This window comes from Microbacterium sp. Cr-K20 (genome assembly GCF_000708325.1).
Classification (GTDB): Bacteria; Actinomycetota; Actinomycetes; order Actinomycetales; family Microbacteriaceae; genus Microbacterium.
In genome coordinates this window covers 1-227,060 of the sequence record NZ_JARE01000050.1, presented here as the reverse complement: position 1 = coordinate 227,060, position 227,060 = coordinate 1, and the positions used below count along the sequence as shown (strand labels likewise).

The 227,060-nt window shown below is 68.4% G+C and carries 213 protein-coding genes and 3 tRNA genes (1 of these 216 running past the window's edge); 64 read left to right on the top strand and 152 right to left on the bottom strand.

Annotated elements, in window-relative coordinates; all coding sequences use genetic code 11:
• The 5 genes from GZ67_RS0111900 to hrcA form a co-directional block, all read right to left on the bottom strand.
• On the bottom strand, positions 1–901 hold the 5' portion of the coding sequence (locus GZ67_RS0111900; protein WP_231481794.1) for a PhoH family protein. Its footprint begins 125 nt before the window's first position; 901 of the gene's 1,026 nt are visible here — the first part of the coding sequence; the start codon lies at positions 899–901; the stop codon falls past the left edge of the window.
• Positions 902–980: 79 nt separating this feature from the next.
• Entirely contained in the window at positions 981–1,331 is a 351-nt protein-coding gene (locus tag GZ67_RS0111895; RefSeq protein ID WP_029261715.1) for an HIT domain-containing protein, read from the bottom strand.
• Positions 1,332–1,395: 64 nt separating this feature from the next.
• Positions 1,396–2,124: a 16S rRNA (uracil(1498)-N(3))-methyltransferase gene (locus tag GZ67_RS0111890; protein ID WP_029261714.1), complete on the bottom strand. Its 729-nt coding sequence runs from the start codon at positions 2,122–2,124 to the stop codon at positions 1,396–1,398.
• A gap of 2 nt (positions 2,125–2,126) precedes the next feature.
• On the bottom strand, positions 2,127–3,242 hold the full coding sequence (gene dnaJ, locus GZ67_RS0111885; RefSeq protein ID WP_029261713.1) for a molecular chaperone DnaJ: 1,116 nt from the start codon (positions 3,240–3,242) through the stop codon (positions 2,127–2,129).
• Between the two features lie 38 nt (positions 3,243–3,280).
• A complete protein-coding gene (gene hrcA, locus GZ67_RS0111880; RefSeq protein ID WP_029261712.1) occupies positions 3,281–4,312 on the bottom strand; it encodes a heat-inducible transcriptional repressor HrcA in 1,032 nt (343 codons plus the stop codon).
• Positions 4,313–4,415: 103 nt separating this feature from the next.
• Between hrcA and GZ67_RS0111875 the strand changes: the two genes are divergently transcribed.
• Positions 4,416–5,834: a carboxylesterase/lipase family protein gene (locus GZ67_RS0111875; RefSeq protein WP_036303290.1), complete on the top strand. Its 1,419-nt coding sequence runs from the start codon at positions 4,416–4,418 to the stop codon at positions 5,832–5,834.
• Between the two features lie 19 nt (positions 5,835–5,853).
• On the opposite strand, the gene hemW is transcribed toward GZ67_RS0111875, so the two are convergent.
• The 5 genes from hemW to GZ67_RS0111850 form a co-directional block, all read right to left on the bottom strand.
• Positions 5,854–7,071 carry a radical SAM family heme chaperone HemW gene (gene hemW / locus GZ67_RS0111870; protein WP_029261709.1) on the bottom strand — a complete coding sequence of 406 codons (1,218 nt, stop codon included), beginning with the start codon at positions 7,069–7,071 and terminating at the stop codon, positions 5,854–5,856.
• Positions 7,071–7,724 carry a DUF1990 family protein gene (locus tag GZ67_RS0111865; protein ID WP_029261708.1) on the bottom strand — a complete coding sequence of 218 codons (654 nt, stop codon included), beginning with the start codon at positions 7,722–7,724 and terminating at the stop codon, positions 7,071–7,073. The genes hemW and GZ67_RS0111865 overlap by 1 nt, the downstream gene beginning before the upstream one ends.
• 91 nt (positions 7,725–7,815) lie before the next feature.
• Positions 7,816–8,301, bottom strand: coding sequence for a DUF1990 family protein (locus tag GZ67_RS20185; RefSeq protein ID WP_136025769.1), 486 nt, complete (start codon positions 8,299–8,301; stop codon positions 7,816–7,818).
• A gap of 3 nt (positions 8,302–8,304) precedes the next feature.
• Positions 8,305–10,158: a translation elongation factor 4 gene (gene lepA, locus GZ67_RS0111855; protein WP_029261706.1), complete on the bottom strand. Its 1,854-nt coding sequence runs from the start codon at positions 10,156–10,158 to the stop codon at positions 8,305–8,307.
• Between the two features lie 115 nt (positions 10,159–10,273).
• Positions 10,274–12,004, bottom strand: a complete 1,731-nt coding sequence (locus GZ67_RS0111850; RefSeq protein ID WP_051662504.1) for an ABC transporter family substrate-binding protein — start codon at positions 12,002–12,004, stop codon at positions 10,274–10,276.
• A gap of 365 nt (positions 12,005–12,369) precedes the next feature.
• Here GZ67_RS0111850 and GZ67_RS0111845 point away from each other — a divergent pair, with 365 nt between their 5' ends.
• The 5 genes from GZ67_RS0111845 to GZ67_RS0111825 are packed head-to-tail and all read left to right on the top strand — an operon-like array spanning position 12,370 to position 17,671.
• Complete coding sequence (locus GZ67_RS0111845; protein WP_029261704.1) at positions 12,370–13,350, top strand: ABC transporter permease; 981 nt, start codon at positions 12,370–12,372, stop codon at positions 13,348–13,350.
• A gap of 1 nt (position 13,351) precedes the next feature.
• Positions 13,352–14,269, top strand: coding sequence for an ABC transporter permease (locus tag GZ67_RS0111840; protein ID WP_051662503.1), 918 nt, complete (start codon positions 13,352–13,354; stop codon positions 14,267–14,269).
• The gene (locus GZ67_RS0111835; RefSeq protein ID WP_029261702.1) at positions 14,220–16,322 is read left to right on the top strand and encodes an ABC transporter ATP-binding protein; all 2,103 of its coding nucleotides are present in this window, start codon (positions 14,220–14,222) and stop codon (positions 16,320–16,322) included. Before GZ67_RS0111840 ends, GZ67_RS0111835 begins: the two co-directional genes overlap by 50 nt.
• On the top strand, positions 16,319–16,897 hold the full coding sequence (locus tag GZ67_RS0111830) for a PH domain-containing protein (protein WP_029261701.1): 579 nt from the start codon (positions 16,319–16,321) through the stop codon (positions 16,895–16,897). The genes GZ67_RS0111835 and GZ67_RS0111830 overlap by 4 nt, the downstream gene beginning before the upstream one ends.
• Before the next feature lie 42 nt (positions 16,898–16,939).
• The gene (locus GZ67_RS0111825; RefSeq protein WP_029261700.1) at positions 16,940–17,671 is read left to right on the top strand and encodes an alpha/beta fold hydrolase; all 732 of its coding nucleotides are present in this window, start codon (positions 16,940–16,942) and stop codon (positions 17,669–17,671) included.
• On the opposite strand, the gene GZ67_RS0111820 is transcribed toward GZ67_RS0111825, so the two are convergent.
• Both GZ67_RS0111820 and GZ67_RS0111815 read right to left on the bottom strand, forming a co-directional pair.
• Positions 17,666–18,901, bottom strand: coding sequence for an MFS transporter (locus GZ67_RS0111820; protein WP_029261699.1), 1,236 nt, complete (start codon positions 18,899–18,901; stop codon positions 17,666–17,668). The genes GZ67_RS0111825 and GZ67_RS0111820 overlap by 6 nt on opposite strands.
• Positions 18,898–20,268, bottom strand: coding sequence for a glycoside hydrolase family 1 protein (locus GZ67_RS0111815; RefSeq protein WP_029261698.1), 1,371 nt, complete (start codon positions 20,266–20,268; stop codon positions 18,898–18,900). The genes GZ67_RS0111820 and GZ67_RS0111815 overlap by 4 nt, the downstream gene beginning before the upstream one ends.
• Before the next feature lie 222 nt (positions 20,269–20,490).
• Between GZ67_RS0111815 and rpsT the strand changes: the two genes are divergently transcribed.
• Complete coding sequence (gene rpsT, locus GZ67_RS0111810; RefSeq protein ID WP_029261697.1) at positions 20,491–20,751, top strand: 30S ribosomal protein S20; 261 nt, start codon at positions 20,491–20,493, stop codon at positions 20,749–20,751.
• Between the two features lie 97 nt (positions 20,752–20,848).
• Here the strand turns inward: rpsT and holA are convergent, their stop codons facing one another.
• The 3 genes from holA to GZ67_RS0111795 are packed head-to-tail and all read right to left on the bottom strand — an operon-like array spanning position 20,849 to position 24,856.
• A complete protein-coding gene (gene holA / locus GZ67_RS0111805) occupies positions 20,849–21,889 on the bottom strand; it encodes a DNA polymerase III subunit delta (protein WP_029261696.1) in 1,041 nt (346 codons plus the stop codon).
• Positions 21,890–21,932: 43 nt separating this feature from the next.
• The gene (locus GZ67_RS0111800; protein ID WP_036303287.1) at positions 21,933–24,263 is read right to left on the bottom strand and encodes a ComEC/Rec2 family competence protein; all 2,331 of its coding nucleotides are present in this window, start codon (positions 24,261–24,263) and stop codon (positions 21,933–21,935) included.
• Positions 24,260–24,856 carry a ComEA family DNA-binding protein gene (locus tag GZ67_RS0111795; RefSeq protein WP_029261694.1) on the bottom strand — a complete coding sequence of 199 codons (597 nt, stop codon included), beginning with the start codon at positions 24,854–24,856 and terminating at the stop codon, positions 24,260–24,262. Before GZ67_RS0111795 ends, GZ67_RS0111800 begins: the two co-directional genes overlap by 4 nt.
• 181 nt (positions 24,857–25,037) lie before the next feature.
• On the opposite strand from GZ67_RS0111795, the gene GZ67_RS0111790 reads away from it, so the two are divergent.
• Positions 25,038–25,676 (top strand): phosphatase PAP2 family protein, encoded by a 639-nt coding sequence (locus GZ67_RS0111790; protein ID WP_051662502.1) that lies wholly within the window; start codon positions 25,038–25,040, stop codon positions 25,674–25,676.
• Between the two features lie 70 nt (positions 25,677–25,746).
• Here the strand turns inward: GZ67_RS0111790 and leuS are convergent, their stop codons facing one another.
• Both leuS and GZ67_RS0111780 read right to left on the bottom strand, forming a co-directional pair.
• Entirely contained in the window at positions 25,747–28,323 is a 2,577-nt protein-coding gene (gene leuS, locus GZ67_RS0111785; protein WP_036303338.1) for a leucine--tRNA ligase, read from the bottom strand.
• Between the two features lie 34 nt (positions 28,324–28,357).
• A complete protein-coding gene (locus GZ67_RS0111780; protein ID WP_029261691.1) occupies positions 28,358–29,680 on the bottom strand; it encodes an anthranilate synthase component I family protein in 1,323 nt (440 codons plus the stop codon).
• A gap of 41 nt (positions 29,681–29,721) precedes the next feature.
• Here GZ67_RS0111780 and GZ67_RS0111775 point away from each other — a divergent pair, with 41 nt between their 5' ends.
• Genes GZ67_RS0111775 through GZ67_RS0111765 form a run of 3 tightly spaced genes read left to right on the top strand, consistent with a single transcriptional unit; the run spans position 29,722 to position 32,321 of the window.
• Positions 29,722–30,393 (top strand): DedA family protein, encoded by a 672-nt coding sequence (locus GZ67_RS0111775; protein WP_029261690.1) that lies wholly within the window; start codon positions 29,722–29,724, stop codon positions 30,391–30,393.
• 4 nt (positions 30,394–30,397) lie between these two features.
• Complete coding sequence (locus GZ67_RS0111770; RefSeq protein ID WP_029261689.1) at positions 30,398–31,423, top strand: App1 family protein; 1,026 nt, start codon at positions 30,398–30,400, stop codon at positions 31,421–31,423.
• Between the two features lie 16 nt (positions 31,424–31,439).
• Positions 31,440–32,321, top strand: coding sequence for a hypothetical protein (locus GZ67_RS0111765; protein ID WP_036303286.1), 882 nt, complete (start codon positions 31,440–31,442; stop codon positions 32,319–32,321).
• A 3-nt stretch (positions 32,322–32,324) separates the two neighbouring features.
• On the opposite strand, the gene GZ67_RS0111760 is transcribed toward GZ67_RS0111765, so the two are convergent.
• Genes GZ67_RS0111760 through GZ67_RS0111745 form a run of 4 tightly spaced genes read right to left on the bottom strand, consistent with a single transcriptional unit; the run spans position 32,325 to position 35,557 of the window.
• Positions 32,325–33,530, bottom strand: a complete 1,206-nt coding sequence (locus GZ67_RS0111760; protein ID WP_029261687.1) for a glycoside hydrolase family 3 N-terminal domain-containing protein — start codon at positions 33,528–33,530, stop codon at positions 32,325–32,327.
• 26 nt (positions 33,531–33,556) lie between these two features.
• Entirely contained in the window at positions 33,557–34,213 is a 657-nt protein-coding gene (locus GZ67_RS0111755) for an SDR family oxidoreductase (protein WP_029261686.1), read from the bottom strand.
• A gap of 28 nt (positions 34,214–34,241) precedes the next feature.
• A complete protein-coding gene (locus GZ67_RS0111750; protein ID WP_029261685.1) occupies positions 34,242–34,769 on the bottom strand; it encodes a hypothetical protein in 528 nt (175 codons plus the stop codon).
• A complete protein-coding gene (locus tag GZ67_RS0111745) occupies positions 34,766–35,557 on the bottom strand; it encodes a hypothetical protein (protein ID WP_029261684.1) in 792 nt (263 codons plus the stop codon). Before GZ67_RS0111745 ends, GZ67_RS0111750 begins: the two co-directional genes overlap by 4 nt.
• 140 nt (positions 35,558–35,697) lie before the next feature.
• Here GZ67_RS0111745 and GZ67_RS0111740 point away from each other — a divergent pair, with 140 nt between their 5' ends.
• The gene (locus GZ67_RS0111740) at positions 35,698–36,720 is read left to right on the top strand and encodes a DUF2804 domain-containing protein (protein ID WP_029261683.1); all 1,023 of its coding nucleotides are present in this window, start codon (positions 35,698–35,700) and stop codon (positions 36,718–36,720) included.
• Here GZ67_RS0111740 and GZ67_RS0111735 read toward each other — a convergent pair.
• The gene (locus GZ67_RS0111735; RefSeq protein ID WP_029261682.1) at positions 36,707–37,777 is read right to left on the bottom strand and encodes an NAD(P)-binding domain-containing protein; all 1,071 of its coding nucleotides are present in this window, start codon (positions 37,775–37,777) and stop codon (positions 36,707–36,709) included. The genes GZ67_RS0111740 and GZ67_RS0111735 overlap by 14 nt on opposite strands.
• A 137-nt stretch (positions 37,778–37,914) precedes the next feature.
• On the opposite strand from GZ67_RS0111735, the gene GZ67_RS0111730 reads away from it, so the two are divergent.
• From GZ67_RS0111730 to GZ67_RS0111705, 6 genes are all read left to right on the top strand, one after another.
• Positions 37,915–37,987 (top strand) — tRNA-Ala (locus GZ67_RS0111730).
• Positions 37,988–38,093: 106 nt separating this feature from the next.
• Positions 38,094–38,555 carry an SRPBCC domain-containing protein gene (locus GZ67_RS0111725; protein ID WP_029261681.1) on the top strand — a complete coding sequence of 154 codons (462 nt, stop codon included), beginning with the start codon at positions 38,094–38,096 and terminating at the stop codon, positions 38,553–38,555.
• 103 nt (positions 38,556–38,658) lie between these two features.
• Positions 38,659–38,847, top strand: coding sequence for a hypothetical protein (locus GZ67_RS0111720; protein ID WP_029261680.1), 189 nt, complete (start codon positions 38,659–38,661; stop codon positions 38,845–38,847).
• Between the two features lie 38 nt (positions 38,848–38,885).
• Complete coding sequence (locus GZ67_RS0111715; RefSeq protein WP_231481786.1) at positions 38,886–39,344, top strand: DUF6153 family protein; 459 nt, start codon at positions 38,886–38,888, stop codon at positions 39,342–39,344.
• Between the two features lie 104 nt (positions 39,345–39,448).
• Positions 39,449–40,036: a DUF305 domain-containing protein gene (locus GZ67_RS0111710; RefSeq protein ID WP_029261678.1), complete on the top strand. Its 588-nt coding sequence runs from the start codon at positions 39,449–39,451 to the stop codon at positions 40,034–40,036.
• Positions 40,037–40,099: 63 nt separating this feature from the next.
• Positions 40,100–40,717: a CueP family metal-binding protein gene (locus tag GZ67_RS0111705; RefSeq protein WP_029261677.1), complete on the top strand. Its 618-nt coding sequence runs from the start codon at positions 40,100–40,102 to the stop codon at positions 40,715–40,717.
• Positions 40,718–40,843: 126 nt separating this feature from the next.
• On the opposite strand, the gene GZ67_RS0111700 is transcribed toward GZ67_RS0111705, so the two are convergent.
• The 11 genes from GZ67_RS0111700 to rplU all read right to left on the bottom strand — a co-directional run bounded on the left by GZ67_RS0111700 (position 40,844) and on the right by rplU (position 48,636).
• Positions 40,844–41,128: a hypothetical protein gene (locus GZ67_RS0111700; RefSeq protein WP_029261676.1), complete on the bottom strand. Its 285-nt coding sequence runs from the start codon at positions 41,126–41,128 to the stop codon at positions 40,844–40,846.
• A gap of 95 nt (positions 41,129–41,223) precedes the next feature.
• Positions 41,224–41,913: an SDR family oxidoreductase gene (locus GZ67_RS0111695; protein WP_029261675.1), complete on the bottom strand. Its 690-nt coding sequence runs from the start codon at positions 41,911–41,913 to the stop codon at positions 41,224–41,226.
• Position 41,914: 1 nt separating this feature from the next.
• On the bottom strand, positions 41,915–42,295 hold the full coding sequence (gene rsfS / locus GZ67_RS0111690; RefSeq protein WP_029261674.1) for a ribosome silencing factor: 381 nt from the start codon (positions 42,293–42,295) through the stop codon (positions 41,915–41,917).
• Positions 42,295–43,506, bottom strand: coding sequence for a hypothetical protein (locus GZ67_RS0111685; RefSeq protein WP_029261673.1), 1,212 nt, complete (start codon positions 43,504–43,506; stop codon positions 42,295–42,297). Before GZ67_RS0111685 ends, rsfS begins: the two co-directional genes overlap by 1 nt.
• Positions 43,503–44,108: a nicotinate-nucleotide adenylyltransferase gene (nadD, locus tag GZ67_RS0111680; RefSeq protein ID WP_029261672.1), complete on the bottom strand. Its 606-nt coding sequence runs from the start codon at positions 44,106–44,108 to the stop codon at positions 43,503–43,505. The genes GZ67_RS0111685 and nadD overlap by 4 nt, the downstream gene beginning before the upstream one ends.
• 6 nt (positions 44,109–44,114) lie before the next feature.
• Positions 44,115–44,339, bottom strand: a complete 225-nt coding sequence (locus GZ67_RS0111675; RefSeq protein ID WP_029261671.1) for a hypothetical protein — start codon at positions 44,337–44,339, stop codon at positions 44,115–44,117.
• A gap of 67 nt (positions 44,340–44,406) precedes the next feature.
• Positions 44,407–45,660 (bottom strand): glutamate-5-semialdehyde dehydrogenase, encoded by a 1,254-nt coding sequence (locus tag GZ67_RS0111670; protein WP_029261670.1) that lies wholly within the window; start codon positions 45,658–45,660, stop codon positions 44,407–44,409.
• 9 nt (positions 45,661–45,669) lie between these two features.
• Complete coding sequence (proB, locus tag GZ67_RS0111665) at positions 45,670–46,455, bottom strand: glutamate 5-kinase (protein WP_029261669.1); 786 nt, start codon at positions 46,453–46,455, stop codon at positions 45,670–45,672.
• Positions 46,452–47,951, bottom strand: coding sequence for a GTPase ObgE (gene obgE / locus GZ67_RS0111660; protein ID WP_029261668.1), 1,500 nt, complete (start codon positions 47,949–47,951; stop codon positions 46,452–46,454). Before obgE ends, proB begins: the two co-directional genes overlap by 4 nt.
• 100 nt (positions 47,952–48,051) lie before the next feature.
• Positions 48,052–48,309 (bottom strand): 50S ribosomal protein L27, encoded by a 258-nt coding sequence (gene rpmA, locus GZ67_RS0111655; protein ID WP_028501603.1) that lies wholly within the window; start codon positions 48,307–48,309, stop codon positions 48,052–48,054.
• A gap of 18 nt (positions 48,310–48,327) precedes the next feature.
• Positions 48,328–48,636 carry a 50S ribosomal protein L21 gene (gene rplU, locus GZ67_RS0111650; RefSeq protein WP_028501602.1) on the bottom strand — a complete coding sequence of 103 codons (309 nt, stop codon included), beginning with the start codon at positions 48,634–48,636 and terminating at the stop codon, positions 48,328–48,330.
• A gap of 246 nt (positions 48,637–48,882) precedes the next feature.
• On the opposite strand from rplU, the gene GZ67_RS0111645 reads away from it, so the two are divergent.
• Positions 48,883–49,149, top strand: coding sequence for a DUF4031 domain-containing protein (locus GZ67_RS0111645; RefSeq protein WP_029261667.1), 267 nt, complete (start codon positions 48,883–48,885; stop codon positions 49,147–49,149).
• On the opposite strand, the gene GZ67_RS0111640 is transcribed toward GZ67_RS0111645, so the two are convergent.
• The gene (locus GZ67_RS0111640) at positions 49,114–51,747 is read right to left on the bottom strand and encodes an Rne/Rng family ribonuclease (protein ID WP_029261666.1); all 2,634 of its coding nucleotides are present in this window, start codon (positions 51,745–51,747) and stop codon (positions 49,114–49,116) included. The genes GZ67_RS0111645 and GZ67_RS0111640 overlap by 36 nt on opposite strands.
• Before the next feature lie 283 nt (positions 51,748–52,030).
• On the opposite strand from GZ67_RS0111640, the gene GZ67_RS0111635 reads away from it, so the two are divergent.
• Positions 52,031–52,648: a vitamin K epoxide reductase family protein gene (locus GZ67_RS0111635; protein ID WP_029261665.1), complete on the top strand. Its 618-nt coding sequence runs from the start codon at positions 52,031–52,033 to the stop codon at positions 52,646–52,648.
• A 69-nt stretch (positions 52,649–52,717) separates the two neighbouring features.
• Here the strand turns inward: GZ67_RS0111635 and ndk are convergent, their stop codons facing one another.
• From ndk to GZ67_RS0111610, 5 genes are all read right to left on the bottom strand, one after another.
• Positions 52,718–53,134, bottom strand: a complete 417-nt coding sequence (gene ndk, locus GZ67_RS0111630) for a nucleoside-diphosphate kinase (RefSeq protein ID WP_029261664.1) — start codon at positions 53,132–53,134, stop codon at positions 52,718–52,720.
• A gap of 1 nt (position 53,135) precedes the next feature.
• On the bottom strand, positions 53,136–53,558 hold the full coding sequence (locus GZ67_RS0111625; RefSeq protein ID WP_029261663.1) for a DUF4233 domain-containing protein: 423 nt from the start codon (positions 53,556–53,558) through the stop codon (positions 53,136–53,138).
• Entirely contained in the window at positions 53,546–54,898 is a 1,353-nt protein-coding gene (locus GZ67_RS0111620; RefSeq protein WP_029261662.1) for a bifunctional folylpolyglutamate synthase/dihydrofolate synthase, read from the bottom strand. Before GZ67_RS0111620 ends, GZ67_RS0111625 begins: the two co-directional genes overlap by 13 nt.
• On the bottom strand, positions 54,895–58,275 hold the full coding sequence (gene ileS, locus GZ67_RS0111615) for an isoleucine--tRNA ligase (protein ID WP_029261661.1): 3,381 nt from the start codon (positions 58,273–58,275) through the stop codon (positions 54,895–54,897). Before ileS ends, GZ67_RS0111620 begins: the two co-directional genes overlap by 4 nt.
• 417 nt (positions 58,276–58,692) lie before the next feature.
• Positions 58,693–59,433, bottom strand: coding sequence for an endonuclease domain-containing protein (locus GZ67_RS0111610; protein ID WP_231481785.1), 741 nt, complete (start codon positions 59,431–59,433; stop codon positions 58,693–58,695).
• Between the two features lie 178 nt (positions 59,434–59,611).
• Between GZ67_RS0111610 and GZ67_RS0111605 the strand changes: the two genes are divergently transcribed.
• Positions 59,612–60,262 carry a pentapeptide repeat-containing protein gene (locus GZ67_RS0111605; RefSeq protein WP_029261659.1) on the top strand — a complete coding sequence of 217 codons (651 nt, stop codon included), beginning with the start codon at positions 59,612–59,614 and terminating at the stop codon, positions 60,260–60,262.
• Here the strand turns inward: GZ67_RS0111605 and GZ67_RS0111600 are convergent.
• From GZ67_RS0111600 to GZ67_RS20180, 11 genes are all read right to left on the bottom strand, one after another.
• On the bottom strand, positions 60,252–61,757 hold the full coding sequence (locus GZ67_RS0111600; protein WP_029261658.1) for an ATP-binding cassette domain-containing protein: 1,506 nt from the start codon (positions 61,755–61,757) through the stop codon (positions 60,252–60,254). The two genes, GZ67_RS0111605 and GZ67_RS0111600, sit on opposite strands and share 11 nt — an antisense overlap.
• A complete protein-coding gene (locus GZ67_RS0111595; RefSeq protein ID WP_029261657.1) occupies positions 61,754–62,566 on the bottom strand; it encodes an ABC transporter permease in 813 nt (270 codons plus the stop codon). The genes GZ67_RS0111600 and GZ67_RS0111595 overlap by 4 nt, the downstream gene beginning before the upstream one ends.
• Positions 62,563–63,507: an ABC transporter permease gene (locus GZ67_RS0111590; RefSeq protein WP_231481784.1), complete on the bottom strand. Its 945-nt coding sequence runs from the start codon at positions 63,505–63,507 to the stop codon at positions 62,563–62,565. The genes GZ67_RS0111595 and GZ67_RS0111590 overlap by 4 nt, the downstream gene beginning before the upstream one ends.
• 28 nt (positions 63,508–63,535) lie before the next feature.
• Positions 63,536–65,149: an ABC transporter substrate-binding protein gene (locus GZ67_RS0111585; RefSeq protein ID WP_029261655.1), complete on the bottom strand. Its 1,614-nt coding sequence runs from the start codon at positions 65,147–65,149 to the stop codon at positions 63,536–63,538.
• 94 nt (positions 65,150–65,243) lie between these two features.
• The gene (locus GZ67_RS0111580) at positions 65,244–66,764 is read right to left on the bottom strand and encodes a serine hydrolase domain-containing protein (protein ID WP_051662501.1); all 1,521 of its coding nucleotides are present in this window, start codon (positions 66,762–66,764) and stop codon (positions 65,244–65,246) included.
• A complete protein-coding gene (locus GZ67_RS0111575) occupies positions 66,761–67,474 on the bottom strand; it encodes a type 1 glutamine amidotransferase (RefSeq protein WP_029261653.1) in 714 nt (237 codons plus the stop codon). Before GZ67_RS0111575 ends, GZ67_RS0111580 begins: the two co-directional genes overlap by 4 nt.
• Positions 67,471–68,565 (bottom strand): dipeptidase, encoded by a 1,095-nt coding sequence (locus tag GZ67_RS0111570; protein WP_029261652.1) that lies wholly within the window; start codon positions 68,563–68,565, stop codon positions 67,471–67,473. The genes GZ67_RS0111575 and GZ67_RS0111570 overlap by 4 nt, the downstream gene beginning before the upstream one ends.
• 16 nt (positions 68,566–68,581) lie before the next feature.
• The gene (locus GZ67_RS0111565) at positions 68,582–69,472 is read right to left on the bottom strand and encodes an aminotransferase class IV (protein WP_029261651.1); all 891 of its coding nucleotides are present in this window, start codon (positions 69,470–69,472) and stop codon (positions 68,582–68,584) included.
• A 25-nt stretch (positions 69,473–69,497) separates the two neighbouring features.
• Entirely contained in the window at positions 69,498–70,646 is a 1,149-nt protein-coding gene (gene menC / locus GZ67_RS0111560) for an o-succinylbenzoate synthase (RefSeq protein WP_029261650.1), read from the bottom strand.
• Entirely contained in the window at positions 70,643–71,332 is a 690-nt protein-coding gene (locus GZ67_RS0111555) for a MurR/RpiR family transcriptional regulator (RefSeq protein ID WP_029261649.1), read from the bottom strand. Before GZ67_RS0111555 ends, menC begins: the two co-directional genes overlap by 4 nt.
• On the bottom strand, positions 71,329–72,114 hold the full coding sequence (locus GZ67_RS20180; RefSeq protein WP_136025765.1) for a GNAT family N-acetyltransferase: 786 nt from the start codon (positions 72,112–72,114) through the stop codon (positions 71,329–71,331). The genes GZ67_RS0111555 and GZ67_RS20180 overlap by 4 nt, the downstream gene beginning before the upstream one ends.
• 93 nt (positions 72,115–72,207) lie before the next feature.
• Here GZ67_RS20180 and GZ67_RS0111545 point away from each other — a divergent pair, with 93 nt between their 5' ends.
• The 8 genes from GZ67_RS0111545 to GZ67_RS0111510 all read left to right on the top strand — a co-directional run bounded on the left by GZ67_RS0111545 (position 72,208) and on the right by GZ67_RS0111510 (position 81,747).
• On the top strand, positions 72,208–73,356 hold the full coding sequence (locus GZ67_RS0111545) for a M20/M25/M40 family metallo-hydrolase (RefSeq protein ID WP_036303285.1): 1,149 nt from the start codon (positions 72,208–72,210) through the stop codon (positions 73,354–73,356).
• A 289-nt stretch (positions 73,357–73,645) separates the two neighbouring features.
• Positions 73,646–75,478 carry an ABC transporter substrate-binding protein gene (locus GZ67_RS0111540; RefSeq protein WP_029261646.1) on the top strand — a complete coding sequence of 611 codons (1,833 nt, stop codon included), beginning with the start codon at positions 73,646–73,648 and terminating at the stop codon, positions 75,476–75,478.
• Between the two features lie 71 nt (positions 75,479–75,549).
• The gene (locus GZ67_RS0111535; protein ID WP_029261645.1) at positions 75,550–76,593 is read left to right on the top strand and encodes an ABC transporter permease; all 1,044 of its coding nucleotides are present in this window, start codon (positions 75,550–75,552) and stop codon (positions 76,591–76,593) included.
• Positions 76,590–77,504 carry an ABC transporter permease gene (locus tag GZ67_RS0111530; protein ID WP_029261644.1) on the top strand — a complete coding sequence of 305 codons (915 nt, stop codon included), beginning with the start codon at positions 76,590–76,592 and terminating at the stop codon, positions 77,502–77,504. The genes GZ67_RS0111535 and GZ67_RS0111530 overlap by 4 nt, the downstream gene beginning before the upstream one ends.
• A gap of 1 nt (position 77,505) precedes the next feature.
• Positions 77,506–79,155 (top strand): ATP-binding cassette domain-containing protein, encoded by a 1,650-nt coding sequence (locus GZ67_RS0111525; RefSeq protein ID WP_029261643.1) that lies wholly within the window; start codon positions 77,506–77,508, stop codon positions 79,153–79,155.
• A complete protein-coding gene (locus tag GZ67_RS0111520) occupies positions 79,152–80,105 on the top strand; it encodes a S66 peptidase family protein (RefSeq protein WP_029261642.1) in 954 nt (317 codons plus the stop codon). Before GZ67_RS0111525 ends, GZ67_RS0111520 begins: the two co-directional genes overlap by 4 nt.
• Positions 80,102–80,938, top strand: a complete 837-nt coding sequence (locus tag GZ67_RS0111515) for a serine hydrolase (RefSeq protein WP_029261641.1) — start codon at positions 80,102–80,104, stop codon at positions 80,936–80,938. The genes GZ67_RS0111520 and GZ67_RS0111515 overlap by 4 nt, the downstream gene beginning before the upstream one ends.
• On the top strand, positions 80,935–81,747 hold the full coding sequence (locus GZ67_RS0111510) for a serine hydrolase (protein ID WP_051662499.1): 813 nt from the start codon (positions 80,935–80,937) through the stop codon (positions 81,745–81,747). Before GZ67_RS0111515 ends, GZ67_RS0111510 begins: the two co-directional genes overlap by 4 nt.
• Before the next feature lie 21 nt (positions 81,748–81,768).
• Here GZ67_RS0111510 and GZ67_RS0111505 read toward each other — a convergent pair whose 3' ends face one another.
• Positions 81,769–82,818, bottom strand: a complete 1,050-nt coding sequence (locus GZ67_RS0111505; RefSeq protein WP_029261639.1) for a P1 family peptidase — start codon at positions 82,816–82,818, stop codon at positions 81,769–81,771.
• A gap of 157 nt (positions 82,819–82,975) precedes the next feature.
• On the opposite strand from GZ67_RS0111505, the gene valS reads away from it, so the two are divergent.
• Positions 82,976–85,591 (top strand): valine--tRNA ligase, encoded by a 2,616-nt coding sequence (valS, locus tag GZ67_RS0111500; RefSeq protein ID WP_029261638.1) that lies wholly within the window; start codon positions 82,976–82,978, stop codon positions 85,589–85,591.
• The gene (locus tag GZ67_RS0111495; RefSeq protein ID WP_029261637.1) at positions 85,591–85,806 is read left to right on the top strand and encodes a hypothetical protein; all 216 of its coding nucleotides are present in this window, start codon (positions 85,591–85,593) and stop codon (positions 85,804–85,806) included. Before valS ends, GZ67_RS0111495 begins: the two co-directional genes overlap by 1 nt.
• 31 nt (positions 85,807–85,837) lie before the next feature.
• Here the strand turns inward: GZ67_RS0111495 and GZ67_RS0111490 are convergent, their stop codons facing one another.
• Both GZ67_RS0111490 and GZ67_RS0111485 read right to left on the bottom strand, forming a co-directional pair.
• Positions 85,838–86,056 carry a hypothetical protein gene (locus GZ67_RS0111490; protein WP_029261636.1) on the bottom strand — a complete coding sequence of 73 codons (219 nt, stop codon included), beginning with the start codon at positions 86,054–86,056 and terminating at the stop codon, positions 85,838–85,840.
• Positions 86,053–86,676 carry an ArsR/SmtB family transcription factor gene (locus tag GZ67_RS0111485; RefSeq protein ID WP_029261635.1) on the bottom strand — a complete coding sequence of 208 codons (624 nt, stop codon included), beginning with the start codon at positions 86,674–86,676 and terminating at the stop codon, positions 86,053–86,055. The genes GZ67_RS0111490 and GZ67_RS0111485 overlap by 4 nt, the downstream gene beginning before the upstream one ends.
• A gap of 103 nt (positions 86,677–86,779) precedes the next feature.
• Here GZ67_RS0111485 and GZ67_RS0111480 point away from each other — a divergent pair, with 103 nt between their 5' ends.
• Complete coding sequence (locus tag GZ67_RS0111480; protein ID WP_029261634.1) at positions 86,780–88,831, top strand: M3 family metallopeptidase; 2,052 nt, start codon at positions 86,780–86,782, stop codon at positions 88,829–88,831.
• Between the two features lie 19 nt (positions 88,832–88,850).
• Positions 88,851–89,348, top strand: a complete 498-nt coding sequence (locus tag GZ67_RS0111475) for a GyrI-like domain-containing protein (protein WP_029261633.1) — start codon at positions 88,851–88,853, stop codon at positions 89,346–89,348.
• Between the two features lie 6 nt (positions 89,349–89,354).
• Here GZ67_RS0111475 and clpX read toward each other — a convergent pair whose 3' ends face one another.
• From clpX to GZ67_RS0111425, 10 genes are all read right to left on the bottom strand, one after another.
• Complete coding sequence (gene clpX, locus GZ67_RS0111470) at positions 89,355–90,623, bottom strand: ATP-dependent Clp protease ATP-binding subunit ClpX (RefSeq protein WP_029261632.1); 1,269 nt, start codon at positions 90,621–90,623, stop codon at positions 89,355–89,357.
• A 179-nt stretch (positions 90,624–90,802) separates the two neighbouring features.
• Positions 90,803–91,654: an aldehyde dehydrogenase family protein gene (locus tag GZ67_RS0111465; protein WP_029261631.1), complete on the bottom strand. Its 852-nt coding sequence runs from the start codon at positions 91,652–91,654 to the stop codon at positions 90,803–90,805.
• Positions 91,651–93,093, bottom strand: coding sequence for an aldehyde dehydrogenase family protein (locus GZ67_RS0111460; RefSeq protein ID WP_029261630.1), 1,443 nt, complete (start codon positions 93,091–93,093; stop codon positions 91,651–91,653). The genes GZ67_RS0111465 and GZ67_RS0111460 overlap by 4 nt, the downstream gene beginning before the upstream one ends.
• A gap of 13 nt (positions 93,094–93,106) precedes the next feature.
• Positions 93,107–94,108 carry a deoxyribose-phosphate aldolase gene (deoC, locus tag GZ67_RS0111455; RefSeq protein WP_029261629.1) on the bottom strand — a complete coding sequence of 334 codons (1,002 nt, stop codon included), beginning with the start codon at positions 94,106–94,108 and terminating at the stop codon, positions 93,107–93,109.
• Positions 94,105–95,040 (bottom strand): sugar-binding transcriptional regulator, encoded by a 936-nt coding sequence (locus tag GZ67_RS0111450; RefSeq protein ID WP_029261628.1) that lies wholly within the window; start codon positions 95,038–95,040, stop codon positions 94,105–94,107. Before GZ67_RS0111450 ends, deoC begins: the two co-directional genes overlap by 4 nt.
• A gap of 154 nt (positions 95,041–95,194) precedes the next feature.
• Complete coding sequence (locus GZ67_RS0111445; RefSeq protein WP_029261627.1) at positions 95,195–95,836, bottom strand: ATP-dependent Clp protease proteolytic subunit; 642 nt, start codon at positions 95,834–95,836, stop codon at positions 95,195–95,197.
• A gap of 20 nt (positions 95,837–95,856) precedes the next feature.
• On the bottom strand, positions 95,857–96,453 hold the full coding sequence (locus GZ67_RS0111440) for an ATP-dependent Clp protease proteolytic subunit (protein ID WP_017830295.1): 597 nt from the start codon (positions 96,451–96,453) through the stop codon (positions 95,857–95,859).
• Between the two features lie 81 nt (positions 96,454–96,534).
• The gene (locus GZ67_RS0111435) at positions 96,535–97,029 is read right to left on the bottom strand and encodes a tetratricopeptide repeat protein (RefSeq protein WP_029261626.1); all 495 of its coding nucleotides are present in this window, start codon (positions 97,027–97,029) and stop codon (positions 96,535–96,537) included.
• A gap of 70 nt (positions 97,030–97,099) precedes the next feature.
• Positions 97,100–98,578: a trigger factor gene (gene tig, locus GZ67_RS0111430; RefSeq protein WP_029261625.1), complete on the bottom strand. Its 1,479-nt coding sequence runs from the start codon at positions 98,576–98,578 to the stop codon at positions 97,100–97,102.
• A 62-nt stretch (positions 98,579–98,640) separates the two neighbouring features.
• Positions 98,641–98,714, bottom strand: a tRNA-Pro gene (locus GZ67_RS0111425).
• A 123-nt stretch (positions 98,715–98,837) separates the two neighbouring features.
• On the opposite strand from GZ67_RS0111425, the gene GZ67_RS0111420 reads away from it, so the two are divergent.
• Positions 98,838–98,911: transfer RNA gene (locus tag GZ67_RS0111420), tRNA-Gly, on the top strand.
• A 122-nt stretch (positions 98,912–99,033) separates the two neighbouring features.
• On the top strand, positions 99,034–100,266 hold the full coding sequence (locus GZ67_RS0111415) for a hypothetical protein (RefSeq protein WP_029261624.1): 1,233 nt from the start codon (positions 99,034–99,036) through the stop codon (positions 100,264–100,266).
• Positions 100,267–100,340: 74 nt separating this feature from the next.
• Here the strand turns inward: GZ67_RS0111415 and GZ67_RS0111410 are convergent, their stop codons facing one another.
• The 17 genes from GZ67_RS0111410 to GZ67_RS0111330 all read right to left on the bottom strand — a co-directional run bounded on the left by GZ67_RS0111410 (position 100,341) and on the right by GZ67_RS0111330 (position 117,125).
• Positions 100,341–100,694 carry an RNA polymerase-binding protein RbpA gene (locus GZ67_RS0111410; protein ID WP_017830291.1) on the bottom strand — a complete coding sequence of 118 codons (354 nt, stop codon included), beginning with the start codon at positions 100,692–100,694 and terminating at the stop codon, positions 100,341–100,343.
• Positions 100,694–100,942, bottom strand: a complete 249-nt coding sequence (gene secG / locus GZ67_RS0111405; protein WP_029261623.1) for a preprotein translocase subunit SecG — start codon at positions 100,940–100,942, stop codon at positions 100,694–100,696. Before secG ends, GZ67_RS0111410 begins: the two co-directional genes overlap by 1 nt.
• 81 nt (positions 100,943–101,023) lie before the next feature.
• The gene (gene tpiA / locus GZ67_RS0111400; protein WP_029261622.1) at positions 101,024–101,815 is read right to left on the bottom strand and encodes a triose-phosphate isomerase; all 792 of its coding nucleotides are present in this window, start codon (positions 101,813–101,815) and stop codon (positions 101,024–101,026) included.
• Positions 101,806–103,020, bottom strand: coding sequence for a phosphoglycerate kinase (locus tag GZ67_RS0111395; RefSeq protein ID WP_029261621.1), 1,215 nt, complete (start codon positions 103,018–103,020; stop codon positions 101,806–101,808). Before GZ67_RS0111395 ends, tpiA begins: the two co-directional genes overlap by 10 nt.
• A 10-nt stretch (positions 103,021–103,030) precedes the next feature.
• On the bottom strand, positions 103,031–104,041 hold the full coding sequence (gene gap, locus GZ67_RS0111390) for a type I glyceraldehyde-3-phosphate dehydrogenase (protein ID WP_029261620.1): 1,011 nt from the start codon (positions 104,039–104,041) through the stop codon (positions 103,031–103,033).
• 115 nt (positions 104,042–104,156) lie between these two features.
• Positions 104,157–104,783 (bottom strand): superoxide dismutase, encoded by a 627-nt coding sequence (locus GZ67_RS0111385; RefSeq protein ID WP_029261619.1) that lies wholly within the window; start codon positions 104,781–104,783, stop codon positions 104,157–104,159.
• 156 nt (positions 104,784–104,939) lie between these two features.
• The gene (locus GZ67_RS0111380) at positions 104,940–105,710 is read right to left on the bottom strand and encodes a hypothetical protein (RefSeq protein WP_029261618.1); all 771 of its coding nucleotides are present in this window, start codon (positions 105,708–105,710) and stop codon (positions 104,940–104,942) included.
• Between the two features lie 12 nt (positions 105,711–105,722).
• A complete protein-coding gene (gene whiA / locus GZ67_RS0111375; RefSeq protein ID WP_017202788.1) occupies positions 105,723–106,700 on the bottom strand; it encodes a DNA-binding protein WhiA in 978 nt (325 codons plus the stop codon).
• Positions 106,701–106,767: 67 nt separating this feature from the next.
• Positions 106,768–107,640 (bottom strand): RNase adapter RapZ, encoded by an 873-nt coding sequence (gene rapZ, locus GZ67_RS0111370; RefSeq protein WP_029261617.1) that lies wholly within the window; start codon positions 107,638–107,640, stop codon positions 106,768–106,770.
• A 34-nt stretch (positions 107,641–107,674) separates the two neighbouring features.
• On the bottom strand, positions 107,675–109,579 hold the full coding sequence (gene uvrC / locus GZ67_RS0111365; RefSeq protein ID WP_029261616.1) for an excinuclease ABC subunit UvrC: 1,905 nt from the start codon (positions 109,577–109,579) through the stop codon (positions 107,675–107,677).
• Complete coding sequence (gene uvrA / locus GZ67_RS0111360; protein ID WP_029261615.1) at positions 109,579–112,467, bottom strand: excinuclease ABC subunit UvrA; 2,889 nt, start codon at positions 112,465–112,467, stop codon at positions 109,579–109,581. Before uvrA ends, uvrC begins: the two co-directional genes overlap by 1 nt.
• Before the next feature lie 9 nt (positions 112,468–112,476).
• Positions 112,477–113,073 carry a hypothetical protein gene (locus GZ67_RS0111355; RefSeq protein WP_029261614.1) on the bottom strand — a complete coding sequence of 199 codons (597 nt, stop codon included), beginning with the start codon at positions 113,071–113,073 and terminating at the stop codon, positions 112,477–112,479.
• Positions 113,070–114,383 (bottom strand): DUF58 domain-containing protein, encoded by a 1,314-nt coding sequence (locus GZ67_RS0111350; RefSeq protein ID WP_029261613.1) that lies wholly within the window; start codon positions 114,381–114,383, stop codon positions 113,070–113,072. Before GZ67_RS0111350 ends, GZ67_RS0111355 begins: the two co-directional genes overlap by 4 nt.
• Positions 114,380–115,351, bottom strand: coding sequence for an AAA family ATPase (locus GZ67_RS0111345; RefSeq protein WP_029261612.1), 972 nt, complete (start codon positions 115,349–115,351; stop codon positions 114,380–114,382). Before GZ67_RS0111345 ends, GZ67_RS0111350 begins: the two co-directional genes overlap by 4 nt.
• Positions 115,348–115,863 (bottom strand): hypothetical protein, encoded by a 516-nt coding sequence (locus GZ67_RS0111340; protein WP_231481782.1) that lies wholly within the window; start codon positions 115,861–115,863, stop codon positions 115,348–115,350. Before GZ67_RS0111340 ends, GZ67_RS0111345 begins: the two co-directional genes overlap by 4 nt.
• Positions 115,860–116,606, bottom strand: a complete 747-nt coding sequence (locus GZ67_RS0111335; protein ID WP_029261610.1) for a DUF4129 domain-containing protein — start codon at positions 116,604–116,606, stop codon at positions 115,860–115,862. The genes GZ67_RS0111340 and GZ67_RS0111335 overlap by 4 nt, the downstream gene beginning before the upstream one ends.
• 75 nt (positions 116,607–116,681) lie before the next feature.
• Entirely contained in the window at positions 116,682–117,125 is a 444-nt protein-coding gene (locus GZ67_RS0111330; protein ID WP_029261609.1) for a MarR family winged helix-turn-helix transcriptional regulator, read from the bottom strand.
• Positions 117,126–117,170: 45 nt separating this feature from the next.
• Between GZ67_RS0111330 and GZ67_RS20435 the strand changes: the two genes are divergently transcribed.
• A complete protein-coding gene (locus tag GZ67_RS20435) occupies positions 117,171–117,413 on the top strand; it encodes a hypothetical protein (RefSeq protein ID WP_081859978.1) in 243 nt (80 codons plus the stop codon).
• Positions 117,414–117,415: 2 nt separating this feature from the next.
• On the opposite strand, the gene GZ67_RS0111325 is transcribed toward GZ67_RS20435, so the two are convergent.
• The 10 genes from GZ67_RS0111325 to rpsA all read right to left on the bottom strand — a co-directional run bounded on the left by GZ67_RS0111325 (position 117,416) and on the right by rpsA (position 128,795).
• Positions 117,416–117,766, bottom strand: a complete 351-nt coding sequence (locus tag GZ67_RS0111325; protein WP_029261608.1) for a TfoX/Sxy family protein — start codon at positions 117,764–117,766, stop codon at positions 117,416–117,418.
• 15 nt (positions 117,767–117,781) lie between these two features.
• Positions 117,782–119,854 (bottom strand): excinuclease ABC subunit UvrB, encoded by a 2,073-nt coding sequence (gene uvrB / locus GZ67_RS0111320; RefSeq protein ID WP_029261607.1) that lies wholly within the window; start codon positions 119,852–119,854, stop codon positions 117,782–117,784.
• A gap of 78 nt (positions 119,855–119,932) precedes the next feature.
• On the bottom strand, positions 119,933–120,532 hold the full coding sequence (gene coaE / locus GZ67_RS0111315; protein WP_029261606.1) for a dephospho-CoA kinase: 600 nt from the start codon (positions 120,530–120,532) through the stop codon (positions 119,933–119,935).
• Between the two features lie 32 nt (positions 120,533–120,564).
• Positions 120,565–121,149, bottom strand: coding sequence for a CoA-binding protein (locus GZ67_RS0111310; protein ID WP_081859977.1), 585 nt, complete (start codon positions 121,147–121,149; stop codon positions 120,565–120,567).
• On the bottom strand, positions 121,146–122,450 hold the full coding sequence (locus GZ67_RS0111305) for an O-acetylhomoserine aminocarboxypropyltransferase/cysteine synthase family protein (RefSeq protein WP_029261604.1): 1,305 nt from the start codon (positions 122,448–122,450) through the stop codon (positions 121,146–121,148). The genes GZ67_RS0111310 and GZ67_RS0111305 overlap by 4 nt, the downstream gene beginning before the upstream one ends.
• Positions 122,447–124,414, bottom strand: a complete 1,968-nt coding sequence (gene acs, locus GZ67_RS0111300) for an acetate--CoA ligase (protein WP_051662497.1) — start codon at positions 124,412–124,414, stop codon at positions 122,447–122,449. The genes GZ67_RS0111305 and acs overlap by 4 nt, the downstream gene beginning before the upstream one ends.
• 32 nt (positions 124,415–124,446) lie before the next feature.
• Positions 124,447–125,304: an ABC transporter permease gene (locus GZ67_RS0111295; RefSeq protein WP_029261602.1), complete on the bottom strand. Its 858-nt coding sequence runs from the start codon at positions 125,302–125,304 to the stop codon at positions 124,447–124,449.
• On the bottom strand, positions 125,301–126,341 hold the full coding sequence (locus GZ67_RS0111290) for an aliphatic sulfonate ABC transporter substrate-binding protein (protein WP_029261601.1): 1,041 nt from the start codon (positions 126,339–126,341) through the stop codon (positions 125,301–125,303). Before GZ67_RS0111290 ends, GZ67_RS0111295 begins: the two co-directional genes overlap by 4 nt.
• Entirely contained in the window at positions 126,338–127,195 is an 858-nt protein-coding gene (locus GZ67_RS0111285) for an ABC transporter ATP-binding protein (RefSeq protein WP_029261600.1), read from the bottom strand. The genes GZ67_RS0111290 and GZ67_RS0111285 overlap by 4 nt, the downstream gene beginning before the upstream one ends.
• Positions 127,196–127,337: 142 nt before the next feature.
• A complete protein-coding gene (gene rpsA / locus GZ67_RS0111280; RefSeq protein WP_029261599.1) occupies positions 127,338–128,795 on the bottom strand; it encodes a 30S ribosomal protein S1 in 1,458 nt (485 codons plus the stop codon).
• Positions 128,796–129,033: 238 nt separating this feature from the next.
• On the opposite strand from rpsA, the gene GZ67_RS0111275 reads away from it, so the two are divergent.
• From GZ67_RS0111275 to GZ67_RS0111265, 3 genes are read left to right on the top strand one after another with little or no spacing between them, the layout of a single operon-like run.
• On the top strand, positions 129,034–129,573 hold the full coding sequence (locus GZ67_RS0111275; protein WP_051662496.1) for a hypothetical protein: 540 nt from the start codon (positions 129,034–129,036) through the stop codon (positions 129,571–129,573).
• On the top strand, positions 129,567–130,358 hold the full coding sequence (locus GZ67_RS0111270) for a PKD domain-containing protein (protein WP_136025762.1): 792 nt from the start codon (positions 129,567–129,569) through the stop codon (positions 130,356–130,358). The genes GZ67_RS0111275 and GZ67_RS0111270 overlap by 7 nt, the downstream gene beginning before the upstream one ends.
• 31 nt (positions 130,359–130,389) lie before the next feature.
• Positions 130,390–131,334 carry a 5'-3' exonuclease gene (locus tag GZ67_RS0111265; protein WP_036303280.1) on the top strand — a complete coding sequence of 315 codons (945 nt, stop codon included), beginning with the start codon at positions 130,390–130,392 and terminating at the stop codon, positions 131,332–131,334.
• 18 nt (positions 131,335–131,352) lie between these two features.
• Here GZ67_RS0111265 and GZ67_RS0111260 read toward each other — a convergent pair whose 3' ends face one another.
• Together GZ67_RS0111260 and trpD are read right to left on the bottom strand one after the other, a co-directional pair.
• Complete coding sequence (locus tag GZ67_RS0111260) at positions 131,353–132,339, bottom strand: PHP domain-containing protein (RefSeq protein ID WP_029261595.1); 987 nt, start codon at positions 132,337–132,339, stop codon at positions 131,353–131,355.
• A 2-nt stretch (positions 132,340–132,341) separates the two neighbouring features.
• Positions 132,342–133,412: an anthranilate phosphoribosyltransferase gene (gene trpD / locus GZ67_RS0111255; RefSeq protein ID WP_029261594.1), complete on the bottom strand. Its 1,071-nt coding sequence runs from the start codon at positions 133,410–133,412 to the stop codon at positions 132,342–132,344.
• A 192-nt stretch (positions 133,413–133,604) separates the two neighbouring features.
• Here trpD and ctaE point away from each other — a divergent pair, with 192 nt between their 5' ends.
• The 7 genes from ctaE to GZ67_RS0111220 all read left to right on the top strand — a co-directional run bounded on the left by ctaE (position 133,605) and on the right by GZ67_RS0111220 (position 139,504).
• The gene (gene ctaE / locus GZ67_RS0111250) at positions 133,605–134,258 is read left to right on the top strand and encodes an aa3-type cytochrome oxidase subunit III (RefSeq protein ID WP_029261593.1); all 654 of its coding nucleotides are present in this window, start codon (positions 133,605–133,607) and stop codon (positions 134,256–134,258) included.
• A 20-nt stretch (positions 134,259–134,278) separates the two neighbouring features.
• Entirely contained in the window at positions 134,279–135,079 is an 801-nt protein-coding gene (qcrC, locus tag GZ67_RS0111245) for a cytochrome bc1 complex diheme cytochrome c subunit (protein WP_029261592.1), read from the top strand.
• A 36-nt stretch (positions 135,080–135,115) separates the two neighbouring features.
• Positions 135,116–136,192, top strand: a complete 1,077-nt coding sequence (gene qcrA, locus GZ67_RS0111240) for a cytochrome bc1 complex Rieske iron-sulfur subunit (RefSeq protein ID WP_029261591.1) — start codon at positions 135,116–135,118, stop codon at positions 136,190–136,192.
• Entirely contained in the window at positions 136,189–137,997 is a 1,809-nt protein-coding gene (gene qcrB / locus GZ67_RS0111235; protein ID WP_029261590.1) for a cytochrome bc1 complex cytochrome b subunit, read from the top strand. The genes qcrA and qcrB overlap by 4 nt, the downstream gene beginning before the upstream one ends.
• A 79-nt stretch (positions 137,998–138,076) precedes the next feature.
• The gene (locus GZ67_RS0111230) at positions 138,077–138,484 is read left to right on the top strand and encodes a RidA family protein (protein WP_029261589.1); all 408 of its coding nucleotides are present in this window, start codon (positions 138,077–138,079) and stop codon (positions 138,482–138,484) included.
• A gap of 2 nt (positions 138,485–138,486) precedes the next feature.
• Complete coding sequence (locus GZ67_RS0111225) at positions 138,487–139,002, top strand: GNAT family N-acetyltransferase (RefSeq protein WP_029261588.1); 516 nt, start codon at positions 138,487–138,489, stop codon at positions 139,000–139,002.
• A gap of 82 nt (positions 139,003–139,084) precedes the next feature.
• Positions 139,085–139,504, top strand: coding sequence for a rhodanese-like domain-containing protein (locus tag GZ67_RS0111220; protein ID WP_029261587.1), 420 nt, complete (start codon positions 139,085–139,087; stop codon positions 139,502–139,504).
• A 68-nt stretch (positions 139,505–139,572) separates the two neighbouring features.
• Here the strand turns inward: GZ67_RS0111220 and ctaF are convergent, their stop codons facing one another.
• From ctaF to GZ67_RS0111195, 5 genes are all read right to left on the bottom strand, one after another.
• Complete coding sequence (ctaF, locus tag GZ67_RS0111215) at positions 139,573–140,007, bottom strand: aa3-type cytochrome oxidase subunit IV (protein WP_029261586.1); 435 nt, start codon at positions 140,005–140,007, stop codon at positions 139,573–139,575.
• Between the two features lie 3 nt (positions 140,008–140,010).
• On the bottom strand, positions 140,011–141,744 hold the full coding sequence (ctaD, locus tag GZ67_RS0111210; RefSeq protein ID WP_029261585.1) for an aa3-type cytochrome oxidase subunit I: 1,734 nt from the start codon (positions 141,742–141,744) through the stop codon (positions 140,011–140,013).
• 3 nt (positions 141,745–141,747) lie between these two features.
• The gene (gene ctaC, locus GZ67_RS0111205; protein ID WP_029261584.1) at positions 141,748–142,650 is read right to left on the bottom strand and encodes an aa3-type cytochrome oxidase subunit II; all 903 of its coding nucleotides are present in this window, start codon (positions 142,648–142,650) and stop codon (positions 141,748–141,750) included.
• A 139-nt stretch (positions 142,651–142,789) separates the two neighbouring features.
• Positions 142,790–143,152: an iron-sulfur cluster insertion protein ErpA gene (gene erpA, locus GZ67_RS0111200; protein ID WP_029261583.1), complete on the bottom strand. Its 363-nt coding sequence runs from the start codon at positions 143,150–143,152 to the stop codon at positions 142,790–142,792.
• Positions 143,153–143,222: 70 nt separating this feature from the next.
• A complete protein-coding gene (locus GZ67_RS0111195) occupies positions 143,223–144,626 on the bottom strand; it encodes a dipeptidase (protein WP_029261582.1) in 1,404 nt (467 codons plus the stop codon).
• 45 nt (positions 144,627–144,671) lie between these two features.
• Between GZ67_RS0111195 and GZ67_RS0111190 the strand changes: the two genes are divergently transcribed.
• A complete protein-coding gene (locus GZ67_RS0111190) occupies positions 144,672–145,244 on the top strand; it encodes a DUF3043 domain-containing protein (RefSeq protein ID WP_029261581.1) in 573 nt (190 codons plus the stop codon).
• Here GZ67_RS0111190 and GZ67_RS0111185 read toward each other — a convergent pair.
• The 29 genes from GZ67_RS0111185 to GZ67_RS0111045 form a co-directional block, all read right to left on the bottom strand.
• Complete coding sequence (locus tag GZ67_RS0111185; protein WP_029261580.1) at positions 145,219–146,256, bottom strand: quinone-dependent dihydroorotate dehydrogenase; 1,038 nt, start codon at positions 146,254–146,256, stop codon at positions 145,219–145,221. The two genes, GZ67_RS0111190 and GZ67_RS0111185, sit on opposite strands and share 26 nt — an antisense overlap.
• 10 nt (positions 146,257–146,266) lie before the next feature.
• Complete coding sequence (gene nrdR, locus GZ67_RS0111180) at positions 146,267–146,737, bottom strand: transcriptional regulator NrdR (RefSeq protein ID WP_029261579.1); 471 nt, start codon at positions 146,735–146,737, stop codon at positions 146,267–146,269.
• A gap of 10 nt (positions 146,738–146,747) precedes the next feature.
• Positions 146,748–148,052 (bottom strand): histidinol dehydrogenase, encoded by a 1,305-nt coding sequence (gene hisD / locus GZ67_RS0111175; RefSeq protein ID WP_029261578.1) that lies wholly within the window; start codon positions 148,050–148,052, stop codon positions 146,748–146,750.
• A gap of 1 nt (position 148,053) precedes the next feature.
• On the bottom strand, positions 148,054–149,262 hold the full coding sequence (locus tag GZ67_RS0111170) for a hypothetical protein (protein ID WP_029261577.1): 1,209 nt from the start codon (positions 149,260–149,262) through the stop codon (positions 148,054–148,056).
• A 71-nt stretch (positions 149,263–149,333) separates the two neighbouring features.
• On the bottom strand, positions 149,334–152,852 hold the full coding sequence (gene dnaE / locus GZ67_RS0111165; protein ID WP_029261576.1) for a DNA polymerase III subunit alpha: 3,519 nt from the start codon (positions 152,850–152,852) through the stop codon (positions 149,334–149,336).
• 72 nt (positions 152,853–152,924) lie between these two features.
• Positions 152,925–154,037: a hypothetical protein gene (locus tag GZ67_RS0111160; RefSeq protein WP_029261575.1), complete on the bottom strand. Its 1,113-nt coding sequence runs from the start codon at positions 154,035–154,037 to the stop codon at positions 152,925–152,927.
• Entirely contained in the window at positions 154,012–154,617 is a 606-nt protein-coding gene (locus GZ67_RS0111155; protein WP_036303274.1) for an RNA polymerase sigma factor, read from the bottom strand. The genes GZ67_RS0111160 and GZ67_RS0111155 overlap by 26 nt, the downstream gene beginning before the upstream one ends.
• Positions 154,618–154,730: 113 nt before the next feature.
• Positions 154,731–155,759, bottom strand: a complete 1,029-nt coding sequence (locus GZ67_RS20175; protein WP_136025760.1) for a hypothetical protein — start codon at positions 155,757–155,759, stop codon at positions 154,731–154,733.
• A gap of 22 nt (positions 155,760–155,781) precedes the next feature.
• A complete protein-coding gene (locus GZ67_RS0111145) occupies positions 155,782–156,387 on the bottom strand; it encodes an RNA polymerase sigma factor (protein ID WP_051662494.1) in 606 nt (201 codons plus the stop codon).
• Between the two features lie 43 nt (positions 156,388–156,430).
• Positions 156,431–157,018, bottom strand: a complete 588-nt coding sequence (locus GZ67_RS0111140) for a GNAT family N-acetyltransferase (protein ID WP_029261571.1) — start codon at positions 157,016–157,018, stop codon at positions 156,431–156,433.
• Positions 157,019–157,066: 48 nt separating this feature from the next.
• Positions 157,067–157,987: an RluA family pseudouridine synthase gene (locus GZ67_RS0111135; protein ID WP_029261570.1), complete on the bottom strand. Its 921-nt coding sequence runs from the start codon at positions 157,985–157,987 to the stop codon at positions 157,067–157,069.
• Between the two features lie 2 nt (positions 157,988–157,989).
• On the bottom strand, positions 157,990–158,619 hold the full coding sequence (gene lspA / locus GZ67_RS0111130) for a signal peptidase II (protein ID WP_442921940.1): 630 nt from the start codon (positions 158,617–158,619) through the stop codon (positions 157,990–157,992).
• Between the two features lie 74 nt (positions 158,620–158,693).
• A complete protein-coding gene (locus tag GZ67_RS0111125) occupies positions 158,694–159,293 on the bottom strand; it encodes a DivIVA domain-containing protein (RefSeq protein ID WP_029261568.1) in 600 nt (199 codons plus the stop codon).
• Between the two features lie 181 nt (positions 159,294–159,474).
• A complete protein-coding gene (locus tag GZ67_RS0111120) occupies positions 159,475–159,774 on the bottom strand; it encodes a YggT family protein (protein ID WP_029261567.1) in 300 nt (99 codons plus the stop codon).
• Between the two features lie 3 nt (positions 159,775–159,777).
• The gene (locus tag GZ67_RS0111115; RefSeq protein ID WP_029261566.1) at positions 159,778–160,251 is read right to left on the bottom strand and encodes a cell division protein SepF; all 474 of its coding nucleotides are present in this window, start codon (positions 160,249–160,251) and stop codon (positions 159,778–159,780) included.
• A gap of 43 nt (positions 160,252–160,294) precedes the next feature.
• On the bottom strand, positions 160,295–161,002 hold the full coding sequence (locus GZ67_RS0111110) for a YggS family pyridoxal phosphate-dependent enzyme (RefSeq protein WP_029261565.1): 708 nt from the start codon (positions 161,000–161,002) through the stop codon (positions 160,295–160,297).
• Positions 160,999–162,141, bottom strand: a complete 1,143-nt coding sequence (gene ftsZ / locus GZ67_RS0111105; RefSeq protein WP_029261564.1) for a cell division protein FtsZ — start codon at positions 162,139–162,141, stop codon at positions 160,999–161,001. The genes GZ67_RS0111110 and ftsZ overlap by 4 nt, the downstream gene beginning before the upstream one ends.
• Positions 162,142–162,327: 186 nt before the next feature.
• Positions 162,328–163,272 carry an FtsQ-type POTRA domain-containing protein gene (locus tag GZ67_RS0111100; RefSeq protein ID WP_029261563.1) on the bottom strand — a complete coding sequence of 315 codons (945 nt, stop codon included), beginning with the start codon at positions 163,270–163,272 and terminating at the stop codon, positions 162,328–162,330.
• Positions 163,273–163,274: 2 nt separating this feature from the next.
• The gene (murC, locus tag GZ67_RS0111095) at positions 163,275–164,675 is read right to left on the bottom strand and encodes a UDP-N-acetylmuramate--L-alanine ligase (protein ID WP_029261562.1); all 1,401 of its coding nucleotides are present in this window, start codon (positions 164,673–164,675) and stop codon (positions 163,275–163,277) included.
• 40 nt (positions 164,676–164,715) lie between these two features.
• Entirely contained in the window at positions 164,716–165,792 is a 1,077-nt protein-coding gene (locus GZ67_RS0111090) for a UDP-N-acetylglucosamine--N-acetylmuramyl-(pentapeptide) pyrophosphoryl-undecaprenol N-acetylglucosamine transferase (RefSeq protein ID WP_029261561.1), read from the bottom strand.
• Positions 165,789–166,994 (bottom strand): putative lipid II flippase FtsW, encoded by a 1,206-nt coding sequence (gene ftsW / locus GZ67_RS0111085; protein ID WP_029261560.1) that lies wholly within the window; start codon positions 166,992–166,994, stop codon positions 165,789–165,791. The genes GZ67_RS0111090 and ftsW overlap by 4 nt, the downstream gene beginning before the upstream one ends.
• On the bottom strand, positions 166,963–168,498 hold the full coding sequence (gene murD / locus GZ67_RS0111080) for a UDP-N-acetylmuramoyl-L-alanine--D-glutamate ligase (protein WP_029261559.1): 1,536 nt from the start codon (positions 168,496–168,498) through the stop codon (positions 166,963–166,965). The genes ftsW and murD overlap by 32 nt, the downstream gene beginning before the upstream one ends.
• A complete protein-coding gene (gene mraY, locus GZ67_RS0111075) occupies positions 168,488–169,594 on the bottom strand; it encodes a phospho-N-acetylmuramoyl-pentapeptide-transferase (RefSeq protein WP_029261558.1) in 1,107 nt (368 codons plus the stop codon). The genes murD and mraY overlap by 11 nt, the downstream gene beginning before the upstream one ends.
• Positions 169,591–171,003: a UDP-N-acetylmuramoyl-tripeptide--D-alanyl-D-alanine ligase gene (locus GZ67_RS0111070; RefSeq protein ID WP_029261557.1), complete on the bottom strand. Its 1,413-nt coding sequence runs from the start codon at positions 171,001–171,003 to the stop codon at positions 169,591–169,593. Before GZ67_RS0111070 ends, mraY begins: the two co-directional genes overlap by 4 nt.
• Before the next feature lie 27 nt (positions 171,004–171,030).
• Positions 171,031–172,812, bottom strand: a complete 1,782-nt coding sequence (locus tag GZ67_RS0111065) for a peptidoglycan D,D-transpeptidase FtsI family protein (protein ID WP_029261556.1) — start codon at positions 172,810–172,812, stop codon at positions 171,031–171,033.
• Between the two features lie 25 nt (positions 172,813–172,837).
• The gene (locus GZ67_RS0111060) at positions 172,838–173,404 is read right to left on the bottom strand and encodes a hypothetical protein (protein ID WP_029261555.1); all 567 of its coding nucleotides are present in this window, start codon (positions 173,402–173,404) and stop codon (positions 172,838–172,840) included.
• Positions 173,401–174,339, bottom strand: a complete 939-nt coding sequence (gene rsmH / locus GZ67_RS0111055; RefSeq protein ID WP_029261554.1) for a 16S rRNA (cytosine(1402)-N(4))-methyltransferase RsmH — start codon at positions 174,337–174,339, stop codon at positions 173,401–173,403. The genes GZ67_RS0111060 and rsmH overlap by 4 nt, the downstream gene beginning before the upstream one ends.
• Positions 174,340–174,441: 102 nt before the next feature.
• Positions 174,442–174,873 (bottom strand): division/cell wall cluster transcriptional repressor MraZ, encoded by a 432-nt coding sequence (gene mraZ / locus GZ67_RS0111050; protein WP_029261553.1) that lies wholly within the window; start codon positions 174,871–174,873, stop codon positions 174,442–174,444.
• 243 nt (positions 174,874–175,116) lie between these two features.
• The gene (locus tag GZ67_RS0111045; protein ID WP_029261552.1) at positions 175,117–175,491 is read right to left on the bottom strand and encodes a DUF3040 domain-containing protein; all 375 of its coding nucleotides are present in this window, start codon (positions 175,489–175,491) and stop codon (positions 175,117–175,119) included.
• Positions 175,492–175,588: 97 nt separating this feature from the next.
• On the opposite strand from GZ67_RS0111045, the gene GZ67_RS0111040 reads away from it, so the two are divergent.
• A complete protein-coding gene (locus tag GZ67_RS0111040; protein WP_029261551.1) occupies positions 175,589–176,677 on the top strand; it encodes a polyprenyl synthetase family protein in 1,089 nt (362 codons plus the stop codon).
• A gap of 13 nt (positions 176,678–176,690) precedes the next feature.
• On the opposite strand, the gene GZ67_RS0111035 is transcribed toward GZ67_RS0111040, so the two are convergent.
• On the bottom strand, positions 176,691–177,059 hold the full coding sequence (locus tag GZ67_RS0111035) for an Rv2175c family DNA-binding protein (RefSeq protein WP_331280457.1): 369 nt from the start codon (positions 177,057–177,059) through the stop codon (positions 176,691–176,693).
• Between the two features lie 121 nt (positions 177,060–177,180).
• Between GZ67_RS0111035 and GZ67_RS0111030 the strand changes: the two genes are divergently transcribed.
• Positions 177,181–178,371, top strand: a complete 1,191-nt coding sequence (locus tag GZ67_RS0111030; protein ID WP_051662492.1) for a LysM peptidoglycan-binding domain-containing protein — start codon at positions 177,181–177,183, stop codon at positions 178,369–178,371.
• 77 nt (positions 178,372–178,448) lie between these two features.
• Positions 178,449–180,404, top strand: a complete 1,956-nt coding sequence (gene pknB, locus GZ67_RS0111025; RefSeq protein ID WP_029261548.1) for a Stk1 family PASTA domain-containing Ser/Thr kinase — start codon at positions 178,449–178,451, stop codon at positions 180,402–180,404.
• Positions 180,405–180,463: 59 nt separating this feature from the next.
• On the opposite strand, the gene GZ67_RS0111020 is transcribed toward pknB, so the two are convergent.
• A complete protein-coding gene (locus GZ67_RS0111020; RefSeq protein WP_029261547.1) occupies positions 180,464–181,804 on the bottom strand; it encodes a class II 3-deoxy-7-phosphoheptulonate synthase in 1,341 nt (446 codons plus the stop codon).
• Positions 181,805–181,852: 48 nt separating this feature from the next.
• On the bottom strand, positions 181,853–182,542 hold the full coding sequence (locus GZ67_RS0111015) for a lysophospholipid acyltransferase family protein (protein ID WP_029261546.1): 690 nt from the start codon (positions 182,540–182,542) through the stop codon (positions 181,853–181,855).
• A 150-nt stretch (positions 182,543–182,692) separates the two neighbouring features.
• On the opposite strand from GZ67_RS0111015, the gene GZ67_RS0111010 reads away from it, so the two are divergent.
• Positions 182,693–184,525, top strand: a complete 1,833-nt coding sequence (locus tag GZ67_RS0111010) for an AMP-dependent synthetase/ligase (protein ID WP_029261545.1) — start codon at positions 182,693–182,695, stop codon at positions 184,523–184,525.
• Positions 184,526–184,587: 62 nt separating this feature from the next.
• Here GZ67_RS0111010 and def read toward each other — a convergent pair whose 3' ends face one another.
• The 3 genes from def to GZ67_RS0110995 form a co-directional block, all read right to left on the bottom strand.
• Entirely contained in the window at positions 184,588–185,079 is a 492-nt protein-coding gene (def, locus tag GZ67_RS0111005) for a peptide deformylase (protein ID WP_029261544.1), read from the bottom strand.
• Complete coding sequence (locus tag GZ67_RS0111000; protein ID WP_029261543.1) at positions 185,079–186,890, bottom strand: MinD/ParA family ATP-binding protein; 1,812 nt, start codon at positions 186,888–186,890, stop codon at positions 185,079–185,081. Before GZ67_RS0111000 ends, def begins: the two co-directional genes overlap by 1 nt.
• Positions 186,891–186,957: 67 nt before the next feature.
• The gene (locus tag GZ67_RS0110995; protein ID WP_029261542.1) at positions 186,958–190,365 is read right to left on the bottom strand and encodes a pyruvate carboxylase; all 3,408 of its coding nucleotides are present in this window, start codon (positions 190,363–190,365) and stop codon (positions 186,958–186,960) included.
• A gap of 93 nt (positions 190,366–190,458) precedes the next feature.
• On the opposite strand from GZ67_RS0110995, the gene GZ67_RS0110990 reads away from it, so the two are divergent.
• Positions 190,459–191,271 carry a ParA family protein gene (locus GZ67_RS0110990; RefSeq protein WP_029261541.1) on the top strand — a complete coding sequence of 271 codons (813 nt, stop codon included), beginning with the start codon at positions 190,459–190,461 and terminating at the stop codon, positions 191,269–191,271.
• A 74-nt stretch (positions 191,272–191,345) separates the two neighbouring features.
• Here the strand turns inward: GZ67_RS0110990 and GZ67_RS0110985 are convergent, their stop codons facing one another.
• The 3 genes from GZ67_RS0110985 to GZ67_RS0110975 form a co-directional block, all read right to left on the bottom strand.
• Positions 191,346–191,891 carry a MerR family transcriptional regulator gene (locus GZ67_RS0110985; protein ID WP_029261540.1) on the bottom strand — a complete coding sequence of 182 codons (546 nt, stop codon included), beginning with the start codon at positions 191,889–191,891 and terminating at the stop codon, positions 191,346–191,348.
• 100 nt (positions 191,892–191,991) lie between these two features.
• Positions 191,992–192,678 carry a transcriptional regulator FtsR gene (gene ftsR / locus GZ67_RS0110980; RefSeq protein ID WP_029261539.1) on the bottom strand — a complete coding sequence of 229 codons (687 nt, stop codon included), beginning with the start codon at positions 192,676–192,678 and terminating at the stop codon, positions 191,992–191,994.
• Positions 192,678–193,163 carry an FHA domain-containing protein gene (locus GZ67_RS0110975; RefSeq protein WP_029261538.1) on the bottom strand — a complete coding sequence of 162 codons (486 nt, stop codon included), beginning with the start codon at positions 193,161–193,163 and terminating at the stop codon, positions 192,678–192,680. The genes ftsR and GZ67_RS0110975 overlap by 1 nt, the downstream gene beginning before the upstream one ends.
• Before the next feature lie 101 nt (positions 193,164–193,264).
• On the opposite strand from GZ67_RS0110975, the gene GZ67_RS0110970 reads away from it, so the two are divergent.
• Positions 193,265–193,915, top strand: coding sequence for a copper resistance CopC family protein (locus tag GZ67_RS0110970; RefSeq protein ID WP_029261537.1), 651 nt, complete (start codon positions 193,265–193,267; stop codon positions 193,913–193,915).
• A gap of 9 nt (positions 193,916–193,924) precedes the next feature.
• Complete coding sequence (gene lpdA, locus GZ67_RS0110965) at positions 193,925–195,322, top strand: dihydrolipoyl dehydrogenase (RefSeq protein ID WP_029261536.1); 1,398 nt, start codon at positions 193,925–193,927, stop codon at positions 195,320–195,322.
• A gap of 66 nt (positions 195,323–195,388) precedes the next feature.
• Here the strand turns inward: lpdA and GZ67_RS0110960 are convergent, their stop codons facing one another.
• From GZ67_RS0110960 to GZ67_RS0110935, 6 genes are all read right to left on the bottom strand, one after another.
• A complete protein-coding gene (locus GZ67_RS0110960) occupies positions 195,389–196,510 on the bottom strand; it encodes an FAD-dependent oxidoreductase (protein ID WP_081859975.1) in 1,122 nt (373 codons plus the stop codon).
• Positions 196,497–197,222 carry a methyltransferase domain-containing protein gene (locus GZ67_RS0110955; RefSeq protein ID WP_036303265.1) on the bottom strand — a complete coding sequence of 242 codons (726 nt, stop codon included), beginning with the start codon at positions 197,220–197,222 and terminating at the stop codon, positions 196,497–196,499. The genes GZ67_RS0110960 and GZ67_RS0110955 overlap by 14 nt, the downstream gene beginning before the upstream one ends.
• Positions 197,219–198,379: a type III polyketide synthase gene (locus tag GZ67_RS0110950; RefSeq protein WP_029261533.1), complete on the bottom strand. Its 1,161-nt coding sequence runs from the start codon at positions 198,377–198,379 to the stop codon at positions 197,219–197,221. The genes GZ67_RS0110955 and GZ67_RS0110950 overlap by 4 nt, the downstream gene beginning before the upstream one ends.
• A gap of 63 nt (positions 198,380–198,442) precedes the next feature.
• A complete protein-coding gene (locus GZ67_RS0110945) occupies positions 198,443–199,057 on the bottom strand; it encodes a CYTH domain-containing protein (RefSeq protein WP_029261532.1) in 615 nt (204 codons plus the stop codon).
• Positions 199,050–199,265 carry a hypothetical protein gene (locus GZ67_RS0110940; protein WP_029261531.1) on the bottom strand — a complete coding sequence of 72 codons (216 nt, stop codon included), beginning with the start codon at positions 199,263–199,265 and terminating at the stop codon, positions 199,050–199,052. Before GZ67_RS0110940 ends, GZ67_RS0110945 begins: the two co-directional genes overlap by 8 nt.
• Positions 199,266–199,316: 51 nt before the next feature.
• The gene (locus GZ67_RS0110935) at positions 199,317–199,787 is read right to left on the bottom strand and encodes a prepilin peptidase (RefSeq protein WP_029261530.1); all 471 of its coding nucleotides are present in this window, start codon (positions 199,785–199,787) and stop codon (positions 199,317–199,319) included.
• Between the two features lie 131 nt (positions 199,788–199,918).
• Here GZ67_RS0110935 and GZ67_RS0110930 point away from each other — a divergent pair, with 131 nt between their 5' ends.
• From GZ67_RS0110930 to GZ67_RS0110920, 3 genes are read left to right on the top strand one after another with little or no spacing between them, the layout of a single operon-like run.
• Complete coding sequence (locus GZ67_RS0110930; RefSeq protein ID WP_051662490.1) at positions 199,919–200,701, top strand: hypothetical protein; 783 nt, start codon at positions 199,919–199,921, stop codon at positions 200,699–200,701.
• On the top strand, positions 200,698–202,236 hold the full coding sequence (locus GZ67_RS0110925; RefSeq protein ID WP_029261528.1) for a DNA polymerase Y family protein: 1,539 nt from the start codon (positions 200,698–200,700) through the stop codon (positions 202,234–202,236). Before GZ67_RS0110930 ends, GZ67_RS0110925 begins: the two co-directional genes overlap by 4 nt.
• Positions 202,236–205,703, top strand: a complete 3,468-nt coding sequence (locus tag GZ67_RS0110920) for an error-prone DNA polymerase (RefSeq protein WP_029261527.1) — start codon at positions 202,236–202,238, stop codon at positions 205,701–205,703. Before GZ67_RS0110925 ends, GZ67_RS0110920 begins: the two co-directional genes overlap by 1 nt.
• Before the next feature lie 31 nt (positions 205,704–205,734).
• On the opposite strand, the gene GZ67_RS0110915 is transcribed toward GZ67_RS0110920, so the two are convergent.
• Together GZ67_RS0110915 and GZ67_RS0110910 are read right to left on the bottom strand one after the other, a co-directional pair.
• Positions 205,735–206,118 carry a hypothetical protein gene (locus GZ67_RS0110915; protein WP_029261526.1) on the bottom strand — a complete coding sequence of 128 codons (384 nt, stop codon included), beginning with the start codon at positions 206,116–206,118 and terminating at the stop codon, positions 205,735–205,737.
• Between the two features lie 266 nt (positions 206,119–206,384).
• The gene (locus GZ67_RS0110910) at positions 206,385–206,969 is read right to left on the bottom strand and encodes an NADPH-dependent FMN reductase (protein ID WP_029261525.1); all 585 of its coding nucleotides are present in this window, start codon (positions 206,967–206,969) and stop codon (positions 206,385–206,387) included.
• A 164-nt stretch (positions 206,970–207,133) separates the two neighbouring features.
• Between GZ67_RS0110910 and helR the strand changes: the two genes are divergently transcribed.
• Positions 207,134–209,266 (top strand): RNA polymerase recycling motor ATPase HelR, encoded by a 2,133-nt coding sequence (helR, locus tag GZ67_RS0110905; protein ID WP_029261524.1) that lies wholly within the window; start codon positions 207,134–207,136, stop codon positions 209,264–209,266.
• Positions 209,267–209,284: 18 nt separating this feature from the next.
• On the opposite strand, the gene GZ67_RS0110900 is transcribed toward helR, so the two are convergent.
• A complete protein-coding gene (locus tag GZ67_RS0110900) occupies positions 209,285–209,953 on the bottom strand; it encodes a FadR/GntR family transcriptional regulator (protein ID WP_029261523.1) in 669 nt (222 codons plus the stop codon).
• A 185-nt stretch (positions 209,954–210,138) separates the two neighbouring features.
• On the opposite strand from GZ67_RS0110900, the gene GZ67_RS0110895 reads away from it, so the two are divergent.
• Positions 210,139–211,938, top strand: a complete 1,800-nt coding sequence (locus GZ67_RS0110895) for a 2-isopropylmalate synthase (protein WP_029261522.1) — start codon at positions 210,139–210,141, stop codon at positions 211,936–211,938.
• A 70-nt stretch (positions 211,939–212,008) separates the two neighbouring features.
• Here the strand turns inward: GZ67_RS0110895 and GZ67_RS0110890 are convergent, their stop codons facing one another.
• The 6 genes from GZ67_RS0110890 to GZ67_RS0110860 all read right to left on the bottom strand — a co-directional run bounded on the left by GZ67_RS0110890 (position 212,009) and on the right by GZ67_RS0110860 (position 219,888).
• Positions 212,009–214,375 carry an arylsulfatase gene (locus tag GZ67_RS0110890; RefSeq protein ID WP_029261521.1) on the bottom strand — a complete coding sequence of 789 codons (2,367 nt, stop codon included), beginning with the start codon at positions 214,373–214,375 and terminating at the stop codon, positions 212,009–212,011.
• A gap of 130 nt (positions 214,376–214,505) precedes the next feature.
• Positions 214,506–215,099: a hypothetical protein gene (locus GZ67_RS0110885; RefSeq protein WP_051662489.1), complete on the bottom strand. Its 594-nt coding sequence runs from the start codon at positions 215,097–215,099 to the stop codon at positions 214,506–214,508.
• Entirely contained in the window at positions 215,096–216,193 is a 1,098-nt protein-coding gene (locus GZ67_RS0110880; protein ID WP_029261519.1) for an ATP-binding protein, read from the bottom strand. The genes GZ67_RS0110885 and GZ67_RS0110880 overlap by 4 nt, the downstream gene beginning before the upstream one ends.
• Positions 216,194–216,390: 197 nt before the next feature.
• On the bottom strand, positions 216,391–217,770 hold the full coding sequence (locus GZ67_RS0110870; RefSeq protein WP_442921936.1) for an FAD-binding oxidoreductase: 1,380 nt from the start codon (positions 217,768–217,770) through the stop codon (positions 216,391–216,393).
• Complete coding sequence (locus GZ67_RS0110865; protein WP_231481792.1) at positions 217,763–218,656, bottom strand: alpha/beta hydrolase; 894 nt, start codon at positions 218,654–218,656, stop codon at positions 217,763–217,765. The genes GZ67_RS0110870 and GZ67_RS0110865 overlap by 8 nt, the downstream gene beginning before the upstream one ends.
• Before the next feature lie 5 nt (positions 218,657–218,661).
• Positions 218,662–219,888 (bottom strand): metal-dependent hydrolase family protein, encoded by a 1,227-nt coding sequence (locus GZ67_RS0110860; protein ID WP_029261517.1) that lies wholly within the window; start codon positions 219,886–219,888, stop codon positions 218,662–218,664.
• A gap of 94 nt (positions 219,889–219,982) precedes the next feature.
• On the opposite strand from GZ67_RS0110860, the gene GZ67_RS0110855 reads away from it, so the two are divergent.
• Both GZ67_RS0110855 and solA read left to right on the top strand, forming a co-directional pair.
• A complete protein-coding gene (locus GZ67_RS0110855) occupies positions 219,983–220,549 on the top strand; it encodes a TetR/AcrR family transcriptional regulator (RefSeq protein WP_029261516.1) in 567 nt (188 codons plus the stop codon).
• Positions 220,546–221,727 carry an N-methyl-L-tryptophan oxidase gene (gene solA / locus GZ67_RS0110850; protein ID WP_036303257.1) on the top strand — a complete coding sequence of 394 codons (1,182 nt, stop codon included), beginning with the start codon at positions 220,546–220,548 and terminating at the stop codon, positions 221,725–221,727. Before GZ67_RS0110855 ends, solA begins: the two co-directional genes overlap by 4 nt.
• Positions 221,728–221,749: 22 nt before the next feature.
• Here the strand turns inward: solA and GZ67_RS0110845 are convergent, their stop codons facing one another.
• Positions 221,750–222,535: an HAD-IIB family hydrolase gene (locus tag GZ67_RS0110845; protein ID WP_036303254.1), complete on the bottom strand. Its 786-nt coding sequence runs from the start codon at positions 222,533–222,535 to the stop codon at positions 221,750–221,752.
• Positions 222,532–223,653, bottom strand: coding sequence for a LacI family DNA-binding transcriptional regulator (locus tag GZ67_RS0110840; protein WP_081859974.1), 1,122 nt, complete (start codon positions 223,651–223,653; stop codon positions 222,532–222,534). The genes GZ67_RS0110845 and GZ67_RS0110840 overlap by 4 nt, the downstream gene beginning before the upstream one ends.
• Before the next feature lie 217 nt (positions 223,654–223,870).
• On the opposite strand from GZ67_RS0110840, the gene GZ67_RS0110835 reads away from it, so the two are divergent.
• From GZ67_RS0110835 to GZ67_RS0110825, 3 genes are read left to right on the top strand one after another with little or no spacing between them, the layout of a single operon-like run.
• Entirely contained in the window at positions 223,871–224,809 is a 939-nt protein-coding gene (locus GZ67_RS0110835) for a carbohydrate ABC transporter permease (protein WP_036303250.1), read from the top strand.
• A complete protein-coding gene (locus GZ67_RS0110830; protein WP_051662488.1) occupies positions 224,806–225,678 on the top strand; it encodes a carbohydrate ABC transporter permease in 873 nt (290 codons plus the stop codon). The genes GZ67_RS0110835 and GZ67_RS0110830 overlap by 4 nt, the downstream gene beginning before the upstream one ends.
• Before the next feature lie 34 nt (positions 225,679–225,712).
• Positions 225,713–226,795, top strand: coding sequence for a glycoside hydrolase family 130 protein (locus tag GZ67_RS0110825; RefSeq protein WP_029261510.1), 1,083 nt, complete (start codon positions 225,713–225,715; stop codon positions 226,793–226,795).
• Positions 226,796–227,060 lie beyond the last annotated feature (265 nt).

The following is a 227,060-nucleotide window of genomic DNA, read 5'->3' as shown; positions in this document are numbered from 1 at the left end:
CGTACTCGCTGTACGCGTCGACGATGCGTCCGACCAGCGAGTGACGGACGACGTCGTCGCTGGTGAGTCGCGAGAAGTGGATGTCGTCGATGCCGTCGAGCACGCGCGTGACCAGACGCAGTCCGGAGGAGCCCTGCGGGAGGTCGACCTGGGTGATGTCGCCCGTCACGACCATGCGCGTGCCGAAGCCGAGGCGCGTGAGGAACATCTTCATCTGCTCGGGTGTGGTGTTCTGCGCCTCGTCGAGCACGACGAACGAATCGTTCAGGGTACGCCCGCGCATGTACGCGAGAGGGGCGACCTCGATGGTCCCGGTGGCCATCAGGCGCGGCACGATCTCGGGATCCATCATCTCGTTGAGCGCGTCGTACAGCGGTCGCAGGTACGGATCGATCTTGTCGGTCAGCGTGCCGGGGAGGAACCCGAGGCGCTCTCCCGCTTCGACGGCGGGACGAGTGAGGATGATGCGCGTGACTTCCTTGCGCTGCAACGCCTGGACGGCCTTCGCCATCGCCAGGTAGGTCTTGCCCGTGCCGGCAGGGCCGATGCCGAAGACGATCGTGTTCTCCTCGATCGCGTCGACGTACTCCTTCTGCCCGAGCGTCTTCGGACGGATCACCTTGCCGCGCGTGGTCAGGATCGCCTCGCCCAGCACCTCGCTCGGCCGGGGACCCCCCTCTTGGCGCAGCATCCGGGCGGAGCTGGAGACGTCGCTCGGAGCCAGATCATGACCTGCCCTGGTCATGGCGAGCAGCTCTTCGACCAGCGCCTTGGCCTTCGCGACCGCATCCACGCCGCCGCCGAGAGTGATCTCGTTGCCGCGCACGAGCACCTGGACGTCAGGGTGCTCCTTCTCGAGCATCCGCAGCAGGCGGTCCTGCGGGCCGAGGAGCTGCACCATGGCGACGCCATCGGCATAGATCTTCTCGACGGCCTCGGGCGGTCGACCGCCCAGGCTGCGTTCCTGCGGTTCGTTGTTGTCAGGCACCGACGCTCTTCTCGGTCAATCCCCCGGCCAGCACATGGGCATGGACGTGGAAAACGGTCTGTCCGGCGTTCGTGCCGGTGTTGAAGACGAGGCGGAAGTCGCCGTCGTCGGTGTGCTCGGCGGCCAGCTTCCCGGCGAACGCCACCATCTCCGCCAGCAGGGACGGATCCCCTGCGGCGAGCTCGGTGACATCGCGGTACTCCGCGGTCTTCGGCACCACGAGGAGATGCACCGGTGCCTGCGGGGCGATGTCACGCAGTGCGAACAGGCGGTCGGTCTCGCCGAGGATCTCGGCAGGGATCTCCCCGTTCAGAATGCGCGTGAAGATCGAGGGTTCCGTCATGCGATCAAGTCTACTGATCGCCGCGTCCCCAGCGGCCTGACGCCGTGGGCGGCCGGAACGCAGCTCACCAGCGGCCGAGCGCGACCGACAGCACGGCGATCGCCGCCGGGCCCGCCGTCGACGTCCGCAGCACCGTGTCGCCCAGGAGCACTCTTTCGGCGCCCGCAGCTGTCAGCCGGTCGAGTTCTTCCTCGGCGATCCCGCCTTCCGGCCCCACGACCAGCACCAGATCGCGATCGTCGGCCGAGATCTCGGAGAGGCGCACGGATGCGGTGGGGTCGAGGAGCAGCACGCGCTGCGAGGTCGCCCGCTCGGCGAGCTGCGTCGTCGAGACCGGTGCGGTGACCTCGGGCACCCAGGCCCGATGGGCTTGCTTCGCGGCCTCGCGCACGATGGTCGCCCACCGTTCGCGACCCTTGACCGCCTTCGGTCCCTCCCAGCGGGAGACGCTGCGGCTCGCCTGCCACGGCACGATCTCGTCGACGCCGAGCTCGCACGCCGCCTGCACGGCCAGCTCGTCGCGGTCGCCCTTCGCGAGCGCCTGGACCAGAACGATCCGAGGGCTCGGAGCCGGTTGCTCGACGCGGTCGGAGATCCGCACCTCGACGCGGGTCGGGGACACCTCTTCGGCCGCACCGATCAGCCACACGCCCGCGCCGTCGCCGACCGTGACCGCCTCGCCGACCCGCAGGCGCCGCACGACGGCGGCATGCTTCGCCTCAGCGCCGGTCAACGACACGAGGTCGCCGACTCCGGCATCCGTCGACGACTCGACCAGGAAGTGCAGCGCCATGATCAGTGGCTGCGGAAACGGTCGCGGAGCTTCGAGAAGAGACCGGGCTGGAACTGCGCGAGCTGCGGATCCGGAGCCTTGGTCTTCTTCGCGAAGTCCTCGATCAGCGCCCGCTGCGCGGAGTCCAGCCGGGTGGGCGTCAGCACCTGCACGCCGACGCGCAGGTCTCCGCGCTGGGTCCCCCGGAGCGGGGTGATACCCCGCCCCTTGATGGTGAGCACGTCGCCGGACTGCACGCCCGCGCGGATCTCGAGGTCGACCTCGCCGTCGAGCCCCTGGATCGTGGTCTCGGTGCCGAGGATGGCGTCGGTCATCGACACCTCGAGCGTGGCGAGCAGGTCATCGCCCTCACGACTGAAAGCGGGGTGGGCGTTGACCGTGACCTCGACGTACAGATCGCCGTTCGGGCCGCCCGCCTTGCCGACCTCGCCCGAGCCGGGCAGCTGAAGGCGAAGGCCGGTCTCGACGCCGGCGGGGATGTCGAGCGAGACCGTGCGACGCGAGCGCACGCGGCCCTGGCCTCCGCAGGTGCCGCACGGGAACGGGATGGTGGTGCCGTAGCCCTCGCACGTGCCGCAGGGCTGAGAGGTGACGACGTTGCCGAGCAGGCTGCGCACCTGACGCTGCACGTGTCCGGAGCCGCCGCAGATGTCGCAGGTGACGGGGGACGTACCCTCCTGGCAACAGGAGCCCTGGCACGTCTCGCACAGCACGGCGGTGTCGACGTCGATGTCGCGGTGCGCGCCGAAGACGACGTCACCGAGGTCGAGCGTGACACGCACGAGAGCATCCTGTCCGCGCTCCCGGCGCGAACGGGGTCGTGCGCCGCGACCGCCGCCCTGGGAGGCACCGAAGAACGTCTCGAAGATGTCGCCGAACCCGCCGAATCCGCCGAAGTTGCCGGCAGTGCCGTCTCCTCCGCCCATGTCGTAGCGGCGCCGCGACTCGTCGTCGCTCAGCACGTCGTACGCGTGCGTGACGAGCTTGAACTTCTCCGCCGCATCCTCACCGGGATTCACATCCGGGTGCAGCTGTCGCGCGAGACGTCGATACGCCTTCTTGATCTCGTCGGTGGAAGCGTCTCGGGACACCCCGAGAACCTCATAGTGGTCCGCCACAATCGCCTTTCTGCGTGTGTCTTCCGGACGCGACCGCGTCAGCGGCCGGCCTCGTCTTCGTCGAGCATCCGCGACAGGTAGCGGGCGACCGCCCGTGCCGCCGCGAGATTGCTCGGGTAATCCATCCGCGTCGGCCCCATCACGCCGACGCGCGCGGTGCCGCTGGGCGCGGCGTAGTTGCTGGCGACGATCGATGCCTCACCGAGGCCGAACGGTGCGTTCTCGGTGCCGATGCTGGCGGCGAGTCCGTGCTCGTCGGTCACCATCTCGCTCATCAGCCGCAGCAGGGTCACCTGCTCCTCGATCGCCTCGAGGAGCGGATGGATGCTGCCGCGGAAGTCCTGCTCGCGACGAGCCAGGGTGGCAGCTCCCGCCATCACCAGACGCTCCTGTCGGAATCCGCTGAGCTCGTCCATGACGACGCTCGCGATCGCGCGCAGCACGTGATCCTTCGGCGCATCCTTCACGGCGAGCAGTGCCTGCAGGCGGTCCGAGGCCTCGCCGATGCCGTGACCGGTGATCAAGGCGGCCATGCGTGCACGCAGCACCGCCATCTCGGCCTCGTCGATGGCCTCCGGCAGCTGGGCCACGCGTTGCGACACACCGCCGGCGTCCGTCACGAGGACGATCAGGAGTCGATTGGGGGCCAACGCCACCAGCTCGACGTGCGTGACGTGAGCACGTGCGAACGAGGGGTACTGCGCGAGCGCCACCTGACCGGTGAGCTGCGTCAGCACCCGCACGGTGCGCACCATCAGGTCGTCGAGGTCAGCGGGCTCGCCGAGGAACGACTCGATCGCCGAGCGCTGCGCGGACGAGAGCGGCCGCAGCTGCGCCAGGTGATTCACGAAGACGCGGTAGCCCTTGTCGGTCGGCACCCGACCGGACGAAGTGTGCGGCGCCGTGATGAGCTCTTCGTCCTCGAGCAGCGCCATGTCGTTGCGGATCGTCGCCGCCGAGACGCCGAAGGAGTGCCGGTCGACGATGGATCGGCTGCCGACGGGTTCGTGGGTCTCGACGTAGTCCTGCACGATCGCGCGGAGAACCTGGAGTCCTCGCTCTGTGACCATCGCCCTTCCCTTCCGCTGGCACTCGGACGTTCAGAGTGCCAATCCTACCCCGTGCAGCTCGGGATTCTCCGTAGCGCGGATGCGCGACCCTAGGATGACGCTCATGACCTCCTCACCTCAGACCACGTTGTCGAGCGGCATCGTCCGCGGCTCCGCGGAGGAGGGGGTCGACCGCTACCTCGCCATCCCCTATGCCGCACCACCGTTCGGCGAGAACAGGTTCCGCGCCCCACGGCCGGTACCGGCGTGGGAGGGCATCCGTGAGGCGACGCAGTTCGGCCCCACGGCACCCCAGCTTCCCTACGCCGGCGCGATCGGCGAGCTCCTCGGCTCCGTGCATATCGACGGCGAGGACATCCTCACGGCCAATGTCTGGGCACCGTCCGGGGCCTCCGCGGCGCCGGTGCTCCTGTGGATCCACGGCGGGGCGCTGGAACGGGGCACCGCTGCTCTGCCCCTCTACGACGGCACGGTCTTCGCGAAAGCGGGGATCGTGTTCGTCTCCATCAATTACCGCCTGGGCTCGGAGGGTTTCTCGGTACTCGAAGGTGCACCGAGAAACCTCGGACTGCGCGACGCCGCTGCGGCGCTGGAGTGGGTGCACCGCGAGATCTCCGCGTTCGGCGGTGATCCCGCGCAGATCACCGCGATGGGAGAATCCGCCGGCGGGGCGATCGTCGCCGGGCTTCTCGCGCGCGACGAATCCCGCGAGCTGATCCATCGGGCGATCATCGAATCCGGACCGTTGGCTGCACAGCCGGCGAAGAAGGCGGGACGGGTGACCGCACAGCTCGCAAAGCGCCTCGGTGTCCGGGCCGACCGTGACTCGTTCGCCGCGCTCTCACCCGATCAGCTGCTCGAAGCGCGAAGGGCCCAGTCCGCAGGCTCCTCGCCGCTGGGCGGAGCTCCCGGCTTCCAGTTCGCCATCGACCCGGACAGCCTGCCCCGCTCTCCGCACGAGGTTCTCGGCGAGATCGACACCCCCCTGTTGATCGGCAGCAACACCGACGAGTACCGGTTGTGGTTCCCGCCCGAGGCTCTGGCCGGCATCAGCGAGCTGAAGCTGCAGGCCGCACGGATCCTCTCCCGCATCCCTCGTCGAGCAGTGCGCGAGTATCGCTCGGCCTTCCCCGGGGCGAGCACCGGCGAGGTGTTCGGGCAGCTCGTCACGGACATGATGCTGCGAGGGCCGTTGAGTCGTGTGGCGGCAGCGCGACCGGAGCGCACGCATGTGTATGAGTTCGCGTGGCCGAGTCCGGTTCGCGATCTGCGCGCCGCGCATGCACTCGAACTCGGGTTCGTGTTCGATCGGCTCACGGACGACGAGACGGTGCGGCTGGCGGGCCGCGACGCCCCGCAGACGCTTGCGGACGAGATGAACACGGCCTGGGTCGGTTTCGTCACGAACGGCGACCCCGGCTGGCCGGTGTACGGCTCCGACCGACAGACGCGCATCTTCGACACCACGAGCGCGACGCTGCCGCAGCGCCGGACCGCGGGGATGGACCTGCTCCCGGGCTGAGCCCGCCCGCATCGGCCGATCAGTCGGTGAGCTCGCGCACCACGGCATCGGCGAGGAGCCGACCACGAAGCGTCAGCTGGACACGGCCGCGGATGGCGGCGGCCGGGTCCACGAGCCCGTCGGCGATCAGCCCGGCGACGCTGCGTCGGTTCGCGGCGGGCACCTCGTCGATAGCGATGCCCTCGCGGATGCGGCTCAGCAACAGGATCCGCTCCAGCGTCCGCGACTCGGCGTCCGGCCGTTCCGTGCCTGCGGCGGGCGACTCGGATGCCGCGAGCCGCTGCGCGTACGCCGCCGGATGCTTCACGTTCCACCAGCGCAGCCCGGCGACGTGACTGTGCGCTCCGGGGCCGAAGCCCCACCAGTCACTCCCCCGCCAATACGCGAGATTGTGCCGCGACCGCTGCTCGGGCGTGCGCGCCCAGTTGCTGACCTCGTACCAGTCGAAGCCACCGGCTGCGAGACGCGCGTCGGCGAGCTCGTACATGTCGGCCTGCACGTCGTCGTCGGGGGTCGGAACCTCTCCGCGGCGGATCTGGCGAGCGAGCTTCGTGCCGTCCTCGATGATCAGCGCGTACGCGGAGATGTGGTCGGACTCCAGCGCGAGCGCCGCGTCGAGCGAGGCTTCCCAGTCGGCGAGCGACTCCCCCGGCGCCCCGTAGATCAGATCGACGCTGACGGCGAGACCCGCGTCTTTGGCCGCGGCGACCGCGGTGGTCACGTTCTCGGGCCGGTGCGTGCGGTCGAGCGAAGCGAGCACGTGCGGCACGGCCGACTGCATGCCCACCGACATCCGCGTCACACCGGCGGCGGCCAGCGTACGCGCGACCGCGGGCGTCACCGTATCGGGGTTCGCCTCGACCGTGACCTCCGCGCCCTCCGCCAGTCCGAAAGCTGAGGTCGCGGCCTCCAGCATCCGCGCGAGATCGCCGGCCGGCAGCAGTGTGGGCGTACCCCCGCCGAAGAAGACGGTGTCCATCGGCCGCAGCGCCCCCGCGTCGGCCAACACTCGACGGGCGAGGCCGATCTCGGAGATCAGCGTCGATGCGTAGTCCTCCTGCTTGGCGCCGCGGAGCTCGGTCGACGTGTAAGTGTTGAAGTCGCAGTAACCGCAGCGCACCGTGCAGAAGGGGATGTGCAGGTAAGCCGAGAAGGGCACGCTCGTGTCGACGGGAAGGTCGTCGGGCAGATGTCCGTCAGCCGGCGCAGGGTCTCCCAGAGGAAGCGGTCCCGCCATCACAGGGGGGTCGCGTAGAGCGGGGAGATCGCGCGGAGGTAGCGCGCGAAGAGCTCACGACGACGGCGCTTCACGAGCGCCGGCACGGTGCGGTACAGCAGCGCGTGCGGAGCGTCGAAGGCGCGGACGGTGAACCAGACCTCGTCGTTGTCTTCACGCCAGTCCACGTCGAAGGACTCCTCGCCACGGACGACGGATCCGCCGACGGTGCCGAGGACGAAGCCGATGCGCCGGGTCTCCTCGGTCACCGAGATCACGCGCAGCTCCGCGTCCGCACGCATGCTGCCGACGCGACCGCGCAGATGAAGAGTCATCCCCGCGCCGACGAAGGGCATGCCCTCCGCGTCGTAGCGCGGCTCGACGTCACGCTTGCTCGGCGCGATCGGGTTGCCCTCCGCGTCGAAGCTCACCCCCGCGTAGGCGGGGCCGGGCGCCGGACGCACGTCTTCGACGGAGAGTCCGGCCGCGCGCTGCGCCGTCCACGAGAGCAGCGCTTCACCGGCGGTCTGGAAGCGCTCGCTGCCGCTACCGATCCGCCAGGATTCCTCCGCCGGGATGCTGCGCTCCGGCGGGTACTGCATCAGATCGGGCGCGTGGGTCGCACCCACGGCCGCATAGTCCACCGTGTCGTCTCGGAAAGTCCCGCGCCGCATGAGTTCCAGCCTACTTCCCGTTGCCTGAGCGAACACCCCCACGCGCCGCACGGCGACACATCTTCGGTCAGTGAACCCGCTCAGTCGAGCGTCACTGCGTGCGGGAAGCCGCTGCTTCGGCCTGCACGATCTTCACGTAGCGCGCATGGGTCGCGCGCTGCACCATCCGCAGGGCAGGACCGAGAACACGCCAGAGTGCGGTGGAAGGGCAGGAGATGGACCGCGCCGTGAACACACCGCGCTCGTCGATCCGGAACGACTCCTCGCCGTAGATCGGGTGCCCGGGTCGCGTCTCGTAGCCGAAGCCGCTCTCATCGGCCCAGACGATACGCACCGGCTCGACGAAGCGGATGCCGAGCAGGCGCTTCGCGAGCACCCCTTCGAGTCCCGGTGTCGGCTCGTCGGACGGCACCTCGAATCCGGCGCGTCGTTTGAACTCCCACGAGCACACCAACGCCGCGACGGCATCGCGCGCCGCCGGATCGACCACGGTCGAATGCTCGGCGATCCGCATGCCCTCCGGCGCCATCGCGACAGGATGACGCGTGATTCCCCGCTCGTAGGCCGGTAGCGGCACGTGCTACTTCTTGTCCTTGCCCTCGACGTCGCCCGACAGCGCGGCGATGAACGCCTCCTGGGGGACCTCGACGCGACCGACCATCTTCATGCGCTTCTTGCCCTCCTTCTGCTTCTCGAGGAGCTTGCGCTTGCGGGTGATGTCACCGCCGTAGCACTTGGCGAGCACGTCCTTGCGGATCGCGCGGATCGTCTCTCGGGCGATGATGCGCGCGCCGATCGCGGCCTGGATCGGAACCTCGAACTGCTGGCGAGGGATGAGCTTGCGCAGGCGTTCGGCCATCATCGTGCCGTAGGCGTAGGCCTTGTCTCGGTGGACGATCGAGCTGAACGCGTCGACCTTCTCGCCCTGGAGGAGGATGTCGACCTTGACGAGGTCGGCCTCCTGCTGCCCGGACGGTTCGTAGTCGAGCGACGCGTAGCCCTGGGTCTTCGACTTGAGCTGATCGAAGAAGTCGAACACGATCTCACCGAGCGGCATGTTGTAGCGCAGTTCGACGCGTTCCTCCGAGAAGTACTCCATGCCGAGCAGTGTTCCACGGCGGGACTGACACAGCTCCATGACGGTGCCGACGTAGTCCTTGGGCAGCAGGATCGCCGCCTTCACCATCGGCTCCGAGACCGAGCCGATGCGCCCATCCGGGTACTCGCTCGGGTTGGTCACGGTGACGGTCTCGCCGGTGTCGCTCGTGAGCACCTCGTAGATCACGCTGGGCGCGGTGGTGATGAGGTCGAGGTCGAACTCTCGCGCGAGACGCTCGGTGATGATCTCCAGGTGCAGGAGACCGAGGAATCCGCAGCGGAAGCCGAAGCCGAGGGCCACCGAGGTCTCCGGTTCGTACACGAGCGAGGCGTCGGAGAGTTTCAGCTTGTCGAGCGCCTCACGCAGCTCCGCGTAGTCGCTGCCGTCGATCGGGTACAGACCCGAGAACACCATGGGCTTGGGGTCCGTGTACCCCGGAAGCGCCTCGGACGCGGGCTTGCGCGACGTCGTGATCGTGTCGCCGACCTTCGACTGACGCACGTCCTTCACACCCGTGATCAGGTAGCCGACCTCGCCCACCCCGAGTCCCTTGGTCGGGGTCGGCTCCGGGCTCGACACACCGACCTCGAGCGCTTCGTGATTCGCTCCGGTCGACATCATCTGGATGCGCTCGCGGGGCGAGAGGCTGCCGTCCACCATGCGCACATAGGTGACCACACCGCGGTAGGCGTCGTAGACCGAGTCGAAGATCATCGCGCGCGCCGGCGCGTCCGCGTCGCCCTTCGGAGCGGGGATCTCCTTGACGAGCCGGTCGAGCAGCTCCTCGACGCCGACGCCGGTCTTGCCCGAGACGCGGAGCACGTCCTCGGGCTTGCCGCCGATGAGGGACGCGAGCTCCTTCGCGTACTTCTCGGGGTCGGCGGCCGGCAGGTCGATCTTGTTGAGCACCGGGATGATGTGGAGGTCGTTCTCCAGCGCAAGGTAGAGGTTCGCCAGCGTCTGGGCCTCGATGCCCTGCGCCGCGTCCACGAGCAGGATCGCACCCTCGCAGGCCGCGAGTGAGCGCGATACCTCGTAGGTGAAGTCGACGTGGCCGGGGGTGTCGATCATGTTCAGGGCGACGGTCTGGCCGTCGAGTTCCCAGGGCATGCGCACGGCCTGGCTCTTGATCGTGATGCCGCGCTCGCGCTCGATGTCCATCCGGTCGAGGTACTGGGCCCGCATGTCGCGATCCGAGACGACGCCGGTGATCTGGAGCATCCGGTCGGCGAGGGTGGACTTGCCGTGGTCGATGTGGGCGATGATGCAGAAATTGCGGATCTGCGCAGCCGGCGTCGAGGCAGGCTGAAGAGGTGTGAGAGCGCGTGGGGACATGTCCCCTCGATTCTACGGTCAGGCGGTGTGAATCCCGATTCGCGTGATGCGACACCGGGGAAAGCACACTGGGCGGCCCCCGAAGGGACCGCCCAGTGTGGGGTGCGAACGGGGCTTACTTGGCCCAGCCCACGTTCTCCCAGAACTTCGCGCCGGTGACCGACTCGAACTGCGAGGGACCGTAGTTCACGAGGCCGTCGGCGATCGCGTACTGGTTCGGTCGTGCCGCGAGCGGGATCGTCACGGCTTCGCCCATGATGATCTTGTCGATCTCCTTCGCGATCTCGAGGCGCGCCTCGGGGTCGAGCTCGGCGTTGGCCTTCGCCCACAGATCGTCCAGACGCTCATCCGCGACACCGGGGAAGTTCTGCCCCGAGTCGGCCGGGTTGAAGATCGATTCCGTCGAGGAGATCGGGTACGGCGTACCCTGCCACGCGAAGATCGTCGCCTCGAAGTCACGCGTCTCGGTCGTGATGTACTTCGTGAAGAAGTCGGCCGACGGGACGGTGTCGATCTTGACGTCGAAGCCCGCCTTGGCGGCCATCGGCTGGATCTGCTGCGAGAGGATCGCCGAGTTCGGGGTCTCCGAGGGGATCACGAGGCGAACGGTCAGCTTGGTGCCGTCCTTCTCGCGGATGCCCTTGTCGCCCTCGACCCAGCCGGCGTCTTCCAGCTGCTTCTTCGCGGCGTCGACATCGAACGCGATGTCCGCACCGTCGTCTTCGTAGCCGTTCTGGCCGTTGAGGAAGATGAGGTTGTTCAGGACCTCGGGCTCGACACCCAGCGGCTCGATGACGGCCTGAGCCATGATCTGACGGTCGAGCGACTTCGCGAAGGCCTGACGGACCTCGACGTCCTCGAACACGCCGGCGGTGCCGTTGAGCGTGACGTGGCTGTACGTCACACCCTTCGAGTTCAGGATCTCGGAGTCGGAGCGCGCCTTCGCGGACTCGAGCGTGTCGACGCTGGAGTTGATCGGAACGGCGTCGAACTCCTTGTTGGCGAACGCCTGGCCGACGGTCGACCGGTCGGTCGCCTTGTAGTTGATCGTGTCGAGCTTCGGCTTGTCGCCCCACCACGTCGGGTTCGGCTCGAACGTGATGGTCTTGCCGGTCGCGTCGAACTTGCTGACGATGAACGGACCGCCGGAGACGTAGGTCGAACCGTCAGCAGCGAACGGACCGTTCGCCCACGCGGTGTTGAAGCTCTCCGGCGTCTCCGTGAGCCAACGAGGGTAGATCGTGCCGGTGCCGAGGATGGAGGGCCAGTCGGCGTTCTTGTTCGCGAACGTGATCAGCACATCCTGGTCGTTCTCACCGGCCTCGACGGAGGCGATGTCGGACCAGACGTTGGTGGACGTCGGGGCGTACGCCTCGTTCTTGCCGTTCAGGGCGTTGAACTGGCCCTGGAAGTCCTGGACACCGATGGGAGTGCCATCGGACCAGACGGCGTCGGGGTTGATCTTGACCTCGACGACCTGAGGGTCCTCGCTCTTGAGCTCGACCGACGTGGCGAAGTTCGGGTCGGCTTCCCAGCTGCCGTCCTCGTTCACGACGACGAAACCGGGGGTGAACAGGCTCGCGATCGTGTTGTCGTCGACGGTGCCGGAATCGAGGTTGTAGAGGTTCCAGTTGGCCGGCGTCTCGTCGAGCGGCAGGTTGAGCGTGCCGCCGTCCTTGACGGCGTCGCGGTCTGCGGCGACCCAGCCGGTCCCGGGAAGCGCCTCGGGCGAGGAACCGCCGTCCCCCTCGTTTCCGCCGTTCGTGGCGGGCGCGCACGCAGAGAGCGCCAGCGCGACCGCGGCGATCCCGGCGAGGCCCGCCCATTTCTTGGAGTTCGACTTCATCGATCTCCCCCTTCTATCGTTTCGTGCAGACTGCACAGGACTCGTCCGAGCCGGTACCGAAGACAGCGACCGGCTATGGAGCAACATCATCGATAATCGCCCCGTACACCGGCATGTCAGGCACGTGTTGTCCGGATCGTTACCTAGTTGTCGTTCAAGCCGCAGGATCGTGTGGCTGAAACGGGGTCGCGTCGTGGCTGACACCGCGTCGCGCCAGCCTGACCACCGTGAACATGGCAACATAGGGAGCCTGCCGGCGATCGAAGAGGATATGCCGGAGTTTTGGAAAGCGGGACTCGGGTGCCTAGAGTAGCGAGGCCGCAACAGATGTCGGGTGCGCGGCGATCCCGCGCCGAAGGAGCTCCATGATTGGATTCATCGCCAAGCGATTGGTGAACTATCTCATCCTCACCGTCATCGCCACGTTGGCCGGTTACGCCCTCGTCTCCACCACACTTCAGCCGGCGGCACGGTTCCTCGGCAAGAATCCCCCCGTCCCGCAGTCCAGCATCGACGCCGCGCTCGACAAGATGGGCGTCAATCCTGACGTCTCTCTGCTGCAGCGCATGTGGGACTGGCTCGTCCAGTTCGTCACGACCGGCTCCCTCGGAATCTCCACTCGCAGCACCGAGGTGACGGCTGACATCATCGAACGGGCCGGCACGAGCCTCCGACTGCTGATCATCGGCTCCATCCTCGGCGCGATCTTCGGCATCCTGCTCGGTGTATGGGGAGCCATCCGCCAGTACCGCGCGAGTGATCAGATCATCACCTACGCGTCGTTCACCGTTCTCGCGACGCCGATCTTCGTGATCGCGGTACTCCTCATGATCGGCGCGACCTGGGTCAACAACGCGTCCGGTCAGCAGCTCATCAACTTCACCGGCGAGTACAGCGTCGGGGTCACCGGGTTCTGGCCCGTCATAGGCGATCGAATAGCGCATCTGCTGCTGCCCACGATCGCGCTCACCGTGACCGCGGCAGCCTCCTACTCCCGGTACCAGCGCAGCGCGATGCTCGACGTGCTGTCCTCGGACTTCATCCGCACGGCACGCGCGAAGGGCCGCACCCGCGGATCTGCCATCATGCGTCACGGCGTGCGCGTCGCACTGATCCCCATGTCGACCTTCTTCGCCTACTCGTTCGGCACCATCCTGGCGGGCGCGGCCGTGACGGAGAAGATCTTCAGCTGGCACGGCATGGGCGAATACCTCATCGACTCCGTGTCGAACAACGACATCAACGCCGCAACCGGATCCATCCTGTTCGCCGCGATCCTGGTGCTCATCGCGGGCACGCTGGCCGACGTCCTCTACGCGGCCCTCGACCCCCGAGTGAGGATGTGACATGACGCTCGATCCCACACAGCTCGACGCTCCACCGCTCGAGCCGGAGAACGAGGAATCTCCCTCGATCCCCCGGTGGCGGCTGATCCTGGTCCGCACGTTCTCGACCAAGCGGGCCTGGATCGGCGCCGGCGTGCTCGTACTGATGTTCCTGCTCGCGTACGTCGGACCGCTGCTCTACCCGTGGTCGTCCACCGACCAGGACTATCTCGCGTTCAACAAGGGGCCGAGCCTCGACCACTGGTTCGGCACCGACACGATCGGGCAGGACATCTTCGCCCAGTCGATGGCGGGTCTGCAGAAGTCCCTGCTCATCGGCCTCATCGTCGGACCGGTCACGGCACTCATCGCTGGGCTCGTCGGCGCGATCGCCGGGTACGTCGGCGGTGTTTGGGACCGGGTGATCGTCTGGATCATCGACCTGCTCCTCGTGCTGCCGAGCTTCTACATCCTCGTGCTGCTGAGCCCACTCTTCAAGGACCTGGCCTGGGTCGCGCTCGTCGTGTTCCTCCCCCTCTTCGGATGGATGGTGCTCGCGAGAGTCATCCGCGGTCAGACCATGTCGCTGCGCGAGCGCGACTACGTCAAGGCGGCTCGCTTCATGGGCGTCGGCGGTTTCACCATCATCCGCCGCCACATCATCCCCAACGTGGCATCGCTGCTGATCATCGACGCGACGCTGGGTGTCGGCGCCGCGATCCTCGCCGAGACCACACTCAGCTACTTCGGCTTCGGCATCCAGCCGCCCGACGTGTCACTCGGAACGCTGCTCGCTGCGGGAAGCGCCGCGGCGACCACCCGTCCCTGGCTCTTCATCCCGCCGGCGATCATCCTCGTCGCCACCGTGCTCGCGTCGAGTCTGCTCGGAGATGCCCTGCGTGACGCCGTCGACCCGACCTCGGAGAACAACCGTGCCTGAACCCCTGCTTCGCGTCCGCGACCTCAACGTCACCTTCGAGACGAAGGCCCGCACCGTCCACGCCGTCCGCGGTGTGAACTACGAGGTCAATCGCGGCGAGTTCCTCGCCATCGTGGGTGAGTCCGGTTCGGGCAAGTCCGTGTCGTCGATGGCGGTCATGGGCCTCCTCCCGAGCACCGCCAACGTCTCCGGCTCCATCACGTACGACGGCACCGAGCTCCTCGGCTCCACCGACCGGCAGCTGTCGAAGATGCGCGGTTCCGACATCGCGATGATCTTCCAGGACCCGCTCTCTGCGCTCACCCCGGTCTACACGATCGGTCAGCAGATCATCGAGGGCCTCAAGCTGCACCAGCCCGGGCTCAGCACCCAGGCTCTGGAGGCCCGCGCGGTCGAGCTGCTCGACATCGTCGGCATCCCGGAGCCGCGCCGACGGGTGAAGTCGTTCCCGCACGAGTTCTCCGGCGGCATGCGCCAGCGCGCGATGATCGCGATCGCCATCGCGAACGATCCGAAGCTGATCATCGCGGACGAGCCGACCACGGCACTGGATGTCACCATCCAGGCCCAGATCCTCGATGTGCTCCAGAAGGCGAAGGAGATCACCGGCGCCGCCGTGGTACTCATCACGCATGATCTCGGCGTCGTCGCCGGCAACGCGGATCGCGTGGCCGTGATGTATGCGGGCCGCATCGTCGAGACCGCGCCGGTCGACGAACTGTTCGCACGTCCGGCGATGCCGTACACGATCGGACTCCTGCGCTCGATGCCCAGCATTGCCAACGGGCCCTCCGAACGTCTCGTCCCGCTCGAGGGACGTCCGCCGCTGCTGACCGAGGTGCCCACCGGCTGCCCGTTCGCCGATCGCTGCCCCGCCGTGATCTCGGCGTGCCACGACATCGAGCCCGATCTCGTCCCCGTCGCACCGCTGCAGTCCGCGGCGTGCATCCGTGCGGAGGAGATCGTCGACGGCCGGCTCCCCCGCGACGAGGTCTTCTCCCCGCCGGCCCCGGTCGAAGAGGTCGTCCGCGAGGTCGAGACCCGCGGCACCGTACTCAAGGTCGAAGACCTGAAGCGGCACTACCCGCTCACCAAGGGCACCGTCTTCCGCCGCCGTATCGGCACCGTCCGCGCGGTCGACGGCGTCAGCTTCGAGCTGGACGGCGGCAAGACCCTCGGCCTGGTCGGAGAATCGGGCTGCGGAAAGTCGACCACCGTCATGGAGGTCATGGAGCTCGCCCAGCCGCAATCGGGGCGCGTCTCCGTCAACGGCATCGACACGGCCACGCTCTCCGCTTCGCAGCGTCGCGCGCTCCGGACCGACATCCAGATCGTGTTCCAGGACCCGGCGGCCTCGCTCGACCCGCGTATGACCGTCGAAGAACTCATCGGCGAACCGCTCACCGTGCACGACGTCCCGGCGAAGGAGATCTCGCGCCGCGTGCGCCGGATGCTCGAGCTCGTCGGTCTCGAGCCGAGCTATGCCCGTCGCTACCCGCACGAGTTCTCCGGAGGTCAGCGCCAGCGCATCGGAATCGCGCGTGCGCTCGTCGTCGAACCGAAGATCCTCGTCCTCGACGAGCCGGTTTCCGCGCTCGACGTCTCGGTGCAGGCCGGCGTGATCAACCTGCTCGAGGATCTGAAGCAGCAGCTGGGACTCTCTTACCTGTTCGTCGCCCACGACCTCGCCGTGGTGCACCACATCGCCGATGACGTCGCCGTGATGTACCTCGGGCGCATCATCGAGTACGGCGATGTCGACGCGATCTTCAGCAACCCGCGCCACCCGTACACGCGCGCGCTGCTGTCGGCCGTGCCGATCCCCGACCCGCAGATCGAGCGGACGCGCGAGCGCATCCTCCTCTCCGGAGACCTCCCTTCGCCGACCGAGACGATCACGGGGTGCGCGTTCCGCTCACGGTGCCCGCTCTACGCGATCCTTCCTCCCGCACAGCAGGCCGAATGCGAGACCGTTTCTCCCGAGCTGCGCCCCGTGGAAGGACGCGACGTCTCCTGCCACTGGGCGGAGCAGGACATCCTGCAGACCGCGTGATCCGTGGTGACGGCGTGAGCGGCCGCGGCACTGACCGCATCGTCATCCGCGGCGCATCGGGCTGGTGGATCAGCGGTGTTCTGGCAGCGCTGTTCACGTACCTCCTCATCGATGCGGCCGTTCGCGCGGAGTGGGCGATAGTGCTCCTCTCCCTCCCCTGGATGGGAGTGGTGCTGCTCGTGTGCTGGATGCTGCTGATCCGGCCGTGCGTCATCGTCGCGCCTGCCACGCTCACCGTGGTCAACGTCTTCCGTACGCACACGATCCCGTGGCACGAGGTGGCCGAGCTCCACGTGCGTTATCAGCTCGTCGTCGAGTTGACGGACGGCACCGCGATCCGCGCCTGGGGTTCGCCCACCGTCCGGCCGCGTCGGGACCGGGAAGCCGACGCGTCGACGACACACCGTTCCCGCGCCTTCGTCGGTGTGGTGGAGGCGATCGACCACGCGCGTGATGACGTCGGGCGGGCTCCGACGGGTGAGGCGGCGCGAACCGTGAGCGTTGCGTGGCTGCCTCTTCTCGCTCTCGCCCTCGCCGTGGCTCTCGGCGTCACGGCCGCCGGCCTGCTGTTGTGACGCGGGGTCTCGGCACAGACGCCGAGATCCTAAGCTGAACGCGTGAGCGCACAGATCGTCCTCGTGCACGGCATCCGCACGTCCGCCACCATGTGGCGCGCGCAGCTCGCCTATCTGGAAGCGCACGGATACGCCGCCACAGCCGTCGACCTGCCGGGACACGGCACCCGGATGAGCGAGGACTTCACGCTGCATGAGGCGCTGCACACGATCGATGCCGCGGTTCGCGCTGCGGCGGAGAAGGGGCCCGTCGTGCTCGTCGGGCATTCGATGGGCGGGCTCCTCTGCCTCGCCTACGTCGGCGGTGCGGAGACGCCGCCGGTCGCCGGACTGGTCGCGGCCGCGTGCACCTCGCTCCCCTCCGGCGCGGGCCTGCGTGCCTATCGGCTCTTCGCCAGGGCCGTGGACTCGCTCCCCGACCGCGGGATGTGGCTCACCGCGCGAATGCTCGAGGCCACCATCCCCGCCGAGACGCGGTCGGACTTCGCCGCAGGCGGCTACGCACTCGACACGCAGGATGCCGCGCTCCGCAGCCTCGCAGCCCTCGACGTCGCCGCCGCGGTCCCCCGCATCAAGATCCCCCTCTGGTTCGTGAACGGTCAGTACGACCAGCTGCGTCTGAACGAGACACTCTTCCGTCGTCTCGCCTCACACGCCGAGCTGATCATCGTCCCCCGAACGACCCATCTGGTCACAGCCATGAGGCCGCGGATCTTCAACGCGGTGCTGCAGCTCGCGATCGCGACGGTGGAGCAGGACACAGAGCCGTCATGAGCGCTTCGGCTCCCGCGCGAACGCCGTGAGCAGTCCCCCGACCAGAGACAGCACGGCCGCCGCGACGAACACCAGCCAGAACCCGCCGACCAGAGCGACCAGCGCGGCCCCGAGCACCGGTCCGATCAGCTGGCCGAGGGCGGCCGTGACGTTCACGATCCCGAGGTCGCGGGCATGGTCCTGTTCATCCGGCAGCAGATCGGCGGCGAACGCGAGCCCCACCGTCGAGAAGGCGCCGTAACCGAGGCCCATCAGAGCCGCGGCCACCATCGTCATCTCGAACGTCGGCACGAGCGCGATCGCGACACCGGATGCCGCCTGCACCACCGTCGCGGCGACCGCGAGCGTGCGCCGGTTCCCCGTACGGTCGGAGACGATGCCGGTGACCACCGAGGCGATCACCACGAACACGGTGTACACGACGATGAGCAGCAGAAGGTTGTCCTGGGCGACCGTACTCGGCTGGCCGAGCCCGTGCAGCAGGAAGAACAGGAACAGGGCCGTCCCGAGCGCATTGCCGATGTTCGTCACCAGTCGGCCGGAGAGCATCCAGGCGAAATCCCGATCGCGCAGAGAGGCCAGCCGGCGGCGCCCCACCTGCTTCGGTCGCATCGCCTCGACGCTCGGCGGGTCGGGGAGGAGCAGCGCGGCCGCCGATCCGACGACCGCGATCACACCGGCGAGCAGCAGGTAGCCGTCGCGGATGCCGAGACCGAGGAGGACCACCAGCCCGACTCCGAGAACGATGCCCACCGCCTGGCTGGAGCCGACGGCCGCGGAGGCCGCACCGCGCTGCGTCGACGGCAGCTGGTCGGCGATGAGAGCGGTGAAGGCGGCAGACGAGACCGCGACGCCGATCGACACGCCCACCCATCCGGCGCCGACCGCCCAGGGACCTTCCGCGTATCCGGTCAGGACGAGGCAGACCGCGGTGAGAAGAACGCCGCCGAGCGCCCAGGGACGGCGACGGTGGCGCCCCGCCGCCGCGCGATCGGAGAGCGCTCCGGCGGCGGGACCGGCGATGATGCCGGCGAGCCCGCCGATTCCGAGAACCAGACCGGAGGAGACGACGCCGCGGATCCAGTCGTCTTCCGGTGTGTCCAGCTGCAGGGGAAGAAGAAGCTGCACCGGCGTGAGCTGCACGGTCCAGATCGCGAGCCACGCCAGCGTGAACAGCGACATCCATCGTGCTCCCGCTCGAACTGTGCGGGTGCCGGTGACTTCGGTCATCTCGCCACCGCCGTCGCTGCCGCTGCGCGCGAACTCGCGATGACGTCGCGATACCAGTCGTAGGAGGCCTTGGGCGTCCGCTCCCCCGTCTCGAAGTCGACGTGGACGAGCCCGAACCGCTGGGTGTAGCCGTCGGCCCACTCCCAGTTGTCGAGCAGTGACCACACCGTGTACTCCTCCACGGGGACTCCGGCTGCCATCGCCTCCCCGACGGCGGCGAGGTGCCCGGCCAGATACGCGATCCGGTCCGTGTCGTCGACGCGGCTGGCGCGCGGCGGTTCCGGGAACGAGGCTCCGTTCTCACCGATGATGACCGGCGGAAGAGCCGGGTGTCGCACGTGCAGGTCGAGCAGGAAGTCGCGCAGGGCTCCGGGAACGATCGGCCATTCGGGGCCGAAGCCGGTGACGGGGGCGCCGGGAGTGGGCACGATGTCGAAGGGGATGGGACTCCCCTCCTCTGCTGCCGTCACGGTCGTGGGGTTGTAGAAGTTGATGCCGTAGAAGTCGATCGAGCCGCCGATCTCCTCGAGGTCCCCGTCGCGCACCGGCATCGGCGGGAGGCCCAGCGACTCCAGGTCCGGGTAGGTGCCGGTGAGGAGCGGCTCGCTGAAGACCCGATTGTGGATCAGGTCGTAGAGCGCGGCCGCCTGGTGGTCATCGGCCGTGTCGTGCAGCGGAAGCACCCACGTGTGGTTGTTCGCGAGCCCGACGGCGGAGGCGCCTCGCTCCCGCAGCACGGAGGCAGCGCGGGCATGGGCGAGCAGCTGGTGGTGGGCGGTCGGCAGCGCGCCGAAGAGCAGCTGCCTCCCCGGCGCGAGTGCGCCGACCGCGTATCCCTGCAACGTAGTCATGGCCGGCTCGTTGAGGGTGTACCACTGCCGCACGCGATCACCGAGGCGGTCGGCCACAATCGTCACGTAGTCGGCGAAGCGCTCGGCGGTGTCGCGCTCGAGCCAGCCGCCGTCGGCCTCGACCGCACTCGGCATCTCCCAGTGGAAGAGGGTCGGGAACGGAGCGACCCCCGCCTCCAGCAGAAGGTCGACCAGCCGCGAGTAGTGGTCGAGGGCGGTCTTGTCACCGTCACCTCTGCCGTCCGGCTGCACGCGCGCCCAAGGGATCGAGAACCGATAGCGGTCGAGTCCCAACCCCGCGGCGAGGGCCACATCGGCTTCGGGATGCCGATAGCTGTCGCAGGCCGGGTCCGCCGTCGATCCGTCGATGATCGCGCCGGGCCTCTCGAGGAAGTCGTCCCAGATGGAGCGTCCCGTATTTCCCGTCGGACGCGACCCCTCGATCTGGAATGCGGAGGTCGCGGCGGACCAGCGAAGGCCTGCGGGCACGGACGGAGGAACGCGTTCGGGGGTCATCTGGCTCCTTGACAGCGGTGTCGGGATAGTGATGATTCTGCACCCAGTACCACGACATCCGCGACGGAGTTTCGCAATCCGTCGGCCGTTTCGCGTCTGCACCCCCTCTGCTGGTAGACTCGACTCTTGGCTTGCGTGTGGGTTCTTCCCTCACGACCGCCGTGCAGCAGCCCTCTTCTGCTGCCGGCATTCCGAACACTCCTGTACAGAAAGCGTCCACACGTGGCAAACATCAAGTCGCAGATCAAGCGCAACAAGACCAACGAGAAGGCGCGCGAGCGTAACAAGGCCGTGAAGAGCGAGCTCAAGACGGTCATCCGCACGACTCGCACGGCAGTCACCGCCGGCGACAAGGCTGCAGCCGAGGCCGGCCTGAAGAAGGCCGCCGTCAAGCTCGACAAGGCCGTCAGCAAGGGTGTCCTGCACAAGAACCAGGCGTCGAACCGCAAGTCGGCTCTCGCCAAGCAGGTCGCTTCTCTCTGAGCTGAAGCTTCTGAGAAAGGCCCGTCCCGTCTTCGGGGCGGGCCTTCTTCGTTCTTCGGCAGTGATCCGCGGCGTTCTGCGGAGCGAGGACGCGTGACTATTCCTCGCCGAACGGTCGACGAGTGGCGATCACCGTGACCATACGCTCGAGCGCGAAGATCGGATCGCGGGCGGCACCCTTGACCTCACCGTCGGCGCGCGCTGTGGCCTGGATCGCCATTCCGAGCGAACGCTCGTTCCACCCGGCGAGGTCACGGCGGGCACGGTCGACCTGCCAGTCCTTCATACCCAGGCGCTGGGCGAGCTGGCGGCTCGGTTCGCGGTTTCCGGCGACCCGTGCCATGGTGCGGAGCTTCATCGCGAAGGCTGCGACCATCGGCACCGGATCAGCACCGGATGACAGTGCGTGGCGGAGCGCGACCAGCGCCTCACCGTAGCGGCCGGCGATCGCCGTGTCGGCAACGACGAACGCCGACACCTCGACGCGCCCGCCGTAGTACTTGGTGACGACTTCTTCGGAGATGTCGCCCTCGACGTCTCCGATGAGCTGCTGGCAGGCCGCCGCCAGCTCGGTGAGGTCATCGGCGAACGCGGAGACCAGCGCACGGAGCGCCGCCGGCGCGATGCGCTTCTTGGCGGTGCGGAACTCCCCCGCTGCGAAGTCGACCCGGTCGCCGTCGCGCTTGATCGCCGGGCAGGCGATCTCGATGCCTCCACCGGTGCCGGCGCGGACCGCATCGAGCAGCTTCTTGCCGCGCACGCTCGCCCCCGTGTGCCGGAGGATGACGGTCGCCCCCTCCTGCGGGTTGTCGAGGTACGACACCGCTTCCTGGATGAAAGCATCGGAGCACTTCTCCACGCCCGAGACACGCACCAGGCGTGGTTCGCCGAAAAGGGACGGGGAGGTGAGGGACAGCAGCGTTCCCGGCGCGTAGTCGTCGGCCCGAACATCGCTGACCTCGAGAGCGGGGTCTTCGGCGCGGAGATAGTCGCGGACGCCGGCGATCGCGCGCTCTGCGCAGACCTCTTCGGGGCCGGAGACGAGCACAAGCGGAGCGGGACGAGGCTCTCGCCAGGAGACCTGGGGGACCTTCGTGGGTTTCGCACCACCGCGGGAAGGGGGACGCGAAGCTGCCATGGATCCAGACTACCGGCGGTCGCCGACACCGCTGCCCGCTCGCTCATGGTGCAACCTTCTCCGTCCACACCTGCAGCTCGCTGTCGCCGGTGCCGAGGAGGATCCGTCCCTGCCGATCGGTGCGCAGCGCCTGCGCCCCGGTCGCCGACAGAAGGTCGAGCGTCTCGATGCGCGGGTGGCCGTAGTCGTTGTCCGCTCCCACGCTGAACAGCGCCACGCGAGCCTGCACGGCCTCATAGAGACCCGCGTCCTGGTCCGCACTGCCGTGGTGCGCGACCTTGACGACGTCGCAGCGACCGAGTCGAGCAGTACGGAGCAGCATCCGCTGAGGTGCCGCAGAGAGGTCGCCGAGGTAGAGCGACCGGGGCACTCCTCCCCCATCGAACTCCATCACCACGCTCGCGTCGTTGCCGGCCGGAAAGGCGGCCGAACCCCGCACCGGCCAGAGCACCCGCCACGCGGCATCGCCGAGGTCGCCGCGTTGGCCTGCCCACGCCTCGTCGACCTGTGCACCCGAGGCGGCGAGGTCGGCGAGGAGACGTCGTTCGTCCTCCTCGAGCGCCGGCCCGTGGAGGACCACATCCACGCGTCCCTGCACGGCGGCGACACCGCCGACATGGTCGAGGTCGAAGTGCGTGAGGACGAGCAGGTCGATGTGTCCGATGCCGAGAGACCGCAGACACGCCGCCAGCGGCTCCGGGGCGGGCCCCGTATCGATCAGCGCCACTCTCGCCGCCGAGCGCACGAGCAGCGCATCGCCCTGTCCGACGTCGCATGCGGCGATCGCCCACCCCTCCGGCGTCGTCGCCGTGGCGAGCGGTCCGTCGAGGACCACACGGGCGCCGGCGAGCGAGAGTACGACGATCAGAACCGCGGCTGCGGCTCGCTGCACAATGTGTCCTTTACGCCCGGTCGCCGCTCCCCTGCTCTGGGGGCCGGGCCTGATGACGACGACCGCGATACACGCGCTCACGAGAGCCACGAGCAGTGCGCTGCCGATCCCTGCGGGCAACAACAACTGTGCGCCCGGCAGGCGAGCGGTCGTCGTCGCCGTCGTCGCGATCCAGGCGGCCGGCAGCCAGGCCGACGACGCCAGCAGATCAGCGAGACCCGGCAGCGGAGCGGCCAGACATGCGAGCATCCCGACGACGGTGGCGATCGGGGCCGCGGGCGCCGCGATGATGTTCGCGGCGATGCCGATGAGGGACTGCTGCTCGGCGAACAGGGCGATGATCGGGCCGCAGGCCAACTGTGCGGCGAAAGGGACGGCCAGAGCCAGAGCCACCGGTCCGGGCATGATCCGGCCAAACCCCCGAGCGAGCGGAGGCGCGAGCAGGATCAGCGCTCCGGAGGCCGCGACCGAGAGTGCGAATCCCGGCGTGGCGGCCAACCAGGGGTCGACGAGGAGGATGCCCGCCGCGCACAGCGAGAGCATGCCGGCTCCCGCACTCGGGCGGCCGAGCAGCACGGTGAGCATGCCGACCGACGCCATGACCGCCGCACGGATCACGCTCGGCTCCGGCGTGACGAGGACGACGAAGCCCGCCAGCCCCGCGACCGCAAGGACGACCCGCAGCGCGCGCCCCGCACCGCACAGGGCGGCGAGCCAGAAGATCCCACCGACCACGATCGCACAGTTTGCCCCGCTCACCGCGGTGAGGTGACTGAGACCGCTCGTGCGCATGTCGTCATTCAGCTCGATCGACACCGCCCGGGTATCCCCTACGGCAAGGCCGGGAAGTAGGCCCGCACCGGGCTCGGGGAGCCGTGATGAACGCTCGACGAAGGCATGCTTGAGGGCGGCCGCGACGCCGAACACTCCGGAGGCGGGCTCGACGACCTCGGCATCGTTCGCGAAGACGACGAGCGCCGATCGCTCGCCCGAATCGGTGGCGGCGGCCTCCCCGATGACGCGGATGCGCGCGCCGAGGTCGAACCCGTCAGCCGGGTCCACTCCGATGCGCACGGGCACGGGCGCCGACGCCCCGCTCGCACGCCCCGGCGGTCCGAGCGTCGTGGTGGTCGCCTCGAACCAGAGCCGCCCGTCGCGCCCCACCGACGCCGAGGAGGTGATCTCCCCTGTGGCCTCCACCACGCGGCCGTCCCAGGACATCGCCTGCTCCCGTGCGGGGAGGGCGAACCCGACCGTCAAGGCCGCGGCCGCGGCTCCCGCGAGAAGCACGACGGCCAGACCGCCGGTCAGCCGCGAGACCCAGGTTCGCGGGCACCGGACGAGCAGCATCAGCACCAGACTCGCCACGAGACCGCAGGCGGCCGCACACCACCAGGTCGCCTCGGGTATCAGTACGCAGAGCAGGGCGGTGCCCCAGACAGCCAGCGCGAGAGGGAGGAGACGGAGGTCGCGCGCCTTCACACCCTGACTCCGTCGCGCAGGCCAGCGAGCAGCTTTTCGCCGATGCCGGGCACCGCAAGCAGGTCGTCGACGGATCCGAAGCGCCCGTTCTCGTCGCGCCAGGCGATGATCCGCTCCGCCAGCGCCGGACCTATGCGCGGCAGCGTCTCCAGAGCGGCCTGATCCGCGGTGTTGAGGTCGATACGGTCGTCACCCGGCGGACCCGCTCCCGGCGCATCGGTCGCCGCACCCACGGCCGGGACGATGATCTGCTCGCCATCTTCGAGGAGCCTCGCGAGGTTGACCGCCGCCAGGTCGGCATCATCAGTGGCTCCCCCGGCCGCTGCCAGCGCATCGACGAGGCGGGCGTCCAGGTCCAGCACGTAGAGGCCGGGATGGGTGACGGAGCCCAGGACGTGCACGTACAGCTCCCCCGCCGGCCCGGTGGTCGCCGCAGAGTCCGTCAACGGTACGGATGCGGTCGGCGCGGCCTGGCCGCGGAGGATGCCGAGGCCGACAGCGGCGGACAGCACCACGAGTGCGAGAACCACCCCGGCGCCGATGCTCAGACGCAGTCGACGCCGCGGCGGAGGTGGTGCTTGCGGGGATGCCATCCGGCCAAGCTAGGTGCGCGAGGCAGACTCCCCGTACCCCACAGACCTGAGCCGTGGACAACCGCCGTCGGGCGCAGATGGTGCAGAGAAGCACTGTCCCGCGCATCTCCACCGCCTGGCGGACCCGGCTACATCCTCCGACCGATGCTCACGGGAGCCCGATGACCATAGCGTCAAAGGCATGCCCTCCACTCCCCTGCCCGCGCGCTCCGTGCTGCCCTTGGGCATCGCCTCGGCACTCGCCGCCCTCCTGCTGATCGTCCCGCTGCCGGGGAGCCTCAGTGTGGTCGGCACCCGATGGCTCAGCTCTGCAGGGTCAGCCGTCCCCGCGGTCGAGCTGATCTCCGAAGCGGGGCTCCTCCTGCTCGCCGCCGCCACGGCCGTGGTCATGGCCCGCGCCTGGTGGAGCCGGCCGGAACGACGCGTGCACATCGCAGCCTCCGCCGTCGGCGTGGTCCTGGCCTACCTCTTGAGCGAGGGCGGAAAGCTGCTCTTCGCCCAGGCGCGTCCGTGCTCGGTCTGGCAGATCGTCGGTGAGTGCCCGCCGCCCGGAGACTGGTCGTTGCCCTCGAACCACGCGACCCTCGCATTCGGCGCTGCTGCGGTGATCGCCATCACCCTCGGACGGTCGTGGCTCACATGGTCGGCGATCGCGCTCGCCTCCGTCGTCGCCGTCGGGCGCGTCGCGCAGGGCGTCCACTACGTCCATGACGTCGCCCTCGGAGCGATCCTCGGCGTGGCCGTCCCGCTTCTCGTCGTCATCGGCATCGAGGCGATCATGCGCGTCGTTCAGGCCCGCAGAGCAGCGCGAAGGGGATGACGGCGACGGCCCCTGGCGCTCACGAGAGCGAGCACCAGGGGCCGGAAGCAGTCCGTGCGGTGAGAGCCGATCAGCCCTTCACGACGATGCTGACGATCTTCGGCGCGCGCACGACGACCTTGACGATCTCGCGGTCGCCGATCGAACGGATCACCCGCTCGTCCGCGCGAGCCAGCGCTTCGAGCTCGCTCTCGCCGATGCGCGCCGAGACCTCGAGCTGTGCGCGGACCTTGCCGCCCACCTGCACGACGGCGGTGATCGTGTCCTCGACCAGCAGCGCGGGATCGGCGGATCGCCACGGCACCAGGCCGACGGAGGGCTCGTGACCGAGGATCTCCCACACCTCTTCGGCGGTGTGCGGGGCGAACAGGTCGAGCATCACGGCGATCGTCTCGGCAGCCTCACGCACGGCGGGATCGGCGGCACCGGCAGCACCGTCGATCGTCTTGCGGGTGAGGTTCACCAGCTCCATGAGTCGAGCGACCAGCACGTTGAACTTGGTCTGCTCCACGAGAGCCGGGGCCTCGGCGAGCAGCTTGTGCGTCGCGCGGCGCAGTGCCGGGTTCCCACCGTCGAACACGACGTCGACCGGACTCGCGACGTCGCCGGCGATCCGCAGCACGCGGGCCAGGAACTTCTGCGCGCCGGCCGTGGAGACGTCCTCCCAGTTGATGTCATCCTCCACCGGGCCTGCGAAGGCCAGAGCGACACGGACGACATCGGCACCGGGGTCGATCATGCTCGACGAGAACTCGACCAGATTGCCCTTGCTCTTCGACATCTTCGATCCGTCGAGAAGAACCATGCCCTGGTTGATCAGCGTCGTGAAGGGCTCGGTGAAATCGATCAGCCCCATGTCGAACAGCACCTTCGTGATGAAGCGCGCGTACAGCAGGTGCAGGATCGCGTGCTCGACACCACCGATGTACGAGTCGACAGGAGCCCAGCGGTCGGCCTGAGCCGGGTCGAATGCGACGGTGTCGCTGTTCGGCGACAGGAAGCGCAGGAAGTACCAGGAGCTGTCGACGAAGGTGTCCATGGTGTCGGTGTCGCGCAGCACGGGGTCGCCGGTCCCCGGGGCCGTCGTGCGCACCCAGCGCTCCGCCGCCCCGAGCGGCGAGGTGCCCTTGGGCGAGAGGTCGAGACCTTCCACACTGGGCAGCTTCACCGGCAACTGGTCTTCGGGAACCGGGATGATGTCCCCGTCCTCGGTGTGCAGCATCGGGATGGGAGTGCCCCAGAAGCGCTGGCGCGAGATCAGCCAGTCGCGCAGGCGGTAGTTCTTCGCCGCGCGTCCGGTGCCGGATGCCTCCAGCTGCTCGATCGCGCGGGCGATCGCGTTGCGCTTGGACAGTCCGTTCAGCGCACCCGAGTTGATCATGCGGCCTTCGCCGGTCAACGCGATGCCGGTGGATGCCGGGTTCTGCTCGTCGAGCGCGGCGCCGGTGTCGATCGGCACCCCTTCGTCGTCGACCTCGATCACGGGCATCGCGCCGGTGACAGGAGCTGTCGTGTCGACCACGACCTTGACGGGCAGGTCGAACGCGCGGGCGAAGTCGAGGTCGCGCTGATCGTGGGCGGGCACGGCCATGACGGCACCGTGACCGTAATCGGCGAGCACGTAGTCGGCTGCCCACACCGGGAGCTTCTCACCGTTGACCGGGTTGATCGCGTAGCGCTCGAGGAAGACACCGGTCTTCGGGCGGTCCGTGGACTGCCGGGCGATGTCGGTCTCCTTCTGCACCTGCTCCAGGTAGGTGCGGAAGCGCTGGCGCACCTCGTCCGGCGCATCCGCCGCCAGCTCGGATGCCAGGTCGGAGTCGGGTGCGACGACGAAGAACGTCGCTCCGTGCAGCGTGTCGGGGCGCGTCGAGAAGACGGTGACCGGCTCTTCGCGACCCTCGATCACGAAGTCGACGTCCGCACCGATCGAGCGTCCGATCCAGTTGCGCTGCATCTGCAGCACCTTGTGCGGCCAGAAGCCCTCGAGCTGGTTCAGGTCATCGAGCAGACGGTCGGCATAGTCGGTGATGCGGAAGTACCACTGCGTGAGCTTCTTCTTGATGACCTCGGCACCGCAGCGCTCGCAGCGACCGTCGACGACCTGCTCGTTGGCCAGCACGGTCTGGTCGTTGGGGCACCAGTTGACCGGGCTCTTCTTGCGATAGGCCAACCCACGCTCATAGAGCTTCAGGAACAGCCACTGGTTCCAGCGGTAGTACTCGGGGTCGGACGTGTGCAGGACGCGCGTCCAGTCGTAGGAGGTACCGAACTCCTTCAGGCTCTGCTTCTGCTGATCGATGTTGGCGTAGGTCCACTCCCGAGGGTCGGCGCCGCGCTTGATCGCCGCGTTCTCCGCGGGCAGGCCGAAGGAGTCCCAGCCGATCGGGTTGAGCACGTTGTGCCCGCGGTGACGCCAGAACCGGGCCACCATGTCGACGTACGCGTAGTTCTCGGCGTGCCCCATGTGCATGTCACCGGACGGGTAGGGGAACATCCCGAGCACGTACTTGCGCGGGCGGGTGTCTTCCTCCCCGCCGGTGAGGAACGTGCCGTTCTCCGCCCAGTACTTCTGCCACTTCGTCTGGATGGCGTGCGCCGACGGAGTCTCGTCATCGGCGGGAGCGGTGGACAGGTTCTCAGACAACGAACGCACGACCAATCTGAAGGAAAAAGCGGGATCAGTTCAGGATATCGGAACGCCAGACCCCCGGCATTTCCGCACCGAGCGCGGCGAGGGGAGCTCGCGCCTTGGTCGCGACCTCGGCGACTTCGGATGCGGCGACCGATCCCCAGGTGATGCCTCCGCCCGCGCCGACGACCGCCTGGTCGCCATCGATCAGGATGCTGCGGATGACCATGGCGAGGTCGAGCACGCCGTCCGCCCCGATGTACCCGAAGCAGCCGGCGTAGACGCCGCGCGGCCCGCCTTCCAACTCGTGCAGTCTCGTCATCGCGGAGAGCTTGGGGGCACCCGTCATGCTGCCGGCAGGGAAGGCCGCGTCGAGCAGCGAACCGACGGTCGTCCCGGCCGCGGCGACACCGCTCACGGTGCTCACGAGCTGATGGACGGCGGGGTAGCTCTCGACCACCCACAGTCCGTCGACGCGGATGCTCCCCGGCTCGCACACGCGGGAGAGGTCGTTGCGCATCAGATCGACGATCATCACGTTCTCGGCGCGCTCCTTGCGATCCGCCGCGAGTTCTGCGGCCAGCGCGGCATCCTCCTCCGGGTCCGCACCGCGGGGCCGGGTGCCCTTGATCGGGCGGGTGCGGATGACACCCCCCTCGGCGTGGAGGAACTGCTCGGGGCTGGCGCTCAGCAGGGTACGGCCGCCGATGCGGACGAAGCCGCCGTGGTGCGCGGGCGTCGCAGCGCGCAGGCGACGGTAGACCTCGACGCCATCATGCGCCCCGGCCACCGTGAACCGCGTCGTCAGGCACAGCTGGTACGCGATGCCGGCGCGGATCAGGTCGCGGCAGCGTTCGATGAGCGCGGCGTACTCGTGCGGATCGTGGCGCGCTTCGGCGACGCGACGCGCACCGTCGGGGACCTTCAGGGGGACCGCGTCGTCCGCCGGCTGCGGGACGACGGAGACCTCCGTCGTCCACGAGGGGAGCTCGTCGTCGGCGCTGAGCACCCAGGCGCGCCGCGCGGCATGATCGAACGCGACGACATGTGTGGCGCGCAGCCAGGAGCCGCCCGGCTCGTCGACGGGTCCGCTCACCGGCGAACCGGCGGCCGCGGCGCCGGACTCGTAGTCGAGCCAGCCGACCCACCCACCGGAGAAGGGCGGAAGGGTGGGATCCCTCGGCGCCGCATCCAGTGCCACATCCCGCGGCAGGGACGACCGCTCCCCCGTGCCGACGAAGCTCCAGCCCTCTGTGGCATCCGCGCCGGCGTCGAGCCAGAAGACATCGGCGACGCGCGCTTCGAGCATCCGGAACACGGCCCACGGCTCCACCCAGGACGGGAGGGGGCGAGCGGTCAGCTGTTCGGGCACCTTTCCAGCCTAGGACCGGGTCGCTCCCGTATTCTCATGACGTGGACGACCTCCTGCTCTGGCTCCTCGACACCGTGCAGTCGATCGATCCGATCACGCGCACACTGGTCGCGGGGCTCGCCGTCATGCTGGAGACCAGCATCCTGATCGGCCTCATCGTCCCCGGGGACACCATCGTCATCATCGCCTCGATGGGCGTCGCCACCGTGTGGGAGGGCATCGCGATGGGCGTCGCCGTCGTGATCGGCGCGCTGATCGGCGAGAGCATCGGATTCTGGCTCGGACGCTGGCTCGGCCCGCACATCCGCGTGTCGTGGCTCGGCCGCAGGATCGGCGAGCACAACTGGGTCCGCGCAGAGAACTATCTCGAACGCCGCGGCGGCATCGCGATCTTCCTGTCCCGGTTCCTCCCGGTGCTGCACTCCCTCGTGCCTCTCACCGTCGGCATGAGCGAGTACCCGTATCGCAAGTTCCTGGCCTGGACCGCTCCGGCGTGCGTGCTCTGGGCGACCGCGTACGTGAGCGTGACCTCCCTCGCGGCCGGCAGCTTCCGCGAACTCGTCGATCGCGTGCACTTCGCGGGCTACATCTTCGTCGGCGTCATCGCGCTGTTCCTGCTCCTCGCGTTCCTCGGCAAGAAGCTGCTGCAGCGGCTCGAAGCCCGCCATCAGGAGGCCCCGGAGTCGGCAGTCGACTCCGACGTGAAAGACTGAGTCAATGGCATCGGCTCCCCCAGCCCCCCGGATCCACTGGTTCGCCCGACTCGAGCATCGCCTCCATGTCTGGCGTGAAGGTCGTGCGCGCCGTCGTGGCCGTGTCGCCACGATCCTCCCGTTCCCCGGCTACGGCGGTCCGGGCTGGGTGCGGGTCGTGGGTCGAGTGCTGATCGTGCCCCCGCAGCGTCGCACCCGCGACGGCGAGCCGGCGAGCGTGCGCGGCTGGCGCAGCTTCGTCGGGATCCCGGTCGGGTACGCGACCGTGACCGTGCATGTCGGCGAGACGACGCATCAGCTGGTCGCCGATCGCGGTGGCGTGGTCGATGCGAAGATCCCCGTCGACCTGGAGCCCGGCTGGCAGAACTTCATGATCTCGGTCGAGGGGCAGGAGCCCGTCGAAGCCGGCGCCTTCATCGTCGCCAAGGACACCACGTTCGGCGTCGTGTCCGATGTCGACGACACCGTGATGGTCACGGCCCTGCCGCGTCCGTTCATCGCCTTCTGGAACTCCTTCGTGCTCGATGAGCATGCCCGCCTCCCCGTGCCCGGAATGGCCGTGCTGCTCGACCAGCTGCTGCGACAGCACCCCGGAGCACCGATGGTGTACTTGTCGACCGGTGCGTGGAACGTCGCGCCGACCCTCTGGCGCTTCCTCGGTCGCCACCTCTTCCCGGCGGGGTCGATGCTGTTGACGGACTGGGGCCCCACGCATGAGCGCTGGTTCCGCAGCGGGCGTGAGCACAAGCTCACCAACCTGCGCCGGCTCGCGGCGGAATTCCCCGACGTGAAGTGGTTGCTGATCGGCGATGACGGCCAGCACGACGAATCCATCTACTCGCAGTTCATGGACGAGCATCCCGATTCGGTCGCCGGGGTCGCCATCCGGCGCCTGCTGCCCGCAGAAGCCGTGCTCGCCGGCGGTCGTGCCGGCCGAGAGCCGCATTCCGAAGACGTGGCACCGTGGGTGAGTGCCGAAGACGGCGCCGGGCTTCGCGACCTGCTCGGTGAAGCCGGCATCCTGCACTGACGAGACCACAGCACACATGCACACGCTGATCGAGAGGGCGCTCCCCCGCGAAGAATGGCTCACCCGTGAGCAGTCGCATCACGAGCGCGCCGACGCGCTGACCGCCGCGCATCGCGAGCGCTCCTCCCGCTCCGAGAAGCACCCCGTGTGGGACTTCTTGTTCACGTACTACTCCTACAAGCCGGCACAGCTTCGGCGCTGGCACCCGGGAGCGGGCGTCGAGCTGCAGGATGCGCCCGAACGTCTCTCGTGGCGCTGGTATTCGCCGGGCGAGACCGAGGGCGGTGTCGTGCCCGACCCCCGATCCTTCGCGCAGGAGAAGGCGGACCTCGCCGCGCTCGTGGAGCGGATGCTGCGCCGCACGGCGTCACGCCCCGGCCAGTTCGGCTGCTTCGGCCTGCACGAGTGGGCGATGGTGTATCAGGCGGACGAGCACCGTCACGCGGTGCCGCTGCGTCTGGGACGGGCGGGCACGGATGCGGTCGTCGAGAGTCATGACCTGCGCTGCACGCACTTCGACGCGTTCCGGTTCTTCACCCCGGAGGCGGTCCCCCGCAATCGCACGCCCCTGAGCCGCGAGGACCAGCCGCTGTTCGAGCAACCGGGGTGTCTGCACGCGGGGATGGACCTCTACAAGTGGGCGACGAAGCTCGGGCCCCTCATCCCCGGCGAACTCCTCCTCGACTCGTTCGAGCTGGCGCGTGACATCCGGCTGCTGGACATGGAGGCCGCGCCGTACGATCTCTCGGCGTGGGATGTCACCCCCGTCCGCATCGAGACGCCGGAGGGCAAGGCGGACTATGTGCGCCGGCAGCGCGTCTTCGCCGAACGCGGCACCGCGCTGCGCAGGGCTCTGCTGGACGCGTGGCTCGGCGACGGCACACGAGAAGCGGCCTGAGCGTCACTCCGCCTGTTCGCAGTCGGCGCAGAGTGTCCATCGCGCCGACGCCGCGGACAGTTGGGTTCGCAACGTGAGCACCCGCGTCGCCGCTTCTTCGAGCCGCTCCTTCGGCAGAGTGCCGGCTTCGACCGCCGCCGCGATCCCGGCCACCATCTTGCCCGCGGTCTGCGCATCGGAGCCCGCGATCATCAGCACCAGGTCGTTGCCGGCGGCGATCGCGGCGACACCGTTGGCGACGGGATCCGCGTAGGCGGGATTCCCCGATGACAGCAGCATCCCGAGGTCGTCGGTCACCGCCACCCCCTCGAAGCCGAGTTCCTCCCTGGCGATCTCGTGCCACTTCGCCGAGAGGGAGGCGGGCAGGGCGTCCACGGCCGTGTAGGCGAGATGCCCGTACATGAGGAGAGATGCTCCGGCATCGACGCCCGCCGCGAACGGGACAGCCTCCGTACTGCGCCATTCGTCGAGCCCCATGCTCGTGCTCGGGATCGCGGAATGCGAGTCTCCGGGGGCTGCGCCGTGTCCGGGGAAGTGCTTGAGCGTCGAAGCGACGAACTGCTCCTGCGCGGTGGTGGCGGCCGACACTCGATCCGCGGCGCTCGCGGGATCGGTGCCGAGCGCGCGACCGTAGATGAAGGTTCCCGAGTCGGCCGTGAAGTCGGCCACGGTGCCGAAGTTCACCGTGATCCCCGCGCGGGCCACCAGCGACCCTCGAGCCGTGAACGCCGCCGAGGTGGCGTCCACCGGGAGCCGCTTCAGCGTGGTGGAGGCCGCGTAGTCGTCGCCGTGCAGACGCGAGACGATCCCGCCCTCCTGGTCGACCGCGATCAGCGGAGGCAACGCGGGATCGATCGTCATCGCGGCGGTGAGAGCCTGCAGCTCGGACTCCGAGGCAGGGATGTTCGCCCCCATGAGGATGAACCCGCCGAGACCGGAGCTCATGTATGCCCGGAGGGCGGCGGGATCCGTTCCCGACACGTGCCCCATGACCACGGCGGAGGCCTGCTCGGCCACCGACATCTCCTTGACGAGAGCGGTCGCATGCGCGGCCGGGCCGGTTGGCTCCGCGACCGGGGAGACCGCGGCGGAGGTGCGGGAGGCAGCCGTCGACGGGGCGGTCGAAGCGACCGCTGCCGGTGAGGCGCACAGTGCCGCCGTCGCGACGACCGCCAGCGCTCCTGCGGCCCAGCGACGGTATCGGGACATGACGGGTCCGGTGCGGTGTGGACGCGTCAGCAGCCGAGCGCCTCGGTGATCGGCACCGCCGTGGCGGCGTCGCCGTTGCCGAAACGGATCGTGCGGCCGATGGTGCACGGTCCGTGGAGCGATGCGGCGATGACCCCGGCGACGTCTGCCCGCGACACGGCTCCGCTGCCCGCTGGGTCGATCTGGATCCGCGCGGTCGGCTCGTCGAACGTGAGCGTGCCGGGAGCGAGGATCGTGCCTTCCAACCCGCTGCCGCGCAGATGCTCGTCGGCCGCCCACTTCGCATCCGCGTACGGGAAGAAGGAGTCGCCCTCCGGGACACCGTGATCGGCCGTGGATCCGAGCCACGACACCATCACGTAGCGGCGGACGCCCGCCCGCTCGGCCGCATCCATCGATCGCTGAGCGGCGTCACGATCCACCGCGTACGTGCGCTCCGGTGATCCGCCACCGGCACCGGCCGACCACACGACCGCGTCGTGCCCGCGGATGATCTCGGCGAGCTCGTCCACGTCGAGATTCTCGATATCCGCGACGAGGGCCTCGGCCCCCGTCGCTTCGACATCGGAGGCGTGCTCCGGGTTGCGGATCACGCCGGTGACCTCATCACCGCGAGCGACGAGCAGTGGCGCGAGCAGAAGGGCGATGCGGCCGTGGCCGCCGAAGACGATGATGCGCGACATACCCTCACCCTACGCGCCCCCTCCGACCTCAGCGCGGGGTCTGGTCGCTGTCGATCACGAACGCCTGCGGATGGCTCGGCAGGTAGCGGACGACCACCGGCTCGCCGCTCGTCAGGTAGACGTCGCGGTCCGGGTACACGGCGGGCGTGAAGAAGTTGCTCTCCAGCGTGTACTCGACGCCCTCGGCGGTCGTGAAGGTCACCCAGTCCCCCTCCAGTGTGCCGGTGGTCGGGCGGCCGTTGTCGTAGATGTAGGCCCGGGTCACGGGCACTCCGGTGAGACTGAGGATCCCGATCACGAGCGATCCGACCATGACCAGCGCCAGCACGCGGGCACCGATACGGACGACGCCGGCCCAGACCCGACCTCGCGGGTGCTCCGTGGGGTGCAGGAGGCCCTCCCGCTCCCGGATGCTCCGCAGCGCCTCACCCGGAACCGCACCCCGCGCCGACAGCGCGAACAGCCCGAGGGTCGAGAACCCCGCGATGAAGACCATGGCGTATCCGTGAGAGGCCGGGAAGTTCACCAGCCAGACGAGGGTGTCCATCGGGTTCATCGTGCCGTCTCCTTCTCGATGGTCACCGCGACGGTCTGCGGGTCCTCCCGGCGGTAGAACGCCCATACGGGAGCTCCCACCTGGAGATGCGGGATCGCCTGGGGGTAGACGAACACGGTCGTGTCGGCCTCCCACGTCGCCGCCCCTTCGGGTGCCATGAGCACGCGCAGCGCGAGTTCGCTCTGCCCCTCGCGACGTCGGCCCGTCGGCCGCACCTCGAGCACCGACGCGGGCACCTGCGTCCCGCTGGTGCGCGCCCGTACCTGGCGGGGGTCGATCAAGCCTCGGTCGATGCGCCACTGCAGCATCGCGTCGCGCACAGCGGGGTCGCTGAGGTCCGCGAGCTCGACCGTGTCCTGGTCGGTCACGCTGTAGCGCACCGGGACCGGAAGCCCCACCTGGAGCGTCGCGAGATCCGTGGGCTGCACGAGCGTACGGAGCTGCCCTATGAAGTCATCGGCCGCACCCGGGTTCACGCGGATGAAGAGGTCGTACTGCGGCACATCGTTGACCGTCATCCCGGTGCGGGTGACCTCGACGATCGTGCCGACCCCGATCTGCGCCTCACCGCGCGGGGTCCTGCGACGCGCCAGGCCCGACAGCATCCCGCCGAACGTCAGCAGCAGGCCCCACGCGACGCCGATGATGATCGGGCCGCCGAGGGTGTCCTCACCGGCGAACGGGAGGATCGAATGACGCTGATCCACGCCGAACAGCCCTTCGCCGACCCAGATGACGAGCCAGGCGGAGAGCAGCAGCCAGACGACGAGGAACACGATGCGGAGCATGCTGTTCAGCGTAGCCAGGCGCCGGTCTCCGCCCGAACACGGTTCCGTGTGCCGGGTCCCTCGTACGGCGGCACCGGGTCCTCTACACTCGGGTCAACGATGCCGACCCGAACGGTATCCCTCCCGACAGCAGGACGACGATGCCCACACCGCTGATCGAGCGCGAGATCACCGCGCCCGTCTCGCTCACGACTCCCGACGGGGCACTGAACCGCGATGCGCTCGGCTGGTCTCGAACGCCTCTGCACGACACATCCGGCATCCCCGGTCGAGGCCGCTGGGGGCGCAACAAGCGCTGGGAGTACTGGAACGTGATGACGCCGTCGCACATCATCGCGTTCACCGTGTCGTGCGTCGACTACCTGGCGCTGCACGAGGTCTGGGTACTCGACCGGGCGACCGGCGAGGACATCGGATCGACCGTGATCTCCCCCGGAGCGCGCTCCGCGACGCTGCCGCCATCGCTCGGGGACGGCCCGGTGCGGGCCCGGACCCGCCGCATCACGCTCGACGTCGACGAGGTGTTCGACGGCACGCGTCTGCGCGGCACCGCTCCTCGCGTGTCGTTCGACCTGCTCGCCGCCAGGCCGCCCGAGCACGAGTCACTCGGCGTGGTCGTGCCCTGGCGTCGGGGGGACGACATCCGCCGGTTCCAGTACACCGTGAAGGATGTGGCGCGGCCGACGACCGGCAGCATCGCCATCGACGGCACCGCCCACGACGTGCCGGTGGGCAGCTGGGCGGTGCTCGACCACGGACGCGGGCGCTGGCCGTATCAGGTGCGGTGGAACTGGGCCGCCGGTAGCGGCATCGTCGACGGCCGCACGATCGGGTTGCAGCTCGGCGCGAAGTGGACGGATGGCTCCGGGGCCACCGAGAACGCCCTGCTCGTCGACGGGCGCCTGTCGAAGATCAGCGAGGAACTCGTGTGGGACTACGACCCCGAGCAGTTCATGCGCCCCTGGCAGGTGCACGGTGCGACCACCGACCTCACGTTCACACCGTTCTACGACAAGATGTCACGTACGAATGCGCTGGTCATCGCGAGTCGGACCGATCAGCTGTTCGGCGTCTGGTCGGGTTGGGTGCACGACGACACGGGTACGCCGGTGCGCGTCGACGGCATCGAGGGCTTCGCCGAAGAGGTGCTCAACCGCTGGTGACGCTCGCCCCGGCGGACCGCAGCGCGCGCTGCACACCTTTCGCCGCCGAACGCCCGGCACGATTGGCGCCGATCGTGCTCGCCGACGGCCCGTAACCGACCAGCTGCACCCGCGGGTCGGCGACCGCGGTCGTGCCGCGGCCGTTCCGGTCGAGCTGGATGCCGCCGGCCGCGCTGCGCAAGTGCAGGGGCGCCAGGTGGCTGATGGCCGGACGGAAACCCGTGGCCCAGAGGATGACGTCGACGTGCTCGAAGCTGCCGTCGGCCCAGCGCACGCCGTCGGGCTCGATGCGCTCGAACATCGGGCGACGTGCGGCATAGGCGCCCAGACGCTCGGCTTCGCGTTCCTGCGGGCGCAGCATGAGTCCGGTGACGCTGACCACGCTCTCGGGAGGGAGTCCTGCGGCGACGCGCTGCTCGACCAGAGCGACCGCGGCCGCACCGGCTTCGGGCGTGAAGTCGTCGTTCCGCCACACGGGTTCCCGACGGGTGACCCAGAGCGTGTCGGTGATCGGGGCGAGGGCGCCGAGGAACTGCACCGCGGACGCCCCACCGCCCACCACGAGTACCCGCTTGCCGAGGAAGTGCTCGGGGCCGGGATAGTCGACCGTGTGCAGCTGCTCCCCGACGAAGGTCTCCATCCCGGGGTAGTGCGGGAGGAACGGATGCGACCACGTCCCCGTCGCGTTCACCAGCGTGCGGGTCGTCCACTCCCCCTCCCTCGCTCGCACGATCAGGAGTCCGTCTTCGTCCTCGACGCGTTCCACGTGCACCGGTCGGAGCACCGGGAGTGCATGCGTGCGCTCGTATGCCGCGAAGTAGTCGGGGACGGCCACGTTGGCACGGGCTCCGTCACGCGGCGGCGGCGTGTCGCCGGGCAACTCGGCGACACCGTGCACGTCGCGCATCGTCAGGGCGTCCCAGCGATGCTGCCAGGCGCCTCCAGGTCGCTCATCCGCGTCGAGGACGACGTGCGAGATGCCGAGCCGCGACAGGTGGAAGGACGCCGAGAGGCCGGCCTGCCCTGCGCCGATCACCAGACTGTCGAGGATGCTCACGAAGAACAGAACGCCCCGCCACTCCCGGTTGTTCCAGCCCGGTGACGACACTCCCGGGCGGCTGCCGCCGATTGGTGCTCGCGCGGATTCGTGTAGTACTCTTTTCAAGTTGCTCCGGCTTCTACGGAGCGGCATCTGGGCCTGTGGCGCAGCTGGTAGCGCACCTGCATGGCATGCAGGGGGTCAGGGGTTCGAGTCCCCTCAGGTCCACAACGAAACCCGCGAGAGATCGCGGGTTTTCTTGTTTTCCGGGGCCTTTCGAAGCTGCGATGATCACCGGGAGCGGCGGGGAACGTCGCCGTCATAGGCTGACGATATGAGCAGAACCGATCGCGCCAGTCTCCTCGTCCACGTCGGCCGCGACGAGACGTTCGCTGCCTTGACCAGCCGCGAAGCGCTGCTCACCTGGCTGCCTCCCCACGGGATGCACGGGCGGTTCGAACGCTTCGACATGCGTGAAGGCGGCTCGTATCGACTGGTTCTCACGTATGACGACCCCACCGACTCGCCGGGCAAGACCTCGGCCGACTCGGACGCCTCCGAGGTACGCGTCGCGCGGATCGTGCCGGGCGAGCTCATCGTGCAGGAGGTCGACTTCGACTCCGACGACCCGACGTTCCACGGCACTATGCGGATGGAGTGGCGTGTCCGCAGCGTGGCGGAGGGGACGGAGGTCGAGCTGACGGCCCGCGACGTGCCCGAGGGCGTCCGCGCCCGCGACCACGCGCAAGGACTGACATCGTCGCTGGCGAATCTCGCCGCGTATCTCGAGCCCTGATTCCCGGCGCCGTGGCTAGCGTGCGACTTCATGAGCGTCAACCCGGTTCATTCCGCACGCTCCAGGATCTAGCGTGAACGCACCTCGACGAAAGGATGCGATCATGTCGAACCCCATCATTCCTCCGGTCCCTCCCGTCCCCCACGATGACGATGCGGCCGACGTGCCCACCAGGGACGTCGACGGTGAGCGCGTCCTCGATCCGGATGTCGATGACGCTCTCGTCGACAGCGCCGAGGCCGATCGCGTCGCCGCGGGAGCGGACGAGGACGCAGACGCCACCGGGGTCTGAGCGGGCCCGAGCCGCACCACCCCGCTTAGACTTACTCCATGGCACCGGTGGCGGCGACGCGGTTCGGAAGGAGCTCATCGAGCATCTTCCGGGGTGTGCTGTCGGGTGTGCTGCTCGTCGCCGCGGTCATCATCGGGCTGCTGGGCATGCACACTCTGAATCCGCACGGGACCGCAGCGGCCGATGCACCGGCTGCACTGACGCTGACCGCTGTCGAGTCCTCCTCGGCGCACCACGGCACAGCTCAGGCGCATCCAACCGGGAGCCCCGCAGGCGCGGCCGATATGTCCTGCGCGGGTTGCAGCAGCGATGATCACACCGGGGCGGCGATGATGTGCATGCTCGCCCTTCTGCTCGTGCTCGTCCTCCTCATCGCGCCCGGAGTTCTCCGCAGCTGGTCGGGCACTCTGTTCCGGTCCCCCCTCATCGAGATCCTCACGGCACGGGTCCTCCCCCGCGCCCCCTCGCTTCACGTTCTCTGCATCAGTCGCACCTGAGCGGCTGTCGAGCCCGCGCTCTCGCGCACGGCTCCACACCTCTCACACACTCGCGCGCCGCCGCCCGGCGTGTGCGCCACGACTATGCCTATTGGAGAACACCCATGAAGATTCGTGCTGCGGCCACAACCGCACTCGCCCTGTCTGCCGTCCTGCTCATGTCCGGCTGTACGACCGGCACCGATGACGGATCCATGCCTGGCATGGATCACGGCTCGTCGCCGTCCGCGGGCGTCGGTGATGCCGACGTCATGTTCGCCTCGATGATGATCGTCCACCACGAGCAGGCGATCGAGATGAGCGACATCGTGCTCGCAGCGAGCGGGATCGATCCCGCGGTGACCGAGCTCGCAGAGCGGATCAAGGCCGCTCAGGGCCCGGAGATCGAACAGCTCGAAGGCTGGCTGGACGAATGGGACGTCAGCTCCGATGACCGCGACGCGAGTGGGATGGATCACGGAGACGGAATGATGAGCGAGGACGACCTGACCGCGCTGCGGGACGCGGAAGGCACCGCGGCCTCTCGCCTCTTCCTCGAGCAGATGATCATGCACCACGAGGGTGCCGTCGAGATGGCGCAGGCGCAGGTCGACGAGGGCAGCGACCCGGAAGCAGTCGAACTCGCCCAGACGATCATCGACGCGCAGACGGACGAGATCCAGGAGATGAAGGACCTCCTCACCGCCCTCTGACCCGTTCGGCGGCCGGTGTCGGTGCGCCCGGCACCGGCCCCACTCCGTATGAAGGACCACGCCATGAACCACGACACGTCCACCCTTTTCACATTGCCTCGACGACGCAAGCTGTCCGCAGTGCTCGCCGCACTCGCCGTCGCCGGCGTCGCCCTGGCCGGATGTACCGCGCCCACACCCGACGCCGACCCGGCGGCGGCGCAGGAGATCCTCGCATCGCATGAACTCGCTGGACTCGACGTCGGAGAGGTGATCGAACGACTCGAGGCGATGCCCGTCGCGGACCGACCGGATCGTCTGCTCGCGTCGGTGCAACCCGATGCTCTCGTGCTCCGCGACGAAAGCGGTCGGGAGAGCCGGCTGCCGATGCCCCGAGATACGGTGTACGTCTCGATCGCACCGTTCCGCGAGCGCACGCACGAGTGCCACTTCCACAGCCTTACGACGTGCCTCGGTGAGCTCTCCGATACCGAAGTACGGGTCAGCGTCACCTCTGAAGACGGCAAGACACTCGTCGAGGAGACCCGGCCCACCGAGGACAACGGCTTCATCGGCATCTGGGTGCCCCGGGACATCGAGGCGACGCTGACCGTCGAGAGCGAGGGCCTCACGGGTACCGTGCCCCTGTCGACCACTTCGCCGGACGACCGTACCTGCATCACCGATCTGCAGCTGCTCTGACCGGACGCTGTTCCGATCGGACGCTGCTCGGACGACTGGCCGACGCAGCGAAACGCCCAGGGGACCCAGAAGCGCACCCCCTCGAGCATCGAGGGGGTGCGCTTCTGTACGGCGTGGTGGAGACGGTCAGGTCGCCATCAGAGGCGGGCGGTGAGGAATCGTGATCGGACGGGTCGCGCGGCTGGAACCGCGCATCCTCTCGACGTCCTCGAGCACCTCGAACGCGGTCCCGTAGCGGGTGGCGAGCGGCAGGTCGCGGAGCCAGGTCACCTCGACCTCGGTCTCGGCCAGTTCGTAGACGCACGCGACCACATGGCGCGGATCGTTGGGTGAGTATCGAAGGTCGTTGATGACCCATTCCGACGCGGTGATGCGATTCAACATGAAGCGCGGATCGGGGAGTTCAGACATGCGGGGGCCCTCCAGGACTCTCTCGAGAAGAGCTTGCGCCCTCAGCGCTCCGAGAAGAAGCCCCTTGACAGCACCTGCGGAGGATGCGGGTCGGCTCAGCGGCCGGGGCGCACCGTCAGGTCGGTGATCTGTGCGTCCCGCGGAAGGTCGAGCGCCGTGAGGATGGTCGTGACCACGGCCTCCGGTGTGGCGTAGCGTTCCGCGTCGTATGCCTGGCCCTCCTGCTGGTGCACGCGCTCTTGCATCGGTGTCGCCGTGCGGCCGGGGTAGATCGAGGTCACCCGCACTCCGTGCGGCGCCTCCTCGGCGCGCAGGGCGTCGGCGAGTGCCCGGAGCCCGTGCTTGGACGCCGCATATGCCGACCATCCGGCGTTGGCGCGCAGGCCGGCGCCGGAGTTCACGAACACCACCTGCCCCTGCGACACGCGCAGCACCGGAAGGAGAAGCCGGGTGAGCTCCGCCGGAGCGATGAGGTTGACGGCGAGCTGCTGCTCCCACAGCGCGGCCGGCAGATCAGCGACGTCGCCGAGGTCGACGACGCCGGCGACATGCACCAGCGAATCGATGCGGTCGGGCAGCTGCTGCTTGGAGAGCGCCCACGACAGTCGCCCCGGCTGCGCGAGGTCGCCGACGATGACGGATGCCCCGGGAAGGTCTTCCGCGATCTGCTTGGCACGCCCTGCATCCCGAGCCATCGCCACGACGGCGTCGCCACGGTCCAGCAACCGGCGGGCGAGAACCGACCCGATGCCGGAACCCGCACCGGTGATCAGGTGCGTGGTCATGTCAGCTGGCGTCTGCCGCAGGCTCGGCCACGTCGATCGGAACGATCGGGCAGTCCTTCCAGAGGCGCTCGAGCCCGTAGTAGACGCGCTCCTCCTGGTGGAAGACGTGCACGATCAGGTCGCCGAAGTCGAGCAGCACCCAGCGGGCCTCCGCCCGCCCCTCACGACGCACGCGCTTGTGACCGGACTCGATCAGGCGGTCCTCGATCTCGTCCGCGATCGCGGCGACGTTGCGCTCGCTGTTTCCCGTCACGAGCAGGAAGATGTCGACGAGCGGCAGCGGCTCGGAGACGTTGAGCGCGACGAGATCCTCACCGCCCTTGTCGATGGCGGCTTGGGCTGCGAGGCGCAGCATCTCTTCGGCAGTTTCAGGTGATTGCATCAGATCATTTTCGTGGTGAAGGCGATGACGAGAACGACGCCGATCGCGAGGGCGAGTCCGCCGGCGATGATGGCGAGGGTCACCATCAGTCGGTTCCCCTTCTCGGGGGCAGGAGGTCGGATGACCTCTCCGGCCGGCTTGATGGTGCTGACGGCCGCACTCGCGGCGATCGGCGTGGGCGAGGATGCCGGCGGCAGCTCGCCATCGATGAGAACGGCGTCGACGTCCTTGCCGTCGGTGGTGCCGAGCGCATGGCCCTGCGAGCCCATGCCCTTCGGCAGCTCGTAGGAACCGGTGACGAGGATCTCTCCGGTCGACGCGACCGGGCCCGAGAGCGAGCCCTCCCCCGGCGACGGGGTGAAGATCAGCGCGTTGGGCGCGGAATGCTGTGACCCCGTCGAATCTCCCACGCCGATCAGCTCGTCGAACGATGGCCGGAAAGGCGTGTGCGCTTCGGGGGCGTCGGCGAGAAGGCCCTCTCCGAACGAAGAGTTGACGGTCGGACGCACGTCGTCGTCTTCATCGTCGTCGGCATCGTGCACGTCGGCGAGGACGTCACCGTCGGCAGCCTCGTCGCTGCCCTCGACGGGAAGTCCGAGCACCGCCTCGACATCGTCTTCGTCGACCGCGGCCTCTGCAGGGGTCTCGACGGCCTCGAGCGGGACGTCGCCGACCGTGTCGGCCGCGACTGCTGCGCTGACGGGGGCGACGGCGACCTCGTCATCCACATCGTCGTCCTCGTCATCGTCGACATCGACGGTCCGAGCGAAGTCCGGGACCCCGGAGACGAGCTCGACAGGGGCTTCTGCAGCGGCCACCGGGGGAGCTTCCTCCTGCTGCGGCGCCTCTTCTTCGACCTGCGCTGCGGCTGCTGCCTCGGCCTCATCGGCGGGCTCGGCGGATGGCACCGCTTCCGCTTCTTCGGCACCGATCACGGAGACGGAACCGGTGCGGGCCTTCTCCTGCTCGCGAACCTGGCGACGGGTCAGCGGGGCATCGCCGTTCGCTTCGTCGGTTACGGCGACCGGCACCGGTGCCGGTTCGATCTGGACGGGTTCCGCGGCACGGGGCAGCGGGGGCGCGGGGGGAGCCGCCTCGGCCGCCGCGGCGGCCTCCTCGCTGGAGATGACCGGGGTCGATCCCGTCAACCGGATCTCCCGCAACTGCTTGCGCGTCAGCGGACCCTGCCCTTGCTGATCCGATGTACTCATGCCTTGCTCCGATACAGGTGATGCTTCGCGATGTACTGAACGACCCCATCAGGGACCAGGTACCAGACCGGCTGATCGTCACGAACGCGTTCGCGGCAGTCCGTCGACGAGATCGACAGCGCCGGCACCTCGAGTTGGCTGACGTTGTCGCTCGGGAGGCCGTCAGTGCTCAGGACATGTCCAGGACGTGAGACCGCGACGAAGTGGGCCAACTCCCACAACTCATCATGGTCCCTCCAACTGAGAATTTGCGCCACGGCGTCGGCTCCCGTGATGAAGAAGAGCTCGGCGTCGGGTCGATCCCGCTTCAGATCGCGCAGGGTGTCGATCGTGTAGGTGGGGCCTTCGCGATCGATGTCGACCCGGCTCACCGTGAACTGCGGGTTCGAGGCGGTAGCGATCACGGTCATCAGATAGCGATGCTCGCTCGGCGAGACACCCGACTTCTGCCACGGATGCCCGGTCGGCACGAAGACGACCTCGTCGAGGCCGAAAGAGTTCGCGACCTCGCTCGCTGCGACCAGGTGGCCATGGTGGATGGGGTCGAACGTGCCGCCCATCACGCCGATGCGCGGGGGGCGCGTGGTCGCAGCGTCGTTCATGCGGGCCTAGTGGCCGTGTCCCGCCTCGTGGCCGTCTTTTCCGTGCTGCGCAGCCCATGCCTCGGCCTTCGCCGAGTGACGGTTGGCGACGTTCTTGTACGAGAACGTCACGAGGCCGAGCGCGCCGAACACGATCGCGGCGATGACCCCGAAGATCAGCGTCTCGAGCGCGACGTTGCCGTGGTGCTCGGTTTCGGCAGCGGCCATCGCGATCTGTGCGACGAGGTTCATCCTGGCTCCGTTTCGTGGCGTGCTGTTCGGGATCCTGCGGGGGTTACAGCGTCCCCCAGTCTAGCCCTCAGCCGCGCGTCTGCCCCGACCCACGCGCAAGCCATTTCGTGCTGGTCAGCTCGGAGAGCCCCATCGGTCCCCGCGCATGCAGCTTCTGGGTGGAGATGCCGACCTCCGCACCGAACCCGAACTCGCCTCCGTCGGTGAATCGCGTGGACGCGTTCACCATGACCACAGCCGAGTCCACCTCGGCGAGGAACCGCTCGGCATTGCGCGAATCCGTCGTGATGATCGACTCGGTGTGCCCCGTGCTGTACCGACGGATGTGCGCGAGGGCCTCGTCGAGCGAGTCGACGACCTTCATCGCGATGTCGAGGCTCAGATACTCGGTCTCCCAGTCCTCCTCGGTGGCGGGGATCACGTTCGACATGAGCCCCACGACCATGTCGTCGCCGTGGATCGCGACACCCTCGCTCTCGAGAGCACTGGCCACCAGCGGCACGAGACGCGGCGCGGCCTGACGGTGCACGAGGACCGTCTCGACGGCGTTGCACACGCTCGGACGCTGCACCTTGGCGTTCACGACGATGTCACGCGCCCAGTCGTCGGGGGCGGTCTCGTCGAGGAAGATGTGGACGTTGCCCGCCCCGGTCTCGATGACGGGCACGGTCGACTCCGTCACCACGGTCTCGATGAGGCCCGCACTCCCCCGCGGGATCAGCACATCGATGAAGCCGCGACCGTGCATGAGCGCCTTCGCGCCGTCGCGGCCGAAGTCGTCGACGGTCTGGATCGCCTCCGCCGTGAGTCCGGCGCCCTCGACCGCCGCGCGCATGATGTCCACGAGCACGGCGTTGGAGTCGTGGGCGGCGCTGCCACCGCGCAGCACCACGGCGTTGCCCGATCGCAACGCGAGCGCGGCGATGTCGACGGTCACGTTGGGCCGGGCTTCGTAGATCGCACCGACCACACCGAAGGGGACCCGCACCTGCTCGAGCGCCACGCCGTTGGGCATGCGGTGACCGCCGACCACGCGCCCGACGGGGTCCGGGAGAGCGGCGACCTCCCGGACGGCGGCAGCCAGAGCCGCGACCCGCTTCTCGTCGAGTCGCAGCCGATCGATCAGGGACTCACCGATGCCGTCTTGCTGACCGCGCGAGATGTCACGACCGTTCGCCTCGATGATGCGCGGCGCGTCCGCCAGGAGCGCCAGCGCGATCGCTTCGAGCACACGAGCCTTGTCAGCGCTGGTCAGGGCCGCGGTGGCGCGGGAGGCCTCTTTGGCGCGCTCCAGGCGCGCCTGCGGGGTCTGGTCGGTCATCCGTCCAGTTTATGAGGTGGCGGGTTCGAACCAGGTTCCTATTTCGGCGCCGGAGAGCGCCTTGTCCACCAGATCTGCGCTGGTGACGAGCACGCCGATGCCGGACGCCGCGGCCAGGCGCGCCGCCGAGACCTTGGTCGCCGCTCCGCCGGTGCCGACGCTGTTGACCACCGTCGCACCGAATTCGAGCCCGGTGAGATCGGCGTCGGGGGCGACGATGTCGATCGGCTCCGCACCCGGATCCGTCGGCGGCTTCGTGTACAGCGACTCGATGTCGCTCAGGAGGATGAGCGCGTCGGCCTCGATCAGCTGCGCGACCAGGGCGCCCAGACGATCGTTGTCTCCGAACCGGATCTCCTGCGTCGCGACCGTGTCGTTCTCGTTGACGATCGGCAGAGTCCGCAGACCGAGCAGTCGCTCCATCGCACGCCGTGCGTTCGAGCGTGAGGTGGGGTGTTCCAGGTCGCCGGTGGTGAGGAGGACTTGACCGGCGACGATGTCGAACGGGCGAAGCGACTCCTGGTACCGGTACATGAGGATGTTCTGCCCTACGGCCGCCGCCGCCTGCTGGGTGGCGAGGTCGTTCGGCCGCGAGTCCAGACGCAGGAACGGGATCCCGGACGCGATCGCGCCGGAGGACACCAGCACGACCTCGGCCCCGCGTGCGTGCGCTGCGGCGAGGGCCTCGACGATCACAGGGATGCGCCACGACGACTCGCCGCTGATCGAGGACGAACCGACCTTGACGACGATTCGCGAGGCGGTCGCCAGATCAGCGCGGGTGCGTGCGGTCACTCGCCGTCCTCGCGGTACGCGGCCAGGCGCTGGGTCTCCACCTCAGCACGAGCCTCGGCCTTGGCATCCATGCGCTCGTAGTACTGCTCGCGGCGCTCCGACGTCGTCCGGCGCGAGTTGGGCGCCAGTCGGGGGTCGGTACCACGGGGAGCGCTCATGAGCTCTGCCGCCGAGGTCATCGTGGGTTCCCAGTCGAAGACGATGCTGTCGCCCTCGCCGATCACGACGGTCGACCCCTGCACCGCACCGAGGCGGAAGAGTTCGTCCTCGACGCCGAGCTTCTCGAGGCGATCCGCGAGGTAGCCCACAGCCTCTTCGTTCTGGAAGTCGGTCTGCTGAACCCAACGCACCGGCTTCTCTCCCATGATCCGGTAGACGTTGCCGTAGGTGCCACCCTCGACGCGGATGGTGAAGCCCTTCTTGGAGCCACGCGGGCGGATGACGACGCGCTCCGGCGGCGTCTCCAGCGCGGCTTCGGCGCGGGCCTTCTCGACGAGCTCGCCCAGCGCGAACGTCAGCGGACGCAGCCCCTCGTGCGAGACCGTGGAGATCTCGAACACACGGAAGCCGCGCGCTTCGAGATCGGGGCGCACCAGTTCGGCGAGGTCGCGCGCCTCGGGCACGTCGATCTTGTTCAGTGCGACGAACTGCGGGCGCTCGAGGAGAGGGGTCTGCCCCTCGGGCACCTCGTAGGCGCCGAGCTCGGCGAGGATGACATCGAGGTCGGAGATCGGGTCGCGCCCGGGCTCGAGGGTGGCGCAGTCGAGGACGTGCAGCAGGGCGGAGCAGCGCTCGACATGGCGGAGGAACTCGAGTCCGAGGCCGCGCCCCTCGCTCGCGCCCTCGATGAGGCCGGGCACGTCGGCGACCGTGTAGCGGAAGTCTCCGACCTGCACGACGCCGAGGTTGGGGTGCAGGGTGGTGAACGGGTAGTCGGCGATCTTGGGCCGAGCGGCCGAGATCGCGCCGATCAGACTCGACTTGCCGGCAGACGGGTAGCCGACGAGCGCGATGTCGGCGACGGTCTTCAGCTCGAGGACGACGTCGCCCTCGTATCCGGGCGTACCCAGAAGTGCGAAGCCGGGCGCCTTGCGCTTCGGAGTGGCGAGGGCGGCGTTGCCGAGCCCGCCCATCCCGCCCTTGGCGACGACGAACCGCTCGCCGGGGATGATCATGTCGATCAGGACCTCGCCCGCGGTGTTCTTCACCACGGTGCCCACCGGCACCGGGAGTTCGAGCGTCTCGCCGAGGAAACCGGAGCGGTGGTCGCCCATGCCGGGGCCGCCGTTGCCCGAGGAACGGTGCGGAGAGTGGTGGTACGAGAGCAGCGTGCCGGTCTGCGGGTCGGCGACGAGCACGATGTCGCCGCCGTCGCCGCCGTTTCCGCCGTCGGGGCCGCCGAGGGGCTTGAACTTCTCGCGGTGCACGGAGACGCAACCGCCGCCGCCCTTACCCGCACGCAGGTGCAGTGTGACGGTGTCGACGAACGTGACCATGTGCGGGTTCCCCTGGGTTCCTGTTTATGACGGTGTGCAGATACACGGACGGGGCGAGCCGAAGCCCGCCCCGAACCGGATGACTAGTGTCGTGCTGAGATCACTCAGCTGCAGCGACGATGTTGACGACCTTGCGGCCGCCCTTCGCTCCGAACTGGACCGCACCGGCGGCCAGAGCGAACAGCGTGTCGTCGCCACCACGGCCGACGTTGACGCCGGGGTGGAAGTGCGTGCCGCGCTGGCGGACGATGATCTCGCCGGCGAGGACCTGCTGACCACCGAAGCGCTTCACGCCGAGGCGCTGAGCGTTGGAGTCACGACCGTTACGGGTGGAGCTTGCGCCCTTTTTATGTGCCATGTCCTAGTCCCCTCTGGCTTACTTGATGCCGGTGATCTTGACGCGCGTGAGCTCCTGACGGTGGCCCTGGCGCTTCTTGTAACCGGTCTTGTTCTTGTACTTCTGGATGATGATCTTCGGGCCGCGGAGGTTGCCGATGACCTCAGCCGTGACCTTGACCTTCGCCAGCGAGTCAGCGTCGGTGGTCACCGTGGCGCCGTCGACGAGCAGCACTGCGGCCAGCTCGATCTTCTCGCCCTGGGCAGCCTTGACACGGTCGAGCTGAACGATCGTGCCGACCTCGACCTTCTCCTGCCGCCCACCGGCGCGCACTACTGCGTAAACCACTTCATACCTGTTTCGTTGGGGAGCTCGCGGCTCCGAGATCTCACGGGAAGACTGTTGCTTGCATGCACCGTGGAACGGCGGGCGCGAACGCAAGACTCTCCGCTTCGACCGACGAGGACGACGCGGCATACGCACCAAGGGACTACTTTACCGGATGTGGGTCGGTGTCGCAAAGCGAAGCCGCTCCCGCTCCCCCGCGTGTCGCGCCCCGGCCGCCAACGCCGGGAGCAGTCGTAGGCTGACGAGGTGACCGTACTCGTCGACGACCCCCTCTGGCCCGCCCACGGACGCCTGTGGGCGCACCTGGTCAGCGACGAGAGCCTCGACGAACTGCACACCTTCGCGAAGGCGAACGACGTGCCGGCGCGCGCCTTCGACCTCGACCATTACGACGTGCCGGAGGAGATGATCCCCCGGCTCGTCATCGCCGGCGCCCGCCCGGTCAAGGGCAAGGAGCTGGTGCGACGCCTGATCGCCTCAGGACTCCGAGTCCGCGGCCGCGACCGGCGCTGACGGCTCGTTGTTCACCGACACCGGGGTGCCGGTGAGTGCAGCAGTGCTCACCCGACGGCGACCTCGGCCCTGACCCGGAGCCTTCGGCTCCGGAAGGGCGTCGAGAACCGAGTCGAGCAGCTGCTCCGCCGGCGACTTCGGTGCCGAACGATCGCCACCGCGCTTCTTGCGGGCCTTCTTGGGCCGTTCGGCCGCCGTCGGCGCCTCGGACGCTGCCGGGGTGGTCTCCGCCTCTGCAGCGCCTTCCGCGGCCGGAACGATGGTGGAGGCCGCGATCTGAGCCAGCGCCGACTTGGCACCCTCGGTGATGCTGTGGGTCACGCTCGGAGCCGCAGGCGCGTTCTGACTCTGGCCGTTGCCGCCGTTGTTTCCGTTGCCGCCGCGCTGACGACGACTGCTCTGGCCGTTGCCGTTGCTGCTGCCGCCGTTGTTGCTGGAGCGGTGCTTCACGACCGGATCGTGGTGCACGATGACACCGCGGCCGGCGCAGACCTCGCAGGCCTCGCTGAAGGTCTCGAGGAGTCCGAGTCCGAGCTTCTTGCGGGTCATCTGCACGAGCCCGAGCGAGGTGACCTCGGCAACCTGGTGCTTCGTCCGGTCGCGGCTCAGGCATTCGATCAGACGGCGGAGCACGAGGTCACGGTTGGACTCGAGCACCATGTCGATGAAGTCGACGACGATGATGCCGCCGATGTCGCGCAGTCGCAGCTGGCGGACGATCTCCTCCGCGGCCTCGAGGTTGTTCTTGGTGACCGTCTCCTCGAGGTTTCCGCCGGAGCCGACGAACTTTCCGGTGTTGACGTCGACGACGGTCATCGCCTCGGTACGGTCGATCACGAGCGAACCGCCCGACGGGAGCCAGACCTTGCGGTCGAGGGCCTTCTCGATCTGCTCCGTGATGCGGAACGCGTCGAACGGGTCGGCCTCCTCCTCGTATGCCTCGACACGCTCGAGCAGGTCGGGCGCGACGCTCTCCAGGTAGGCGCGGATGGTCTGCTGCGCGTCCTCACCCTGGATCAGCATCTTGGTGAAGTCCTCGTTGAAGACGTCGCGGACGATCTTCACGAGCAGGTCGGGCTCTGCATGCAGGAGGGCAGGTGCCTGCTGGTTCTCGACCTGCTTCTGGACGTGCTCCCACTGCGCGGTGAGGCGCTGCACATCGCGCGTGAGCTGGTCCTCGGTCGCGCCCTCGGCCGCGGTGCGCACGATCACGCCGGACGACTCGGGGAGGACCTCCTTGAGGATCCGCTTGAGTCGCGCGCGCTCGTTGTCGGGAAGCTTGCGGCTGATGCCGTTCATCGAGCCGCCGGGCACGTAGACCAGGTAGCGGCCGGGAAGGGAGATCTGGCTGGTGAGGCGGGCGCCCTTGTGTCCGACCGGGTCCTTGGTGACCTGCACGAGCACGCGATCGCCGGGCTTGAGCGCGAGCTCGATGCGCCGCGGCTGGTTGCCGGTCTCCACGCCGTCCCAGTCGACCTCACCGGAGTACAGCACGGCGTTGCGGCCACGGCCGATGTCGACGAACGCGGCCTCCATGCTCGGCAGCACGTTCTGGACGCGGCCGAGGTACACGTTGCCGATCAGCGAGGCGTCCTGGTTGCGGGCGACGTAGTGCTCGACGAGGACGCCGTCCTCGAGGACGCCGATCTGCGTGCGGCCGTTCTTCGAGCGCACGACCATCTTGCGGTCGACGGACTCGCGACGCGCGAGGAACTCGGCCTCGGTGACGACCGGACGGCGGCGACCCGCGTCGCGTCCGTCGCGGCGACGCTGCTTCTTCGCCTCGAGCCGGGTGGAACCCTTGATGGCCTTCGGCTCGGTGATGTACTCGACGACGCGCTGACGCTGACGCGGCTCTTCACGCTGGTCGTCCCCGTCGGATCCGCCACGGCGACGGCCACGACCGCGGCCACGACCCGACGACTCGTCCTGCGACTGCTCGCGCTCGGCGATGCGGTCGAAGATGCGCTCTCCGCGGTCGGGCCGTGCAGGCAGCGGGGTGATCTCGGGCGCGTAGAAGTGCAGTTGCGTGGAGACCTGCGACACGAAGACCTCGGGAAGCAGACCGAGCGACACGGCGGTCACCACGGCCGGAGCCTCGGGAGCAGCCGGGGCCGTCTCGGCGACAGGCGTCTCGACGGTGGAGTCCTCGGCAGCGGTCTCAGTGACGGCCGCTCCTTCGGCCGGAGCGTCGGGGACAGCGCTCTCCTCGACGATCGCCTCGACGTCGGCATCCGAGGGAGCCACGGCATCGCCGCTCTCCGCCGCAGCGTCTGCCTCGACCTCGGATCCGGAAGCGTTAGCAGCCTCAGCAGCGATCACCGCGGCAGCCTCGTCGTCGGCAGCGGCATCCGCGGCCGCACCCGCCGCAGCGTCGTCCGCAGCGGCGGCTGCGTCTTCGGCGGCCGCGTAACCGGCGGCGACATCATCGGCGGCAGCGTCGGCCGCGACCTCTGCGGCATCCGATGCGGCGTCGTCCTCGTTCGCCGGCCCCTTCGGGTCGTCGGCGTCGGGAGCGGTGGGCTCCGTCAGCGGCTCCGCGGCGTCAGCCGGGAAGTCGAGGGTAGGTACGTTGTTGTCATTGTTCTCATCGGCCATCTCTGGCTTACTCCCTGCACGGGGCACTGGTGCTCCGTGAAATCTCATGCGGTACCCGCGGGTTCCGCGAACTCACTCGGTGTGCGACCGGCTCATGGCTCTGATCGCGTGGGGCATGGGGCCCCGAAGTCTGCGTCGGCACGTGTCGCGGCAAGGCCGTTCATCGTGTCACAGGCCATTATCGCACCAAGTGGGTCCGTTCACGGCATCCCATCGAGACCAGCGCGTTTTTGTCCGGCCTGTTCTCGCCACATCCATAGCCATCGCAGGGATAATCCTCAGTATGAGCGAGCAGCGCACCCGCCCCGTCGTCTACGCCGTCTGGCTGATCTTCGCGAGCGTGGTGGGCTGGTTCGCCGCCTTCCAGCTCCTCACCGAGAAGCTCGCCAAGCTCGAGAATCCCGACGCGGTGTCCAACTGCTACGTGAGCGTGATGATCCAGTGCGACGTCAACCTCAACTCGTGGCAGGGCGAGGTCTTCGGCTTCGCGAACCCGATCATCGGCCTCACACTGTGGATGGCGCCGCTGGTCGTCGGCGTGGCGCTGCTCGCCGGCGCGCGCTTCCCCCGTTGGTTCTGGCTGGCTTTCGGTGCCGGGATCACGTTCGCGTTCGGCTTCGTCGTCTGGCTCATCAGCCAGAGCCTGTACGCGCCGAACCTCGGCGTGTTGTGCCCGTGGTGCATGGCCACGTGGGCGGTCACCATCCCGACCTTCTTCGCGACCATGGTGCATCTCACCCGCAACGGCACGTTCACGAGCAGCGAGCGGGCGCAGGAGCGCGCGAACCGGCTGATGCCCTGGGTGCCGCTTGCGACGATCCTCGCCTACGCGTTGATCATCCTGCTCGTCCAGCTGCGCGGCCTCGACCTTCTCGGCGAGGTCATCGGCATGATCTTCTGATCCCGCTCCACGGAATGAGGAAACCCGCCGCCGATCCTCGGATCGACGGCGGGTTTCCTGTCTCGGAGCTCAGTCGAACCAGATGCCGAGCTCACGTGCGGCCGACTCGGGGCTGTCCGAGCCGTGCACGAGGTTCTGCTGCACCTTGAGGCCCCAGTCGCGGCCGAAGTCGCCGCGGATCGTGCCGGGGGCAGCCGTCGTCGGGTCGGTGGTCCCGGCGAGCGAGCGGAATCCCTCGATCACGCGGTTGCCCGCGAGACGGATGGCGACCGACGGACCCGAGAGCATGAACTCGAGCAGCGGCTCGTAGAACGGCTTTCCCTCGTGCTCGGCGTAGTGCTCGGCGAGCAGATCGCGGTCGGGCTCCACGAGGCGGATGTCGACGAGGGCGTATCCCTTCGCCTCGATGCGGGCGAGGATCGTGCCGGTGAGGCCGCGGGCGACACCATCGGGCTTGACGAGGACGAGGGTTTCTTCGGTGGCCATGTCATTCACTCTCTGTCTGAGTCTCGGTCGTGGGCTCGGCGGGGCGTCGTGCGTCCAGTCGGGCCCCTCCGATGGTCGCATACGCCCACATGCCGCCGAAAATCAGGACGACGAGCAGGATGGCCGGAACGAAGAACGCCGACAGCGCGACGATGGCCTGGACGACCCACCCGGCCGTGAGGGCCCAGGGCTTCGTGATCATTCCGGCGATCGCGATGCAGGCGATCGCGAGGACTGCACCGCCGACGATCCCCCACCACTGCTCGATGCCGGCAGGAAGCTGACGCAGGCCGAAGATCGTGAGTCCGACGAGGAACACCACGATCGCCTCGAACCCGAGCACGATGGGCGCGAGCTTCTGCACGAGTGTCCTCGGCGGGCGAGGCGCGCGTGCGGGAGCGGCATCCGCGTTCACGCGCGCCACCCCGACTTCCAGTCTTCTTCCTCGGCAAGGGCGATCGCCTCACCGGCGAGCACGACCGAGCCGGCGATCACGACGGCGCGGCGATCGGATGCGGCCGCCCACTCGCGCGCCGCGTCGGCAGCGTCGGAGAGGGAGTGATGCACGGTCGCCCGCTGACCCGCCTGCTCGACGAGGTCGGCGATCGCGTCGGCGTCGCTCGCGCGATCCGAGTCCGGCGCCGTGGCGAAAACGTGCGCGACGGCGGGAGCGAGTCGGCCGACGATGCCTCCGGCGTCCTTGTCGTCGAGCACACCGAGCACGAGGCCCCACTCGTCGAAGTCGAAGCTGTCGTCCAGCGCCTGGGCGAGAGCCGTGGCACCGTGCGGATTGTGGGCGGCATCGACGATCACGGTCGGCGCGATTCCGAGCAGCTGCAGCCGCCCCGGAGAGGTCGTGCCCTGGAGTCCATCGGAGATGATGTCGCCCGCGATCGCATGGGTCGCCCCGCCGATGAGCGACTCGACGGCGGCGACCGCGAGTGCCGCATTGTGCCCCTGGTGGGCTCCGTACAGCGGCAGGTACTCCTCGGCGTACTCCCCCGCGAGTCCGCGGATCGTGAGCAGCTGGCCGCCGACGGCGAGCTTCTGCTCCGTGATGCCGAACTCCTCGCCCTCGAAGGCGATGGTCGCGTTGCGCTCCGCCGCCACGCGACGCAGCACCTCGGCGGCCTCGGGAGGCTGCTGGGCGGAGACGACCGCCGCGCCCTCCTTGATGATGCCCGCCTTGACCTCCGCGATCTCGGCGATCGTGTCGCCGAGCCGATCCGCGTGGTCGATGTCGATCGGCGCGAACACCGCTACGTCGCCGTCGGCCGTGTTCGTGGAGTCCCACTCCCCACCCATGCCGACCTCGAGCACCAGCACATCCACCGGCGCATCCGCCACGGCGACGAACGCCAGGACCGTCAGCAGCTCGAAGAAGGTCAGCGGCGCATCGCCCGCGGCCTCGAACTCCGCGTCCACGATGTCGACGAACGGCTCGATCTCATCCCACGCGTCGGCGATCGCCTCGTCGGCGATCGGCTCGCCGTCGATCATGATGCGCTCCGTGAAACGCTCCAGGTGCGGGCTGGTGAACAGACCTGTGCGCAGGTCATGCGCGCGCAGCAGGCTCTCGATCATGCGCGCCGTCGAGGTCTTGCCGTTCGTGCCCGTGATGTGGATCACGCGGTAGGTGCGCTGCGGGTCGTCCAGGAAGGCGAGGATGCGCGCGGTGCGCTCCTTGCGCGGCTGCACCCAGCGCTCCCCCGCACGGCTCAGCAGCGCCTCGTAGACGGCGTCCGCTCGTTCCCTCTCGCTCATGCTCCGGCCTTTCCGCTCGCGACCGCAGTCGCATCGATCGTCACGATCACCGGGGCCTTCGTCGCACCGAGCGCACGCGCTCCCGAGCGGAAGACGCCGTCGCCGGGGCTCGTGACCTCATCGACCAGGGTCTCGAGGTCGTCGGTCGGCTGCACGGCGAAGGCGACCGCGAGGGTCTCCGCGGCGATCAGCTCCGCATGGGCCTCCAGCGCGGCGGCGTCGTCGGGCGACGCGTTCAGTGCCAGGACGATGCGGTCGCTGACGTCGAGACCCGCATTCTTCCGCGCCTCCTGGACCACGCGGATCGCGTCGCGGGCGAGCCCCTCGGCCTCGAGCTGCAGCGTGGTCTGCGTGTCGAGCAGCACGAACCCGCCCGAGGGAACGATCGCCAGCGCCTCGCCGTCCGGACGCCCGGTGGTCTCCAGCGCGAGGTCGTACTCGGTGGGCTCCAGGGCGATTCCGCCCGCGGTGACGACCCCTCCCTCCTCGGACCAGTCCCCCGCCTTGGCGGCCTTGATCACGGTCTGCACGTTCTTGCCGAGGCGCGGACCCGCGGCACGCGCATTCACGCTCAGGCGGTGCGTGATGCCGTATTCGACGGCGGTCGTGTCCTGCAGGGCGACGAGCTCGACCGACTTGACGTTGAGCTCCTCGCGCAGGATGTCCTCGAACTGCCCCAGCGTTCCGGCCAGCGGCGACACGACGGTCAGACGTGCCAGCGGGAGGCGCACGCGCAGCTTCTCCTTCTTGCGCAGAGCGTTGCCGACGCTCGAGAGCTCGCGCACCGCATCCATCGCGTCACGGATCTCGTCGGCGGCCGGGAACTGCGTGTCATCCGGCCAGTCGGTCAGGTGCACACTGCGCCCGCCGGTGAGGCCCTGCCACACGCGCTCACTGATCAGCGGCACGAGCGGTGCCGCGACGCGGGTGAGCGTCTCGAGCACGGTGTAGAGCGTGTCGAAAGCCTCGCGGCTCTTCGGGTCCTCGGTGACACCGACCCAGAAGCGGTCGCGCGAGCGACGGATGTACCAGTTCGTCAGCACCTCGGCGAAGTCGCGCAGGCGCGCCGATGCCGTGGTCGAATCGAGCCCTTCCAGGTCCGCTCGAACCTCGCGCACGAGGTCACCGAGGCGAGCCAGGATGTAGCGGTCGAGCACATCCGTGGAATCCGTGCGCCATTCGGCCTCGTAGCCGTCGACACCGGACGCGTTCGCGTAGGTGGCGAAGAAGTACCAGGAGTTCCACAGCGGCAGCAGGAACTCGCGGACGCCGGAGCGGATGCCCTCTTCGGTCACCGCGAGGTTGCCGCCGCGCAGCACGGAGCTCGACATCAGGAACCAGCGCATCGCGTCGGAGCCGTCGCGATCGAGCACCTCGGAAACGTCCGGGTAGTTGCGCAGCGACTTCGACATCTTGTACCCGTCGCTGCCCAGCACGATGCCGTGGCAGCTGACACCGGTGAACGCCGGGCGGTCGAACAACGCCGTCGACAGCACGTGCATGACGTAGAACCAGCCGCGGGTCTGACCGATGTACTCGACGATGAAGTCCGCCGGCGCGTGCGAGTCGAACCACTCCTGGTTCTCGAACGGGTAGTGCACCTGGGCGTAGGGCATCGAACCCGAGTCGAACCACACGTCGAAGACGTCTTCGATCCGTCGCATCGTGCTCTTGCCCGTGGGGTCGTCGGGGTTCGGGCGCGTCAGGTCGTCGATGTACGGGCGGTGCAGGTCGATCTCGCCCTCGGGGTTGCGCGGCAGCGTGCCGAAGTCGCGCTCCAGATCCTCCAGCGAGCCGTAGGCGTCGACGCGCGGGTACTCCGGGTCGTCGCTCTTCCAGATCGGGATCGGCGAACCCCAATAGCGGTTGCGGCTGATCGACCAGTCGCGCGCCCCCTCGAGCCACTTGCCGAACTGACCGTGCTTCACGTTCTCCGGCACCCAGGTGATCTGCTCGTTGTTCGCGAGCATGTCGTCCTTGATGTCCGTCACGCGGATGAACCAGCTCGACACGGCCTTGTAGATCAGGGGATTCCTGCAGCGCCAGCAGTGCGGGTACGAGTGCTCGTAGCTCTGCAGACGGATCAGACGACCGTTCTCGCGGATCAGGCGCACCAGCGGCGTGTTCGCGTCCATCCACAGCTGACCCGCCACATCGGTGACGTTCGGGAGGAACTTCCCGCCGTCGTCGAGAGACAGGATCGTGGGGATACCGGCCGCGCCCGCGACCCGCTGGTCGTCCTCACCGTAGGCCGGGGCCTGGTGAACGATGCCGGTGCCGTCGCTGACCGTGACGTAGTCGTCGACCAGGATGCGCCAGGCGTTCTCGGTGCCGTACGTCTCGGTGTCGGCGTAGTAGTCGAACAGACGGTCGTAGGTGACGTCCTGCAGCTCGGCGCCGCGGACGGTGGCGTCGACCGCGGCGAGCGCCTCCTCCGCACTCTCGTATCCGAGGTCCTTCGCGTAACCGCCGACGAGCTCACGGGCGAGCAGGTAGCGATGCGCGGACGACTCGATCGCGGCGTCCGTGGTCCCGGCGACCTGATGCACGTCGGCCGCGCCGAGGGGACCGGCCGGCAGCACGACGTACTCGATCTCCGGTCCCACGGCGAGCGCGAGGTTCGTCGGCAGGGTCCAGGGCGTGGTCGTCCAGGCGAGGGCGCGCACTCCCGTGAGCCCGAGCGACTCGGCCTTGGCCCCGGTCAACGGGAAGGTCACCGTGACGGAGGGGTCCTGACGCATCTGGTACACGTCGTCGTCCATGCGCAGCTCGTGGGCGCTGAGCGGGGTCTCATCACGCCAGCAGTACGGCAGCACGCGGTAGCCCTCGTAGGCGAGGCCCTTGTCGTACAGCGTCTTGAACGCCCAGAGCACGCTCTCCATGTACCCGAGGTCGAGCGTCTTGTAGCCGCGATCGAAGTCGACCCAGCGCGCCTGGCGGGTGACGTAGTCCTGCCACTCGTGCGTGTAGGCGAGCACGGAGCTCTTCGCCTTCGCGTTGAAGACGTCGATGCCCATCTCCTCGATCTCGGCCTTCTCGGTGATGCCGAGCTGCTTCATCGCCTCGAGCTCGGCGGGAAGTCCGTGCGTGTCCCAGCCGAAGACCCGGTCGACCTTGTGGCCGGTCATGGTCTGGAAGCGCGGGAACACGTCCTTGGCGTACCCGGTGAGGAGGTGGCCGTAGTGCGGCAGGCCGTTCGCGAACGGCGGGCCGTCGTAGAACACCCACTCCGGCGATCCCTCACGCTGCTCGATCGAGGCGCGGAAGGTGTCGTCGTCCTTCCAGAACGCGAGCACCTCCTCCTCGATCTGCGGGAAGCGGGGGCTGGGCGCGACGGAATCGGCGGCGGGGCCGAAGGAGGAACGGGGGTAAGTCATCGTGTCTCGCAGTGGTCGTCGTGGCGGATGCTCCTGCGAGGACGACCCTCACGGACCGCGGTACCACCTCGCGTGCCACGCCTTGCGACGCGACCACTCTCACTGCGGCTGTGACGGGCCTGCCCCGCTCGGTTCTACTGAGCACACCCCGGGGGATGCGCCGTTCTTCCGAGAGCTCCCCGGTGATGCCGGATCGATGCTCGTCCCTCCAGTGTACGCGGGTCCCGCGCGGTGGGCCGCCCTGCGCTTCCCGCGCTTCCCGCCGTCCTGCGCTTCCGCGGACTTTCGCGCTTCCCGCGGCCTTTCGCGCTTCCCGCGGTCGAAATCGAGGAGATTGGCCGAACAAAAGACGAAAGGCCGAGGGAGCGACGCCTCCGAATACCGACAGGCCCCGTGCCCCGTGCACGTCTCGGCGACTCAGGCCTCGTGCATCCCCTGCGCGACGGCGCGCATGATCAGGTCCTGCACTGCTGGCCACTCGAACATCATCTGAGAGTACGAGACTCGGATGACGTGGTATCCCCCGAGCTTCAACACAGCGTCATGCCGGATGTCTTCACTGCGCTGTGCACCGACATGATGCCCACCGTCGATCTGGATGACGAGGCGGCTGCCGATCAGAGCGTCGACACGGTGACCTGCGATCCAGATCTGAGCGCGCACGGGCACCCGGAGCCAGCGGAGCCGCTCGCGGAGGTACGTCTCCAATCCCGCATCCGAGAAGGGCGTGGCGGTCGCCAGAACTCGACGAGCGGCTGGTCTCCAGGGAAGGCCCCTCAGGTCCTCGATCTTCACAAGCGATCTGTTCAATGCGGACTCCCACGTGGCGAGCGCCTGCTCAAACGGTTCGCACTCGGCGATGTGCGCCAGCACGTTCTCTACCGGATCGACCAACGCGTCAGGGTGACGCGGGATGACCGGTGCTCCCCAGTGCACTTTGGCTCGGAGGTCGCGCCGACTCGCAGAGTTCGTCCCGACGGCGACGTGCGGGACACCGTTCGGGTCATGCACCCAGAGCCCGAGGCGGCCGGCCTGAGTCCGACAGGTGAGTACCACCCCGTGTCGGGCTGCGCCCAGCAGGAGCGGGTCGGCCGTGGGCGAGGCGAGCCATCCACGTCGAGGACGGGTGATGGCTCCGGCTCTGAGCGCAGCTTCCACTGCCGTCCTGCCGAACCCGAGATCAGCGACGCGTCCGGACCGCACGATACCGCCGGGGCGACTGTGAGTCGACAGCCTGCAGCGCCCGGCAGGAAGTCGGAGCGTGCGACTCGGGTGTGAATCTGCGTGCCGAGGCCGGGGCCGGGGCGGTGTCTGTGCCAGGCCATAGCCTCGGAGCATGGCCCGCACGACAGAGTCCCCCGCACCGCCCCGCATCAGCGACCCCGATCTGCCCCGGGAGTTCGAGCCCGCATCCCCCGCGCGCAGCGCCGACATCATCGCCGCGAGCCTCGAGCTCAGCGGAACGGTGGACCTCGCCTACGCGACACTCGAACAGTGCACCGTGTCGGCGGATGCCGAAGCCGTCGACCTCACGGGCGCGACGGTGGTCGACGTCGAGATGTCCGGGGCACGCATCGCTTCACTGCGGATGCGCGACACCGGTGTGCGACGACTGCGGATCGCTGGCGGCCGCATCGGCACCCTCGACCTCAGCGAGGCACGCATCTCGGAACTCGAGCTGCGTGACGTACGGATCGACTACCTCAACCTCGGTGCCGCGAAGGTGACCGACCTCGAGATCTCCGGCTGCGCGATCCGCACGATCGACATGCCGCAGGCCGACCTCACCCGCGTCCGGTTCACCGCCACGACCAGCGACGAGGTCGACCCGCGGGGCATGCGCGCCACAGACGTCGATCTGCGCGGTCTCGATGCGATGACCTATCTCGACGCCAACAGCCTCCGCGGGACGACACTCTCGTCGTTCCAGGTGCAGCAGCTGGCGCCCGTGATCGCGGCGGGCCTGGGCATCCAGATCAAGGACTGACGGGACCGCTCGCCTCCCGCAGCTCTCGCGTGAACGGATGCTGCGGCGCCGCGAACACCTCGGCGGTCGCGCCCTGCTCCACGATCCGGCCATCCTGCATGACGAGCACCTCGTCGGCGACGGCTCCGACCACATCGAGGTCGTGCGAGACGAGGATCATCGTCAGTTTCCGTTCTTGCTGCAGTCGGGCGAGCAGCTGCAGCACGCGTTCGCGGACCGAGGGGTCGAGCGCCGACACGGGTTCGTCGAGGACGAGCACCTCGGGGTCGGCGGCGAGCGCACGGGCGATCGCCGCGCGCTGACGCTGCCCGCCGGAGAGCGCGCGAGGACGACGGTCGGCGAGTTCGGGTGCGAGGCCGACCTCGTCCAGCAGCTCGGCGACCCGCTCGGCCCGTCTGCCCCGGGGCACGCCCGCGGCCTCGAGCCCCTCGCGCAGGGAGCGCCCGATCGTCCATCGGGGGTCGAAGGCACCGAGTGGGTTCTGGTGCACGAGCTGCACCCGCGGCTCGCCGATCCAGCGCAGCGAGCCGGCGTCCGGCTGCTCGACACCGACGATCATCCGCGCCAAGGTCGTCTTCCCTGATCCGGACTCCCCCACGACGCCGAGCGTCCGGCCCGCCATGACGGTGAACGACGCCTCGATGACCGCCGGCACCGCGTCGAAGCTCTTCGAGACTCCGTCCACGACCAGCACCGGCGCCGACTCCGTCCGCACCCCCGCTCGGGGTTCGTGGATCGTCGCCGCGATCAGCTGACGCGTGTACTCGTGCTGCGGGCTCTCCAGCACCTCGGACACCGGGCCGGACTCGACCACCTGCCCGCCCTTCATGACCAGCACCCGGTCCGCGAGCCGCCGGACGGCCGCGAAGTCGTGGCTGATGAAGACGAGCGCGGTCCCGGCGTCCGTGATATCGCGCAGCAGGCCGAGGATCCGCGCCTGCACCGTGGCGTCCAGCGCCGTCGTCGGCTCATCAGCCACGAGGACGACAGGAGATGCGGCGATCGCGGAGGCGATCAATGCCCGCTGTCGGAGTCCGCCCGAGAGCTCGTGCGCATACTGCCGGGAGCGACGCTCCGCATCCGGCATCCACACCCGCCGCAGAAGCTCTCGCACCCGGGCGGCGAGCGCTGCCCGGCCCCGCACGATACCGTGCAGGCGCAACGGCTCCGCCACTTCCGCACCGATGCGGCGGAGCGGATCGAGCGAGACCAGGGCGTCCTGCGAGACGAGGCCGATGCCGGCGCCACGGAGCCCCCGCCAGCCGCGCTCGGAAAGCGTCGCCGCATCCCTTCCGTCGACGGTGAGCGTGTCGACCGTCACCGTCGCATCCGACGGCGTGAGCCCGAGGAGTGCGCGCGCGGTGAGTGTCTTGCCCGCTCCGGATTCCCCGACGATCGCGACGCACTCCCCCGGCTCCACCGCGAACCCGACACCGTCGACGACCGGGTCCGCGCCGAACGCGATCCGCAGTCCCCGCACCTCCAGCGCACTCACGACGTCCGCCCTTCTGCGCGTGCCCGCAGGATGCGCCCGAGGACAGTCGCCGAGATGACGGTGAGGGTGATGGCGATTCCGGGGAAGACCGCGATCCACCATGCCTGTCCCAGCACGTTGCGTCCTCCGGCGAGCATCAGCCCCCATTCGGGCGTCGGCTCGGACGGGCCGAGACCGAGGAAGCTCAGGCCCGCCGCGGCCAGGATGCTCGACCCGATGCCGATCGTCGCGAGCACACTCAGCGCCCCGAGCACACCGGGGACGACGTGACGCGTGAACGCCTTCACCCTCGGTACGCCCAGGATGCGCGCGGCTTCGACGTGCTCGGCGACCCGCAGGGTCTGCGTCTGCACGCGAGCGAGCCGGATGTAAACGGGCACCGCGGCGAGAGTGACCGCGATCGCGATGTTCACCGGCCCCGGCCCCAGCACCGCGACCACGACGAGAGCGACGAGGAACTCGGGAAACGCCATCAGCACGTCGTTGACCCGCATCACGGTGGTGTCCACCGCTCGGGGTGCGACCCCGGCGAGAGCTCCGATGACGAGGCCGACCGCCAGCGCGACCGCCGTGGCGAGAAGCCCGATCCCCAGCGAGCGCCCAGCCCCGTAGACGACACGCGAGTAAACGTCGCGACCGCTCTGGTCGGTGCCGAAGAGATGCTCGGCACTCGGCGGGAGCAGCGCCGAGCGGACGTCGGTCTGCAGCGGATCGTGAGTCGCGAGCATTCCGGGGAAGACGGCGGCGAAGACGATCAGGGTGAGCATCGCCACGGCCGCCCACAGCAGCACGCGCTGCGCACGCTTCATCGGACACCTCCGGCTCGGGCCGCTCCGACGCGTGGATCGATGAGGGGATGCACGAGTTCGATCACGAGGTTCACCACGACGAACACCAGGGCGCTCAGGAGGATGATGCCGGTGATGACCGGAAGGTCCCGGTCGCTGATCGCGGCCAGCGTGACACGGCCGAGTCCCGGACGGGCGAACACGGTCTCGACGAGCACGGCACCACCGAGCACGGAACCCGTGAGGTACGCGGCGAGCGTGATGGCGGAGGCCGCGCCGTGACGCAGCCCATGACGCACCGTGAACCACGAGGGACTGGAACCGCGGGCACGCACGGTCTCCGCGAACGGCATCCGCTCCGCCTGCATCAGGCCGTCCCGCAGCACCTGACTCAGCAACGCCGCGACCGGAAGGGCGAGGGTGATCGCCGGCAGCACGAGAGTGGCCGGGTTCCGCGCCCCCGAGACGGGGAACCAGCCCAGGCCGAAGGCGAAGACGCTGAGCAGGATGAGCCCGATCCAGAACACGGGTGACGACAGCACGACCAGTTCGATGCCCGCGGCGATGGTACGAGCCACCTGGCCGCGCACCAGCACCGCGACGGAGAGCGCCAGCACCAGGGCGATGAGGAGCGCGAGCGCCGAGAGCTGCACCGTCGCGCCGAGCTGGCGTCCGATGACTTCGGACACCGGCAACCGCAGCTGGTACGACTCGCCCAAGTCTCCGCGGGCCAGCTGCCCGATGAAGCCGACGTACTGCTCGAGCGGCGGCCGATCCAGCCCGAGGTCGGCGCGGATCCCGTCTTTCACCGCCTCGCTGACCTGCGCCTGGGGGCCGAGCATCACCGACACGGGATCACCGGGGATCACCCGGAACGCGAGGAACGCGACGGAGGCGGCGCCCCACAGGACGATGACGACGGATGCAGCGAGGCCGGCGACGCGGACGAGAGCAGCCTTCACCACCCCCGCCTTCCGCTCAGCCGGCGGTTCAGCCGACGGTCACATCGTAGAACAGCGGTCGACCGTACAGGTCGTACTGCAGTCCCTCGACGCGCTCGCCGACCGCGGTGATCGCCGACGGGCTGTACAGCGGCACGATGGCGGTGTGCTCGGCGTTCCACTGCTGCAGCTGCGCGTAGAGCTCGTCGCGCTCGTCCTGGTCGCTGCTGGCCACGGCCTGCTCCAGCAGTGCGTCGATCTCGGGATCGCTCACCTGCGACGCGTTCTGGATGCCGTCGGTGTGCAGGTGGCTGCGCAGCAGGTCGGGGTCGACGCCCGAGAAACCCCAGTCGGTGAGGTCGAACGTCTTCGGCTCGTACTGCGCGTTGTAGGCGCCGGGTTCGAGCACCTCGCGCTTCACCTCGAAGCCGATCCCCTTGAGGTCGGACTGGATCGCGTTGGCGAGCGCCGCGCGGTCGTCGGGCACCGGCGTCCAGGCGATCCAGCGCACCGACAGCCGCTCGCCGTCCTTCATGCGGATGCCATCGGTGTCGCGCTCGGTCCATCCGGCTTCGTCGAGAAGCGCGTTCGCGGCGTCCTGGTCGAACGGCCAGCTGCCCTCGAGCGAGGAGTCGTAGCCCGGGGTCGTCGACCCGAGGATGCTCCATGCACGCGGGAACTGTCCGAAGTAGATCTCTTCGACCGCCGCGTCGATGTCGATGCCGCGGGCGAAAGCCTGACGCACCTTCTCGTCGGCGAAGGCGCCGTACTTCTCGTTGAGGTACAACGAGTACGGCAGACCGGGGTACTCGATCGAGTCGACCGTGACGCCGTCGCCGAGGTCCTGCGCGAGGTTCGGCGGGATGTTGCTGGCGAGGTCGGCCTCGCCGCTGGTCACCACGCCCGTGCGTACGGAGGCCTCGGGCTGGATCTCGACGCGGAGCGTCTCGAACTTCGGCGCCTTCGTGTCGTGCGGGCCCCAGGCGTACTCGTCGTTGCGGGTGTAGACGAGCTCCTGGTCGGGCGTGTACTCCGTGAGCACGAACGGACCGGTGCCGACGGTGATGCCGGGGCCGCCCGCCTTGAGCTTGTCGGCTGACTCCTCGAGCACTGCCGGCGAGTAGAACCCGAGCTGGGGCGTGCTGGCCGCCTGCAGGAAGGGCGCGTACGGCTGGGTGAAGGAGACCTTCACCGTGTGGTCGTCGATGACCTCGGTGCCCTCGTAGAAGGCCGCGCCCAGCATGCTCGCCGCCTGCGCCGAAACCGTCGCGGGGTCGACGATGCGGTCGAAGTTCGCCTTGACCGCCGCCGCGTCGAAGGGCTCGCCGTCGGTGAACGTCACGTCGTCGCGGAGCGTGAAGGTGTACTCGGTGCTGTCCGGCGAGACCTCCCACTCCTTCGCCAGCCACGGCGTGAATGTGCCGTCGGTCTCCTGGAAGACGAGCGAGTCGAGCACCGCCCGTTGCACCATGCCCGACACGTCGAGCTGGCTGATCTGCGGGTCCATGTGCCCGGCGGACAGGTTCGCGCCCTCGATGGACCAGACGAGTTCTCCCTCGCCCTCGCCTTCCGAGGCAGGGGCCGCGCAGGCGCTCAGTACCAGGGCGGTGGCGGCGGCGAGCGCAGCGAAGGGCAGGAGACGGCGCACGGGTTTTGCGGGCATGACGATCCTCAGAACGGACGGGGCGGGATGCGTCTATTCTACGGCGATTTCTTGGACTGGGTCGAAAAGCATGCCCCCGCGGCTCCGGGGCTCCTCACTCCCCGTCGAACACGATGCGATGGCGGTCAGCGGGCGAGACGATCTCGTCCTTCGTCCTCGTCTCGCCGTGGACGATGACGGCGACATCCAGGTTCTGCACGCGAGGCCGGGGCACACCCACCAGGCGCGCTTGCACGCGCAGGTCCGCCCTCTCCCCGGCGATCCGCCAGCGCAGCTCGGCCTCGGTGGCGGATGCGATCACCCGCTCGGCGAAAGGCTTCTGAACGGGGTGCATGCCGCCGATCGTGGCGATGTGGGCCGCAAGGCGGGAATCACGGATGCCCGGCGGCACATCCTCGAGGACGTGATCGGCCAGGCCCGGATACTCGGCGGCGGATCGGCCCTCTCGGATGGCGTCATCGATCGCCCGTGCCGCGGTCACGGTCTCCGGCCACGGCCGCACCACGGCCGACGGCGCGTCGGCACCGTCGAGCGCGTCCTGCAGTGCGGCACCGGCCACACGCCGTGCACCGAACTCGTCCGAGTTCCCGAACGCCACCGCGCCGATGCCGGTCGCCGCATGCCAGCGCATGTGGGCGGAGAAGCCCGGAAGGCCCCCGGAGTGCTGCACGATACGGCCGAACCGCCGGTCCTGCTCCACGAAGAGTCCGTACCCGTAGCCGGCACCGGCGAGGTCGCGTCCGTCGAACATCCCCGATGGCACGTCGATGGGTGTCCTCGGCTGCTGCATCTCGATCCGCGAGGAGGGCGCGAGCACGTGCGGCGCGAGCGGGTCGTCGGTGAAGGCCGAACCGAGGAACCACATCCAGGTGGCGATGTCGTCCACGGTGCTGAACATGCTCCCGATGCAGCCGAGGGCGCCGGTGCGCACATACGGCTCGGGGTGGAAGGTCGCGCCGTCGTCGAAGGTGCGGAAGCCGCGGGCCAGGGTGTCGTGCGCGTAGCCGTCCGCCGAATGGGCGGTGCTCGTCAGTCCCAGTGGCTCGAGCAGTGTCTCCCGCACCACGTCCTCGACGGCTCGTCCGGTGACGGCCTCGACCGCCGCGCCGACCAGCGACTGCCCGAGATTGGAGTACTGGTACGTGGTTCCGGGCGCGGCGGAGAGCAGCATCCCCTCGGAGAACAGCGCAGCGATCTCCGCTCGGGAGTCGCCCAGGTGGCGGTCGACCCAGGCGTTGTCCTCGCCGAGCCCCGACCGGTTGGAGAGCAGCAGGTCTCCGGTGAGCAGGGCATCCGCGCCCCGGTGCCTGGCGCGCACGGCGGGGAGATACTCGGTGATCGGGGCATGGAGATCGAGGGCGCCGCTGTCGCGCAGGGCGAGTGCCGTCGCGGCGAGAAAGCTCTTCGACATCGATGCGATCCGGAACACGGTGTCCCGACTCGTCGTCGCGGCGTCGGCGCGCGGATGTCCGTGGGCGCGGACACCCCGCACCTCCCCGCGCTCGCACACGGCGACGATCGATGCGGGGGCGGTCCGACGCGCCCTCTCGTCCAGCCCGCGCCGGAGGGCGCGGTCCACCGTCGTCGTCGCGAGCGGAGCGGCCGCCGCGTTCACCCGCGCCCTCCGACCAGGATCTCGTCCGCGAACGCCTCGACGATCGCACGGCTGACCTCGGTGTTGTGCGCGTCGACCTCCTCGGCGGCGGCGATCAGGCGCGCCAAGGATCGTCCTTCTCCGCGCAAGGCGGCATCGTCCCAGCGGGCGAGATCGGCAGCCGAGGCCTCGGGGTGGAACTGCACGCCGCGGACGTGCCGCCCCAGCCGGAAGGCCTGAATCTCGATGGCTTCGCTGGATGCGAGCAGCACCGCCCGCGGCGGCAGACGGGTGATCATGTCCTGGTGGTTCTCGATCATCGGGGCACCGTCGCCGAGCGTCGCGATCACCGCGTCCTCCCGGCCGGACGGGGTCGGACGGATGGGCGTCGCCCCGCGCTCGACGGGGCCGGTCTTCGCCTTCACCTCTCCTCCGGCCACGTGCGCGAGCACCTGCGCGCCCAGGCAGATGCCGAGCGTCGGGAGGTCGTGGTCGATGGCCTCGGCGGCGAGCGCGCGCTCGACCGCGAGCCAGGGCGCACGGTCGTCCTCGTCCGGCATCAGGCCGCCGCCGAGGAGCACCAGTCCGGCGTAGCCGTCGAGAGTGGCGGGGAGCTCCTCCTCCGCTGCGACCACGGCGTCGACCGCGATGCCGCGGTCGACGAGCCAGGCCCCGAGGCGCCGCGGTCCGGAGCTCGCGGAGTTGACGACGACGAGCACGCGCGGGCTCACAGCGCTCCCTCCCGCGTCGACACATCGACGGCGGGCACCAGCGCGGCGGTCGCGGGCGGTGCGGCCCGCCCTGCCAGGAAGGACTCGTGATCGCGATCGGAGGCCTCCAGGACCCGGAGCACGTTCTCGTGCGCGAGGCCGGCGAGTTCGGCCTCCGACCATCCCCGCGCTCGCAGCTCTGCGAACAGCACCGGGTAGCCGGAGACGTCGGCGAGCCCGTCCGGCATCGCATCGGTGCCGTCATAGTCCGCGCCGATGCCGACGGCGTGTGGTCCCGCGACCCGTCGGATGTGGTCGAGGTGATCGGCGACGTCGCGGACGCTCACGGCCGGCGCCTCGCCCTCGCCTCCGGCCTCCCACCAGTCGCGGCGGGCCTGCGAGACGAACGTGGGTACGAAAGCGACCATCACCACTCCGCCCTGGGCACCGATCGCGGCGAGCACGTCGTCGGGGACGTTGCGCGGGTGATCGCAGAGGGCGAGAGCACCGGAGTGGCTCACCATCACGGGGCGGGTGGTCTCCTCGAGGGCGTGACGCATCGTCGTCGGGGCCACGTGGGAGAGATCGACGAGGACCCCGATGCGGTTCATCTCGCGCACGACCTCGCGGCCCCACGCACTGAGACCGCCGTGATGCGCGTCGTCGGTCGCGGAGTCGGCCCAGGTGGTCGTCCGCGACCAGGTGAGCGTCATGTACCGCGCCCCCAGACGGGCGTACTGGCGCAGCACCGCGAGCGAACCGCCGAGCTGGCTGCCGCCTTCGATGCCGATGAGCGAGGCGATCCGCCCTTCCGCCATCGCCTGGCGCACATCCGCTGCGGTCCGCGCGAAGGCGAGGCGCTCGGGGTGCGCGTCGACCAGACGGTGTACGAAGTCGATCTGCTCCAGCGTTCCGACGACCTGCTCGGCGCCCTGCAGCACCGGATCGACCCATACCGACCAGAACTGTCCGGCCACCCCGCCGATCGCGAGCCGGGGAAGGTCGGTCTGCGTCGACGGCACGCCGTCCGCGAGTTCCTCCACCCCGTACCCGAGCAGGGTCCTGCTCGCCCACGCCAGGTCGTTGTGTCCGTCGATCACACTGTCGAGCATCCGCTGTGCACCTCTCTCAGTCCTCGCGCGCGTCCAGCGCCGCGTTCATCCGTACGGTCAGGTCATGGTCGATGAACCGCTCCGCACCGTCGAGCTGCCCCACCGGCACCGCGCCGCGCGTGCTGGAGCACAACCACAGCGCATCCGCCCGATCCAGATCGTCGCGCATGAGCACCCCGATCCTCGTCGGGACGTCGGTGATTCCCGAGAATGCATCGGCCTGGGTCGTTCCGGGGAGGACGCCGAGCTCGGCGGGTGGTGTGACGAGCTCGCCGTCGATGCGGGCGATCAGCGTCGAGCGCGGGCCCTCGAGCACGAATCCGTCTGCGCTCACGAAGATCACGTCATCGGCGCCGCGACGGGCCGCCTCCCGAAGGGCAGCCTGATTCACCGCATAGGCGAGCGACTTCGCTCCCTGCAGCAGCCAGGGGGTGGTCTGCATCACGTCGTGCCGGTAGCCGCGATCCAGCACGACGGCGCGGACGCCGCGCATACGGACGGCGGAGGGGTCGCTGCCGGCGAACCCGAGCACCCAACCGGTCGGCCCTCCCTGGTCGAATTCGTCGCCTCGGGTCATGACGAACTTGACGGACGCGATCTCCCCTTCCTCCAGCACTCCGGGAAGGGACACCGCCGCGGCCGCCCGGAGCACCGCGGCTCGCCACAGGTCGCGTCGGGGCGCGGGCAGCTCCATCAGCCCCGCCGAGCGTTCGAGGCGCGTCAGATGAGCCTCGAGTGCTTGCGGCCTGCCGCCGCGGACCACGGCGGTCTCGAACACCCCGTCGCCGCGATTGACGCCGAGGTCGGTCGCCCTGACGATCGGCTCACGCGGGTCGACCGGGTGGATGCTCTCCTCGACGGCGGACGTGCCCGACAGGTCGAGGCGAAACAGCAGCAGCGCACGCATGATGGTCCTCTCCGGAATGGGCGTCTCACCCGTGCGTGAGCGCGGGATCGCGGACGGTGGTGTCGGCGGAATCCCAGGTGCGGAACGCGGCCCGCTCGATCCGCTCCCCGAGGACGTCGTGGCCGATGCCCGCTCCGCGAGGAACCTGCACCCTGCCCTCCACCGCGGTGACGGGTGGGGCGATGATGTCGTCGACGTAGTACTTGTCGGAACCGGAGACGTCCGACGGGAGGAGGAACCCGGGCAGTGCCGAGATCGCGACGTTCGCCGCCCGACCGATCCCGAACTCGTGCATGCCCCCGCACCAGACGGGGATGCCGGCGTCGACGGCGAGGTCGTGCGCCGCCTTCGCGACGGTGAGTCCCCCCATCCGCGACACCTTGATGTTGAGGATGCGCGCGGCGGAGAGCCTGATCATCGTGCGCAGATCGCCGAGCCCGATGACGGACTCGTCCAGGCACACCGCCGTTCCGATCCGGGCCTGGAGCGTCGCATGCGCCACCATCTCCCGCGGGGCGAACGGCTGCTCGATCATGGTCAACCCCAGTGCGTCGAGCTGTGTGAACACGGCAGCGGCGTCGTCGTCGTCGGGATACGCGCCGTTCGCGTCGACGTGGAGGTCGAGGTCGGGGTGCGCGTCACGCACCGCGCGCACCGGCTCCACGTCCCACCCGGGGGCGATCTTGAGCTTCACGCGCGGATATCCTGCGGCGCGCTGCAGCTCCACCTGGCCCAGGAGCTCGTCGATCGACGGCTCGATGCCGAGCGAGACTCCTGCCACGACCTCGTCACGGGTGCCCCCGAGCGCCGTCGCGAGGGAGAGCCCCCGGCGGCGGGCGAAGAGGTCCCACACCGCGCCGGAGAAGCCGGCTCGGGCGAACTCGTTGCCGCGCACCCGCGCCCACGTCATCTCCAGATCGGCAGGTTCCTCACCCTCGGCACCGACGAGGGCCGGCACGAGGTAGCGGGTGGCGATCTCCCACGCCGTCGTGGTCGTCTCCGCGCCGAAGTACGGGTCGCTGGGCGCGGCGATCTCTCCCCAGCCACGACGGCCTTCCTCGTCGGTGGCCTCGACGAGGATGTGCTCGATGCCCGATTTGCGATGCGAACTGGTCTCGAAGCTGTGCCGCAGGTCCTGACGCACCGCGAACAACCGGATGCGGGTGATCTTCACGTCTCCGCCTCCTCGTCGACCTCGGGCCGCGAGGGATCCGAACTGTACAGTCCCAGTCGTGCGACGAGCCGATCGCGCTCGGCCAGGCGACGGCGGGCTCCCTTCGCGCTCGCCGTCGTCAGCGCACTCAGCAGGTGGCAGACGGCCGCGACCGGGGTGGGCGAGTCCGCGTAGGACGCCGACCCGGTGCGCACCCGGATGAGCGAGGTCGCGAGCGGCGCCAGCGGGGCGTCCTCGCTGTCGGTGATCACCACGAGCTGCCCGCCGGCCTCCCGGAACAACTGCCCGAGCCGCACGGTCTCCTCGCGGTAGCGCCGGAGGGAGAAGGCGATGAGCACGTCGGAGGCCCGTACATCCGTCAGCACGGTCAGCGGCTGCAGCGCATGCCCGTCGACGAGGAAGACGTTGGACAGCGTCGCGGACAGGTCAGCGTTGAGCAGCTGCGCGTAGGCCGCCGCCTTCCCCTCACCCGCGACGTAGCGTCGTCGGGCGCCCAGCAGCAGCGCCGCGGCCTGCGGCACCTGGGCCGACGTGCTCAGCTCCTCGAACGTGAGCGCGAGCGTGCGCAGCTCGGTCTCGATGATGCGCGCCTGGATGCTCTCCGCCGAGAGGTTGGTCCGGATGCGCTCGCCGAAGCGGTCCCGCGGCGAAACGAGCTCGCGGTCCTCGTGCTGCTGGTCGCTCATGCGATGGCCTTCCCTGATGTGGCGCGGTAGACCGCGGTGTGCTCGTCGACACGGGACGCCGCGACGAGCACGTCACCTCGCCGGAGCACCTCCGTCATCGCACTCTCCAGCTGCCGCCGCAGCGCCGGGCGCTCGCCGGGGGCGAGCTCATCCGCACGCGCGGGGATCGCGATCCAATCGGCGTCGCCGACGTGCACGACGCGCCCCCAGTCCTCCCTGCCCAGTCCCGCCGGAACACCCGATCGCGGCGCGCGGGGTGCGGGTGCGGTCGCGGTCAGATCCCAGGAGACCACGAGCCGGTCGGTGTCGGGCCGGGCGTAGTAGTCGCGTTCGAACGCGATGCCGACCGCACCGAGCGAGCTGAGGTTGAAGTGCGCGTTCCGTGCCAGCAGCGGATCGAAGGTCCAGCGCATGGACTGCTGCCCCCACCGGAGCGCGACGTCGCGTTGGGCGAGCTTGAGCGCCTGACCGACCCCGCGGCCCTGCTGCGCGGCATCGACCGCGGCCGCCTGCGAGTAGTGGAAGTGGGTCCCGCTCGCATCGCAGCCCGCGAAGCCGTACGCGAACCCGATGAGCCCCCCGTCGTCTGCGAAGGCCCCCACCGCGGATCCGCCGTTACGTGCGAGCGCGGTGAGCAGATTGGCGTTGAGCGCGTACTCCTGCTCGGTGTATGCGAAGACGCGCGCATAGAGTGCCGCCGCCTCACGGAACTCGGAGTACTGGGTCAGTTCGCGGCAGTCGTAACCGACGCCCGCGTCGGCGGCCACCGAAGAGTGAGGCACGATACGTTTCCTAAGATCGAACGAGTGATGCAGCTGGGAGCGATGTTATCGGCGGCTTGCACCTCAATCAAGAGGCAGATACGGTTCGTAACTGTGACCACTTTCCCGGCAGCTCCCGGAGCGGACCACCCTTCAGACGACATCATCGCACTCGTGCGCGAACTTGTGACCCGAGAGTCGCCCACCCGCGATGCCGTGGCGAGCCGCAGCATCGCCGATCTCCTCACCGGATGGTTCGAAGGCGTCGGCGGGGAGGTCCGCCAGGAGCCGACCGCCGCGGGAACGGATCTCGTCATCGACGTCGCCGGAGCCGGCGATCCGTACCTCCTGATCGGTCACACCGACACCGTATGGCCGGAGGGCACCCTCGACGGCGCGCTGCCCTGGTCTCAGGAGGGCGACGTGGTGCGCGGCCCCGGCGCCTACGACATGAAGGCCGGGATCGTGGTCATGCTCGAAGCCCTGCGGCGACTTCAGCCGCTCCCGCGCGAACGCCGCAGAGCCGTGCGCATCGTCCTGGTCGCCGACGAGGAGGTCGGCTCGCCCGAGTCGGGTCCCCTGCTCGCCGAACGCGCACGCGGAGCCGTCGCGGCCATCGGATTCGAGTCGCCGCATCCGGACGGCGCCCTCAAGGTCGGCAGGCGCGGGAGCGCACGCGTCAGGATCGCGGTCACCGGGCGCGCCGCACACGCCGCCCTCGACCCCGAGCACGGCATCTCCGCCGTGGACGAGCTCGTCGATCAGTTGATGCGGGTGCGGGAGATCGTCGCGGATCCCGCCTTGCCGGGACCCGTGCTCTGCAATGTGGGGACGATCTCCGGTGGCGCCCGCGCCAACGTGATCCCCGCACGGGCACAGGCGGAGATCGGTCTCCGCTTCACCGATCCGGTCACCGAGGAGCGGGTGATGCGGGCACTCGCCGCACTGCCGCCCGTCCGCACCGGTGCCGAGATCGTCGTCGAGACCCTGAGCTCCCGCCCTGCCTGGGTCGCCTCCGCGCAGGACGCCGCGCTGGTGGCGGCGATCGAACGGTCTGCCGCGGGCATCGGACAGCGCATCGAGGCGCGGCCGGCGGCCGGCGCGGGCGACACCAATCTGCTGGGCGCCCTCGGGCTGCCGACGGTCGACGGATTCGGACCCCGCGGCGGCGGAGCGCATGCGGAGGACGAGCACTTCCTGCGCTCCTCCCTCGGCGAGCGCATCGCACTCCTGCGTGCCGTGCTCACCCTTCCCGCGGAGTGAGGATACGATTCCCGTTTGCGCCCTGATCACGCTGATCCGAGGGATACGTTCCGGATCTCGGGACGGAAATACTGCATCTTCGAACTCCCTTCGCGTGGGGCGCATCCTTGCATCCGCATGTTTCCGGGCTGTTACACCCGGAAAGCAACCTGCACCCAGATGCCGACTTGCGAAAAATCTTCGACGATACGCAACGAATCCCTTGACCCAGAGGCAGACTTCCGCTTGCATGGTCTCCACCGACCCGGCTTCATCGTGGATCCGGGCGGTGCCCGAAGGGACTTCTTCTATGCGTCTTGCCCCCCGCTCCAGAACAGCACGAAGTCTGACCGCCGCTGCGATCGCCTCCGCGCTCCTCATCGCTGCTCCCGCCGGTGCCGCTCAGGCGCAGTCGGTGAGTGCCGCGACCGAATCCCCCGCCTCCGAGACCACGTTGCGCATCGCGACGTCCGGCTTCGTCGACACGTTCAACCCGTTCATCTCGATCTACCTGACGCCGACGAACATCATCCGCTACGTGTACGAGTCCCTCGTGCAGAACGACGCCGAGGACGGCTCCCCCACCAAGGGCCTCGCCGACTCCTGGGAGGCCAGCGACGGCGGCCAGACCTGGACCTTCACCCTGCAGGACGATCTCACCTGGTCGGACGGCGAGCCGATCACCTCGGCCGACGTGAAGTACACCTACGACCAGATGATGACCGTGCCGGCCCTCGGAACCGCGAACGGCAACCTCGTCTCCAACTTCGACTCGGTCGAGACCCCCGACGACAAGACCGTGGTGATCTCGCTCAAGACGCCGCAGGCACCCAACCCCGGCTCCGAGATCCCGATCGTCCCGCAGCACATCTGGGAGGCGGTCGACGACCCGACCACGTTCGCGAACGACTCCGAGGTGGTCGGCTCCGGCCCCTTCGTCCTGGACAGCTACTCGGCCAACCAGTCGATCGTGCTCAAGGCGAACAAGAACTTCTGGCGCGGCGCCCCCAAGATCGACGCGATCCAGTACGTGTACTACACGAACTCGGACGCCCAGGTGCAGGCTCTGAAGGCCGGTGACGTCGACCTCGTCTCGGGTCTCACCCCGACGCAGTTCGAGGCGCTCGACGGCGTCGAGGGCATCACGACCCATTCCGGGATCGGCCGCCGCTATCACTCGATCAGCATCAACCTGGGCCAGCAGACCCGCGAGAACGTGCCCTACGGCACCGGCAACGCGGCGCTGAAGGACCTCGAGGTCCGCCAGGCGATCCGCCTCGGCACCGACACGGAGACGCTGCTCGACAAGGTGCTCTCCGGCGAGGGCGTGCAGGCCACCAGCTTCATCCCCGCGTCCTTCCCGAAGTGGCACCTGTCGGACGACGACGAGGTGATCGTCGGATTCGACCCCGACGCAGCGAAGGCGAAGCTCGACGACGCAGGGTGGGTGCCTGGTGCCGACGGCATCAGGGAGAAGGACGGACAGCGTCTGAGCCTGCGCCTCCTCACGGATGCCGACGACTCGAACGAGCAGTCCATCGCCGAGTTCTTCGTCCCGTGGATGAAGGACATCGGGATCGAGATCGCGGTCGAGTCGACCGACTCGGACACCATCAGCGCGAAGGCCACGTCAGGCGACTACGACCTGTACTTCAGCGGATGGTCGGTCAACCCCGACCCCGACTACCAGCTCGGCATCAACACCTGCATGAACCTGCCCACGGCGACCGACGGCACCGGCGGCACCACGCAGGACGGCTACTGCAACCCCGAGTTCGACGAGCTGTACGCCCAGCAGCGCTCGGAGACCGACGAGGAGAAGCGCCAGGAGATCGTGCACGACATGCTGGCGCTGAACTACACCGACACGGCACAGGTCGCCACCTGGTACGCCAACTCGCTCGAGGCCTACCGCTCCGACCGCTTCACCGGCTTCACCCTGCAGCCCAAGGACGGTGGCATCATCGCGAACCAGGCCGGCTACTGGGGCTACCTCACGGTCGAGCCCGTCGAGGGCGCGACCGCCAGCGGCACCGGCACGAACACCGGACTCATCATCGGAGGCATCGTGGTGGGAGTGGTCCTCATCGGAGGACTGGTCTTCTTCCTGATCCGTCGTCGCAACATCGCCGACGTCGAATGACTCCAGCGAGACGCCGTGGGCGGCGGGCATCCGCCCCCGCGGCGTCTCCCGGTCCGCTGTAAGGAGACTTCATGTCGAACGCGGTTCCCCCATCCACATCCGCCATCGCCACCAGCGCCGCAGCCGAGGAGCAGCCGAGAGGTCTCGGCGGCCTCCGCTACTTCCTGGTCAAGCTGGGCGGCGCGGCCATCAGCATGGCGATGGTCATCCTCCTCGGATTCTTCGCCTTCAAGATCCTGCCTGGAGACCCGGTCGCATCGATCGCGCGCGAGCGCGGCATGAGCGCCGAACAGGTGGCGCAGCTGCGCGAGCAGCTCGGCCTGAACAAGCCCCTGTGGCAGCAGTTCATCGACTACCTCGGCAACGTCTTCACGCTGAACTTCGGCACGAGCTACGTGTACCGCACCTCGGTCTCCGAACTCATCGGCATGTATTTCTGGAACACGATCCTCCTCACCGGCACTGCGGCGATCATCGCCATCGCCCTCGGCCTGTGGCTCGGGCAGAAGGCCGCGTGGAAGCACGGCTCCACCTTCGACCGCATCGTCTCGGGCACCTCGCTGGTGTTCTGGTCGGTCCCGACGTTCTGGCTCGCCCTGCTGCTGCTGATGATCTTCGGCGGCACGCTGCACTGGTTCCCCACCGGCGGGATGGTCTCCCCCAACCCGCCCACCGATCCCGTCGGCGCCGTCCTCGACGTGATCTCGCACATGGTCCTGCCCGTGATCACGATGGTCGCCGTCGTCTATGCGCAGTACCTGATGGTGATGCGCAGCTCGCTCCTGGAGGAGATGGGCGCCGACTATCTCACGACCGCGCGCGCGAAGGGACTACGGGAAGACCTCGTGCGCCGCCGCCACGCCGTCCCCAACGCCCTGCTCCCGACCGTCACCCTCGTCTTCATGCACATCGGCGGGCTGATCGCCGGGGCGGTGACGGTGGAGACCGTGTTCTCGTGGCCCGGACTGGGCAAGCTCACCTTCGAGGCCATCTCCGGTCCCGACCTGCCCCTCCTGCAGGGCACCTTCGTGGTGTTCTCCACGATCATCATCGTGATGAACCTCATCGCGGACCTCATCTACCGTCAGCTCGACCCGAGGGTGAGGCGCGCATGAGCACGGCATCCACTTCCATCCGCTCGCCCCGCGCGCTCGCCTGGCACCGCCGTGGGGCGGCGTTCGCCGACTTCTGCGGCCAGTTCACGCACCACCGCGCGGGCATGGTCGGTCTGATCTTCCTGGTCATCGTCGCGGCGGTGGCGATCCTGGCACCGGTGATCGCACCGTCGAGCATGCTCGACGTCACCAAGCTCGTCGACCCGGAGCGGTTCGCGCCGCCCTCGTGGCAGCATCCGCTCGGCACCGATCAGCAGGGCCGCGAGATCTGGGTCCGTATGGTGTGGGGGGCGCGCGTCTCCCTTCTGGTCGGACTCGCTGCCACCGCCATGTCGATGGTCATCGGCACACTGGTCGGGCTCTCCGCCGGTCACTTCACCGGCTTCTTCGGCGGCCTGATGATGCGCATCATCGACTTCTTCCTCGTGCTGCCCTCGCTCATCCTCGCGATCGTGCTCTCCTCGGTGCTCAGCCGCGGTGTCTGGACGATCATCATCGCGATCGGGCTCACATCCTGGGCGGGCACGGCGCGCGTGGTGCGGGCGCAGACCCTGTCGATCGAATCGCGCGACTACATCGAGCGCTCGCGGGCCCTCGGCGCCGGCCACTGGCACATCATCATCAAGCACCTCCTCCCCGGCGTGCTGCCTCTGGTGCTCGCCAACACCACGCTCACGGTGGGTTCGGCGATCATCTCCGAGTCCACGCTGGCGTTCCTCGGGCTCGGCGACACCACGCTGCAGTCCTGGGGCTCGATCCTGAAGAACGCGATGGACGTCTCCGCGGCGACCAGTGGCTACTGGTGGTACGTACTCGTGCCCGGTATCGCGATCGTCCTGGTGGTGCTGTCGTTCACCCTGATGGGCCGCGCCGTCGAGAACATCACGAACCCGACGCTGAGGAGCCGATGACATGCCCGATCTGATCTTCGACGACGTCTCGATCACCTACCGCACCGCCGGGCGCGCCGGCCGGGACGAGGTCGCCGCCGTCCGCAACGTCTCACTGACGCTGCCGGCGGGCCAGACGCTCGGCATCGCCGGGGAGTCGGGGTCCGGCAAATCGACCCTGGCGATGAGCGTGCTGCGCCTGCTCCCCCACAACGCACGCCTGAGCGGTCGCGTGCTCCTGGGCGACCAGGACGTCGCGGAGCTCTCCTTCGGCCAGCTCCGCGCGGTGCGCTGGGCGCAGACCTCCATCGTGTTCCAGGGGGCGATGCACTCGCTGAACCCGGTACGGACCGTGGGCTGGCAGCTGCTCGAGGCCCTGGAGCTGCACGCGTCGGATCGCTGGAAGAGCGAGAAGGGCCGCAAGCAGCGCATGGCGGAGCTGCTGGATGTCGTCGACCTCCCGCAGCAGAAGTCCGAGTCGTACCCGCACGAACTCTCCGGCGGCCAGAAGCAGCGGGTGATGATCGCGATGGCCCTGGCGTGCGACCCCGAGGTCATCATCGCCGACGAGCCGACGACCGCTCTCGATGTCATCGTGCAGAAGCAGATCCTCGACATGATCTCGCGGCTCGTCTCCGAGCGCGGCATCTCGATGCTGATGATCAGCCACGACCTGTCGGTCCTCGCGACGGCGTGCCAGCGCATCGCCATCATGCGCGACGGCGAACTCGTCGAGGTCGGTGAGAGCTACGCCGTCTGCACGCGTCCGACGCAGGACTACACCCGGCAGCTGGCCGACGCCTTCCCCACCATCGGCGATCCGGCCTCCCGCCTGGCGCCGGTGACCCGGCACGGGCAGGGCGCCGACGAGGTGCCGGACATCGCCCATGGCGACGAGGTGCTGCTGGAGGCCCGCGGGGTCAACGTCACCTATCGCTCGGGTAGTCGGCCGGTGCATGCCGTGCGCGACGTCGACCTCACCGTGCGTCGAGGCGAGATCGTCGCGCTCGTCGGACAATCCGGTTCGGGGAAGTCGACACTCGCCAGGGCGCTCATGGGCCTGCAGCCCGCCGACCCCGGCTCACGGATCCTCTTCGACGGCGCGGAGATGCCCACGAAGGGCCGCGACCTCGCGCACTTCCGCTCTCAGGTGCAGCTCGTGCTCCAGGATCCCTGGGCCGCGCTGAACCCGAAGCACAGCGTGTACGAGTCGGTCGCCGAAGGTCTGCGGGTGCAGCACTTCACAGGCGACGAACGCGAGCGCGTGGCCCAGAGCCTCACGGATGCCGAGATGACGCCGCCGGAGAGGTTCTTCAGTGCCATCCCACAGGAGCTCAGCGGCGGGCAGCGCCAGCGCGTGGTCATCGCCGGTGCCCTCGCCGTGCAGCCGCAGATGCTCATCGCCGACGAACCCGTCGCTTCGCTCGACGCCTCGGTGCGGGGAGAGATCCTCGGCCTGCTGCTCGACCTGCGCCGGCGGCTCGGACTCTCCGCGCTCGTCATCACGCACGATTTGGGCCTCGCCTGGAACATCGCCCACAGCGTCGCCGTGATGTACCGCGGGGAGATCGTCGAACGGGGCACGACCGAGCAGGTCCTGTTGAATCCACAGCACGAGTACACCCGGCATCTGCTCTCCGCAGCACCGCGCATCGAGGAGCAGCCGGCATGACCCGCACGACCTCTCCTTACCTCGACTCCGCCCCGCTGCAGCCCGGAGACACCGTGGCGATCGTCTCGCCGTCCGGGCCGGGGAACGAGGAGAACACGCAGCGCGCGGTCGACTACTACGAGTCATGGGGTCTGCGGGTGCGGGTGGGCGACCACGTGCTCACCCCGCACCCGCGCGCGTCGTACCTCGCCGGTCCCGACGATGTGCGCCGCTCGGATCTCGTCGATGCGTGGATGGACCCGGACGTGGATGCCGTCGTGGCCGCCCGGGGCGGGTACGGGGCACTGCGACTGCTCGACGGCATCGACTGGGCGGAGATGCGCCGCGGAGCGCTGCGGCGCGACGGTCGCCCGAAGCTCCTCACCGGCTCCTCCGACATCACCGCGCTGCACGAGACCATGCGCGCGCACCTGGACCTGGCGACGCTGTTCTGCCCGATGGCGGGCAACAACGTCTTCCGCGACTCGGAACAGGTGCGCGCCGACGTGCAGCGGTGGTTGTTCGAGCCCTGGCGCGGACGCGAGCTGATCGGCCCGAAGACCGAGGTGATGACACCGGGGCGCGCGGTCGGGCGTTTCACCGGCGGCAATCTCAGCCTGCTCGCCGCCGGGCTCGGCGCCCCCGAGGCTGCCGTGCCGGCTCCCGGCATCCTCTTCCTCGAGGACATCACCGAGGAGCCCTACCGGCTGGACAGCTTCGTGACGCAGCTGCGGAGGGCAGGGCGACTCGCGCAGGCGAACGGGATCGTGCTGGGCTCCTGGCACGAATGCGGCGACCTCGAGCTCGTGCACGCCCTCATGCGCGACGAGTTCCAGGACACCGGTGTGCCCGTGCTGTGGGAGCAGGGCTTCGGGCACGACCCGCACGCCCTGACGATCCCCCTCGGCGTCGACGGCGTCCTCGACGCGATGACGGACGAGCCGCGACTCACGGTGGGAGTGCCCGGATGATCGCCGTGCCGACCCTCGATACCCGCATCACCTGGTCGGTGCGGATGATCGACGCCGACAGCGGCGCCACCCTCGCCGAGCACGACCCACACGTGCAGTGCGAGACCGCCAGCATCGGCAAGATCTTCCTCCTGCTCGAAGTCGCGCGCCGACTCGACGACGGCACGCTCGATCCGGATCAGCCGGTCGCCATCCCGGAGGGGCACCGCGTGGAGGACTCCGGTCTGCTCTACCGGATGCGCAACCAGGGTATCGGCGTGCACGACGCCGCCCTCCTCGTCGGCGCGGTGAGCGACAACCTCGCCACGAACGCCCTCATCCACCTGTGCGGCCTCGAGTCCGTGCGCGCCGTCGCACCGGCCCTCGGATACACGCAGACCTCGCTGCACGACTACATCCGCAACGAGCGCACGCCCGACCTGCCCTGGACACCGTCGTACGGCACCGCGGCGGAACTGGCCGACCTGATGCGCCGCCTCGGTGCCGGTGAGGCCTTCTCCCCCGCGGTGAGCGCACGCGTGCTCGACTGGCTGGCCGCCGACACCGACACGTCCATGACCGCCGATGCCTTCCTGCTCGACCCGCTCGCCCACGTGGACGCCGAGTACCAGGGCATGGTCCTGCGGCACAAGACCGGCAGCGTCGGATTCGCCCGCGTCGACACCGGCCTGCTCCGCGGCCCCGTCGCGGCCGTCGCCTACGCGGTGGCCGCGAACTGGAAGCAGAGTCCGACCGATCTGCGCGCGCCCGTCATCGACGGCATGAGAGCCATCGGAGAACGGATCCGACTGCATGTCACCGGGCTCGCGCGTGACGAGACGGGACTCGCATGAGCGTCATCGGCGCGGACCTGCCTGCGGATCACGGCGCGGTGTGGTCCGTCCTGGTGAAGGACATCGACACCGGCGAGGTGCTGCTGCAGCATGAGCCCGAGGCGGCGCTCGATACCGCGAGCGTCGGCAAGATCTTCCTCCTGCATCGGCTGCTCACCGAGGTCGATGCCGGGACGCGGAGCCTGGAAGAGCGCGTGACGCGCCGCCCCGTGGAGTCCATCGACGACTCCGGGCTCTGGTACCTGCTGCAAGCGGCGGAGCTGTCGCTCTACGACGTGGCCGCCCTCATCGGCGCGGTCAGCGACAACGCCGCGACGAACACCCTGGGCCGGGTGATCGGGATCCCCGTGGTCCAGGAGCACACGCGCGCCCTCGGCTACACCTCCTCCGCGCTGGACGACATCGTGCGATGGCCGATCCCGCCCGGCGCTCCGACGACGCTGTCGCATGCGAGCGCCACCGAACTGGTGCGATTCATGACGCGTCTCGCCGACGGGACCGACCTGACCCCGGCATCGGCCGACACCCTCCGACGCTGGCTCGGCGCGGGCATGGACCTGTCGATGGTCGCGTCCGCCTTCGACCTCGACCCGCTCGCACACTGGGGCTTCGACCGCGGCATCTGGCTGCTCAACAAGACCGGCACGATCTCCCGGGTGCGCGCCGACACGGGCATCGTGATGTCGCCGGATCGCCGGATCGCCTATGCGGTGCTGGCGAACTGGGACCGCGGCGCGGACGGGCGCGGACCGGTGCTGGCCGCGATGCGCACGATCGGCGAGGGCATCCGCAGCGCGCTCGCCGGGTGAGTCCGCGGCTGTGCACGCGGGTCAGACGGCCCCGGCGCGGGTGAGACGCGCCCGGACCTCGTCGATGGGCACCGCACGCGCGGTCCGACCATCCGGGCCGACGGTCGTCTCGGCGGCGAGCACGGAGTTGATCAGGGCCTCCTCCACGGCATCCATCGTGGCGGCGAACAGCGGCGACAGCACGTCGTCCGCCACCGGCCCTCCGAGCGCCGGATCGTGCACCGAGAACGCGATCGCGTAGTCGCCGCTGCCCTGCGCGTAGTCGGCGCCGACGCCCCGCATCGCGAACACCGCACGGCCGGCCACCCGCCCGAGCTGGCGTCCGTCGACGGGCGCATCCGTCGCGACGACGATCATGCACGAGTTACCGACGGGTTGAGCTGCGGCCTCGGCCAGCAGCTCCTCCGCGGGAAGCGGTACTCCTGCGATCCGCAACGTCCCGCTGAAGTTGGTCTGCACCAGGGCACCGACCGTGCGCGTCCGTCCGGCGACGTCGACGAGCCGGGACGACGTGCCGATGCCGCCCTTGTAGCCGAGAGCGACCGTCCCCGCACCGGCCCCGACGCACCCCTCCACGACGGGGCCGGCGGCCGCCGCCTCCAACGCCTGGACCACCTGCTCCTCGCCGACGGCCCGGCGCCGGATGTCGGAGAGGAAGCCGTCGTTCGTCTCACCCACGACCGGGTTCAGCGTCATCGTCCGCGCGTGGGACGGGGTCGCCAGCAGGTGTCCGAGCAGCGCGTCGGCGACGCGGAAGACCGACAGGGTCGAGGTGAGGAGGATCGGGGTCTCCAGTGTGCCGAGCTCGCGGAGCTGCGTGGCACCGACGAGCTTGCCGTAGCCGTTGCCGACCGAGAGGTTCGCGGGGAGGCTGCGGCGCTCCCCGGTCAGGGCATCGGGCACGATCGCGGTGACCCCGGTGTGGAGACCATCGCCGTGCAACGTGGCATGCCCGATCCGGACACCGCCGACATCGGTGATCGCGTTCTCCGCACCGCGCGCGAACGCCCCCGACGGGACGCCGAGGTCGGCGAGGCGGGGACGGGAGGAGGCGGACGACAGCGGTGTCATGCTCCGATCCTTCCAGGGGCGGAGGAGCGGACATCCGCGCCGCGCCGGGCGACTCCGCCGTGTCCAGCCGGCCTTCCGCTCGCTCGGTAGACTGGTCCGCACACCCCACACTCAGGCACGCTCACACAGTGCCGCATACATCGCTCGAGGAGACCCCATGCCTGCTTCCGAATCGATTCCCACCGGGATTCCCGACAAGCCCGTACTCGAAGGTCTCGAAGCGAAGTGGGACGCCGCCTGGGCGGAGCAGGGCACCTACCTGTTCGACCGTCTGCGCGCGGCACAGGCCGGCCGTGAGGGCGTGTACTCGATCGACACCCCGCCGCCGACGGCATCCGGAAGCCTGCACATCGGGCACGTGTTCTCGTACACGCACACCGACGTGAAGGCCCGCTACGAGCGCATGCGCGGCAAGACCGTGTTCTACCCGATGGGCTGGGACGACAACGGCCTTCCCACGGAGCGCCGCGTGCAGAACTACTACGGCGTGCGCTGCGATCCCTCGCTCCCCTACGACGCCGACTTCACGCCCCCGTTCGAGGGCGGCGACAACAAGTCGAGCCGCGCGGCCGACCAGCAGCCGATCAGCCGCCGCAACTTCATCGAGCTCTGCGAGCGCCTCACCATCGAGGACGAGAAGCAGTTCGAGGCGCTGTTCCGTCAGCTCGGACTGAGCGTGGACTGGACCCAGACCTACCGCACGATCTCGGACGACACTATCCGCCAGAGCCAGCTCGCATTCCTGCGCAACATCGAGCGCGGCGAGGCCTACCAGGCACTCGCACCGACCCTGTGGGACATCGACTTCCGCTCCGCCATCGCGCAGGCAGAGCTCGAGGACCGCGACCAGCAGGCCGCGTACCACACGATCGAATTCCCCTTCGCGGATGGCTCGGGATCGATCGCGATCGACACCACGCGCCCGGAGCTGCTCCCCGCATGCATCGCCCTCGTGACGCACCCGGAGGGTCCGCACAAGCACCTCATCGGGAGGAAGGTGAAGACGCCGTTCTTCGGCGCCGAGATCGAGATCCACGGACACCACCTCGCCCAGCCCGACAAGGGCACGGGAGCGGCGATGGTCTGCACCTTCGGCGACGTGACCGACATCGTGTGGTGGCGAGAGCTGCGCACCACCGAGAACGAGCCCCTGCCGAACATGACCACGATCGGCCTCGACGGACGTTTCCTCCCCGAGGCGCCCTCGTCCGTCGAGAACCCGGAGGCGGTCTCCTGGTACGCCGAGGAGCTCGCGGGCAAGACCGTGTTCAGCGCGCGCAAGGCGATCGTCGAGAAGCTGCAGGAGACCGGCGACATGACGGCCGTCGGCAAGCCGTTCAACCACGCGGTGAAGTTCTTCGAGAAGGGCGACCGTCCGCTCGAGATCGTGTCGACCCGCCAGTGGTACATCCGCAACGGCGCCCGCGACGGCGAGCTGCGCGACACGCTCATCGCCCACGGTCAGGAGCTCGCCTGGCACCCGGAGTTCATGCGCGTGCGCTACGAGAACTGGGTCGGTGGCCTCACCGGCGACTGGCTGGTGTCGCGCCAGCGGTTCTTCGGAGTGCCGATCCCGCTCTGGTACGCGCTCGACGAGAACGGCGAGCGTGACTACGACCGTGTGCTCGCCCCCGACGCGGCGACGCTCCCGATCGACCCGACGACCGATGTCCCCGCCGGATACACCGAGGACCAGCGCGGCGTGGCCGGCGGGTTCGACGCCGAGGCCGACATCCTCGACACCTGGGCGACGTCGTCCCTCACGCCGCAGCTCGCGGGTGGCTGGCAGCGCGACGAGGAACTCTGGAACCTCACCGCGCCGTTCGACCTGCGCCCGCAGGGTCAGGACATCATCCGCACGTGGCTGTTCTCGACCATGCTGCGCTCCACTCTCGAAGACGACCGGACCCCGTGGCGCAACGCCGCGATCTCCGGCTTCATCGTCGACCCCGACCGCAAGAAGATGTCGAAGTCCAAGGGCAACGTCGTCACTCCGGCCGATGTGCTCGAAGCTCACGGCTCCGACGCGGTGCGCTACTGGGCGGCATCGAGCCGACTCGGCATGGATGCGGCGTTCGACCCGCAGAACCCGACGCAGGTGAAGATCGGCCGTCGCCTCGCCATCAAGGTGCTGAACGCGGCCAAGTTCGTGCTGTCGTTCCCCGTGCCCGAGGGCGCGCAGGTGACGCATGCCCTGGATGCATCGATGCTAACCGCCCTCGACGGTGTGGTGACCGAGGCGACCAAGGCGTTCGATCGCTACGACGCCGCCCGCGCGCTCGAACTGACCGAGGCGTTCTTCTGGACCTTCTGCGACGACTACCTCGAGCTCGTGAAGGAGCGCGCCTACAACCAGGCCGACGTGGGTCAGGCTTCCGCAGCGCTCTCGCTGCGCCTGGCCCTCTCGACGCTCCTCCGCCTGCTGGCGCCGGTGCTGTCCTTCGCCACCGAGGAATCGTGGTCGTGGTTCGAGGAAGGGTCCGTGCACACGGCGGAGTGGCCCACGCCGCTCGGCATCGACGGCGACCCGGCCGTCCTCGCTGCCGCGAGTGAGGCGCTGATCGGCATCCGTCGGGCGAAGACCGAGGCGAAGGCGTCACAGAAGACTCCGGTCTCGCGCGCCGCGATCGCCGCTCCGGCTGCGAAGCTCGAGGCGCTCCGTGCCGCCGCCGATGACCTCCGCGCCGTCGGCCGCATCGCCGAGCTCGAGTTCAGCGAGGCCGAGGAGTTCGCGGTCACCGCGATCGATCTCGCACCGGTCGAGGGTTCCTGATGCAGCTCGGCACTCGATGGGCGGCCGGATCCGAGGCACCGGCCTCGGTCCCCGCATCGCTGCGTCCCGCGATCGCCGCGGTGGAGGCGAAGGGCCTCACCGGCCACTGGACCCTCACCTGGCTCGAGGGCCGCGCCATCGCGGAGCTCGACGCCGGCTGGGAGGTCTTCCAAGCCGCGTCCGGCGAGGTCGTCGCCCGCCCCTTCGCGGACTGAGCCCGCCCGCGCGGAGAGACTTCGGCCTCCTTCAGAACCGAGGGATGTCGAGCTGCGCGAGCGCGCGGGTCAACGACTGCGGATCCTGTGTCGGTGTCTGCTGCTGCCGCAGTCTGTCGAGAACGCGCGCGTGCCGCTCGGCCCGGCGGGCGACGCGGCGAGCGACCCATGCGGTGAGAGTCTCGGCCAGCCGAAGCAGCCGAGCCTCGGTGTGGGTCGGAGCCATCAGGTGAAGCGTTGCGGTGGTCATGATTCCTCCTCCGAGTCGGTGGCGGGTGCGGATGACGCGGTCGACGGTGTCGACAGGTCGAAGAGCTCGGTTCGCAGCGACACCCGCCGCACGTCCGGGCCGGCCTGACCCCGGTAGCGCTCGATCGCGCCCTCGACGATCGCCTCGAGCTCATCGCGGAGCGACACCGCCTGCTCCGGCGTCAGATCCAGGTGCGTGGTCATGATGACGCCGGTGTCGCGCCACTCCTCCGGCACGTCCGCCTGTGGGCGATTGACGTAGGCCATGAGGGTCTCGTGACGAAGACGGAAGAACTCCGAGTTGACGATCTGGGCCGCCGCGCGATTGGCGGGCGAGGTCATCTCGTCGGGACCGGGAACGTCGATCCGTCCCTTCGGCCGTTCCCACCACCGCTCGCGGGCGGTGCCTCGCCCCTCGACCTCGCGGATGAGGTCGTGCGCGGCGAGTGCGCGAAGGTGGTAGCTCGTGGATCCGGAGGTCTCCCCCACCAGGGCCGCCAGCGAACTGGCCGTCTGCGGGCCGCGAGCCGCGAGGAGGTCGAAGATCTTCACCCGAAGCGGATGCGCCAGCGCCTTGAGTGCCCCGGCATCGAGCGTCCGTACCTGCGTCCCGTTCGTCATGTATGCAAAGATACCTTTGCAAAGCCTTCTTTGCAAGTGTTTCTTTGCAAGACTCTCCTGACGATTCCTGAGCTCTGATGGCCTCGGTGGATAGGCTCAGAGGATGACCGACGCCACGAATCCGCTCCTCCAGCCGTCGACTCTCCCCTTCGGGCTCCCCGATTACCCCGCGATCCGGCCCGAGCACTATCTCCCGGCGTTCCAGGCCGGGTTCGAGGAGCAACTCCGCGAGGTCGCCCGCATCACGATGGTGCGATCGATGCCGACCTTCGAGAACACCCTCGAGGCGCTCGAACGCTCGGGCGAGCTGCTCGACCGGGTCGCGCACGCCTTCTACACGGTCAGCTCCGCGGATGCGACGCCGGAGATCCAGGAGATCGACGAGCAGCTCGCACCCCTCATGGCCGCCCACCAGGACGCGATCACCCTCGACGCGCAGCTGTACTGGCGCGTGCAGCAGGTGTTCGAGCAGCGGGATGCTCTCGGTCTCGACGCCGAGCAGCGCTACCTGGTGGAGCGCCACCACCGCGAGATGACGCACGCGGGTGCCGGCCTCGACGACCAGGCCAAAGAACGACTGACGGCGCTGAACCAGAAGCTCTCGACGCTGACGAACACGTTCGAGCGCAACCTGCTGAACGACACGAACGACCTCGCCGTGGTGTTCGACACCCCCGCGGAGCTCGATGGTCTGAGCACCGGAGAGCTGTCGGCCGCGGCGCGTGCCGCGACGGACCGCGGGCTCGACGGCAAGCTGCTCATCACGCTGCCGCTGTTCACGGGACACCCCGCCCTGGCCCAGCTGCGAGTGCGGGAGTCGCGACGGCGCATCATGGCCGCCTCTCTCGCGCGCGGATCCCGCGACAACGCGAACGACAACCGCCCGGTCCTCCTCGAGATCGTGCGGCTGCGGGCGGAGCGTGCGGCTCTGCTCGGGTACGAGTCGCACGCGGCGTACGTCACCGCCGACGAGACGGCCGGGACTCCCGATGCCGTCGAGCAGATGCTGCGTCGGCTCGCCGCGCCCTCCGCACGCAACGCGAAGGCCGAGCACACCGCTCTGCAGGCGATCGTCGACGAGACCGAATCCACGCCGTTCGCCGTGGAGGCCCACGACTGGGCGTACTACACCGAACGGGAGCGCACGGCGCGGTACGACATCGACTCCAGCGCCCTGCGCCCCTGGTTCGAGGCGGAGCGCGTGCTGCAGGACGGAGTCTTCTTCGCCGCGGCGCAGCTGTACGGTGTGACGTTCGCGGAGCGCGAGGACCTGGTGGCCTACCACCCCGGAACTCGCGTGTTCGAGGTGCGCAACGACGACGGAACTCCCGTCGGCCTGTACGTCCTCGACCTGTACACGCGCGATTCGAAGCGCGGAGGGGCGTGGATGAACGCGATCGTGAGTCAGTCCCGCCTGCGCGGCACCGCACCGGTCGTCGTCAACAACCTCAACGTGCCGCTGCCCGGCGACGGCGAGCCCACACTGTTGACTCTCGACGAAGTCACCACGCTGTTCCACGAGTTCGGACATGCCCTCCACGGACTCTTCGCGACGGTGACCTACCCGCACTTCGCCGGGACGAACGTGTTCCGCGACTTCGTCGAGTTCCCGAGCCAGGTGAACGAGATGTGGATCCTCTGGCCGGAGGTCCTCGACAACTACGCCCGACACCACGAGACCGGCGCACCCCTCGACCCCGCCATCGTCGAGCGTCTGCGCGCGACCGAGACGTTCGATCAAGGCCACGCGACGAGCGAGTACCTGGCCGCCGCATGGCTGGACCAGGCGTGGCACCGCGTGGGCGTCGACGCGGAGATCGGCGACGTCGCCGCGTTCGAGGCCGCCGCCCTCGCCGACATCGGCCTCGACGACCCGGCTGTCCCCACCCGCTACTCGTCCACATACTTCGCGCACGTCTTCTCCGGCGGGTACAGCGCGGGCTACTACTCGTACATCTGGAGCGAGGTGCTCGATGCCGACACGGTCGACTGGTTCCGGGAGAACGGCGGGCTCACCCGCGCCAACGGTGACCGGTTCCGCGGGCGCTTGCTCGGGGTCGGCGGTTCGAAGGACCCCCTGCAGGCGTACCGCGACTTCCGGGGTCGCGACGCCGAGATCGAGCCGCTGTTGAAGCGCCGTGGTCTCGGCGGCTGAGTCGTGAGACCCTGAGGGCATGAACGCATTCCCCGACGCACCGTTCGGCCCGGCTGACCGTCTGGACCTCGACGCCGTTCCGCTCGCGGTGATCCGTCACAACGGCATCCGCATCGCCGACCTTTCCGACGCGTTCGACGCGGGCTACTCGGCGATCGCCCTGACGTTCGCCGGCGACGTGCTGACCCCGGCCGGCCCCGCGCTCGCGATCTACCACGGCGACCCGATGGACGTCTTCGATCTCGAACTCGGCTACCCCGTGGTCTCCCCGCCGGAGAATCCGATCCCCACGGCGAGCGGGAGTGTCATCATCGGCTCGGCCCTGCCGTCGGGGCCCGCTGTCGCGACGACCGTGTTCGGCTCCTACGAGGAACTCGGTGCCGGATGGGCGGGTCTCGTCGAACGCGCCGGAGCGCAGGGGCTCCGTACCGGAAGTGTCTGGATCGAGGTGTACGTGTCCGATCCGAGCACAACGCCGGCAGAGCTGCGCACCGACCTCATCTTGCCGCTGGCCTGATCGAGGTCACGCGCTCTTGCGCTTGCGCTCCATCACGATGGTGGGCGGCGCGCCTTCGTCGACGGCCGCGCGGGTCACGATGACCTTGGCGACGTCTTCTGCCGAGGGAATCTCGAACATGATCGGCCCGAGGACGTCTTCGAGGATGGCGCGGAGCCCACGGGCACCGGTCTTGCGCTCGACGGCGAGGTCGGCGATCGAACGCAGCGCGTCTTCTTCGAACTCGAGCTGCACGCCGTCGATCTCGAACATGCGCTGATATTGCTTCACCAGCGCGTTGCGCGGGCCGGTCAGGATGTCGATCAGCGCGGCCTGATCGAGCGGCGAGACCGACGTGACGACGGGAAGACGGCCGATGAACTCGGGGATCAGGCCGAACTTGTGCAGGTCTTCGGGGAGCACCTCGCTGAACAGGTCGAGGTCCTTGCCCTTGTCGTGCAGCGGCGCACCGAAGCCGATGCCGTGCTTGCCGACACGTGCGGACACGATGTCCTCGAGCCCGGCGAAAGCCCCGGCGACGATGAACAGCACGTTCGAGGTGTCGATCTGCAGGAACTCCTGGTGCGGGTGCTTGCGACCACCCTGCGGCGGAACCGACGCGACCGTGCCCTCGATGATCTTCAGGAGCGCCTGCTGCACGCCCTCACCCGAGACGTCACGGGTGATCGACGGGTTCTCGGCCTTGCGGGCGATCTTGTCGACCTCGTCGATGTAGATGATGCCCTGCTCCGCGCGCTTGACGTCGTAGTCGGCGGCCTGGATGAGCTTGAGCAGGATGTTCTCGACGTCTTCGCCGACGTACCCTGCCTCGGTGAGCGCGGTGGCGTCGGCCACGGCGAATGGCACGTTCAGGCGCTTGGCGAGCGTCTGCGCGAGGTAGGTCTTGCCGCAGCCCGTCGGACCGATGAGCAGGATGTTGCTCTTCGCGATCTCGACCTCTTCGGCCCGCTGCTCGGCGGACTGCAGAGTGCCGAGTGCACGAACGCGCTTGTAGTGGTTGTAGACGGCGACGGAGAGAGCGCGCTTGGCGGGCTCCTGACCGACGACGTACTCCTCGAGGAACGAGAAGATCTCACGCGGCTTGGGCAGCTCGAACTCCGCGACACCGTCGCCGGAGGACTCGGCCATCCGCTCTTCGATGATCTCGTTGCAGAGCTCGACGCACTCGTCGCAGATGTACACGCCGGGTCCGGCGATCAGCTGCTGGACCTGCTTCTGACTCTTTCCGCAGAATGAGCATTTGAACAGGTCAGCGCTTTCACCGATGCGGGCCATGCGCGTCCTCCTATGGGGGGATCAGAGATCGTCCTTCGAGCCTAACCGCTGCATACGACACTGGGCCGCATTGGACCGCACTCGGCATCGGGTCGCGACACGTGAGGAGTCAGGAACCGCCGCTATCCCCGGTTCCGGGGCGGCGATTCCCGACCCCTCACGAGATCTGCAGAGCCGCGTCAGACCATGCTCTTGGTGTGCCAGACCGTCTTCACCTCGGTGAAGGCGCCGATCCGCTCGGGAGAGGCGACGACCTCACCCGGAGTGAGCACACGCTTGAGGGTGTCGGCGGCCGCGATCTGCATGTCGACCCAGTCGAGGTCGCCGGCACCCGCGAGGTCGAGGGCGTTCACATCCTGGTGCGACGCCAGCCACGGGGCGACCTCCGCAGGCGAACCTGTCAGCACGTTGACGACGCCGCCCGGCACGTCACTCGTGGCCAGGACCTCGGCGAGGCTGATGGACGAGAGCGGATGCCGTTCGCTGGCCACCACCACGACCGTGTTGCCCGCCACGAGCGCCGGAGCGACGACCGAGACCAGCCCCAGCAGCGCGGAATCCTGCGGCGCGATGATCGCGACGACGCCCGTCGGCTCCGGAACCGAGATGTTGAAGTACGGGCCCGAGACCGGGTTCGCGTTACCCGCGACCTGGGCGTACTTGTCGCACCACCCGGCGTACCAGACCCAGAGGTCGATGGCCTCGTCCACCTGCGTGGCCGCAGCGGAGGACGAGAGCCCCTGCTGGGCGACGATCTCGTCGATGAACTGCGCGCGCCGCCCCTCGAGCACCTCGGCCACACGGTAGAGCACCTGGCCGCGGTTGTAGGCGGTCGCCCCGGACCAGCCCTTGACCGCGGCGCGCGCGGCCACCACGGCGTCACGGGCATCCTTGCGGGAACCCTTCGCGGCATTGGCGAGGAATTCACCCTTGGGCGAGAGCACCTCGTACGTGCGACCTGACTCGCTGCGCGGGAAGGCCCCGCCGATCGCGAGCTTGTACGTCTTCGGGACGGTCAGGCGCTTGCTCATGCTGTGGCTCCCTTGAGGTAGGCGGTGAGACCCTGGCGTCCGCCCTCGCGGCCGTATCCGGACTCCTTGTATCCACCGAACGGGCTCGACGGATCGAAGCGGTTGAAGGTGTTGGCCCAGATCACGCCGGCGCGCAGCCGGTCGGCCACCGCGAGGATGCGGGATCCCTTGTCGGACCAGATGCCTGCCGAGAGCCCGTAGGGCGTGTTGTTCGCCTTCGCCACGGCCTCGGCCGGTGTGCGGAAGGTGAGCACCGAGAGCACGGGACCGAAGACCTCGTCACGGGCGATGCGGTGCGACGCCTCGACTCCGGTGAAGATGGTCGGAGCGAACCAGAACCCCTGCTCGGGGATCGCGCAGTCCGCCGTCCAGCGCTCCGCACCTTCGGCCTCGCCGATATCGCTCAGCTCGCGGATGCGGGCGAGCTGCGCCGCCGAGTTGATCGCACCGATGTCGGTGTTCTTGTCGAGCGGGTCGCCGAGGCGCAGAGTCGACAGGCGCGCCTTGAGCCGGTCGACGACCTCATCGTGGATCGACTCCTGCACCAGCAGGCGGCTCCCTGCGCAGCAGACGTGGCCCTGGTTGAAGAAGATGCCGTTGACGATGCCCTCGACGGCCTGGTCGATCGGAGCATCGTCGAACACGATGTTCGCGGCCTTGCCGCCCAGTTCCAGCGTCACCTTCTTCTTCGTACCGGCCACGGCGCGCGCGATGTCGCGACCGACGCCGGTCGAGCCGGTGAAGGCGACCTTGTCCACATCGGGGTGACGCACGAGCGTCGAGCCCGTGGCTCCCGCGCCGGTGACGATGTTCACGACACCGGCCGGAAGGTCGGCCTGCTGCAGGATCTCGGCGAAGATCAGCGCCGTGAGCGGCGTGGTCTCGGCGGGCTTGAGCACGACCGTGTTGCCGGCGGCGAGAGCGGGCGCGATCTTCCACGCGAGCATGAGCAGCGGGAAGTTCCAGGGGATGATCTGTCCGGCGACGCCGAGAGCGCGGGGGTTCGCGCCGAGCCCGGCGTGATCGAGCTTGTCCGCCCAGCCCGCGTAGTAGAAGAACCAGGAGGCGACGAGCGGCACGTCGACGTCGCGGCTCTCCTTGATCGGCTTGCCGTTGTCGAGGCTCTCCGCGACGGCGAGCTCGCGAGCACGCTCCTGCACGAGGCGGGCGATGCGGAAGAGGTACTTGCCGCGGTCGCGGCCGCTCATCCGCGACCAGGTCTTCTCGTAGGCGCGACGCGCCGCCTTGACCGCACGGTCCACGTCGTCGTCACTCGCGGAGGCGATCTCCGCGATGTGCTTCTCGGTCGCCGGGGAGATGGTGTTGAAGGGCGTGCCCGACCCGTCGACGAACTCGCCGTCGATGAACAGCCCGTAGCTGTTCTTGAGGTTCAGGACCGCAGTGGACTCCGGTGCGGGAGCGTATTCCAGAAATGACATGTTCGTCTTCCCGTCAGTCGATCGTGACGTAGTCGGGGCCCGAGTAGTGGCCGGAGCTGAGCTTCTGACGCTGCAGGAGCACATCGTTGAGAAGGCTGGACGCACCGAAGCGGAACAGGTGCGGCTGCAGCCACTCCTCCCCCACGGTCTCGGCCACTGTGACGAGGTACTTCACCGCGTCCTTCGAGGAGCGGATGCCGCCGGCCGGCTTCACGCCGATCTTCTCACCCGTGCCGCGGTGCCAGTCGCGGACCGTCTCGAGCATCAGCAGCGTGGTCGGCAGGGTCGCCGCAGGCTGCACTTTTCCGGTCGACGTCTTGATGAAGTCGCCTCCCGCCAGGATGCCGAGCCAGGAGGCGCGCTTGATGTTGTCGTAGGTGTTCAGTTCACCGGTCTCGAGGATCACCTTGAGGGAGGCGGACGAACCGTCTTCGCGGCGGCAGGCTTCCTTCACCTGGGCGATCTGATCGAACACGAGGCCGTAGCGGCCGGAGAGGAAGGCTCCCCGATCGATGACCATGTCGATCTCGTCTGCGCCCGCGGCGACCGCCTCGGCGGTGTCGGCGAGCTTGATCGCGAGCGACGCACGGCCGCTCGGGAAAGCCGTGGCCACTGCCGCGACCGAGATCAGACCGTCGTCGGGGTCGCCGTGCAGGCCGCCGAGGGCGGTGACCGCGTCGCCCACCATGTCGCCGTACACGCACACGGCCGCGACCCGAGGGGTCGAGGGGTCGGCGGCGTCCGGATTCTTCGCCTTCGCGACGAGCGATCGCACCTTGCCAGGAGTGTCCGCACCCTCGAGTGTGGTGAGGTCGATCAGCTTGATGATGGTGTCGAGGGCCCAGGCCTTCGACGTGGTCTTGATGGAGCGGGTGCCGAGGCCCGCAGCGCGCTGCTCCAGGCCGACCGCGTCGACGCCGGGGAGCCCGTGCAGGAAGCGACGGAGGGTGGCGTCGTCCGGCTCACCGCCGAGGACATCCACCGCCGTCCTGCGGCTGATTTCTGTGGTCGTCACTGTTCCTCCAACAATGCTCGTGCTGTGGTCTCATCGGTCACCAGTACGCCGCACAGGCCACTGGTCACGACCGTACGTGCGATGTCGTGCTTGGCGGGGCCCGCCGTGACGAAGATCGCGTGGGCGGCTCCGCGCAGCCGGTCGAGCGACACGCCGACCGTCCGGGCGTCGAGCTGCGAGTCGACGATGTTGCCCTCGGCATCGACGTAGCGGCCGAGAACGTCGCCGACCGCGCCGCGCCGCGCCAGCTCCTCGACCTCTTCGCCCGTGAGGTAGCCGTTCTCGACGTGGGCGGACGAGGCATCGCAAGGTCCCGCGGTGAACAGGAACGCCTGCGCCTCGGCAGCTTCTTCGAGAACCGCCGCGACCGTGCGGTCGGACTCGATGGCCTGTTTGGTCTCCACGCGCTCGAGGATCGCCGGGCTCGGCAGCAGCGACACCTGCCCGGAGGCGCGCTGGGCGATCGTCACGGCCAGCCCGGCCGCACCGCCGGAGCGGCGGTTCAGGCTGACGCCGCCGTTGAGCTGCACGACGGTGACGCCGTTGGCCCATCCGTCGGGGAGGGCTTCAGCGACGGCACGGAGCGTACGCCCCCAGCTCACGCCGAGGGTGCGCGGAACCGGACGCAGCGCGGTAAGGAAGTCGGCGGCAGCCTGCGCGACGCGCTCGAGCGTCCCGTCGTCGCCGTCCGGCGCGGGCACGACGACGGCATCGGTGAGGCCGAACCGCTCCACCAGCATCCGCTCCAGACCGAGCCGACGGGCACGCGGGTGCACGATCTCGATGCGCACGATGCCGCGGTCCTTGGCCTGGACCAGAAGTCGGCCGACCTTCCAGCGGGAGATCTTGAGGAGCCCGCCGATCTCGTCCTGGGTCTTGTCCTCGTCGTAGTAGAGCTCGGCGACGCGAACCATGAGCAGATCTTCTTCCACGGCATCCTCCTTCCTCACCCAGCGTAGGCCGGAAACTGCGTTCGCGCACGCAATTGCTCATATGAGCAGAACGCCCGCAGCGCGTGCACATTCGCCGGACACGGCGAAGGGGCGCCCGTCATGATGACGGACGCCCCTTCAGAACCGAACGGTCTCAGACCCGCTTGCGCGTGGTGAGCACCTGGTCGACGATGCCGTACTCCAGCGCCTGCGCGGCGGAGAGGATGTTGTCGCGATCGATGTCGCGGTTCACCTGCTCCGGGGTGCGCTTGGTGTGCCCGGCCAGGGTCTCCTCGAGCCAGGTCCGCATACGGAGGATCTCCGCGGCCTGGATCTCGATGTCCGAAGCCTGGCCGTGGCCGGCCTCGCCCATCGCGGGCTGGTGGATCAGCACTCGGGCGTTCGGCAGCGCGAGACGCTTGCCGGGCGCGCCGGCCGCGAGCAGCACGGCCGCGGCGGATGCCGCCTGGCCGAGCACCACGGTCTGGATCTGCGGCGCGACGTACTGCATCGTGTCGTAGATCGCCGTCATCGCGGTGAACGAACCACCGGGCGAGTTGATGTACATCGTGATGTCACGCTCGGAGTCCTGGCTCTCCAGGACGAGGAGCTGCGCCATCACGTCGTCGGCCGACGCGTCGTCGACCTGCACGCCGAGGAAGATCACGCGGTCTTCGAACAGCTTGTTGTACGGGTCCTGACGCTTGAACCCGTAGGCCGTGCGCTCCTCGAACTGCGGGAGCACGTAGCGGCTGGAGGGCAGGTCACCGGCAGCGCGGAAGGTGGGTGTGTACATGAGCGTCCTTTCGCTTTCCGTTACTCGGTGTCCTGGTCGGTTCCGCCGCCGCCGATGACGTCGGAGGCCGATTCGCGGATGTGGTCGACGAAGCCGTACTCGAGCGCTTCCTCGGCGGTGAACCAGCGGTCGCGGTCACCGTCGGCGTTGATCTGCTCGACAGACTTGCCGGTCTGCGCTGCGGTGATCTCGGCGAGGCGGTTCTTCATCGACATGATGAGCTGCGCCTGGGTCTGGATGTCACTCGACGTACCGCCGAAGCCACCGTGCGGCTGGTGCAGCAGCACCCGGGCGTTGGGCGTGATGTAGCGCTTGCCCTTGGTGCCCGCGGTCAGCAGCAGCTGGCCCATCGAGGCTGCCATTCCGATGCCGACGGTGACGATGTCGTTCGGCACGAACTGCATCGTGTCGTAGATCGCCATACCCGCGGTGATCGAGCCACCCGGCGAGTTCACGTAGAGGTAGATGTCTCGCTCGGAGTCCTCTGCGGCGAGAAGAAGGATCTTCGCGCAGATCTCGTTCGCGTTCTCGTCTCGCACCTCCGAGCCGAGCCAGATGATGCGGTCCTTCAGCAACCTGTCGAAGACGCTCGTTGCGAGGAGGGGTTCTGCAGCCATGTCAGCTCCTGATTCCGTGTTTCAGTGATTCGAATCTACCGGCGACAACGCAGCACTCAGGCCGTGTTCGCCGTCGGCATATCAGGTGTCGGTGCCGGCGATCTCGTGGGCGTAGGCCGTCATCGAGCGGTGGTACCGCGGGAGGTGCGGCACAAGGGCGAGCAACGCGACCGAGAGCCCCTGCGCCGGTCGCCCGGCACTCGCGAGGATGAGTGCGTGGACCGTCGCGACGGCGTCGCGATAGGGCCCATCAGCCGACAGCTCCTCCTCGGCACGGATGACGGCGAGAGCCTCGTCGTACTCCCCCAGGTTGCGCAGGGAGCTCGCCAGCTGGATCACGCACTGCGGGCGGTGCTCCTCGTCGAGACCGAGCTGCAGGGCGCGCCGGTACAGTTCCACGGCCTCGGCCGGCTTCCCCGCAGAGTCGCGCGCACCCGCACGTTCGAACTCCGCGCGTGCGTCGTCCGATCCGCGCTCGGCGGCCAGGGCATCGATCCGCGCGATCGTGTCGTCGCCGACCTCTTCGCCCGTCGCGTCGTCCCACACCTCGTCGATGCGCTCATCCCACGTCTTCATCGCTGCTCTCCCTGGATGGAAAAGAGGGCGGATGCCGCAGCATCCGCCCTCTTCATTGGATCGTTTGCGATCACTCAGCCTTGTCGGCAGCCTTCTTGGCCGGAGCCTTCTTGGCGGCAGGCTTCTTGGCAGCCGGCTTCTTCTCGGCGGGCTCGTCCGCAGCGTCGGCGTCGGCCTTCTTGGCCGGAGCCTTCTTCGCGGGCGCCTTCTTGGCCGGAGCCTTCTTGGCCGGCTTCTCCTCGGCTTCGGCCTCAGCCTCGGCGGCCTCGTCGTCCGTGACGATGAAGTCGGAGAGGTCGACGGCCTTGCCGTTGCTGTCGACGACCTTGACCTTGCCGAGCGCGATGGCGAGGGCCTTGTTCCGGGCGACCTCACCGACGAGCGCGGGCAGCTGGTTCGAGGACTGCAGCGCCTCGACGAACTCCTGCGGCGCCATGCCGTACTGCGCGGCCGACTGGATCAGGTACTGGCTGAGCTCTTCCTGCGAGACCTGCACGTCAGCCTGCTCGGCGATCGTGTCGAGCAGCACCTGCGTGCGGAACTGCTTCTCGCTGGCCTCGGTGACCTCGGCGCGGTGCACGTCGTCCTCGAGACGGCCTTCGCCCTCGAGGTGGTTGTGCACCTCGTCCTCGATGAGCTGCGGCGGAACCGGGATCTCGATCTTCTCGAGCAGCGCCTCGACGAGCTTGTCGCGCGCGGCGGAACCCTGCGTGAAGACGCCCTGCTGTGCGACGCGCTCAGCCAGGCTCTCGCGGAGCTCCGCGATGGTGTCGAACTCGCTCGCGATCTGCGCGAAGTCGTCGTCGGCCTCGGGAAGCTCGCGCTCCTTGACGGCCTTGACGGACACGGAGACCTCGGCCTCGGAGCCGGCGTGGTCGCCGCCCACGAGAGCCGAGCGGAACGTGGTGTCCTCACCGGCGGTGAGCGACTCGATCGCGTCGTCGATGCCCTCGAGCAGCTCGCCGGAGCCGATCTCGTAGGAGACGCCCTCGGCGCGGTCGATCTCGGCGCCGTCGATCGTCGCGACGAGGTCGAGTTCGACGAAGTCGCCCTTCGCTGCCGGACGGTCGACCGGCACCAGCGTGCCGAAGCGCGCACGCATGTTGTCGAGCTCGGCATCCAGTGCGGCCTCGTCGGCTTCGACGGCGTCGACCGTCACGGTGATGTCGTCGTAGGCGGGCAGCTCGATGTCGGGGCGGACGTCCACCTCGATGTCGACGAGCAGGTCACCGGAGAAGTCCTTCTCGTTCGGCCACTGCGTGATGTCGGCGGCCGGACGGCCGACGACGCGCAGCTTGTGCTCGACCGTGGCGTCACGGAAGAACTTGTCCAGGCCCTCGTTCACCGCGTGCTCGATGACCGCACCGCGGCCGATGCGCTGATCGATGATGGGCGCCGGGACCTTGCCCTTGCGGAAGCCGGGGATCTGCACGTCCTGAGCGATGTGCTCGTAGGCGTGCGCGATGCTGGGCTTGAGGTCGTCCGGGGTGACCGTGATGGTGAGCTTGACCCGGGTCGGGGTCAGCTTCTCGACGGTGCTGTTCGCCATGCTGGTGTGTTCTCCTTGTGATTTCCGCGCGGTATCGCGGCTGTAAGGTCCGTGGGGCCGTGTCGGGGCGACAGGAGTTGAACCTGCGACCTCCCGCTCCCAAAGCGGGCGCTCTACCAAGCTGAGCTACGCCCCGGGGAATCCGCACGCAGATTCAGCCCCACCGAGTCTAACGGACGAGAGCACCCCCGACTGTCCGGTATGATCGATGAGTCCGGAGATGCGACTCCGGCCCGTCCCCGAGATTCCGCGGGGATCCGGGGCTGTAGCTTAGTGGTAAAGCCTTAGTCTTCCAAACTAATGATGCGGGTTCGATTCCCGTCAGCCCCTCCAGGTCAGAAGGCCCCCATCGGAAACGGTGGGGGCCTTCTCGCATGCGCGGCGATCGGTCCAATACGCTGAAAGCACCGACCCTCGCAGTCTCCGACCGGAAGGCACCATCGAATGGGCACGACGTGACCGCCCCGCTTCCGTCCGGCCTGGAGGCTTCGATCCCCCTGACACGCGGGCCCCACGAGCTGCCGGCGCGCTTCTCCTCGAGTCCGAATCCGACCGCGCGTCCCCGTGCTCGCCGTCGCCCGCATCGAGGCCTCGTCATCGGCGTTCTCGGCGGCGCCGCGGTGATCGCCGCCCTCGGCATCACCCAGCTGTCCGCGAACCTCGGCTACGACGCTGCCGCGGACCGATTCGCCGACACTCTGCGGACCGCGACGGCGATCACGTCGGAAACCGCTCACACCCGAGACGTGCTGACCCGAGCGACGGATGCCGGCCACGTCATCCTGGACGCGGGCAGCGCACAGATCGCCGTGCCGGAGGAGACCGTCTCTGCACTGTCGACCGCCGTCGCGGAGGGGGAAGAAGCCGGAGCGGTCGCGGAGGAGCTCCTCGCCACCGCGTTGCCGTCCCCCGACGAGAAGCCGGTCTGGTTCTGGGAGCTGTTCGGAGCCTCTGCGGCGCTCGTCGAGGACGAGAGCTCGCTCGACGAGCTGGCGCAGGAGCTCGAAACGGCGTCCGAGAGCGCCGTCGAAGCCGAGGAGGCCGTTCAGGAGAGTGGCCTGGGCGTGCTCTTCTCAGCCGGTGAGGCGGCAGCGGGTTTCGAGACGGCACACCCGTCAGCCCGCAACGATGCCGTGATCGCGCTCCGGAACGCCGCTGCGGATGCGCTCGCAGCGACCACCATCGACGACGACGCGGCGACCACCTATGTCGCACTGCAGGACGCGGGCGCACTGGTCATCGCGACGGAGTCCGAAGAGATGGCGGAGAAGTCGGGGCCGTTGCGAGGTGCTCGCCTGGAGATCGAGGCCTTCGCCCGCTCGCTCGCGCCCGGCGTGCTCCTCGAATTCGACTGGTCCCCCGTGGTCAACGGCGCGGGTTACAACGGCAGCATGGGCGGGTACACCACGTGGTGGTGGGATGACCCCGGCCGCGCCAACATCGAGCTGTCGAACTCGGTCGCCGAGCAGTGGCCGGCGGAGCGGAGCAAGGCACTGGTCGCGCACGAGGTCGGTCACGCGATCAGTGTCAAGTGCGAGGACATGTACGACGCGTCGACACAGGACAGCATCGAGAAATGGGCGACTGCGTGGGCCATCAGTATGGGATACACCGACGATGCCAACGGGGTCTGGGCTTACGGATACCCGCCCCAGGAGTACATCGACGCCGCCGCAGGCTGCCGCTGAGCCACGAAACAGACCCGGGAACGGAAGAAGCCGCCGTGATCGCTCACGGCGGCTTCTTCGATGTCAGGTCGAGGTCACTGTCCCCGACGCTCGCGCAGCTGGGTGAGCGCGTCGTCGAGAAGCTGGACGGCTTCCTCGTCGGTGCGACGCTCCTTCACATACGCGAGGTGCGTCTTGTACGGCTCCGCCTTCGCGAGAGCAGGAGGGTTCTCCTTGTCACGCCCGGCTGGTAGACCCGACTGCGGGTGATCGATCGTCTCGGGGATCTCCTCTTCGGGGAGTCCCGCAGCGAAGTAGCGCACGGTCTCGTTGCCGAGTCCGTCCCAGTACGAGACCGCGATGCGGTCGGCGTGATAACCGTGATCCTGCTCGCCCATCGGGCCGGAGCCGACACGGGTGCCGCGGATGGCGTTTCCACCGGTAGCCATCAGATGACCTCGAATTTCGTGATGAGGCCCAGCGCGACGATGGCGACGAACCATGTCAGTGCCAGGACGACGGTGAAGCGGTTCAGGTTCCGCTCCGCAAGACCGGAGGAGCCGACCGCAGAGGTCATGCCTCCACCGAACATGTCGGACAGTCCACCGCCCCGACCTTTGTGCAGGAGGATGAGGAGGGTCAGCAGAACGCTGGTGATGCCCAGCACGACCTGCAGGACGAACTCGAGAATTGCCACGAGAAAGAGCCTTTCGCTGGGGCCGGAACGCCCCCGTAACGGTCAAGTATACGGTGCAGCGGGGCCGCAGCCCCGCTGCACTCACACTCCGACGTGCTTCTCGAAGCGGATGATCGCTGCGAACTCGTCCACGACGAGGCTCGCCCCGCCGACCAGTGCGCCGTCCACATCGGGCTCGCGCATGAAGCTGGCGATGTTCGCCGCCTTCACGGAGCCGCCGTAGAGGACGCGCGTGCGCGCGGCTGCCTCGCCGCCCAGAACCTTCGCGACGACCGCACGCAGAGCGGCGCAGACATCCTGCGCCTGCTGCGGCGTCGCGGCCTGGCCGGAGCCGATCGCCCACACCGGCTCGTACGCCACCACGATGTCCGCCTTCGGGGACACGCCCTGAAGCGCGGCCTCGAGCTGCGACACCGGAACGGCGCTCGCACCGAACTTCTCCAGGTCGCCCGCGGTCTCACCGACGCAGATCACCGGCACGAGACCGTGCTTGAGCGATGCCTGCACCTTGGCCGCCACGACATCGTCGCCCTCGGCGTGGTATTCACGACGCTCCGAGTGGCCGATGATGACGTACTTCGCGTCGAGCTTCGCCAGGAAAGCACCGGAGACCTCACCGGTGTACGCACCGGAGTCGTGTGCCGACACATCCTGCGCACCGAGCGCGAACGGGATCTTGTCCGCGTCAATGAGCGTCTGCACGCTGCGGATGTCGGTGAACGGCGGGAAGACCGCGACCTCGACGGATCCGTCTTCGTGCTTGGCATCCTTCAACGTCCAGTGCAGCTTCTGCACGAACGCGACCGCCTGAAGGTGGTCGAGATTCATCTTCCAGTTTCCCGCGATCAGCGGGGTACGGGAGTTCACACCCATCCGAGGACCTCCAGCCCAGGTAGTTTCTTGCCCTCGAGGAACTCGAGGCTCGCGCCGCCGCCGGTCGAGATGTGACCGAACTGGTCGTCGGTGAATCCGAGCTGACGCACGGCCGCGGCGGAATCGCCGCCACCGACGACACTGAGGCCGTCGACCTCGGTGAGCGCCTGCGCGACGGTCTTGGTGCCGGCCGCGAACGCCGGGAACTCGAACACGCCCATCGGGCCGTTCCAGAACACGGTCTTCGATTCGCGGATGACGTCGGCGAAGCGTGCTGCCGTCTCCGGACCGATGTCGAGTCCGATGCCGGAGGCACCGAACGGCGTCGACTCGATCGCGTCCGCCGCGGCGACTTCGTGCGCGGCGTCCGCGCCGAACGATGCGGCGACGACGACATCGGTGGGGAGCACGAGCTCGACACCGCGTTCGGCCGCCTCAGCGATGTAGCCGCGAACCGTCTCGAGCTGATCCTCTTCCAGCAGGCTCGAAGCCACAGCGTGCCCCTGCGCCTTCAGGAAGGTGAAGAGCATTCCGCCACCGACGAGAATCCTGTCGACGCGCGGCAGCAGGTGCGAGATGACGCCGAGCTTGTCGCTGACCTTCGACCCGCCGAGCACGACCGCGTACGGGCGCTCGGGGTTCTCGGTCAGACGGTCGAGCACGTCGAGCTCGGCCGCGATCAGCAGTCCGGCCGCAGACGGGAGCAGTTCGGCGAGCTCGTAGACGCTCGCCTGCTTGCGGTGCACGACTCCGAACCCGTCGGAGACGAGCACGTCACCGAGCTCGGCGAGCTCAGCCGCGAAGGCTCCGCGCGCGGCGTCGTCCTTCGCGGTCTCCCCCGGGTTGAACCGCAGGTTCTCGATGACGACGACCCCGCCGTCCTCGAGCGAGGCGACGGCCTCCTTCGCCGACTCGCCGACCGTGTCGCGTGCGAACGCGACCGGAGCGCCGAGCAGCTCGGACAGCCGCTGAGCCACCGGCTCCAGGCTGTACTGCGGGTCGGGCGCGCCATCCGGCCGTCCGAGGTGAGAGCACACGACGACGCGGGCGCCCGCGTTGATGAGTGCATTGAGGGTCGGCAGCGAGGCGCGGACACGGCCATCGTCCGTGATGATCCCGTCCCGGAGCGGGACGTTGAGATCACAACGGACGATGACGCGCTTGCCCTCGAGCGACCCCAGTGTGTCCAGGGTGCGCAGAGTCATGTTCCTGAGCTTAGAGGCGCTCGGCCACGTACTCGGTCAGGTCGACGAGACGGTTGGAGTAGCCCCACTCGTTGTCGTACCAGCTCGAGACCTTGATCAGGTTGCCGCTCACGTTGGTGAGCGTCGAGTCGAAGATCGACGAGTGCGGGTTGTGCACGATGTCGCTCGACACGATCGGGTCCTCGTTGTACTGGAGGTAGCCGGCGAGGCGACCCTCGGCAGCAGCCTTCTTGTACGCCTCGTTGACCTCGTCGACCGTGAGGTTCTCACGGTCGGTGATGAGGGTGAGGTCGACGATCGAACCGGTGGGAACCGGAACGCGGTACGACGAGCCGCTGAGCTTGCCCTGGAGCTCCGGGAGCACCTCGCCGATGGCCTTGGCAGCACCGGTGGAAGCCGGGGTGATGTTGATCGCGGCGGCGCGTGCACGACGGAGGTCGCTGTGCGGGCCGTCCTGCAGGTTCTGGTCGGCGGTGTACGCGTGCGCGGTCATCATGAAGCCGCGGTCGATGCCGAACGCGTCGTTGAAGACCTGCGCGAGCGGTGCGAGGCAGTTCGTGGTGCACGACGCGTTGGAGATGATGTGATCCGTCTCCGGGTTGTACGTGTCCTCGTTCACGCCCATGACGAACGTGCCGTCGACACCGGTGCCCGGAGCCGAGATGAGGACCTTCTTCGCGCCGGCCTCGATGTGCTTCTTGGCGAGCTCGGCCTTGGTGAAGAAGCCGGTCGACTCGATGACGATGTCCACACCCAGCTCGCCCCACGGGAGACCGGCGGGGTCGCGCTCGGCGAAGGCCTTGATGACCTTGCCGTTGACGGTGATGCTCTCGTCGTCGTAGCTGATCTCGGCGTCGAGGGCGCCGCCCACCGAGTCGTACTTCAGCAGGTGCGCCAGGGTCTTGTTGTCGGTGAGGTCGTTGACGGCGACGATCTCAAGGTCCGCTCCCTGCGCGAGAGCCGCGCGGAAGTAGTTGCGTCCGATGCGGCCGAAGCCGTTGATACCGATCTTGACAGACACTCAGGTCTCCCTGTTTCTCGTGCGCTGCACACAGCTTTCCAGCATGTATGAAGCGCGGGGTTTTTTGGCTGAGAGGGCGTCCCGACGAGCCGTGGCCCGTCGGGACGCGACCCGATTACGACAGTACCAGCAGGCCGTTCGTCTGCTTGCGGGCGACCTCGAGGCGCTGGGCGACGTTCTCCCAGTTCGCGATGTTCCACGCGGCCTTGACGTAGTCCGCCTTGACGTTCAGGTAGTCGAGGTAGAACGCGTGCTCCCACATGTCGAGCTGGAACAGCGGGATGGTGCCCTGCGCCGTGTTCGACTGCTGGTCGAACAGCTGCTGGATGATCAGGCGCGAGCCGATCGAGTCCCAGCTGAGCACGGCCCAGCCGGAGCCCTGGATGCCGGTCGCCGCCGCGGTGAAGTGCGCCTGAAACTTCTCGAACGAGCCGAAGTACTCGTCGATGGCCGCCTTCAGCTCGCCCTCGGGCTGGCCTCCGCCGTTCGGCGACAGGTTCGTCCAGAAGATCGAGTGGTTGACGTGGCCGCCGAGGTTGAAGGCGAGGTCCTTCTCGAGCTTGTTGACGTTCGCGAGGTTGCCGCTCTCGCGGGCTTCTGCGAGCTGGTCGAGCGCGGTGTTCGCACCCGCGACGTACGTCGCGTGGTGCTTGTCATGGTGCAGTTCCATGATCTTGCCGCTGATGTGCGGCTCGAGGGCTGCGAAGTCGTAGGGAAGGTCGGGGAGCGTGTAAGTCGCCATATCGCTTTCATCCAATCCGCGCCGCGCCGCGGCGCTTGCCGATCCTCCGCGCCGCCGATGTGCGGCGTAGAGCGGACATCTTTCATCCTACTGACGACAACGCGGGTGCGCCCCGGAACCTTCCGCCATATGACGGTTCGGACCGGTCGACCCGGATCAGGCGTTCAGCCCCATCTGCGGGATGCCGAGAGCGAACGGACTGAGCACGAGCTTGCGACGGTCGACGTACATCAGCGAGTCCTGTCGGAGTGCCGCCGGATACGGCGCCCCCGTGGCCACGATCTGCTCCAGGAGTGCGCCCGCGGCAATCGACGCGTTCTCGGGGGTGGCGGGGAACGAGATCCGCTTTGCGTGCGCCTTCCCGCCCACCGGCATCACATGTATGTTCCCGGTCCCCGCCTTGAACGCGATGCTCAGCGAGGTCTTGCGGCGCGCCGCCCAGCGGTCGGCCCTGGCGAGGGCGTCATGTGCCGGATCGGCGTACCAGACGTGCAGCTGCGCCTCGGAACGCCCGTCCCCCAGCGCGGCCGTCGCCTCGCACAGCGTGACGAGTGTCCGGGTCAGGACCGGAGCCAGCGCGTCGAAATCGTCGACGACCCGCTCCCCCGGCAGGTAGCTGCCTTCGGGGAGGAGGCCGATGTCATCCGCGCGCCACCGGTAGGGAAGAGCAGAGTCGGGCAGGGACTCGAAGTTCCGATACTCCTCGTCAGCGATGGCATCCATGTGCGCGACGAGGATCTGCGCACCGCCACTGCTCGACGGACGGACGGAGATCTGCCGCGCGCCGTCGTACCAGCGGACGAAAGGCCCCTCGGTGATCGTGGGAGCGACGCCGAGGACCGTGATCGCATCACGGATCGTCTCCGCGAACGGCGTCTCGACCGTCGCCTCACCGAACTCTGCACTGCGCCAGCCGAAGACACTCATGCAGGGATTCTCTCAGACGTCGAGTCCCACGGGCACGGCGGCCTCGGTGCCCGGAATACCCTCCTGCTGAGCGCGCTTGTCGGCCATCGCCAGCAGGCGCCGGATGCGGCCGGCGACAGCATCCTTCGTCAGCGGCGGGTCGGCGTGATGGCCGAGCTCGTCGAGGCTGGCATCCCGGTGAGCCAGACGCAGCTCTCCGGCGACCTTCAGATGATCGGGTACCTCGTCGGCCAGGATCTCGAGTGCGCGCTCCACACGCGCGCAGGCGGCGACCGCGGCCTGCGCCGAGCGGCGCAGGTTCGCGTCGTCGAAGTTCACGAGGCGGTTGACCCCGGCACGGACCTCGCGGCGCTGACGGAGTTCTTCCCACGCGATGGCGGTCTTCTGCGCGCCCATCTCGTTGAGGATGGTGCGGATCGCCTCCCCTTCGCGCACGACGACACGCGGCATGCCGCGGACCTCGCGAGCCTTGGCGGCCACGCCGAGCCGGTGCGCGGCACCGACGAGGGCCATCGCCGCTTCCGACGACGGGCAGACGACCTCGAGCATGGCCGAACGGCCCGGCTCGCTCAGGGTGCCGGCGGCGAGGAACGCGCCGCGCCACAAGCCGGCGACCTCGGCCCGAGAACCGGTCGTGAGGCGGTTCGGGAGCCCGCGCACGGGACGCCGCCGCTGGTCGAGAAGGCCCGTCTGACGGGCGAGCGTCTCGCCCTGGGCGATCACCCGCACGGCCCACCGGGCACCGTCGTTCGCGGTGCTCGACTGCACCTGCGCGATCTCGGGACGCACGCCGTAGATCTCGGCGAGGTCACGTGCGACGCGGCGCGCGAGAGTCTCGGCGTCCACCTCGGCCTCCACGGCCACGCGGCCGGCGATCGAATGCAGACCACCGGCGAACCGGAGGATCGCGGTGACTTCCGCAACTCGCACCGTCGGGGGTGCATTGCGGATGCTGACCAGCTCGGCCTTGACGTCGGTGGTTAGTGCCACGACACTCCTTCACGTTCACGCGCCGGGTCGCGGCGCAAACGTCCAGCTTACTCGGCCGGGCGGACCGCTATTCTCGGCCGAGGTCTCGATGGCGGACGTTGACGGCGACGCCGGGGATCGCGGACAGCCTGCGCGCGAGCTCCTCCGACATCGCGACCGAACGGTGCTTTCCCCCCGTGCAACCGATCGCGATCGTGGAGTGGCTCTTGTTCTCTCGCTGATACCCCTCGAGGACCGGGACGAGGGCGGTCGAGTAGGCGTCCAGGAACTCCATCGCACCGGGCCGCGAGAGAACGTAGTCACGAACCGTCTCGTCCTGGCCGGTGAGGCCGCGGAGTTCTTCGTTCCAGAACGGGTTGGGCAGGAATCTCATGTCGGCGACGATGTCGACGTCGGTCGGCAGGCCGTACTTGAATCCGAAGCTGAGGAGCGTCACCCGGTGACGCGCCGCGCCCTCCTCCGAGAAGATGTCCGACACCTGTGTCGCCAGTTGATGGATGTTGAGTCGCGAGGTGTCGATGACAAGGTCCGCTGCCTCGCGGATCGGGGCGAGCCTGGTGCGCTCGATGCGGATCCCGTCGAGGAGCGTCCCATCCCCCTGGAGCGGATGCGGTCGCCGGACGGACTCGAAGCGCCTTACGAGGACGTCGTCGGAGGCGTCGAGGAAAAGGACACGGACGGATCCGCGAGAGCGGAGAGCTCGCGCGACCCCGGGGAAATCGTCGAAGAGGTTGCGGCCTCGGACATCAACCACGGCGGCCACCTTGGGAAGCGCATTGCCGCCCATATCGGTCAGATCCAGCAGCGGTCGGAGGATCTGGGGCGGGAGGTTGTCGACGACGTACCAGCCGAGATCCTCCAGCGCATTCGCCACCGTGGTCCGGCCCGCGCCGGACATTCCCGTGACGATGAGGAATTCGCCCTTTTCCTCGTCAGACATTGCTCAGTGCTCCCTCTCCCCCTCGGCCTCCAGCCTAGCGAGTGGACAGGTGCGAATGGATGTTCTGGGCGAGCACGGGCCCGATTCCCTGCACTTCTTCGATCTGTCCCGGTTCGGCTGCGCGCAGCGCCGTCACCGAGCCGAAGTGCTTGAGCAGCACCTTGATGCGGGATGCCCCGAGCCCCGGCACCTCGGCGAGCACGGAGGAGATGTCGTTGCGCCGTCGCTTGCGCTGGTGCGTGATCGCGAAGCGGTGCGCCTCGTCACGAAGACGCTGCAGCAGATAGAGCGCCTCGCTGGTACGCGGCAGGATCACCGGGAAGTCGTCACCCGGGAGCCACACTTCCTCCAAACGCTTCGCGATTCCGCAGACCGCGATCTCGGTGTGCCCGGCGTCACGGAGGGCCCGGGCCGCTGCTTCCACCTGCGGTTGCCCACCATCGACGAGCAGGAGCTGCGGCGGGTAGGCGAATCGCGGCTTTCGCCGCGCGGTCGCCTCTCCCACGTCTTCTCCGACGACTGCCTCGGTCGTCGGATCGATGACCTCCGGTTCCTCGGGACGATCGAGGTAGGCGAGCCGACGACGAAGCACCTGGTACATCGAGTCGGTGTCATCCGTCGTCTCGGCGATGTTGAAGGAGCGGTACTGGTCCTTGCGGGGAAGACCGTCCTCGAACACGACCATCGATGCCACGACGTTCGTTCCGCCGAGGTGCGAGATGTCGAAGCACTCGATGCGCAGCGGGGCTTCGGACATCCCGAGAGCCTCCTGCAGGTCGGTGAGCGCCTGAGTACGGGCGACGTAGTCGCTCGTACGCCGGGTCTTGTAGCGGATCAACGCCTGCTGCGCGTTCAACGTCGCGGTGCGCATGAGGTCTGCCCGCTGCCCGCGCTGCGCGACCGCGATCTCGACCTTCTTGCCGCGACGTTCGCGCAGCCAGACTTCGAGCTCGGCAGCGTCGTCCGGAAGGGTCGGGACGAGGATTCGGCGAGGGACGTCCTGCGCCTCGCCGTATGCCTGCTGCAGCACCTGTTCGACGAGATCACCACTCGAGATGTCGATCTCCTTCTCGATGGTCAGCGCACGCACACCGCGTACCCTGCCGCCGCGGATCACGAAATGCTGCACAGCTGCCGCCAGCTCATCCTCGGCGATGCCGAAGAGATCGGCGTCCTCGTCGGCGGGGAGCACGAGTGCGCTCTTGCCCAGAACTGCTTCGATCGCCGAGAGCTTGTCCCGGTACTTCGCCGCCGCCTCGTAGTCCATCGCCGCCGAGGCAGCCAGCATCCGCTTGGTGAGCTCCCGGGTGAAGCGCTCATCACCGCCGGCCATGAACGCCACGAAGTCATCGACCATGGCCCGGTGCTCCTCGATGCTCACCGTCATAGAGCAGGGGCCGCCGCACTTGCCGATCTGCCCGGGGAAACAGGGCCTGCCGGTCTGCATCGCGCGCTTGTAGCTGGAATCGCTGCAGGTGCGGATCGGGAACGCCTTGATCATCAGATCGATGGTCTCGTGCACCGCCCACACCTTCGGGAACGGGCCGAAGTACCGCGCACCGGGGATCTTGCGATTGCGTGTGACGATCACCCTGGGCGCTTCGTCGGCGAGCGTCACCGCCATGAAGGGATACGACTTGTCGTCTTTGTAGCGCACGTTGAACGGCGGATCGAACTCCTTGATCCACATGTACTCCAGCTGCAGCGAGTCGACGTCCGTCGACACGACCGTCCATTCGACGGATGCCGCCGTCGTGACCATGCGCCGGGTGCGTTCGTGGAGCGTACGCAGCGGGGCGAAGTAGTTCGACAGGCGCTGACGCAGGTTCTTCGCCTTGCCGACATACAGCACCCGCCCGGACGCATCACGGAAGCGGTACACGCCGGGATCGGTCGGGATCTCCCCCGGCCGCGGCTTGTACGGCAGCACGTCGGCCATCAGCTGGCCTTCCGCGCGGCGCGCCCCTCACCCAGGATCTCGCCGAGGAACAGCCCGGTGTGGCTCGCCTCGACGCGTGCGATCTGCTCCGGGGTTCCGGTGGCGACGATCTGGCCGCCGCCGGAACCGCCCTCGGGGCCGAGATCGATCACCCAGTCGGCCGACTTGATCACATCGAGGTTGTGCTCGATGACGATCACAGTGTTGCCCTTGTCGACCAGTCCGTTCAGCACCTCGAGGAGCTTGCGGACGTCTTCGAAGTGCAGACCTGTCGTCGGCTCGTCGAGCACGTAGATGCTGCGTCCGTTGCTACGACGCTGAAGCTCGGTGGCGAGCTTGACGCGCTGTGCTTCACCGCCGGAGAGCGTCGTCGCCGACTGTCCGAGTCGGACGTAGCCGAGCCCGACGTCGACGAGTGTCTTCATGTAACGGTGGATCGCCTGGATCGGCTCGAAGAACTCCGCGGCCTCCTCGATCGGCATCTCGAGCACCTCGGCGATGTTCTTGCCCTTGTAGTGCACGGCCAGCGTGTCGCGGTTGTACCGCTTACCGTGGCAGACCTCGCAGTCGACGTACACATCGGGCAGGAAGTTCATCTCGATCTTGATCGTGCCGTCGCCGGAGCATGCCTCGCAGCGGCCACCCTTGACGTTGAAGCTGAAGCGACCGGGCTGATAGCCGCGGACCTTCGCCTCCGGTGTCTCGCTGAAGAGTGTGCGGATGCGATCGAACACGCCCGTGTACGTGGCGGGGTTCGACCGCGGGGTGCGGCCGATCGGCGCCTGGTCGACGTGGACGACCTTGTCGAGGTTGTCGAGTCCGGTCACACGCGTGTGCTTGCCGGGGACCGTGCGAGCCCCGTTCAGCCGCGACGCGAGCACCTGGTACAGGATGTCGTTCACGAGCGAGGACTTGCCGGAGCCGCTGACACCGGTGACGGCGGTGAGCACACCCAGCGGGAAGTCGGCCGTGACGTTGCGGAGGTTGTTGGCCCGAGCGCCGACGACGCTCAGCATCCGCTTCTTGTCGATCTTGCGGCGCTTCGTCGGCATGGGGATCTCACGGCGACCCGAGAGGTACTCCCCCGTCATCGAGTCGCTGTCGTCGAGCAGAGCCGAATACGGACCCGAATGCACGACCTCGCCACCGTTGACGCCGGCGCCGGGGCCGATGTCGACCACCCAGTCGGCCGCTTCGATCGTCTCCTCGTCGTGCTCGACGACGATGAGGGTGTTGCCGAGGTCGCGCAGCTTCAGCAGCGTGTCGATGAGGCGCCGGTTGTCACGCTGGTGGAGTCCGATCGACGGCTCGTCGAGCACGTAGAGGACACCGGTGAGGCCGGAGCCGATCTGCGTGGCCAGGCGGATGCGCTGCGCCTCTCCACCGGACAGGGATCCGGCCGAGCGGCTGAGGTTGAGGTAGGAGAGTCCGACCTGGAGCAGGAAGTCGAGGCGCAGGCGGATCTCGCGCAGCACCTGAGCGGCGATCTTGGCCTCACGGTCGGTGAGCGTGAGCGTCTCCATGAACGCGCGGGCGTCGGCGAGGCTGAGGTGCGAGACTTCGGCGATGGAGTGTCCGTGCACCTGCACGGCCAGCACCTCGGGCTTCAGACGATTGCCGTCGCAGACCGGGCACGGCACTTCGCGGAGGTACTCGCCCCACCGGCTGCGCTGGTTGTCGGACTCCGCCTGCAGATACTGCCGCTCGATGTAGGGGACCACGCCCTCGAAGCCGGAGGCGTAGCGCATCTCGCGTCCGTAGCGGTTCTTCCACTTGACGGTCACCTTGTAGTTCTCGCCGCGCAGGATCGCGTTCTGCACATCGGAGTGCAGCTTGCGCCACGGGGTGTCCAGCGAGAAGTCAAGATCGCGGGAGAGTCCCTCGAGCAGGCGCTCGTAGTACTGGAAGAGGCCCTTGCCCTGAGTGGTCCAGGGGATGATGACGCCCTCGCGGATCGAGAGGTCTTCGTCACCCAGCATCAGGTCGACGTCGACCGACATGCGGGTGCCGAGCCCGGAGCAAGCCGGGCACGCACCGAACGGCGCGTTGAACGAGAACGTGCGGGGCTCGATCTCGGTGAGCGTGAGCGCGTGCCCGTTCGGGCAGGCCAGCTTCTCGGAGAACGTCTGCCATGCGTCGTCGCCCTCGCCGTCGACGTAGTTGATCTGCACCACTCCGCCGGCGAGACCGAGCGCGGTCTCGACCGAATCGGTCACGCGGCCGAGGATGTCGTCAGACGCCACGAGGCGGTCGACGACCACCGCGATGTCGTGCTTGTAGCTCTTCTTGAGCGTCGGCGGCTCGGCGAGTTGGACGAGATCTCCGTCGACGATGGCACGCGAGTAGCCCTTCGCACCCAGTTCGCGGAACAGGTCGACGAACTCGCCCTTCTTCTGGGAGACGATCGGTGCGACGACCTGGTAGCGGGTGCGCTCCGGAAGTTCCATGAGCTGATCGGCGATCTGCTGCACGGTCTGACGCTGGATGCGTTCACCGCATTCGGGACAGTGCGGGATACCGATGCGCGCCCAGAGCAGGCGCATGTAGTCGTAGATCTCGGTGATCGTGCCGACGGTGGACCGCGGGTTGCGGTTGGTCGACTTCTGGTCGATCGAGACGGCCGGGCTGAGGCCCTCGATGAAATCGACGTCGGGGCGGTCGACCTGCCCGAGGAACTGGCGCGCGTACGCGCTCAGCGATTCGACGTAGCGACGCTGCCCCTCGGCGAAGATCGTGTCGAACGCGAGACTCGACTTGCCCGACCCGGACAGGCCGGTGAACACGACCAGCGAGTCGCGGGGGATGTCGATGTCGACGTTCTTGAGATTGTGGACGCGGGCACCGCGGACACTGAGTTTTCCTGGGGAAGCAACGGGGACGATGGGCACCGAACAAGTCTACGAGGGACCACGGACATCGGCTCCGACTCCGGCATCCACTCCGGTCTCTCCCCCGCCCGAGGCCGTGTGCGCCGGCTCGCCGTCCGACTGCTTCGCCGCCCGCAGAGCGAGGAGCACACCCATGACCAGGGCCGCGGCCGCGACCGGCGCGAGCCACTCCGTTCCACGGTCGACACCGCTCGGAGCGAGCAGCCACATCGCGAACACCAGCGGCTGCGACAGGAGCTGCACGATGCCGAAACGCAGGAAGGTCGGCCGGAGCACCCGCACCGCGAGGCGCGACCTCAGCGGCACAACCAGGCTCAGCGCGGCGAGGACGTGGATCGCGTGCACGAGTAGGAGCGCAAGAGCCGTCCGCCCCGGGGACGGCTCCGTGAGGATCACCCCGAACGGGAGGCATGCCGCAGCCGCCCACGCCGCGAGTGTGCGCGGGATGACGACGGCGACGACGACCGCGACCACGGCGATCGCCTGCCAGAGCGGGAACGGGACCAGCGTCACCGCCCCGACCGCGACCACGCCGACCAGCAGCAACCGGACCGTGACCCCGGGTACGGCACCCGGCACCCGAATCTGCCGGATCGCGCGACTCATCGTCGCACCGCCCTCATCCGCTGCTGGCGCAGGTCCGCCAATCGCATGGCGGCATCGACGTCGGGCGCCGCCCACGACACCACCTCGATGCCCGCATGGCGCAGCTCGGTCAGGATGTCGGTGCGCTCCGCGAGGACGGTGCGCAACGCGATGTGCTGCTCCCGAGTGAGGCGTGACGCGTCCGGCGTCGGAAGGACGTCCACCGCGACGACGGCGTGGCCGGACGCTCGCCATCGGGTCGCCAGCTGGGCAGCCACCCCGTCGAAGAAGGTCGAGAGCACGAACACGATGGAGCCGGAGGGAACGACGGGTGATCGGCGATAGGGCGAGCCGTCGGTACTCGGACCGGTCGCGGCGATGACATCGCGCACCCGGGCGAGGTGTCGTGCTCCTCCGCCCGAAGGGATGCTCCGCCCGCCGCTCGACAGCGCGTGGTAGGCGATCCCGTCGCCCGCGCCGACGGCCGTGGTCGCGATCGACAAAGCCGCTTCTCGGGCGAGGTCCAGCGAGGTCACGCCGGACCGGTCGGGGTCGGCGGCGCCCCAGCCCGCGACCACGACACCGAGATCCTCTGCCGTGTCCACCGCGATGACGACCGACGAATCGCTCAGGGTGTTGTTCCGTCGCACGAGGAGCTCGCCGGGCCGCTGGGCAGCCCGGGCAGTGGCCCGCCAGTCGACGCGGCGCAGCTCGTCACCCGGCGCGAACGGATGGATGTCGCGGAAGTCGCCACCCTGCCCCGGGCGTCCGCCCTCATGAGCGCCTTGAAGCCCGGTGAGTCGCGGTGCCACGGGGAGTCCCGCGAGCCGGAGTACGCGCGGCGGCGTGTTCCACCGGATACCGGCGACCGGAGCCTCCTCCGTGATCCAGGCGCCGTCCTGCGCCACGCACCGCGCCGTCACGCTCAACAGATCCAAGGGGCCGGAATGCTGAAGGCGTGTCCTCGTGGTGACCACGGATCGACCGACGCCGACATCTGCGAGTCGCTGCGGGCCCTTGTCCTGCGCGACGGCGAGCTGCACCCAATCCGCATCGACGTGGATGTCGACGTCGCCCCATGCCTCCGCCTGCTCACCACCCACGCCGGCCTGCGCGCGCAGTTCGACCCGCAGATCGGCCGTCGCAGGCCGGCGCACCAGCATCCAGGCCGTCGTCAGCGCGAGAGGCAGGCCGATGCCGATGATGTCCGGCCGCGAGAAGGCGAGCCCCGCCGCGACGAGCAGCGCCGCCCCGGCCACACCGATCGCGACGACGGGGGTCCGCCGCCAGCGGAGAGTCGTGCGCTCGGAGACGCGGATCGGATCGGTCATCGCACCGCGGAGACGGTCGGCGGCACCGACGTCTTCGCGACGACCGCCGCGACGACCGCTCGGGGATCCACGCCCTGCGCCCAGGCCTGCGGGGTGAGGGTGAGGCGGTGCGCGAGCACGGGCTCCGCGATGCGCTTGATGTCGTCCGGTCGCACATACGCACGTCCGTCCAGTGCCGCGAGAGCGCGTCCGAGCAGCACCAGGGACTGCGAGCCGCGTGGAGAGGCGCCCACCGACACGTTCACCGCCTCGCGTGTGGCGCGGACCAGCTCGACGCAGTATCGGGCGACGTCCGCGTCGACGTGGATCCGTTCCACCGCTCGCTGGATCGCCAGCAAGCCGTCGCCGTCGACGACCGGTTCGACGGACACATCGGGCGACTGTCGTCGCACCCGGTCCAGGATGATGCGGGTCTCGTCGTCCGCGTCCGGATATCCGACCGAGAGTCGCACCATGAAGCGGTCGAGCTGGGCCTCGGGAAGCGCGTAGGTCCCCTCGTACTCGATCGGATTCGATGTGGCGATGACGTGGAACGGCCGGGGCAGTGGGAAGCTGTTGCCCTCGACGGTGACCTGACGCTCCGCCATCGCCTCGAGCATCGCCGACTGCGTCTTGGGGGTGGTGCGGTTGATCTCGTCCGCCAGCAGCAGTCCGGTGAAGATGGGCCCCGGCCGGAACGGGAACTCGCCCGTCGCCGGCGCGTACACGTACGACCCTGTGACGTCACCGGGGAGCATGTCGGGAGTGCACTGCAATCGCCGGAAGTCCAGGCCCAGCGCAGAGGCCAGGCTCCGCGCTGCAAGTGTCTTGCCGAGTCCCGGGACGTCTTCGAACAGCACGTGACCACCGGCGAAGATCGCGGCCAGGGCGATCGTGACCGGCTCGTCCATGCCGACGACGACTGCGCCGACGCTCTCCCGCACTCGACGCCCGAGAGCGGCGATCTGTGTGACGTCTTCCGTGTTCATCGGTTCTCCTCTGTGCCGACTTTCGCGGCGGTCTGGGGGTCTGAGTTCGCGGGGACCTCGGTGGTGATGCGCTCGACCACGTCGAGGACCCGCTCGAGATCGGCAGCCTGAACCTCGCGATTGTGCAGAGAGTCACGTACTCCTGGCCCGAGGAGCGCGTCGATCGCGGCGTGTTGAGCGGGGTCGTCGAGGTCGAGCCCCCGGTGGGCCAGTCGTCGCCGCAGCACGTTCTGCACCCGACGGACGACCACGTGCCCGGCGACACCGGTGCGCGAGTTGATCGACCAGGCGAGCCGAGACACCTCGGAGCCGCGCTCCGCACGTCGGCGTCGCTCCGGGGGCCAGAGGGAGGCTTCGTCGAAGAAGACCTGACGGCTCACGAGCGCGATCGTCAGCACGATCAGCAGCCAGGACGCGGCGAACAGCGTCGGCACGCCGAGTGCGCCGAGCAGCACGAGGACCACGGCCGCGACAGCCGCCCCGACTCCCAGGAGAATCAGCCGTCCCTTCATCGCCACCCCGCCTGGATGCCACGTAGACACGCTGCTGCCGTGGCGCGGTCGCGTTCCTCCGCGACGAGACCGCCGAAACGGACCTGTTCGTACAGTCCGAGCAGCGCGACGACGTCAGCCGCGATTCCCGCGCGGCGTCCGATGATCCGGACCGTGAACTCGGACGGCGTCTCGTGCGGGGCCCGACCGGCACCGGCATCCGTCGCCGATTCCTCCAGACCGACCCACGCGGCGACGATGCTGTCACCCGGCGCCGGGTCGACATCGATCGTCCGCAGCGCTTCGTCGATCCCTCTTCGGATGATCGCGGCGTCGGGCTCGGCATCCGTCCCGGCGATGACCACGCTCATCGCGTCGACGGCGGCCGCCTCGCGCCTCTCGAGCGGTCGATCTCGCCAGAGTCCGCGCAGGTAGCGGACCAGCATGCGCGCGCCGAAGAACAGCAGCGTCAGCACCGCGATCGCGACGAGGACCGCCAGGATCACCTTGAACAGTGGCGATTCCTCGGTCTGTTCCATCGGCCCGGGCGTCATCTCGGCGGGCGCCGGCTCGGAGGTCCCGACGTCGACGAGTTCCGTTCCACCGCCCGGCAGCGGGCGGAACTGCGGAAGGCCCTGCTGCGCTGCTACGAACATGACGACGGCGAAGAAACCCGCGACTGCGACGAGAGGCAGCAGAACCCGGAGCACGCGCGAGCCGCCGACGCGCCGGTCCCCGGAAACCGGGGCTTCGTGGCGCGACATGACTCCACCCTAGGACGCGACTCCCGAGGAATCCGTCGTCGGGACGCGAGCCGCGCTCGGCGGAGTCGGTCGGACTCAGCCGAGATCGGGACGCCGCCCGGCGAACGGACCGAGGCCGTCGCGGAGTGCGGCGACCTCATCGATACCCATGCCGACCGCCGCCATGACCTGGTGCGGAACGTCTACAGCCCGTTCGCGCAGCGCCGCGCCCGCCGCGGTCAGGGTGATCTCCAGACGCCGCTCGTCCTCACTGCTTCGCTGTCGGGCCACGAGGCCTTCTGCTTCGAGCCGCTTGACCAGGGGCGATGCCGTCGCGGGTTCCAGAGCGAGATCCAGAGCGAGATCGTTCAGCGTCCGCGGCGCCCGCTCCCACAGGGCGAGCATCACGAGGTACTGCGGGTGCGTGAGACCCAGAGGCTCGAGGATCGGGCGGTAGAGGGCGACGACGTTGCGCGCCGCGGTCACCAGGGCGAAGCACAGCTGGTTCTCCAGCTTGAGCAGGTCGTCTGTAGCCGTCACAACCTCGACTATACATCTGCACTAATCATTAGTACACTAAGCAACATGGCACAGGACCCGGACCGCCCACCCCTTCGCACCCGCATTCGCGAAGCAGGTGGCCTCTATTCCTGGGTGAACACCAATCTCATCCGGCTCGCCGGTCCTGCCTCCGTCGGCCCGTATGAGAAGACTCCCCCACCGAGCGCCGCAGAACGCGCCGAACGCGCGTGCCCGCTGTGCGGCGCCCCGATGACGCAGCACGAGATCGACCGCTCGGGTCCCAAGCCTCTGATGCACTGCCCGTAGGGTCAGTCCTGGTTGGATCCATCGGTCGCCGAGCCGGAGGACTCGCGCGCGACGTCGAGCCAGAACATCAGACCGCCGTCGTCCTCGATGACCTCGGGCGAGACGTCGAGCCATCCGGATCCCATCGTGCGCGAGCCCATCACCGCCCGGGCGACACCCGTGCGCGTCACGAGCGCCGCTCCGTTCTCGTCGTCGACACGCACCAGAAGCACGCCGCCCGGCCGCGCTCCGAGAAGGATGCGCCCGTCGTCGAGGAAAGCCCGGGTTCCGAACATCCGCCGCTCCTCGATTCCGACGTCGGCGCTCAGCAGCGCCCGGATTCGATCGGCCAGCTCGTTCCCCGCAGCATCCATGGTCCGAGTCGCGCCTTACGCGTGCCCCGCGCGTTCCATCGCCCGCAGCTCCTTCTTGAGGTCTTGCACCTCGTCGCGCAGGCGTCCGGCGAGCTCGAATTTCAACTCCGCGGCTGCCGCAAGCATCTGGTCGGATAGATCCTGGATCGTGGCTTCGAGCTGTTGCGCTCCCTCGGCCGCGATGCCCGTGCGACGCAGGTTGGGCGTCGGCGACTTGCCCTTGCCCGATGCGCGACCACGGCCCGACATCATCTCCGCCGTGTCTGCGCCTTCGCGGGCGAGCACCTCGGTGATGTCCGCGATGCGTTTGCGGAGGGGCTGCGGGTCGATGCCGTGCTCCTTGTTGTACGCGACCTGCTTCTCGCGGCGACGATCCGTCTCCTCGATCGCCTTCGCCATCGAGTCGGTCATCTTGTCGGCGTACATGTGCACTTCGCCCGAGACGTTTCGGGCGGCGCGACCGATGGTCTGGATGAGTGAGGTCCCCGACCGCAGGAAGCCCTCCTTGTCGGCATCCAGGATCGCCACGAGCGAGACCTCCGGAAGATCGAGACCTTCACGCAGCAGGTTGATGCCGACCAGCACGTCGTACACGCCGGCACGCAGCTCACTGAGGAGTTCGACACGACGCAGCGTGTCGACATCGGAGTGCAGGTAGCGCACGCGCACACCGTGCTCCCCGAGGAAGTCGGTCAGCTCTTCGGCCATCTTCTTCGTGAGGGTCGTGACGAGAACCCGCTCGTCCCGCTCGACGCGGACGCGGATCTCCTCCAGCAGGTCGTCGATCTGCCCCTTCGACGGTTTGACGACGATGTGCGGGTCGACCAGACCGGTGGGACGGATGATCTGCTCGACGATGCCGTCGGCGATCCCCATCTCGTATTTGCCGGGCGTGGCCGACAGATAGACGGTCTGTCCGATCCGGTTTTTGAACTCGTCCCATCGCAGCGGACGGTTGTCCATCGCGCTCGGCAGCCGGAAACCGTGATCGACGAGGGTGCGCTTGCGGGACGCGTCTCCCTCGTACATCGCGCCGATCTGGGGCACGGTGACGTGCGACTCGTCGATGACCAGCAGGAAGTCGTCGGGGAAGAAGTCGAGCAGCGTGTGCGGCGGCTCCCCCGGCATGCGCCCGTCCATGTGACGCGAGTAGTTCTCGATCCCCGAGCAGAAGCCCAACTGCTGCAGCATCTCGAGATCGAACGTGGTGCGCATGCGCAGACGCTGCGCCTCGAGGAGCTTGCCCTGCCGCTCGAACTCGGCCAGGCGCTCTTCCAGCTCGTGCTCGATGGTGCCGATGGAACGCTGGATCACATCGGTGCCGGCAACGTAGTGAGACGCAGGGAAGATCGGGACGGCGTCGAGTTTCTCGATCACCTCGCCCGTGAGCGGGTGGAGCGAGTACAGGGCCTCGATCTCGTCGCCGAACAGCTCGATACGGATGGCGTGCTCTTCGTAGACGGGGATGATCTCGATCGTGTCGCCGCGTACCCGGAAATTGCCCCGTGAGAAGTCGACGTCGTTGCGGTTGTACTGCATCGCGATGAACTGGCGGATCAGCGCGTCGCGGTCGTATCGCTCCCCCACCTGCAGGGCCACCATGGCGCGCAGATACTCTTCGGGAGCGCCGAGTCCGTAGATGCAGGAGACGGTCGAGACCACGATCACGTCGCGACGGCTCAGCAGCGAGTTCGTCGTCGAATGCCGCAGCCGCTCGACCTCGGAGTTGATCGACGAGTCCTTCTCGATGAAGGTGTCTGTCTGTGGAACGTAGGCCTCTGGCTGGTAGTAGTCGTAGTACGAGACGAAGTACTCGACGGCGTTGTTCGGCATGAGCTCGCGGAATTCGTTGGCCAGTTGGGCCGCGAGCGTCTTGTTGTGCGCGAGCACGAGCGTCGGTCGCTGCACCTGCTCGACGAGCCAGGCCGTGGTCGCCGACTTTCCGGTGCCCGTCGCGCCGAGCAGCACGACGTCGGTCTCGCCCGCGTTGATCCGCGCCGCCAGGTCGGCGATCGCCGCCGGCTGGTCGCCGGCGGGCGCGTACTCGCTGATGACCTCGAAGGGGCGGACACTGCGCGTGGGTTGCATACCTCCAGCGTATGCCGCCCCTCCGACATCGAGGCCGTCAGGCGACGATGGTCGCCGTCTTCACGTGCCCGGGTAAGGTCACCGGTGTCGGATGCGCTCCCAGAGCGCGTCGGTCTGCTCGTGCGTGCGCTCCAGGGTTCCTGCCGTGTCGATCACGACATCCGCGATGGCGAGCCGCCTCTCGTCGGAGACCTGAGCGTCGACCCTCTCCTGCGCCGCTTTCTCTTCCATGCCCCGCAGCTCGGTCAGCCGCTGGAGCCGCACCGCCGCGGGGGCGTGCGCGACCACGATCAGGTCCCACGGATCGTCGACTCTGGCCTCCACCAGCAGGGGGACGTCGTAGACGACCACGGCATCCGCATCAGTAGTGAACGCCGCATCGAATCGGCGCTGCGACTCCTCCCGAACGGCGGGGTGCACGATCGCGTTCAGCTGAGCGAGCAGCTCGGGGTCTCCGAAGACCTTCGCACCCAGGGCTGCGCGGTCGAGCGCGCCCTCGCCGTCGATCATCGATGCTCCGAACGTCTCCGCTATTCGCTCCAGCACCGGCGAGCCCGGCGCCTGCACGTCGCGGACGATCTGGTCGGCGTCGACGATCACCGCACCGTGCTCCGCCAGTCGCCGGGCAATGGTCGATTTCCCCGAGGCGATGCCGCCGGTGAGCGCGATGAGTGGCATGTCGCCAGTCTATGTTTCGATCCGATCGATGCTCAGCGGGCGAGCAGCTGGCGCCGCGAGCTGATCACGCCGGTGTCGAACCCGGCGAGGTGCAGACCGCCGTGGAATCGCGCGTGTTCGATCTTGATGCAACGATCCATCACCACCGACATCCCTGCCGCCTCGGCGACCGCCGCAGCGTCTTCATTCCATGAGCCGAGCTGCAGCCAGAGCGTCTGCGCGCCCGCCTCGATCGCCTCCTGCGCGACACCCGGAAGGTCGTCGTGCCGGCGGAACACATCCACGATGTCGGGGACGACGGGAAGGTCGCTCAGCGACGCGTAGACCGGCTGCCCGAGGATCTCGGTCTCGCGCGGGTTGACGAGGTAGACGTCGTACGACGTGCTGGAGAGCAGGTATGTCGTCACGAAGTACGACGCGCGTGCCGGATTGTTCGACGCCCCCACGATCGCGATGGACTTGGCTCGCCGGAGCAGACCGAAGCGCTCTTGCGGACTCGGCCCCGCCCAGGTCCGCTCAGGGTGAACTGCCTGTGCGCCGGGCAGCGTACAGGCCACCCCGTCCGACTCCGCCGGAACGGCGCAGGAATCCGCGGCGGTCGTCTGCGTCTCGCTCATCGGTTCGCTCCCGTCGCGGTCGTGAGGGCCTGGTCGAGGTCCCAGATGATGTCTTCGACGTCTTCGAGGCCCACCGAGATGCGGATCAGGTCGGGGCGCACGCCCGCGGCGACGAGCTGCGCCTCGGTGAGCTGGCGGTGCGTCGTCGAGGCCGGGTGGATCACGAGGGTGCGAGCGTCGCCGATGTTGGCGAGATGCGAGGCGAGCTGCAGGTTCTCGATCAGCGTCTCCCCCGCTTTCCGGCCATCTTCCGCCGCGACGCCGAACGCGAACACCGAACCGGGGCCGAGCGGCAGGTACTTCGCCGCCCGATCGTGGTGCGGATGCTCTTCGAGACCCGCCCACGTCACGTAGGCGACCCGGGGATCGGAGGCGAGCCAGTCCGCGACGATGCGCGCGTTCGCGAGGTGCGCGTCGATGCGCTGCGGAAGCGTCTCGATGCCTTGGAGAAGATTGAAGGCCGACTGCGGGCTGAGTGCCGGGCCGATGTCGCGCAGTTGCTCCGAGCGAAGCTTGGTGAGGAATCCGTACTCCCCGAAGTTGTCCCACCATTTGATGCCGCCGTAGGAGTCCACGGGCTCGGTCATCTGCGGGAACTTGCCATTGCCCCAGTCGAAGGTGCCCTTCTCGATGACGACGCCGCCGAGGGTGGTGCCGTGCCCGCCCAGGAACTTCGTCACGGAGTGGATCACGATGTCGGCACCGTGCTCGAGCGGACGCGCCAGGTACGGCGTGGCGAGCGTCGCATCCACCACGAGGGGAACCCCGGCCTCGTGGGCGACGGCGGCCAGTCCTTCGATGTCGGCGATCTCCCCGGACGGGTTGCCGATCATCTCGACGTAGACGACCTTGGTCTCCGGACGGATGGCCGCCGCATAGTCGGCAGGGTCGGAGGACGCGACGAACGTCGTCTCCACGCCGAACCGTCGCAGCGTCACGTCGAGTTGCGTCACGGTCCCGCCGTAGAGCTGAGCCGCGGCGACGACGTGGTCACCGGCCCCGACGAGCGCCGCGAACGTGATGAACTCGGCGCTCATGCCCGACGCGGTCGCGACGGCGCCGATGCCGCCTTCGAGCGAAGCCAGGCGCTCCTCCAGCGCGGCGACCGTGGGGTTGCCGATCCGCGAGTAGATGTTGCCGTACTTCTGCAGAGCGAACAGATTCCCGGCATCCGCCGCATCCTCGAACACGAACGAGGTCGTCTGGTAGATCGGCACCGCCCGGGCACCGGTGGCCGCGTCAGGCGTACCGCCGGCGTGCAGGGCTCTGGTGCGAAATCCGAAGCGGTGTTCTTCCGTCATGCTGTCCTCAGTTCGGCGGCGGCGAGCACGTCGGCGATATCATCGACGGCCCAGGGGTTCTGGAGCGATGTGGTGTCCCCGAGGGGGCCGGGGTCGCGGCCGGCTCTGCGATCCTGTTCGGCCTCCCACAACTGTGCCAGGAGTCTGCGCATGATCTTGCCGGAGCGGGTCTTCGGCAGGTCCGGCACGATCACGATGTGCTTCGGCTTGGCGACAGGGCCGATGGCGTGCGCGACCTGCGTGCGCAGGTCGGCTGGCGTGATCTCTGCCCGGCCGGACGGGGTCACGAAGGCGACGACAGCCTGCCCGGTAACCGGGTCGGAGACTCCGGCGGACCCGGCCTCACCCACGGTGTCGTGCGCGACCAGTGCCGATTCGATCTCGATCGTGGAGAGTCGGTGTCCCGACACGTTCACGACGTCGTCGAGCCGGCCGAGGATCCAGATGTATCCGTCGGCGTCCCTGGTCGCTCCGTCACCGGCCACATAGAACCCGCCGTGCTCGCCCCGTCCGGCGAACGCCGACCAGTAGGCGTCGCGATAGCGGGCGGGGTCGCCCCACACGGTCCTGGCCATTCCGGGCCAGGGTCTGCGGACCACGAGGGTGCCCGAGCGGCCGGGCGCGACCTCGTCGCCCCGCTCGTCCACCACCGCCGCATCGATGCCCGGGAGCGGGACCGAGGCAGAGCCCGGCTTGAGGGCGGTGACTCCCGGGAGCGGGGCGATCATCGCCGCGCCGGTCTCGGATTGCCACCAGGTGTCGATGACGGGCAGTTCGTCGCGGCCGAAGTTGCGTCGGAACCACACCCAGGCTTCCGGGTTGGTCGCCTCCCCGACGGTGCCGAGCAGTCGCAGGGTGGAGAGGTCGTGGCCCTGTGGCAGCTCCGCACCGAACCAGGTCATGAACGTGCGGATCAGAGTGGGCGCCGTGTAGTAGACGGTCACCCCGTAGCGCTCGATGATCTCGAGGTGGCGTTCCCGGTGCGGTGCGTCGGGAGTTCCCTCGTAGACGACTTGCGTGAGTCCATTCGACAGCGGACCGTAGATCTCGTAGGTGTGCGCCGTGACCCACGCGAGGTCTGCGGTACACCAGTGCACGTCGTCGGGCTTCGCGTCGAAATGGGCCCAGTGCGCCCAGCTCGCGTGCGTCAGGTACCCGCCGGACGTGTGCACCAGCCCCTTCGGCTTCCCCGTCGTGCCGGACGTGTAGATGATGAAGAGCGGATGCTCGGCGTCGAAGGATTCCGCCTCGTGCTCCGGCGACGCCGTGTCGACGACGTCATGCCACCAGACGTCGCGATCGTCCGTCCAGGGGACGTCCTGACCGGTGCGGCGCAGGACGAGGACGTGCTCGAGGTCAGGAAGATCCGCCGCGGCGACGTCGGCCGTCGACTTCACCTCGGTGGCGGTGCCGCGGCGATACTGACCGTCACTCGTGACCAGCAGCTTCGCGCCGGTGTCAGCGAGACGGAACCGCACGGCTTCGGCCGAGAAGCCACCGAAGACGAGCGAATGCACGGCGCCGATCCGCGCACAGGCGAGAGTGATCACGATAGTCTCGACGAGCACGGGGAGGTAGATCACGACGCGGTCCCCGGGACGGATGCCGAGAGCTGTGAGCGCGTTGGCGGCCTGCGACACGCGGCGCTGCAGATCGGCGTAAGTGACCGAGAGGCGGTCGCCCGGCTCCCCCTCGAAATGCAGGGCCACCTTGTCGCCGCGTCCGGCGTCGACGTGACGGTCCACGCAGTTGACCGCGACGTTGAGTCTGCCGCCGACGAACCAGCGCGCCGCCGGAACGGCATCGCCGACCGGCGGATCCCATTCGTGGGCGGTGCGCCACGGCTCGGACCAGTCCAGGCGGCGCGCGGCCTCTTCCCAGAACGCGATCGGATCCGCGGCGGCGCGCGCATACGCCTCCGCGGTGACGTTCGCGTCGCTGAATCCGCCGCCGGGCGCGTACATACGCGACTCCTGCAGTCGAGCCTCGGTCACCCTCACACCCACCGACGGAGCAGGTATTTCTCGACCAGCACGAGGATCCCGTTGGTGAGCGTGCCCAGAAGTGCGAGCAGCACGATCGAGAGCAGGATGCGGTCCACGCGCCCGCTGCTCTGCGACTCGGTCAGCAGGAAGCCCAGGCCCATGGACGCAGCGATGAGTTCTGCGGCGACGAGGAACAGCCACGCTTGCGCGAGTGCCAGACGCAGCCCGGACACGACGGACGGCACCACCGCCGGCAGCTGCACGATGCGGAACAGCGACCAGCCGCGCAGGCTGAACGAACGCCCGGCTTCGACGAGCTGCGGATCGACGTGTCGGAGCGCCGACGAGACCGTCGTATACACCGGGAAGAACGCACCGATCGCGATCAGAGTGACCTTCGACTCCTCGCCGATCTGCATCCAGAGGATGAGGAGCGGCACCCAGGCCAGCGACGGCACGGCGCGGACTGCGGTGAGTGTCGGACTGAGAAGCACCTCTCCCAGCCGGGAGAGCCCGACGATGCCGGCCGCGGCCAACCCGATGACGGATCCGATCGCGAAACCGAGCAGCACGCGCTGCACCGAGATCGCGATGTGCGTCCAGAGCTGTCCGGTCTCGGCCAGCTCCACACCGGCCTGGAACACCGACGCCGGTGTGGGCAGGCGGTACGGCGGCACCATCCCGCTCGTCGTCACCACCTGCCAGGCCGTCAGGATGATCACGGGCAGCAGGAGACCGGCGATGATCCGCACGACCGGCCGGTCCCATGAGCGCCGCGTAGCCCCGCTCCGGGGCTGTGACGTGCCCCTCGCGAAGTCGAGCTCGTCCCGAGACTCCTCGGGAACGATCAGTCGATCGGGAATGGTCACTCGCCGTCGACCGCCTTCTTCGCGAACGTGTCGTTCACGATCGATGAGAGCGCCTTGTCGACGGAGTCCTTGCCGCCCTGCACGTCACCGGACTCGACGAGCACGGGCGCGATCTTCTCGAGCACCGCGATCTGGTCGTCACCGGGGACGCCGCTCACGTCGAGGTTCGAGCGCTCCTCGATCACGGTGGTGGCGACTTCGGGGTCGATGCCGGCGACCTCGGCGAGCAGCGCGGCGGTCTCCTCAGGGTTCTCGAGCGCCCACTCTCGCGCCTGCTCGTACGCGTCGACGACAGCCTGCGCGAGGTCGGGGTGGTTCGTGGTGAAGTCCTCGGTCGCGTTCAGGAAGCCGTAGGTGTTGAAGTCGACGTTGCGGTAGATGAGTTGGTCACCCGACTCCACCTCGGCGGCGGCCATGATCGGGTCGAGCCCGGCCCACGCGTCCACGGAGCCGCCGTCGAGTGCGGCCCGGCCGTCAGCATGCTGCAGATTCTGCACCTCCACGTCGGAGAGCGACAGGCCACCCTCCTCGAGCGCCTGCAGCAGGAAGAAGTAGGGGTCGGTGCCCTTGGTCGCCGCGATGGAGGCGCCCTTGAGATCTTCGAGGGCGGTGATGTCGCTGTCCGGGCCCACGACGATGGCAGACCACTCGGGCTGCGAGTAGATGTCGATGACCTGGATGGGCGAGCCGTTCGCACGGGCGAGCAGTGCGGCCGATCCTGCCGTCGAGCCGACATCGACGGAGCCGGAGCGCAGCAGTTCGTTGGCCTTGTTCGAGCCGGCGGACTGCACCCACTCGACCTCGACGTCGTCACCGAGGATCTCCTCGAGGATACCCTGATCCTTGACGACCAGACTCAGCGGGTTGTAGGTGGCGAAGTCGATAGACAGGGTGTCCGCCGACCACTCGGTCGTGCCCGGCGTGCCCTCGGTGTCCGATGCCTTGGCGTTCTCTCCGGCCACGCACCCGGTCGCGACGAGCATCATCGTCCCGGCGATCGCGATCGCGGGGATGATTCGGCGTGTGGTGGTGCTCATCGGGACTCCTCGGTGATGCGGTGGTGGGTGTCGACGCCGAGTCCTTCGAGAAGGTCGGCGCGCAGGTCGGCGAGGCCGCGGTCGGCGCGGTCGCGGGGACGGACGCCCGGCACGGAGATCGTGCGGGCGATGGATTGGTCGTCGTCGGCGCCCGTGCCCGAGCTGTCCAGCGTCCGCAGGAGCAGCACGCGGTCGGCGAGGTAGAGCGCCTCTTCGACGTCGTGGGTGACCAGCAGGATCGTGGTGGGCTCGGCCGCATGGATCTTCAGGAGCAGATCGTGCATGCGCAGACGCGTCAGGGCGTCGAGCGCGCCGAACGGCTCATCGAGCAGCAGCACCCCGGGGTTTCGGGCGAGCGCCCGGGCCAGGGAGGCGCGCTGGGCCATACCGCCGGAGACCTCGCGCGGGCGCTGGTCGGCCGCGGGCTCGAGCCCCACGAGGTGCAGCAGCTCGCGCACTCGCTCACGGCCGACACGGCGGGCGGTTCCTCGCGGCAGGCCGAGCTCGATGTTCTGGGCGATGGTGCGCCATGGGAGCAGTCGCGGCTCCTGGAAGGCGATGGCGGTCCGCTCGTCGACGTCGGCGACACCGATGTCGTCGAGGAGGATGCGTCCGCTCGTCGGAGCATCCAGTCCGCCGACGAGACGGAGGAGGGTGGACTTGCCGCACCCGGAGGGACCGACGACCGCGAGGATCTCCCCGGCCGCGATGTGGAGGTCGATGCCGCGGAGCACGTCGCGCCTCCCGCGCGGCAGCGCGAAGGAACGCTCGATCCCGTCGAGGCGGACGGCCTGCGCTGTTCCTGCCGACGGCGAAGCGTCAGCAGTGCGCGACGCGGGCAGCAGAGCAGTCATGACCCCATGCTGGCGGGGCGAGCCGATTGTTACGAATGCCGACGTAATGTTCCGTCACGCAAAAGCAGCAGCACCCCGGAAACGCGAAACGGGCCGCCACACCCGCCCGAAGGCGAGGTGGCGACCCGATTCAGAGTGCTGCTTAAGCGTTGCCGCCCGAGAGCTTCTCGCGCAGAGCCGCGAGAGCCTCGTCGTCGGCGAGGGTGCCGGCGCCGGCGACCTCACTGGCGAAGGACTGGCCTCCGCCGAAGTCCTCTCCGGCTGCGGCCTCGGCCTCGGCCGCCTTGACGACCTGAGCCTTGTGCGCCTCCCAGCGAGCCTGGGCTGCAGCGTACTCCTGCTCCCATGCCTCGCGCTGGGCGTCGAAGCCTTCCTTCCACGCACCGGTCTCGGCGTCGAAGCCCTCCGGGTACTTGTACTCGCCGTTCTCGTCGTACTCGGCGAGCATGCCGTAGAGAGCCGGGTCGAACTCGGTGCCGTTGGGGTCGACCGACTCGTTGGCCTGCTTCAGCGACAGCGAGATGCGGCGACGCTCGAGGTCGATGTCGATGACCTTGACGAAGACCTCTTCGCCGACCGACACGACCTGCTCGGCCAGCTCGACGTGCTTGCTGGAGAGCTCGGAGATGTGGACGAGGCCCTCGATGCCGTCTGCGACGCGGACGAACGCACCGAACGGAACGAGCTTGGTGACCTTACCCGGCGTGACCTGACCGATCGCGTGGGTGCGGGCGAAGACCTGCCACGGGTCTTCCTGCGTCGCCTTCAGCGACAGGGAGACGCGCTCGCGGTCGAGGTCGACCTCGAGGATCTCGACGGTGACCTCCTGGCCCACCTCGACGACCTCGGAGGCGTGCTCGATGTGCTTCCAGGACAGCTCGGAGACGTGCACGAGGCCGTCCACGCCGCCCAGGTCGACGAACGCGCCGAAGTTGACGATCGACGACACGACACCCTTGCGGACCTGACCCTTGTGCAGGTTGTTCAGGAACGTGGTGCGCGACTCCGACTGCGTCTGCTCGAGCAGCGCACGGCGGCTGAGGACGACATTGTTGCGGTTCTTGTCGAGCTCGAGGATCTTGGCCTCGATCTCCTGGCCGAGGTACGGCGTGAGGTCGCGGACGCGACGCAGCTCGATGAGCGACGCCGGCAGGAAGCCACGGAGGCCGATGTCGACGATGAGTCCACCCTTGACGACCTCGATGACCGTACCGGTGACGACGCCGTCGTTCTCCTTGATCTTCTCGACGTCTCCCCAGGCACGCTCGTACTGTGCGCGCTTCTTGGAGAGGATCAGACGGCCTTCCTTGTCCTCCTTCTGGAGAACGAGGGCCTCGACCAGGTCGCCGACAGCGACGACCTCGTTGGGGTCGACGTCGTGCTTGATCGAGAGCTCGCGCGAGGGGATGACGCCCTCGGTCTTGTAGCCGACATCGAGGAGGACCTCATCGCGGTCGATCTTGACGATCGTGCCTTCGATGATGTCGCCGTCGTTGAAGAACTTCAGGGTCTTCTCGACCGCGGCCAGGAAGTCCTCAGCAGATCCGATGTCGTTGATGGCGACCTGCTTGGTGGCCGGGGCGGTCGTTGCGGTAGTCATGTAGTGGGTTGTCCTTGTTGAATGGAGACTCGGGCTGAGACTCAACGGCCGCGCACGGCCGACTGCATGCTTCTCAGCGGTTGGATTTTGGTTTTCTCGCCACGAGGGCATGCGCATGCACGCCACGAGTGACGGTTAAGGCTATCAGAACTTCGGATCCCGGAGGAAGTCGGATTCCGGCCTCGCGAGCTGTGGATAACTCGAACGGGCAGGCGGCCCTCCGAGTTAGCGTGACCGGGTGATCTCCCCGACGTCTTCTTCCCGCTCGTTCGCGCGCGCCGCAGCCTTGACGAGCGCCCTCCTCCTGCTCGTCGGCTGCGCGCCCGATCCTTCACCCTCACCCACTCCGACGCCCGCCTTCGCCTCGGAAGAAGAGGCCTTCGCCGCCGCCGAGGCGACCTATCGGGAGTTCAACAATGCAAGCAACGCTCGCCGAGCTGGCGACACAGACGCCAGTCCTGCCGACTATCTGATCGGAGACGCCCTCGAGACGGACCAAGAGGCTTCCGAGTATCTGCTGGAGGCTGGTCTCAGACTGACGGGAGAGGCAGAGGTAGTCAGTTTTCGGGGAGTAGAGGCGGTGATCAATGACGGTCGGCCTTCCGTGACAGCGATCGTATGCCTTGACTCATCTGCGACACGAGTGGTTGATGCCGATGGAAAGGATGCCACGCCTCCTGGTCGCCAAACGATTGTCGCGCTCACCGCCCACATGATCATCGTGGGCGACACATTCCGCATTCAGGAGGAGCACGAAGAAGGGACAGAGCAGTGCTGAAGACAGTGGCCATGCTCGCCACGGTATTAGTAGTCATGTTCTCGGCGGCGCCCGAGCTGAGCTTTGCCCCGCTGGGCAAATCGTGCGGGAGAGAACTGCAACTCGCCGGTCTCTGCGACTCCCAAACCAACGGCGACCGTCTGGAGATCTTCGGAACCGAGACCCGCACTGTCCCAGACCTCGACAGTCCCGACTCGTCGGAGCGCCGCAGCGCCGCCGAGAAGCCGAAGCCCTGCACGACCGATCCCGTCCGCCAGGCGTCCTGCAACTTCACCGCTGAGCGGGTGACGAACGACGAAGGCCGCCCCCTCACCATCACCGACGTCGCACAGTTCGCTCCTGCCCCCGTCACCACCGCCGGAGAGCCGGGCAACGTCGGCATCGCGGGTATGCCGACGAACTTCGTGGCAGCCGCAGCCGTGCACACGCGCGCCGGCACGCTGCTCGACAGACCGATCAGCGTACGATTCACGCCTGTCCGTTTCAGGTTCGCGTTCGGTGACGGCACAGCGGCCACTTCGAACACAGGCGGTCGGTCCTGGGCTTCCCTGGGGCAGGCGCAGTTCACTCCGACCCCGACGAGTCACTCGTATCGCGACCGCGGCACATACTCGGCGCACGTGACCGTCCACTACACCGCGGAGGTCGACATCGGCGGTGGGTGGTTCCCGATCGACGGCGAGCTGTCCATCGATGGCCCGGCGCGGCAGATCCGTGTCTTCGAAGCAGAGACCGCACTGGTCGCTCGCACGTGCGCTGAGCAGCCCGGCGCGCCCGGTTGCTGACCGTGGGCCGACCGCGCTCTACGCTGAGTCCATGACCCGCGCCGACCGCCTCATGCTGCTCGACACCGCCAGCCTCTACTTCCGCGCCTTCTACGGCGTTCCCGACAAGGTGACGGCGCCGGACGGATCGCCCATCAACGCGGCCCGCGGTCTGCTCGACATCATCGCCAAGCTCGTCACCCTGTATGAGCCGACGCATGTGATCGCGTGCTGGGACGACGACTGGCGCCCGCAGTGGCGCGTCGATCTCATCCCGAGCTACAAGACCCATCGCGTCGTCGAGGTCGTGGCCAGTGGGCCGGACGTCGAGGAGATCCCCGACCCGCTCGAGGCGCAGATCCCTCTGATCCGCGAGACGCTCGCCACCATCGGCATCCCCATCATCGGCGTCGCGGAACACGAGGCCGATGATGTGATCGGCACACTCGCGACAGACGCCACGATGCCGGTCGACATCGTCACGGGCGACCGCGACCTGTTCCAGCTCGTCGACGACGCCCGCGACGTGCGCGTCATCTACACCGCGCGCGGCATGAGCAACCTCGAGATCGTGACCGATGCGACCGTCGTCGCCAAGTACGGGGTCCTCCCGTCTCAGTACGCGGACTTCGCGACCATGCGCGGTGACGCCTCCGACGGGCTCCCTGGCGTCCCCGGCGTGGGAGAGAAGACGGCGGCGACCCTCCTCCAGACGCACGGTGACCTCACCGGCATCCGCGCCGCGGCGGAAGCCGGCGAGGGGATGAGCGCGGGAGTCCGCGCGAAGGTCCTGGCGGCTTCGGACTACCTCGAGGTCGCACCCACCGTGGTCGCCGTGGCGACCTCGCTGCCGATCAGCGCCCCCGGCATCCCGCTCCGCGTCCTCGACCCCGCCGAGGTCGACGCCGCCACCGCTCTCGCAGAGAAATGGAACCTCGGCGGTTCCATGACGCGGGCGGTCGCAGCCGTGTCGAAGGCTGCTCTGCAGGCCGACTGATCGGCGTGCGGGCCCGACTCACTCGGCCCAGGCGAGCAAGCGGGAGAGGCCCCAGGTCGTCACGATCCGTGATGCGGGGATCCCCGCCCGTTCGGCGCGCTCGGCGCCGTGATCCAGCAGTGACAGCTGCCCCGGTGCGTGCGCATCCGAATCGATGGAGAACAGGCACCCCGCGTCGAGCGCGATGGCGATCAGTTCGTCCGGAGGGTCCTGCCGCTCGGGCCGCGAGTTTATCTCCACCGCCACGCCGTTCTCCGCGCACGCGGCGAAGACGGCTGCGGCGTCGAACGCCGACGGCGGACGCGTTCCCCGATCGCCCTGCACGAGCCGGCCCGTGCAATGCCCGAGTACATTCACCCGCGGATGCGAGACGGCGGCGATCATCCGCGCCGTCATCGGCCGTGCGTCCATGCGCAGCTTGGAGTGCACGGAGGCCACGACGATGTCGAGTTCCGCGAGCAGCCCATTCTCCTGGTCGAGTGTGCCGTCCTCCAGGATGTCCACCTCGATCCCCGCGAGCAAAGTGAATCCGTCGCCGGACTCGGCACGCACCAACGGCATCTGCTCACGAAGACGCTCGGCAGACAACCCGCGTGCCACCCGGAGTCGTGGAGAGTGATCCGTGATCGCCTGGTACTCGTGTCCCAGCGCCCGCGCGGCCGCGGCCATCACCGGGATGGGTGTCGTGCCGTCCGACCAGTCGGTGTGCGCGTGCAGGTCACCGCGCAGCTTGGCACGCAGCGCCGAGACGCGCTCCGGCTCGACGTCGCCGCGCAACTCGACGAGATAGTCGGGAATCCGACCCGCCTGCGCCTGACGGATGACCGCGAATGTGGACTCTCCGATGCCCTTTGCCGCACGAAGCCTCGTCGGATCGGCCTGCACGTCGTCCGGCAGATCCTGCAGAGTCGCCGCGGCCTGGCGGAACGCCTTCGCCCGATACCGCGACGCACGCTCGCGTTCGAGGAGGGAGGCGATCTCGAGCAGCGCGTCGACGGGATCCACGATCACTCCTGGGGTGCCGCCAGCTCGCGGCTGACGCCGATCCACTGATCGAGCTTGGCCAGGGCACGACCGTCGTCGACCGCCGCCGCGGCCTTGTCGTACCCCGCGCGCAACCGCTCCAGGATGGGCCGCTGCACCTGCGTGGCGTCCTGCGAGAGCTCGAAGGCGACGATTCCGGCAGCGGCGTTGAGGAGCACGATGTCGCGTACCGCGCCGGTCTCCCCCGCGAGCGTGCGCCGGAGCACCTCGGCGTTGTGCTGCGGTGAGCCGCCGATCAGGTCGGCGAGATCGGCGATCGGGATGTCGAGGTCGCGGGGGTCGAGGTCGTGCTCGTGGATGTCTCCCCGGGTGACCTCCCAGATACGACTGTGTCCGGTGGTCGTCAGCTCGTCGAGCCCGTCGTCGCCGCGGAAGACGAGTGCGGTCGCGCCGCGGGTGCGGAACACGCCCGTGATCAGCGGCACCCGCTCGATCTGCGCGACACCGACGGCATTGGCTTCGGCACGCGCCGGGTTGCACAGCGGGCCGAGCATGTTGAAGACCGTCGGCACCCCGAGCTCGGCACGCACGGTGCCTGCGTGCTTGAAGCCCGGGTGGAAAGCCCCGGCCCACGCGAACGTGATGCCGGTGCGGTCGAGGATGGATGCCACGTCGGCGGGGTTCAGAGAAAGCTCCAGGCCGAGTGCTCCGAGCACGTCCGAGGATCCGGAGGCGGAACTGGCGGCACGGTTGCCGTGCTTCACGACGGGCACCCCCGTGGCGCCGATGATGATCGCCGCGGTCGTGGACACGTTGACCGTACCGACGCGGTCCCCTCCGGTTCCGACGATGTCGAGCACGTCCGGGGAGACCGGCAGCGGCACGGCGGCCTCGAGGATCGCATCGCGGAACCCGACGATCTCGTCGATCGTCTCGCCCTTCGCACGGAGAGCGACGAGGAAACCGGCGAGCTGCGCCTCGCTCACGCCACCCTGCATGATCTGACGCATCGCCCACGTGGACTCCCAGACGCTGAGATCGCGGCGCTCCAACAGCGAGGTGAGCACGTCGGGCCAGGTCAACGAATCAGGCATGTGTGCGATCCTATCGGCGTGGAGAAAACATGCAGATGCTTCCGCACGCATGCGCACTCCGTGCCCACCCCCTGTTTCCCGCGGATTCACCGGGTATTCGCAGTGTTTTCTTAGGGTCCCCTAAGTCCAGGTCCGGCGATTCGAAGGTCGTGGGTGCAAGAATCACGCCCCAGGATCGGCCATAATGGAGGGGTGACGACCTCAGCGACGTATGCCCCGGCGGCGAGAACGATTAAGCGGCCCAACCCGGTAGCTGTCGGCACCATTGTGTGGCTCGGCAGTGAGGTGATGTTCTTCGCGGGACTCTTCGCGATCTACTTCACTCTCCGCAGCACCTCCCCGGAGCTGTGGGCAGACCGGACCGAGCTGCTGAACGTCCCGTTCGCCGCAGTGAACACTGCGATCCTCGTCCTCTCCTCGTTCACGTGCCAGATGGGCGTGTTCGCGGCAGAAGACCTGCAGCCCTACAAGATCGGCAAGGGGCAGAAGAACGGCGCCGGACGCCGTCGCCTCTTCGGCTGGGGAATGGTCGAGTGGTTCTTCCTCACCTTCGCCCTCGGCGCGATCTTCGTCTCCGGCCAGGTGTGGGAGTACGCACAGCTGGTCGCTGAAGGCATGCCGATCAACGCCGATTCGTACGCCTCCGCCTTCTACCTGACGACCGGCTTCCACGCCCTTCACGTCACGGGCGGCCTCGTCGCGTTCCTGCTCGTCATCGGACGCGCATACGCCGTCAAGAACTTCCGGCACAAGGAGGCGACCTCCTCGATCGTGGTGTCCTACTACTGGCACTTCGTCGACGTCGTCTGGATCGTGCTGTTCCTCGTTATCTACTTCCTGAAATAAGAGCGGAGCTGATCCCCGAGATGGCACGAGAGAAGAAGCGCCGTTCCAGCGGTCGTCGCAGCCCGTTGGCGGCGGCCGCGCTCATCGGAGCAGGCCTCATGATCACCGGCGCCGTGTACGCCGGTGCGACGGCTGCGTTCGCCGCATCCGACACGCCGACCGCGTCGACGCAGCTGACCGTCGAAGACGGCGAGAAGCTGTTCCAGGCGAACTGCGCCACCTGCCACGGTCTCGACCTGCAGGGAACCGCCAACGGCCCCAGCCTGTACGGCGTGGGCGAGCTGGCCACCGAGTTCCAGCTGTCGACCGGTCGCATGCCCCTGCAGATGCAGGGACCGCAGGCGCCGCAGAAGGCACCGCAGTTCACCGAGGACCAGATCCTCGCGATCTCCTCGTTCGTGCAGTCCGAGGCTCCCGGCCCGACGTTCCCCGCCGACCACATCCTGGACGGAGAAGGTGACGTCGCGAACGGCGCCGAGCTGTTCCGCGTCAACTGCGCGATGTGCCACAACGTGGCCGCAGCGGGTGGAGCGCTCACCGAGGGCAAGTACGCACCCGGTCTCCAGGAGACCAGCGCGCTGCACATGTACGCGGCGATGGTCACCGGCCCGCAGAACATGCCGGTCTTCGGCGACATGAACCTGTCCGACGAGGACAAGCGCGACATCATCTCGGCGCTGCTCTTCCAGCAGCAGTCCGTGCAGATCGGCGGATTCTCGCTCGGTTCGCTCGGACCGGTCTCCGAGGGCCTGTTCGTCTGGATCTTCGGAATCGGCGCGCTCGTCGCCATCACCGTGTGGATCACGGCGAAGTCCAACTGACGCTTATTCATCGAAGAGGAACGTACGAGGAGCACCATGGCACACGACGACGACTCGCAGGCTCTTGACAGGGCCTACCAGCCCTCTCCGGGGCTGGGTGTCGCAGTCAGCGATCCCGTGCAGAACCCCGGGCTTCCGCCGCACCGCGAGCGGATGACCGACAAGGACCCGCGCGCTGAGAAGGCCGCTGTCCGCACTGTCTACACGCTGTTCTACCTCTCGCTGGCCGGGAGCATCTGGGCGGTCGCCGCCTACATGCTGTTCCCGATCGAGAGCGGCGCGCTCATCGACATCCGGCAGAACAACCTCTTCATCGGTCTCGGCATCGCCCTCGCGCTGCTGGCCCTCGGCATCGGTGCGATCCACTGGTCCAAGGCGCTCATGTCCGACAAGGAGTTCATCGAGCACCGCCACCCCACCCGTGGCAAGGACGCGACCCGCGAGGCGGCCATCCAGGCCTTCTCCGACGCGAACGAGGAGTCCGGTTTCGGACGCCGCACGGTGATCCGCAACTCGCTGTTCGCCGCACTCGTCGCCTCGATCATCCCGGGCGTCACGCTCTTCCGTGGTCTCGCTCCGCACTCGACGCCGGATGACCCCACCGCGGGCGACCCGGTCGTTCTCCTCAAGCACACGATGTGGGAGAAGGGTGCGCGCCTCGTCCGCGACCCCGACGGCACCCCGATCCGCGCCGCGGACGTGACCCTCGGGTCGGCGTTCCACGTGATCCCCGAAGAGCTCGCGACGCTCAGCCACCACGACGGCTACCTCGAGGAGAAGGCCAAGGCCATCGTGCTGATGATGCGTCTGCGCCCCGAGCAGCTGATCGAGGCTGAGGACCGCAAGGACTGGTCCTACGACGGCATCGTCGCCTATTCCAAGGTCTGCACGCACGTCGGATGCCCTGTGGCTCTGTACGAGCAGCAGACACACCACCTGCTGTGCCCGTGCCACCAGTCGCAGTTCGACGTCACGGACCACGCCAAGGTCATCTTCGGCCCGGCGGCTCGTCCGCTGCCGCAGCTGCCCATCACCGTCGATGACGAGGGCTACCTGGTCGCACGCAGCGACTTCAAGGAACCCGTCGGCCCGAGCTTCTGGGAGCGCCATTGAGCACCGCAACGCTGTCCAAAGAGGACAAGGACACCAAGGCGCCCCTCGGCGGTCGCTTCGTCGGTGCCGCGTCGAACTACATCGACGAGCGCACCAGCCTCTCCGGCTTCGTCAAGGAGCTCGGACGCAAGATCTTCCCCGACCACTGGTCGTTCATGCTCGGCGAGATCGCGCTGTGGAGCTTCGTCGTCGTGTTCCTCTCCGGAACCTTCCTGACGTTCTTCTTCCAGGCATCCATGGTCGAGACCCACTACACCGGCGCCTACGCGCCGATGCGTGGTATCGAGATGTCGGCGGCGCTCGAGTCGTCGCTGCACATCTCGTTCGACCTGCGCGGCGGGCTCCTGGTCCGCCAGATCCACCACTGGGCGGCGCTCGTGTTCATCGCCGGCATCGGCGTGCACATGCTCCGCGTGTTCTTCACCGGCGCGTTCCGCAAGCCGCGTGAGCTCAACTGGGTCATCGGCTTCGTCCTGTTCATCCTCGCGATGGCAGAGGGCTTCACCGGCTACTCGCTTCCCGACGACCTGCTCTCGGGTAACGGCCTCCGCATAATCGACGGCATGATCAAGGGTCTCCCCCTGATCGGCACCTGGACCTCGTTCCTCCTCTTCGGCGGCGAGTTCCCCGGGACCGACATCGTCGGACGTCTGTACACGCTGCACATCCTGTTGCTGCCGATGCTCGTGATCGCGCTCATCGTCGTGCACCTGATGCTGATGATCATCAACAAGCACACGCAGTTCGCCGGCCCCGGCCGCACGAACGACAACGTCGTGGGCTACCCGATGATGCCGGTCTACATGTCGAAGATGGGCGGCTACCTGTTCATCGTGTTCGGCGTGATCGTCATGATCGCGACGTTCTTCCAGATCAACCCGATCTGGAACTACGGCCCGTACGACCCCTCCCCTGTCTCGGCCGGCACGCAGCCGGACTGGTACATCGGCTTCGCCGACGGCGCTCTGCGTCTGGCGCCGTCGAACTGGGACATCGTGTTCCTCGACCGCACGTGGTCCTTCGGAATCATCGCGCCCGTGCTCGTGCTCGGCCTGTTCATCGTGGTCGTCGCGATCTACCCGTTCATCGAGGCGTGGGTCACCGGCGACAAGCGCGAGCACCACATCGCACAGCGTCCCCGCAACGCGGCGACGCGCACCGCGATCGGCGTCGCCGGCGTCATCTTCTACGCCGTCCTCTGGGCTGCAGCATCGTCCGACCTCATCGCGACGCACTTCATGCTCACGATGGAAGGCGTCATCCACACGCTGCAGGCGCTGCTCTTCCTGGGCCCGATCCTCGGGTACTTCGTCACCAAGCGCATCTGCATCGCGCTGCAGAAGAAGGACCGCGAGATCGTGCTGCACGGCTTCGAATCGGGCCGCATCGTGCGCCTCCCCGGTGGCGAGTTCATCGAGGTCCACCAGCCGGTCGACCAGTACGACCGCTGGAAGCTCATCGATGTCGACTCCTACGAGCCTCTCGTGGTTCGCCCGAACGCCAAGGGCCGCATCCCGTGGACGGAGAACCTCCGTTCCTCGATCTCCCGGTGGTTCTTCGAAGATCGTCTGGCCCCGCTCACGCAGGCCGAGGTCGAAGCAGCCGATGCGCACCAGCACCACGTCACGGCTCAGAACGATGAGACCGAGGCCGCAGAGATCCAGGGCGCTCACGAGCGCGCCGGCTTCCCTGATGCCCCGCTCACGGTCGATGAGACGCACGTCGACGAGACGCCGAACACCCCCAGCACGGTCATCGCGACCGAGCCGGTGAAGAAGCCTCGCAAGAAGGAGGATGGCGAGTAGTCGCCACTCCCCCACGATGAAGGCCTCGTCCACACGGACGGGGCCTTCATCGTTAATCCGTGAATGAGAGGATCGAACCATGTCATCTGCCGTCCAGCTGATCCGCGCCACTGCCCTCGCCGACGCCCCCTACGCCTATGCCGCCACTGCACCGGCGGGTTCGCGTTTCATCTTCCTCGCGGGAGCCTGCCCTCTGAACGACGACGGGACGACCGCCGCACCGGGCGACTACGCGGCTCAGGCGGCCCGATGCGTGCAGACGCTCGAGGCAGCACTCGACGTCGCTGGCGCGGACCTCACCGATGTCATCAGCACACGAGTGCTGGTGGCTTCCTCCGCGCAGGCCGACCTCGTCACGGCGTGGGACGTGGTCCACGCTGCCTTCGGCGACCACGACGTCCCCAGCACCCTCCTGGGTGTCACGGTGCTCGGTTACGATGACCAGCTCGTCGAGATCGAGGCCATCGCCGCCGTCGCAGGAGAGTGACCATGGAGATCCGAGTACGTCCTGCGCATCCGGCGGATGACGCGGAGACCGAACAGATCGAAGCCGCGGCGGATGCTCTGCTCGTCGATCGTTTCGACGCGGTCGACTGGCCGCCCCCGACCACTGCTCGGGAGCGCGCTTCGATGCCGGGCTTCGTGCTCGTCGCTGAGCCCCACGAGGCCTCAGCCCCCTCTTCGGGCCCCGTCGGCTTCGTGCACGTCCTGGAGATCGACGGGCACGCTCATCTGGAGCAGCTCTCTGTGCTGCCCACGTACGGCCGGCGCGGGATCGGGCGTCGGCTCGTCCAGGCGGCGCTCTCTGAGACCCGAGACCGCGGACATCGTACGATCACCCTCCGCACCTACCGTGACGTCCCCTGGAACGCGCCGTTCTACGCCTCCTGCGGTTTCACGGAGACCGAGCCGGACTCCGCTCTGCTCCGCTCCCTCATCGACACGGAGACCGCCCTCGGGCTCTTCAGGTACGGCCCTCGCGTGCAGATGACTGCCACCCTCTGATGCGTCGATGTTGACGGTTTTCGCTCTCTGGACGACAGGAATCCGCTCAGACCAGAGGATGGGCTCGTCCTAGGCTGAGAGCATGATCGATCGCGCGGACTTCTACACGGCCAAACTCGCCTACGAGACCGACGCCAGCGATGTGCACGCCGCGCAGAAGGCCGGCGAGAACATCGTCATCGTCGATGTGCGCTCGGACGAGGCCTGGGCGCAAGGTCGGGTCGCCGGCGCCGTACACATGCACTACAGCGAGATCGAGAACCGCGCCCCCGTGGAGATCCCCGCAGACGCTGACGTGGTCGTGTACTGCTGGAGTCCCGGCTGCAATGCCGGAGCGAAGGGTGCCCTCGAGTTCGCCCGCCTCGGCTACCGGGTCCGTGAGATGATCGGCGGCTTCGAGTATTGGGTGCGCGAGGGCTACCCCGTGGAGGACGCCGATGGCGTGCACCGCCGCCCCGTCGATCCGCTGACCGGCATCGCACGCATCCGCACACGAGCCTGACCGCAGCGCCCTCCGTATACGAAGAAGGCCCCCGGACGAATCCGGGGGCCTTCTTCTATTCAGAAGTCTCAGCGGGCGAAGTTGCCGCGGTAGTACTCGTAGACCCAGCCGACGATCGCGACGACGAAGATCGCGAGACCGATCGGGAGCAGGAAGTGTCCGACAGCAAGGCCGACGACGAAGACACCGGCCGAAGCGGCGAGCACGATCGGCCACCAGGACCACGGGCTGAACTCGCCGAGCTCGGGGTCACCGTCGTCGATGTCCGCCGTCAGGATGTCTTCCGGCAGCTCACCGTTCTGCGCCTTGTGCGTGCGATCGAGATAGAACGCGACCATCGCGGCCATGAAGGCTGCGAAGAACAGGGCGACAGTGCCGACCCACTCGATCCGCATCGCGAAGTTGTCGGACGGAGTGACCAGGATGTGCCAGCCGGTGTAGACGACACCGACGAGGGCGAAGAACGCTGTCAGCACCCACCAGAGAATGACGTTGTCGCGCATGACTTAGTGGGCCTCTCGCTCGCCGGGCGCCGTGGTCGCGAACTCGGCAGCCTCCGGGTGATTCAGGTCGAACGCGGGACGCTCGCTGCGGATACGCGGGATCGACGTGAAGTTGTGCCGCGGCGGCGGGCACGACGTCGCCCACTCGAGCGAAGCACCGTAGCCCCACGGGTCGTTTACCGTGACCTTCGGAGCCTTGCGGGCCGTGATCCACACGTTCAGGAAGAACGGCAGCATCGAGGCGCCGAGGATGATCGCACCGATCGTGGAGACCTGGTTCTGCCAGGTCCAGCCGTCTGCCGCGGAGTAGTCCGCGTAGCGGCGCACCATGCCGTCGACACCCAGCCAGTGCTGGATGAGGAACGTCATGTGGAAGCCGATGAACAGCATCCAGAAGTGCACGTAACCGAGACGCTCGTTGAGCATGCGACCGGTCCACTTCGGCCACCAGAAGTAGAAGCCGGCGAACATGGCGAACACGACGGTGCCGAACACCACGTAGTGGAAGTGAGCGACGACGAAGTACGAGTCGGAGAGGGCGAAGTCCAGCGGCGGGGCCGCGAGGATGACACCGGTCAGACCGCCGAAGACGAACGACACGAGGAATCCGAGTGCGAAGACCATCGGAGTCTCGAACGTCACCGATCCTCGCCAGAGCGTGCCGATCCAGTTGAAGATCTTCACACCCGTCGGCACGGCGATGAGCATCGTCATGAGGGCGAAGAAGGGCAGCAGCACCGATCCGGTCACGTACATGTGGTGCGCCCACACGGCGACGGAGAGAGCGGCGATCGCGATCGTCGCGTAGACCAGCGTCTTGTATCCGAAGATCGGCTTACGGCTGAAGACCGGGAAGATCTCCGACACGATGCCGAAGAACGGCAGAGCGATGATGTAGACCTCGGGGTGGCCGAAGAACCAGAACAGGTGCTGCCACAGCAGGACACCGCCGTTGGCGGGGTCGTAGATGTGAGCGCCGAGGATGCGGTCCGCTGCAGCGGCGAAGATCGCTGCCGCGAGCACGGGGAACGCCATCAGGATGAGCAGGCTCGTGATGAGCGTGTTCCAGGAGAAGATCGGCATGCGCCACATCGTCATGCCGGGAGCGCGCATCGTGATGATCGTGGTGATGAAGTTGACGGCACCGAGGATGGTTCCGAAACCGGAGATGCCCAGTCCGACCATCCAGAGGTTTCCACCCGCGCCCGGCGAGAACGACGCACCGGCCAGCGGTTGATAGGCGAACCATCCGAAGGAGGCCGCGCCCTGCGGGGTGAGGAAGCCGGCGACCGCGATGGTCGAGCCGAAGAGGAAGAGCCAGAAGGCAAACGCGTTCAGACGCGGGAAGGCCACGTCGGGGGCGCCGATCTGCAACGGCAGGATCGCGTTGGCGAAGCCCGCGAAGAGCGGCGTCGCGAACATCAGCAGCATGATCGTGCCGTGCATCGTGAACAGCTGGTTGTACTGCTCCTTCGTCGGGACGATCTGCATGCCCGGCGCGAACAGCTCGGCGCGGATGACGAGGGCCATCACGCCACCGAGGAGGAAGAACAGCACGGACGCGATCAGGTACATGTACCCGATGGTCTTGTGGTCGGTGGAGGTGATCCACTTGACGACGATGTTGCCCTTCTGCTCCACGCGCGAGGAGCTCATGAGAGCGGCCTGGCGGGCGGGCAGAGTGGTCGGACGCGACTGGGGAGTCTCGTCGGTACGGGGAGCTTCTGTGGTCGACATGACTTACTCCCCTCCTTCCTCGGTGTCGGTCTTCGGGGTCGTCCCCGGGAAGTTCGAGAGACGGTCGTACGCGTCGGTGATGTCGCCCGTGTTGCCCTTCTCCTCGAGCGACTCGAGGTACGCGTCGTAGTCGTCCTGAGAGACGACCTTGACGTTGAAGAGCATCATCGAGTGATACTCACCGCAGAGCTCGGCACACTTGCCGGCGTACTCGCCCTCACGGGTGGGGATGAACGACCAGGAGTTGTCCTTCCCGATGAACATGTCCTTCTTGTAGAGGAAGTCGATGATCCAGAAAGAGTGGATGACGTCGCGCGACTGCAGGTCGATCGTGACCTTCTTGTCGACCGGCAGAACCAGGGTCGGCAGCTGCGACTGATCGATGTTGCCTTCGGCGTCGGGCTGGGCCTGGATGCCCATCGTCCACACGGCGTCGGAGTTGTCCTCTTCTTCACCGTCGTACTGGAAGTCCCACGCCCACTGCTTGGCGATCGCGGTGATCTCGACGTCGGGCTCGTCCCACTTGGCCTCGATCTCGGTCTGATCACGAGCGGTGAAGAAGAACATTCCCAGCACGAGGATGAGCGGCACGATCGTGTAGAAGATCTCGATCGGCATGTTGTAGCGCATCTGCACCGGGAGGCCGGTCTGGCCCTTGCGGCGACGGTACGCGATCGCGGCCCAGGCCATCAGGCCCCACGTGATGATGCCGACGGCGAGAAGCACGATCCAGGAGTTCACCCAGAGCGAGGAGACGCGCTCGGTCTGATTGGTGGCTGCGGGGCCACCCTCCACGAAGCCCGGAAGAAAGCCGTTCAGCTCGGTGGGAGAACATCCCGCCAGGGCCAAGGCTGCCACGACTCCCACAGGGAGTGCGGCCCAACGAAGGCTGCGTTTCGAGGGCACGATGCACCTTTCAGATCGCGAACAGAGCACACCCAAGTCTAGGGCAACCTCACACCTGATTCATGCCAACCACGCAGGTTCCGAAAGCGGAACGGCCGCCGTCACCCATGGTGACGGCGGCCGTTCGGCAGACGGACGATCAGTGGAAGCTGTCGCCGCAGGCGCAGCTGCCCGCTGCGTTGGGGTTGTCGATCGTGAACCCCTGCTCGGAGATCGTGTCCTTGAAGTCGATCGCCGCACCGTCGAGGTACGGGACGCTCATGTTGTCGATGATCACCTCGACGCCGTCGAAGTCGACGGTCTCGTCGCCTTCGAGGTAGCGCTCGTCGAAGTACAGCTGGTAGATCAGGCCCGAGCATCCGCCGGGCTGCACGGCGACGCGAAGACGGAGATCGTCGCGGCCTTCCTGCTCGAGGAGGTTCTTCACCTTGACGGCGGCAGCGTCGGTCAGGGTGACGCCGTGTGCGCGGGTGGTCTCTGGGGAGAGTGTGGTGTCGCTCATGTCGCTCCTTGTGACGGGCCGCAGGTGCACGGCTTCTCGGACGATTCTACCGCCGCAGATCCTGTGAGGCTCAGAGTTCTGCAGCATTCATGCGGGTGAGCAGCAGCGCCTCGGTCGCGACCGCATGGCGGAAGGTGTCGAGGTGCAGCGACTCGTTGGGGCTGTGCGCCCGCGAATGCGGGTCCTCGACACCGGTGACGAGGATCTGCGCAGCCGGGAACTCCCGCACCAGGTCGGCGATGAACGGGATCGAACCGCCGACGCCCAGGTCCACCGGCGGAACCCCGTAGCCGTCGTGCATCGCGTCGCGCGTGAGCTGCACCGCCCAGCCGCTGGTGTCGACGAGGAAGCCATCCCCCAGGTCGACATCCGAGAAGGTGAGCTCCGCGCCGAACGGAGCGTGAGCCCGCAGGTGGCTCTCGAGGGCGTCATACGCGGCCTGCCCCGTCTGCCCGGGCGCGACACGAGCGCTGATCACGACCGTGACCTCGGGAAGCAGGGTGTTGGATGCCGCCGCCACGCTCGTCGCGTCGATGCCGATCACCGTCACCGCGGGCTTGTTCCAGATCCGGCTGAGGATCGTGCCGTCACCGATCGGAGTGGTGCCGGGCAGGAGCCCTGCCTCGTCACGGAGTGTCGCCTCGGTGTAATCGGGAGTGGGCGCATCGCGCTCGGTCATCCCCGCCACCGCCACCGAGCCGTCGGAGTTCCACAGCGTGGAGAGCAGTTTCACGGTCGACATCATCGCGTCGGGCACCGCTCCCCCGAACATCCCCGAGTGGGACGCGTGATCGAGGGTGCGCACGCGCAGCGTGAAGCGCGCGTTCCCGCGAAGCGAGACGGTGAGGCCCGGGGTGACCGAATCCCAGTTGCCGGAGTCGGCGACGACGATGGCGTCCGCGCGGAGCGCCTCCTTGTTGTCGGAGAGGAACTGAGCGAAGGAACGAGACCCGTACTCCTCCTCCCCCTCGATGAACATCGCGATACCGAGGTCGAGGTCGTCCCCCAGCACCTCGTGTACGGCTCGGATCGACGCGATGTGCGCCATGATCCCCGCCTTGTCGTCTGCGGCGCCGCGTCCGTACAGACGCCCGTCACGGACCGTCGGCTCAAACGGCGGGGTCTCCCAGAGGGCGTCATCACCGGGAGGCTGCACGTCGTGGTGCGCGTAGAGCAGGATCGTCGGCTTGCCGTTGCGGGCCGCGCGCGTGGCGAGGACTGCCGGCTGTCCCTGCTCATCGGTGCCCGGGATCGCGGCACGGAGCACACGCACCTCGTCGAAGACACCGGTGTCCGAGGCCAGCGCAGCCACGGCTTCCGCGCTGCGCTCCAGCTGGGTCTGATCGAACGCGGGCCAGGCCATTCCCGGGATGCGCACGAGGTGGCCGAGGTCCGACAACGCGGAGGGGATACCGGTCGCCACAGCCTCGAGGACGGCGGCATCGGGCTCACGGGGAGGAACAGGAGAGGTCATGCGAGTAATCTTAAGGTGATCCCCCGCAGCGAACCGAGGAACTCCGTGGCCACTACCCCTGTCTCCCCTTCGACGAACGACGACGCCCCCGAGACGCCCGCCGTCGGAAAGGGGCGCGCGACGCCGACCCGTGCGGAGCAGGAGGCTGCCCGCCGCCGCCCCCTGGTCGCCAACACCAAAGAGGCCAAAGCCGCCGCCAAGGCCGAGCTCAACGAGCGCCGAGCCAAGGCACAGGCCGGCATGGCCGCCGGCGAGGAGAAGTACCTCCCCGTCCGCGACAAGGGGCCTCAGCGCCGCTGGGTGCGCGACTACGTCGATGCGGGCTGGCACCCGGCCGAGTTCGTGATGGGCGTCATGGTGCTGGTCATCCTCGCCTCGCTGCTGCCCACGAACATGATGATCTCGTTCTACGCGTACCTGGTGATGATGGGGTACCTGGTGATCGCGATCGGCGGCATGGTCCTGCTGGCCATGCGGGTCAAGCGCAAGGCTGCGGCGAAGTTCGGCAAGGAGCGTCTCGAGCGCGGTCTCGGCTGGTACGCGGCGATGCGGGCTCTGCAGATGCGATTCATGCGCTTGCCGAAGCCGCAGGTCAAGCGCGGGCAGTACCCCGACTGATCAGTCCCCTGTTGATCTCGCGGCCCCAGAACGGACCGCGGTACAGGAACGCCGTGTAGCCCTGCACGAGAGTGGCGCCGGCTTCCAGACGCTCCTGCACGTCTGCAGCGGTCTCGACACCGCCGACCGCGATCACGCAGAAGTCGGCGGGAACCGCGCCTCGCACGACGCGCAGCACCTCGAGCGAGCGCTGCTTCAACGGCGCCCCCGACAGACCACCGGCGCCGGCGGCCTCGACCTTCGCCGCATCCGAGAGCAGGCCGTCTCGGCTGATGGTCGTGTTGTTCGCGATGATGCCGGCGAGTCCTTCGGCCACTGCCAGCTGCGCGATCGCCGCGATCTCCTCGTCCGGAAGGTCCGGTGCGATCTTCACGAGCAGCGGCGTGGCACCGGAGGCCTGCTTGACCGCCCGCAAGAGCGGGGCGAGGGTCTCCACCGCCTGCAGCCCGCGCAGCCCCGGCGTGTTAGGAGACGACACGTTCACGGCGAGGTAGTCGGCGAGCGGGGCGAGACGAGTCGCGGAAGCCACGTAGTCGGCCGTCGCGTTCTCCACGTCCACCACCCGACTCTTGCCGATGTTGACGCCGACCACCGTGTCGGGCGCTCCACGGCGCAGACGGGCCAGACGGCGCGCTGCCGCGTCCGCGCCCGCGTTGTTGAAGCCCATCCGGTTGATGACGGCACGATCGGCGATGAGACGGAACAGACGCGGCTTGGGGTTGCCCTCCTGCGGGACCGCGGTGAGCGTGCCGACCTCCACGTGCCCGAAGCCGAGAGCTGCCAGGCCCCGCACCCCGACCGCGTTCTTATCGAACCCGGCCGCGATGCCGAACGGCGAGGGGAAGGTGAGACCGAGAGCCTCGACTCGCAGCGATGGGTCCGGGCGCGTCATGGCACGCGTCACCCAGGAGAGGGGGCGCACGCCGAGAACACGGATCACCGCCATGCCGGCGTGGTGGGCGAACTCGGGGTCGAAGCGCGAGAGGACAGCGCGGAAGAGCAGCGGATACATCCCTGCCAGATTACCGCTCCGCGGGCTCCTGCTTCGTGTGGTCGGCCCGCAGATCGGTGATCGCTGCCTCGAAGTCCTCGAGCGAGTCGAACGCCTGGTAGACGCTGGCGAAGCGGAGGAACGCGACCTCGTCGAGCTCACGCAACGGGCCCAGGATGGCGAGACCGATCTCGTTCGCGTCGAGCTGCGAGACACCGGTCTGGCGAACGGCCTCCTCCACACGCTGCGCGAGGATCGCGAGGTCGGCCTCGGTCACCGGCCGCCCCTGACAGGCCTTGCGCACGCCGGAGATGACCTTCTCGCGGCTGAACGGCTCCATGACGCCGGAGCGCTTGATGACGTTGAGGCTCGCCGTCTCGGTGGTGGTGAACCGGCCCCCGCATTCCGGGCACTGGCGGCGGCGTCTGATCGACAACCCGTCGTCGCTGGTGCGCGAGTCGATGACACGGGAGTCGGGATGACGACAGAAGGGGCAGTGCATCTGACCGATCCTACGCCGTGAAACGCGCCTCGATCGCCTCGCCGTGTGCAGGGAGCACCTCGGTTTCGGCGAGGGCCACGACACCGGCGCGAACGACTGACAGCGCCGCGCGATCATACGAGATGACCTGCTGCGGGCGCAGGAACGTGTAGGACCCGAGACCGGGCGCATACCGCGCCTGACCGCCGGTCGGAAGCACGTGGTTGCTTCCCGCCATGTAGTCACCGAGGCTGACGGGAGTCTGGTCGCCGACGAAGACGGCACCGGCGCTGGTGAACGCCGCCGCCGCATCTGCGGCATCGGCGAGGTGCAGCTCGAGGTGCTCCGGAGCGTAGGCGTTGCTGAAAGCCGTCGCCATGGCACGGTCGTCGACGAGGACGATCGCGGATTGCGGACCGCTCAGAGCCGCCCCGACACGCTCGCTGTGTCGTGTGACCGCCGCCATCCGCTCGACCTCGACGGCGACCTGATCCGCGAGCCCGGCAGCATCCGTCACCAGGACGGCGGAAGCCTGTTCATCGTGCTCCGCCTGGCTGACCAGATCCGCAGCGATGAGTCTCGCATCGGCATCGGCATCGGCCACGACGAGGATCTCGGTCGCACCGGCCTCGGAATCCGTCCCGACGACGCCGGCGACGGCCCGCTTCGCAGACGCGACATAGTTGTTCCCCGGGCCGGAGACCACGTCGACGGGGTCGAGGCCGAGCGACGGAACGCCATGCGCGAAGGCGCCGATCGCGCCGGCTCCCCCCATGGCGTAGACCTCGGTGACGCCCAACAGGGCGGCGGCCGCAAGGATCGTCGGATGGATCCGACCGCCCTGATCGGCCTGCGGCGGGGACGCCAGAGCGATCTGCTCGACGCCCGCCACCTGCGCGGGAACCACGTTCATGATCACGCTCGACGGGTAGACCGCCTTGCCGCCGGGAATGTAGACGCCCACGCGGTGCACGGGTTGCCAGCGCTGCAGAATGCGCGCCCCAGGGCCGATCTCGGTGGTCTGAGGCGCCGGCACCTGGGCCTCGGAGCCACGGCGCACGCGCACGATCGCCTCTTCGAGCGCAGCGCGGACGGGGGGCTCGATGGATGCGAGGGCGTCGGCGATGTGCGCGGCGGGAACCCGCACGTCGTGGCCCGTCACCCGGTCGAACTGCTCCGCCTGCTCACGGAGAGCGGCCTCACCGCGAACGCGCACGTCCTCGACGATCCGGGCGGCGGTGTCGAGCGCCTCCGCCCGAGCCTGCGTGGCGCGCGGCACGGCCGCGAGCATGTCAGCGGGCGAGAGCTCGCGCCCCCGCAGATCGATCGTGCGCATTTCAGCCCTTCGAGATGTCGGAGATGTCGTGGAGGTAGCCGATCCGTCCGTCGTCATGTCGGACGACGTACGCACCTCCACGGTCCTCGATCACGAGGGCCCAGGCACTCGGCCCGATGCGGAACAGCGGTTCTCCTCGCTCGTCATGCACATCCCGTTCGGAGGCGGCGAGGATCCAGAACGGCTGCGCGGCGGGAGCCGCCTCGCGAGGATTCGTCGCGTCGAGATCAGCGTCGGCGTCGGCGAAGCCCTCGACGATGCGGGGCTCCGCTTCGGCCAGGACATCGCCGGTCTCGTAGGTCGCTGCGGTCTCGAGCAGCGACTCGATGCTTCCGGTGTCCGAGACGATCTCGGGCTCCTGTCCACGGGATCGACGGGAGTAGGCGGGCACGTAGTCCTCGTCGGAGGCGTCCTGGTCGGTCCCGACGCCACCGCCGGAGGCATGCGCCGTGAGAGGTACCTGCTCCGCGAGGTCGAGTCGGGCGATCTCGTCAGTCGCCTGTCGCCCGGTCGTCTCGATGTCGAGGCCGGTCACCGGGGGCAGCCCTGACGCATCGACGGTGACCTCGGGCTCGGTGCTGCTGGGGGAAACGGTCGACTCCGCGACGGGAGCGGGCTCGGGGCGCGGGCGCGCGATGACCGGGCGCACCGGATTCGCATTTCGATGCGCGAGCGTGACGAGGCGGCCGTGGAAGTCCTCCTTGAGACCCGGAATGATCGGGGCGAAGACTGTGAGCACGACCAGCGCGAGAGACGTGACGACCATCCCCACGCCGTTCCACGGGAGCCCCCAGTAGCCGGTGGCGATCAGCCCGGAGATCGAGAGCCACAGATTCCCGACCCAGACGACGGCCGCGACGGAGAACGCCACGGAGGCGAACTGGTCGATGCCCAGCGAGCCCACTCGGCGGATGCCATCCGGCGAGAAGCGGCGCAGCACCAGCAGGAAGACGGCCACGGTGGGAAGCGCGATGGGGAGGATCCACTGGATACCGATCCCCCAGAGCGAGAGGCCGCCGGTCAGCGGGAAGAAGGACAGCACGAAGGCCACCACCCATACGCCCACGATCAGCAGTTCACGCAGCGTGAATCCGAGAATGCCGAATTCCGGAGTCACCTCGTCGTCGTAGAGCACGCCGTCGTCGTCGCTGAAGATCGAGTCCTCGGGGTCCGACTCGGGAAGGTCGGGTTCGGAGGTGTCCGTACTCATGGTGGTCCTTTCGTCACAGTGCTCGACGGGGGGTGTTCGTCGTGCTGCCGACGGCTCACGATCCTACCCGCTCACCCCAGACAGGTGGGTCCGAGCAGTGACTTGAGGTCACCGAAGAGGTCTGCGGAGACCTTGACCGGCATCGGCACTTCGAAGACCTTCGCGGTCCCCCCACGATGCACGCGGAGCAGCACTTCGGTATCGCCGTTGTGGCGGCGAAGCACCTCGGCGAGCTCGGTCATCACCCGCTCCGTCGCGCGCTGCTCGGCGAGGACGAGCGACAGCGGACCCGCCGCATCGAACGAGCCGATGTCGGGCGCGAACGCCGATTGGGCGTGCAGGTTGAGCCCGTCGTCACGTCGGGAGACTCGTCCGCGGACAGCGAGGATCGCATCCTGCTGCAGCGTGTGCTGGAACTCGGTGTAGGTCTTCCCCATGAACATCACGGTCACCTCGCCGTTGAAGTCCTCGACGGTGATCATGCCGTAGGGGTTTCCGCTGGCCTTGGCGACGCGGTGCTGCACGCTGGTCACGAGTCCGGCGACCGTCACCTGATCGCCGTCCTGAAGGTCCTCGGAGTTGTTGAGGTCGTGGATCGAGATCGACGCGTGCTTGGCCAGCGGGACCTCGAGGCCCGCGAGCGGGTGATCGGAGACGTAGAGGCCGAGCATCTCCCGCTCGAAGGCGAGCTTGTCCTTCTTGATCCACTCCGGGCGGGCGGGCACCTTGGCGGGAGCCGCCTCTTCCATGCCGTCGTAGAGGCTGTCGAAATCGAAACCGATCGCTCCCTGGGCCTCATTGCGCTTACGGTCGACGGCTGCCTCGACCGCGTCCTCGTGTACCTCCATGAGAGCCCGCCGCGAGTCCCCCATCGAGTCGAAGGCACCGGCTTTGATCAGCGATTCGACGGTGCGCTTGTTCGAGACGTGCAGAGGGACTTTGTCGAGGAAGTGATGGAACGAGGTGAACCGCTCGTCCTTTCGAGCCCGCACGATGCCGTCGACGACATTGCTGCCGACGTTGCGCACAGCGCCGAGACCGAAGCGGATGTCATCGTCGACGGCCGCGAAGTAGTTGATCGAGTCGGACACGTCGGGAGGGAGCACCTTGATGCCCATGCGACGGCACTCGTTGAGGTACAGCGCCATCTTGTCTTTCGAGTCACCGACGCTGGTCAGCAGTGCCGCCATGTACTCGGCGGGATAGTGCGCCTTGAGGTAGGCGGTCCAGTACGACACGAGGCCGTACGCGGCGGAGTGGGCTTTGTTGAACGCGTAGTCCGAGAACGGAAGCAGGATGTCCCAGAGGGCCTTGATCGCCGCCTCTCCGAATCCGCGCTGCTTCATGCCCCCCGCGAAGCCCTCGTACTGCTTGTCGAGCTCGGACTTCTTCTTCTTTCCCATCGCTCGGCGCAGGATGTCTGCTTGTCCGAGGCTGAATCCGGCCACCGCCTGAGCGATCGCCATCACCTGCTCCTGGTAGATGATGAGGCCGTAGGACTCCTCCAGGATCTCCGCCAGAGGCTCCTCGAGCTCAGGGTGGATCGGCGTGATCTCCTGTAGACCGTTCTTGCGCAGCGCGTAGTTCGTGTGGGAGTTCGCTCCCATGGGGCCAGGGCGGTAGAGGGCGATAAGGGCCGAGATGTCACCGAAGTTGTCGGGCTTCATGAGGCGCATCAGCGAGCGCAGCGGCGGACTGTCGAGCTGGAAGACACCCAGGGTGTCGCCGCGCGCGAGCAGTTCGTACACCCCGGGATCATCGAGGCCGAGGTGCTCGAGGTCAAGTTCCTCGCCACGGTTCGTACGGATGTTGTCGAGCGCGTCGGAGATGATCGTGAGGTTACGGAGCCCCAGGAAGTCCATCTTGATCAGGCCGAGCGACTCGCACGACGGATAGTCGAACTGCGTGACGATCTGACCGTCCTGCTCCCGCTTCATGATCGGGATGATGTCGAGCAGCGGGTCGGACGACATGATCACGCCGGCGGCGTGCACGCCCCATTGACGCTTCAGACCTTCGAGACCGAGCGCGCGGTCGAAGACCGTCTTCGCCTCGGGGTCAGTCTCGATCAGCGCACGGAACTCGCTCGCCTCTTTGTACCGCGGGTGCGCCGAGTCGAACATACCGTCGAGGGGCATGTCCTTGCCCATGACGGGCGGCGGCATCGCCTTGGTCAGACGCTCCCCCATGCTGAACGGGAAGCCGAGCACGCGGCCCGCATCCTTCAGCGCCTGCTTGGACTTGATGGTGCCATAGGTGACGATCTGGGCGACGCGCTCCGAGCCGTACTTCTCCGTGACGTAGTCGATGACCTCGCCACGACGGCGATCATCGAAGTCGACGTCGAAGTCGGGCATCGAGACGCGGTCGGGGTTCAGGAAGCGCTCGAAGATCAGGCCGTGCTCGAGGGGGTCGAGGTCGGTGATCTTCATCGCGTACGCGACCATGGAACCGGCACCGGAGCCGCGTCCGGGACCGACGCGGATGCCGTTGTCCTTGGCCCAGTTGATGAAGTCGGCGACGACCAGGAAGTACCCGGGGAAGCCCATCTGCAGGATGATGCCTGTCTCGTACTCGGCCTGCTTGCGCACCTTGTCGGGGATGCCACCCGGGTACCGGTAGTGCAGGCCTGCCTCGACCTCTTTGATGAGCCAGCTGTCTTCGGTCTCGCCGTCCGGCACCGGGAACCGCGGCATGTAGTTCGCCGAGGTGTCGAACTCGACCTCGCAGCGCTCGGCGATCAACAGAGTGTTGTCGCAGGCCTCGGGGTGATCGCGGAACAGCTGCCGCATCTCCGCGGCGGTCTTGATGTAATAGCCGTCGCCGTCGAACTTGAAGCGGTTCGGGTCGTCCATGGTGGAGCCCGACTGCACGCACAGCAGAGCCTCGTGCGCATCGGCCTCGTGCTGATGCGTGTAGTGCGAGTCGTTGGTCGCGACCAGCGGGATGTTCAGGTCTTTCGCGAGGCGGAGCAGATCGGTCATCACCCGACGCTCGATGGAGAGACCGTGGTCCATGATCTCGGCGAAGTAGTTCTCCTTGCCGAAGATGTCCTGGAACTCTGCCGCCGCCGCCCGTGCCGCGTCGTACTGCCCCAGCCGGAGCCGCGTCTGCACTTCGCCAGACGGGCACCCCGTCGTCGCGATGATGCCCTTGCCATAGGTCTGGAGCAGCTCGCGGTCCATGCGGGGCTTGAAGTAGTAGCCCTCCATGCTCGACCGTGAACTGATCCGGAAGAGGTTGTGCATGCCCTGGGTGCTCTGGCTCCACATCGTCATGTGGGTGTAAGCGCCCGAGCCGGAGACGTCGTCGCTCTTCTGGTCGGGCGAGCCCCACTGCACGCGCGTCTTGTCGCTGCGGTGTGTGCCCGGCGTCATGTACGCCTCGAGCCCGATGATGGGCTTGATGCCCGCATTCCGCGCCGCGTTGTAGAACTCGAACGCCGCGAAGGTGTTGCCGTGATCGGTCACCGCGATGGCCGGCATGCCGTAATCGGCGGCCGCCTGGGTCATCGCATTGATCTTCGCCGCACCGTCCAACATGGAGTACTCGCTGTGCACATGAAGGTGGACGAAGGAGTCGGATGCCATGCCTTCGAGTCTACGGCGGAGCCCCGACACCGCAGGTCGGTGTCGGGGCTCGTTGCCGGCGATCGGCGACCGCTACGGACCCGAATTCACGAGGGAAACGGTGTACGTCGTCCGGATGTCGGGCACGTCTGCGGGCACCATGTCCCCCGAAGCACCGGACTCACGGTCGTAACGCACAGTATGGACAGTCACCCATCCCGTCGTCTCGTCGACGAGCATCGTCTCGGTCCGCGGGGAGTACTGTTCTCGGCGGACCTCGAAGCTGACGGTCCCGTCGTCCGACGGTGTGGTCCGCGCGAGGCCACTCAGAGTCAATGCACCCATGTACGCCTCGCGAACATCGGCCGGCGCGAAGTTCGACAGCAACGTGGACGTCATGTTCTCGAGGAGTGCATCATCCGTCTCCTCCTGGCCGGACGTCCATGTGCCGACGACCGCCCGCAGATGATCGAGAAGTGCGTGCGGTTCCCGCGGAAGGTCCGCGTAGTACTCCGTCGAACCCACGGGGGGAAAAGCGTCGCCCGCCAGCCCACCCGTGCTCCACGTCTCCCCGACCTTGCCGTCCATCGGCATGAGGGTGTTCCACCTCTGCTCCTCATCGGGCCCTTGCGCCCCAGGGAAGAGCGTCACCTTCTCGGCCGTGGGGCCGTGCGCCTGATACCAATCGCCCGAGCGATCCGCGGGAACGTACTGCTCGTCGTGATCGCGCGCCAGCAGAGCGGAGACGGGTGGGGACGACGACTGGGTCGTCCAGGCCCACGGGAACACCTCCCCTGACGAGGATCGGTAGTGCAGACGTTCGGTGACGCTGACGATGTGGAGGTACTGCCCCGCCTGCGGGGTCGTACCGGGGAAAGGCTCGGTCGTCCCGGTTCCCGAGGTCGCGGAGGGCTGAGGACTCGGCGACGCCTGCGGCTGCGGCGTCGCTGTCGGTGTCGGTGTCGGAATCGCCTCGACGCGAGGCGGCGGCGCTGTCTCCTGCGTGAAGACCACCACGGCTGTGGCCACCGCGGCTGTGGTCGCCACGGCGCCGGCGATCAACAGGGTTCGATGCGCGAGACGTCGGCGATTCCGCTCCCGGCTTTCGTCGATCCCACTCAGGAGGCGTGCACGAGCCGCGGCTACACGGTCGTCCGTGAGGCTCGCGCTCGTGTTCACCTCACGCACGCGTTCGAAAACGTCCATCGACCTCTCCTTCCTTCTCGCTCACAACTCGTTCTCGGCGGCTCCCTCTGGTCGGATCGAGTCGAGTTCGTATTCGATTCATTCGCGAGCGGACGGTGCCCACAGGTACGCCGAGGGCGACGGCGACCTCCTCATACGTCAGGTCTCCCCAGGCGTAGAGCAGCAGCGTGTCCCGTTCCTTCGCTGACAGCGCGGCGATGCGGGGCGCCAGCTCTCGGGTGGAGATCTCGGCGTCGAGGCGAGCGATCGTCCCCTCGAGGTCGCCGTGCGACACGTGTTCCTCGCGGTGTGCGGACTCCACGCTCGATCGGTGGTGCTTCGCCTCCCGAACTCGGTGCTTCTTGATCAACCGCGAGGCGATGCCGAACAACCACGGCAGCGCGGAGTCCCACGCCGCATCGAAAGATCTCCGTCGCGCGAAAGCGACCAGGAATGTCTCGCTGAGGATGTCCTCACCGGCATCGGGACCGAGGCGGCGAGCGGCATATCGACCCACCGATCCCGCGTGCCGATCGAACAGTTCAGCGAAGGCTCGGGGTTGCCCGAGCGACCGCTGAATGATCTCGCTATCTGTGCTCACACTATGTATTGCCCCTGAGTCGGCAAACGGTTCGAAATTATCTTGGGCGTCCCGCCGAGTCTACGGCGGAGCCCCGAAACCGGAGGTCGGTGTCGGGGCTCTCTGCCGGGTCGCTAGCCCTGGGGCGCGGAGTCCACGACGGAGGTGCGCACCGTGGTGGTGGAGTCGACCGTGTCGCCCGCAGGTCCTCCGCTTCCGTAGTTCTCCGAGATCGAGTCGACGAGGCCCTGCTCGGTATCGATCGCGATCTTCGTCGTCCGGTGGCCGGGAACGACGTACTGCAGCGTCGCCGTCGAACCATCCTCCGCCACCACCTCGAATCCGGGGATCAGCGCGATCGCGAGGAAGAACGCCGAGCGCAGGTCGGCAGGCATCAGGTTGATCGCCGACGGGTCGCTGAGACTCGCCACGAGCCAGCGGTCCCCCTCCTCCCCCGTCATCCCCGACTGCGCGCGGAGCCAGTCGAGCAGCGTCTGAGGATCCCTCGGCATATCGTCGTAATACGGCCGGTACCGGTCCGCCAGGTACGGCATCGGCGGTTCGTCGCCTCCCACGGCGAGATACTCGCCCGCCGGGAGCGTCTCGATCGTGCCGCGTCCACGAATCGCGGAGCCGGGCGAGGACGACCATTCCCGTGCTGCCTCCGCGCCACGGGGTCCGAAGGAGTCCACGACCTCGGAGGAGCCCCAGTCGTAGAACCAGTCACCAGCCCGGTCGGCCGGGACGTAGAGCACGCGCGTGTCGCGCTCCAGCACGGCGGCGTCGCCGCCGTCTCGCGAGGCGTTGAACGCGAACGTGTTCTCGTCATCATCATCGGCCCATTCGGCCTTCCAGAAATGGAGGTACTCACCGACGGTCTCGATCCGCAGGTACTGCCCGGGGACGAGTGTCGTGTCCTGCGCATCGAACGTCACCGCTGACGCACGCTCCAGCACTTCGGCTGCGGCCGCGTCGGGTGCGTCCGGTGGCGCGATGACAGAACCGGCCACGATCGCGGTCACGGCTACTCCGGCCACGAGACCACCGAGACCGATCCCGGTCCACGTGCGTCGTCGCGACGGCCGCGCTCGCTCCGGACGCGCACTCCGCGCCATCTCTCGCGTCAGCGCCCGTCGCGCAGCGAGAACGGTGTCTTCATCCACGCGGGACTCATCGATCCCGATCTCACGAACTTGTTCCATAAGCTGCATCGCTCTCCTCCTTCGCCATCCATGTCAGTCGGGCTGCTCCGTGCGAGCCCGGCGGCGCGAGCTTTCGGCGAACGCGATTCAGCCGGGACCGAACGGTTCCGACCGGCACGCCCAGCGCAGCGGCGATCTGCTCATACGTGAGGTCGCCCCACGCATGCAGCAGCAAGGTGTCGCGATCCTTCGCCGCGAGGGCCGCGATCCGCGGGGCCAGCGCCCGCAGAGCGGCATCGGCATCGATCCGCGACTCGGAGGCGGCCTGCGGAGTCTCCACGGCGACCTCCTCCGCTGATGCCGAGGCTTCGAACGCCCGCCACTGCCGCGCTTCCGCAGCCCGATGGCTCTTCACCACCCTGGTCGCGATGCCGAGCAGCCAGGGCCGCGCCGACTCCGTCCCGAGGTCGAAGGACGCGCGCCGCCGGAAGGCGACGAGGAACGTCTCACTCAGGACGTCGTCGACGGCGTCCGCGCCTACCCGTCGCCGGATGTAGCCGCCGACGGGTCGGACGTTCCGCTCGAAGATCTCGGAGAAGACTCCGGGCTCTTCGAGCGACCGCTGGATGATCTCGCTGTCCGTGCTCACACTGAGTATTGGGACGATTCCCGAAAACGGTTCACGCTTTCTTCTACGCCTTTCGTGAGGTGCCCAGATCGAGCCGCATCAGCACCCGCGGGAACCCGTCGAGGACGGAGCCCGTGTCGGCTGCCTTCACGAAGCCTGCGCTCTCGAAGAGCGCGCGCGTGCCGACGTACGCCATCGTCAGGTTGACCTTCTCCCCGCCGTTGTCGACGGGATACCCCTCGATCGCCGGCGCGCCGCACTCCCTCGCGTAGGCCACGGCACCGTCGATCAGCGCGTGCGTGATCCCTTGCTTCCGATGCCCTGGCCTTACGCGGAAGCACCACAGTGACCACACATCGAGTTCGTCGACGTGCGGGATCAGCCGATTGCGTGCGAAGCTCGTGTCGCGCCGCGGATGCAGCGCCGCCCAGCCGACCGGCTCGTCATCGAGGTAGGCGATGACCCCAGGTGGCGGATCCTGATGGCACAGCTCGCGCACGCGATCAGCGCGCTGCGACCCGCGCAGCGCCACATTCTCCTTGCTGCCGATGCGATAGCTCAGGCAGAAGCACACGTTGGACGTCGGCTTCTTCGGGCCGACGAGCGTCGCGACATCGTCGAACTCCGTTGCTGGTCGAACCTCGATGCCCATGCGATCAGTGTGGCGCACGACGCAGACATCGCGTCGATGAAGCGCGGGCTATTCGCCGCAGAGCACGTCCAGCGCGTGCCGGAAGTCCTCGGGGTACGGCGACTCGAACTGCACCCAATCCCCCGTCGCCGGGTGCGCGAACGCCAGCTGATGCGCATGAAGCCACTGTCGCGTGAGCCCGAGGCGGGCCGACATGGTCGGGTCGGCTCCGTACAGTGGATCGCCGACGCACGGATGCCGGTGGGCGGCCATGTGCACACGGATCTGGTGGGTGCGCCCCGTCTCGAGATGGATCTCGAGGAGCGAAGCACCGGGGAACGCCTCGAGCGTCTCGTAGTGGGTGACCGAGGGCTTGCCGTCGGGAACGACGGCGAACTTCCAGGAGTGGTTCGGGTGGCGCCCGATCGGCGCGTCGATCGTCCCTGCGAGCGGGTCGGGGTGCCCTTGCACCACGGCGTGATAGATCTTCTCGACCGTTCGATCCTTGAACGCCTGCTTCAGCACCGTGTAGGCGTGTTCGGATTTCGCGACGACCATCAGGCCGCTGGTGCCGACATCGAGCCGATGCACGACTCCCTGGCGCTCGGGAGCGCCACTCGTGGCGACGCGGAATCCCGCGGCGGCAAGAGCGCCGACCACCGTCGGACCCTCCCAACCGACCGACGGATGCGCCGCGACGCCGGTGGGCTTGTCGACCACGACGATGTCGTCGTCGTCGTACACGATGCCGAGCTCGGGCACCGCGATCGGAATGATCTTCGGTGCTTCCTTCGGCTGCCACTCGACATCGAGCCAGCCGCCGCCGCGGAGGCGGTCGGACTTGTCGAGCGTCACGCCGTCCAACCGCACACCGCCTGCTGCGGCGACGTCGGCGGCGAAGGTGCGGGAGAAGCCCATGAGCTTCGCCAGAGCTGCGTCGACGCGAGTGCCGTCCAGACCGTCGGGCACCGGCAGAGACCGCGACTCCACGGTCAGCGTCCTTCGGATGCGGGAGCCGCATCCTCCGATGACGCATCGTCGTCGCTCGAGCGTCCTGTGCCTGCGGCATCCGTCGCTGCATCATCCGCGTCCACGAATTCTGCATCCGTCTCGGTCGCGACCATAGCGGCCACAGCAGCCGCTTCGGCTTCTTCCTCGGTCTCGACGACAGCATGGTCGCGCTCGCGCGTGCCGTCGAATCGGAGCCCGAACACGACGAGAAGGGCGACCGAGATCATTCCGGTCACGATGAAGACGTCTGCCACGTTGAAGATCGCGGGCATCATCCACGGCATCGAGATCATGTCGACGACGTGCCCCACGGGGAAACCGGGCTCACGAAGCAGCCGGTCCGTGAGGTTGCCCAGCACACCACCGAGCAGGCACCCGAGAACGACGGCCCACAGTCGGGACTTGATCCCGAACGCCTTCCAGATGATGATCGAGGCCACCACCGCGAGGGCGATCGTGAAGATCCACGTCACCTCGGACCCGAGCGAGAATGCCGCGCCGGGATTGCGGACGTAGTACAGCTGAAGGAACTCACCGAGAACCGGAACCGGCTCATGCAGGGGCAGGTTCTCGATCGTGAGGTACTTCACAAACTGATCGGCGGCCAGCACGAGCGCTGCGAGAATCGCAACGATCGCACCGGCCGCCGACCGACGAAGGGGCGAGCGTCCTGACAAGGGGCGCCTTACAGACCGATCGCGGAGACGGGCGTGGAGTCCGTGGATGCCGACTTCTCGTCGAGCTCGCGGAGCTGACCCTCGATGTAGCCGCGCAGCTGCGAGCGGTAGTCGCGCTCGAAGTTGCGGAGTTCGGTGATGCGGGCTTCGAGCGTGTTGCGCTCGCGCTCCAGGCGTGCCGACTCTTCGCGCTGCTTCGCCTCGGCCTCGGTGCGGATACGCGCCACCTCGGTCTCGGCCTCGGCGATGAGCGCGTTGCGCTTCGCCTCACCCTCGGCCACGTGCTCGTCGTGCAGACGCTGCGCGAGCTCGATGATGCCGGCAGTCGCGGTGGCGGAGCCGGTCGGTGCGGGCTCGGCAGCAACCTCGGCGACGGGCGCGGGGGCCTCGGTCGCGACGGGTGCAGCGGCGGGCGCGGCGGCCTCGGGGGCAGCACCGGTCTCGTACGCGGCCAGCTTGGCCTTCAGCTCGACGTTCTCCTCGAGAGCCTTGCGCCACTCGATGACGATCTCGTCGAGGAAGTCGTCCACCTCGTCCGGGTCGAAGCCGTCCTTGAATCGGACGTGCTGGAACTGCTTGGTGACGACGTCATCCGGGGTAAGTGCCATGAGTGGCTCCTCTTTCGATGAGTTCGAATGCCAGTATCGATGTATGGCGTGGTCGTGATGTGGCGCGAACCCGGGGCGCGCACCTGGGTGCCAGCATAGCCCCCGCGCCTCAGCGCCGCGATGTCGCGACACCCAGAGAACACGAACTCGGGGCGTGCCCGACACACGGAGCGGGCGGAGTTCAGCGGATGAAAAGCCGCACGATGTTCATCAGGATCAGCACCACCAACAGGGTGAGTGTGAACCCGAAGTCGAGTGACAGCGATCCGATCCGCAGCGGTGGGATGAGCCTCCGGAAGAACCGGATGGGTGGATCGGTGACCGTGTAGACGGCCTCAGCGGCGACCAGACCGAAACCCTTCGGACGCCATTCCCGATTGAACATCGGGATGTAGTCCAGGATGAGGCGCGCGAAGAGCACGAAGATGTACAGCAGCAGCACCAGGTGGACGATGCTCGCTGCGACGGAGACCAGCTCCACGGGCTACGACTGGTCGAAGCCCGCAGACTCAGCGTCTGCGTGTGCGATGCCCCCGTGGCCCGAAACCGCGATGTTCTCCGGCGAGAGCAGGAACACCTTCGAAGTGACGCGCTCGATACGGCCGTACAGACCGAGGGAGAGCCCGCTCGCGAAGTCGATGAGGCGACGCGCGTCGGCATCGCTCATCTGGGAGAGGTTGATGATGACGGGGACGCCCTCACGGAAGCTCTCGGCGATCAGCTGTGCGTCGCGGTACTGCTTCGGGTGGACGGTGAGGATCTCGTTCACGGCTCCTGCAGACGGCTGGCGGACGGCGACGGGGCGGCGCAACGGCGTGACGGGGGCCGGTGCGGGCTCCTCGCGGTCACGGTCACGTTCGCGGTGAGCGCGGGCAGGAGCCTGCGCCTCTTCCTCATAGACCTCTTCCTCGTCGGCGAGGCCGAGATACACCATGGTCTTCTTCAGCGGGTTACCCATCGTGTCCTCCGGTTCGAACGTTTGGGGCTGGTCTTTTCACAGGTTAACCCCGGTCGGGCCGGGGTCCGGTGATTGCGGAGCCGATCCGCAGGTGTGTCGCGCCGGCGGCGATCGCCTCGGCGAAGTCGCCGGTCATCCCGGCCGAGATCCAGGTTGCGCCCGGGGCGGTGGCTCGGACGACGTCGGAGAGGTCGCGCAGCCGAGCGAATGCGGCAGCAGGCTCCTCATCGAGAGGAGCGACAGCCATCACGCCGCGCAGACGCAGGGAGGGCAGGGCGAGCACATGCTCGACGAGACCGACCGCATCGGCGGGGGCCACGCCTCCTCTACCCGGATCATCCGTCAGGTTGACCTGCACGAGCACGTCGAGCACATCGTCGCCGTCGGCGGCTCTGTGCAGGGCATCGGCGAACCGGTCTCGGTCGACCGAGTGCACCACGTCGGCGCTGCGACGGATAGCCGCAGCCTTGTTCGTCTGCCCCTGCCCGATGAAGTGCCAGGTCAGATCGAGGGCGGCGAGCTCGGCCTGCTTGGCCGACAGCTCCTGCTGTCGGTTCTCGCCGACCTCGCGCACACCGAGGTCGCGCAGTTCCTCGACCAGCGAAGCCGGGTGGAACTTCGTCACCACGATCCTGGTGAGCTCTTCGGGATCTCTGCCTGCGGCACGCGCGGCGGCGGCGATCCGTTCGTCGATCGCCGCCAGCCGCGCGGCCAGGCCCGATGGCTCCTGGCCGCCGACCGCCGAGGTCACTTCAGGAATTCGGGGATGTCGATGTCGTCGTCGGCGAAGGCCGGCTCGATGCTCGTGGCGGGCACCCGCTGGTGCACGGGCTCGGCCTGTGCGGGCTCGCTCTTCGTCTCGGACTCCTCCGGGAGGGACACCTCGGGAAGCGTCGCGGCCGACGGACGCGAGACCACCATCGGGTCGAGGCGCAGCGAGGGCTCTCCCCCATCGAACCCGGCGGCGATCACGGTCACGCGCACCTCGTCACCGAGGGTGTCGTCGATGACCGTACCGAAGATGATGTTCGCCTCGGGGTGCGCGGCCTCCTTGACGAGGTCGGCGGCATCGTGGATCTCGAAGATGCCGAGGTTCGATCCTCCCTGGATCGAGAGCAGCACACCGTGCGCACCCTCGATGGATGCTTCGAGGAGCGGCGACTCCACGGCGAGCTCTGCGGCCTTGATCGCACGGTCGGCGCCGCGAGCGGAGCCGATGCCCATGAGCGCCGAACCTGCGCCCTGCATGACCGACTTGACGTCGGCGAAGTCGAGGTTGATCAGACCCGGGGTCGTGATGAGGTCGGTGATGCCCTGGACACCGGCGAGCAGAACCTGGTCGGCGGTGGCGAAGGCCTCGATCATCGAGATGCCGCGATCGCTGATCTCGAGGAGACGGTCGTTCGGCACCACGATGAGGGTGTCGACCTCTTCCTTGAGCTTGGCGACGCCGGCCTCCGCCTGGCTCTGACGGCGGCGACCTTCGAAGGAGAACGGCTTGGTGACGACACCAATGGTGAGGGCGCCGATGGACTTCGCGATGCGAGCGACGACCGGGGCACCTCCGGTTCCGGTTCCGCCGCCTTCGCCGGCGGTCACGAAGACCATGTCGGCGCCGGTCAGGGCCTGCTCGATCTCCTCGGCGTGATCCTCCGCGGCGCGTCGACCCACTTCGGGGTCCGCGCCGGCACCGAGGCCGCGGGTGAGCTCACGGCCCACATCGAGCTTGACGTCGGCGTCGCTCATCAGCAGCGCCTGCGCGTCGGTGTTGACGGCGATGAACTCGACTCCGCGGAGACCGAGATCGATCATGCGATTGACGGCATTGACGCCGCCACCGCCGACGCCGACGACCTTGATCACGGCGAGGTAGTTCTGGTTCTGGCTCATGGCCGGCCTCCGATTATTCGAGCCTGGAAAAGGGTGAACCTTAAACCTCAACTAGAGGTGTAAAGTATTTCCCGGTATTGCGTTCTCTTTGATCGAAGGTAAGCGCCGCCTGCCTGCGCGCGCGCAATCGCCTGGGCGTGTCGCGCCATTCCCCCGGGAAAGCCGTCGGCTCGACCTCGAAAGGCGTCAGCCGACGACGGCTACCTCGGGAGAAGTGACGTCGATGGAGGCGGCGTCCGGGTTCTTGACCATGGCTGCCGAGAGGGCGAGCGCCTTGAGCGCAGACTCCTCCGCACTTCCCCAGACCACGGTCAGCCCGGAATCGAGAGTCAGGGTCACATCGTCCGCGGTCGTCGCACGCACACCCGTGAGCGCAGCGCGGACATCTGCCGGCAGCGCGCGCACGACGAGACCCGCGCTCTGAAAAGCACGCGACTCCACGCCGCCGTCGACCTCGATCACCGGCTGTCCCGCCGGCTGATCGGACGTGGTCGAGAGAGCGACTCCCGCGGCATCGACGAGGGTGTACCCGGCACCCGATCGGATGACGCCGACCGGCGTGCGTTCCACGATCCGCACCGTGAGGTCGTGCGGAGGACGCGCTTCGAGTGCGTACGTCTCGATGAGCGGGAACGCCAGCAGCGCAGCCTTCACCTCGCTGGTGTCCACGAGCGCCAGTGGTGTGCCGAGCTGGTCGCCCAGGGCCGCCTCGATGACGGCGGGGTCGAGGCTCGCGGCCCCGACCACGGAGATCTTCTCCACGGCGAACAACGGGCTGTACGCGGCCGCGACACTGCCCCCGATCAGCAGGACCACGGCGCCGATGCTGCTCAGCCAGACGATCCGCCGACGCCGGGAGCGCTGCGTGAAGCGCCGGATCTCTGAACGGAGGGCCTTGCGACGGGCCCGTGCCGCGCGCCACACGTCGCGCGTCGAGGTCGGCTCGGGACTGTCGCCGACGGTACCCGCGATTGCGTCGGGGGCCGGGAGCTCCGGGATCGAACCTTCCGATTCGTCCGGCACTCCGACGACGTCATCCTTCCGCGCCCGCGGACGTGCCCGCGTCTCCGGCGCGGCGCCCTTCTCCGCCGGGTCCTCCGGGGCGGACGGAAGCGGTGCGGGACGGCGCATCGTTACGCCTCGTCGGTCCGGCGCAGCGAATCCAGGACCTGCGGGATGATCTGGTAGACGTTGCCGCAGCCGAGCGTCACGACGAAGTCGCCGTCACGGGCCACCGCGGCGGTGTAGTCGGCCGCCTGCTGCCAGTCGGCGACGAAGTGCACATGCGACGGATCGCGGAACGCCGTGCTCACCAGCTCGCCCGTGACACCGGGGACGGGGTCTTCGCGAGCGCCGTACACGTCGAGCATCACCGTGTGATCCGCGAACTCCTCGAGGACGTCGGCGAACTCCTGATACATGTGCTGTGTGCGGGAGTAGGTGTGCGGCTGCTGGATCGCGATGATCCGTCCCGACCCCGCGATGCTGCGCATGGCCTCGAGCGCCGCCCGCACCTCCGTCGGATGGTGCGAGTAGTCGTCGTAGACCGTGACGCCTCGTTCGACGCCGTGCTGCTCCAGGCGGCGCACGGTCCCGGCGAAGCCCTCGACCGCGCGCACGGCGTCGACGAGCGGGTACCCGAGTGCTCGGAGCACCGCGACGACTCCGGCCGCGTTGATCGCGTTGTGCACGCCCGGGACCGCGAGCTGCATGCGCGCCTGCTCATCCCCTTGGCTGATGGTCGCGGCGACCGGTCCGGCCGCGACGATGTCGGTGACGCGCACGTCGGCGTTCTCCGCCTGGCCGAACGTGAGCACGTTCGGGTGGGACAGCCCTGCACCGACGCGGAGTGCACCGGGGTCGTCGCTCGAGATGACGACGGCTTCGGTGGCCGCGTCGGCGAACCGCACGAAAGCGTCGTGGAATGCCTCTTCCGAGCCGTAGTGGTCGAGGTGGTCGGGATCGACGTTGGTGATGAGCGCGACCGCGGTGTCGTAGAGCAGGAAAGTGCCGTCGGACTCGTCGGCCTCGACCACGAACAGGTCGCCCGTGCCCGTGGCACTCGAGGTGCCGAGCTGCTCGATGACGCCTCCGTTGACGAAGTGCGGGTCGGCGCCCAGCTCACGCAGCGCCGTGACGATCATCCCGGTCGAGGTGGTCTTCCCGTGGGCACCGGCGACCGAGACCAGCCGCCGCGAACCGATCAGCCAATGCAGTGCCTGCGACCGGTGGATCACGTGCAGGCCGCGAGCCTTCGCCGTCACGAACTCGGGGTTCTCGGGCCAGATCGCGCCCGTGTGCACGACGGTGTCGGCATCACCGAGGTGGGCGGCGTCGTGGCCGACGTGCACCGTCGCCCCCGCGTCCGCCAGGGCACGCAGATTGTCGCTGTCCGCCCGGTCGCTGCCGGAGACGCGGATACCCGCGTCGAGGAACATCTTCGCGAGGCCGCTCATGCCGGAACCGCCGATGCCGATGAAGTGCGCAGCGGTGATCGTCTCGGGAATGGGGAGGGAGAGGTCGGGTCTGATCATGTCCGCTTCAGTCTACTTTTCTTCGGTGTCGACGACCGTGTCAGACCGCGTCCAATGCGCGGTCGATCAACCCGATCACGTTCTCGGTGCCGTTGCGGGTGCCCGCCGTCTCGGCCGCGGCGGCCATCCGGTCGAGCCTGTCCCTGTCTCCCAGGATCGGCAGGACGATCCGCCGTACGGCGTCGCCGTCGAAAGTCGCGTCGTCGAGAAGCTCGGCCGCTCCTGCCGCCACCGCAGACGCCGCGTTCAGGCGCTGCTCGCCGTTGCCGACCGAGTACGGCACGTAGAGGGCGGGGATGCCCAGCGCACTGATCTCGCTGACCGTCGCCGAGCCGGACCGCGACACGATCAGGTCCGCCAGAGCGAAGGCCAGATCCATCCGGTCGACGTAGCGCCGCAGCGCGTACCCCTCGGCGCCTGGATCGGCGAGATCGCTGCGCTCGCCCGTCACGTGCAGCAGCTGCCACCCGGCTGCGAGGACATCGCGCCAGGAGTCCGCGAGGGCCTCGTTGAGGCGCTGGGCGCCGAGCGAGCCGCCGAACGCGAGCAGCACCGGGCGATCCGGGTCGAGACCGAAGTAGTCCGCGGCCTCCGCGCGCGTCGCCGCACGATCGAGCGTGATGACCTCCTGGCGCAGCGGCATCCCGACCGTCTCGCTACCCCGGAGCGGCGTGCCCTCGAACGCCACGCCTACGGCCGCGGCACGGCGGGCCCCGAGCACGTTGGCGAGACCGGGCTTGGCGTTGGCCTCGTGCACCACGAACGGCACGCCCTCACGCCGCGCAGCCACGTAGGCGGGTGCGGATGCGTAGCCCCCGAATCCGACGACGACATCGACGCCGTGTCGGCGGATGTGCGCGCGCACCTGAGCGATCGCCTTGCGGAACCGCATCGGGAAGGCCGCGGCCTGGCGGTTCGGACGACGCGGGAACGGGACCTTGTCGACGACGAGCAATTCGTACCCTCGAGCAGGTACCAGCCGGGACTCCAGCCCCTCGGCCGTACCGAGCACGAGCACGGTGGCATCGGCGTCGCGTTCACGAAGTGCGTCGGCGACGGCGAGCAGGGGGTTCACATGGCCGGCGGTGCCACCGCCGGCGAGGAGGTACGAGGTCACCTGGTGACCCTACCCCGCTCGGCTGAGGGCTTCTCGACCACGGGAATGGTGCGCGCGAAGGCGAGCAGCACCCCGCACGCGATCAGCACGGCGAGCAGTGCCGTGCCTCCCTGAGACATGAACGGGAGCGGGACTCCCATCACCGGGAACACACCGATGACGACGCCGATGTTGAGCACGGCCTGACCGACGATCCACACCGTGATTCCGCCGGCCGCGACGCGGATGAAGGGATCCGGCGTCTTCCGGATCACGTGGAAGGCACCGACCGTGAAGAACGTGAACAGCGCCAGAACGACGATGCAGCCGATCAGCCCGAGCTCTTCCCCGACGATCGCGAAGATGAAGTCGTTGCCGGCGGCGGGCAGCCAGCCGTACTTCTCCTGGGAGTTGCCGAGTCCGAGCCCGAATATCCCGCCCGATGCCATCCCCCAGATGCCGTGGATGGACTGGTAGCAGTCGCTCTCGTACAGCGCCATGTTGTCGCAGGTCGCCGTGATGCGCCGCATCCGGTCCTGGCTCGACAGCGCGTAGGCGAGGACCGCGCCGATGCCGATCACCACCGGGATGATAAACAGGCGAAGCTTGACACCCGAGAAGAAGAGACAGCCCAGCAGGATGAGCACCAGCACCATCGCGGTGCCGAGGTCCTTGCCGGCGAGCACGGTACCGATCGCCAGCGCCCCGACCGGGATCACGGGGATGAAGACGTGGTGCCAGGTGCCGAGCATGGCCTGCTTGCGCAGCAGCACCGCGGCGATCCACAGAGCCAGTGCGAGCTTCAGGAACTCGGAGGGCTGCAGCGTGAAGCCGCCGATGTCGATCCAGTTCCGGTTTCCGCCGTCTTCGATCCCCAGGGGGGTGAACACGAGTAGCTGCAGGGCGACGGCGCCGAACAGCGCGGGCCACGCCATCTTCTTCAGGAACGCGACGGGTAGACGGCTGATCAGGAACATCAGCGGGACTCCGAGGAGCGCGAACACGCCCTGGCGGAGGACGCCGCCCATCGGATCGGCTCCGCTCGCGACCGCGGTCGCGCTGGTCGCGGAGAGCACCATGACCAGGCCGAAGAGTGTCAGCAGCAGGGCGGTCGACGCGATGAGGAGGAACTCGGTCGACACCGGCGTGAACCGGCGTCCGAGCGACACCCTGGCGGCGAGTCCGCCGGACTCAGAGCGCGGAGGGCGGGACACCTGCGTCATCGGCGCTCCCCCGGTCTATCCAGTCACGCACCGCCTCGGCGAAACGGTGACCTCGATCCGCGTAGCTCGAGAACTGATCGAACGATGCCGCCGCCGGGGCCAGCAGGACTGTGCCCTCGCCTTCGACGATCCCCGACGCGATCTCCACGACACGGTTCATGACCTGTCCAGTCTCGCCAGCATCGACCTCGAACACCGGTACCGACGGCGCGTGTCGCTGGAATGCCGCGACCACGGAGTCCCTCTCGACCCCGATCACGACAGCGGCTCGCGCCGTGGCACCGACATCGGCGACCAGATCGGCGATGTCGACGCCCTTCAAGTCACCCCCGACGATCCACACCGCGCCGGGGTAGGCCCGCAGCGACGACGCCGCGGCGTGCGGATTGGTGGCCTTGGAGTCGTCGACCCAGGTGACGCCCGCATGCCGCGCGATGACCTGGATGCGGTGCGCGTCCAGCCGGAAATTCTGCAGCGCCGTGTGGATCGCCTCCGGTTCGACTCCCAGTGACCGCGCCAGAGCACTGGCGGCGAGGATGTTCTGGACGATGTGCGGAGCCGCGAGCCCGGCCTCGTCCAGGGCCGCGATGGTCGTCAGCTCGAGAGCGCTGCGTGCGCGGTCGTCGAGGAAGGCGCGGTCGACGATGAGCCCCTCCACGATGCCGAGGTCGCTCGGTCCGGGGATGCCGAGATCGAAACCGATCGCGCGGGCTCCTTCGACGACCTCGGCTTCTTCGACCATGAGCCGGGTCGCCTCATCGGCCTTGTTGTAGACACAGGCGACGCGGGTGTTGCGGTAGACCACGGCCTTCGCGTCGCGATATGCCTGGGCGCTGCCGTGCCACACCAGGTGGTCGTCGGCGAGGTTGAGGCACACGGCCGCATAGGGGAAGAGCTCGCCCTCGGGCCGCGACTGGCCGAGGTACCAGAGCTGGTGGCTGGAGAGCTCGACCACGAGCACGTCGAAGCCGGCGGGATCCCGCACCGCGTCGAGGACGGGTACGCCGATGTTGCCGCAGGGCGCCGCACGAAGGCCACCCTCGACCAGCAGCGAGGCCGTGAGTTGCGTCGTGGTCGTCTTGCCGTTGGTCCCCGTGATGAGCACCCAATCAGCCGGCGTACCGTCGGCGCGGACCACCTTGTCACGGACACGCCAGGCGAGTTCGACATCGCCCCAGATCGCGATTCCCGACGCCTGCGCCCAGCGGATCACGGAGTGCGATGGGGAGAAGCCGGGCGAGGCGATGACCACCTCGGGCGCGAAGTCCACCAGTGCGGCCGGCACCTCGGCCAGGGGGCCGAGCTCGAGCGCGGCACCGATCACCGGGAGCAGACGCGCATACTCCTCTTCTGCGGACTCGCTGAGGACGAGCACCTCCGCACCGAGCTCTGCGAGAGTGTCGGCCACCGAGAAGCCCGTCATCGACAAGCCGAGCACGGCGACGCGGAGATCACGCCAATCGGCGTTCCAGCTCGTGAGTCCGCTCAGGCGATCAGTCGACACGGGTGAGCCACTCGACGTAGAAGAGACCGACCGCCGAGACCGCGAGGAGTCCGGCGATGATCCACATGCGCACCACGATCGTGACCTCGGACCAGCCGCGCATCTCGAGGTGGTGATGGAAGGGACTCATCAGGAACAGCCGCTTGCCTCGAGTGATCTTGAAGTAGGCGCGCTGCAGGATGACCGAGCCGGAGGACAGGACGAACACGCCGGCGATCACCAGCAGGAGAAGCTCGGTGCGGGTGAGGATCGCCATCGCGGTGATCACGCCGCCGATCGCCATCGAGCCGACGTCACCCATGAAGACCTTCGCCTTGGGCGCGTTCCACCAGAGGAACCCGATGAGGCTGGCCGCGACCGACGCCGCGATGATGGCCAGGTTGAACGGGTCGCGCACCTCGTAGCATCCGCCGAGGGCGTCGGGATCGCCGCCGATGCAGGGCTGCTTGAACTGCCAGAACGCGATCACGCTGTAGGCGCCGACGACGATGACTCCGGCCCCGGCGGCGAGACCGTCGAGACCATCCGTCAGGTTCACACTGTTCGAGGTCGCGACGCCGATGATCGAGATCCACACGAGGTAGAGGATCCAGCCGAGGACGACGCCGAAGGCGAAGAGGTTGAGCCAGGTGATGTCGCGGAAGAGCGAGATCGCGGGGCTCGCCGGCATCTGCCCCCACCTGTTCGGGAAGTTCAGAGCGACGATGCCGAAGGGGATGATGACCAGCAACTGGCCGATCACCTTGCGCCAGCCGGACAGCCCGAGGCTGCGCTGGCTGCGCACCTTCATGTAGTCGTCGATGAAGCCCACGGCGCCGAAGCCGACCATCAGCCAGATCACCAGGATCGCCGAGAGTGCCGGCACCTCGCCGCTCACCAGCACGCCGGTGAAGTAGCCGACGATGGATCCGACGATGAAGATCACGCCACCCATGGTGGGGGTTCCGCGCTTCGCCTCGTGGCTCGGATTGTGCACCGACTCCGGGGTGCGGATGACCTGCCCCCAGCCCCACTTCCGGAAGAGCCGGAGGAAGACAGGAGTCAGGAACAGGGTGAAGGCGAGCGAGATCGCCGCCGACATGATGAGAGACCTCACGAGAACAATTCTCCCAGACGATCGCCGAGATGCCGGAGGCCCACGGAATTGGATGACTTCACGAGTACACGGTCACCGTCGCGGAGCTCGGTGCGCAGGTACTCGAAGGCTGCCTCCTGGTCGGGGAGGTGGATGGCCTCGCTGTCCCAGGAGCCCTCGCCGACCGCAGCGAGGTAGAGCCGCCGCGCCTCAGGGCCGACGACGACGATGCGTTGGATGTTGAGCCGCACCGCGAGCAGACCGATACGGTCGTGCTCCTCCCCCGCACCTTCTCCGAGCTCGGTCATCGCGCCGAGAACGGCGACGGTGCGCTCCTCCGGCCCGGTGATCTGCGCGAGAGTCCGCAGCGCCGCGGACATGGAATCGGGGCTGGCGTTGTAGGCGTCGTTGATGATCCGCACACGGTCGCTGCCCAGCGGCTGCATGCGCCACCGCTCGGCGATCTCGACCGTCTCCAGACGCGCGACCGCGTCTGCGGGCGTGACGCCGACGACGAGCGCTGCGGCGATGGCTGCCAGCGCGTTGGACACGTGATGCGCACCGAGGACCCGCAGACGAAGGGTCAGGCGGTCGCCGCCGACCTCGACGGTGCAGGATGTGCCGGAGGCGGAGACGGAGATGTCGTGCGCGCGGACATCGGCGCTCGACCCTTGTCCGAAGCCGACGACCTGCAGACCACGCGCTTCGGCGATCCCTTGCATGGCGGCGACCCTGCTGTCATCGGAGTTGAGGACGGCGGTCCCGGGAACGCGAGCCGCTTCGACGAGCTCGGCCTTCGCCTTCGCGGTGGCTTCGATCCCCCCGAATCCGCCGGCGTGCGCCATGCCGACCATGAGCACGACAGCGACGTCCGGCTCGACGAGGCCGGCGAGGTGCGCGATGCTGCCCGGTGCCGCCGCCCCGAACTCGCTCACCAGGAACCGCGTGTTCTCGGTGACGCGGAGCATCGTGACGGGGGCGCCGACCTCGTTGTTGAACGACTTGACCGGCGCGACGGTTTCGCCCTCACCCTCGAGGATGCGTGCGAGGAAGTTCTTCGTGGTGGTCTTGCCGTTGGATCCGGTGATCCCGATGATGCGGAGGGAGCCGCCGGCACGCACGCGAGCCACGACCTCTCTGGCCAGCTCTCCTAGCGCCGCGACGGCGTCGGCGACGACGATCTGGCTGACGGGCGCATCGACCGGGTGCTCCACGATCGCCAGCACGGCGCCGGCCGCGACAGCAGCTCCCACGAACTGGTGGCCGTCGGTCTCCGCGCCGGGCTTCGCGACGAAGATCGAGCCGGGGACCATCGTCCGCGAGTCCGTGTCGACGAGGCCGTCGACGACGGTCTCGGCCGTGTCTTCTCCGGCCACGCGCAGATCACCGCTCACTGCGGCGGTGATCTCAGCGAGCGTCAGGGCGATCATTTCATCTCCATGCGCGGCTCTCGCCGACTATCCGAACTTGGGAAGGAGCTCGTCCATCGGGACAGAGGACGGCATCACGCGATACGTTTTCATCACCTGCGTCATCGCCTTCTGGAAGGCGGATGCGGTGGCCGCGGACGATACAACCTTAGTCGGCTCATCGAGGGTGACCACGACGACGTACTGGGGATCGTCCACCGGCGCGAAGCCCACCATGCTGGTGTAGTACACGCCGTTCTTGTAGCCGCCGTTGACGGGGTCTGCGACCTGAGCGGTACCGGTCTTGCTGGTCACACGGTAGCCGGGCACCTGGATCCGCTCGGCGTTCCCGCCCTGAACGGCCACGTTCTCGAGCATGCGGGTGATCTCGGCCGCGGTCTGCTTCTCGATGATCTGCTCGTGCTTCGGCTTGTCGGGCGCGGCGACGGTTCCGTCCGCTTTGGTGCAGGACTCGACGAGGGAGAGATCGATCTTCTCGCCGCCGTTGGCGATCGCCTGGTACGCGCCGGCGAGCTGCGCGGCGGTGACCGTGTAGTACTGGCCGAAGGTCGTCGTGTAGAGCGACTGGCTGTCCCATTCGCTGACGGGGTGCAGCGTGCCGCCGACCTCGGAGGGGAAGTCGATCGTCTTGTGTCCGACCCCGAACCGCTCCAGGTAGTCGTATCGCACCTCGGGACTCACCATGGTGCCGAACTTCGACAGCGCCACGTTCGAGGAGTCGATGAGTCCGCCGGCGAGGGTGTAGTTGTACGCCGGGTGGTTGAACGCGTCGTTGATCACGGCGCCGTTGGGGAACGTCTCCCGTGACGATGCGGTGACCGTGCTCAGGGGCGTGAGCCCTGCGCCCTCGATGACGGCGGCGGCGGTGATCGCCTTGAACGTCGATCCCGGCTCGAAGTCCCGGTGGAAGATCTGGCTGTACCGCGTCTCGGGCGTCGAGGAGTCGAGATCATTGGGGTCCAGGGACGGCCACTCCGCCGCCGCACGGATCTTCCCGGTCTTCGCCTCGACGACGGTGACGGTGCCGCCCTTCGCGCCTTGCTTACGCGCCTCTTCGCCGACCATCTGCTGCAGGTACCACTGCAGATCACTGTTGATGGTCAACTGCACCGAGCCGCCGTCGACGGCATCCACCGTGCGCTCGCTTCCCGGGATCACGACGCCGTTCGCGCCGCGGCGGTAGGACTCCTCGCCATCGATCGGCGCCAGGCATTCTTCGCCCAGCTGCTCGATGCCGGCCTGCGCCGTTCCCGAGCCGTCGAGGAAGCCGAGGATGTTTCCGGCGACCGCGCCGTTCGGGTAGACCCGCGTCTCCCGTCCCTCCATGTGGAGGTAGGCGAGGTTGTTCTCGCGCTTCAGGTCGCGCAGCTCGATGTACTGCTCGGTCGTGAGGGACTTCTTCAGCGGTGCGTACTGACTCTGTGAATCCTTCGCGAGGGCGTCGGCGACGAGCGCGCGAACCTGGTCGCCGGTCTGCCCGGTGATGGCCGCGATCCTGTCTGCGGCTTCAGTCCAGGGCAGTTTGGGGTCGTTTTCTTCGAGCTGCGTGATCACCAGCGGGCTGAGCTCGGCGTCGTATACGAGCACGCTCGAGGCGAGGACCGTTCCACCGGCATCGACGACCGATCCGCGCTGACCGGTGATCTTGTCGCCTACGCCGATCTTGGTGAGCGACTGAGCGACGTGCTCGTCGGCGCTCACGACCTGGATGTCGACCAGCCGCACCACGAACGCGGCCAACACGGACAGGATGACGGCGAGGGCGACGACGGTGCGTCGCCGCGGTCCGCGGGTGGCTCGTGTCGTCATGGGTCTCTCCGTCGATCGTGGGCGTTCAGCGTGTGGTGGGGCTCGGGAGTCCGTCGGTGATCGCCGGCGGCAGATCTTGAACGACCTCGCCCGACGCGCCGGCATCCGTCGTCGTCTTCGTCTCCGGTGGCGAGGGCTTGACGATCAGCGAGTTGCTCACGGCACCCGCTCCGCCCGGGTTGACGGTCGACGTCCAGTCCGCTCCGGCCCCGGTGCCGAACACCGCGCCATCGCTGAGGCGCAGGTACGACGGCGATCCCGCCACCACCATGCCGAGCCCCGCAGCACTGTTGGCGAGTACCTGCGGCGAGCTCAGACCGGTGAGCTCCTCCTGGAGAGCGTGCGTCTGCAGACTCAGCTCACGCTGCTGGGACGAGAGACCGGCGAGTGTGAACGAGTCCTGCGTGATCGCGAGCGACAGCGCGACCTGGGCCGCGCCGATCGCCAGCGCACCGCCCAGGGCGACGAGTGCGTAGGCGAGCTTGGGCTTGCGGCGGACGGCAGGCGAGCTGACGGGCTGAAGTCTCCGCTGCGGCTCGCGGGCGGGTGCGACCGGCTGGACCGGTTTGCGGACGACGGCGTTCAGACTCATGCGCTCTCCCGCAGCTTCTCGGCGGCGCGGAGCCGCACGGGGATCGCCCGCGGGTTGCGCGCGCGTTCTTCGTCGGAGGCGAGTTCCGCCCCCTTGGTGAGGATGCGGAACTTCGGAGCATGCTCGGGGAGCTCGACGGGGAGCCCTGCCGGAGCAGTCGAGGCTGCTGCGGCGGCGAACGCCTGCTTGACCAGGCGGTCCTCGAGCGACTGGTACGACATCACGACGATGCGTCCGCCGACGCCGAGCGCATCCATCGCGGACGGGATGGCATCGGCGAGCACGTTGAGCTCGGTGTTCACCTCGATGCGCAGGGCCTGGAACACACGCTTGGCCGGGTGCCCGGCGCGCTGAGCGGCTGCCGGAGTCGCGGCGATCAGGATCTCGACCAGCTGGCCGGAGCGGGTGATCGGCTGCTTCTGCCGGGCGTCGATGATGAAGCGCGCGTAGCGGCCGGCGAGCTTCTCTTCGCCGTACCGCTCGAAGATGCGACGCAGGTTGCCCTCGTTGTACGTCGCGATGACGTCGGCCGCTGTGACGCCCTTGGTCTGATCCATACGCATGTCGAGCGGAGCATCCTTCGAGTACGCGAATCCTCGCTCGGCCTCGTCCAGCTGCAGCGAGGAGACGCCGAGGTCGAAGAGGATGCCCGCGGCCCCCTGGGCGTGCAGGCCGATCTCGTCGTACACCGTATGCACGAGCGTCACGCGGTCTTTGAAGCGCGCGAGCCGCTCCCCCGCGATGCGCAGGGCGTCGGTGTCGCGGTCGAGTCCGACGAGGCGGATGTTCGGGAAGCGCTCGAGCAGCGCCTCCGAGTGGCCGCCCATGCCGAGCGTGGCATCGACGAGCACCGCTCCGTCCGCCTGGAGGGCGGGAGCGAGCAGCTCGACGCAGCGGTCGAGCAGTACGGGGGTGTGAATGTCTCGGAGGTTCATGATCTTTCTCGGGGTGACCTTCGGCTCTGATCCCCCTCCGCTTCTCAACCCGGCACCGGGGAAGTGTGTCGGGGCGGGAGCGGCGGGGCATCACAGCCGTGGTCAGAAGAGTCCCGGAATCACCTCCTGCTCGAGGTCCGAGTAGGTCTCCTCGCCGGCGGCGAGGTAGGTGTTCCAGCTCTCGGCATCCCAGATCTCGGCGTGTGCGCCGACTCCGGTGACGATGAGCTCTTTCTGCAGACCTGCGTACTGACGCAGGTGCGCGGGGATGGTGATGCGGTTCTGGCTGTCGGGCATCTCCGCGCTCGCTCCGGAGAGGAACAGTCGCATGAAGTCACGCGCCTGCTTGTTGGCGAGCGGGGCCTGACGGATCCGCTCGTGCATCGCCTCGAACTCGGCCGTGCTGAACACGTAGAGGCAGCGTTCCTGGCCTCGGGTGACGACGATGCCGCCGCCGAGGTCTTCGCGGAACTTCGCAGGAAGGATGACCCGTCCCTTGTCGTCCAGCTTGGGTGAGTGCGTACCCAGCAGCATCGGCCACCACCCCCTCTCCGTCCGGCCAACTCGAGGTGCGCCCCACTTTACTCCACTTTCCTCCACATACCTACGACCGATCCGCAGAAATCGCGCCATCGTCTCGAAGGGCGCGCCAAAAAACCGCGGAATTCCGCGGTGGAGGAAGGTGGAGGCTCAGTGGAGGAGCAGAGCGGGGCGCGCGTTAACGAAAGAAGCCCGGATGCTCAGCATCCGGGCTTCCTTCGTGAAAATCTGTGGGGGTCAGTGACCGTCCTGGCGCCGATCCCAGCGATCGTTCATACGGTCCATGAACGAGGCGGAATCCTGACGCTTCGGGGCGGAACGCTCTCGCGGCTCGGCGGGAGTCGCTCGACGCACGGGCGTGACGGCGACCATTACTCCGGCGAGCATCGCCGCGAATCCGATCACACCGACCACGATGCCCCACACACCGCCGAGGATGACGCCGGCCACGAGGCCGCCGACTCCGGCGAGCAGGAGAAGAGCCCCGTAGACCAGATTTCGGTAGCTCAGTGCACGGTCGCCGGACGGCGCGGTGACCACGTCGGCATCGTTGTGAAGGAGATGGCGTTCCATCTCGTCGAGCAGACGCTGCTCCTGTTCGGAGAGTGGCATTTCGTCCCCCTCGGGTATCGTGCGTTCCATTCTACGCGCGCCCGGGCGTCGGGGGCTAGCAGTTCGACGTCCCCTTGCTTTACGTATGCTGGGAGTCGTGCCGTCTTCCTCCCCCGTTCCCGGTGCGGTCGCCGCACGTCTCGACCGATTCCTCACCCGTATGCGCGAGGAATCCACGGAGTACGGCCCGGATGCCGCCTCCTTCCTCGATGCCGCTGCCGGCACGCTCGAAGGCGGGAAGCGATTGCGTGCCCGGTTCTGTCACGCCGGTTGGCGCGCCGTCACCCGGTTCAGCGATCGCACCGCGACCGAGACGGATGCCCTCTGGGACATCTGCACCGCGCTGGAGATCTTCCAGTCGGCCGCACTCGTCCACGACGATCTGATCGACAACTCGGACACGCGCCGCGGGCGCCCGGCCGCCCATCGCGCCCTCGAGACGTCGCATCGCTCTGCCGGCTGGTCTGGAGACGCCGAGGCCTTCGGACGCGCCTCGGCCATCCTCCTCGGTGATCTCCTCGTCGCCTGGAGCGACGACCTGCTCGAGTCCGCCCTCGAGGGGCTCCCGCACGCCGGGGACGTGCGCTCCGAATACGCCAGGATGCGCCGAGACGTAACCACGGGGCAGTTTCTCGACATCGCCGAGGAGTCGGCCTGGAGCGTCAACGACGGTGGACTCCATGCCGAGCGAGCGCTGCGCGTGGCGTCGCTGAAGTCCGCCAGGTACAGCATCGAGCAGCCGCTGGTCCTGGGCGCGGCCCTCGCCGGCGCCGAGCCCGATCAGACGGCGGCGCTGCGTCGCTTCGGCCACCCGATCGGCATGGCCTTCCAACTCCGCGACGACGTGCTCGGGGTCTTCGGAGACGCGTCCGTCACGGGCAAGCCGGCCGGGGATGATCTTCGAGAGGGAAAGCGCACGGTACTCATCGCCCTCACCCGGCAGGCCCTCGACCCGTCGGCGCGGAATCTTCTCGACGAGATGCTCGGCGACCCGGAGCTGACCGCGCAGCAGGTGTCGTTCCTGCAGGCCACCATCACCGACTCCGGTGCACTGGACCGGGTGGAGGCGATGATCGCCGATTATGCGCGCGAAGCGGATCGCGCCCTGTCGGGTGCTCGCCTCGACAACGCGGCAGTCGGCGAGCTGCGCGAGCTGGCGCGAGCCGCCACTGTCCGCTCCGCCTGACGCGGAACCCGTCTCAGGCGAGGGTGCGCGCGAGCCGCCGGACCGCGCTCTTGTGCCCGGCCAGCAGCGCGTCGATCGGCGAGCGACCGAGGGTCTCCTCCTCCGTGAGGAGCCAGTCGATCAGCTCATCGTCGGAGAAGCCGGCATCCTGCAGCACGATGATCGTCCCCCGCAGCGAGCTGAGCGGATGCCCGTCGACGATGAACACCGCCGGAACCGCGAAGGTGCCGCTGCGACGCGACCCGACCAGATAGTGGTCGTCGATCAGGCGGCGGACACGACCGAGGGGCTCGTCGAGCACCTCGACGAGATCGGGCATCGTCAGCCACTCGACATCAGCGGCGGCGGGGGTTCCAGCAACGTTCTCAGACACGTTGCCCACTATCTCATCTCTGCAGAGGCATCGCATGTCGCCTCTCCAGTCACATCCTTCACTTGCGTCACTTCTGTTGACTTCCGTTTACATCCGTGTCAGCGTGAAGTGCTCGAAAAGGGGGCCCGCCTTGAGAACCAAGACCGCCACGCGTCGGACGCGAAGCCTGCAGTTCGGAGTGCCCGCCGCCGTGCTCGGCGCTCTCGCCGCCACTCTCACCGCCGCGCCGACCGAAGCCGCCGCGACGACCACCGATCTCGCTCCGGTCGATCGCCAGCGCAGCACGCCCGTGCGCGTGGTGCCCGCCCAGGCCGCACCGGCGAACTATGTCGTGCGCCCGGGCGACACCGTCTCGTCCATCGCCTCGAGGTTCGGGCTCCGCACCGTCGACGTGCTCACCTGGAATCGTCTCTCCTGGCGCTCGGTGATCTACCCCGGCCAGACTCTGACGCTGCGGACAGCAGCCACGGCACACGCCCCTGCTCCCGCTCCTGCCGCTGCGACCTCCACCTCGCACAAGGTGGTCGCGGGCGACACCGTGTACGCCATCGCGCAGAAGTACGGAACCACCGTCGATGCGGTCCTGGCTGCGAACGGGCTCACGCGCGCATCGGTGATCTACCCCGGACAGGCCCTGGCGGTGACCGGCTCGGCTGCGCCCGCCGCCGCACCGGCAGCAGCACCGGCGTCCGCGACCACGCCCGCCGCCACGGCATCGCACATGGTCGTCGCCGGCGACACCGTCTACGGGATCGCCCAGAAGTACGGCATCACCACGCAGACGGTGTTCGCCCTGAACGGACTGGGCCCGTCCTCGATCATCTACCCCGGGCAGAAGCTCGCTGTTCGTGCGGCACCTGCTGCCGCACCTCCCGCAGCGGCAACAGCCACGGTGGGCGGACAGCGGTCTGCGACCCTCGACAGCGAGCAGGCGGCGAACGCCGCGCTCATCATCCGCGTCGGTCGAGAGCTCGGCATCCCCGATCGTGGAATCGCCCTCGCACTCGCGACCGGCATGGTGGAATCGGGTCTCCGCAACCTCGACTGGGGTGACCGCGATTCGCTCGGCATCTTCCAGCAGCGTCCGAGCACCGGGTGGGGAACGCCGGCGCAGATCATGGACGCCGACCGGAGCACCCGCGTCTTCTACGGCGGGCGGAACGACCCGAACGGACACATGACGCGCGGTCTGCTCGACATCGCCGGGTGGGAGAGCATGCCGTTCACATCCGCCGCTCAGGCCGTGCAGATCTCCGCCTATCCGGACAAGTACGGGCAGTGGGAGACGCAGGCCTACAGCTGGCTCGCCCTCCACGGCTGACCACTTCCATAAAATCCGCAGGGCCGAGAGGTGAGCCGCTCCCCTGTCTTTCAGGCAGTTCTCAATAGAATTCTGACGTGACGACCAATCAGCAGGCCGACCCCCTCATCGGGCGGCTTGTCGACGGTCGCTACCGCGTCCGTGCTCGGATCGCTCGCGGAGGGATGGCGACGGTCTACGTCGCCACCGACCTCCGCCTCGAGCGGCGCATCGCGCTCAAGGTCATGCACGCCCACCTCAGCGACGATTCGGCATTCCAGAGCCGCTTCATCCAGGAGGCCCGCGCAGCCGCCAGGCTGGCGGATCCGCACGTCGTCAACGTCTTCGATCAGGGGCAGGACGGCGAACTCGCCTACCTCGTGATGGAGTATCTACCCGGCATCACGCTGCGCGAGCTGCTGCGTGAGCAGAAGCGACTCACCATCCCGCAGACGATCACGATCATGGATGCGATCCTCGCCGGGCTCTCGGCCGCGCATCGCGCCGGAATCGTGCACCGCGACGTCAAGCCGGAGAACGTGCTCCTCGCGGAGGACGGCCGCATCAAGATCGGCGACTTCGGGCTGGCCAGAGCGACCACGGCGAACACGGCGACCGGGCAGCAGCTGCTCGGGACGATCGCCTACCTCGCCCCCGAGCTGGTGACCCGCGGGACCGCGGACGCCCGCAGCGACATCTATGCCCTCGGCATCATGTTGTACGAGATGCTCGTCGGCGAGCAGCCCTACAAGGGCGAGCAGCCCATGCAGATCGCGTTCCAGCACGCCACCGAGTCGGTGCCGCGTCCGAGCGTGCGCAACCCCGCCGTGCCGGAACAGCTCGACGAACTCGTGCTCTGGGCGACGGAGAAGTCTCCCGACGAGCGACCGGACGACGCCCAGCAGATGCTTGAGCGCCTGCGTGCCATCGAGCGCGAACTCGGTGTCACCCCGACCGCAGCGAGAGCGACCGCTCCGCAACACAGCCATGCCGACTCCGGAGACCTCACCAAGGTGATGCCGGGGACGATGGTCATCGCGGATCCGACTGCACCGGTCCCTGCCGAGATCGACAACGCGACGCTCCTTCGACGCCGAGCGTCGAAGCGCCGGGCCCGCGGAGCGTTCCTCCTGACACTGGTGCTGCTGTTGGCGGTGCTCGCCGGCGGTGTGGGCTGGTGGTTCGGATCCGGCCCCGGCTCACTGATCGCCGTGCCGGGTGTCGCCGGCAAGACGTACGACGAGGCCGCGGCCCTCCTGGTCGACGCCGGGTTCGTCCCGACGCAGAAGGACGAGCCTTCCGTCGATGTCGAGGCCGGTGCGGTGATAGAGACTGACCCCGAAGAAGGTGCCCGCCTCGACAAGGGGACGACCGTCACGGTCGTGGTGTCGTCGGGTCCTGCATCCCACGACATCGCCCCGGTCGCCGGCGTGGCGTCGGACGACGTCCGCGCGGCGCTGCAGGCGGCCAACCTCGAACTCACGGACGACGAGGAGTACTTCGGCGACCTCGACGACGGCAAGGTCATCAATGTCCGCATCACGCCGCGCGACGGCGGAGACGCGTTCGGCTGCGCCGAGGGCTGCACGGTCCATGAGACCGACACGGCGACGATCCAGGTGTCGCGCGGCGCGGTTCCCGATGTCAGCGACCTCAGCGTCGCCCAGGCTACGGACGCGCTCACGGGCAAGGGGCTGAAGGTCAATCCGGAGAGCCTGTACCAGACCAGTGACGGCATCGGAAAGGACCGGGTCATCGGGATCGCGGATCGACCGACCGAAGGCGCGTGGCGCCCCGGCGAGACCGTGCAGCTCATCATCTCCCAGGGTCCCCCGCTGTTCGACGTGCCCGATGTGTCCGGGAAGACCCGTGACGAAGCGACGCGTGCGCTCAACGACGCCGGCTTCAAGTGGTCCTACACGAGCGGCACCGGACTCCCGGACTCGGTGTGGGATCTCTTCGCCAACGAGAACACGAAGGTCGAGTCGTACAGCCCGACCGACGCCCAGCGCAAGGGTACGACCATCACCCTCACGATGAGCTTCTCCGGCTGAGGCCGGACGCACGAAGAGGGGGCCGGAATCCGATTCCGGCCCCCTCTTCGTCTACAGCGTCAGCGCTTCTCGAGCTCCTCGGCCACGAGGAACGCCAGCTCGAGCGACTGCATGTGGTTCAGGCGCGGGTCGCACAGGCTCTCGTAGCGGGTCGCCAGCGCGGCCTCGTCGATCTGCTCGGACCCGCCGAGGCACTCGGTGACGTCGTCCCCGGTGAGCTCGACGTGGATCCCGCCCGGGAACGTGCCGACCGCACGGTGCGCCTCGAAGAAGCCGCGCACCTCGTCGACGACGTCGTCGAAGCGACGGGTCTTGTATCCGGTCGGCGTGGTGATGCCGTTGCCGTGCATCGGGTCGGTGACCCACAGCGGCTGTGCCCCGGAGTCACGGACGGCCTCGAGCAGCGGCGGCAGAGCGTCGCGGATCTTGCCCGCACCCATCCGCGTGATGAAGGTGAGTCGACCGGGCTCGCGCTCGGGGTCGAGCTTGTCGATCAGGGCGAGAGCGGTCTCGGGCGTCGTCGTCGGTCCGAGCTTCACTCCGATCGGGTTGCGGATCTTGGAGAAGTAGTCGACGTGCGCGCCGTCGAGCTCCCGCGTGCGCTCGCCGATCCAGAGGAAGTGCGCGGAGGTGTTGTACGGGGTGTCGGTGCGCGAGTCGATGCGCGTCATCGGACGCTCGTAGTCCATCAGCAGGCCCTCGTGGCCGGTGAAGAACTCCACTCGCTTGAGCTCATCGAAGTCGGCACCCGCCGCCTCCATGAACTTGATCGCACGGTCGATCTCGGCCGCCATGCGCTCGTAACGCTGGTTGGCCGGGTTCTGCGCGAAGCCCTTGTTCCACGAGTGCACCTCGCGGAGGTCGGCGAACCCACCCTGCGTGAACGCACGGATCAGGTTCAGCGTGGATGCCGCCGTGTGGTACCCCTGCAGGAGACGAGCAGGGTCCGCCGTGCGGGATCCCTCGGTGAAGTCATAGCCGTTCACGATGTCGCCGCGGTACGCGGGCAGGGTGACCTCGCCACGCGTCTCGTTGTCGCTGGAGCGCGGCTTGGCGAACTGACCGGCCATGCGGCCCATCTTGACGATCGGCATCGACGCACCGTAAGTCAGCACCACGGCCATCTGCAGCACCGTCTTGATGCGATTGCGGATCTGCTCGGCCGTCGCTCCCGCGAAGGTCTCGGCGCAGTCTCCGCCTTGCAGGAGGAACGCCTGCCCGGAGGCGGCGCGCGCGAGGCGCTCGCGGAGGTTGTCGACCTCACCCGCGAACACCAGCGGCGGGAGGCCTGCGATCTGACGGGAGACGTCGGCGACGCGGTCCGCGTCGGGCCACTGCGGCTGCTGCTTGATGGGAAGCGAGCGCCATGCATCAAGGGCTTCGATGTGGTGCGGGAGCATGCGTTCCAGCCTAGTGGTCGCGCGTACTGCCCAGACGCGCGCCGAGGGCTATGTGACGCGGGTCGGGAGGCGGTCTTTGACCGTCGACGCGTAGACGTCCTCGTAGGTCTGCTCGCCGAGGCGCTGCAGGGCCACCATGATCTCGTCGGTGACCGATCGGAGGATGTAGCGGTCGTTCTCCATGCCGGCGTACCGGGAGAAGTCGAGAGGCTCCCCGATCACGATGCCGACGCGCACGATGCGCGGCAGGCGCCTGCCGATCGGCATGGCCGTGTCGGTGTCGACCATGATCACGGGGACCACGGGGACCTTCGCCTCGAGCGCCATCCGGGCGATGCCCGTTCGACCGCGGTACAGCTTGCCGTCGGGGCTGCGCGTGCCCTCGGGGTAGATGCCGAGCAGGTCGCCACCGCCGAGCACCTGAAGCCCCGTGTTCAGGGAGGCCTCCGAGGCCTTGCCGCCGGACCGGTCGATCGGGATCTGACCGGTGGCCTTCATGAAGAACTTCGTCGCCCAGCCTTTGAGTCCGCGCCCGGTGAAGTAGTCGCTCTTCGCGAGGAAGGACATCGACCGGTCGATGACCAGCGGCAGGAAGATGGAATCGGCGAAGGAGAGGTGGTTGCTCGCGAGGATCGCCGCACCGTTCGCGGGCACGTTGTTCCGCCCCACGATCCAGGGGCGGAAGACACCCTTGACCACGGGGCCGATTACGACGTACTTCATCAGCCAGTAGAACATCGAGGTGAAGTCTAGCGCCGCCGCGCCCCGTGCCTCGGAGATCTCGCGTTCTCGACCTCAGGAGCGACTGAGTCTCACCTCAGGCGCGACCCGATTCCATGCCCTACACTCGAAGGACACCCGTGCCCGACCGGTACCGAAGGAGCTGCCGTGGTCCAGTTTGAAGTCCCCGCGATCGTCCCCGCCGATCCCGACGCGAACGTCGCCGACCTGCTGGTGAAGCGCGTCGAAGCCACTCCGGATCGTGCGCTCTTCTCCGTGCCCGACGGCGACGGCTGGCGCGACATCTCCGCAGCCGACTTCCAGACGGCCGTCGTCGCTCTGGCGAAGGGCTTCGCCGCGGCCGGCATCCAGCCCGGCGAGAAGGTCGGCTTCCTCGCACGCACGACGTACGAGTGGACGCTCGTGGATTTCGCGCTCTTCTACGCCGGCGCGGTGATGGTGCCGATCTACGAGACCAGCTCGCCGTCGCAGATCCAGTGGATCCTCGAAGACTCCGGTGCGATCGCTCTGATCGTGGAGACCTCCGAGCACTTCGCACGCGTCGATGAGGTGCGCGGGGACCTGCCGCTGCTCCGCGAGGTCTGGCAGCTGCACCTCGGCGCCATCGACACCCTGACCGCTCAGGGCGCCTCGGTGACCGACGCGGAGATCGAACGACGCCGCACCCTCGCCGTCGGTTCCGACATCGCGACACTCATCTACACCTCCGGCTCGACCGGGCGGCCGAAGGGGTGCGTGCTCACGCACAGCAACTTCGTCGAGCTGTCCCGCAACTCGGCCAAGGCGCTCGACGCCGTCGTACAGACCCCCGGCGCTTCCACGCTGCTCTTCATCACCACGGCGCACGTGTTCGCGCGCTTCATCTCGATCCTCGACATCCACGCCGGGGTGCGCACCGGTCACCAGCCGGACACGCGCCAGCTCCTGCCCGCGCTCGGGTCGTTCAAGCCCACCTTCCTTCTCGCCGTGCCCCGCGTGTTCGAGAAGGTGTACAACTCCGCCGAGCAGAAGGCCGAGGCCGGGGGCAAGGGCAAGATCTTCCGCGCCGCGGCCGACGTCGCCATCGAGCACTCGAAGCTGTTGGAGGCGGGCAAGAAGATCCCGTTCGGGATGAAGCTCAAGTTCGCCCTCTTCAACAAGCTCGTGTACAGCAAGCTCCGCGAGGCGATGGGCGGCAACGTCGTGTATGCCGTCTCGGGCTCCGCTCCCCTGGGCTCGCGGCTGGGTCACTTCTTCCACAGCCTCGGCGTGGTCATCCTCGAGGGATACGGTCTCACCGAGACGACGGCACCCGCGACGGTGAACCTGGCGGACAAGTCCAAGATCGGGACCGTCGGCCCTGCGCTCCCGGGTGTGGGCGTGCGCCTCGCCGACGACGGCGAGATCGAAGTGCGCGGCATCAACGTGTTCAAGGAGTACTGGAACAACCCCGAAGCGACGGCGGAAGCCTTCAGCGAGGGCGGCTGGTTCCACACCGGTGACATCGGCAGCTTCGACTCCGAGGGCTTCCTCACGATCACCGGACGCAAGAAGGAGATCATCGTCACCGCCGGCGGCAAGAACGTCGCTCCCGCAGCACTCGAGGACCCGATCCGCGCCAACCCGATCATCGGACAGGTCGTCGTGGTGGGCGACCAGCGTCCGTTCATCTCGGCGCTCGTCACCCTCGACCCCGAGATGCTCCCGACGTGGCTCGCGAACAACGGCCTCGAGGCGAAGATGTCGCTCGAGGACGCGTCCAAGAACGCCGCTGTCCGTGCCGAGGTGCAGCGAGCGGTGGACATCGCGAACGCCCACGTCTCGCGTGCCGAGTCGATCCGGAAATTCACGATCCTCGACTCGGAGTGGACGGAGGCTTCCGGTCACCTGACGCCGAAGCTCTCGATCAAGCGCAACGTCATCATGAACGACTTCGCCGACGAGATCGCCGCGATCTACGACGAGCCCGTCGCCACGACCAATGTGGCGATCGGCGGCTGACGCTCCGACGGACTATCTTCACGAAGAAGGGCCCCGCTCGCGCGGGGCCCTTCTTCGTATGTTCAGAACCAGGCGCTCTCGCGGACCTCGCGCATAGCGATCTTGCGGGTCTCCGGGTCGAGACGCGTCAGGAACAGCTTGCCGTCGAGGTGATCGGTCTCGTGCTGCAGCGCCTGGGCGAGCAGCCCCTCGCCCTCGAGCACCACGGTCTCGCCGTCGAGGTCGATGCCCTCGACGCGCGCCCACGGGTAGCGCTGGGCATCGTGCCAGAGGCCGGGAACCGAGAGGCATCCCTCCCCCGTCGGCTGCGGCTCACCGCGCACCTCTGTGAGGACGGGGTTGAGCACGTACCCGATGTCGCCGTCGATGTTGTAGCTGAAGGCGCGGAGCGCGACACCGATCTGCGGGGCGGCGACGCCGGCACGTCCGGGGAGTTCGACGGTGTCGACGAGGTCGGCCACGAGCGCCCGCACACCGTCGTCGATCTCGTCGATCGGTGCGCAGACGCTGCGCAGAACCGGGTCGCCGAAGATGCGGATCTCACGAACCGCCATCAGGCAGCCTTCGCCCGCAGGCCCTCGACCAGCAGTGCCGCCAGCTCTCGGGCGGCGATCCGGGTCTCCGGGAGCAGGTTCGCGAACACGATCGTCCCTCCACCCGCGATCTGCGGGTCGTAGGGGACACGGACGACGCTGCGGGCACGGGTGGCGAAGTGCGCCTGGAGTTCGTTCAGTCGCACCAACGGGGTTCCCGGCGTCGACTGGTTGAGAACCACGATCGCGTCGCGCGCCTGCTCCGCATAGCCGTTGGTCTCGAGCCAGGTGAGGGTCTCGGAGGCCAGCCGGGCCTCGTCGACGCTGAGTCCGGAGACGATGACGATCTGATCCGCGAGGTCGAGGGTCGCCGACATCACCGAGTGGACGATGCCGGTTCCGGTGTCCGTGAGGACCAGAGAGTAGTAGTGCGCGGCGACACCGGCGACGTCACGGTAGTCGCTGTCGCTGAAGGCCTCGGCGATGCGCGGGTCGGAGTCGGAGGCGAGCACGTCGAGTCGTGTCGCGTCCCTGGCGACGATGGCCGAGATGTCGTGGTATCCCTTGACGTCGTCATGGATGCGGACGAGGTCGCGCACGGACTTGCTGTGGTGCGGACGCACGATGCGCTCAGCGAGCGTGCCCCGATCGGGGTTGGCGTCGACAGCGATCACGCGATCCTCGCGTGCGTCGGCGAGAGCCATGCCGAGCAGCGCGGTGATCGTCGTCTTGCCGACTCCCCCCTTGCGCGAGAGCACCGGGACGAACCGCGCTCCGCCGGCGAGCGGAGCGGCGATCCGCGCCGACAGGGCCTTGCGCTCGCGCGCACGGCGCCCGTCTCCGATGTTGATGCGCCGCCCGGAGACGGCATAGAGGAAGTGGCTCCACGCGCCTTCCGGTTCGGGCTTCGCGAGCCGGTGCGGGTCGAGCAGCCGGTCGGCGGTCAGCAGGTCAGCCGACTCCCTCGAGGCATCGCCCAGGTCGTCCAGACGTTTGGACGTGAGCGTGACGTCGACGCGCGGAGCGGGTCGGACGGGCTGGGAGGCGACGGACTTGTTCTCATCGGGAGTGGACACGGACCTGTTCTCCTTCTCGACGGACGCTCGGGCGGGCACGGACGCAGCGGGCGCCGGTGCAGCGGGCGCCGGTGCGGCATCGGCCTTCGCTCTGGCGAGGAAGCGTTCCGCCGTGGCAGCCTCTTCGGACTGCTCGTCGTCGTCCGGCGTAGCGACGAGCGCGGTGGCGTCGGGCTCTTCGATGACCACGGCATCGATGATGTTCTCCGAACGCGGATGGACCAGCGGAGGCGAGGACACCGGGGCCTCGTCGATCGCGGCGGCGTGGACGACCGCCGACTCGACGACCTCGGCCTCGGGCTCGGGCTCGTCGACCGCGGGCTTCTCGACCGCGGTCTCGTCGACCCCTCTCGCCGGACGCCCGAGATCTTCGACCTTCTTCGGAGCCGGGACCGGGGTCGGGGTCGGGGTCTTCGCCGCTGCCTTCTGCTTCTTCGGCTTCTTCGCGGGGGCCGCACGCTCGGTCGGAGCGGCGGTAGCCTCCACGGCGGGCTCCCCCGAGGCCAACGGCTTCGCCGCGGACGCGGGCGCCACCGCGGGCTGCACGGCAGCGGGAGGGTCGATCACGAGGTCGCCGACCACCTCTCCCTCGACGACCCCGTCGTCGGTGAGGTCGTCATCCTCGTCCTTGGGCAGCGTCACGCTGACCTGCGCGGTCCCGCCGAGGATGCCGATGCCGGCCGTGTCGAGTGACGCGGCTTCATCGAGCACCCCCAGCGGGCTCTCGTCGGGGTCAGTGATGTTCTTCGGTGTCACGATCTCGCTCCCAGCCTGTGCGGGCCTCGGGTATGCGCACATGGTCGCAGGCCTCGCCCGCACAAGGTTAGTGCGCGGGGCGGATCACGACCAAAAGATCTCCGGCATCCACCTGCTGCGTCTCGGCGATCGCATGGCGCTCGATGACGCCGTCGACGGGCGCGGTGATGGCCGCTTCCATCTTCATCGCCTCGATCGACGCGACCGGCTCCCCGGCCCGCACTGCGGCGCCGACTTCGGCCTTCAGAGTCACGACCCCCGAGAACGGAGCCGCGACCTGCCCGGGAACAGAGGTGTCCGCCTTCTCCACCTCGTGCGCGTCGACGACGATCGAGCGATCGCGCACGAACACGGGGCGGAGCTGTCCGTTGAGCGTCGTCATCACGGTCCGCATGCCCTTGTCGTCCGCTTCACCGATCGCTTCGATACCGACGTAGAGCTGCACTCCCCGATCGATCTCGATCATGTGCTCCTGCCCTGCGACCAAGCCATAGAGGTAGTCGCTGGTGTCGAGCACGGAGAGATCGCCGAAGAGCTCACGGCGCTGCGCGAATTCCGCGGTCGGTCCGGGGAACAGCAGGGTGTTCAGTCGTGTCCGCCGCTCGGCGCTGGTTCCGGCGAGTGCTGCCTCGTCCTCCGAGGTGATCTCCGTGAGACCGAGCCGCACCGAGCGTCCGGCGAGAACCTTCGTCCGGAAGGGCTCCGGCCACCCGCCGGGCAGATCGCCCAGCTCGCCCGCCATGAAGCCGACGACCGAATCCGGCACGTCGTACTTCTCCGGGTTGGCCTCGAAGTCGGCGGGATCCGCCTTCACGGCTGCGAGGTGAAGGGCCAGGTCGCCGACCACCTTGGAGGAGGGAGTCACCTTCGGCACGCGTCCCAGGATCCGGTCGGCGGCTGCGTACATGTCCTCGATGAGCTCGAAGTCGTCCGCGAGGCCCAGAGCCTTCGCCTGCTGACGCAGATTCGAGAGCTGACCGCCGGGGATCTCGTGGTGGTAGACGCGCCCCGTCGGCCCCGGAAGCCCGGACTCGAACGGAGCGTACGCCCGACGCACCGCTTCCCAGTAGGGCTCGAGGTCGGACACTCCGTCGAGCGAGATCCCGCTGTCCCGCTCGGTGTGCGCGAGAGCTGCGACGAGCGAAGACAGGGACGGCTGGCTCGTGGTGCCGGACAGAGGTGCCGACGCCGCATCCACGGCATCGACGCCGACGGCGCTGGCTGCGAGGAGCGTGGCCAGCTGACCACCCGGAGTGTCGTGCGTGTGCAGATGCACCGGGAGGTCGAACCGCTCACGCAGCGCTGCGACGAGCTTCGCCGCGGCCGCCGGGCGCAGCAGGCCCGCCATGTCCTTGATCGCGATGATGTGCGCGCCCGCCTCGACGATCTGGTCGGCCAGGCGCAGGTAGTAGTCGAGCGTGTAGAGGTCTTCTGCGGGGTCGAGCAGGTCGCCGGTGTAGCAGAGCGCCACCTCGGCGACAGCCGTGCCCGTCTTGCGGACGGCCTCGATCGCCGGTCGCATCTGCTCCACGTCGTTGAGCGCGTCGAAGATGCGGAAGATGTCGACGCCACTGGCAGCCGCCTCCGCGACGAACGCCTCGGTGACCGCCGTCGGGTAGGGCGTGTAGCCGACCGTGTTGCGGCCGCGCAGCAGCATCTGGATCGCGACGTTCGGCAATGCGGCACGCAGCTTGTCGAGCCGCTCCCACGGGTCCTCACCCAGGAACCGCAGGGCGACGTCGTAGGTCGCGCCGCCCCAGGCCTCGACGGACAGCAGGCCGGGAGTCAGCCGCGCCAGGTAGGGAGCGGCGGCGACGAGGTCCTTCGTGCGGACCCGGGTCGCCAGGAGGGACTGGTGCGCATCCCGGAAGGTGGTGTCGGTGATCGCCAGTGCGGTCTGCTCGCGGAGGCTGCGGGCGAAGCCCTCCGGCCCGAGTTCGAGGAGCCGCTGACGAGAGCCTGCCGGCGGCTCCGCGGTCAGATCGACCGTCGGCAGCTTCGACGAGGGATCGATCACACCCGGGTGGGCGCCGTGCGGCTTGTTGACGGTGACATCGACCAGCCAGTTCAAGTACTTCGTCCCACGGTCCTTCGACACCCGGCCGCGCAGAAGCTCGGGCCGCTCGTCGATGAACGAGGTGCTCACATCGCCCGCGATGAATGCGTCGTCTTCCAGCAGTGCCTGCAGGAAGGGGATGTTGGTGGAGACCCCGCGGATGCGGAATTCCGCCAGGGCGCGACGCGCTCGGGCGACGGCGGCGGGGAAGTCGCGACCACGGCAGGTCAGCTTCGCCAGCATGGAGTCGAAGTGCGGGCTGATCTGCGCACCCTGGTGGACGGTTCCGCCGTCGAGACGGATGCCGGCGCCACCGGGCGAGCGGTAGGTCGTGATCTTCCCGGTGTCGGGGCGGAAGCCCTGCGTCGGGTCCTCCGTCGTGATCCGGCACTGCAGCGCCGCGCCACGCAGATGCAGGTTCTCCTGCTGCAGGCCGAGGTCGGCGAGGGTCTGACCGGACGCGATGCGCATCTGGCTCTGCACGAGGTCGACATCGGTGACCTCCTCTGTGACCGTGTGTTCCACCTGGATGCGCGGGTTCATCTCGATGAAGACGACCTCGCCCGTGCGCTCCCCCGCCGTCTCGAGCAGGAACTCGACCGTGCCGGCGTTCTCGTAGCCGATGGACCGCGCGAACGCGACCGCGTACCCGTGCAGTGCGGTGCGGACGCTGTCGTCGAGGTTCGGAGCCGGAGCGATCTCCACGACCTTCTGGTGACGTCGCTGCACCGAGCAGTCGCGCTCGAACAGGTGCACGGTCTCGCCGGTCTTGTCCGCGAGGATCTGCACCTCGATGTGCCGCGGGCGCACGACCGCCTGCTCGAGGAACATCCGGGCGTCTCCGAATGCGCTGGCCGCCTCGCGCATGGCCTCGGCCAGCGCGGGGGCGAGATCACCGAACGTCTCGACACGGCGCATGCCGCGACCGCCGCCGCCGGCGACCGCCTTGGCGAAGAGCGGGAACCCGATGTCCTCCGCCTGGGCGACGAGAGCATCGACGTCGTCGGAGGCTTCCGTGGATCGGAGGACGGGCACGCCCGCCTCGATCGCATGACGCTTCGCCTCGACCTTGTTCCCCGCCATCTCCAACACGTTGGAGGGCGGACCGATGAACACGATGCCGTTGGCTGCAGCCTTCTCGGCCAGCTCAGGGTTCTCCGAGAGGAAGCCGTATCCGGGGTAGATCGCATCCGCTCCCGATTCGAGAGCGACGCGGATGATCTCGTCGACGTTGAGGTATGCGCGCACCGGATGGCCGCGCTCCCCGATCTCGTAGGCCTCGTCGGCCTTGAGCCGATGCACCGAGCCGCGGTCCTCATGAGGGAACACCGCGACGGTGCGCGCCCCCACTTCGACTGCTGCACGGAATGCGCGGATCGCGATCTCGCCGCGGTTCGCCACAAGGATCTTCTGGAACATGCACACCTCTGAAAGCTCGATGCGCAGCGTTTTCGATGCGCATGGGGCGGGGCTGAGTGTTCCCTCAGCCTAGGGGAAGGTAACGTGGTGTCCGTGCACGTACTCAGCGTCAGCTCTCTCAAGGGGGGCGTCGGCAAGACGACCGTGACACTCGGGCTGGCCTCAGCGGCTTTCGCCCGAGGCGTCCGGACTCTCGTCGTCGACCTCGACCCGCAGTCCGACGTCTCCACCGGGATGGACATCCAGGTGGCCGGACGACTCAACATCGCCGACGTCCTGGCGAACCCGAAAGAGAAGGTGGTCCGTCAGGCGATCACCTCCAGCGGCTGGGCGAAGGTCCACCCCGGCACCATCGACGTGCTGATCGGGAGCCCTTCTGCGATCAACTTCGACGGCCCGCACCCGAGCGTGCGCGACGTCTGGAAGCTCGAGGAGGCGCTCGCCTCCGTCGAGGCCGACTACGACCTCGTGCTCGTCGACTGCGCACCCTCGCTGAACGCCCTGACCCGCACCGCCTGGGCCGCGAGCGATCGCGTCATGGTCGTCACCGAGCCCGGTCTCTTCTCCGTGGCCGCCGCCGATCGCGCCCTTCGCGCCATCGAGGAGATCCGTCGCGGTCTCTCTCCCCGACTGCAGCCTCTCGGCATCGTCGTGAATCGCGTGCGCCCACAGTCCATCGAGCACCAGTTCCGCATCAAGGAACTGCGCGACATGTTCGGCCCTCTCGTGCTCTCCCCGCAGCTGCCGGAGCGCACTTCGCTGCAGCAGGCGCAGGGTGCGGCCAAGCCGCTGCACATCTGGCCCGGTGATTCCGCCCAGGAACTGGCGGCCGACTTCGATTCACTGCTCGACAGGATCATCCGCACCGGTCGGATCGCGGTCCCCGAGAGCGGTCCGCAGAGCTGACCGTCACCACGCGCACAGCGAAACGGCCATCCTCATCGAGGACGGCCGTTTTCTGTATGACGCGGAGGCGCGATCTAGGCGGAGCGCTTGGTCCGACGGGCGGAGAGCTCGTCGACCGGATCCGGAGCGGTCGCATCGAATGCGACCAGCGTCGACTCCACCTCACGGAGGACCTTGCCGACGGCGATGCCGAAGACGCCCTGGCCGCGGCTCACGAGGTCGATGACCTCGTCGTTCGAGGTGCACAGGTAGACCGACGCGCCGTCGCTCATGAGCGTCGTACCGGCGAGGTCGCGGATACCCGCACGTCGCAGCTCGTCGACGGCCGTTCGGATCTGCTGCAGCGAGATGCCCGTGTCGAGCAGGCTCTTCACGAGCTTCAGCACGAGGATGTCGCGGAAGCCGTAGAGACGCTGCGAGCCGGAACCGTTCGCCCCGCGAACGGTGGGTTCCACCAGCTCGGTGCGCGCCCAGTAGTCCAGCTGACGGTAGGTGATGCCGGCGGCGCGAGCGGCGACCGCGCCACGGTAGCCGACCTCGTCATCCATGGCCGGAAGACCGTCGGTGAAGAGGAGTTCGGGTACGAACCGCGGGTCTCCTGCGAGCTCATCCGCATTCATCTGAAATCCTCCCTGGAACGGTTATCTTCCACGGTAGAGCAGTGCCTGGGCACCGGCAATCACATCCGCGGGACCGCGAAGGTGTGTCGCAACCAGTTCGTTACGAAAGCACTCGTGCCAGTGCGTCCCTGACGAAGAGCGAGCGCACTTCGTCGATCTTCGTCGCCAGTTCGGGCGCGAGTTCGCTGGCCTTGGCGCGAGACGGTGCGTCCGTCCGACGCAGCAGCGCGGACATCGCCGATTCGATGAGCGCGACCTCGCGCTCCGCCCCCTGACGCAGGGAACGCAGGTGCCGCGGCTCGATGCCGTGGCGGTCGAGGGCGACGAGGCCGCGCAGCAGCGTGACCGTCGTCTCCTGGTAGCTCTCCTGCGCGATGATGACGCCGGTGCTGATCGCATCGTTGAGCAGCTGCGGGCCCGCACCGGCTGCGGCCAGCAGCTCGTCGCGACGGTATCTACGCGGCGCCGGCGTGATCGAGGGCGGCGGAGCGAGCGGTGTCGCCTCCCCACCCGCATCGACGTCGTCGAGCTGCTCGCGGATCACGCTCAGCGGAAGATAGTGGTCGCGCTGCAGGGTGAGGCCGAGCCGCAGCCTCTCGATGTCCGACGCGGAGAACTTGCGGTAGCCGGACTCGGTTCGAGAGGGACTGACGATGCCCTGCACCTCGAGGAAGCGCAGTTTGCTGGAGGTGAGGTCGGGGAACTCCGGTGTGAGCCGAGCGAGGACCTGGCCGATGCTCAGCAAGCCCGCGGACGCGGAACGTTCGCGGGCGGGAGTAGCCGCCATCAGTCGTTCGCCGCCGCGCGATCGCGAGGGGAGGCGAAGAAGTTCAGGCGGAACTTGCCGACACGCAGTTCTGAGCCGTCCACGAGCGGGCTGCGGTCGACGCGCTCCCCGTTGACGTACGTTCCGTTGAGCGAGCGCTGATCGATGATCTCGAACGTCGACCCGGTGCGGGTGATCTCGGCATGACGACGGGACACGGTCACGTCGTCGAAGAAGATGTCGGCCTCCGGGTGACGGCCGACCGTGGTCACATCGGTGTCGAGGAGGTAGCGCGCACCGGCGAGGGCGCCGGAACGGACCAGCAGCAACGCCGATCCTGCGGGGAGGGCGCTGATCGCGCTCTGCTCCACATCGGTGAGTTCCACCCCGAACGGCACGAATGACAGGTCGGAATCGTGCCCGAACGTCTGCGTCACGTCATGTCTCTGCTCACCGGAACGGTGGATCGCGGCTTCTCCGGCCGGTCGGCTGTCGCTGTCAGTCACTGTGCCCTCCTTGGTTGTCCAGACTAACGGATGCCGAGGCCCTCGCGGGAGGCCGCTTTCGCACTCAGCCACCACATACCGGTGTTTCCTAGGGTGGAGCCGTGAAGACCAAAGCCCTGCGGCGCCCGGCGACCCCGATCGCCCTCGCCGCCACCCTGCTCGCTGCGTTCCTCGTTCTCCTCTCGCCGCTCTCGGCCTCCGCGCACGACGCGCTCGTGTCGTCGTCTCCGGCCGCGGACGAGTCCATCGAGACCGTGCCTTCGGCGTTGACACTCACCTTCAGCGCGAAGCTCATCGACGGCGACGGCGCGACCGAGGTCGTCGTCACCGACCCCGACGGTTCCTCGATCACCGACGGCGCAGCGACGGTCGACGGCGCGATCGTCACCCAGCCGCTGCAGGGCTCGGGCCCGGCCGGCGAGTACCACGTCATCTGGAAGGTCGTCTCGAGCGACGGTCATCCCACCTCCGGCGAGTACTCCTTCACCGTGACCGTCGGCGACGACGCGGCTCCGACAGAGGAACCCACTGCCGCCCCCACGTCCGCGGCACCGACGGCCGAGCAGACTGCCGCCCCCGAGGCGACCACGACGCCGGCGGCGGATTCCGGTGACGCCGAAGGTGGGTCCCCGTGGATCTGGGTACTCGTGATCGTCGCGGTGCTGGTCGTCGCCGGCGTGGTCACGTGGATCGTCGTGAGCCGCCGTCGTGGCGGTTCCGCGACCGGTTCCGACGCCCCCGTAGAGCGATAGGCTTAAGGCATGCCACATTACGACGTCGTCATCCTTGGTGCAGGTCCTGGCGGATACGTCGCTGCGGTTCGCAGCGCGCAGCTCGGTCTGTCCACCGCCATCATCGAGGAGAAGTACTGGGGCGGTGTCTGCCTCAACGTCGGCTGCATCCCGTCCAAGGCGCTCCTGAAGAACGCGGAGCTCGCGCACACACTGAATCACAAGGCTGATTTCTTCGGAATCTCCGGCGAGTTCACGATCGACTACGGCAAGGCGTTCGACCGCAGCCGCGTGGTCGCCGATGGCCGCGTCAAGGGCATCCACTTCCTGATGAAGAAGAACAAGGTGACCGAGTACGACGGTCGCGGCACCTTCACGGGCCCCAAGGCCATCTCGGTCGCCAAGGCCGACGGCTCGACTGAAGAGGTCACCTTCGACAACGTGATCATCGCGACCGGCTCCAAGGTGCGCCTGCTGCCCGGTGTGACGCTCAGCGAGAACGTCGTCACGTACGAAGAGCAGATCATGAGCCGTGAGCTGCCCGAATCGATCGTCATCGTCGGCGCCGGCGCCATCGGCATGGAGTTCGCCTACGTGATGACGAACTACGGCGTGAAGGTCACGATCATCGAGTTCCTCGACCGCGCGCTCCCCAACGAGGACGCCGACGTGTCGAAGGAGATCGCGAAGCAGTACAAGAACTACGGCGTCGACATCCTCACCTCCACCAAGGTGGAGTCGGTCGTCGACAACGGCTCGTCCGTCACCGTCACCTACACCGCCAAGGACGGGCAGCAGTCGTCGATCGAGGCCGGCAAGGTCCTCATGTCGGTCGGATTCGCCCCGAACATCGAGGGCTTCGGCCTCGAGGCCACGGGTGTGAAGCTGACCGAGCGCGGCGCGATCGACATCGACGACCACATGCGCACCAACGTCGAGGGCATCTACGCCATCGGCGACGTGACCGCCAAGCTGCAGCTCGCCCACGTGGCCGAGGCACAGGGCGTCGTCGCGGCCGAGACCATCGGCGGCGCGGAGACGCAGACGCTGGGCGACTACCGCATGATGCCGCGCGCGACGTTCTGCTCCCCGCAGGTGGCCTCGTTCGGCCTCACCGAGCAGCAGGCCAAGGACGAGGGGCGCGAGATCAAGGTCGCCACCTTCCCGTTCATGGCGAACGGCAAGGCGCACGGTCTGGGCGAGCCGGTCGGCTTCGTCAAGCTGATCGCCGACGCCGAGCACCTCGAGCTCATCGGCGCCCACATGATCGGCCCGGATGTCTCCGAGCTGCTGCCGGAGCTGACGCTGGCCCAGAAGTGGGACCTCACGGCTCTGGAGCTGGCCCGCAACGTGCACACGCACCCGACGCTGTCGGAGGCGCTGCAGGAGGGCTTCCACGGCCTCGCCGGCCACATGATCAACTTCTGATCCACCCCCTCGAAGGCCCGGTCCCGCGCACTGCGGACCGGGCCTTCGTGCGTCAGAGGCCGTACGTCAGAGACCGCGCATCGTGAGGAGTCCGGCCGTCCATCCTCGCGCCGGCGGCGAGCCGAGTGCGCGCATCAGGAGCTCCCTGCTGCGGACCACGGGCATCGGCGCCGGAGCACCCATCGACATGTAGAACGCCGAGCGCCGCTGTGCGCGCGACGCAGAGCGCAGGACGTGCCACTCGAACCTCGCCAGCTCCGGCATCCGATGCGGCAGCGGCCGCGCGAGCTCGGATGCGAGGCGTCGGGCATCCACCCACCCCAGGTTCATCCCCTGCCCGCCGATGGGACTGATCTCGTGCGCGGCGTCTCCGAGGAGCACGCCCCGGCCCCTGGTCAGCCGTGTCGCTCGGTGCTGCGCGGCGATGAAGGAGGTCGGCTCCGCATCGGGCGGGAGCGGGATGCCGATCCCGGTGCGCGCCTCGATCACGGCGCGAAAGGCCTCGGGGTCACGCAGATCCCCGTCGGACCCTTCACGTACGACCCAGCGCCGCACTCCACCGGGAAGCGGGAAGGACTCGACGAGACCGGCGGGTTCGCAGTGCAGGACGGCATGCTCACCCGGTGACGCGTCTGCGACGTCGAGCATCGAGTACGACGCGCGTCCCGGACGACGGCCCCAGCCGAGGCCGAGCTCATCGCGCAGACGGCTGCGCACCCCGTCCGCCCCCACGACGATCGACGCCGTGAACGTGCGCGGTCCCGCCCCGCTCTGCGTCAAGACCTGAACAGCATCGGCGGTCTCCCGCACACTCTGCACCGTGCACCCGGGGATCAACGCATCCGGGGAGAGCATCTGCAGGCGGGCTCGGAGCAGCGCACTCGTCCGCGGCTGCGGGAGGATCAGGACGGGGCGATCCGGCGCGAAGGCCAGCGTGGCCAGGGTCCTGCGGCGACTGCGCACCTCTCCGCCTGCGAGCCGCAGCGCTTCCGACCGGACGTCCGCCCCGATTCCGACCGCATCGAGAGCGTCCAGCCCCGGCCGATGGATGCCGATCGCCCTGGTCCGATCGTCGGCATCCGTGCGCCGCTCGCAGACCACCACCCGCAATCCGTCCTGGAGCAGCACGCAGGCCAGGAGAAGACCGACGGGCCCTGCTCCCACTATCAGCACGTCATGATCGGGCACTGCCCTCCTCCCACCGCAGCTCCAGTCGCGAAGGCAGTCCCCCGCGGACGGTCCACCCGGTCGGAGCGATCGCCGTCAGCTCGGCGACCGTGTACGAGCGTCGGATGCTGATGAGACCGTCTTCGCGGATGAACGAGTCGGCGAGGAGGGTGCGCGAGATCGGCCAGGTCGCCGCGGCGAACAGCACATGAGCGGTTCGGCTCCGGGCGATGTCGTGGTGGGACACCAGCCCGCCCGGCGCGACGAGCCGCATCGAGTCGCTGAGCACCGTCTGGAGCTCGTCCTCGTCCAGATGGTGCAGCACGTGGTTGGACAGCACGACGTCGTAGGTGTCGCCCGCGTCGACCAGCTCGGTGGTCAGCGCCCGTCGATAGCGGATGCCGGCGCCGCGGTCGTGCGCCGAGGCCCACCGGATCGCCCGCTCATCGGCATCGAGTGCGGTGATCTCGGCGTCGTACCCGTCGTGACGCAGCCGCCCCGCGAGCAGGCGGCAGAGGTCTCCGCCGCCGGCGCCGATATCGAGGATGCGCAGCCGCCCCGCACGCTCCGCACGCAGGAGGATATCGCGGCGATAGAGGGTGCCAGGACGCGAGACCAGCGCGTTCACGAAGCCGAAGCGTCCGTAGGTCCGCGCCAACATTCGCGCATCGGCGTGCGGGTCGTCCATCAGCTCACGGGTCTCGACGTCCCTGACCGCCAGGGCTGGACTCATGAGGCCGAGGGGGCGACGACGGTGAGCAGCGCGCTCTCGGCGGTCAGCCCTGGCCCGAATGCCATCGCGGCGACGCGCTCGCCCGCTGCCGCGCCCTCCTCCTCCAAGATGCGCTTGAGGACGAAGAGCACCGTGGCGCTGGACATGTTGCCGTTCTCGCGCAGGACCTCGCGGGCGGGGTGCAGCTGCGCATCGCTGAGATGCATCCGCTCCTGCACCCGGTCCAGGATGCTGCGGCCCCCGGGGTGGATCGCCCAGTGCTCGACCTTCTCCCCCACCCGCCCCGCCTCGAAAGCTTCGGCCATCTCCGCATCAGCGGAGTACAGCGGCCGGAGCGCGCCGATGATGGTCTCCCCGATGATCTGCGGGACGGCGGTGGAGAGGATCATCTCGAATCCGGTGTCGCCGATCGTCCAGGCCATGTCCTTCTCGCCCTCCGGGGCGATGGCCGTGTGGAAGCGGTCCAACCGCAGGGCGGGTGATGTCGACGGAAGGTCGCGGGCCGTGACGATGCCGGCCGCCGCACCGTCGGCGAACAGGGAGGAGGCGACGATCGTGTCCGGGTTCTCCGAGGAGCGCAGATGCAGGGTGCACAGCTCGACGCTGACGACCAGGACGACCGCGTTCTCGTCGGCGATGCAGAACTGACTCGCCGCCCGCAGCGCCGGCATCGACGCGTAGCAGCCCATGAACCCGAGGTGGAAGCGCTGCACCGCATCGGACAGCCCGAGAGCGCGCACGATCTCGTACTCCGGTCCGGGAGCGTGGAAGCCGGTGCAGGACACCGTGATGACGTGCGTCACATCCTCCGGGCCGATCTCGGGATCGGCGTCGAGGGCCCGCCGCGCGACGTCGACGAAGAGCCGGGCGGCCTCCCGGGTGTAGATGTCGTTGCGCGCTTTCGTGCCCGGAGCCAGCAGCTCACCGGAACGCCGGTCGAAGAAGATGGGATCGGCCACGTCGGATTCGAGCGACAACTCGTCGATCACGGTGTGGCGCCGGTCGATGCCCGAGACGTTGAACGAGGTCGTGACGATCCGCTGCGCCAAGCGCCCGAGGTCGGGCTGCTGGGCGAAGACGTCGCGCACCTGCTCCTGGACGAGGACGGTGTCGGGGACGATCGTCTGCAGCGATCGGAGCACAGGCGGTCGACTCATGCTGTCACTCAAGCACGCGGTGTCGTCCCGGGGAAAGGGGTTGCGTTCGACTCGGCCGTCTGACTAGAAGCCGAGAGCGCGGGCGAGCTTGGAGCCGGATGCCGATTCCCGGCCTCCCGCGGCCAGGACGGCGCGCTCCACCGCAGCGAAGAAGGCGGCGCGCGCCTCGTCGTCTGCCGGGGCTGCGGGACCGAGCTCCATCTCCCACTCGCGCCATTCGCGCTGCACGTCGCTGCGGAGATCCGTCGCCTGCACCCGGTCGTCGACGAACTCGGCCACGACTCCCGCGGGACCGGTGAGCAGGTAGGCGGTGCGGTCGTTGCGGATGCGGGCGAGCGGGGTGAGTGGCGCGGTCGTCCAGGCGGACACGGTGTCGGCCACGGCCCCGGGGAGCTCGTCGCCCTCACCGAGCGGCCAGCCGAGTTCGAGCCGGCCGTCGCCCTGTCGCGGTCCCTTCACGTGCCAGCCCTCGTCCGGGCCGCCGGTGCGACGGCGCAGCGCCACCCCAGCACGGGCGAGATCGCCGTCGGCGGTGTCGAAGTACTGCGCGTCGAGCGCCCGGGCTTCCCCGGCGGTGACGGCGTCGACCCCGGGGATCGCTTCCCAGACCGGCAGCGGGGTCTCGCCGTCGACGTCGTATTTGCGCTCGACCTCGACCGTGCGGGACGGTTCAGTCATCGTCGTTGAGAGTGAGATCCTCGAGAGACTCTTCGAACCAGTAGTCGACCTCGGTCGGCCCATCGTTCGGGCCGGTGTTGTGCGGTTCGCTACGGCGGTTGTACACCACCTGCGTCTCGCTGTAGGGGACGATCAGCTTGTCGTCCGCGTCGCCGAGGGGGATGATCTGCCCGTCCAGCGGGCCGCCGTGAAGCCGTGCAAGTGCCATGTGCTTCAGGGTAGCCCCGACATCGGACTATCCGTGCGAGGCCCGACGGATTCAGCCGAGGACGATGCCGAGGAGCGCGCCGACGATCATCCACGGTCCGAAGGCGATGCGGGTGGCCCCGTGTGCTCGGCGCAGGAGGATGAGCACGAGCGCGTAGAGCGCCCCGAGCACGAACGCCGAGGCGGCTCCGATCGCGAGCGACTGCCAGCCGTGCCAGCCGAGCACGAACCCGATGACCGCGGCGAGCTTCACATCGCCGCCACCCATCCCCGCACGACTGGTCCCCCGCAGCACGGCGTAGAAGCCACCCAGGATCACCATGCCGAGGAGGGCGCGCAGGAACGCGGTGCTCTGCCCCGTGACCAGGGCGTCGCCGGCACCGAGCACGATCAGGGCGGCGAGCGTCGGCAGCACGATGCGATTCGGGAGGCGGTGCGTGCGCGCATCGATCACGATCAGCCATCCACCGACGCCCGCCAGCATCACGTGCACGAGCGAGAGGAGTGCGAGCCGGGGGTCCATACGCGCAGGTTAGGAGATCTGCAGGCGCGGTGCCGACGCCCTGTGGAGAACTCCGCCGATGTCCGATGTACGAACTATCGTCATCCACACGACTTGTTATATTAGAATATATCTTCGAGAAAGGATGCAGGGTGATCGGTCTCGATGCGCTGGCCTCCCTCTCGCCGGGGAGCGACTCCCGCGCGGGAGAAGTGCTGCGACTGCGCCGTGAGATCAGCCGGATGCAACGGCGACGCAGCGAGCATACGCTCCTCCCCCTCGACCCCGCCTTCTCCGCCCTCCTTCCGGAGGAGGGCCTGCAGACCGGCACCTCCTACACCGTCTCCCCCTCGCCGAGCCTCGTGCTCGCACTGCTCAGCGCCGCATCGCAGAAGGGGCACTGGTGCGCCGTCGTCGGCATGCCGACACTCGGCGTCGAAGCGGCGGCCGCATTCGGCATCGATCTCGCCCGTCTGATCCTCGTCCCCGACCCGGGAGAACGCTGGCTCGCGGCGACCTCCGCGCTGGCCGAGGTCGTACCCCTGATCGTCGTGCACCCCGCCACACGGGCACGGGATGCCGATGTCTCCCGCCTGAGCGCACGCCTGCGCGATCGCGGATGCACGCTCCTGGTCACCGAGACGCCCGGCATCGGACGATGGCCGCAGAGCGAGGGGACGATACGCCTGCAGGACCCGCACTGGCACGGCCTCGGCGCCGGCTGGGGCCTGCTCTCCGACTGCACGGTGACCGTGACCGCGCAGACCCGGCACACCTCTCGCCCGTCGAGCGTGCAGGTGCGGCTGCCGGGAGGCCACGGCGCCGTCGAGACCGTCGGGGCCGAGCTCACCGCGCTGCCCGCGCTCCCGCCCGAGATCGTCGGCCAGGACGATTCCGCACGGCCCGAACTCCTGCGATGGGCGGAAGCCGGATGAACAGCCCGCTCCGCGTGCTCGTGCTGTGGTTCCCCGACTGGCCCCTGCGGGCCGCGCTCGGCAGCCCGCCTCCGCACCCGCCCACCGCCCTGGTGCAGGCGAACACGATCGTCGCCTGCACCGCCTCCGCCCGAGAGCACGGCGTGCGCACCGGTCAGCGCCGCCGCGTCGCACAGGGCCATCTCTCCTCGCTGCGCGTGCTCCCCCACGACCCCGACCGCGACGAGCGTGCCTTCCTCCCCGTGCTGCACCTCATCGAGAAGCATGCGCCCGGGGTGACACTGCTGCGACCGGGACTCGCGATCGTCCGCGCCCGGGGCATCTCCCGCTATCACGGCGGGGAGGCGGAGGCGGCAGAGGCGCTCACCGCCGTCCTCGCGGAGGCCGGTCTCCCCGAGGTGCGCATCGGCGTCGCGGACGGCACGTTCACCGCCGAGATCGCCGCGCGGGGCCCCACCCCCTGCACGGTCGTGCCGCCCGGAGGATCCCGGGAGTTCCTCGCCCCTTACCCCGTGCAGGTGCTGCGCGACGAGCAGATCGCCGGCCTCCTCGTGCGACTCGGGGTGCGCACCCTCGGCGAGTTCACCGCGCTCGCCCCGCTCGACGTGCGCGACCGCTTCGGTGAACACGGCGCACGTCTGCACGCTCTCGCCGCCGGCGCCGACTCCCGCCCGCTGACGCCGCGTCCGCCCGACCCCGAGCTCGTTCGAGACATCGAGTTCGACTCACCGTTGGCCGGAGCGGATCAGGTCGCCTTCGCGGTGCGGCAGACGGCGGATGCGGTCATGCTCGCACTCGGCGACGCCTCGGTCGTGTGCACGGAGGTGCGGATCGATCTCACCGATGACAACGGCGTGGTCTTCTCCCGGTCCTGGCTGCATCCGACGTGCTTCGACGCCTCCGACCTCGTCGACCGGGTGCGCTGGCAGCTGGAGGCACTGGCCGCGCAGTCGGCGAAGGAGCCGGTCGATGAGGCACGGGCGTTCGGCGGCATCATGGCGGTGCGCATCGTCCCCGCCGCCGTGGACGACGCCGCCCATCACCAGCCGGGGCTCTTCGGATCCGGCACCGACGAGCGCCTGCACCATGCGGTCTCCCGCGTGCAGACCATGCTGGGCCATCAGGGCGTCGTCACCGCCGCGGTCTCCGGCGGCCGCTGGCTCGCCGATCGGCAGGTGCTCACGCCCTGGGGTGAGCGTACGGTCCCCCCGCGCGACCCGGAATCGCCCTGGCCGGGGAGCCTGCCCGATCCGCTCCCGGCAGAGGTGTTCCGCCCGCCGCGTCCGATCGGAGTGCTGTCCGCGGACGAGACCACGATCACCGTCGATGAGCGCGGGGCGCTCTCGAGCGATCCCGCCCGCATCGACGGGGCGGCCGTGCAGGCGTGGGCCGGCCCCTGGCCCATCCACGAGCGTCGCTGGGCGTCCGGCGGGGGCAAGCGCGGGCACCGACTGCAGATCGTCGACGACCGCGACCGCGCCTGGCTGGTCTTCCACACCGGCGAGCGCTGGTGGGCCGAGGGGAGGTATCGCTGATGGGCTGGCACAACCCGCCCCTCTCCTGGAAAGACCTGGAGCGCACCCTCAGCGGCGAGGAGTCGCCCCCGCCCCCTCCCGGCGCCGAGCCGCGCGGCCAGCGGACGGATCCAGGGCCGGTGAGCCGGCGCCGCAAGCGCACTCCTCCCACCGCCATCACACGCCCCGAGGATGCGGTCCCCTACGCCGAGTTGCACGCCCATTCCTCGTACTCGTTCCTCGACGGCGCCTCCTCCCCCGAGGACCTCCTCGCCGAGGCGGACCGCCTCGGCCTGACCGCCCTCGCCCTCACCGACCACGACGGCTTCTACGGCGCGGCCCGCTTCGCCGAGGTCGCCGACCTCATGGAGAGTCCGCTGCAGACGGTGTTCGGAGCCGAGTTGTCTCTCGACCTGCCCGCACCGCAACGAGGCTCCGCCGATCCCGCCGGGGAGCATCTGCTGGTCCTCGCTCGCGGGATGGAGGGCTACCACCGGCTCTCGGGCGCGATCTCCGCCGCACAGCTGCGCGGTGGAGAGAAAGGGCGTCCCGTCTATGACCTCGACGATCTCGCCGCGCGCGCGGGCGGGCACTGGACGATCCTGACCGGATGCCGCAAGGGTGCGGTGCGCCGTGGGCTCGCGGCCGGAGACGCGGCCACTCCGCTGCGCTCCCTCGTCGACCTGTTCGGAGCCGACAACGTCGCCGTCGAGCTCTTCGACCACGGCGACCCCCTGGACACCCGCCGTAACGACGCCCTCGCCGATCACGCCCGTCGGATGCGGCTGCCGGTGGTCGCGACCAACAACGTGCACTACGCCACCCCCGCACAGGCACCGCTCGCCGAGGCGGTGGCCGCGGTCCGCGCGGTGCGCAGCATGGATGAGCTCGACGGCTGGCTGCCCGCACACGGCGGCGCGCATCTGCGCAGCGGAGCCGAGATGTCCGCCCGCTTCCAGCGCTACCCCGGCGCGATCTCGTACGGGCTCGAGCTGGCCGCGGCATCCGCCTTCCCCCTGCGTCTCGCACGACCGGCGCTCCCCCAGCAGCAGGTACCGGAGGGGCACACGCCGATGAGCTGGCTGCGCCACCTGGTCTGGGAGGCCGTGCCGTCGAAGTACCCCCGGCTGGACGACGCCGGCCACCGCCGCATCGAACGCGAGCTGGACGTGATCGAGGAGAAGGACTTCCCGGGGTACTTCCTGATCGTGCACGGAATCGTCGCCGAGGCGCGCAGACGCGGCATCCTCTGCCAGGGCCGGGGGTCGGCCGCGGCGAGCGCGGTCTGCTACCTGCTGGGGATCACCGCGGTCGATCCGATCCTCTACCGCCTCCCCTTCGAGCGCTTCCTCGCGACCACGCGGACGGAGGAGCCGGACATCGACGTGGACTTCGACTCCGACCGACGCGAGGAGATCATCCAGTGGGTGTACCGGGAGTACGGGCGGGAGCGGGCGGCGCAGGTGGCGAACGTCATCCAGTACCGTCCGAAGAACGCGGTGCGCGACATGGCGAGGGCGCTCGGCCATTCCCCCGGTCAGCAGGATGCCTGGTCCCGCCAGGTCGACGGCTGGGGCGTGGGGCTCGAACCCGTCGAGGGTCATGAGATCCCGGAGAACGTACTCGCCTATGCGGGTGAGCTGCTGAAGGCACCCCGCCACCTCGGCATCCACTCCGGCGGGATGGTCCTCACCGCGCGTCCGGTCGGCGAGGTCGTACCGGTGGAACACGCCCGCATGGAGAACCGCACCGTCATCCAGTGGGACAAGGACGACTCCGCCTTCATGGGCCTGGTGAAGTTCGACCTGCTGGGCCTCGGGATGCTCGCCGCTCTCCAGCACTGCTTCGACCTGATCCAGGAGAACACCGGCGAGGAGTGGACGCTGGAGAGCATCCCCAAAGAGGAGGCGGGGGTGTACGACATGCTCTGTCGCGCGGATTCGATCGGAGTCTTCCAGGTGGAGTCCCGTGCGCAGATCGGCCTGCTCCCCCGCCTGCAGCCCCGCTGCTTCTACGACCTCGCCATCCAGATCGCGCTCATCCGTCCCGGTCCCATCCAGGGTGGGGCCGTGCACCCCTTCGTACGGCGCAAGATGGCGAAGGATCGTGTCGACGAGGAGAACCGGGGGCGCCTGGCACGGGGCGAGGAGCCCGTGGACTTCACGATCCCCTACCCGCACAGCGACCTGGAGGACATCCTCAAACGCACGCTGGGCATCCCGATCTTCCAGGAGCAGCTCATCCAGATGGCGACGGCCATCGGCGACTGCACGGCCGACGAAGCCGACCTGCTCCGCCGGGCCATGGGATCGAAACGCGGCCTGGAGAAGATCGAGAAGGTCAGGGACAAGCTGTACGCCGGCATGGCCAGGCGCGGCCTCGTCGATGAGGCTGCCGATCGCATCTACGCCCAGATCCAGGCGTTCTCCAACTTCGGCTTCGCGGAGTCGCATTCACTGTCGTTCGCTCTACTCGTCTACGCCAGCTCCTGGCTGAAGCTGCACTACCCCGCCGCCTTCCTCGCCGGCCTGCTGCGCTCTCAGCCCATGGGCTTCTACTCCGCGGCGACCCTCACCGCGGATGCCCGACGGCACGGGGTGGAGGTGCGTCGCCCCGATCTGCACGTCTCGGGGGCGACGGAGATGCTGGAGCCTCTCGACGAGGGCGCATCCGCGCAGGGGCCGACCGGCCGGGAGGACTGCCTCGACGATCCGCAACCGCCCACCCTCCGCTTCGACAGGGAGGCCCCGGACGAGTCCGCGGCACATCGGCGGGACGGCGGATCCGCGGTGCGGCTCGGGCTCAGCGGCATCCGCGGGATCGGCGTGCCGATGGCGGAGAAGATCGTCGCCGAGCGTGAGGCGCGTGGACGCTACCGGGACCTGCACGATCTGGTCCGCCGGACGGATGCCACCGCCACGCAGCTGGAGGCGCTCGCCACCGCCGGCGCCTTCGACTGCCTGGGACTGGAGCGCCGAGAGGCCATCTGGCTCGCCGGCGCCGCGGCGGACGACCGCTCCCGCTTCCTTCCGGGGACCACCGTCGCCGTGCAGCCGCCCCTGTTCGCGGATCAGACCAGCTACGAGCGGCTCTCGGCGGACCTCTGGGCGACCGGAGTGTCGACCGACGACCATCCGATGGCGCACTTCCGGGAGGCGCTGCGCACCCGCGGGGTGCTCACCGCCGCCGATCTGCAGGGCCACGAGGTCGGTCGCCGTATCGAGGTCGCCGGCCTCGTGACCCATCGCCAGCGGCCGGCGACGGCGTCCGGGATCACCTTCGTCAACCTCGAGGACGAGAGCGGCCTGGTGAACATCGTCTGCTCGGCCGGGGTCTGGAACCGTTACCGCCGTGTCGCCAGGGAATCACCGGCGCTCATCATCCGCGGCATCCTGGAGCGGTCGGCCGAGGGCGTGGTCAATGTGCTCGCCGACGGTTTCGAGGATCTGCGCACCGGCCTCACGCATCGGTCCAGGGACTTCCGCTGACGACACGGGCCTCAGCGCCCCCGGGGCGATCTCACCAGAAGCGCTCGGGCTCCTCCACCGGGGGACGATCCGCGCCACCCCATCGGTCGGCTTCGGCCTTCGCCGCATCGGCGGCCGCGTCGGCGCCGCGCAGCGCGATCTTGGCTCCGGTCGCTCCGGGGCCGATGGGATCGACCAGCAGAGTGGTGCGCGCCCCGATCCCGCCGATGGTCACCGTGCACTCCAGCACCCGGCCGATCCATCGCGAGAAGTCGCCGCCCGGCTCCTCCGTGCGGCGGTAGCGGATGCCCGTGTCGAGGTCGACGAGAGCGAGGACGACGGGTTCACCGGTGAGCGGATCGACCTGCTCCGTCACCTCGACCCGGTGGCCGTGGGTGATGGCGACCTGAGCGGGGAGCACGAGCATTCTGTCCATGAGTCCACCCTAGGCATCGCCGCCGGGAAGACAACAGGCGACCGGAATCGCAACATTCGTAAATTTCTTTGTCCCCCAAATGGCGGACAAGCCGATTAAGCGGTACTCTGCTCAGGTAGCGGGGGCTACAGGCTGAGATCTGGGGAGATCAGCCGAGAGCGCAGCGAGAACTTCGCCGCCTCCCCAACCGTCCGGGAAGGACGGTCAGCCCTCTCGGCGGTACCGTCTGGGGCGGATCGTTCGGGAGGGCATACCCCCCCCGCCGACTAGCCCTGATCCCCGACGTGACCCGGTGCCGTGAGCGACAGCACCCGCTCGACGAAGGCGGCGTACTCGTTCATGTAGTGCTGGAGGAACTCGCGCGTGCGGGCATCCTTCACCTCGCCATCCGGACCGAAGGCCTCGGGATCGAACGTGATGTACGCCTCCGGGGCGTTCAGCTGCGGGGCGTTGAGGAAGCTCAGGACGCTGCGCATCGACGACTGCATGACGGCCGTACCGATGGCTCCGGTGGAAGCGCCGATGATGCCGGTGGGCTTGCGGGCGAAGGAGTTGTGGCCCCAGGGGCGGGAACCCCAGTCGATCGCGTTCTTCAACGCACCGGGGATGGAGCGGTTGTACTCGGGCGACACCAGCAGCAGCCCCTCGGAACCCTCGATGGCGCGTTTGAATTCCGTCACCGCGGCTACCGGATCGAGCTCATCGTCGCGGTTGTAGAGCGGGAGGTCCCGGATCGGGATCTCGACGAGCTCCAGGCTGGGCGGCGCGAGCCCCACGAGCGCTTTCGCGAGAATCCGGTTGATCGAGTCCTGCGCGAGACTTCCGATGAGATAGCCGATGCGATGCGTCATGGTGTGCTCCGCAGGGAGGGCAGTCGGTCGAATGCGTCAGCGTGATCCCCGCGTCCTTCCATTTCCAGGATATCTCCGGGATGGGGGCTTGCCGCAAGGCCCCCTCCCTGCGGCAGAATCGACCCTCGCTCGTGCGATCCGGCCCTCGCGCGTGAAGGAGACCCATGCCTTTCGATCCCTTCCACCTGCCCGAGAATCTGAGTGCGAAAGCCACCCCCGCCCTTCTCGATGCCGACCGCGAGCATCTCCGACGGATCGCCGACACCCTGGAGGAGCAGCGCGCCGAGGTCGCCCGACGTCTCGCCGAGGTGCGCCGCCAGCGTGCGGGATTCGGCGACAGTGCCGTGGACCGCGACCTGGAGATCCGACGCCTGAGCGGGAGGCTCCGGATCCTGCAACGGTTCGGCATCGACATCTGCCTGGGCCGGATGACGCCGGCAGAGGGCGAACCGATCTACATCGGTCGCACGGGGCTGGCTGCGGCGGACGGCACCCGGCTGCTCGTCGATTGGCGGACCCCGGCGGCCGAACCGTACTTCGCCGCGACCATGGAGGATCCGCGCGGCATCGTCTCGCGTCGTCGATACCGCTGGACTGACGGGCTCATCAACGACTACTGGGACGAGGCGCTCACCCCCGCCGGGTTCGACGGCGCAGCGTCCCTGGACGATCAGTCCGCGTTCATCGCCAGCCTCGGCACGCACCGCACCTCGCGGATGCGCGACGTGCTCGCGACGATCCAGGCCGACCAGGATGCGATCATCCGCACGCCCTCGCCCGGTGCGCTCGTCGTGGACGGCGGTCCGGGCACGGGAAAGACGGTCGTCGCTCTGCACCGGGCCGCGCAGCTGCTGTACGCGGAACCGCGCCTGACACAGGGCGCAGGGGGCATGCTGCTCGTCGGGCCGAACGCGCACTATCTCGCCTATGTGGAAGACGTGCTGCCGAGCCTCGGCGAGGACACGGTGCGACTGTGCACCCTGCGTGACCTGGTGCCCGAAGGCGTGACAGCCGGCGAGGAGCCGGATCCGCGCGTGGCCTCACTGAAGGCCTCCCTCTCCCCCGACCTGATGCTCGATGCCGCGGCGCGGTCTTTCGAGCATCCGCCGCAGCATGCCACGCGCTTGGAGTCCCCCTGGGCCGACCTCTGGCTGAGCCGCCAGGAGTGGGTCGAGGTGTTCGCCGCCGCCGACCCCGCAGCGTCGCACAACGAAGCGCGCGACGAGGTGTGGGAGGAGATCCTGGAACTCCTGGTCGATCAGGTCGACGACGAGGAGGTGCCACCGCACGCGATCCGGCGTTGGCTGCGTCAGGACGACGAGCTCACCGGGACGTTCGTGAGGGCCTGGCCGCTGCTGTCCCCAACCACCGTGGTGGAGCGGATGTGGAGCTCACCCGATCTGCTCCGGCAGAGCGCTCCGGGGCTGTCCACTGACGACGTCGCGCTGCTGCACCGGGAAGGGACGGCGCCGTGGACCACGGCGGACCTCCCGTTCCTCGACGCGGCGCGGCGCCGCATCGGCGACCCGGAATCCGTGCGCGAGGAGCACCGCCGTCAGGCCGTGATCGCCTCGGCGCAGGAGCAGATCTCCCACGTCGTCGACCACCTGATCGAAGATGACGACAGCGAGATGAAGGTGATGTCGATCCTGCGCGGGGAGGACGCACGGAACGTGCTGCTCGGCGTCGACGCCCCGCCGGCACTCACACCCGACGAGCTGGCCGGCCCCTTCGGACACATCGTCGTCGACGAAGCACAGGAGCTGACGGATGCCGAATGGCGGATGCTCGTCGCCCGCTGCCCCTCGCGCAGCTTCACGGTCGTCGGCGATCGCGCGCAGGCACGGCACGGCTTCACCGAGACCTGGGAGGAGAGGCTCATGCGCATCGGTCTGCGCGATGTGCGGATCACCCACCTCGGCGTGAACTACCGGACACCGGCGGAGGTGATGGAGACGGCGGCACCCCTGGTGCTCGCGGCGATCCCGGACGCGAACGTGCCGACGTCGGTCCGCGAGAGCGGGGTCCCGGTCCGGTTCGGCGAGACCGCATCGCTGCCGGCGGTGCTGGATGCCTGGCTCGACGCGCATCCCGACGGCGTGGCGTGCGTGATCGGCGACCCCGGCTTCGCACCGACCGACAGAGTGCGGTCATTGACCCCCGAGGGCGCGAAGGGGCTCGAGTTCGACCTGGTCGCCCTCGTGCGGCCGGAGCAGTTCGGCGACGATGTGACCGGCGCTGTCGACCGCTACGTCGCCATGACCAGGACCACTCGAGAGCTGGTCATCCTGCGGTGAGCGGCGGAACCGCCGCCGTCAGGCCAGCGCGTCACGCAGCGCGAGGAGGTGGGCGCGGCTGAGGTCGGCCGCGCCTTTCGCGTCACGGTCGGCGATCGCCTGGGCGAGCACGGCGTGCGCCTCGTGGTCCTCGTCGCCGCCGTACACGCGGCGGATGCGGAGCATCTCGATCATGGCCTCCCGCAATCGCGGGGTGAAGCTGTCGAACAGGTCGAGCAGGACCGGGTTGTGGGCTGCGGCGACGATGGATCGGTGGAAGACCGTGTCAGCGTCGACGTGGCTCTCGATGTCGGAGCGGCGCGCGGCGCGATCGGCCAGAGCGCGGCGGAGGGCGCGCAGATCGGCGGGCGTCCGTCGTGACGCGGCGAGCGCCGCTGCCTCGGTCTCGATCGCGACCCTCGCCTCGATCACCGCGACGACTCCGGCCCGGCGGAGGACGGAGTCCCAGTCCTCCGGGGCGTCGAGGGCAGTGACGAAGACCCCCGCCCCCTGCCGCGACGCCAGCACTCCGCGCCCGGCGAGCTGACGGATCGCCTCACGGACGGTGGAGCGCCCCACCCCGAGCTGCGGTGCGAGCGTCGTCTCTCCGGGCAGCTTCTCCCCCAGCGTCCACTCTCCCGCGCGGATCCGTTCCAGCAGCAGCTCGGCGGCCTGATCCGCCAGCGGTGCGCGCTTCACCTGTGCCATCGGCCATCCGATCTCTCGCCTCGACGCCTCGTCTACTTGTCTGAGGAGTTCTGCTACAGTCTAGCCATGTTCATGTCAGAGCACCTTCTTCTTCGCCGCCACGGCGGGGCATAGCCGGACCGGCTCCCCGTCGTGGAGTCGGACATGCGCCGGTCGCCTCTCTGAACGAAGGAAGCAGCACCGCCATGACCACGACCCCCGCCTCCCGCATCTCCACGCCGGCCGGTCCGGTACCCGCACACGCACCGTCCTGGAACCGGCAACGGCACTCGCAGATGCCCTCGCACCGCTACCGCGACGTGTTCTCGCGAGTGGAAGTTCCCCTGATCGAGCGCGACTGGCCCACACACCGCCTGACTGCGGCGCCCCTGTGGGTGCCCGTCGACCTGCGCGACGGCAACCAGGCGCTCGCCGAACCGATGGACCCCGACCGGAAGCGGCGCTTCTTCGAGCTGATGGTCTCGATGGGCTACAAGGAGATCGAGGTCGGATACCCCTCGGCGTCGCAGACCGATCACGACTTCGTCCGCCTCATCGCCGAGAGCGACATCGCGCCGGACGACGTGACCATCGTCGTCTTCACCCCGGCCCGTCGCGACCTCATCGAGCGCACGGTCGCCTCCATCCGCGGCATCCGCAATCCGGTCGTGATCCACATGTACACCGCGACGGCTCCGACCTGGCGCGACATGGTCCTCGGCTACGGCGAAGCAGATCTGAAGCAGCTCATCCTCGCCGGCGGTCGCGACGTGCTCGAGTTCGCGGGCGACCTGCCGAACGTGCGGTTCGAGTTCTCGCCCGAGGTGTTCAACCTCACCGAGCCCGACTACGTCCTGGACATGTGCGACGCCATGACCGACCTGTGGGATGCGACTCCCGAGCGCCCGGTCATCCTGAACCTGCCGGCGACGGTCGAGGTGGCGACTCCCAACGTGTACGCCGACCAGATCGAATACATGCACAAGAACCTGGCTCGCCGCGATGCGGTGATCCTCTCGGTGCATCCGCACAACGATCGCGGTACCGGGATCGCCTGCGCAGAGCTGGCCGTGCTCGCCGGAGCTCAGCGGGTGGAAGGCTGCATCTTCGGGAACGGCGAGCGCACCGGCAATGTCGACATCGCCACCCTCGCTCTCAACCTGCACGCACAGGGCATCGACCCGATGATCGACTTCTCCGACATCGACGAGATCCGCCGCACGGTCGAGTACTGCAACCGGATCGAGGTGCATGCCCGGCATCCCTACGTGGGCGACCTCGTGCACACGGCGTTCAGCGGGACCCATCAGGATGCGATCAAGAAGGGCTTCGCCGAGCACCGCGCCCGTGCGGCGGCAGAGGGGCGCCCGGAGCACGAGGTCGAGTGGCGGGTTCCCTACCTGCCGATCGATCCCGCCGACATCGGACGCGACTACGACGCGGTGATCCGTGTGAACTCGCAATCCGGCAAGGGCGGCATCGCCTACCTGCTGGAGACCGAGTACGGCGTCGAACTGCCCCGGCGCCTGCAGATCGACTTCGCCCGCCACGTGCAGCACCACGCGGATGCGACCGGTGCCGAGATCACCGCCACTCAGCTGTGGGACGTCTTCGGAAGCACCTACCTCCCGCCCGCATCCGATGCCGCCGCCGTCGAGCTCCTCGCCTACGACATCGCCGAGCGCGCCGGGCGCACCCACACCGCCATCACGCTGCGCCTCGACGGATGCGAGCACGTCACCGACCACACCGAGGTCGGCCCCGTCGAGGCCCTCACCGCCGCACTCGATGCCCGCGGCATCCATGTCGATGTGGTCAGTCTGCATCAGACCAGCGTGGGCTCGGGCAACGAGAGCGACGCGCTGACCCTGCTGGAGCACCGCTCTCCGGGAGGGAGCCGATGGACCGCCGGCCAGGGGCGCTCGGTGCTGGCTGCCACCATGTCCGCCGTGATCGCGGCCGCGAACAGCATCCATACACCCGCACCGGTCGCCAGCGTCGGCTGACGGAGCACGATTCCGGGCCGCCCCGCACGGGAGGACGCAGCGGTTGCGTCCTCCCGTGCGGGGCATCCGCCTACTGCTTGTACATCGCCGCCCGGAGAACCGTGGCCGGGTCGATCAGATGATCATGGCTGTCCTGCCCCGCCTCGAGCTCCACCCAGCGGATCTCCCCGGAGAACGCATTGGCCGCGCCCGCCGGGTAGTCGTCCGTGACCGGCGAGAGGCTGTCCTGCCCGACGTCGGTGTACTCATACCCGAAACCGATGCCCTCGGTCCGCTCAACCCGACCCGATCCGACCTCGATACCGTCGGTATACAGGGTCACGGCGCCGCCCTTGCCGAGACCGCCGCCGTCATAGGCGAACTCGATCCGCACCTGGTGGTCGCCCGGAGGCACGGCGTCCGCGCCGCGGATGTGCGTCCATTCGAGCCCGAACAGGTTGTAGCAGAACGTCGGCGCTCCCTCCTTGAGGTAGAACGCCCAGCCGCCGGAGTGTCCACCGAGATTCAGCAGCACGCCGTTCGACCCACCCTCGGGCACGGTGATCTGCGCGGTGAGCGACCACGAGCGATTCCGCCAGTTCACGACGTGCTGCTCGAGCAGTGACCCCATACCGGGGCGGAGGATCTGCTTGTCTCCCACGAGGGTCGGACGACCGGCGATGTCCGGAAGCACCCGCTCGAAGGAACGGTCGTCGAGCGGAAGCGCGTTGTAGCGCGTGGCCTCGATCAAGAACTGGCGCTGGAGCTCGGCGAGCTTGGCCGGGTTCTCGGCTGCGAGATCTCGGGCCTGGGTCCAGTCGGTCGAACCGTCGTAGAGCTCCCACACGTCATCGTCGAACGCGATACCGACGTCGCCCGTGGTCTGCCAGGGCGTGCGGTGCTTGGTGACCGCCGACCAGCCGCGGTGATACACCCCGCGATTGCCGAAGATCTCGAAGTACTGGGTCTCGTGTCGCTCCGGCTCGTCCGCGCCGTCGAAGCTGAAGCGCATCGACACCCCCTCGAACGGCTTCTGCGCCACGCCGTTCACGAAGTCCGGCTCGGGCAGACCTGCCGCGTCCAGCACGGTCGGGGCCACGTCGATGACGTGAGAGAACTGGTGGCGGACTTCGCCTTTCGCCTCGATCCCGTTCGGCCAGTGCACGATCGTGCCGTTGCGGGTGCCGCCCCAGTGCGACGCCACCTGCTTGGTCCACTGATACGGCGTGCACATGGCGTGCGCCCAGCCGACCGCATAGTGCGGCGAAGACTCCGGACCGCCGATCTCGTCGATCCGCTCCATCAGGAATTCGGGCGTCTCGATCTCGGCCATGCCGTTCAGGCTGATCAACTCGTTGAACGTCCCCTGCAGGGTTCCCTCGGCCGAGGCGCCGTTGTCGCCGATGATCACGTACACGAGGGTGTCGTCGAGTACTCCGAGCTCTTCGAGCGCGTCGATCAGCTTTCCGACGTGATGATCCGTGTGCTCCAGGAATCCGGCGTAGTTCTCCATCTGCCGCGCGAGCACGGGCTTGAGCGCATCGTCCATGTCGTCCCACGCGGGGATGATGTCGTGACGCGGTGTGAGTTCGGCATCCGCGGGGATGACCCCGAGCTCCTTCTGGCGCGCGAAGGTGCGCTCGCGCTGGACATCCCACCCGTCGTCGAATGCGCCCTTGTACTTGTCGGCCCACTCCTTGGGAACGTGGTGCGGGGCGTGCGTCGCGCCCGGTGCGAAGTACATGAACCACGGCTTGTCCGGCACCAGCGAGGTCTGCTGATTGACCCACCCGATGGCTTTCTCGGTCAGATCCTCGGTGAGGTGATACCCCTCCTCCGGCGTCGCGGGAGGGTCGATGCGGGTCGTCCCCTCGTGCAGCGTCGGGTAGTACTGGTCGGTCTCGCCACCGAGGAACCCGTAGAAGTACTCGAAGCCGTTGCCCGGCGAGGGCCACCGGTCGAACGGCCCGGCCGGACTCGTCTCCCACACGGGCACCTCATGGCATTTCCCGAGCTGCGCCGTCGAGTAGCCGTTCAGCTTGAGGATCTCGGCGAGCGGTGCGCAGGAGTTCGGCCGTATCGAGGAGTACCCGGGCGCAGCGGTGGCCATCTCGGTGATGCCGGCCATGCCGAGGGTGTGGTGGTTGCGGCCACCCAGCAGCGCTGCCCGTGTCGGCGAGCAGATCGCGGTGGTGTGGAAACGCGAGTACTTCAGCCCGTTCGCGGCGAGCTTCTCGAAGGCCGGGGTGCGGCATGGCCCGCCGAAGGCCGAAGCCGCACCGAAGCCCACATCGTCGATCAGCACGATCAGGACGTTCGGGGCCCCCGCTGGAGGACGCAACGGCTGGATCGCCGGGAACTTCGCATCATCGCTCTTCGCGTCGTACGAGATCAGCCCCGCGTACGCGCGGTCCGGGATCGGGAGCGTCGTCCGCGCCCGCTCGGTGTTGTCGCCCATCGTCTGCTCCTGTCTCCTGCCCGCGGATCCGGTCGGGCGCTTCGCGCCTTCAGCCATCCTGCCCAGGGGCGGATGCCGCGAGGCCGATGCCCTCACCCGAATCGGAGGAGGGCATCGGCGGTGCACGGGTTCAGTGCACGAGGGCCTTGAGCACGACGAACGCGATCCCGAACGACGCCGTGACCAGCGCACCGAGCACGCGGATGATCTGGGGGCTCCCGCGGCGGAGGAAGGCGACGTAGCCGAGGAAAGCGAGGATCACGACACCGGACCAGAGCGCGAGGTCGTTCGCGAATCCATCGGGGATGACACGGGTCGTCCCCGCGAGCAGGATGAGTGCCGGTACGGCCGCCGAGCTGAGCATGCCGAGGGAGTGCGTGACCGACGCGGCGAAAGCTGCCCGCACGCCGACCCTGTCTCCGCGGGCTCGCTCGTCGCGGTCGCTGACTCGCGCCACGGTGCCGGCGTAGACGTGGGCGCCCCAGAACACGAGGACCGTGACCGCGACGGAGACGAGCACTGTGTACGAGGTCTCGCCGTGCGCGGATGACACGGCCACGAGACCGCTGACGAGGATGGTGCCGTAGACGGCCGCCTCCGTCCCGAACCCGGGGCGCAGCGCACGATGCACGCGCAGGATTCCGTCGTCCGCCGCCGACCTCCCCGTCTTCAGCCCCGAAGCCGCTTCCGCACGCCGGGCACCGTCGTCCTCGATTCCGCTCATGCGTGCGCCCGTAGCGGGACCTTCACGTCGCCGCCGGCCTCCTCGGTGATCCGCGCGCCCATCTGGACGAATGTCGGCTCGGCGATGAAGCCGCCGGCGAACAGCGCCTGTCCTTGCACGAACTCCGCGGAGCGCCGGATGGCCCCCTCCGAGGCGAAACCGAAGACGTCGGCGAGCTCGGCGAGGTCTCGTGGCGCATTGACCCGCATCAGGGCGAGGTTGTCGCACTGCGAGAGCACGTTCGGATGGATCTTCGTCGGCCGCTGAGTGGAGAGCAGCAACCAGAGTCCGAACTTCCGCCCCTCGGCCGCGATCTGCACCAGCTGCTCGGTGAGCGCCCGTTCGACCGCGGTCTCCGGATGAGGCGAGCACAGGTTGTGGGCTTCGTCGATGACGATGAGTATCGGCCGCCGCTCCTCACGTCGAGACCACAGGTGCTCGAGAACCGCCAGAGCGGCGACCTTCGGTTCCGGCCGATGCTCGAAGCCACCGAGGTCGAGCACCGTCGCCCGCGGGCGTCGATCGATCGTGTCCACCACCGACGAGGCCCCGCGGGACCACAATTCCCAGTCCAGGACCTGCAGGTTCTCCATCCGATTCGCCAGCCCCACCCGGGCGGGGTCGTTGGACGCCCGCAGATCGGGGAGCATGTCGCGCGCGTCGAAGCTCTCGGCCTCCTGCTCGACATGGATCAGCGCGTTGTACTGCTCGGCGTCGGCTATCGGATCGATCCGCAGCACGGCCGCCTTCGAGGATGGCACCAGATCGACGAAGCGCACGTGCAGCCGATCCGCGTCGCCCGCGCCTGCGCCGGAGCGGAAGACGCGGATGTCCGCCTCGGCGATCCGCGACACATCCGCGTCGTTCGCCGTGGCCCTCGTCTCGCGCAACCGGGTGAAGTCGCCGTTCGGATCGAGGATGAGCATCGGCAGCTCCGTCTCCAGCAGCAACTGCTCCAGCAGCACGCCGAGCGCGTACGTCTTGCCGCTCCCGCTCTGACCGACCCAGAAGGTGTGGCGGTTGAAACGCCGCGCGTCGAGTTCGGCTCTTGCCCCGGCATCGCCGAGAACAGTTCCGATCGTGAGGTTCGTCATCGTCGCGGTGCGCCCTTTCGTTCACGGTGTCCTGGCGATGATCGATATCATCCTCGATCCCGCGGCTGGGCGCCAGAGTCGGCGGCGTTGCGTCACGGGATCCCGATCGCGAAGCCCGGGGCCCAGGCCACGACCGCGTAGGACACGAACGGAGCGATGGCGAGCAGAATCACCCCGGTGACGAGCACGCCCCGCTCTCACCCGATGACCTTGCCGGGGTTGAGGATTCCGGCGGGGTCGAGCGCGGCCTTGATCGCTCGATGCATGTCGAGGACGGCGGGAGCGAGCTCTGACACCAACCCCTCGCGCTTGAGCAGACCCACGCCGTGCTCGCCGGTGACCGTGCCTCCGAGCGCGAGGGCGGCGTCGATGATCTCCGTGAACGCCTTCTCCGCGCGAGCGCGCGCCTCGTCGTCACCGGCCGGAACGACGAGGAGCGGATGCAGGTTGCCGTCGCCCGCATGCGCGATGTTGGCGATGAGCACGTCATTCGCGAGTCCGATGGCCTCGATGCATCCGAGCATCTCCGCAACGGCGGCTTTCGGGACGCACACGTCTTCGGTCAGGACAGGACCGAGGCGTTCCAAGGCCGGATAGGCCAGTCGTCGGGCGGCGAAGAGCGCCTCCCCCTCGGCCTCGTCCGTGCTCCGGTCGGCCCACGTGGCACCGCCGTGCTCGAAGGCGGCCAACAGTGCGGCGGCCTCTTCCTCCCCTGCGGCGCCCGGGGTGTCCACACGCCCGAGCAGCACGACCGCGGCATCGGCCGAGAGCCCCATGTTCTTCCAGTCGTCGACCGCGCGCAGACAGTTCCGGTCGATCAGCTCCAGCGCCGACGGCGTGAGCCCGGCAGCCGCGACCTCGCGCACCGCCTCCCCCGCGTCGGTGAGCGAGTCGAAGAACCCGGCGATCGTCTGCTCGGGCGGGCGAGCCGGCCGCAGTCGCACCGTGATCTCGGTGACGATACCGAGCGTCCCCTCGGATCCGACCAGAAGACCGGTCAGGTCGTATCCCGCGACGCCCTTCGCGGTGCGGCGTCCCAGACGCACGAGCTCTCCCGTCCCGGTCACGACCTGCATCCCGAGCACGTAGTCCCGGGTGACGCCGTACTTCACGCAGCAGACCCCGCCGGCATTCGTCGCGACGTTGCCGCCGATGGTCGACCAAGGCGAGCTCGCCGGATCCGGTGGATACCAGAGGCCGTTCTGGGCGACGCGGGCGCGGAGGTCGTCGTTCACCACCCCGGGCTGCACGACGGCGAGGCGCTCGAGCTCGTCCACCTGGAGCACGGCGTTCATCCGCTCCAGGGAGATCACGACGCAGCCGGGGAGCGCGTTGGCACCGCCGGAGAGCCCGGTGCCCGCCCCACGGGCGACGACCGCGGTGTCATGGCGCAGGCATGCCCGGACCACTGCCTGCACCTCCTCGGGGGTGCGCGGTCGCACGAGGCAGGCGGGCTGCGACCACTCCGCCCACTCGGCGTCGTCGTGCGCGTAACTCTCGAGCACATCCGGGTCCGTCGTCAGACGGTCGGCGGGAAGAGCCGCGGAGAGATCGGCGAGGAGCGCGGACTCACTCACGGGCATCGTCGCCGTGGATGGACCCCGAGCGCGTGTGGCAGGTCTTGAGGTAGCTCAGGAACGAGGCCTGCAGCCCGGTGAGGTGGGTCTCGTGCAGCATGGCCCTCGAGACGTCCCCCGCGCGTCCCCTCGCATGCAGTTCTTCGAGGACGGTGAGCAGGTTGCGCCCGATCTCCCGGTAGATGGGAATCTCTCCGAACAGCTCGGCTTCGTTCAGCGTGACGTGCAGCCGCCGAGCGGAGGAGGCGGGATCGTGGTTCGAAAGCGCGGCGATCAGCGGGAACACCTGGCTGTCCGTGGCCGCGACACCCGGGCTGCCGGCGCCGAAAGTCGCGAACGGAGACGTCGCCTGCAACCAGGCGTACAGGGCGAAGAGACCTCCGTAGGAGTAGCCGAAGAGCCCATGACCGGTCTCGCTCACACGGAACTTCGACTGCAGGAGGGGGTGGAGCTCCTCCGTCAGGAATTCGAGGAAGACGTCGGCGTGGGTGTCGGCCAGCTGGGCGAGGTAGACGTCGACGTGCTCCGGGGTCATCGCCCCGGAGTCGCGGGCGGCCGTGAGCGTCCTGCGCATCTCGTCGCCCACGGGTTCTCCCGGCGGCACGAGGTCGCGGTTGCGAAGCTGGGCCCACTGCGCGGCCTCGTCACCGGCATAGCCGACGCTGACCTGGATGTAGGGAGCGATCGTGAGGTAGGGGTCCGCCTGGGTGACGATGAGCGGGGCCGTGAGCCCGACCGCCCAGTTGCCGTCCGTCACGTAGATCAGCGGCAGGGGCTCGGCGGATTCCGCATAGCCCGGGGGTGTCGTCACCCAGACGGCGTAGCGATGCCCCGACCGTGCCGTGACCTCGAGGTACTCCGTGTCGGCCAAGCAGCCGTTCAGCATCGCGCTCACTGGGTGTCTCCCTTCATGATGCGGCCGGCCTTCACGACGAAGGCGGCCATGTCCGGATCCGCGAAGATGCGGGCGTCGTCGAGCGGGTTCCGCTCCCACGCGACCATGTCGGCCGCCATCCCCACGCGGAGCATCCCGACGGTGTCTCCGATGCCGAGGATGTCGGCATTGACGCGGGTGGCCGAGACGAGCGCCTGCATGGGCGACTCCAGCTCGGCGCGCAGTCGCAGCTCCTCGCCTCTGCGGTATTGCTCGGGTCCGAGGAGGTCAGAGCCGAGGCCGATCCGCATGCCCGCTGCGCGGGAGATCTCGAGCGCGTTCGCCATGCGGCGACGAGCGCCGGCCAGGCGGTCGCGTGTCGATGGGTCCACGTCGAGGCTCCCGGGGTCCATGATCTGATCGACCACCGCGAAGGTGGGGACGAGCGCCACGTCGTTATCCCGCATGAGCTGTGCGGTCGGCTCATCGATGTCCGTGCCGTGCTCCACGCAGCGCACGCCCGCCTGCACCGCATTACGGATGCCGGCGTTGTTGTGCGCATGCACGGTCACGTAGGTGCCGCGCGCGGCGGCCTCCTCGACGGCGACCGCGATCTCCGCCACCGTGAACTGCGTGTCGTCGAGGCGGTCGTGACCCCCGACGACACCGCCCGTGACGCACAGTTTCAGGAACGTCGCCCCGCGCCGGAACGACTCCCGCACATTGCGCCGCAGCTCGTCGGCGTTACCCGACATGAGGGACAGGGCCGTGAGCCCGGGGATGTGGTGCGTCTCCCACAGCTCGGTCGGCTCCCACGCCGCCCCGTAGTAGCCATGTCCGCCGGTCTGACACTGCACGGGGCCGCACGACAGCACCCGCGGACCACGGACCTTGCCCTTCGCGATGACGTCGACCACTCCCCCGTCGATGCCTCCGGTGTCGCGCACGGTGGTGAATCCCGCGTCGAGGGTGCGGCTCGCGGTGTGGAAGATGTCGGCGGCGATCTCGGCGGCCGAGAGCTGGAAGCCGAACTGCGCGCGGATCGGGCTCGAGAGTCCGAAGTGCACATGGGCGTCGATCAGGCCGGGCGTCAGCAGCATGCCGTCGAGGTCCACGGTGGTCGCGCTCGCCGGAGCCGATCCGATCCGGGTGATCACGCCGTCTTCCACGCAGACGTCCGCGGGCGAAGGCTCGGCGCCGGACCCGTCGGCGATGATCCCGCCTGCGAACCAGATCTCGGTCATGACGCCTCTTCCGAGAACGACTGCGTCCTCAACAGTGGTGAATTGGTTGTGCGCTAACGTACTCAACAGTGGTGAAGAAGTCAACGGAGGCAACATGCGAGCACCGGTGGGCGAAGGAAGGGCACGGCTCCTGGAGGCGCTGTTCGACGAGTTCGGCGAGAACGGCCCCAGCCCGAACCTGTCGATGCGGCAGGTGGCGGAGCGCCTCGGCGTGCACCACACGCTGCTGACCTACCACTTCGGTTCGCGGCCGGGTCTGCTCAGCGCTGTGCTCTCCGAAGCACGCCGCCGCGACAATCTCATGATCGCGGCGACGAGCGAGGGCCTCGGATTCATCGATCTGTTCCGGGCGATCTGGGACTTCTATTCGAGCCCAGCACAGGAGGAGCGGACCCGTGCGTTCTTCCACCTGATCGGCCTGGCCGTCTATGAGCGCGGCGCCTACGACGAGTTCGTGGCCGATCTCGACGATCTGACGCGTCTCCTCGAAGCAGCTGCCCGCCGCGACGGATTCACGGCGACGGATGCCGCGCAGTCGAGCCTCGTCGCCGTCGCCGGCATGCGCGGACTCCTGCTGCAGCGACTGCTCAGCCCCTCGGCGGAGGTGGATGCCGCCGCAGACCGTTTCATCGCATCGTTCACGAAGGAGTCGACGACATGACCCAGGGCTACTCTCACATCGTCATCGGCGCCGGAGCCATCGGATCCGCGGCCGCCTACTGGCTGGCGCAGGGCGGTGCAGAGCGCGTTCTCGTGCTCGAGCAGTTCGAGCTCGGCCATGCCTTCGGCTCCTCCGGCGACCATTCTCGGATCATTCGCCGCGCCTACCATCGCGAGGAGTACACCCGGCTCACGGATGCGATGTTCGCCGCCTGGGCCCAGGTCGAGGAGCGTTCGGGCCTTCAGGTCTACACGAAGACCGGCGGGATCGACCTCGCGGCCGCGGGCAGCCCCGGCGCGGCGGAGATCGACGGGTACCGCCGGGCGATGGATGCCGCGGGCATCCGCTACGACGAGCTGACGATCGACGACATCCGCACGCAGTATCCGCAGTGGAACGTGAGCGACGACACGATCGGGATCCATCAGGCGGACGGCGGCATCCTCGACATCCGCCGGTCGGTGTCCGCTCATGTGTCGCTCGCACGGGCCGCCGGGGTCGAGTTCCGCTCGGGGGTGGTCGTGACCGGCGTTCAGGTCACGACGGGAGGGGTCACGGTCACGACGTCGGAGGGTTCGTTCGACGCTGGCCACCTCGTCGTCGCCGCCGGTTCGTGGCTGGGCGACCTCATGCCTGACCTCGGCCTCTCCTTCGATCTCACGCTGAGCCAGGAGCAGGTCGGGTACTTCTCCTCATCGAACCTCGCGGAGTTCACTCCGGACAGGTTCCCCATCTGGATCCATCACGCCGACGAGGTGCACTACGGGTTCCCCGTCTACGGCGAAGCGGCGATCAAGATCGCCCGGGACATGCGCGGGCGCTTCATCTCATCGTCGGGGCGCACGTTCGTCCCCGACGACACGGAGCCGCTGCTGCTCCACGACTTCCTCCGGGAGCACCTTCCGGCCGCCGCCGGCCCGCTCCTGGTGAGCAAGACCTGCGTGTACGACATGCCCGCCGACCGCGACTTCGTGCTCGACACCATCCCCGGCCATCCCCATGTCGCCGTGTTCAACGGCGCCGGCCACGCGGGCAAGTTCGCGAGCCTGATGGGGCGGATCCTCGCCGAACTGCTGACCGTCGGCCGCACCGAGCACGAAATCTCCGCGTTCAGCCTGCGGCGGCCGGCGATCGTCGACCCCGACTTCGTGCCCGTCTTCCGGCTGGGGCCGGGGTGACGGGACGGCGGGCGCGTCAGCCTCATCCAGCAGTGCTGTCCCGCACCCCTGAGCGGAGGATGAGACCTCGGAGAAATGCGGCTGTGTCCTCCCAACCTGCAACGGCTTTGCAGGGGACGCCCATCGCGAGCACCGGATAGTCGTTCCCGTCGACGTCCAGACGGTCGCCGACGAAGAGCATGTCGTCGAGCGGGATGCCTGTCTGCTCGACGAGCCGCTTCATCCCGTAGGCCTTGTCGATACCGCGCTCGGTGATGTCGACCGAGGTCGAGCCACCCGACCGCACCTCCAGCTCCGGGAGGCGAGCGGCGACGGCGGCGCGCAGCGCATTCTTCTTCGTTCCGGTCGGGTCCCACGCGGACTTGGCACCGACGGGAGCGTGCTGGCCCAGCGCGGAGAATGTGACTTGCGACCCTCGGTCTTCGACGATCTCGCCCCAGGGCCTGGTCTCCCACAGGCCGAGTCGCCGAGCCTCCTCCTCCACTACAGCCATTGCCTCGGCTCGGGCGTCTGCGGCGAGGCTGCGGGCGTACACGGTCTCGACGCCGGCGAGTCCGATTCGGTAGTACTGGGTTCCGCAGGCAGGAAGCAGGTGAAAGCTGGAGAGAGTCGCGGCATCCGCCTCGGGCAGTCGATCCACGACTTGAACGAGGAACTGCTCGAGGCTTCCTCCCGAGATGATGGCGACGTCGATGCGGCCGGCGAGCGCACACAGCAGCCTTCCCATCACGGGGTGGATAGCGCTCTTCGACGGCGCGAGCGTGTCGTCGAGATCGAACGCGATCAGACGGGGAGCGCCGTCGTTCATTCGTTCCCTTCTGGGAGGGTCTCCGACGGCATCGGCACCTTCGCCGTGCTTCCCCGCACCACGAACTCGACCGCGGGCAAGTCGATCGGCGCGTGCTCCCGCTCTTCGATCAGCGCCACCAGTGTGCGGGCGCAGGCATTGCCCCACCGGAAGACGTCTTGTCGCACCGTGGTCAGCGGCGGTGTGATGTACGGCGCCAGCGGGATGTCGTCGAATCCCACCACCGAGAGGTCCTGCGGCACACGCAGACCCCGGTCGATCGCTGCCGAGATTCCCGCAATCGCCATGATGTCGTTGGCGTAGATGATCGCCGTCGGCGCTTCCGTCTGGTCGAGCAGCTCGTGCGTGGCTCGTGCTCCCGATCCTCCGGTGAAGTCCCCCTGCGCCACACCACCCGGCTCAAGCCCGAGCCGGCGCATCTCCGATTCCCAGGCTTCACGGCGCACGCGCGAGTGCACGTACCTGTCGCCCCCGGCGACATGGGCGATGCGCTGGTGACCGAGCGCATGCAGATGACGGACGGCGCGCCGGACGCCGGCCGCGTCGTCCAATCCGATGGGAGCACTCCCCTCGCCCTCGGGCGATCCGAGGACGACGTAGGGCACACCCAACGCAGCGAGCGCGCTCGGCCGCTCGTCGTCGACACGAAGGTCGGTGATGAACACTCCGTCGACGCGCGCTTCTCGCGCGAACCGCGAGTATGCCTCCTTCTCGGCGTCCTGTCCGTCTACGACCTGAAGCACCAGGGCATATCCGACCGTCGAGAGGTGGCTTTCCACACCGGCGACGAACTGAGCGAAGAATGGATCGGTGCTGACCAGTTCAGGGTCACGGAGGATCACGAGCCCCAGAGCCTGTGCGCGGCTCCGCGACAGGGCACGCGCTCGCGCATCCGGACGCCACTCGAGTTCACGGGCCGCCTGGAGGATGCGCTCCTTCGTCTCCTCACCCACACCTGGCCGACCATTGAACGCGAACGACACCGCGCTCTTGGAAACGCCGGCCCGAGCTGCGACGTCATCGATCGTCACCTTGCGGTCGCGCGGAGCCGCCGCCGCCGCGATGGAGTCTCTCGCACCCGTACCACTATCCGGCGCTTCGGAGGGGGTCGCTGTCATGCTCGAATCGTATCCCACGTTTAGCCGGATTTAGTCACTCTGAGATCTCCAATATGGCCTGTGTCGCGCCGAATCCCGCCGACATGATCAGGGCGACCCCACCAGTTGACCAGATTGACCAAAACCGGTTTACTAAGAGAGTTGTCAACGCCGGGACCCGTCCGAGATCGATGCACGGGCACTCGGCGGACGGTCGCATCAGTGAGGAACACACGCCATGGGCAGTGACGCACCAGCGCAGGAATCGAACGTCGGGGTCCGCCGACGCGGCAGCACGCTGCGTCGCTGGCTCGGCGAGAATCCGCTCGGCCTGCTGTTGAGCGCCCCCTACATGCTCTTCGTCATCGTGGTGTTCCTGATCCCCTTCGGCTTCGGCATCTGGATGTCGGTGCACGACTTCTACTTCACCGCCCCTGGGGTGGAGGTGCCCCACCCCTTCGTGGGCTTCGAGAACTTCGCGACGGTCCTCGGCGACCCCGTTGTGCATCAGGCGTTCGGCAACCTCCTGATCTTCCTCGTGATCAACGTGCCACTCACCGTCGTCCTCGGACTGCTGCTCTCGTCCGGTCTCGACGCCGTCGTGCACTGGAAGGGCTTCTTCCGCATCTCGTACTACGTTCCGTACGTGACGGCATCCGTCGCGACGCTCGCGGTCTGGATCTTCCTCTTCAACGGCAACGGCGTCGTGAACTCGATGCTCGGATCGCTCGCGCCCGACCCCTCGTGGCTCGCGAACCCGGCCCTGATCATGCCGCTCATCGCGGTGTACGTCACGTGGAAGAACCTCGGCTTCTACATCCTGCTCTACCTCGCCGCGCTGCAGAACGTGCCGAAGGAGCTGCACGAGGCCGCGCAGCTCGACGGGGCAGGACGCTGGCAGCGCTTCCGCTCGGTCACGCTCCCCGCCGTGCGCCCCGTGACCTCCCTCGTCGTGCTGCTGTCGATCATCACCACCGGCCAGATCTTCACCGAGCCGTACCTGCTGACCGGCGGCGGGCCGAACGGCGCATCGATGACCCCGGCGCTGCTCATGTACCAGCAGGGGATCCAGCAGGGGAAGCCTGATATCGCCGCCGCGATCGGGATGATCCTCGTCGTCGCCGTGATGATCGTCTCGCTCGTCTCGCGCCGCATCACGGAAGGCAGGACCCGATGACCGCCACGACCACCCGGGCGACGCGCCCCGGCCGCAGCGGCCGGGTGATCTCCGCCCTGAGATTCGCCCTGCTCCTCGTCGGAGCCCTCGCCGCCCTCGTGCCGTTCTACTACATGGTGATCGGCGCCCTCCAGCGCAAACGCGACACCAGCCTCCTCGGCCTCCTCCCGCTGCCGCAGAACCTCACCGTCGACAACTTCGTCGAGATCAACGAATCGGTGAACCTGTTCGGCTCGCTGCTGAACTCGCTCATCTTCACCGCCGGCGTGGTCGGCTGCACGCTCGTGTTCGGGCTGCTCGTCGGCTATGCGCTCGCAGTGCTGTCGTTCCGAGGACGCGGGCTCGTGTTCGCGCTCGTGCTGCTCGTGCAGGCGATCCCGTTCCAGTTGCTCATGATCCCGCTGTACGTCATGGTCGTGCGCTACTTCGGCCTGGCCGACAACTTCATCGGGATGATCCTGCCGTTCGCGATCAACTCGGTCGCCGTGCTGATCTTCCGCCAGTACTTCCTGCAGATCCCCCGCGACGTGTTCGACGCCGCACGCATCGACGGGGCCAGCGAACTGCGCATCCTGCTCCTCATCGCGGTTCCGCTCGTGCGCCCGGCCGTGCTCACGGCGATGCTCGTGACGTTCATCGGACCGTGGAACGAGTTCCTGTGGCCGTTCCTCGTCACGAAGGATGCGACGAAACAGACTCTCGCTGTCAGCCTCGCGAACTTCTCACAGACGAACGGCTCGTTCCTCGAGAATCCGATGGGAGCGGTCCTCGCGGGCGCATGCGTGCTCGCCGTGCCGGTGGTCGTGCTGTTCCTGATGTTCCAGCGACACTTCACGTCCGCGAACCTCGGCTCCGCCATCAAGGGCTGAGCCGTCGACCCCGAAACACCCCGAAAGCAAGGCAATGACCCCATTCCCCTCCTCCGCTCCGACGACTGCGATCCCCTACGCCCTGACGCGACTGGGCACGATCATGACCGCCGACCCCGCCGACCCGCTCGAGGCCGAGGGCGTCCTCAACCCCGGCACCGCCTGGGGGCCGGACGGCGAGCTCTACCTCTACCCACGGGTCGTCGCAGAGGGCAACGTCTCACGAATCGCGCGAGCCCGCGTCATCATCGAGGACGGCGTGCCGACGGGTGTCGAGCGCCTCGGCCTCGTGCTCTCCCCCGACGAGCAGTGGGAGCACGGCCACCAGAACGCCGGAGTCGAAGACCCGCGCATCACCTTCCTGGAACCGCTCGGCCTGCACGTCATGACGTACATCGCCTACGGACCGCTGGGGCCACGACCGGCGCTCGCGTACTCGCGCGACACCGTCACGTGGCACCGTCTCGGCCCGATCCAGTTCGCCTATCAGCCCGAACTCGCGACCGACCTGAACCTGTTCGCCAACAAGGACATCGTCTTCTTCCCCGAGCCGGTGCCCGGTCCTGACGGGAAGCCGCGCATCGCCGTGCTGCACCGCCCGATGTGGGATCTCGACTGGCTGCGACCCGGCGAGGGGGCACGACCCCCGGCAGGCATCGACGAAGTACGTCCCTCGATCTGGATCGGCTACATCGACCTCGACCAGGCGACGGCAGACATCACGGCCCTGACGCGCCTGCACGACTCGGCGATGCTCGTCGGGCCCGAGATGTCCTACGAGAGCGCGAAGATCGGCGCCGGACCCTCGCCGCTGCGCGTGCCGGAAGGCTGGCTGCTGCTGCACCACGGCGTCTCGGGCGCCACTCCGAAGGGCTTCGAGCTGGCCTACGGCTCGCGCTACTCGGCAGGTGCGATCCTCCTCGACGCGGAGAACCCGCGCCGCGTGCTCGCCCGCTCGGCGGAGCCCCTGCTCGCACCCGAGACCGCGGAGGAGCTGCAGGGAACCCTCGGAAACGTCGTGTTCCCCACTGCGGTCGAGGAGATCGGAGGACGGACGTTCGTCTTCTACGGCATGGCCGACTCGTCGATCGGTGTCGCGGAGCTCACCCGCCTCTGATCCGCAGCCTTCGAAGGGCCGTCTCCTGATCGGGGAGGCGGCCCTTCCGCATGCGTGGTCCGAACATGGGCCTGGCGTTCGCGCGAGGGCACCGACGAAGGGGCCGCCTCCCTCGGGAGACGGCCCCTGCGTCGGTGCCGCGGTTCAGTCGCGGGGCTGCCGTCGCGCCTTCATCGCTACAGCGCCCGAGAGCAGCAGCAGCAGCGCCATGGCGAGCGTCCACGGCAGCCAGGCGAGGTCGCCTCCGGTGGCGGGGAGCGCGCCG

What these genes read in the sequence shown, in the direction of transcription:
- nadD (WP_029261672.1), bottom strand. Translation starts at nt 44,108, where the DNA reads ATGAACGACGCTGCGACCACGCGCCCCCCGCGCATCGGCGTGATGGGC.
- nrdR (WP_029261579.1), bottom strand. Translation starts at nt 146,737, where the DNA reads ATGCACTGCCCCTTCTGTCGTCATCCCGACTCCCGTGTCATCGACTCG.
- GZ67_RS0111170 (WP_029261577.1), bottom strand. Translation starts at nt 149,262, where the DNA reads ATGAGTACGGACACCTCCGAACCCGACCTTCCCGAGTCGGACCCCGAG.
- GZ67_RS0111310 (WP_081859977.1), bottom strand. Translation starts at nt 121,149, where the DNA reads ATGAGCGAGACGCAGACGACCGCCGCGGATTCCTGCGCCGTTCCGGCG.
- GZ67_RS0111045 (WP_029261552.1), bottom strand. Translation starts at nt 175,491, where the DNA reads ATGCCACTCTCCGAACAGGAGCAGCGTCTGCTCGACGAGATGGAACGC.
- GZ67_RS0111570 (WP_029261652.1), bottom strand. Translation starts at nt 68,565, where the DNA reads ATGCTCGACAGTGTGATCGACGGACACAACGACCTGGCGTGGGCGAGC.
- rsmH (WP_029261554.1), bottom strand. Translation starts at nt 174,339, where the DNA reads ATGAACCTCCGAGACATTCACACCCCCGTACTGCTCGACCGCTGCGTC.
- GZ67_RS0110940 (WP_029261531.1), bottom strand. Translation starts at nt 199,265, where the DNA reads ATGGCACTTGCACGGCTTCACGGCGGCCCGCTGGACGGGCAGATCATC.
- GZ67_RS0111755 (WP_029261686.1), bottom strand. Translation starts at nt 34,213, where the DNA reads ATGTCGCGCATCATCGTCTTCGGCGGCCACGGCCGCATCGCCCTTCTG.
- GZ67_RS0111760 (WP_029261687.1), bottom strand. Translation starts at nt 33,530, where the DNA reads ATGTCCCGATACCGTCGCTGGGCCGCAGGAGCGCTGGCGGTCGTCGCG.
- GZ67_RS0111060 (WP_029261555.1), bottom strand. Translation starts at nt 173,404, where the DNA reads ATGAGTCTGAACGCCGTCGTCCGCAAACCGGTCCAGCCGGTCGCACCC.
- ctaF (WP_029261586.1), bottom strand. Translation starts at nt 140,007, where the DNA reads ATGCGCGACAACGTCATTCTCTGGTGGGTGCTGACAGCGTTCTTCGCC.
- GZ67_RS0110935 (WP_029261530.1), bottom strand. Translation starts at nt 199,787, where the DNA reads ATGGACCCCCGGCTCGCACTCCTCTCGCTCGTGCACGTGATGCTGGCG.
- GZ67_RS0111505 (WP_029261639.1), bottom strand. Translation starts at nt 82,818, where the DNA reads ATGACACCGCTGTCGTCCGCCTCCTCCCGTCCCCGCCTCGCCGACCTC.
- GZ67_RS0111020 (WP_029261547.1), bottom strand. Translation starts at nt 181,804, where the DNA reads ATGCTCCCGCACCACATCGAAGCCCTTGATGCATGGCGCTCGCTTCCC.
- GZ67_RS0111490 (WP_029261636.1), bottom strand. Translation starts at nt 86,056, where the DNA reads ATGACCACCGCAACGCTTCACCTGATGGCTCCGACCCACACCGAGGCT.
- GZ67_RS0111815 (WP_029261698.1), bottom strand. Translation starts at nt 20,268, where the DNA reads ATGACCCCCGAACGCGTTCCTCCGTCCGTGCCCGCAGGCCTTCGCTGG.
- lepA (WP_029261706.1), bottom strand. Translation starts at nt 10,158, where the DNA reads ATGTCCCCACGCGCTCTCACACCTCTTCAGCCTGCCTCGACGCCGGCT.
- solA (WP_036303257.1), top strand. Translation starts at nt 220,546, where the DNA reads ATGACCCAGGGCTACTCTCACATCGTCATCGGCGCCGGAGCCATCGGA.
- GZ67_RS0111840 (WP_051662503.1), top strand. Translation starts at nt 13,352, where the DNA reads ATGACGCTCGATCCCACACAGCTCGACGCTCCACCGCTCGAGCCGGAG.
- GZ67_RS0111445 (WP_029261627.1), bottom strand. Translation starts at nt 95,836, where the DNA reads ATGTACACACCCACCTTCCGCGCTGCCGGTGACCTGCCCTCCAGCCGC.
- GZ67_RS0111525 (WP_029261643.1), top strand. Translation starts at nt 77,506, where the DNA reads ATGCCCGATCTGATCTTCGACGACGTCTCGATCACCTACCGCACCGCC.
- GZ67_RS0111100 (WP_029261563.1), bottom strand. Translation starts at nt 163,272, where the DNA reads ATGCGCCGTCCCGCACCGCTTCCGTCCGCCCCGGAGGACCCGGCGGAG.
- GZ67_RS0111585 (WP_029261655.1), bottom strand. Translation starts at nt 65,149, where the DNA reads ATGCCCGCAAAACCCGTGCGCCGTCTCCTGCCCTTCGCTGCGCTCGCC.
- qcrC (WP_029261592.1), top strand. Translation starts at nt 134,279, where the DNA reads ATGGCACGAGAGAAGAAGCGCCGTTCCAGCGGTCGTCGCAGCCCGTTG.
- qcrA (WP_029261591.1), top strand. Translation starts at nt 135,116, where the DNA reads ATGGCACACGACGACGACTCGCAGGCTCTTGACAGGGCCTACCAGCCC.
- GZ67_RS0111160 (WP_029261575.1), bottom strand. Translation starts at nt 154,037, where the DNA reads ATGGACGTTTTCGAACGCGTGCGTGAGGTGAACACGAGCGCGAGCCTC.
- ftsZ (WP_029261564.1), bottom strand. Translation starts at nt 162,141, where the DNA reads ATGAGCCAGAACCAGAACTACCTCGCCGTGATCAAGGTCGTCGGCGTC.
- coaE (WP_029261606.1), bottom strand. Translation starts at nt 120,532, where the DNA reads ATGCCACTCATCGCGCTCACCGGCGGCATCGCCTCGGGGAAATCGACC.
- GZ67_RS0111540 (WP_029261646.1), top strand. Translation starts at nt 73,646, where the DNA reads ATGCGTCTTGCCCCCCGCTCCAGAACAGCACGAAGTCTGACCGCCGCT.
- GZ67_RS0111290 (WP_029261601.1), bottom strand. Translation starts at nt 126,341, where the DNA reads ATGAGCACCACCACACGCCGAATCATCCCCGCGATCGCGATCGCCGGG.
- tpiA (WP_029261622.1), bottom strand. Translation starts at nt 101,815, where the DNA reads ATGGGTGTGAACTCCCGTACCCCGCTGATCGCGGGAAACTGGAAGATG.
- GZ67_RS0111635 (WP_029261665.1), top strand. Translation starts at nt 52,031, where the DNA reads ATGAGCGAGCAGCGCACCCGCCCCGTCGTCTACGCCGTCTGGCTGATC.
- GZ67_RS0111740 (WP_029261683.1), top strand. Translation starts at nt 35,698, where the DNA reads ATGCCCACACCGCTGATCGAGCGCGAGATCACCGCGCCCGTCTCGCTC.
- GZ67_RS0111345 (WP_029261612.1), bottom strand. Translation starts at nt 115,351, where the DNA reads ATGAACACGGAAGACGTCACACAGATCGCCGCTCTCGGGCGTCGAGTG.
- rpmA (WP_028501603.1), bottom strand. Translation starts at nt 48,309, where the DNA reads ATGGCACATAAAAAGGGCGCAAGCTCCACCCGTAACGGTCGTGACTCC.
- GZ67_RS0111700 (WP_029261676.1), bottom strand. Translation starts at nt 41,128, where the DNA reads ATGTCTGAACTCCCCGATCCGCGCTTCATGTTGAATCGCATCACCGCG.
- tig (WP_029261625.1), bottom strand. Translation starts at nt 98,578, where the DNA reads ATGGCGAACAGCACCGTCGAGAAGCTGACCCCGACCCGGGTCAAGCTC.
- GZ67_RS0111565 (WP_029261651.1), bottom strand. Translation starts at nt 69,472, where the DNA reads ATGCGTGCGCTGCTGCTGTTTCGCCTCGACCTGTCGGGCACGTCCGCC.
- ndk (WP_029261664.1), bottom strand. Translation starts at nt 53,134, where the DNA reads ATGGCCACCGAAGAAACCCTCGTCCTCGTCAAGCCCGATGGTGTCGCC.
- GZ67_RS0111845 (WP_029261704.1), top strand. Translation starts at nt 12,370, where the DNA reads ATGATTGGATTCATCGCCAAGCGATTGGTGAACTATCTCATCCTCACC.
- GZ67_RS0110885 (WP_051662489.1), bottom strand. Translation starts at nt 215,099, where the DNA reads ATGAGCGGAATCGAGGACGACGGTGCCCGGCGTGCGGAAGCGGCTTCG.
- GZ67_RS0110855 (WP_029261516.1), top strand. Translation starts at nt 219,983, where the DNA reads ATGCGAGCACCGGTGGGCGAAGGAAGGGCACGGCTCCTGGAGGCGCTG.
- GZ67_RS0111410 (WP_017830291.1), bottom strand. Translation starts at nt 100,694, where the DNA reads ATGGCTACCGGTGGAAACGCCATCCGCGGCACCCGTGTCGGCTCCGGC.
- GZ67_RS0111605 (WP_029261659.1), top strand. Translation starts at nt 59,612, where the DNA reads ATGGCCCGCACGACAGAGTCCCCCGCACCGCCCCGCATCAGCGACCCC.
- GZ67_RS0111460 (WP_029261630.1), bottom strand. Translation starts at nt 93,093, where the DNA reads ATGTCATTTCTGGAATACGCTCCCGCACCGGAGTCCACTGCGGTCCTG.
- GZ67_RS0110995 (WP_029261542.1), bottom strand. Translation starts at nt 190,365, where the DNA reads ATGTTCCAGAAGATCCTTGTGGCGAACCGCGGCGAGATCGCGATCCGC.
- GZ67_RS0110955 (WP_036303265.1), bottom strand. Translation starts at nt 197,222, where the DNA reads ATGAGTCCAGCCCTGGCGGTCAGGGACGTCGAGACCCGTGAGCTGATG.
- GZ67_RS0110860 (WP_029261517.1), bottom strand. Translation starts at nt 219,888, where the DNA reads ATGACCGAGATCTGGTTCGCAGGCGGGATCATCGCCGACGGGTCCGGC.
- GZ67_RS0111705 (WP_029261677.1), top strand. Translation starts at nt 40,100, where the DNA reads ATGAACCACGACACGTCCACCCTTTTCACATTGCCTCGACGACGCAAG.
- GZ67_RS0111520 (WP_029261642.1), top strand. Translation starts at nt 79,152, where the DNA reads ATGACCCGCACGACCTCTCCTTACCTCGACTCCGCCCCGCTGCAGCCC.
- obgE (WP_029261668.1), bottom strand. Translation starts at nt 47,951, where the DNA reads ATGGTCACGTTCGTCGACACCGTCACACTGCACCTGCGTGCGGGTAAG.
- def (WP_029261544.1), bottom strand. Translation starts at nt 185,079, where the DNA reads ATGGCGGTTCGTGAGATCCGCATCTTCGGCGACCCGGTTCTGCGCAGC.
- GZ67_RS0111750 (WP_029261685.1), bottom strand. Translation starts at nt 34,769, where the DNA reads ATGAACCCGATGGACACCCTCGTCTGGCTGGTGAACTTCCCGGCCTCT.
- GZ67_RS0110840 (WP_081859974.1), bottom strand. Translation starts at nt 223,653, where the DNA reads ATGACAGCGACCCCCTCCGAAGCGCCGGATAGTGGTACGGGTGCGAGA.
- GZ67_RS0111440 (WP_017830295.1), bottom strand. Translation starts at nt 96,453, where the DNA reads ATGGCTGCAGAACCCCTCCTCGCAACGAGCGTCTTCGACAGGTTGCTG.
- GZ67_RS0111695 (WP_029261675.1), bottom strand. Translation starts at nt 41,913, where the DNA reads ATGACCACGCACCTGATCACCGGTGCGGGTTCCGGCATCGGGTCGGTT.
- GZ67_RS0111225 (WP_029261588.1), top strand. Translation starts at nt 138,487, where the DNA reads ATGGAGATCCGAGTACGTCCTGCGCATCCGGCGGATGACGCGGAGACC.
- GZ67_RS0110915 (WP_029261526.1), bottom strand. Translation starts at nt 206,118, where the DNA reads ATGGACAGAATGCTCGTGCTCCCCGCTCAGGTCGCCATCACCCACGGC.
- GZ67_RS0111285 (WP_029261600.1), bottom strand. Translation starts at nt 127,195, where the DNA reads ATGACTGCTCTGCTGCCCGCGTCGCGCACTGCTGACGCTTCGCCGTCG.
- trpD (WP_029261594.1), bottom strand. Translation starts at nt 133,412, where the DNA reads ATGCCTGATTCGTTGACCTGGCCCGACGTGCTCACCTCGCTGTTGGAG.
- GZ67_RS0111335 (WP_029261610.1), bottom strand. Translation starts at nt 116,606, where the DNA reads ATGTCGCGCCACGAAGCCCCGGTTTCCGGGGACCGGCGCGTCGGCGGC.
- GZ67_RS0111535 (WP_029261645.1), top strand. Translation starts at nt 75,550, where the DNA reads ATGTCGAACGCGGTTCCCCCATCCACATCCGCCATCGCCACCAGCGCC.
- GZ67_RS0111725 (WP_029261681.1), top strand. Translation starts at nt 38,094, where the DNA reads ATGAGCAGAACCGATCGCGCCAGTCTCCTCGTCCACGTCGGCCGCGAC.
- murC (WP_029261562.1), bottom strand. Translation starts at nt 164,675, where the DNA reads ATGATCAGACCCGACCTCTCCCTCCCCATTCCCGAGACGATCACCGCT.
- GZ67_RS0111340 (WP_231481782.1), bottom strand. Translation starts at nt 115,863, where the DNA reads ATGAAGGGACGGCTGATTCTCCTGGGAGTCGGGGCGGCTGTCGCGGCC.
- GZ67_RS0111325 (WP_029261608.1), bottom strand. Translation starts at nt 117,766, where the DNA reads ATGGATGCTGCGGGGAACGAGCTGGCCGATCGAATCCGGGCGCTGCTG.
- GZ67_RS0111115 (WP_029261566.1), bottom strand. Translation starts at nt 160,251, where the DNA reads ATGGGTAACCCGCTGAAGAAGACCATGGTGTATCTCGGCCTCGCCGAC.
- GZ67_RS0110890 (WP_029261521.1), bottom strand. Translation starts at nt 214,375, where the DNA reads ATGGGCGACAACACCGAGCGGGCGCGGACGACGCTCCCGATCCCGGAC.
- GZ67_RS0111890 (WP_029261714.1), bottom strand. Translation starts at nt 2,124, where the DNA reads ATGGCGCTGCACTTCCTGGTCGAGTCGTCGACGGATGCCGGAGTCGGC.
- GZ67_RS0111475 (WP_029261633.1), top strand. Translation starts at nt 88,851, where the DNA reads ATGAACGCATTCCCCGACGCACCGTTCGGCCCGGCTGACCGTCTGGAC.
- GZ67_RS0111435 (WP_029261626.1), bottom strand. Translation starts at nt 97,029, where the DNA reads ATGAAGACGTGGGATGAGCGCATCGACGAGGTGTGGGACGACGCGACG.
- GZ67_RS0111355 (WP_029261614.1), bottom strand. Translation starts at nt 113,073, where the DNA reads ATGAGTCGCGCGATCCGGCAGATTCGGGTGCCGGGTGCCGTACCCGGG.
- GZ67_RS0110910 (WP_029261525.1), bottom strand. Translation starts at nt 206,969, where the DNA reads ATGACGCATCGCATCGGCTATCTCATCGGAAGTCTCGCGCAGGACTCG.
- hisD (WP_029261578.1), bottom strand. Translation starts at nt 148,052, where the DNA reads ATGCGCACGATCGATCTGCGGGGGCGCGAGCTCTCGCCCGCTGACATG.
- clpX (WP_029261632.1), bottom strand. Translation starts at nt 90,623, where the DNA reads ATGGCCCGCATCGGTGAAAGCGCTGACCTGTTCAAATGCTCATTCTGC.
- acs (WP_051662497.1), bottom strand. Translation starts at nt 124,414, where the DNA reads ATGTACGCGCCCGGCGGCGGATTCAGCGACGCGAACGTCACCGCGGAG.
- GZ67_RS0110985 (WP_029261540.1), bottom strand. Translation starts at nt 191,891, where the DNA reads ATGAATGCGGATGAGCTCGCAGGAGACCCGCGGTTCGTACCCGAACTC.
- ileS (WP_029261661.1), bottom strand. Translation starts at nt 58,275, where the DNA reads ATGACTTACCCCCGTTCCTCCTTCGGCCCCGCCGCCGATTCCGTCGCG.
- GZ67_RS0110825 (WP_029261510.1), top strand. Translation starts at nt 225,713, where the DNA reads ATGACCCCATTCCCCTCCTCCGCTCCGACGACTGCGATCCCCTACGCC.
- mraZ (WP_029261553.1), bottom strand. Translation starts at nt 174,873, where the DNA reads ATGCTGCTGGGTACGCACTCACCCAAGCTGGACGACAAGGGACGGGTC.
- rapZ (WP_029261617.1), bottom strand. Translation starts at nt 107,640, where the DNA reads ATGTCTGACGAGGAAAAGGGCGAATTCCTCATCGTCACGGGAATGTCC.
- GZ67_RS0110950 (WP_029261533.1), bottom strand. Translation starts at nt 198,379, where the DNA reads ATGAGTCGACCGCCTGTGCTCCGATCGCTGCAGACGATCGTCCCCGAC.
- erpA (WP_029261583.1), bottom strand. Translation starts at nt 143,152, where the DNA reads ATGAGCGACACCACACTCTCCCCAGAGACCACCCGCGCACACGGCGTC.
- GZ67_RS0111495 (WP_029261637.1), top strand. Translation starts at nt 85,591, where the DNA reads ATGCAGCTCGGCACTCGATGGGCGGCCGGATCCGAGGCACCGGCCTCG.
- GZ67_RS0111670 (WP_029261670.1), bottom strand. Translation starts at nt 45,660, where the DNA reads ATGACCGACCAGACCCCGCAGGCGCGCCTGGAGCGCGCCAAAGAGGCC.
- lpdA (WP_029261536.1), top strand. Translation starts at nt 193,925, where the DNA reads ATGCCACATTACGACGTCGTCATCCTTGGTGCAGGTCCTGGCGGATAC.
- helR (WP_029261524.1), top strand. Translation starts at nt 207,134, where the DNA reads ATGCCTTTCGATCCCTTCCACCTGCCCGAGAATCTGAGTGCGAAAGCC.
- GZ67_RS0110835 (WP_036303250.1), top strand. Translation starts at nt 223,871, where the DNA reads ATGGGCAGTGACGCACCAGCGCAGGAATCGAACGTCGGGGTCCGCCGA.
- rpsA (WP_029261599.1), bottom strand. Translation starts at nt 128,795, where the DNA reads ATGACTACCGCAACGACCGCCCCGGCCACCAAGCAGGTCGCCATCAAC.
- GZ67_RS0111385 (WP_029261619.1), bottom strand. Translation starts at nt 104,783, where the DNA reads ATGGCGACTTACACGCTCCCCGACCTTCCCTACGACTTCGCAGCCCTC.
- GZ67_RS0111515 (WP_029261641.1), top strand. Translation starts at nt 80,102, where the DNA reads ATGATCGCCGTGCCGACCCTCGATACCCGCATCACCTGGTCGGTGCGG.
- GZ67_RS0111685 (WP_029261673.1), bottom strand. Translation starts at nt 43,506, where the DNA reads ATGAGTACATCGGATCAGCAAGGGCAGGGTCCGCTGACGCGCAAGCAG.
- rsfS (WP_029261674.1), bottom strand. Translation starts at nt 42,295, where the DNA reads ATGCAATCACCTGAAACTGCCGAAGAGATGCTGCGCCTCGCAGCCCAA.
- valS (WP_029261638.1), top strand. Translation starts at nt 82,976, where the DNA reads ATGCCTGCTTCCGAATCGATTCCCACCGGGATTCCCGACAAGCCCGTA.
- holA (WP_029261696.1), bottom strand. Translation starts at nt 21,889, where the DNA reads ATGGCAGCTTCGCGTCCCCCTTCCCGCGGTGGTGCGAAACCCACGAAG.
- GZ67_RS0110945 (WP_029261532.1), bottom strand. Translation starts at nt 199,057, where the DNA reads ATGACTGAACCGTCCCGCACGGTCGAGGTCGAGCGCAAATACGACGTC.
- GZ67_RS0111480 (WP_029261634.1), top strand. Translation starts at nt 86,780, where the DNA reads ATGACCGACGCCACGAATCCGCTCCTCCAGCCGTCGACTCTCCCCTTC.
- GZ67_RS0110920 (WP_029261527.1), top strand. Translation starts at nt 202,236, where the DNA reads ATGGGCTGGCACAACCCGCCCCTCTCCTGGAAAGACCTGGAGCGCACC.
- GZ67_RS0110865 (WP_231481792.1), bottom strand. Translation starts at nt 218,656, where the DNA reads ATGCTGAACGGCTGCTTGGCCGACACGGAGTACCTCGAGGTCACGGCA.
- uvrB (WP_029261607.1), bottom strand. Translation starts at nt 119,854, where the DNA reads ATGCAACCCACGCGCAGTGTCCGCCCCTTCGAGGTCATCAGCGAGTAC.
- ctaD (WP_029261585.1), bottom strand. Translation starts at nt 141,744, where the DNA reads ATGTCGACCACAGAAGCTCCCCGTACCGACGAGACTCCCCAGTCGCGT.
- GZ67_RS0111555 (WP_029261649.1), bottom strand. Translation starts at nt 71,332, where the DNA reads ATGAGCGACCAGCAGCACGAGGACCGCGAGCTCGTTTCGCCGCGGGAC.
- GZ67_RS0111510 (WP_051662499.1), top strand. Translation starts at nt 80,935, where the DNA reads ATGAGCGTCATCGGCGCGGACCTGCCTGCGGATCACGGCGCGGTGTGG.
- GZ67_RS0111380 (WP_029261618.1), bottom strand. Translation starts at nt 105,710, where the DNA reads ATGAGTGTCTTCGGCTGGCGCAGTGCAGAGTTCGGTGAGGCGACGGTC.
- GZ67_RS0111185 (WP_029261580.1), bottom strand. Translation starts at nt 146,256, where the DNA reads ATGTATCCGCTGCTCTTCCGCGCTGTCCTCTCGCGCTTCGACCCCGAG.
- GZ67_RS0111765 (WP_036303286.1), top strand. Translation starts at nt 31,440, where the DNA reads ATGCACACGCTGATCGAGAGGGCGCTCCCCCGCGAAGAATGGCTCACC.
- GZ67_RS0111640 (WP_029261666.1), bottom strand. Translation starts at nt 51,747, where the DNA reads ATGGCCGATGAGAACAATGACAACAACGTACCTACCCTCGACTTCCCG.
- GZ67_RS0111720 (WP_029261680.1), top strand. Translation starts at nt 38,659, where the DNA reads ATGTCGAACCCCATCATTCCTCCGGTCCCTCCCGTCCCCCACGATGAC.
- uvrC (WP_029261616.1), bottom strand. Translation starts at nt 109,579, where the DNA reads ATGGCCGACGTGCTGCCGTACAAGCCGCGGCCGGGGGAGATCCCGACC.
- GZ67_RS0111265 (WP_036303280.1), top strand. Translation starts at nt 130,390, where the DNA reads ATGACCCGCGCCGACCGCCTCATGCTGCTCGACACCGCCAGCCTCTAC.
- ftsR (WP_029261539.1), bottom strand. Translation starts at nt 192,678, where the DNA reads ATGGCGGCTACTCCCGCCCGCGAACGTTCCGCGTCCGCGGGCTTGCTG.
- GZ67_RS0111620 (WP_029261662.1), bottom strand. Translation starts at nt 54,898, where the DNA reads ATGAGCGAGAGGGAACGAGCGGACGCCGTCTACGAGGCGCTGCTGAGC.
- GZ67_RS0110830 (WP_051662488.1), top strand. Translation starts at nt 224,806, where the DNA reads ATGACCGCCACGACCACCCGGGCGACGCGCCCCGGCCGCAGCGGCCGG.
- GZ67_RS0111770 (WP_029261689.1), top strand. Translation starts at nt 30,398, where the DNA reads ATGGCATCGGCTCCCCCAGCCCCCCGGATCCACTGGTTCGCCCGACTC.
- GZ67_RS0110895 (WP_029261522.1), top strand. Translation starts at nt 210,139, where the DNA reads ATGACCACGACCCCCGCCTCCCGCATCTCCACGCCGGCCGGTCCGGTA.
- GZ67_RS0111675 (WP_029261671.1), bottom strand. Translation starts at nt 44,339, where the DNA reads ATGAACCTCGTCGCACAGATCGCGATGGCCGCTGCCGAAACCGAGCAC.
- dnaE (WP_029261576.1), bottom strand. Translation starts at nt 152,852, where the DNA reads ATGGCATCCGACTCCTTCGTCCACCTTCATGTGCACAGCGAGTACTCC.
- GZ67_RS0111485 (WP_029261635.1), bottom strand. Translation starts at nt 86,676, where the DNA reads ATGACGAACGGGACGCAGGTACGGACGCTCGATGCCGGGGCACTCAAG.
- GZ67_RS0111790 (WP_051662502.1), top strand. Translation starts at nt 25,038, where the DNA reads ATGCCCTCCACTCCCCTGCCCGCGCGCTCCGTGCTGCCCTTGGGCATC.
- GZ67_RS0111140 (WP_029261571.1), bottom strand. Translation starts at nt 157,018, where the DNA reads ATGGGCATCGAGGTTCGACCAGCAACGGAGTTCGACGATGTCGCGACG.
- GZ67_RS0110900 (WP_029261523.1), bottom strand. Translation starts at nt 209,953, where the DNA reads ATGGCACAGGTGAAGCGCGCACCGCTGGCGGATCAGGCCGCCGAGCTG.
- GZ67_RS0111595 (WP_029261657.1), bottom strand. Translation starts at nt 62,566, where the DNA reads ATGAAGCGTGCGCAGCGCGTGCTGCTGTGGGCGGCCGTGGCGATGCTC.
- GZ67_RS0110845 (WP_036303254.1), bottom strand. Translation starts at nt 222,535, where the DNA reads ATGAACGACGGCGCTCCCCGTCTGATCGCGTTCGATCTCGACGACACG.
- GZ67_RS0111835 (WP_029261702.1), top strand. Translation starts at nt 14,220, where the DNA reads ATGCCCTGCGTGACGCCGTCGACCCGACCTCGGAGAACAACCGTGCCT.
- GZ67_RS0111895 (WP_029261715.1), bottom strand. Translation starts at nt 1,331, where the DNA reads ATGACGGAACCCTCGATCTTCACGCGCATTCTGAACGGGGAGATCCCT.
- GZ67_RS20435 (WP_081859978.1), top strand. Translation starts at nt 117,171, where the DNA reads ATGGCACAGGACCCGGACCGCCCACCCCTTCGCACCCGCATTCGCGAA.
- GZ67_RS0111065 (WP_029261556.1), bottom strand. Translation starts at nt 172,812, where the DNA reads ATGACGACACGAGCCACCCGCGGACCGCGGCGACGCACCGTCGTCGCC.
- hemW (WP_029261709.1), bottom strand. Translation starts at nt 7,071, where the DNA reads ATGGCGGGACCGCTTCCTCTGGGAGACCCTGCGCCGGCTGACGGACAT.
- GZ67_RS0111070 (WP_029261557.1), bottom strand. Translation starts at nt 171,003, where the DNA reads ATGATCGCCCTGACGCTCGCTGAGATCACCGCCGCAGTGAGCGGTGAT.
- GZ67_RS0111530 (WP_029261644.1), top strand. Translation starts at nt 76,590, where the DNA reads ATGAGCACGGCATCCACTTCCATCCGCTCGCCCCGCGCGCTCGCCTGG.
- GZ67_RS0111220 (WP_029261587.1), top strand. Translation starts at nt 139,085, where the DNA reads ATGATCGATCGCGCGGACTTCTACACGGCCAAACTCGCCTACGAGACC.
- GZ67_RS0111195 (WP_029261582.1), bottom strand. Translation starts at nt 144,626, where the DNA reads ATGACCTCTCCTGTTCCTCCCCGTGAGCCCGATGCCGCCGTCCTCGAG.
- GZ67_RS0111350 (WP_029261613.1), bottom strand. Translation starts at nt 114,383, where the DNA reads ATGACCGATCCGATCCGCGTCTCCGAGCGCACGACTCTCCGCTGGCGG.
- GZ67_RS0111850 (WP_051662504.1), bottom strand. Translation starts at nt 12,004, where the DNA reads ATGAAGTCGAACTCCAAGAAATGGGCGGGCCTCGCCGGGATCGCCGCG.
- GZ67_RS0110880 (WP_029261519.1), bottom strand. Translation starts at nt 216,193, where the DNA reads ATGACGAACCTCACGATCGGAACTGTTCTCGGCGATGCCGGGGCAAGA.
- GZ67_RS0111715 (WP_231481786.1), top strand. Translation starts at nt 38,886, where the DNA reads ATGGCACCGGTGGCGGCGACGCGGTTCGGAAGGAGCTCATCGAGCATC.
- GZ67_RS0111865 (WP_029261708.1), bottom strand. Translation starts at nt 7,724, where the DNA reads ATGCGGCGCGGGACTTTCCGAGACGACACGGTGGACTATGCGGCCGTG.
- GZ67_RS0111820 (WP_029261699.1), bottom strand. Translation starts at nt 18,901, where the DNA reads ATGACCGAAGTCACCGGCACCCGCACAGTTCGAGCGGGAGCACGATGG.
- GZ67_RS0111745 (WP_029261684.1), bottom strand. Translation starts at nt 35,557, where the DNA reads ATGCTCCGCATCGTGTTCCTCGTCGTCTGGCTGCTGCTCTCCGCCTGG.
- GZ67_RS0111230 (WP_029261589.1), top strand. Translation starts at nt 138,077, where the DNA reads ATGTCATCTGCCGTCCAGCTGATCCGCGCCACTGCCCTCGCCGACGCC.
- GZ67_RS0111465 (WP_029261631.1), bottom strand. Translation starts at nt 91,654, where the DNA reads ATGAGCAAGCGCCTGACCGTCCCGAAGACGTACAAGCTCGCGATCGGC.
- GZ67_RS0111015 (WP_029261546.1), bottom strand. Translation starts at nt 182,542, where the DNA reads ATGTTCTACTGGCTGATGAAGTACGTCGTAATCGGCCCCGTGGTCAAG.
- GZ67_RS0111795 (WP_029261694.1), bottom strand. Translation starts at nt 24,856, where the DNA reads ATGGCATCCCCGCAAGCACCACCTCCGCCGCGGCGTCGACTGCGTCTG.
- GZ67_RS0111305 (WP_029261604.1), bottom strand. Translation starts at nt 122,450, where the DNA reads ATGACGGAAGAACACCGCTTCGGATTTCGCACCAGAGCCCTGCACGCC.
- GZ67_RS0110925 (WP_029261528.1), top strand. Translation starts at nt 200,698, where the DNA reads ATGAACAGCCCGCTCCGCGTGCTCGTGCTGTGGTTCCCCGACTGGCCC.
- GZ67_RS0111395 (WP_029261621.1), bottom strand. Translation starts at nt 103,020, where the DNA reads ATGACTCTGCGCACCCTGGACACACTGGGGTCGCTCGAGGGCAAGCGC.
- hrcA (WP_029261712.1), bottom strand. Translation starts at nt 4,312, where the DNA reads ATGGTCACAGAGCGAGGACTCCAGGTTCTCCGCGCGATCGTGCAGGAC.
- GZ67_RS0111875 (WP_036303290.1), top strand. Translation starts at nt 4,416, where the DNA reads ATGACCTCCTCACCTCAGACCACGTTGTCGAGCGGCATCGTCCGCGGC.
- ftsW (WP_029261560.1), bottom strand. Translation starts at nt 166,994, where the DNA reads ATGACGCAGGTGTCCCGCCCTCCGCGCTCTGAGTCCGGCGGACTCGCC.
- GZ67_RS0111710 (WP_029261678.1), top strand. Translation starts at nt 39,449, where the DNA reads ATGAAGATTCGTGCTGCGGCCACAACCGCACTCGCCCTGTCTGCCGTC.
- GZ67_RS0111125 (WP_029261568.1), bottom strand. Translation starts at nt 159,293, where the DNA reads ATGGCACTTACCCCGGATGACGTCGTCACCAAGCAGTTCCAGCACGTC.